Here is a 180,059-nt window from a genome sequence, read left to right as displayed (position 1 = left end):
CTGCCCATGGATGCCGAGCGGCGGGCGCTGTCGAGCCTCGCGCTGGGTCTTGCCGCGCTGCGCGCCGGCAATGCGCTGGTGTGGTTCCCGGAAGGCGCGCGCTCGCCGAGTGGCGCGCTGGAGGCGTTTCGGCCCGGTATCGGCCTGCTGCTGGAACATACCGACGCGCCGGTGGTGCCGGTGTACATCGAGGGCGCTTACCGTGCCTGGCCGCCGCAGCGGCGCTGGCCGCGGGCCGGGCGCATCACGGTGCATTTCGGCGCGCCGGTCGGGGCTGGCGCGTTGCTGGCGGGGGCGGGGGTCGGTGCGTCGCACGAGCGCGCGGCGCGCGCGCTGCGCGAGGCGGTGGCGGGGCTGATCCGTGAGCACCTCGCGGCCGGCGGCTGAGCGGGCCGCCGCCGGCCGGCCGGGCCGAGGATGACCCCCAGCCGGACTCAGGCGGCCTGACTCACCGACGGCACGCAGCGGTCGCGGCCCTGCGCCTTGGCGGCGTACAGCGCCGCATCGGTGCGCTCGAAGACCGCTTCGAGCGTGTCCTCGCCGCCGAAGGTGCCGACGCCACAGGAAATGGTCACCGGTACCCGCTCGCCGCGGCTGCGGAACGGCGCGGCCTTGATGGTCCGGCGCAGTTTTTCGGCGATCTGCAGCGCCGCGTCCTCGGCGGCGCCACTGAGCAGGATCACGAACTCCTCGCCGCCGTAGCGGGCCACGAAATCCGACGAGCGCAGCTGTTCCTGCAGCAGGCGCACCACTTCCTTGAGCACCTTGTCTCCGGCGGCATGGCCGAAGGAGTCGTTGATGCGCTTGAAGTGGTCGATGTCGCACACGATCATCGACAGCTTGCCGTTGTCGCTGCGCCAGCGGGCGACTTCGAGCGCTGCGCGGCGCTCGTAGGCGAGCCGGTTGTAGGCGCCGGTCAAGGGATCGCGCAGCGCCTCTTCGGTGGTGACGTCGAGCCGGCTGCGCAGGGTGACCGTCTCCGCGCTGAGCTGTGCAACCTGACCGCTGAGCGCGACCAGCGTTTCTTCCAGTCGACGCTGTTTCTCGTCGCCCGCCTCGTCCTGATCTTTCAGGTGGTCTTGCAGGTGTTCGAGGCGCTCGCCGATGAACGACTTGAGCTCCTCCAGGTCGTCCGTCTCAGTCGTAACGCTGCGCAACTGGATGAACTGCGCCTGTGTGACCTCGCGGGCGTGGGCGAGCTCGTCGCTGCCGCTGCGGCTAGCCGACTGCACGTGCGTGACGGCGTTTTCGAGCTGGACCAGGCGCCCGACGGTGGTCTTCAGGAAATCCTGCAACTCGCGGTGACGCTGCTCGCCATGCGCCTTTGCCTCGGCCATCAGGTGCAGGGTCTGGTCGACCAGATCGCGCCGCGGGGCGCCGCCGGTTCGGTCGATGGCCTGCTGAATGTCGCGCGCCAAGGGTTCGAGCGTGGTCGGGATCGACAGGTTGCGCAGGACGCCCTGAATCAGGACCGTCGCATCGCTGCCCGCCGCGCCAGGGCGCGCTGGGGGCAACGCCGTCGCGCCGGGGCGAGCCCGCTGCGCGCCGCGCGCGGTGAGTTCCGAAAGGGCTGTTGCCGCCTGACGCAGCGCCGCCTGCGACTGTCCATCACGGGCGGCGGTATCGAGCGCTGTCAGCGCGCCTGCAAGCTCCGGGTTGCAGGTGCCCGCCACCGCGCACAACTGCGTGATGATGTCTCGCAGCAGCGTTTCGGAAGCGGCGCGGGGTTCTTCGTTCATATGAGGCAACCGGCAGGATCGGGCAGCGGAGGAATTCTTGTTGCCCTATGTAACGCCGGCCGCGCGTAGAACTTTAGGCCAAGCGCGTTGTTTCACAGGGCGTGCTGCGATGCCTGTCCGCTTGGCCAAGGGCCCGCCCGCGCGGGTCATTACCATTGCGGCGTCTTTTACTGCCCGAGCCGTCGTCATGATCCTCATCCTGCAAGAGCACGTTCACCCCGGCACGCCGGCGTTTGACGCTGTGATGGACTACCTCGGCCGCCGCCCCGGCGTGAGCGCCCGCGTGCACGAGGTCAAGGGCGCGCAGCAGACGCTGACCGAGATTTACCTCATCGGCGACACCGCTACCCTGGATCGGGACGAGATCGCCGACCTGCCGGGCGTCGAACAGGTGGTGCGGGTGTCGCGCGAGTACCGCATCGTCGGTCGCCACCAGGATGACTTCCGGCCGAGCGGCTTCGAGTACAACGGCGTCGAGTTCACGCAGGACAGCTTCGAGCTGTTCCCCGGCCTGTGCGCGGTGGACAACCGAGAGCACGTGGACCGCACCTTCGCCGCCTTGCAGGCGCAGGGTCTGCGCTGCGCGCGCATGGGCGCCTACAAGCCGCGCACGAGCCCGTATGCCTTCCAGGGCCACGGCGCGGCGTGTCTGCCGTTCGTGTTCGAGTCGGCCGGCCGGCATGGCATCCGCGTGATCGCCATGGAGATCACGCACGAGAAGCACATCCAGGAAATCAACGACGTGCTGTCGGCCATCGGCCACCCGACCGGCGTGATGCTGCAGGTCGGCACGCGCAACACGCAGAACTTCGAGCTGCTGAAGGCCATCGGCCGCCAGCAGGAATTCCCGGTGCTGCTCAAGCGCGGCTTCGGCATCACGCTTGAGGAGTCCATCAACGCGGCCGAGTACCTGGCGAGCGAGGGCAACCAGCGGGTCGTGTTCTGCCTGCGCGGGGTGAAGACGAACCTCGGCGATCCGCACCGGAACCTGGTCGATTTCGCCCACGTGCCGGTGGTGCGGCGCCTGACGCGCATGCCGGTGGGCGTCGATCCATCTCACTCGGTCGGCCGCCGCGACCGCGGCCCGGACGGTATCGAGGACATCCAGCACGCCGCCGCGCAGGGCGTCGTCGCCGGCGCCAACCTGGTGCTGGTGGATTTCCACCCGGCGCCGGCCAAGGCGCTGGTGGACGGCCCGCAGGCGCTGCGCCTGGACGAGCTGCCGCTGTTCGTGGAGGACATGCAGATCGCGCGCGAGGCTTACCTCAAGCGCCGCGCGGCGCACGAGCGGGCGCGGCCGCCGGAGCCAACGGTCGCGCCCTGAGGGCCGATAATTCCTGCTCCATCGACCGCGCCACCCGGCGCGGCGCGACCAGTCACGGGGCAGGAGACGGCATGACGGCGGACCAGCAGGCGCAGGCGGCGCTGCACACCACGGCAGCGCTGCTGGCGCGGGTGCGGCAGACGCTCACCGAACGCACGGCGCTTGGGCGCGACATCGACGCGCATCAGGTGGCCGTGCGCCGCTACGCCGGGCTCGAAGCGCGTCTGAAGGCCGCGCAGGCGCTGGCGGCCGGGGCCGAACCCGAAACGGCAGCGCTGTTCGCGGCCCAGACAGCGCTCGATGCACTGCACACGCTGGAGCGCCACGGCGCCGATGTCGGCCTTGCGCCGGCCGCGCTTGCGGACGCGGTGCCGGCCGAACAGCGCGCCGCGTGGGCGGCGACCCTGTCCGAGGCTCGCTATCGCGCGCTCGCCGAGCGCGGCGCCGCGGATGGCTTCGTCAACCACGCCCCGATCGCCGGCGACGACGCCGACCTGCTGCTGGCGCTGCGCGACACGACGCGCCGCTTCGCCGCCGAGCGCGTGGCGCCGATCGCCCAGCGCATCCATCTCGACGACCTGCTGGTGCCGGAAGACCTCATCGCCGGCATGGCGGAGCTGGGTTTTTTCGGCATGTCCATCCCGGCCGAGTACGGCGGCACCGGCATGAGCAACCTCGCCATGGTGGTGGCCACCGAGGAACTGTCCGCCGCCTCGCTGCCGGCGGCGGGCAGCCTCATCACGCGCCCAGAGGTGCTGGCCAAGGCGCTGCTGGCGGGCGGCAGCGAGGCGCAGAAACACCGCTGGCTGGGGCCGGTGGCGCGCGGCGAACTCATGGTCGGCGTGGCCGTGACCGAGCCCGACACCGGCTCCGACGTCGCCGCGTTGCGCTGCCGGGCCACGCCCGCCGAGCAGGACGGTGTCGCCGGCTGGCGGATCGACGGCGCCAAGGCGTGGAGCACGTTTGCTGGCCGCGCCGACGTGCTGGCGCTGCTGGCGCGCACGGACGCTGATCTCACGGTCGGGCATCGCGGCCTGTCGCTGTTCATCGTCGAGAAGGAGCGCTGCCTCGGGCACGACTTCGATCTCGTGCAGCCGGGCGGCGGGCGGCTCACCGGCAAGGCCGACCGCACGCTGGGCTACCGGGGCATGCATTCGTTCACGCTGCAATTCGAGCGCTGGTTCGTGCCGGGCGACCGATTGCTCGGCGAGGCCGGGCGCGGCTTTTACTACCAGATGGCCGGCTTTTCCGCCGGGCGTTTGCAGACTGCCGGCCGCGCCACAGGTCTCGCACAGGCGAGTCTCGAAGCCGCCGGGCGTTATGCCGTGGACCGGCGCCAGTTCGGCCGCCCGATCGGCGAGTTCCAGAGTACGGCGTACGAACTCGGCGTGATGGCACTCAACACCGCCGCCGCGCGGGCGTTGACGCACGCGGCCGCGCGCGCCATGGATGCCGGTGCGCCGGATGCGGGTCTGCTCGCCGCCATGGCCAAGCTGTACGCCTGCCGCGTGGCGGTGGAGGTCTCGCAGCGCGCGCAGTTGCTGCACGGCGGCTGGGGCTATGCGGAGGAGTTCCCGGTCGCCCGCTACGTGGCGGACGCGCTGGTGCTGCCGATCTTCGAGGGCGTGGAGCCGATCCTGGAACTGAAGGTCATCGGCCGGCAGCTGCTCGGCGGTGGCGCGTGAGCCCGGGGGCGCTCGCGGGCCTTCGCGTGCTGGACCTCTCGCAGGTGCTGGCCGGTCCCTTCTGCACGCAGATGCTGGCCGACCACGGCGCCGAGGTGATCAAGATCGAGCCGCCGGAGGGCGACCCCGCGCGGCGCTTTGCGCCGTTTCGGCCGGACGATGCCGAACGCGCGTTCGGCGGGTATTTCCAGAGCATCAACCGCGGCAAGAAGAGCGTGGTGCTGGATCTGAAGTCCGCTGCGGACCGCGAGGCCTTCCTGCGGCTGGTCGACAGCGCCGACGTGCTGGTCGAGAACTACCGCGCCGGCGTCATGGAGCGCCTGGGTCTGGGCTACGAGACGCTCGCCGCGCGCAACCCGCGTCTGGTCTACGCCGCCATCCGTGGCTTCGGCGACCCGCGCACCGGCGCGAGTCCCTACACCGACTGGCCGGCCTTCGACGTGGTGGCGCAGGCGCTCGGCGGCATCATGGGCATCACCGGCCCCGCTGCCGACCAGCCGCTGAAGATCGGCCCCGGCGTTGGCGACACCGTGCCAGCGCTGATGCTGGCCTTCGGCATCCTCGCCGCCGTGCGCCACGCCGAGCGCACGGGGCAGGGGCAGTTCCTCGACATCGCCATGGTCGACGGCGTGCTCGCGCTGTGCGAGCGCCTGGTGCACCAGTACAGCTACGCGGACGAAGTCGCGCACCCGGAGGGCAACGGCCACCCCCTGCTGTGTCCGTTCGGGCTGTTCCGCGCCGCCGACGGCTGGGTGGCCATCGGCTGCCCGACGGACAAGTTCTGGGTGGAACTCGCCGCCGCCATCGGCCGGCCGGAACTCGGCGCCGATCCCGGCTGGGCGACCAACGCCGCGCGCCTGGCGCGCCGCCATGAAGTCACCGCGCTGATCGAGGGCTACACCCGTCAGCGCAGCAAGGCGGACCTGAAAGCCCTGTTCGGCGGCCGGGTGCCGTTCGGGCCGGTGCAGGACGCGGCGGAGATCTTTGCCGACCCGCACTTTGCCGCCCGCGGCATGCTGGTGGAGGTCGAACAACCCGGCAGCGCCACGCCGGTGACGATTGCCGGCGTGCCGGTGCACCTGTCCGCCACGCCCGGTGCCGTGCGCGGGCGGGCGCCGCGGCTGGGGGAGCACACGGCCGAGGTGTTGGGCGGGCTGATCGCCGATCCAAAGTTATAGACGCTTGCGGCGCGTCGATTTATTCAAGAGAATAATCCGGCATGAGTCTGCATGGAGTGTCGTCGATGGGTCAGGCGCTGGCAATTGCAAAGCCCGACGCCGGCCGTGTGCTGACGCAGGCGCTGGTCGAAGCGGCCGCGCGGCTCGGCATCGGCACGACGGAGCTGAAGGCCATCGTCGGGGTGAGCCAGCCGACCGCCTCGCGTCTGCTGCGGGGCGCGTATGAGCTTGCGCCGGGCAGCAAGCCGTTCGAGCTTGCGACGCATCTGCTGCGTCTGTACCGGTCGCTTGCCGCGCTGGTGGGTGGCGACGACGCGCTCGCCGCGCGCTGGCTGCGCAGCGCCAATCGCGCCTTCGACGACGCGCGGCCGATCGACGCCATCAAGCGCGTGGACGGCCTGCTGTATGCCTGCGAGTACCTGGACGCCCACCGCGCTCGCGTCTGAGGCCGGTCCCTGGGCCGGCAGCGGCTGGCGGGCGGTGGAGGCGCAGCACCAGGTGGCGACGCTGCGCCTGGCGCGCGGCGATCTCGCCGACCAGCAGCTGCTGGAAGACCTGCTCGACGCCGCCAAGCCGCCGCCACCGGCGACGGACCTGCACTGGCTGCTGGCGACACCGTTCCGATACCGTCCGCCGGCGGGCGGCTCGCGCTTTCGTGCCCGCACCGACCCCGGCGTGTTCTACGGCGCCGAAGACCGCCCGGCCGCGTGTGCTGAGGCGGGCTACTGGCGGTTGCGGTTTTTCAGCGACAGCGCCGGGCTGGCCGAGGTCTCGGCCACGGTGCCGCTGACGCTGTTCGAGTTCCACGGCGCGAGCGCGCGGGCGCTGGACCTCACAGCGCCGAGGTTCGACGTCGCGCGGGCGGCGCTGGAGCACCCGGCCGACTACGCGGCGGCGCAGGCCCTGGCGCAGCAGGCGCGCGCGGCTGAGGTCGAGCTGATCCGCTACGGATCCGCGCGGCTTGCCGGTGGCGTGTGTCTTGCACTGCTGACGCCGGCGCCGTTCGCCGCCGTGGCGCGGCCCTACCGCGGCGTGAACCAGACCTGGCAGCTCACGCTGCTGCCGCCGGGGCGGGTGGTGTGGCAGCGCGAGCTGCACGCGGAGCGCTGGGAGTTCCGCTACGCGGCGGCGGCTTGAGACAATGCCGGTCCCGCCACGCCACCGGACACCGTCATGCAGCTAGGCACGCCGCTCGCCGCCAACGCCACGCGCGTGATGCTGCTGGGCGCAGGCGAACTGGGCAAGGAAGTCATCATTGCGTTGCAGCGCCTGGGCGTGGAAACGATCGCCGTCGACCGCTACCCGAACGCGCCGGGCCACCAGCTGGCGCACCGCGCGCACGTGATCGACATGACCGACGGCGCGGCGCTGCGGGCGCTGGTCGAGGCCGAGCGCCCGGCGCTGATCGTGCCGGAGATCGAGGCCATCGCCACCGACGCGCTGCTCGCCATCGAGGCCGACGGTCTCGCCGAGGTGATCCCGACCGCGCGCGCCGCCCAGCTCACCATGAACCGCGAGGGCATCCGGCGCCTGGCGGCCGAGGAACTCGGCCTGCCGACCTCGCGCTACGCATTCGCGAGCAGCCTGGACGACCTGCGTGCTGCGGCCGCCGACGTCGGCTTTCCGTGCTTCGTGAAGCCGGTGATGTCGTCCTCCGGCAAGGGGCAGTCGCGCGTCAGCGACGCCGGCGGCATCGAGCGTGCGTGGCAGTACGCGCTGGACGCCGGGCGCGTGCGCGAGGCGCGCGTTATCGTCGAGGCGCAGGTACCGTTCGACTACGAAATCACGCTGCTCACGGTGCGCAGCCGCGGTGTCTATGGCGACATCGAGACGGCGTTCTGCCCGCCGATCGGCCACCGTCAGGTGCAGGGCGATTACGTCGAAAGCTGGCAGCCGCAGCCGATGAGCGAGGCGGCCCTCGGGCGCGCGCGGGACATCGCCGGGCGCATCACGGCGGCGCTCGGCGGGCGCGGCATTTTTGGCGTCGAGCTGTTCGTGTGCGGGGACGAGGTGTGGTTCAGCGAGGTCAGCCCGCGGCCGCACGACACCGGCCTCGTGACGCTCGCCAGCCAGCGGCTGTCGGAGTTCGAACTGCACGCGCGCGCAATTCTCGGGCTGCCGGTGGAGGTGGACCTCGAAACCCCGGCGGCGAGCGCCGTGATCTACGGGCAGATCGAGGCCACCGGCATTGCCTTTGCCGGTGTCGACGAGGCGCTGCGGATTCCGGGTACGGACCTGCGGCTGTTCGGCAAGCCGCAGGCGTTTGCCCGGCGGCGCATGGGCGTGGCGCTGGCGCGGGCGGAAGACATCGAATCGGCCCGCCAGCGTGCGCGCGATGCCGCATCCCGCGTGCGGCCGCTAAGGTCGGCCTGAGTCTGTCGGCGAGGGTTGAGCGTGGCGCTGGCCGGCAGGCTCGCTACTTGCGCGCCGCCAGCAGGTAATTGACGTCCGCCGCCCGGCGCAGACTGGCGCCGCGCGTCAGCGGGTTGTAGTCAAGCCCGCTCACGTCCACCACGTCGAGGCCGGCCGCCCGGCACAGGCCGCCGAGCTCGGCCGGGCGCAGGAAGCGCGCGTAATCGTGCGTGCCGCGCGGCAGCAGGCGCAGCGCGTACTCGGCCGCCAGCACCGCCTGCGCCCAGGCCTTGGGCGTGCGGCTGAGGGTGGAGAAGAACACCCAGCCGCCCGGCGCCACGAGATCCGCGCAGGCCTGCACCAGCGCCGCCGGATCGGGCACGTGCTCCAGCAGTTCCATGCAGGTGACGACGGCGTACCGGCCGGCCGATTCGGCCGCCAGATCCGCCGCGGAGATTTCGCGATAGTCGATGGCCGCGCCGGATTCGGCCGCGTGCTCGCGCGCCGCCGCCAACGCGTCCGGCGCCAGGTCGATGCCGGTCACCTCGGCCCCGGCGCGGGCCAACGCCTCGCTCAGTACGCCACCACCGCAGCCGACATCCACCACCCGCGCACCGGCCAGACGGACGTGCCAGGCGACCCAGGCCAGACGCACCGGATTGATCTCGTGCAGCGTGCGCAGCGGTCCCGTGGCGTCCCACCAGCGGCCGGCGTGGGCGTCGAACTTGGCGGTCTCCACCGGGTCGACATTGGCGTGCATGGCGGACTCCGTCATTGGCTTGGCAACCGCAACCGGGCGCGCACCAGCCCGGCGAGCGCGTCCAGCCAGAACGGGCTGTCATTGAGGCAGGCAATGTAGCGGAACTCGCCCCCGCCGGCGCCCTGGAAGGTGTGCCGGCCGCCGATGGCAATTTCCTCCAGCGTCTCCAGGCAATCCGCGACGAAGCCCGGGCAGATCACGTCGATCCGTCCCAGGCGCCGCTGGCCCCAGTCGCGCAGCACGGCATCGGTGGCGGGTTCCAGCCAGCGCGCGCGCCCGAAGCGGGACTGGAACGTGAGTTGCCAGTCGTCGGCGCCCAGCTCCAGCGTTTGGGCGAGGAGTTGCGCCGTGCGCCGGCACTGTTCGGCATAAGGATCGCCGCGGTCGACGTTGCGCTGCGGCAGGCCGTGGAAGGACATCAGCAGCCGCTCGCCGCGGCCGTGCGCCGCCCAGTGCGCGTGCACGGTGGACGCAAGCGCCGCGATGTAGCCGGGGTGGTCGCAGAAATCGGCGACGAAATCGACGCTTGGCAGGTGCATGGCCGGGCGCAGCGCCGCCGCCAGCGCATCGAACACCGCCCCCTGCGTGCTGGCCGAGTGCTGCGGGAACATCGGCAGCACCAGGATCCGCGTGCAGCCGGCGAGTTCGGCCAGGCCATCCGCTAGCGAGGGCGCGCCGTAGGTCATGGCATACGCCACGGCCAGATCCTGACCCGCCAGGCGCTCGGCCAGACCCTGCGCCTGCTGGCGGGTGTTGACCACCAGCGGCGCGCCGTCGGGCGTCCAGATGGATTGGTACAGCCGCGCCGAGCGGCGCGGGCGGGTGGTGAGCACGATGCCGCGCAGGATCGGCTGCCACAGCAGCGCCGGCAGGTTAACGACGCGCCGGTCGCTCAGGAACTGCTTCAAGTACCGGCGCACCGCCCGCGCCGTGGGCGCGGCCGGGCTGCCGAGGTTGACCAGCAGCACGCCGGCCCGATCGCTCATGGGCGCGCAGTGCCTTTCGGCGATCGGCCGGCGCGTGACCGTCTCAGGCCGCCTGCTCCAGCTTGGCCTCGTACTCGCCGCGGCAGGCGGCGCCGTTCAGCAGCGCGCGCTTTTGCAGCGCCTTCTGACCGGCGGCGATGTTGTCCTTCTTGCCGCCCCAGGCCTTCAGCGAGGGCGCCTGCAGCGCGCGGCCGTAGGAGAAGCTGAAGGTCCACGGGTGGTGCGCCGACAGGCGGTTGATGGCGTCAAGATTCGCCGTCGCTTCGGCGTCGCCCTGGCCACCGGACAGGAACATGATGCCCGGCACCGCTGCCGGCACCGTGCGGCTGAAACAGCGCACCGTGGCCGCGGCGACCTGCTGCGCGCTCGCCTGCACCGCGCATTCCTTGCCGGAGATGACCATGTTCGGCTTCAGCACCATCAGCTCCAGCGCCACGCCCTCGGCGGCCAGCGCGGCGAACACGGCGTTCAGCACGGCGGTGGTCACTTCCTCGCAGCGCTCGATCGTGTGCGCGCCGTCCATCAGCACCTCGGGCTCGACGATCGGCACCAGACCCGACTGCTGCGTGATGGCGGCATAGCGGGCAAGACCCTGCGCGTTCAGCAGCATGTTGCGCGTGGACGGCAGGTGGTCGCTGATGCTGTACACGGCGCGCCACTTGGCGAAGCGCGCGCCGAGCTGGTAGTACTCCTCGTAGCGCCTGGCGAGGCCGTCGAAGCCCTCGGTCAGCTTCTCGGCGCTGCCGGGCGCCATGGCGATCGTGCCCTTGTCCACCTTGATGCCGGGCACTATGCCCTTGGCCTGAAGAATGCCGGCCAGCGTGCGGCCGTCGTCGGTGCTCTGGCGCAGCGTCTCGTCGTACAGGATCACGCCCGAGATGGCCTGCTCAAGACCGTCGGTGGTGAACAGCATCTGCCGGTAGTCGCGGCGGTTGGTTTCGGTGGATTCAAGGCCGATGCTGTCGAAGCGCTTCTTGATGGTGCCGCTGCTCTCGTCCGCCGCCAGCAGGCCCTTGCCGCGGGCGGTCATGGCGCGGACGGTGGCTTCGAGTTCGGTGGTATTCATCGCACGGGCTCCTGGAACTGGACTTGGCTTGACGGAATCGGCCCCGAGGGGGCTCAGGGGCGCCGATTATAGGCGGCGCAACGTGTCTGGCCGTGGACGAAGGTCGCCTGCGCAGGCGGCCGGGATGCCGCTCAGGGGAGGCGTCCGGCCACGGCCAGGTGGCGGTCGGTCAGTTCCGTGACGGCCAGGCCGGCCAGGCCCGCGTCCCGCAACTGGTCACGCACTTCCTGCGCCGTGAAGGCGGCCCGCAGCGAGGCCTCGAAGTCGCGCCGCAGCACGGCCGGCTCGGGTGCGCTGTGAGTTTCAACACGCTGGCGCAGGCTGATCTCGTCGGCCGGCCGGCGAAGATCGGTCACGTACACGAAGGCACCCGGCGCGGCCGCGGCGCACAGCACGCGCCACAGCACCTGCGGGTTGTGCAGGTGATGCAGCAGGCTGTTGCTGAGGATGACCGCGTAGTCCGTGCCCGGCAGCGAGTCCTGCGGCAGCACCGCCCGGTGCAGAACGACGCGTTGTTCGAGCCCGGCATCGGCGACGCGCGCACGGCCAAGCGCCAGCATGGCCTCCGCGCCGTCCACGCCGTCGATGTGCCAGCCCGGGAAGGCGCGCGCGAAGCGCACGGTCACATCGGCCGGCCCGCAGCCAAGATCGAGCACGCGCGCCGTGGCTGGCAGGTCGGGCAGCAGGCGGCGCGCCTGATCGACCAGAAACTGGTGCGGCGCCGAGAAGTCCGCTTCGGCATAGGCCGCCGCCTGCCCGGCGGCGTCCATGAGTTCCGGCTCCGGGACGCGCCGCATGGGCAATCGGCGCGTCAGACCAGCTCGCCCAGCATCTCGCGCCGGAACGGCGTCAGCGTCCGCCAGTCGCCGGCGCGCACCTTGGCCGTCCAGTCCGGGTTGGCGAGCATGGCGCGGCCGACGGCGATGAGATCCGCATCGCCGTCTTGCAGTGCCTGGGCGGCTTCGGCGGGATCCGTGAGCTGGCTCTCCACGCCCATCAGCGACTCGCCAACGCCGGTGCTGTAGGTGACGCCGCCGGCGGCGCTGACCGGCAGGCCCGACAGCGCGCGCACGTGCCAGGCGAGGCTGCGCTGGGCGGGGTCGGCGTCGGGCGCGAAGGCCGGCACGCCGATGCGGTAGGCGGCCACGTGGTAGCCATCGATGCCGGCCGTGCGCAGCGTCGCCAGCGTGGCGGCCAGGTCCGTGGGCTCCCGCCAGGTCTGCCAGGCGAAGTCGTTGACGGCGAACTGCGACAAACCCATCAGCAGCGGATAGCCGGCGCCGACCTCGTGCCGCGCCGCGGCCACGATGCCGGCCGCAAAGCGTGCCCGCGCGAAGGCGTCGCCGTTGTAGTCGTCGCTGCGCTGGTTGCTGTCGGCGTTGAAGAACTCGTGCAGCAAGTAGCCGCTCGCGCCGTGGAACAGCACGCCGTCGAAACCGGCGCGCTTCGCCCGGCCGGCCGCCGCGGCGAAGGCAGCCGTGACGCTTGCGATGTCCGCCGCGTCCATGGCCTTGGGTTCCACGTACGCCAGATGCCCGTCGAAGGTGCCGGGGTCGGCCGCGTCCACGTACACTCCGGCCGCCGTGAGCGCGCTCGGCGCCAGCGGCTGCGCGCCGCCGGTGGCGCGCGGGTGCGACAGCCGCCCGCAGTGCCACAGCTGCACCATGATGCGCCCGCCGGCCGCGTGCACGGCGTCGGTCACCTGCCGCCAGGCCGCTTCCTGCGCGTCGTTGCACAGGCCGGGCACACCGAGATACCCGCGCGCCGGGCCCATGTCCACCACCGTGCCCTCGGTGAAGATGAGGCCGGTGCCGGCCGCCGCGCGGGCCGCGTAGTAGAGCACCACGTCCGGCCCCGGCACGCCGGCGTCGCCGCTGAACGAGCGCGTCATGGGCGACATCGCCACCCGGTTGGGCAGCGCGAGGCCGCCGACGCGGACCGGTTGGAACAGGGCATCGACAGGGTTCATGGGGTCGCTCGGGTGGGTCAGAAAAACATCGACAGGTTCGGCGCCAGCACGGTGGCCTGGTCCAGGTGAATGGTGCGGCGGGCGATCACAAAGCCGTAGTCGTTCGGTGCCCGGCGCAGCGTGTCGAGCCGCTCGCCGAAGAACAGGTCCACGTCCCGCTCCAGGCGGTTGCGGTGCAGCGCAAAGTAGCTGCGCACGGCGTACTCGCCGCCGGGCAGCTCGGCGATGCGGACGTTGCTGACCAGATGTCGGGTGCGCGAGGGCGGCTCCTCGGCCCAGGCGAGGCCCGTATTCAGGCGCCGCACACGCACCACCATCGAGGGCTTGTCCTCGTCGAACAGCGCCACCTCGTCCGGGGCGGAGATTTCCATGTCGCGCTCGCGGCGCTGCATGGTTCGGCGCGTCGGCATGAAATAGTGCAGGTCGTCCGCCAGCAGCGTGAGCCAGGTGTCGAATTCACGCGCGTCCAGCAGCGCCGCCTCGGCGTACAGGAACTGCTCGATTTCCTGTTGCAGTCCCGGCGCCACGCGCGCCGGCAGGAAGGCCTCAGCCATGGCTCGCCACCTCACCGAGACCGCGCGGGGCGAGGTCCGCCCAGCTGGTGGCGCCCATCACCTCGGCCCACCGGCGGTACATGCCACGCGCGGCGAGCTCGCCGTACACGTAACCGATGCGACCCGGCAGGTCCGGATCGTCACTGCGGTCCATGCCAAGCCCCATCTGCACGTTGAACGGCTGCTGGCGCGCCATGTGGCCGCGCAGGACCTTCTGGATCTCGGTCCAGTTCTCGCCGTCGTCCTGCTCCAGGATGCCGCCCGGCGAGAAGGTGCGCAGCACCGCCTTGCGGTAGGCCTCCTTCACCTCGGCCGGCGCCGCCCGGTCGACCAGCGTCCAGGCCCAGATTTCGATTTCGTCCGGCCCGCGCGGGTGCCACACGCGCAGCGTGTTGATGCCGGGCAGGAACGACAGCGTCGGGAACACCGTCATGTGCGCGCCGTTCATGCGCACGGCGCGCGTGTCGCCCAGGCGCTCGCGCACCGCCGAGGCGCCGCTTTGCATGTAGTAGCCGGCGGCGGTCTCGCCGAGCAGCGGGAACAGGAACTCGGGCGTGTCCATGAAAAAACCGGTGCCGTGGCCGAGCGCGGAACTGAACTGCTTGCCCTGCATCGGCCAGCCGGCCTGGGGCGGGTCGATGCCCGGCGGCAGGCTCGCGATCACCGGCGAGGAGTGGCTGAACGGCGCGTGGTACATGTCCGAGCAGAACTGCTCGGCGGCGAACTTCCAGTTGCAGCGGATCACCCACTTGTGCACGCCGCCGATGGCCTCGGTGCCGCCCGGCATGCGGTCCAGAAACAGGTCCACGTACCAGGCCATGTCGCCGAGGTACTGCGCCACCGGCGGCACGTCCGCGTCCCAGCAGCCGAACACGAGGCCCTTGTAGACCTCCACGCGCGGCACCTGGCGCGGGCTCCAATGCTTCTTGTCGACGCTGCCGTAGGCTTCCTTCTCGAACGGCACGTCCACCAGCTGGCCGGCCGTGTCGTAGGCCCAGCCGTGGTACGAGCAGGTGAAGGCCCGCGCGTTGCCGGCGTCGGCCCGGCACAGGCGCATGCCGCGGTGGCGGCACTGGTTCAGGAAGGCGCGGATCGAGCCGTCCTTCTGGCGCACCACCAGCACCGGGTCTTCCGCCATGTAGGTGGCGAAGAAATCGCCCGGCTGCTGCAATTGGCTCTCGTGCGCCAGGAACAGCCAGCAGCGCGTGAACACACGCTCCAGCTCCTGCTGGTAAATGTCGCGGTCCTGAAAGATGCGCGGGCTCAGCAGGCCGTGGTCGGCATCGACCAGGGCCGCCAGATCGGCGGGCGAGAATGCGCTCATGAGGCTCCCTCCTCGTGGGTTTTTTCGTGCGGCGGAGTGTCCGCTCGCGGATGTCGAACCGCCCGCGCCGCCGCGCGGGATCCCATCCGCCCGACCTTCGCCTTTGCGCCCGGACTTCAAGCTGAAGCGACCGGCTTATAGCCTGTGCCGATGGTCCCAAGCAAGGCCCAGTGTGGGATCATGGCGCGCCTTTCTTTGCGGCCCCGTGCTGCGCCCACTCCCTGACCCGAGAACCCCATGCTTCGCACCGTGCTGCCGGTGGCTGTCGCCGCCCTCCTGTCCACTGCCGCCACCGCGGCGACCCTGACCACCGACGAGCAGAAGGCGGCTTACGCCATCGGCTATCAGTTCGGCGCCAACGCCAAGCGCGACGGCCTGCCGCTGGACGCCACCGCGGCCGCGGACGGCCTGAAGGACGCCCTGGCGGGCAACAAGCCGGCCGCCGAGCCCGCGGCACTGCAAGCGGCACTCGACAAGCTGCGGACAGACATGGAAGGCAAGGCCAAGGCGGCCGGCGACAAGAACGCCAAGGACGGTGACGCGTTTCGCGCCACGTACGCCAAGAACAAGGGCGTGAAGAAGACCGAGTCCGGCCTGCTGTACGAGGTGCTGACCGCCGGCAGCGGCGCCAAGCCCAAGGCCACCGACACCGTGAAGGTCAACTACAAGGGCACGCTGCCAGACGGCACCGAGTTCGACAGTTCCTACAAGCGCGGCGAGCCGGTGAGCTTCCAGGTCAACCAGATCATCCCCGGCTGGCAGGAAGCGCTGGTGATGATGCCCAAGGGCTCGAAGTGGAAGGTCGTGCTGCCGCCGGAGCTCGGCTATGGCGCCCAGGGCGCCGGCCGCGCCATCGGCCCCAACCAGACGCTGGTGTTCGAGATCGAGCTGCTCGACATCGCGGCTGCCAAGTAACCGGCAGCGTCTTCAAGCGGGGCCGGCCACCGGCCCCGCCGCGGCCATCCGGCCCGAGATCGCCCCATGAATTACCGCCACGCCTTCCACGCCGGCAACTTCGCCGACGTGGTGAAGCACGTGTGCCTGGTGGCGCTGCTGCGCGGCCTCACGCGCAAGGACAGCGCGTGGTTTTATCTGGACACGCACGCCGGCGCCGGTGACTACGACCTCACCGCCACGCCGGCGCAGAAGACCGGCGAGTACCGTGACGGTATCGCGCGCCTGCTGAGTGCGCCGGGTCCGTTGCCGGCGGCGCTTGCCGATTACCTCGGCGTGATCCGGCCGCTGCTCGGCGACGGTGATAGTCCGCGCCGCTATCCCGGCTCGCCGCTGATCGCCGCCGCGCTGGGCCGCCCGCAGGATCGGCTGGTTGCCTGCGAACTGAATCCCCTCGAATTCGAGGCGCTGCAAGCGGCCTGCGGCGGCGCGGTCCACGTGCAGCGGACGGACGGCTACCAGGCGCTGAAGGCGCTGCTGCCGCCGCGTGAGCGCCGCGGGCTCACGCTGATCGACCCGCCCTACGAACGGCCGGACGAGTTCACGCGCCTGGCGGGGGAACTGGTCGCCGCCCACCGGCGCTTTGCGACCGGCGTGTACGCGCTGTGGTATCCGCTGAAGGACGAGGCGCCGGTGGCCGGCCTCAAGCGCGCGCTGAAGGCCGCCGGCCTGCGGCGCCTGCTGGTGACCGAACTGCGCCTCACGCCGCTGCCGACGGGCGGCATGCTGCACGGCTGCGGCGTGCTGGTGCTGAACCCGCCGTGGGGGTTCGCCGAGCAGATGAAGGCCGCGCTGCCGGCGTTGGCAAGAATCCTTTCCCCCGACACGGGCACGGCGACGGTCGACTGGCTGGTGCCGGAATAAGCCCGCCTCAGCCCGGCAGTGCGTCGGCCCGCCAGCCGGGACGGGCGGCGCAGGTCTCGACCCAGCTGTGCAGGGCCGCGAACGGCCCAAGGCCGAAGCCCGCCAGCAGCAGATAGTCCACGCTGGTGAAGATGGCGATGTCGGCCAGCGTGGGCTGTTGTCCGCACACGAACGGCGCGGCCTTCAGCTCCATGTCGAGCTCCGGCAGGATCAGGCCGAGCAGGCGCTCGGCCTCGGCGCAGGCCGCCTCGTCTGCCCGGCCTGGCTTGAAGCGCCGCTCGCGCGCCAGTTGTGCGGCCAGCCGGCCGAGCCGCAGCGCCTGCCAGTCGAGCCACTGGTCAACCTTGGCGCGCGCCTGCGGCTCGGCCGGATACCAGACATCCCCGCCGTGCGTGGTGGCCAAGTACCGCACGATGGCGTGCGCCTCGCCCAGGATGAAGCCGTCGGCGTCGATCATCGGCACCTTGCAGGCGGCGTTCAGCGCCTCCGGCAGGTAGTCGCCGGCCTCGGCCTGCTTGACCTCGATGAAGCGGTGCTCGATGCCGAGCTCCGCGCACAGGATGCGCACCTCGCGGGTCGGCGCGGACCACGGGTGGCCGTACAGATCAATCGTCATGGGCAGGGATTCGGTTGCGCGGCGTGCACCGCTTCGATGGCCGCGACCACCGCGTCCGGGAGTGTCAGGTCCGCCGCGTCGAGGTTGGTCCTGAGCTGGTCTGGCGTGGTGGCGCCGACGATGGCGCTGGTCAGGAACGGCTGGCGCAGCAGGAAGGCGAGCGCCATCTGGGGCAGGTTCAAGCCGTGCTGCTCGGCAATCTGCGCGTAGGTTTCCACCGCCGCCTCGCCGGCCGGCGTGCTGTAGCGCTTGAAGCGGTCAAAGCGCGTCAGGCGCCCTTCCGGCGGCCGCGCGCCGTGGCGGTACTTGCCCGTCAGCGCGCCCATGCCGAGCGGCGAGTAGGCGAGCAGGCCGAGGTCCTCGCGCAGCGCGATTTCGGCAAGGCCGATCTCGAACACCCGGTTCAGCAGGCTGTACGGGTTCTGGATGGACGCCACGCGCGGCAGCCCGCGCTGCTCGGCGAGTGCGAGATAGCGCATCGCGCCCCACGGCGTCTCGTTGCTGATGCCGACCGCGCGGACCTTGCCGGCGCGCACGAGATCGGCCAGCGCGGCGAGCGTGGCCTCGATCGGCACCTCGTCCGGGTAGGGCTGGTGCTGGTAGCCCAGGCGGCCGAAGAAGTTGGTGCTGCGATCCGGCCAGTGCACCTGGTAGAGGTCGATGTAGTCGGTCTGCAAGCGCCGCAGGCTGGCATCGACAGCCGCCTCGATGTTGCGCCGGTCGGGGTGGATGGCAAACGGCCGCGCGTAGGCGAGCTCGGTCGAGCGCCCGGCCACCTTGGTGGCGATGACGACCCGGTCGCGCCTGCCGCGCGCCTTGAGCCACGAGCCGATGTACGCCTCCGTCAGGCCCTGCGTGTGCTGCCGCGGCGGGACGGGATACATCTCCGCCGTGTCGATGAAGTTGATGCCGCGGCCGACGGCGTAATCGAGCTGGGCGTGCGCCTCGGCCTCGCTGTTCTGCTCGCCGAAGGTCATGGTGCCGAGGCACAAACGGCTCACCGTGATGCCGGTGCGGCCGAGCGCGGTGGTCTGCATGGCGGTCTCCGGGGCGCAAAAAGGCCGATGGTATAGTCCGCCGCCCTCGCGCCGGTAACCGTGTCGGGACGCCGAAAAATTCCTGCCACGGAATTTTTCCGGCCCGCTGCGTTGCGGCCCTGGCCCGCGACGCAGCGGGCGCCTGCCAGTCAGTTGGAGTCTAGGCCCATGGAACTCGAAACCCTGTCCATCCACGGCGGCTACCAGCCGGACCCGACCACCAAGTCGGTGGCGGTGCCCATCTACCAGACGGTTTCCTACGCCTTCGACAGCGCCCAGCACGGCGCGGATCTGTTTGATCTGAAGGTCGCGGGCAACATCTACACCCGCATCATGAACCCGACCAACGACGTGCTGGAGCAGCGCGTCGCGGCGCTCGAAGGCGGTGTCGCCGCGCTGGCGCTGGCATCCGGCTCGGCCGCCATCACCTACACGGTGATGAACCTGGCGCGGGTCGGCGACAACATCGTGTCGACCAAGAAGCTGTACGGCGGCACCTACAACCTGTTCGCCCACACGCTGCCGCAGTTCGGCATCGAGACCCGCTTCGTCGACCACGACAATCTCGACGAGCTCAAGGCTGCCATCGACGCTAGAACCAAGCTCGTGTTCTGCGAGACCATCGGCAACCCGGCCGGCCACGTGCCGGATCTGGCCGGTATCGCCGCCGTGGCGCACGCCGCCGGCGTGCCGTTGGCGGTGGACAGCACGGTCGCGACGCCGGCCCTGTGCCGGCCGATCGAGCACGGCGCCGACATCGTCATCCACTCGCTGACCAAGTACATGGGCGGCCACGGCACGAGCCTTGGCGGCATCATCGTCGATTCCGGCAAGTTCCCGTGGGGCCAGCACGCCGAGCGCTTCCCGCAGTTCAGCACACCCGATCCGTCCTACCACGGCGTGGTGATGACGGACGCCTTCGGTCCGGCGGCCTTCATCGCCCGCACGCGCGTGGTGCCGCTGCGCAACATGGGTGCGCAGATGGCGCCGATGAACGCCTTTCTCATCATGCAGGGCATCGAGACGCTGTCGCTGCGCATGGACCGCCACTGCGAGAACACGCAGAAGGTGGCCGAGTACCTGAAGGCCCACCCGCAGGTGAGCTGGGTGTCCTACGCCGGGCTGCCGGAGCACCCGGATCACGCGCAGGCGAACAAGTACCTTGGCGGGCGCGCGTCCGGCATCCTGTCGTTCGGCGTCAAGGGCGGCTACGACGCCGGGGTGAAGTTCCTGGACGCGCTGAAGCTGGTGACGCGCCTGGTGAACATCGGCGACGCCAAGTCGCTCGCCACGCACCCGGCCTCGACCACGCACCGGCAGCTGAACGCGCAGGAACTGGCCGCCGCCGGCGTGCTGCCGGACATGGTGCGCCTGTCGATCGGCATCGAGAACGTGGCCGACATCCTGGCGGACGTCGAGCAGGCGCTCGCCGCCAGCGCAGGCTGAACATCCGCCCGCACCCGCAGCGGGGCGCTGCGGGTGATGCGCCGTTAAACCGTGCCTAGATCGCCCGCTGCCGGTACAGATAGTCCCGCGTCAGCGGCACGGCCTGGTGATCCAGCGCCAGCTGCACCTGCGCCACGGCCAGCGAGCCGGTCGCAAACGCCGCCTCGGACGCCGCAAGATAAAACTCCCACATACGGGCAAAGCGCTCGCCCATGCGTTCGGCGATCGGCGCCCGGTGCTGCTGAAAGCGCGCCTGCCATGCGTTCAGCGTCAGCGCGTAGTGCTGGCGCAGCAGTTCCACGTCGATGACCTTGAGCGGGCTGTGCTCGACGCCGTTCATGACTTCGGACAGCGCCGGGTTGTAGCCGCCGGGGAAGATGTAGCGCCGCACCCACGGATTGGTGACGCCGGGTGGCCCCAGGCGGCAGATGCTGTGCAGCAGCGCTACGCCACCGCGCTCCAGACCCTGCGCCACGCGGCGAAAGAAAGTTGCGTAGTACGGCCGCCCGACGTGCTCGAACATGCCGACGCTGACGATGCGGTCGTAGCGGCCCTCATGCTCGCGGTAGTCCTGCAGGATGAAGCGCGCCCGATCGGCCAGACCCCGTTCGGCTGCGGTGCGCTCGGCCACCTCGCGCTGGCGGATGGATAGTGTCAGGCCCGTCACCGTCACGTTGTGATGCTGGGCGAGGTGCAGCGCGAGACTGCCCCAGCCGCAGCCGATGTCGAGCACCCGCATACCGGGCATGAGGCGCAGCTTGGCGGCGATGTGCTCGGCCTTGGCGCGCTGCGCCGCTTCCAGGTCGAGGCCCGGCGCCGCGAAATAGGCGCACGAGTAATACATCTCGGCGTCCAGAAAACGCCGGAACAGCCACTCGTCGAGGTCATAGTGGTGCGCCACGTTGCGGTAGCTGGCGCGCACGCGATTCCACTGCTGCCACAGCAGCGCCGGCAGTCGTGCGAGGCGCCCGCCGTGGCCGGCGAGCTCGCTGGCGTTTCGCATCAGCAGCGTGAGCAGCTCGGCCAGGTGGCCCGGCTCGGCCTGCCAGTCGCCGCGCGTGTAGCTTTCGCCAAGTTCGATGTCGGGATCGGCCAGGATGCGCCGCAGCGTTCGCAGGCCCGCCAGACGCCAGCTCGCGAAGGGCAGGCCGTCGCCGAAGCGTTGGTGAATGCCGTCGGCGGTTTCAAGATCAAGCGTGCCGGCGTGAATCAGCCGGCCTAGCACTGCAAGTTCCCGCTTCATGGGCGACCTCCTTTGCGCTACCGCGCAGGCCAGATCCACGTCAGGCGACTGTGCGCCCTCCACGTCGGTGTTCGACAGCAGGGCAGCGGCAGCATTCAAGTGAACCCGCCGCGACCGGTCAAGTGGGCGGGGAGGGCGCACGGTATGATGCCGCCCGATCTCGGCCTGGGAGGACGCGATGCTGTATTGGCACTGGCTGGCGCTCGGCATGGCGCTGCTGCTCGCCGAGCTGTTTCTGGCGAGCTTCTTCGTGTTCTGGTTTGGCCTCGGTGCGCTGGCGGTGGGTGGCGTGCTGTGGTTCGCGCCCGGGCTGGACATCACCTGGCAGCTGCTCGGCTGGACCGTGTCGTCGGGCCTGCTCACATTCGCCTGGTTCCGCTACCTGCGCCCGCTGATGAAGGACCGCACCCAGGCCGGCAATGCCCGCGCCGCGGCCATCGGCGAGGCCGGCCGCGTGCTGCGCGCGCCGCACGGCGACAAGCGCGGTGTGGTGCGTTTCACCACCCCGCTGCTCGGCGACGACGAGTGGGAATTCATCTGCACCACGCCGGTGGCGACCGGCGACCGGGTGTACGTGAAGGAGTTCTCCGGCAACACGCTGATCGTCGAAACGCGCGACTGAGTCACTGCCTGCCCCTGAAGCCCCAACCGCGGAGCCCATCCATGCCCGGTCTAGTCGTTACCCTGTTCCTGTTCGCGCTGGTGGTCGTCACCATCGGCCTTGGCGTGCGCATCGTGCCGCAGGGCAGCAAGCACGTGGTGCAGCGCCTCGGCAAGTACCACAACACGCTGAACCCGGGCCTGAATCTGATCATCCCGTACATCGACACGGTGGCCTACAAGGTGACCACCAAGGACATCGTGATGGACATTCCCTCGCAGGAAGTCATCACCCGCGACAACGCGGTGATCATTGCCAATGCGCTCGCATACATCAACATCGTGTCGCCGGAGAAGGCCGTCTACGGGGTCGAGAGCTACATCTTCGCCATCCAGAGCCTGGTGCAAACCTCCTTGCGCTCGATCGTCGGCGAGATGGATCTGGACGATGCCCTGTCGTCGCGCGAGACGATCAAGGCAAAGTTGAAAGCCGCCATTTCGGACGACATCGCCGATTGGGGCATCACCCTCAAGACGGTGGAAATCCAGGACATCAAGCCCTCGCCCACCATGCAGCACGCGATGGAAGAGCAGGCCGCGGCCGAGCGCGCGCGCCGCGCCACCGTGACCCGCGCCGAGGGCGACAAGAGCGCCGCCATCCTGCAGGCCGACGGCCGCCTCGAAGCCTCCCGCCGCGACGCCGAAGCGCAGGTGGTGCTGGCCGAGGCGAGCCAGGCCGCCATCCGCAAGGTGGCCGAGGCCACAGCGGCCAACGAGCTGCCGGTGGTCTACCTGCTCGGCGAGAAGTACATCGAGGCCATGCGGGGACTCGCCGGCAGCCAGAACAGCAAGCTGGTGATCCTGCCGGCGGACCTGCCGGCGGCGGTGCGCGGGCTGATCAGCACGCTGACGCCGGGCGGCCGGTAAGTCCGGGTCGCCGCGCGTGGCCGGTGTGATGACGCAGGCCAGCGCCGTCGGCGAGTTGATCGACCAGCGGCCACTCGCGCCGGTGCAGTGGTGGGTGCTTGGCCTGTGCACGCTGGTGGTGCTGCTGGACGGCTTCGACGTGCAGGCGGCAGCCTTCACCGGTCCGGCACTCGCCGCCGCCTGGCAGCTCGACCGCGCGACTCTGGGGCCGGTGTTCGCAGCCGGCCTCGCCGGCATGGCGGTGGGCGCGCTGCTGATCGGTCCGCTCGGTGACCGCTACGGACGCCGCCCGGCGCTGCTGTTGAGCGTGGCGGCGTTTGGCAGTTGCACGCTGCTGACGGCCTGGACGCAGAACGTCGAGCAACTGGTCGGGATGCGCTTTCTGACCGGCGTCGGACTCGGCGGGGCGCTGCCCAACACCACAGCCCTGATCAGCGAATACGCGCCGCGCCGCCACCGCAACCTGTGCGTGGCGGTGACGTTTCTTGGCATCCCGCTCGGCGGCATCATCGGCGGGCTGCTGGCGTCCTGGCTGGTGCCCCGGTTTGGTTGGCCAGCCGTGTACGTGGCGGGCGGCCTCGCTCCGCTGGCGCTGCTGCCGCTGTTGTGGCGCGTGCTGCCGGAGTCGATCGGCTTTCTGCTCGCCCGCGGCGACACCGGCCAGGCGCTCGGCATCCTGCGCCGCATCGACCCGCAGGCGAGCCTGCCGGAAACGGCGGCGGACAGCTTGCCCAAGCCCGCCGAGTTTCCGGTGAAGGCGCTGTTCGAGCCGGGCTACGCCGGCGACACGCTCAAGCTGTGGGCGGCGTTCTTCGCCAACCTGATTGCGGTGTACTTCCTGATCAGCTGGATACCGAGCCTGGTGGTGGAGGCCGGCTTCGCGCTGCGCTACGCCACCTGGGCCACGGTGGCGCTGAACCTCGGCGGCGCCATCGGGCCGCTGATCCTGGCGCGCTTCACCGCCCGCCACGGCACGCGTCTTGTGCTGCCCGGCATCCTGCTGCTGGCGGCGGTGAGCGTGGTTGTCGCAGGACGCGTCGGGCAGTCGCTGCCGCTGTTGCTGGCGCTCGTGTTCTGCTGCGGGTTCTTCTCGTTCGGCGGGCAGATTGGTCTTAACACGCTGACGGCTTACATCTACCCGACCCGGGCGCGCTCCACGGGCGTGGGCTGGGCGCTCGGCATCGGTCGCATCGGCTCGATCCTGGGCCCGCTCGCCGGCGGCCTGTTGCTGCAGATGAAGCTCGGCCTGCCGAGCTATTTCCTCGCCTTCAGCACGCTGCTGGTGGCCGCAGCGGTGGCGACCTTCGCCATCCGGCGCCAGCAGCCGGCGGCCTGAGCCCGGAAAGCAAAAGCCCGGCGCGGGGCCGGGCTCGTGCTCCATCCCGTCGGGCGCGCGCTGCCCGACGGTCAGGTCAGGGGTAGCGGTTCAGCGGTACTTGCGCGCGCACAGTTCGCCCCAGGCCTTGCCGCTCGCCTCGCACAGGGCACGCCAGTCGTCCGGAATGTCCTCGTACGGCGCGCGGCACGGGCCGGCCTTGATGTAACCGGCGGCGTTGCAGCGGATCTTCTCCACCTGCACGTTGTACTTGGAGAATTCCTTGAAGTCCGGAATCGCGTTCGGCAGCTCGTGCAGGTCGTGCATGATCTCGCCCATGCGCGCCTTGTCGCCGGCTTCGAGTGCCCGCTGCAGGGCGACGATGGGCTCAGGTCCCATGGCGCAGCTGGTCGACCACATGCCCTTCAGGCGGTCGCCCACCATCTCGTAGGCCATCGGCACGGCGAAGTCGATCGGCAGGAACTGAACATGCGGCGCCGCGTCCATGCTGGCCGGCAGATCGATCAGCATGTTCTTCGGATCCAGCAGATTGCCGACGTACTTGCAGGTGACCACGGTCGGGCAGTGCTTGCCGACGCCGGCCCAGAACTCGACCGGGAAGGTGGACTTGAAGAACAGCGGATTGGCGTAAACCATCAGGCCCATGTCCGGCACGGCTTCCGCGAGGTCCGCATAGAACTTCACCGCATTGGTGATGGTCGGCGTCTGCCACAGCGGCAGGCCGACGAAGCCGCCCTCGGCGCCGAGTTCCCGGAACAGGCGCATCTGGCGCACCGTCTCCTTGGTGCCGAGCGTGGTGATGCCGGCGAATACCGGCACCCGGCCGCGGGCGACCTCGACGATGGTGCGCGTGAAGGCGAGCTTTTCTTCCAGCGTCAGCGCGGCGCACTCGCCGGTGGTGCCGTTGGCGGCGATCGAGCCGATGCCGGCAGCGATCAGCTGTTCGGTCATGCGCGCGGTTTCGTCGAGATCGACCGAATTCTCGTACTGCCAGCCGCCCTGACCTTCCTTGCACGGCGTCGGGATCATGGCGGACACGCCGCGGATATCGTCTTTGGTCAGCATCAGGGGCTCCTTGCGGGGTGGAAAGGGGGGAATGGTAGCCGCCGCACGAACTCAAGCGACAGCGCGTTGATGAGAGGGGCCGCTAGCGCCCGCCGTCGAGCCACGCCTTGCAGGCGAACGAGCCCACCAGCATGGCGACAACGAACAGCCACGGCTCGGCGGTGCCGAGCGTGAGCGCCACCAGCGCCGGGCCGGGGCAGTAGCCGGCGAGGCCCCAGCCGATGCCGAACAGCGCGGCGCCGCCAATCAGGCGGGCGTCGAGTTGGCGCTTGCCCGGCAGGTGAAACACCGTGTCCAGTCGAGGGCGCGTGCGCCGTGTGATCAACGGGAATGCGAGCGCCGTGACGCCCGCGCCGCCGCCCATCACCAGGACCAGGCTCGGATCCCAGGCGCCGGCGACGTCCAGAAACGCCAGCACCTTGTTCGGGTCGATCATCTGCGCGAGCGCAAGGCCGACGCCGAACAGCACGCCGCACAGCGCGGCCGCGATCACCCGGTTCATGGCTGCACTCCGAGCAGGTGGCGCAGCAGGTACACGGTGACCATGCCGCAGCCGACGAAGGTAATGGTCGCCACCAGCGAGCGCAGCGAGCGTCGGCCAAGACCGCACACGCCGTGGCCGCTGGTGCAGCCGCTGCCAAGACGGGTGCCGAAGCCGACCAGGAACCCCGCCGGCAGCAGCAGGTGCAGCGGGTAACCCTCGCGCGGCGTGAAGGCGTGCGGCGTTAGCCACCAGAACGCCGCGCCGCCGGCGAGCATGCCGACGATGAAAGCCACCCGCCAGGCGGTGTCGCCCCGGGTGCGCGCCAGCGCGCCGTTCAGGATGCCGCTGATGCCGGCGATGCGGCCGTTCAGGTACAGCAGCAGTACCGCGGAGAGGCCGATCAACAGGCCGCCGCCGAGCGCCGTGTACGGGGTGAAGTTGCTCATGCGGGTCTCACAGCACGTCGAGCGGCAGTTTCAGATAGGACACGCCGTTGTCCTCCGGTGGCGGTAGCGCGCCGGCGCGGATGTTGACCTGGATCGACGGCAGGATCAGCCGGGGCACGGCGAGCGTCGCGTCGCGCGCGGTGCGCATGGCGACGAACGCGTCGAGGGTCACGTCGTCGCGCAAGTGAATGTTGCCTGCCCGCTGGGCGGCGACGGTCGTCTCGCACTGCGCCTCGCGTCCCTGCGGCGGGTAGTCGTGGCACGCGAACATGCGCGTGGCGTCACCCAGCGCATACAGGCGCTGCACCGAGTGATACAGCGTGGTGGCGTCGCCACCCGGGAAGTCGCAGCGCGCGCTGCCGACGTCCGGCAGGAACAGCGTGTCGCCGATGAACACGGCATCGCCCACCTGGTAACTGACACTGTCGCTGGTGTGCCCGGGCGTGGCCAGCACGCGGATGGCGAGATCGCCGAGCGGCAGGCTGTCGCCGTCCTGCAGCAGACGATCGAACTGCGAGCCGTCAACCGCGAACTCTGAACCGAGATTGAAGATGCGGGCGAAGGTCTGCTGCACCGTGCAGATGCCGGCCCCCACGGCCAGTGGCGCGCCGAGCTGGGCCTTGAGGTAGGCGGCGGCCGTCAGGTGGTCGGCGTGGGCGTGGGTTTCAAGAATCCACGCGACGTCGAGATCCCGCTCACGGACCGCCTGCAGCAGGCGGTCGGCACCGCTGTGGCCGGTCCGGCCCGCGGCGACGTCGAAGTCCAGCACCGGGTCGATGACGGCCGCCTGCCGGCTGGCGGGGTCGATCACCAGATATGACCAGCTGCCGGTCGGGGGATCGAAAAACGACATGACATCGACGCTCATCTGCTTCTCCTCGCGCGTTTCCGCGCCCAAGTGGTTAATGGTTCACACGTCCGGTGCATTAGCAGGCCCTAATCTCCCGGGCGTCTTCAACAACAACCAAGAAACAATGACCACCGACCTCAAGCAGATGCACCAGGTCTGCGCCGCGGCGGCGATGCTCAAGGCGCTCGCCAACGAACACCGCCTGCTGTTGCTGTGCGCGCTGGCCGAGCGGCCGATGAGCGTGTCCGAGCTGAACCTGCGGGTGCCGATCGCGCAGTCGGCGCTGTCGCAGCATCTGGCGCGCCTGCGCGAGGCCGGCGTGGTGGCGAGCCGGCGGCGCGGCCCGCAGACACTGTACGAGCTGGTGGATGCGCGCTGCCGGCGTCTGCTTGAGGCGGTGTGCGCGGAGTACGCCGCGGCGCCGGGACCAAACGGCGCGCAGGCCGAGCTGAACCATCACGCGGAGCGAGTTGCCAGCAGGGCGCGCCCGGTACGCTGACGCAGCCGCGCAAGCCCGTGCTCGGACAGCGAGTACAGCGCCGGCACCACCAGCAGCGTGAGCACGGTCGAGCTGATCATGCCGCCGATGATGGTCACCGCCAGTGGGCCGTTGGCCTCGAAGCCGGTACCGAAACCGAGCGCGGCCGGCAGCATGGCCAGGATGATGGTCAGTGAGGTCATCAGCACCGGGCGCAGGCGCACCGGGCAGGCGTCCAGCAGCGCCTCGTCGATGGACTTGCCCTGCACGCGCAGCTGGTTGGCAAGGTCGACCAGCAGGATCGAGTTCTTGGCGACCAGCCCCACCAGAAGCACCATGCCGATCATCGAGTAGATGTTGAGCGTCATGTCGAACAGCCATAGGCTGAACAGGGCACCGACCGCCGCCAGCGGCTGCGCCACCATGATGATGAACGGCTGCACCAGCGAGTTGAACTGGCTCGCCAGCACCATGTACAGCAACACGACGGCGAGACCAAACGTGCCGGTCAGGATGCGCACCGTGTCGGCGAAGTCCTTGGTCTGGCGCACCATGGTGACCTCGTAACCCTCCGGCAGCTGGCCGGCGGCCTCCTGCACGATGGCGACGGCTTCGTTCAGTGGCAGCTTGGGTTCGGCATAGAAGTTCGCGGCGTAGCGCAGGTCGTAGCGGGCAATCAGCGCCGGCCCCAGGCGCTCCTCGAAGCTCGCGATGGTGTCGGCCCGCACCAGCTCGCCGCTCCCGCTGCGAAGATAAATCCGCCGCAGGTGCTCGGGCCGCGTGACCTGCCCCTCGACGGCCTTGACGCGCACGTCGTAGCGCTCGCCGTCGCCCGGTTCGTCGTTGAAATAGGCCACGTCCTGCCCGCCCATGAGCAGGTTCACGGCCTGCGATACGGTGGCGGCATTCAAACCCAGACTCGCCGCCCGCACGCGGTCGATGTGCAGCTTGAACTGCGGCAGGTCGAGCTTCAGATCAAGGTCGACGTAGCCCAGCTCCGGGTGCTCGGTAGACAGCTTGGTGTGCAGCTCCTTGGCAAGACCCGCCACGCGCGTGAGATCCACGCCCCGCACCACGAACTGCAGCGGCTCGCCGCGCGCACCCTGCACCGCCGGGACGCGCCCGGCGAAGGCCTCGATGCCGGGGATCTCGGTGAGCTTGGCCTGCACGCGGCGGATCACGTCGAACTGGTGCGCGTCCCGCTCCTCGTCCGGCAGCAGGCGCACGAAGACCATGCCCTGGCTCACCTGTCCCAACGGGCCGAGGCCGACCGCGGACCAGTAATCGCGCACCTCGGGTTGCGCCTTCAGCAGCGCCTCTACCTCCTGCATGCGTCGCTCGGAGTAGGCGAGGCTGGAACCGAGCGGCGTCTTGAAGGTGACCAGGAAACCGCTCTCGTCGACGTCGGGCTCGAAGGTCTTGCCGATGACGCCGAACAGCCAGACGGCCGGCAGCACCACCAGCACCGCCAGCACCACGGTCAGCCAGCGTCTGCGCAGCACCCAGTCGAGCGAGCGCCGGTAGGCGGCCTCCACCCGGTCCATGGCGGCGAAGCTCGCCCGGGCGAGCCGACCCTGATGCACCTCGACCTTCAGCAGCCGCGAGCACAGCATGGGCGTGAGCGTAACCGCCACGAACAGCGAGGCCAGCACGCCGGTGGTGACGACCACGGCGAACGACTCGAAGAACAGGCCAATCACCCCTTCCATGAAGATCACCGGCCCGAAGATGCACACCAGCGCGAAGGTGGCCGCGACGATGGCGAAGTACACCTGCTGCGTGCCCTCGGCTGCGGCGCGGTGCGGATCGCCCGGCCGTTCGTGCATGTGCCGGTGGATGTTCTCCAGCACCACGATGGCGTCGTCCACCACCACGCCGATCAGCAGCAGCAGCGCCAGCATGGTCATGGTGTTCAGGGTGTAGCCCATGAAGTACATGATCAGCACCGCCGCCAGCAGCGACACCGGGATGGCGAGCGCAATGATGACCGTGGCGCGCAGGTTGACCAGGAACACGAACACCACCAGCGCCGCCAGCGCCGCGCCGAGGTAAATGTGCTCGGTCAGCGCGGCGATGGTGCGGGTGATGTAGTCGCTGTCGTCCCAGGTGATGGACAGGTTCATGCCCGGCGGCAGCGAGGGCCGAAATTCGGTGTCGAGGCGGCGCTTCACCTCGTTGGCGATGGCGACCGTGTTGGCGTTGCTGATCTTGACGATGCCGAGCCCCATCGACACCTTGCCCTTCTGGTAGGCCGCCTGGCGCCGGTCCTTGCCGGAGTCCTCCACGCGCGCCACGTCCTTCAGCAGGATCGGCGCGCCGTCGCGGTGGCCCACCACCAGGCGCTGCATCTCGGCCACCGAGTGGTATTCCTGGTCGAGCTTGATCAGGTGCTCGGTCTGCCCGCCGACCAGAAAGCCGCCCGGCAGTTGCAGGTGCTCGTTGGCGAGCGCGGCGGTGATGTCCTGCGCCGTCACGCCGAGCGCGGCGGCACGGTCGAGGTCCACGTTCACGCGGATGGCGCGCTCCTGCACGCCGCCGAGTTGCACCTCGCCCACGCCGTCGATGGTCTCAAGCCGCTTCTTGAGCACCGTGCGGGCGTAGGTGTCGAGCTGCGGGTCGGTGCGGTCGCCCTCCAGCGACAGCCACATGATGGCCTGCGAGCCCGTTTCGAGCTTGGCCACCACCGGCGCCTCGATGTCGTCCGGCAGGCGTTCGACGGCCTGGCTGACCTTGGTCTGCACCTCGTTGAAGGCGACGTCGACGTCCTTGCCGAGCTTGAAGATGACGACGATCAGCGACGTGCCGGGCAGCGACTGCGACTCGATGCGCTCGATGCCGGGCGTGCTGTTGACGGCGCTCTCGATGACGTTGGTGACGGCCGAGTCGATGACCTCGGGGTTGGCGCCGCGCAGCGCCGTGATCACCGACACCGCCGGGAACTGAATCTGCGGGTAGCGATCGACGCCGATGCGCTGGTAGGAGATGACGCCGAACAGCACGATCAGCAGGCTCAGCATGAGCGCGAAGATGTGCCGCTTGATGGAGATTTCCGGCAGTGTCATGAGCCTTGCTCCCGCAGCTTCACCGGCGCGCCGTCGGACAGATACGCCGCGCCGTCAACCGCAATGCGCGCGCCGGCTTCGAGTCCCGAGACGATCTCGACCTCGTTGCCGAGGCGCTCGCCCACTTCCACCTTCACCTGACGCGCCGTGTCGCCATCGATGCGGTACGCCACCTGGCCGGCCGGGCGCAGCACCACGCTCACCGCCGGCACCACCACCGAATCGCGCCGCGCCAGCACCAGCTGACCCACCACGCTTGAGCCGGGCGCCCAGTCGCCCGGGTTCGGCAGCTCCACGATGGCCTCGCCCGAGCGGCTGCCGGTGCTCACGCGCGGGCGCAGCTCGGTCACCTTGCCGGTCACGCGCTGGCCGGGCGCCGATGGCGTGGTGAGGTACACCGTCTGGCCGACCGCGACGCGGCCCAGCACCGTCTCCGGCAGCGGCAGGTGCACGCGCAGCAGGGCGCGGGTGGCGATCTCGAACAGTGCCTGGCCGTTGGCGACGTAGGTGCCCTTCGACACCAGGCGCTGCTGGATCACCCCGTCCACCGGCGCCAGCACGGTGGTCTTGCTCACGCCGCGCGTGGCCATGTCGCGCCGGGCACTGGCCGTGGCGAGCTGCTCGGTCAGCGCCTTGAGCTGCGATTCGGCCTCGTCGAGTGCGGTCTCGGACACGAACTCGTCCCGACCCAGGCTGCGATAGCGCTCCACCACGCGGCGCTGATTGTCGACCAGCGCCTTGAGACGTCCGACCTCGGCGCTGGTCGAGCGCAACTCGTTCTCGTAGTCGACCGCATCGATGCGGGCCAGCACATCGCCGGCCTTGACTGCCTGTCCGACGTCGACGCGCACCTCGACCAGCCGGCCCGCGACCTCGGCCGCCACCAGCGGCGCGGTGAGCGTATCGATATAGCCGACCGATTCTTCAAGCACCTCGACCGGCCGTGCGGCGGCCTCGGCGGCGGTGATGGACACCTGGCGCGGCGCCGGCGGCTCAGGATCCGTGCCCGCACCGCAGCCGACCAGCGTGGCGGCCGCCACGAACATGAGGCCGCTACGCCCGTTCCAGCCCTTCGATCGCATGATGTCCTGTCCTTGGGGAGTGATTGATGGGCGGCAGGGGCCGGCCGCCCCCGCGAGCTTAATGGGGGATGTCGCGTTATTGGGATGACGAGTGAGTGTCTTTTTTACATGGGCACTGCGCCGGGTGAGCGCTCGCCACCGCGCCGCCACCGGTCGTGATGAGTTCGATCGGCGGCAAGTGACCCTCCGGTCCCCACTCGTCGCGCCGTGGGCTGTGCCAGGACACGATCAGGCAATCGTCGCTCAGGCACTGCGCGCTGTGCGCCCGATACGGCGGCAGCACCACGGCCTGCCCCTCCTCGGCAGTGACGTCGCCGAGGCCGGGCGCCACATACCGCATCCGGCCACGCACCAGCCAGGCGACTTCCTCGCCGTGCACCGCGTGTGTGCCCGGCCGATGCTGCGCACCGTCCCGGCGCAGGCGGGTCACGGCAACGCTCACGTCGTCGCCCTGCCAGTGCCGAAAAGCGACCCCGCCGCCCGGATAGTCCACCAGGGTCGATTCCACCGTGGCGAGGTTGAACAGGCTGCGCACGGTCGGGCCGGCGTAGTCCGTCCGGGCCGGGGCTGCTGCCGCCGCCGGCTGCCCGTGGCCGGGGAAATACGCCGTGCCGTCCTCGGGCGGGTACTCCGGCCGCGCCGGCGTGACCACGCTCAGGATGCGGTTCTCGGTGTTGCCGAAGGTGCCGGTGTGGCGCACGTTGGCCTTGACCAGCACCACGTCGCCTTGCTTCAGCGGATAGCGGCGCCGGCGCTCGTCGATGATTTCGGAGTCGCCCGCCGTTTGCACCGCGAACTCCGTGCCGTGGCTGTGGAAGGCGAGCTTCGCCGGGGCCGTCGACGGTGCAGCGGGAGGAAACCGGAACAGCGCTGTGCTCTGGTGACTGCCGAACCAGTGCCCCATGTACACCGCGCCCGGCACCACCTCCCTCAATTGTGTAGGGTCGAGCGACAGCACGCGCAGCCGACCCGGCTGCAGGCGCGCGTCATCGGCGGCGTGCGCGGCGACGGCCGTGGCGAGTCCGAGTGCCGCCCAGAGTCGATTCATGATGGTTGTCCTGGTATCGGTGAGGCGAAGCGCCACGTTGGCCCGCGAGCTGGTCGAGTGGCGGCGATCCCGAGGCATTGATGAAAAGCCGGGCTGACCCGTTCCATCGATCTGGCGCGGTGCATGCCGGTGCCAACTCGGGATCGCACCGGCACTCGATAGCGGGCCGACCCTGGAGGGGCTAGTGGCTGGCGGGCGATCGGATGCTTGGTGCCAGGCCGGCGCAGGATGCCCGGACCGCCGGCAACGCGCAAACCCTGAGCATTCACGCAACCGAAGGTGGCTCCCGCCATCACGGCGAACGGCGCTCCGCTTCGCGACCATCAAGCCTGCGCCACAGGCGCCGATAAACATCCGGAATCAAGGCCACGCTACCATCCGCCGGGACAGCATGTCCGGCTGTGCATTGCCGCGCAGGCCGGCGCAGTGTAAATAGGGCAACGGACAGTATCTTCACGTGAGATTTGACGGCTTGTACGACGCAGCCTCGCACGCATGGCCACTCCCAGCACCCAAGTCACGCTGATCGGCCTCGCCAAGCGCCTGGCGAGCGTGGGGCTGCTGTCGGACGTGGAAGCGGCGCGCGCCAGTCAGGAAGCGGCGGCGCGGGAGATGTCGCTGGTTGCCTACCTGGTGGAGGCGGGCGGTTGCGATGCGGCGCAGGTTGCACTGTGCGCGTCGACCGAGTTCGGTCTGCCGGTGCTGGATGTCGACGCCGTGGACCCGGCCGTGATCAGCATGCACGGCGTCAGCGAACAGATCGTGCGCAAGTATCGTGCGGTGCCGCTGTTTCGCCGCGGCAATCGCCTGTTCGCGGCCGTGTCCGACCCGACCGATTACCGCGCGCTGGATGAGATCAAGTTCAGTTCCGGTCTGAGCACCGAAGCCATTCTCGTCGCGCACGACAAGCTGACGGCGCTGATCGCACGGCTGGTCAGCGCGCAGGACACCCAGCCGCTTGACGACATCAACGACGCGGACCTTGACGCGCTGGTTTCGACCGACGAGGAGCAGGACACCGGGCCGGCCAGCGTCGACGTGGACGACGCGCCGGTGGTGCGCTACGTCAACAAGCTGTTGCTGGACGCCATCGGCAAGGGCGCGTCGGACCTGCACTTCGAGCCGTACGAGAAGCGCTACCGGGTCCGCTACCGGGTCGATGGCATCCTGCGGGAGGTGGCCGCGCCGCCGCCCGGGCTCGCCAACCGCCTGGCCGCGCGCGTCAAGGTGCTCGCGCGGCTCGACATAGCCGAACGGCGCGTGCCGCAGGACGGCCGCATCAAGCTGAAGGTGTCGCGTCAGCGCACGGTTGATCTGCGTGTGAGTACCTGCCCCACGCTGTACGGCGAGAAAATCGTCATGCGCGTGCTAGACGCGGGCGGCGGACTGCTCAACATCGAGAAGCTCGGCTTCGATCCCGAGCAGCGCGAGCTGTTCGAGAAGAACCTGCACAAGCCCTACGGCATGATCCTGATCACCGGTCCCACCGGCAGCGGCAAGACCATGAGTCTTTATGCCGGCCTCAAGGAACTGAACCAGCCCGGCATCAACATTTCGACGGCCGAGGATCCGGTCGAAATCGTCATGGAAGGTGTCAACCAGGTCAACGTCAACGTCAAGGCCGGCCTCACTTTTGCCGCCGCCCTGCGTTCGTTCCTGCGCCAGGATCCGGACGTGATCCTGATCGGCGAGATTCGCGATCTTGAAACGGCCGAGATCGCCGTCAAGGCTGCGCAGACCGGTCACATGGTGCTGGCCACGCTGCACACCAACGACGCCCCGCAGACCATCACGCGCCTCATGAACATGGGCGTGCCGTCGTACAACGTGGCCGCCGCGCTGAACCTGGTCATGGCGCAACGCCTGGCGCGGCGCCTGTGCAAGCTTTGCAAGACGCCGCTCGACCTGCCGCGCGCGGCGCTGCTGCGCGAAGGGTTTTCGGAAGAAGAAATCGACGCCGGACTGACCGTGTACGAGGCGGTGGGCTGCGACCAGTGCACCGAGGGCTACAAGGGCCGCGTCGGCATCTATCAGGTGATGCCGATTTCAGACGACATGCGCAAACTCATCATGCATGAGGTATCGGATCTCGATATCGCGCAGCAGGCGGCCAAGGAAGGCATTGCCGACCTGGTCAAGGCCGGCCTCGCCAAGGTGCGCGAGGGCGTCACGAGCCTGAGCGAGATCCGCCGCATTACCAAGGAGTGACGTCCCCGATGGCAACCCGTACCGCCACCGCCGAGCGCGTGCGCACCTTCAACTGGTCCGGCGTGGACCGCACCGGCAAGCGTCTGAGCGGCCAGATCAAGAGTGCCGACGAGGCCTACGTCCGCGACCAGTTGCGCAAGCGCGGCGTGCTGCGTGCCAAGGTGCGGCAGAAGTCAACCTTGCTGGAGTCCCGGCAAAAAGTGGGGGCGGCGGACGTCGCCTATTTCACGCGCCAGCTCGCGACGATGCTGGAGTCGGGCGTGCCGATGGTGTCCTCGTTCGACATCATCGGTCGCGGTCATGACAACCCGGCCATGACCGAGATGTTGATGGCCATCAAGGGCCAGGTTGAGGGCGGCCTCAGCCTGCACGAGGCGCTCGCGCAGCACCCTCGCCAGTTCAACGAGCTGTACGTGAACCTGGTTGCCGCCGGCGAGCAGGCGGGCATCCTGGACGGTGTGCTCGCCAAGCTGTCTGTCTACCTCGAAAAATCGGAAGCGCTCAAGCGCAAGATCCGGTCGGCGATGTTCTACCCGGCGGCGGTGATCGCGGTCGGCTTCATCGTCACCACCATCCTGCTGGTGTTCGTGATTCCGCAGTTCGAGAGCCTGTTCAAGGGCTTCGGCGCCGACCTGCCCGCGCTCACCTCCTGGGTGGTTGAGTTGTCGCGCGGTTTTCGCGAGTGGTGGTGGATTGCCCTGCTGGTGGTGGCAGGGGCGAGCATCGGCGCGGTGCAGGCGCACCGCCGCTCGGAGCGGTTCCGCGATTTTCTCGACGGCGCGCTGCTGCGCGTGCCGCTGATCGGCGAGATCGTCCGCAAGGGTGCCGTGGCGCGCTACGCACGCACGCTGTCGACCATGTTCGGTGCCGGTGTGCCGCTGGTGGAAGCGATGGATTCGGTCGCTCGCGCCGCCGGCAACGTGGTTTACGAAAAAGGCATCCTGCAGATTCGGGACGAGGTGTCCACCGGCAGTACGCTGCACACGTCCATGGAGAACACCAACCTGTTCGCCCACATGGTGAACCAGATGGTGGCGATCGGCGAGGAATCGGGCTCGGTCGATCACATGCTCGGCAAGGTGGCAGATTTTTACGAGGCGGAGGTGGATGAGATGGTCAACCGCCTGACCAGCCTCATGGAGCCGCTGATCATGTCCGTGCTCGGCGTGATTGTCGGCGGCCTCGTGATCGCCATGTATCTGCCGATCTTCAAGCTCGCGTCGGTGTTCTGAGCCGGCGCCTTGCTGGATCTGCTCGCCCACAACACGGCGTTATTCGCCGGCGCGTGCGCGCTGCTGGGGCTGGTGGTCGGCAGCTTCCTGAACGTGGTCGCCCACCGCCTGCCCGTCATGCTGCAGCGGCAGTGGCAGGCCGACGGCAGTGCGGCGATCGCAGCGGAACGCTTCGATCTTGCCTTCCCGGCCTCGCACTGTCCCCATTGCAAGGCGCCCATTGCGTGGCGTCACAACCTCCCGCTCGTCGGCTGGTTGTGGTTGCGTGGCCGCTGCGCGGCGTGTCAGGTGCCTATTTCCGCGCGCTATCCGGTGCTGGAGCTCGCGGCGGGGGTGCTCGCCGGCGTCGCGGCCTGGCGCTTCGGGCCAGGTTTCGCGGCCCTGGCCGCGGTCGGCCTCAGCCTCACGCTGCTGGTGCTGACGCAGATCGACATCGATCACCTGCTGCTGCCGGACGCCATCACCCTGCCGGGCATCTGGGCCGGGTTGCTGGTCAATCTCGGCGGCACGTTCACGGACTTGCGCTCGGCCGTCATCGGGGCGGTGGCGGGCTACCTCAGCCTGTGGTTGGTCTATCACGCCTTCAAGCGGCTGACCGGCAAGGAGGGCATGGGGTATGGCGACTTCAAGCTGCTGGCGCTGCTGGGTGCCTGGCTCGGCTGGCAGGCATTGCCGGCCTGCATCCTGCTCGCGTCGCTGGTCGGCACGTTCTATGGGGTCGTCAGCATTGCCCGCGGCGCGCACGCTCGACAGCAGCCGTTTCCGTTCGGGCCGTTTCTGGCCGTCGCCGGCTGGATCAACCTGATGTGGGGCGAAGCGCTGCGGGCGGCGTACTGGCGCGCGGCGTTCTGATGCTGGTGGTCGGTCTCACGGGCGGCATCGCGTCCGGGAAATCCACCGCCGCTGCGTTTTTTCGCGCGCGCGGCGTGCCGGTCATCGACGCCGATCAGGTGGCGCGCGATGTTGTCGCGCCCGGCACGCCCGGGCTTGCAGCAGTGGCCGCCGCGTTCGGTCCCGATGTGCTCCAGGCCGACGGCACGCTCGATCGCAAGCGCCTGCGCGAGATCGTGTTTGCCGACCCGACCCAGCGGCGCCGTCTGGAAGCCCTCCTGCATCCGCTGATTCGTGACGAGATACGCGCCCGCCTGGCCAAGGCGAGTGGTCCGTACTGCATCCTGGACGTACCGCTGTTGATCGAGTCGCCCGCCCTGCGGGCGTTGGCCCAGCGGGTGCTGGTCATCGATGTGCCGGTCGAGCTGCAGGTCGCCCGCCTGATTCAGCGCGACGGGATGACGGCCGCCCAGTGCGAGGCCATGCTGGCGGCACAAGCGTCCCGCGAGCGGCGACTTGAAGGCGCCGATGACGTGGTCGACAATGCCGGCGATCTGACAGCCCTGCAGCGCCAGCTGGAAAGCATGCACGCACGCTATCTGGAACTTGCCGGGCGCACCGACACCCACGCGCCGTGAGCGGCTTTCCCTGACGGCTTATGAATCCACCCGAGCACGTCGTCTACGAGCACCCGCTGAACGAGCGCATGCGTTTGTTTCTGCGCCTGGAGTTCGTGTTGCGCAACCTGCACGACAGTCTGGGTGGCGACCAGGTCTGGCACCACCGCGCGACCGTGACGCATTTGCTCGACCTCGCGGACCTGTTGACGCGCAGCGACCTGCGGGCCGAGGTGATCCGCGAGCTGGACCGCCTGGCCGGCATCCTCACCGCCATGCAGAGCGCGCCGGAGGTCGACCGCGGACGTCTACAGTCCGTGCTCGACGAGATTGACGCCGAAGTCGACCGCCTGCACCGGTTGCCGTTGCCGTTTGCCCAGCGGTTAATGGAAAGCGACATGATCGGCCAGCTGCGCAAGCGCCATAACCTGGCGCTCGGCAACTGCGACTTCGATCAGCCGGCCTACCGCTGGTGGCTGGCGCGGCCGAGCGCCGCCCGGCAACGTGATCTCGATGACTGGAGCGGTCCGTTCGTGAGTCTTGGAACCGCCACCGGGCTGATCCTTGGCCTGATCCGGCAGGCCGCGACGGCGGCGAGCGAAGCGGCCCAGAGAGGGTTCTACCAGCGTTCGCTCGACAGCGCGCAAGCCCACCAGTTGCTGCGCATCGTGCTGCCGCTGGGATCGGAGTACTACCCCGAAGTCAGCGCCGGCCGGCACCGGTTTTCGATTCGCTTCGTGCGATACGCCGACGCCGGCAAGCCGCAGCCGGCCGACGATGACGTGGCGTTTCGTCTGGCCTGTTGCAGCCTGTGAACGTGCCGTGTCCCACCTGCGGCAAGCCCGCGGCGCTGTCGGTCGACAACCCGTACCGTCCGTTTTGCGGTGAACGCTGCAAGCTGGCCGACCTCGGCAGCTGGCTGAATGGCGACTATCGACTGCCGGTCAGCGACGCGGAATCGGACACCGAAGCGCCTGATCCTTGACCGGTACACCGCGCCCATTGCCACCAGGCCAGGCGTCGCAGCAGGGCCTCCTGTCTGGGCCTCACGCCCGCCGCTCGACAGTAGGCGTCGAGGAACTCCTGAAACGGCATAGCCTGCCACCGCGGCCGCAGCGCCGGATCGCGCAGCAGCGGGCGCAGGTTGCGCACGCGCCGCGTAAGACCGAGCGGCCCCCGCAGCATCCGCAGGTCCGCGATGTCGATCAAACCGAAGCCGCCGCCCGGCAGGCAAACAATGTTTCCGCTGTGCAGCGACCGAAAATAGACGCCTTGCCGATGCAGGTACGCCAGGAACCGGGCGAGGTCCGGCCAGTCCACGGCCCCGCCATTGCCGGTGCGGTCACGCACGGTCTCGCCGGCGAGCGGCTCGTAGGCCACGACGTGTCGCCGTGCTTGCGGACACCAGAAATAGGCCCGCACGCGCACCGTCCGCACGGCAAGGCGCGTCAGGGCGCGCGCGTTGGCGACGAAGCGCTGCGCATACGGCCGCCATGCGGCAGACGACAGCAGGCGCTTGCGGCGGAACAGTTTGAGGTACACGCCCGACGGCAGGCGGGCAACCTTCACGCCGTGGGGGTCGCGTTCCAGCACCTCGGCAGCGGCCAGCACGCGTTGCAGCCGGCTGTCCGTCAGGTGGCGCGCCACGCCACACGCCGTTGAAGCAGCCCTGCGCCGGCGCGATTGATGTCCATCCATCGTCATCTCTATTCAAGCCTGTTGCGCGTGGGCCTGCCGCTCGCGTTCGGGCGGCTGCTGTGGCGCAGTCGTCTCCAGCCGGCGTATCGCCAGCGCTGGGTCGAACGCCTTGGTTTTGGCCAGTGCCATCACCAGGGTGCCGTGTGGCTGCACGCGGTGTCGGTAGGGGAGGTGAACGCCGCGTTGCCACTGATCGCTGCCCTGCAAGAAGCGCACCCGGCGCTGCCGGTCCTGGTCACGACCACTACGCCGACCGGCTCTGAGCAGCTGACAAGCCGCCTGGGTGGCCGCGTCGCGCACTGCTACCTGCCGTACGACCTGCCGGGCGCGGTGCGCCGATTTGTGCGGGTCTGGCGTCCGTGCCTTGGCGTCATTCTGGAGACCGAGCTGTGGCCAAATTTGTACGCCGCGGCGCGCGCCCACGGGATACAGCTGATTCTCGCCAACGCGCGCCTGTCGCCTGGCTCGGCGCGCGCCTACGCCCGCTGGCCGCAACTGACGCGCGAGACCCTCACCCGGCTGTCGGCCGTTGCGGCACAGACCGCGGCCGATGGCGAGCGGCTGGTAGAACTCGGCTTGCCGCGCGAGCGCCTGACGGTGACGGGCAACCTCAAGTTCGACGCCGCCCCGGCCGACCCGGCACCCGGTCTGTCCCTGCGCGCGCGGCTGGGTGGTGCGCGCCCGGTATGGCTCGCTGCCAGCACCCACGCCGGCGAGGAGGCGGCGGCGCTGCAGGCGCACCGCGCGCTGCGCAAGGCGCATCCCGATGCGGTCTTGATCCTCGCGCCGCGGCACCCGCAGCGCTTTGCCGAGGTGGCCGCGCTGTGCCGCGCCGACGGATGGGCCGTCGCCGAGCGCAGCGCCGACGACGGGCGCCCGTGCGCGGTCTACCTTGCGGACACGCTCGGTGAGCTGCCGTCGCTCATGGCGGCGGCGGATGTGGTGTTCGTGGGCGGCAGCCTCGGCACCAGCGCCGGCGCCTTTGGCGGGCACAACCTGATTGAACCTGCCGCCTGCGGCAAGCCGAGCCTGTTCGGCCCGCACCTTCGCAACTTCGTCGAGCTGCGCGATCAGGTGTTGGCCGCCGGCGCGGGGCTTGAGGTACGGGACGCGGCGGATCTCGCCGCGCGGCTGGCGGAGGTGCTGGCGGATGGCGAGCGTCGCGACGCCCTGGGCCGCGCCGGCCTGGCCTTGGTCGACCAACACCGCGGCGCCACCGGGCGCACGCTGGCGCTGATCGAGCGTTACCTCGACTCCGATCAGGGCGAGGCGGCGGGCGCAGTGGCGACGGGCGCCGCCGCGGGCGACCCGAGCCAGCCGTTGACGCGCGTGAGGTCGTCCTGACCCAGCTGGCCCGACGCCAGTTCGAGACGCAGCACGTTCAGCACATACGCGTAGCGGGCGGCCGCCAGATCCCGCTTGGCGCGGTACAGCTCGCGCTCGGCGTCGAGCACGTCCACCGAGGTGCGGGTGCCCACCCGGTAGCCGAGCTCGGTGGCCTCAAGCGCGCTCTGGTTCGAGACCAGCGCCTGCGCCAGCGCCTTCACCTGGCTGATCGACACGTTCACGCCAAGGTAGGCGTCGCGGGTGTCGCGGGCGGTGGACCGGCGCTGCTGCTCCAGGCGTTGCTGCGCTTCGATCAATTGCCGCTGCGCCTGGCGGATGCGCGAGTTGGTCCGGCCGCCCTCGAAGATCGGCAACTTCATCTGCAGGCCATAGATGGTGTCCTCACCGTCGAAGCCCGAGCCCTGGCGGCTGCCGTTGAAGCTGGAGTCGGAGTAAGAAGCCGTGGCGTCCAGGGTCGGGAAGTGGCCGGCGCGCTGGCGCTCGATTTCCTTCCTGGCGGCGTTGGTCGCCTCAGTGGCAGCCAGCACCAGCGGGTTGCCCTCGACGCCCTGCTTGACCCAGGCCTCCGCGTCGGCCGTGGCGGGTGGCTCCAGCGGCAGGGTCTCGGCGAGCGGCGTCAGGTTCTCGTAGCCGGTGCCGGTGACCTCGCGCAATGCCTCCAGCGCGTTTGCGACCAGCCGGCGGGCTTCGATTTCCTGCGACACGGTGAGGTCGTAGCGGGCCTGCGCCTCGTGGATGTCGGTAATGGCGATCAGGCCGACCTCGAAGCGCTGCCTGGCCTGTTCCAGCTGACGCCCGATAGCGGCCTTCTCGGCCGCGGCGAAGCTCAGGCCGTCGTTGGCCGCCAGCACGGCGAAGTAGCGGTTGGCCGTGCGCAGCATCAGTTCCTGCTCGGCAAACGCGTACTGGTTATCCGCCTGGCGCACCAGCGCGTCGGCCTGACCGAGGCCGGCGATGAGCTGCCAGTTGAACAACGGCTGCACCATCTGCGCCTGCCAGGCGTTGCTGTTGAACTCCGTGCGGCCGCTCGGCGGAAAAGTGCCGGCGGAATCGGTCCGCAGGGTGTTCTTGGTGGTGTTGGCGCTGGCCTGAATGTTCGGCAGCACGAAGGACAGGGCTTGCGGCTTCAGCTCGCGCGCGGCGTCGCGGGCGGCGGCGGCGGCGGCGAGCTGGGCGTCGTTCTGCACCGCCTGCTGGTAGACCGCTGTCAGATCCTCGGCTGAGGCCGGCAGCGCGAACACAGCGCCAGTCAGTCCGACCGCAAACAAACGTTTTTTCATGATGGGATTCCGCAACCGTGCTGATGGACAAGATGGCGCGTCAATACTGCGCCATGCCGGGATCGATCTCGCGGGCCCAGGCATCGATGCCGCCGCTGAGGTTGGCCACGTCCGTGAAGCCATTGCGCTCAAGCCACACTGCCACTTGATAGCTGCGCATGCCGTGATGGCACAGCACCACCGTCGGGCGCGTGGGGTCGAGTTCCTGCAGGCGCCCCGGCAGGCCTTGCATGGGCATCAGGCGCGCGCCGGGCAGGGCGCACAGGGCGTGTTCCCACGGCTCACGTACATCAAGGAGATCCCAGTGCGCGGCCGTGCCGTCATCCTGAGCCGCCTTCAGATCCCGCACCGACAGCTCGCGCATGGTCGGTTCAGAACTCGAACGCGGCCGGTGTTTGCGCGTGCAGCAGCGGCGGGGCATCGGTTTCGAACAGCACCTGCTGGTGCCAGTCGGCCGGGCCGCGACGGGTGATGAGCACCGCCTGCATGGCCGGCCGGCGGCCGACAATCGCTGCGAGGCGGCCGCCCGGCTTGAGGCTGCTCAGGAACGCCTGCGGCAGCACCGGCACCGAGGCGCTGATCATGATGGCGTCGTACAGGCCGTAGTCCGGCCAGCCGCCGGCGGCGTTGCCCGTCTCGACGCGCACGTTGCGTATGCCGGCATCGGCAAGACGCACCGCGGCGGCCTCCACCAGCTCCGCGAACACGTCGACGGTGGTGACGAACGCCGCCAGCCTTGCCATCAGCGCCGCCATGTAGCCGGTGCCGGCGCCCACTTCCAGCACCACGTCGGTGGCTTGCAGGTTCAGCGCCTGCAGGAAACGGCCCTCGATCTTGGGCGCCAGCATCACCTGCTCGTGGCCGATCGGCAGCATCAGATCGGCGTAGGCAAGGTTGCGGTAGGCCGCCGGCACGAAGTCCTCGCGCGGCATCTGCGCGAGCAAGTCCAGCACCCGCTCGTCGGACACGTCCCAGGCCCGCACCTGATTGAGCAGCATGTTGAAACGCGCAGCAGCAAGATCAGGGCTGTTCATGTTGACAGACGATCCGGAAACTCGGAGACCCCGGCTGGGGTCGGGGGGGCGCGATACGGCGGCCAATTCGGCGCGTTGACACCCCTTCGAAGCGGCGCATAGATTACCGTTCGAACGCGCGCGGCCACAACACAACAACATCGCGCGCTTGCCCCGTCACGCCGATGCGCCCCCGCCGCCCCGAAAGGTCACCCCCATGAACGCCACCCAGAAACCCGTGCTCACGCCGGCTTCCGACGTCGACGCCGAGCTACGCCGGCCGTTTGCCGGTTCGGCCAAGACTTACGTCGTCGGCAGCCGACCGGACATCCGGGTGCCGATGCGCGAGGTGACGCAGTCCGCCACCGCCACGCAGCGCGGCGACGAGAGCAACGAGCCGATCGCCGTCTACGACACCTCCGGCGCCTACACGGACACGACCGCCGCCATCAACCTGCGCCAGGGCCTAGCGCCCATCCGCGCGGCGTGGATTGCCGAGCGCGCCGACAGCGAGGTGCTTCCCGGCATCAGCTCCGCCTACGGCCGCGCGCGAGCCGAGGCCGAAGACCTGTCCGGCCTGCGCTTCCCGAATACGCACCTGCCGCGCCGCGCGCTCGCCGGCTGCAACGTGACGCAGATGCACTACGCCCGGCGCGGCATCGTCACGCCGGAGATGGAGTTCATCGCCATCCGCGAGAACCAGCGTCTGGACGCCGTGCGCGATCAGGCGCTGCTGCGCCAGCATCCGGGCCACGGCTTCGGCGCGGCCATTCAGAAGGTCATCACGCCGGAGTTCGTGCGCGACGAGGTCGCCCGCGGGCGCGCCATCATCCCGTCCAACATCAACCACCCGGAAAGCGAGCCGATGATCATCGGCCGCAACTTCCTGGTGAAGATCAACGGCAACATCGGCAACTCGGCGGTCACCTCGTCCATCGAGGAAGAGGTCGAGAAAATGGTGTGGGGCATCCGCTGGGGCGCCGACACCATCATGGACCTGTCCACCGGCAAGCACATCCACGAGACGCGCGAGTGGATTTTGCGCAACAGCCCGGTGCCGATCGGCACGGTGCCGATCTACCAGGCGCTCGAAAAGGTGGACGGCAAGGCCGAGGAACTCACCTGGGACATCTTCCGCGACACGCTGATCGAGCAGGCCGAGCAGGGCGTCGACTACTTCACCATCCACGCCGGCGTGCTGCTGCGCTACGTGCCGCTCACCGCGCGGCGCCTGACCGGCATCGTCAGTCGCGGCGGGTCGATTCTCGCCAAGTGGTGCCTGGCGCATCACAAGGAAAACTTCCTCTACACGCACTTCGAGGACATCTGCGAAATCATGAAGGCGTACGACGTCGCCTTCTCGCTGGGCGACGGCCTGCGGCCGGGCTCGATCGCGGACGCCAATGACGAAGCGCAGCTCGGCGAACTGAAAACGCTGGGCGAGCTGACACAGATCGCCTGGAAGCACGACGTGCAGACCATGATCGAGGGCCCCGGCCACGTGCCGATGCACCTCATCAAGGAGAACATGGACCTGCAACTCGACTACTGCGACGAGGCGCCGTTCTATACCCTGGGGCCGCTGACCACCGACATCGCGCCCGGCTACGACCACATCACGTCCGCCATCGGCGCGGCCATGATCGGCTGGTACGGCACCGCCATGCTGTGCTACGTGACGCCCAAGGAGCACCTGGGTCTCCCGAACAAGCACGACGTGCGCGACGGCATCGTCACCTACAAGATCGCCGCCCACGCGGCGGATCTCGCCAAGGGCCACCCGGGCGCACAGCTGCGCGACAACGCACTGTCCAAGGCCCGCTTCGAGTTCCGTTGGCACGATCAGTTCAACCTGAGCCTGGACCCGGACAAGGCGCGCGAGTTCCACGACGAGACCCTGCCCAAGGAGTCCGCCAAGCTGGCGCACTTCTGCTCCATGTGCGGCCCGCACTTCTGCTCGATGAAGATCACCCAGGACGTGCGCGACTATGCGCAAAGCAAGGGCCTGGGCGACGACGACGGGGCGCTCGCTGCCGGCATGCAGGAGAAGGCGATCGAGTTCCGCGCCACCGGGCAGAAGCTCTACAGCCGGCAATGAACGGCGCCGGCGGGCGGGCGACCGGCGTCAGCTAGGCTGTCTGCGCCTTGCTTCGCGACAGCGCCTGGCCGAACGCAAGCCCGATGCCGAGCAGCACCGCGCCGCCGATACCGATCGCGCGGCCGGTGCCGATGCTGGCGGCGAGCCAGCCCGTCACCGTCACGCCGGTGGCCTGGCCCAGAAAAAAGCAAGCCGCGAACATCGACACCGACGCGCCGCGCGCCCGCGGCACCATCTGCGTCGCGTTCACCTGCAGCGTGTTGTGCATCATGTAAAAGCCGAGCCCGGTGAGCAGGCTGCCGAGCACGCCGAACACCCACGACGGCGCCGCGGCCGTACACCCGAGGCCCGCACTCACACACACCGCGCCCGCCCGCGCGAGGCCGACCTCGCCGAGGCCGTGCACCAGGCGTCGGGCGGCCATGGCGTACACAAACCCGCCAAGCCCGAACACCATCAGCAGCGAGCCCGTCACCGTCAGCGACACGCCAAGGCGCAGATGCAGGTGCGTGGCGACGAAGGCGAGCGGTCCGAACAGGCACGCGCCTTCCAGAAAAACGATCGTCAGCAGCGTCTGCGCCCAGCGCGTGCGCAGCACCTCGCCGATATCGGCCGCCGTGCGGCGCAGCGGGGCGGGTGCGTGGGCGCCATGCCCGATGCCTGCAAGCCGCCGCTGGCCGATCATCAACTGCACGCCGACCACGGCGTACAGCACCGTCAGCACCGCGTACGGCACGCGCCAGCCGAGGTGGTCCGCCGCCACTCCGCCCAGCCACACGCCGGTTGCCAGTCCCATGATTTGGCCGATCAGAAACCGTGCCAGCACCGGCTGGCGCTGCTCGTACGGAATCACGTCAGCGAGCCAGGCGATGGAAAGGGGAATGATCGCCGCCGCCAGCATGCCGGACAGCACGCGCGCCGCGCGGAGCTGATCGAAGTCGCCCGCCAGCGCGCACGCCAGCGACGCGAGCGCGCACCCCAGCACCGCCCAGCCGACCACGCGGTACTTGCCGAAGCGGTCGCCGACCGGCCCCCACAGCACCTGCGTGGCGCCATACGCCAGCGCGTACAGGCTGACCACCTGCGCCGTGGTGGCGAGCGGCGTGCCGAACAGTTGTGACAGCTGCGGCAGCAGCGCGTCGTTGATGCGCATGCCCATGGCGCTGGCGCCGGCAGCGAGCGACAGGAACACGATCAGGAGCAGCGGCGGCGGGGTAGGCGCTGCCGGCGCGTCGGCTTGTGACACGACAGGTCGTCCAGGGACTTGCGGGAGGGCGCGCTGCGCGTGTGCGCGGCGCCGGGCGGCATTCTACGCACCGGCGCGGACTTGCCAGCGAATTGCCGGCCGGCTAGCGCCCGTCGCTGTCCTCGTGCCCCGAGACCGAATAGAACACCGCCGGTCGCGTGCCGTGGTCGGCTTTCAGCACTTCCGTCTGGCCGCCGGCGCGCGCGATGGCGCGAGACACCTCGCTCGCGGGGTCGTTCAGATCGCCAAAGAAGATCGCCTCGTACACGCAGGCGTCCGCGCAGGCGGTGCTGCGCCCGGCGTCGACGCGCTGGGTGCAGAAGTTGCACTTCTGCATCACGCCCTCGGCGGCGTTGAACTCGATCACGCCGTACGGACACACGTACGTGCAGCGCTTGCAGCCGGCGCCGAGGCACTCGTCCTCGTTCAGTACCACGATGCCATCCGGCCGCCGGTATAGCGCGTGCGGCGGGCACACGGCAAGGCACGGCGCGTCCTCGCAGTGCATGCACAGCGTCGGCTCCCAGCGCATCTGCACGTTCGGGTAGGTGCCGGCCGGCGTGTCGCGGTGCGCGCCGCCGACGGTCTTCACGTTCATGAAGCTCTTGCCGGCCGGCGGGTGGTTCTCGGTCTTGCAGGCCACGGCGCAGGCATGGCAGCCGATGCAGCGCTCGCGGTCGATGAACATGCCGTAGCGGGCGGTCATGCCGCGGCCTCCTGCGCACGCTCCACCTCGACCCGCACGTCGAACACCTGATCCGCCAGCCCGTAGGGGGCAAGCCCCGGCGAAGCGGCAGTCTCCGCGTATTGCTTCCACATGCCCCAGTACACGGCGAACGATGCGCTCAGCATGTCCGGTGCGGGCAGGTTCAGCGGCGGCAGCAGGTCCTGATAGTGCCCGTGGGGGAAGTCCTTGGGCCACCAGCCGTGTTCGATCCACGCCGTGCCGGGGCGAATACCCTCGGAGCGCTGCACCCGCACGCGGAACTCGCCGCGCTGGTTGAACACGCGCACCCAGTCGTCGTCGGCGAGGCCGCGTGCCTGCGCGTCGAGTGGATTCAGGCGCAGGTACGGCAGCGGATTCAGCTCCCGCGTGCTGCGCTGGTAGCTTTGACTTTGATTCACGAACTTGCGCCGCCCGGTGAAGAACTGCAGCGGGTAGCGCGCCGCGAGGGCAGGGTCGCCGATCTCGCGCGGCGGGCGGTGGTCCGGCAGCGCCTCGCCGATCGCATGCAGGTACTCGACGTAGAACTCCATGCGCCCGGACGGCGTCGGGAAGCGCTTGTCGGCAAACGAGATGGCCGGCGCGTCAGTGCCCGGTGCGCGCACCATGCCGCCGGCCTCGCGCAGGCGTTCGAGCGTGAGGCCGTGCTGCGTCGGGTGGTCCAGCATCGCGCGCAGGTAGTCGTCGGTGCCTTGCGTGAAGAACTCGCCGAGGCCCACCCGGCGGGCCAGCTCGGACATGATGTCGAGGTCCGATTTCGCCTCGTGCTGCGGTGCGATGGCCTGCTCACTCAGGATGGTGCAGCCAAGGCCGGTGTACAGATCCGTGCGCTCGAAGATGGTGGTGCCGGGCAGCACGAGGTCGGCGTGGTGCGCCGTGTCGGACTCGACGATGTCCACCGCGACCACGAAATCGAGCTTCGGCAGGATGTCCTCAACCCAGGTGCGCCGGTTGGGCAGCGAGCCGAAGGGATTCGTGGCGAACACCAGCATCGCCTTGATCGGCCACGGCTCGCCCGTGACGATGGTGTGGTGGCCCTGGCTGATGTGCAGGCGCCGGCTGCGGCGTCCGTCGGCCGCGTACACGGGGTCCGGGTTCAGCATTGGCGCGTAGGCGCGGCACCAGCCGCTCGCGCCGCCGCCGCTGCGGCCGACGTCGCCGGTGAGCGAGCCGAGCGCCAGGATGGCGCGGGCGTTGAGGTCGCCATGCAGCGTGCGCGTGGCGCCGATGCCGATCTTGATGGTCGACGGCCGGGCGGCGGCGTACTCCTGCGCCAGCTTGCGGATGGCCGCTTCCGGAATCTTGCACAGGGCGCTCGCGCGCTGCGGCGTGTACTGCCCGGCGCGCTCGGCGAGCAGGTCGAATGCCGTGCGGCAGGCGATGCCCGCCACGTTCACGGATGCGCGCAGCGCCGGGCGCACGCCGGGCAGTTCGCTCGTGTGCGCCGGCATCGCGACGGGTGCGCCCGTGGTGCCGGCCGCCTCGTCCCACACCACGTAGGCGTCGGCGGACCCGCTGGCGCCGATGTCGCCCGTGCGCAGGAACTGGCCGTTGTCCGCGCGCACCAGAAACGGCGCCACCGTGTAGCGGCGCACGTAGTCCGCGTCGTACTGGCCGCTGTCGATCAGCAGGTGCGTCAGGGCCAGGGCCAGCGCGCCGTCGGTGGCGGGCTCGATCGGAATCCACCAGTCCGCCTTGGCGGCGGTGGCGTCGTACAGCGGGCTGATGACGATGAGCTTCGCGCCGGCGGCGCGGGCGCGCATCACGTGGTTGAAGTCGCGCATGGCGGACTCCGCCATGTTCTCGCCCCAGATGATGATCAGCTTCGCGTTAACCCAGTCGCGCGGATCATTCGCGCCGCCAAAGAAAAACCCGTAGTGCGCCAGGCCGGCCACGTACGGTGCACCGTCCACCGGCCAGCCGACGATCTCGGTGCACCCGAACAGGTTGGCGAAGCGGCCGGTGGCGCCGCCTGCGTTGACGCCGGACAGCGGCACCGAGCTCGACCCCGAGCCATGCATCAGCACCGCCTGCGGGCCGTGGGTGTCGCGGATTTCGATGAGCCGGGCGGCGATGTCGCGGTACGCCTCGTCCCAGGAAATGCGCTCCCAGCGGCCCTCGCCGCGCGCACCGACGCGCCGCATCGGGTGCTTCAGGCGCTGCGGGATGTACGGCAGTTCCACGGCCGCGAGGCCGCGCAGGCAGGCGTGGGTGTCGTCGGGCGAGCCCGGCACCGGCGCCGCGCCGAGGCCGACCAGGCGGCCATCGCGCACCTCGGCCCGCAGCGGGCAGTTCTGGTGGCAGCCCATGCCGGGGCAGGCCACGGTGTGGAACTCGCTTTGCGCTGTTGCGGCGCGGCTGGACGGCTCGATCACGGTCGCCATTGTTTCTCCTCGCGAGGTGGGGCCTCAGCGGGAACTATCCGCGACTCGGTAGTGGCTTACAAGGTGCCGCGGGCCGCCGCACGGCGTTGCGGGGCGAGGAGGCACTGTGCGTTGTCCAGCGCTGCCGACGAGGCGCCGTGCCGGCCGCAGGCTTGCTGCAAGCGGCGCCGCCGGGCAGGGCTGCGCCCGCTCCGGGGCGTTCAGCCTACGCTGGCCCGCAAGCCGTCCACGTACACCATCTGTCCGGCGGCGGGATCGCGGATGTAGCTGAGCGTCTTGCGGCGATTCGGGCCGTCCGCCGGCGGCTTCAGCGAGATATGCACCCAGCCCGAGTTCGGGCCCTGCGCCGGGTCGAAGCACTCGCAGATGATCTGGTCGAAATCCGGCAGGTTCGTGGCCGCCCACTGCGCCAGTTCAAGCGTGCTCTTGCCGACGATCTCGACGTCGCAGGCGCAGCCCTGCGTGTGCTGGCTGGTGCTGAGCCAGCCGGAGGGCTTGTTCTTGAGACGCCGCTCGAGCGCCTGGCTGCGGTACACGCTGTTCGGGGTGAAGGCGCCGAAGGCGTCACGCAGGCGTTGCAACACCTCGCGCGCCAGGTGCACGGCGGCGCGCAGTTCGCGGTCGCTGGCGAAGTCGTTCTCGACGCCGAGGCGGGCTGCGAGCTCGGACCGCGTCAGCTCGTACAGGCGAAAGTTCGGCGCGATCAGGTCGTTCGGGTCCAGCGCCGCCAGGCTGAGGTGGGCAAGGTCGGTCTGGGCGTGGTCGTTCATGGTCGATCCTCCGCGGCTACAGCGCCGCGCGCAGGGTGGCAAGGGCGCTGCGCAGCCGCGGCTCGCCGCGTCCGGCTTCCACCAGCGCCTGCACGAACTCGACGTGCTCGCGCACCGAGTCGTACTGGCGCGGGCTGGCCCCGCGCTGGGCGGCGTTGCGGTAGCGGCCGGCAATGCGCGTCGCAGCCGCGTCGGTGGCCTTCTGCGTGCTGCCGGGCTTGATCAGCAGCAGCGCCAGGTCGCAGTGGGCGACGCCGATGGCGTCCCAGAAGTTCGGGTCGTCCTGGTTGCGCTGTGCGGCGTCGGCCATCATCTGCCGGCAGGCATCGGCGAGGCCGTTCCGCCAGTCCTTGTCCTGGCGCGGATCGAACAGCTCCGCGAGCGCCTTGGCCACCACCCAGTGGCTGAACGGGTAGGGGTCGGCGTGGGTCTGCGCCGCGGGTGCGTGCTGGCGGTCCTGCTCGTGGGCCTGACGGTAGTAGTTGGCCATGTTGACCAGCGCCTCGATGCGCGGCGCGTCGGCCTCGTGCAGCCAGGCGAGCCGCTTGCAGGCACTGCCGAGCAACGCCAGGCGCTCGGGTGTGGGGGCGCGCAGGGTGATCAGGTCGAGTTCGCGGATGGCGCGCTCGATATCGGCGATCAACGCGCGCCGCGCGCTGCTGGCCGCGGCGTCCTCGGGCTGCTCACGCAGCGCCCGCCAGCGCTGCCCGGACAGGCGCACGCGGAAGTTGGCGCACTGCTCGGCTCCCCTGACCGGGCAGTCGCCGGTGCGCGCGGTCAGCGCCTTGTCGAGCCACTCGACCGCCTGCGCCCAGTCGCCGGCCTCGCCCCAGGCAAAGCCGAGTGCCGCCGCTACGTCGCCGCGTTGCAGCCAGTCGGCGCCGAGCGGGTCCGGCACGGCGCGCAGGATGTCGAGGATGCCGCGGCGCAGCTCGGCCCGGGTGTCTGAGTCTTCCTCAGGGTCGTGCACGCGGGTGCGGATCAGCGCTGCAAAGTTGTCCAGATCGGCCACCAGCTCGGCGGGCGCGTGGTAGCGGCGGTCGTCCCTGCGGCCCGCCGGGGCGCCGTTGCCATGCAGCCGGTAGCCGGGGTCGCCGTAGCACTGGTAGGCGCCCCAGGTGTTGCAGTCCGGAAAGCGCACCCAGATTTCCTCGCGCGCGGCGCGCACGGCCTCGCCGAACATCTCGCCCGCCAGAAGGCGGCGGTAGAAGGTCTCGGCGAACGCGGCGCCGGCGGCATCGTCCACCGCCCAGCCGGCCGCGACCACGGCCTTCACGCCCATCGTGATGAACTGCACCGCAAGGTTGGCCGCCAGCAGGTTGAACTCGCCCGCCCGGGCGGTGCGGCTGGCGCCGCCGGTTTGGGTCTTGCCGAGGTGGCAGCAGTTGATGAACACCAGCTCCGGCACCCAGCGCATCTGCTCGACGTCGCCCGGCGTGAGGAATGTGTTCTTGCCGATGACCATGCCGGAGACGGTCTTGCCCTTGTCGGTCTTGCCAATCGGTGTGGCTGCGCCAGGCGGCGTGGCCTCGGCGGGCTCCGCCAGCGGAAACTCGTGCTCGCCGTGCCCGGCCAGGTGCAGGATGCGCCAGGCGTCGCGGTGCAGGCCGGCCATGATCGCGTCCGCCTTCTCGTCGATGCAGTCGAGCGTGCGATAGCCACCGGCGCCGAGCAGCGTGGCCACCTTGCGCGCTTCCTCGCGCGCGCCGGGCAGATCCGCAAACGCGTCCCAGCCGGCAAGGTCGGGGTTGCCGACCACGAACGCGGTGAGCTCGCTGGCGTGCGCCGGTTGGGGCCGGAATACGGGTGTCTTGAGCTGGCGGACAAGGCCCGCGGCGATGGCGGCCGGGCGCCGGCTGTGACCCCAGCGGTCTTCGAGCAGTTCCCACGGGTAGCGGGCGGACTGTGTGTCCACCAGCAGCACCAGGTCCGCCTGCCGGGGCGCCAGTTCCTTCAGGTGGTTCGGCAGCAGCATCTCGAACAGCGTCTTCGCCACCTCAGCGTTGGCGCTGGTGGTGCGGGAGGCCTGGCGGATGAAGTTCTCGGCCAGGCGCAACTGGCCGGTGGCGAGCGTTTCCTCGGCGCGGGCGCGGTCGGTGGTGGCGACGAAGCGCAGCCGCTGGGTCTGTGCGTCCTCGATGATTTCGAGCCGCTGCCACCAGTCGGGTGCGTCGTCGTAGCGCACGCGCCGCAGGCCGCCTTCGCCCGCTTCGATGGTGCCGGCCGGCCAGTTCGCGGCGGTGGCGAGCTCGCCGTCGCCGAGCACGGCGTGCAGCGCTTCGGCGGCGCCGATGGCGATGTCCTCGAACAGCTCGACGATCTCGATGCGGTCGATCACGACGCGGTTTTCGAGGCGCGCCTGCGCCAGCTTGGCGTTGGCGGCCACGGCGGCGCGCAGGATGGCGTCGAGCGAGTCGCGGGCGCTGACGCCGCCGGCGCCGGAGCCGACCAGCAGGCACGACACCGCCGCCGAGCGCACCTGCCGGGCGCCACCGAAGCGGTCGTCCGGCCACTGCGCGACGCGCAGCGCGTAATCGAGCAGCGCGTCGCGCACGCCCTTCATCAGCAGGCCGGGGCTGAGTTCGCCCACCTGGCCGAGCCCGACCACCACCGCGCCGTCCGGCTTGTGGGCGCGGTCGGGATTGAAGAACAGCGCGTGCGTGCCCAGCCGCCCGGGGTACAGCCCGAGCTGCAAACGCGCCGACAGTTCCCCGCCGAGCCGCGCGTCGAGCGCCTTCTCGGCGCTGATGATGGTGTCGCCAAGGTAGTGGCCGACCAGCACCGGATGTTTGGCGTACGCGAGGTTGCCGTGGCTGAGCGTGACTTCGATGACCGGCACGCCGCGGCCGGTCGCTGCTTCGTCAAGCGGCGGCGAGGACCCGAAGCCGAGACCCTTGAGCTCGGCCTCGTCCGGCACGGCATCGGCCGGGGGCAGGTCCGGCAGGACGAAGGTCTTTGGTGTGCCGTCCGCGGCGCGGGTGGCCGTTGGCGGGGACTGTGGCAGGCGCGTGGTGGCGCCGGTGGTCAGCAGGTCAAGGTAGGCCGGGAAGGCACTTTTCTGCGCGCACAGCGCGTCGTGGGCGGTGTCCGCGACATACCAGGTGCCCACGCCCGGCAGGCGGCCGGAGGCCCAGGTCACCGTGCCGTCGCCCTCGGCAGTGGCGATGAACTGCAAGCGCTTTCGTCCGGCCAGGCGCGGGTGGTCGTCCTGGTCGACCAGGCGGTAGTCGACCACGGTCGCCTTCTGACAGCCGGCGACGTACAGCATGTGCTGCGGGTCCGGCGCGGCGCCGGTGAGGACATTCCACGTGGCGCGGGCGGCGAGCAGCGCCTGAGTGTCGGCCGGTTGCCAGCGCGCGGCGAGCTGCTCGCGCAGGCTCGCCCACCGGCTGGGATCGGCAAAGTCAGCGCCGGCCGGGTCGAACGGCAGCAGCTCCAGCAGGCCCGGAAAACCGCTCACGATGTCGATGATCTCGTCCGTGCTGTGCCGGGCGTCGAGCAGCGTGAGCCTGGTCTGCGTCGGGTTGTGGCCGGTCAGCCAGCGCACCGCCTCGTGCGAGCCGAGGTTCGGCGTGCCCAGCATCAGGAAGCGGCTGTTCTTGAGCGCCACGATGCGCCGCCACAGCGCGCTGCCGCGGCCGCCGTCGGCAATCATGCTGCGCACCACAAGGCCGCCCATCGAGTGCGCCACGATGTGCACCGGCTGGCCCAGGCGCTCGCTGTCCGGCAACCAGCCCTCCAGGGCATCCGCCAGCCGGGCGGCCGCTTCGCGCACCGACAGGCGCCAGTCGTAGGGGAAGATCTCGACCCGATGGCTGCGCGCCAGGAACTCGACCAGCGGGCCGTAGAAGTCGTCGATCAGCCCGGTCGGGCGGACCTCGCCCGCGCCCTTGCGAAGGCGTCTCAGGCCGCCCTTGAACAGCGGCCAGTAGGCCAGCCACAGCGGGTCGCCGTCGACCTGCAGGCTGCTGCCCATGGTGCCCGGCAGCACCACCGCGAGCGGCCGCGGCGTGCCCGTGCTGCGGCTGCGGCGTACCGCCTCGCGCCACTTGGGCTCGTCGTGCGCGGCGGCGTGCAGCGGCAGAAAGCCGCCGGAGCTGTCGTCCGCGCGCGTCAGGCCGGCGATCAGCCAGTCGACCGTCTTCTTGTTGGTGAAGTAGTCGAAGTGGTTCACCGCCGCGCCGCGGTCGCTGCGATAGCGCGCGCCCTGCGGCGGGCGCCGCAGGCCGCCGTGCATGGAGCCGGTGTTCACGATCAGGTCGTGATCGGCGCCGTAGAACCAGTCGGTCGCCAGCAGCTTGAGCTGGCCCCACAGCGAGTCGCCCTCGATGTCGCCGGAAATCACGGTGAGGTCGGCGCGTGTGCTGAGCGCCGGGTTCTGCAGCAGTCGCGTCAGGGCCGAGCCTGGCAGCATGGCTTCGAGCCCCGGCAGCGTGCGTGGGTCGGTGCGCTCCTTGACCACCGCCAGCAGAAAATCGGTCACGTCGCCGAACAGGCCGTTGTCGGTCAGCAGGTTCAGCACCGACAGCCAGCGGTCGAGGCGGCCGGAAGCCAGCGTGGTGCCGCGCGCCGGGCAGGCCACGCGCACGAAGCGCGCGATGCGCAGCGGGTGTTTGTCGAGCAGCGTCAGGAGCTCGGCCAGCGCCGTGCGGTCGGCGCCGTAGGCCTCATCGCGCGCCTTGGCGGCCTCGCCGTCGAGCGGACCAAGACCGAGCTGCTCGGCGATGGTGCGGTCGGCGGCGAACAGCGCCGTCATCAGCTCGGTGTCGAACGCGTCCACGGTCTTGTCGCGCTCGGCCAGGCACAGCAACTCGCCCACCAGGCCCCCGCGCGAGTGCGTCACAAGATCCACATGGCGGTGCTCGGGCAGGTGCTCGGCGAGCGCCTGCGCGAGGTCGAGCGCGTTGCGGATGGGGCTTTGCGTGAGCGAGCGGTGCTCCAGCGCGTACACGCGATCGCCGTAGCGGTGTGCCAGCGCCTGCCGCGCGGCCGCCCCGGTACTGCCGCCCCACAGCTTGCCGAAGCTGCCCTCGGTGCTGGAGGCGGTGCCGTGGATGAACACCAGGATCGGGCTCTTGGCCGGATCGCCCCCGGCCAGAGCAGGCGCCTTAGCAGGCGCCTTGCCGTCGAGCGCCGTCAGCGCGAAGGCGTCGCCGAGGGAGCAGTGATACAGGCCGGGTTGGCGGCCGTGCAGTTGCTTTTGCTCCAGCTTTTTGCCGAGCGCCGCCGCCGTCTTGCCCTTGAGGTCGACGTCGAAGAACTCCAGCAGCTTGATGCCGAGCCCGAGCCAGCCGCGGTCGCCGCGCTGCGCGGGCCCGTGCAGCGGTGGCCGGGGTCGGGTCTGGATGTCCCAGGCGTCGGTGCCGTCGCGCGCCAGCGCCGGCTGGCCGTGCTCGCGGATCAGGTCGTCGGCGCGCGTCCACAGCACCGCGCCGTTGTTGAGCTCCACCCGCACCACGGCGTCGCCGGCCGTGGTGACCTCGGTCGCTGCAACGTCCCGGCCAACGCCCGGCGCCAGACGACCCGCCTGCGTGATGGCGACGGCGTCACTGGTCCGCGGCGTGGCGGGCGCCGCTGCGTTCGTGGCGCCCCGAATACGGTAACTGAGCGTCATGGCGAGCTCCCCAGGGTGATGGCGAGGGCGGGCGCGGTCGGCGCCCGGTCAGGCAAACACCGGCTGGCGCCGGGCCGCGCTGGAGCCGAGGATGCGCGGGCTTTGCGGGTAGCTCGCCGAGGGCAGGTAGGCACCGATCGCCGCGTGCCAGTCGGCGTAGGTGGCGCCGGCGGGCAGGGATTTCAGGGTCTTCAGCGCGTAATAGGTGAAGGCGCCGTTGTAGCGGCCGGCGATTTTCGCGTCGTAGCTGTAGTTGTTCGGGCCTTCCTTGCAGCCGGACAGCAGCAGGTCGCCGTGTTGCTTCAGCAGCACACCGGCGAACGGGGACACCGCGCCCGGCACCACGCTGACCGGCGTGACGCGGGCGGCCGGCAGCCAGTTGCCCATGGGCAGAAAGCGCGGGCGCGGCGCGTCGGCTTCCGGTTCGGCCGGTGCCGCCCGGCTGACGGTGCCGGAATGGCAACTGTCCGCGATCAGCAGCACCCGCACGCCGGGCTTGCGGGCGGCAAAGATGGCGCGGATCTCGTCGTCGACCAGCGCCTCGCCGCGGGTCTGGATGTCGTGCGGGCACAGCGCCTCGTCGAGACCGTCCGCCTCGTCGCCGTCCGCATCGGGTTGATACGTGCCGTGGCCGGAAAACGTGATCACCAGGCTGTCACCCGCCACGCCGCCGGCGATGAGCGCGCTCATCGCCGTCACCATCGCGGCCTTGGTGGCTGTGGCGTCCAGCAAAGTGGTCACGGCAAAGCCGCGCGCCGTGAGCACCTGCGACCAGTCGGCGGCGTCGTTGACGCAGCCTTGCAGGTCCATGTGCGTGCCGGGGTAGTTGTTGATGCCGATGCACAGCGCGGTCTTGCTCATGGCGCGTCTCCTCGGTGGGCCGTAGGGACAATCCCCGACCGATGCTACTCCGGACACTGGAAAAGACTGCGGCAAAACGATGTGCACTGATGCCGTTTTCCGCGCCGCGCTAGCGGGGGACGGCCCGCGGAATTTCGCGCTGAGGCCGGTCGTGGATTGAGTTGAGGAGGTGGCCTCCCAACCAGACCTCAGGAGGTCGCACGTCGAGCAGAGGTAGATCGAGGAAACGGTCTTCGGCGCGTGGTCGGCCGGAGTGCCTCGGCGCCGAGGAAAGACAGGAGAATGCACTGCGCAGGCTGACGCCCGCCGTGTATTCCCGGCACTTGGCTGCCAGAGCGATGGCAGCCACTCAAGAATTCCGAAGCGGAACGCTACTCACGGAGGGGCAACGTCGGACTCCGCCGCGCCGATGGTTATTCGATGTTCTGAGTCTGCTCGCGCATCTGCTCGATCAGCACCTTGAGGCCCACCGCGGCCTGCGTGACTTCCATGTCGATGGCCTTGGAGCCCACGGTGTTGGCCTCGCGGCCGAGTTCCTGCATGAGGAAGTCGAGCCGTCGGCCGACGGCGCCACCCTTGGCGAGGCAGTCGCGGATTTCCTTCACATGGATGCCGATGCGGTCGAGTTCCTCGGCAATGTCGCCCTTCTGCACGGCAAGCACGAGTTCCTGTTCGAGACGCGCCGGCTCGACCGGCGTGCCGAGCGCGGCGATGCGCTCGCGGATTTTCTCGCGCCAGGCGTCGCGCAGCGCCGGCATGCGCGCACCGATTTTTTGCGCCAGTTCCAGCACGCCGGCGGCGCGCTCCTCGATCAGCGCCGCGAGGCGCTCGCCCTCGCGCTGGCGCGTCGCCTTCAGTTCCGCAAACGCTGCCTGCAGACCGCCAAGCGCCGCGGCATCAATGGCGTCCTGATCGGCGCCCTCGGCGGACTTGACCACGCCCGGCCAGCGCAGCATGTCGAGCGGATCGGGCGGCGTGGCGTGTGCGCCGAGGCGGTCGCGCACCTGGGCGGCGGCGGCCAGCAGGGCAGTCAGCGCCGCGTCGTCGATGTCGAGCCTGGCCGCGCCCACTGGCGACGCGTGGCGCAGCGTGATGTCCACCTTGCCGCGGCCAAGCTCGCGGCTCGCCAGTTCCCGCACGCGCGGTTCGAGGCCGCGCAGCGCGTCCGGCAGGCGCAGTGACAGTTCGAGGTAGCGGTGATTGACGCTGCGCAGCTCCCAGGTGAAGTCGCCCTGCGGTCCGCTGCGGCTGGCGCGGGCAAAGGCGGTCATGCTGGAAATCATGGGCGGTCCGGGAGCGGTTTGAGGCGGGCGGGAAGTGTAGCGGAGCGGCTTCGCCGGGCTGCACGACCGGGTGCCGCAACGGCGGGGGCTAAACTACCGGCACCCGCCGCGCCGTCGCGTTGCGCACGTCGCGCCGCGGGCCTCCCCGTTTGCCACCTCCCAGGATTCCCCATGCGCCCGAGCGGCCGTCGGCCGGACCAGTTGCGTCCGGTCACCATCACCCGTCATTTCAGCAAGCACGCCGAGGGCTCGGTGCTGGTCGGCTTCGGCGACACGCGCGTCATCTGCACGGCGAGCGTCGAGGAGCGCGTGCCGGGCTTCAAGCGCGGCTCCGGCAGCGGCTGGGTGACGGCCGAGTACGGCATGCTGCCGCGCGCCACCCATACGCGGAACTCGCGCGAGGCGGCGAGCGGCCGCCAGGGCGGGCGCACGCTCGAAATCCAGCGCCTGATCGGCCGCGCGCTGCGCGCGGTGGTGGACCTGTCCGCGCTCGGCGAGCGTACCGTCACGCTCGACTGCGACGTGATCCAGGCCGACGGCGGCACGCGTACGGCCGCCATCACCGGCGCCTACGTGGCGCTGGTGGACGCGGTGGCGAGCCTGCGCAAGCGGCGCGCGGTGACGCGCGATCCGATCCACGGCGCCATTGCCGCCATATCGGTCGGCATCTTCGGCGGCCAGCCGGTGCTGGATCTCGACTACGCCGAGGATTCCACTGCCGAGACCGACATGAACCTCGTCATCAACGACGCCGGCGCCTTCGTCGAGATTCAGGGCACCGCCGAAGGCCACGCGTTCCGCAACGACGAACTCCAGCAGATGCTCGCGCTCGGCCAGCAGGGCGTGGCGGAGCTGATCGCGCTGCAACGCGCCGCCCTGGAAGGCTGATGCGGCTCGTGCTGGCGAGCGGCAACCGCGGCAAGCTCGCCGAGCTGCGCGGCCTGCTGGCGGACCTGCCGCTGATGCTCGCGTCGCTGGCCGACTTCACTGCCGACGCGGCCGAGGAAACGGCGCCAAGCTTCGTCGAGAACGCCATCCTCAAGGCGCGCTTCGCCGCCCAGGCGAGCGGCCTGCCGGCGTTGGCGGACGATTCGGGGCTCGAAGTCGATGCCCTGTCCGGCGCGCCCGGCGTGCGCTCGGCGCGCTTTGCCGGGCCCGATGCGGACGATGCCGCCAATCGGCGCTTGCTGCTGGAGCGTCTCGCGGACGTGCCGCCGGGCGCGCGCCGGGCGCGCTTTCGCTGCGTGCTGGTGTACCTGCGACACGCAGACGACCCATGGCCGGAAGTCTTCACCGGCACCTGGCAGGGCGAGATCGCGCTCGCGGAAGCCGGCGGCAACGGTTTCGGCTACGACCCGCTGTTTCGCGTGCCGGCGCTGGATTGCACCGCGGCGCAGCTCGACCCGGCCGACAAGGCGCGCCTGAGCCACCGCGCGCAGGCCACGGCCGCGCTGCGCGCCTTCCTGCGGAACCTGCTCGCTTCGGTGAATGACTGACGCGCCAGTGCTGGCGGTGCGCGGCCTCGCCAAAGCGTACGCCGGCCGGCCGGCGGTGGACGGCGTGAGCTTTCGCGTGGCGCGGGACGAGATCGTCGGCCTGCTGGGTCCGAACGGCGCCGGCAAGACCACCATCATCAACATGGTGCTCGGCCTGCTGGAGCCGGACGCGGGCGACATCGCCATCGACGGCATCGACCTCGCCCGCCGGCGTGCGGCGGCGCTGTCGCACGCCAATTTCTCCGCTGTCTATGCCGCGCTGCCGGGCAACCTCACGGTGCGGCGAAATTTGCGCCTGTTCGCCGGGCTGTACGGCGTGTCGCGCGCCGCCGAGCGCGTCGACGCGGTGGTGGCGGAATTCGGCCTCGATGCGCTGGCCGACCGCCGTTATGGTCTCTTGTCGTCCGGCGAGCAGGCGCGCGTCGGGCTCGCCAAGGCGATGCTGAACGCGCCGGCGCTGCTGTTGCTCGACGAGCCCACCGCCTCGCTCGATCCCGCTGCGGCGCTCGCGCTGCGCGAGCACATCGTGCAGCTCACGCGCGGGCACGGCCGCGGCGCGCTGTGGACCTCGCACAACATGGCCGAGGTGGAGGCGGTGTGCGATCGCGTGCTGCTGCTGTCACACGGCCGCATCCTGCTGGAGGGCGCGCCTGGCGAGCTCGTGCGGGCGCACGGCGCGGCGTCTCTGGAGGCACTGTTCCTGCGCCTGGCTGGCGGGGAACTCGCGTGAACGGCCGGCGCGTCGCGGCGCTCCTGCGCCGGCAGTTCGACCTCATGCGCGGCTCGCCGGCGCGCGTGCTGCCGCTGTTCGCCTGGGTGGCGGTGGACATGGTGCTGTGGGGCTACATCGCCCGCTACGTCGAGGCGATAGCGCGCGCCACGCACCCGCTGCTGCCGGCGCTGCTCGGCGCCGTGCTGCTGTGGGATTTCTTCACCCGCGTGATGCAGGGCGTGACCATGCCGTTCTTCGAGGACGTGTGGTCGCGCAATTTCGTGAACCTGTTCGGCAGCCCGCTCGGGCTTGGCGAGTACGCCGCCGGGCTGGTGGCGGCGGCGGTGGTCACGAGCGCCATCGGTCTGGCCGTGATGCTGCTGCTGGCGACCTCGCTGTTCGGGCTCTCGTTCGCGCCGCTCGGGCTGCGCCTGGGTGCGTTCCTGCTGGTGCTGTTCGGCTTTGGCGTGGCGCTGGGGCTTTTCGGCTGCGCGCTCGTGCTGCGCTACGGCCCGGCCGCCGAGTGGCTGATCTGGCCAATCCCGGCCATCCTGTCGCCGTTCGTCGGCGTGTTCTACCCACTCGCGACGCTGCCGGCATGGATGCGCGCGATCGGCTGGTGCCTGCCGCCGTCGCACGTGTTCGAGGGCCTGCGCGCGCTGCTGGCGGGAGGCCGCATGCCGGTGGCGGAACTCGGGCTCGCGGTGGCGCTGACGGCGGTGCATCTGCTGCTCGCCGGCTGGGCGCTGCGACGGGTGTTCGCGCACGCGCGCCGGACGGGCCTGCTCGCGCGCTACAGCGCCGAGGGCGTGGGCTAGCCCAGGGTCGAGTGGTGGGCGTGGCGCCCCCGCCGCGAATTGTTCGCCTGGTGCAGCACGATTCGGCCCGAGGGCGGGCCTCCCACAGCGCGACTCAACGCGCCAGCACGAACTCCTTGCGCCTGCTCAAGCCAGCACGAACTCCAGCGCGAACTTGCTGCCCAGATACCCCAGCGCCAGCAGGGCGAAGCCGGCGAGCGTCCAGCGCACCGCGGTCTGCGCCCGCCAGCCGGCGCGCCGGCGGCCGACGAGCAGCGTGCCAATGACGACCCAGGCGGCGATCGACAGGACGGTCTTCTCGATCAGGTGCGGCGCGAAGATGTCGCCCAGAAACAGCACGCCCGACAGCAGCGCGAGTGTGAGCGCCGCAAAGCCGAGTCCGAGCAGCTGGAACAGCAAGCGCTCCATGTCGCCGAGCGGCGGCAGCACGCGCAGCACCCGGCCTGGCGTGTGCTGGCGCAGGCGCCCGTCCTGGTATGCCATCACCAGCGCCTGCAGCGCCGCGAGCGCCAGCAGCGCGTAGGCGGCGAGCGACAGCAGCACGTGCAGCGCCAGCGGCAGCACGTCGCTCACCGGCAGCGGCGCGGAGTGGTCCGGCAGCAGCATGAGCAGCACCGACACACCGGCCAGCGGCGCCAGCACGACGCCGAGATTGTCGATGCCGCGCAGCAGGGAAACGCCGGCGAACAGCAGCACGACCGCCGCGCCGAGCAACGATACGGCGTTGCCGAAGCCGAGCGTCAGGTCGCCGTCCGGTACCGCCTGCGCCAGCAGCGCGAGATGGGCCAGCGCAAGCACCACGGCGAGCGCGCGCAGGCCGGCGCGCAGCAGCTTGCCCGGCGCGCGCAACTGCCAGCCGTAGCCGGCGCCGAGCCCGAAGTAGGCGAGAGCGAGCAGCAGGGGCGGGTAGACGGGCATGGGGCAGGCCGGCGAGATGGGGCAGCCGATTCTACCGGACGCCTGTCGGCGCCCCGGCCGGCCGCGCGGTTACACGAGGAAGCCGAGCGCCGGCGTCTCCCCGTCGCTGTTGACCAGCAGCACCCTCTTGAAGGCCATGCGCCAGTCGCCGTCCACGCGGCGCAGGTGATGCTCGCTGCGCCCGGCCCAGGTGCGCAGCCAGGTCTGGTGGCCGCGGCGACGGAACTCGTTGATGTTGAAGGTGGAATGCACGCGCGCGGCGTCGTCGCCGTCCGGGTAGATCTCCACGTTGCCGACTAGCCGCGCCAGCACCGAGCGTGGGTCCTGGATGTACATGGCGCTGCTTTTCATGCGCGCCAGGCGGCGCGTGAGCGCGGCGCGGTCGGCGTAGATGAGGGCGACGTCCGTGTCCGGCGTACCGTCGTGCGCGCACGGCACCCAGTACACGCCGTCGTCCGTCCACAGCGCCTCCCAGTCCTCGAAGCGGTGCTCGTCCATCAGGCGCGCCTCGCGGTACAGGAACTGTTCGATCTCGTCGCGCAGATTCATGACGCTCACGCCTCCCCGGTCATGATCTTCTTGTAGTGCCGCCAGATGCCGCGCTGGGCGACCTCGTCGAGGTTCTGGCAGGTGCGCACCGGCTGGCCGAAGTCGTCGGCCTCGACCCGCTCGACGTGCCGGCCGCGATTCAGTTCGAGCCAGCTGTCCGGCGCCGCCGCCATGCCGGCCTGGCTGCGCTCGAACATCTCCATGTCGTCCGGTGCGAGGAAGCCGGCCGGGCCGAAGCCGCCTTCCTGGGCGCGGATGCGGGCGATGTTGACGCTGTCCGGCGCGCCCTTGAGCAGCGCCGGGTGGTAGTAGATGTGCGTGCGGGTGAGGCCGATGGGCTGGATCACGCGCACCGCGTCCCACAGCAGCATCAGGTTCGGGAACACCATGATGTGGCACGGGCCGCCGCGCGCCATCCACAGCGCCTTCTCGTGCGAGCCGATGCGCCGGGCGACGCCGTCGATCACCTCCGGCAGCAGCGTGCCGGTGGAACCGGTGAAGCGCAGCTTGTCGCCCTGGGCGCGGTTCGAGGTGAAGCTGTCGAGAACCGAGTGGCCGCCGCCAGATCGCGCTGCATGGCGAGCGGGCTTTCAAGATCGCCGCGCTCCTGGAACGACGCCTTCTTGTCGGTGGACGACAGGCTCGCGAACTGCGCCAGCGCCGACGCGTGCACGTACTCGGCGTGGTAGGCGTCGGTGAGGTTCTCGAGCTGCATCTTCCAGTTGGCGTCCACGGTGACGCCGTGGCGGCCGGCCGACAGGACGATCTCGCCGTCCGGCGCCAGATCGCAGTAGCGCGACAGGTACGCGCCGGCGTTGCCGAGGTAGTCCTCGAAGCTGATGCCGTCCTTCGCGAGACTCGCGAAGATGAAGCCGCGGTGCTCGCCAAGCCGCGCCACCTCGATCAGGTGCTGCGCCGCGCCGGGCGGCCGGTCGCCCCAGCCGGACGGGTGCGTCGCCTCGCGCAGCGCGCCCGTGTTGTCGAACACCCAGCCGTGGTACGCGCAGCGGAAGAACTTGCTGTTGCCGCGCTCGCGCTGGCACAGCGTGTTGCCGCGGTGCGTGCAGCGGTTCAGCAGCACGCGGATGCGCTGGTCCTGCCCGCGCACCAGGATGACCGGCTGCTGGCCGATCAGGCGCACCCGGTAGTCGCCGGGGTCCGGCACCTCGCTGGCGTGGCCCACGTACACCCAGCCGCGGTGGAAGATGCGGTCCATCTCCTCGCGAAAGATGCCCTCGTCCTGGTACAGGCGGCTGTTGACCAGGAAGCCGTCCGGCGTGTCCTCGCGGATCAGGGCGGCGTAGTCGATGTTGACCGGTGCGTTCATGCTGCTCCTCCTGCGCCGGTGGGCCGGCTTGTTGAGGGCAGTTTACGGGGCTTGAGGCGCCCGGGCCGCCGAGGCTCAGGCCACTTCGGGCCTGCGCCACTCGCGCTGGCGCGGCTGCGACTGCAGCAGCAGGTCGGCGCTGTGCACCAGCAGCATGTCGTCGCCGTAGTCGGCCTCGGCCAGGGCCGCCAGCACCGCCGGGTTGCTGTCGATCATGGCGATCACCCGCTCGCCGCGCCGCTCGGCTTGCGCGATGGCGGCCAGCTTGCTCGCGCCGACGTCGTCACGCCAGCCGTGCGGCGTGAACCAGGCCAGCTCGTCCGCGAAGCGCAGCTCGCTGCCGGCCGCCAGATCGTTCAGGCAGCGCAGCGTTTCCTGGCGCAGGAATTCCGGCCGGGCGGAGTTGATGCCGACCGCCGTGCCGGGCTGCCGGTGCAGCCAGCCGGCCAGCGCCAGCAGGCCCTCGAACGGTGCGTGGGCGCGGCGGGCGATGTCACCGCAGCGGCGCTTGTGCTGGTGCCAGGCGAGCACCTGCGGCTGTTCGTCGGCCGGCACGCGGCACTGTTCCAGCAGCGTCTCGACGCCGCGCCCGAACGGGTCGAGCGTGCCCTGATCAAGTGCGGCGAAGTGCGCGCTGCCGTGCGCGGCGTCGTAGGCGTGCAGCAGGCTGGCCAGCGCGCGGCGCATGTCCAGAAACGTGTCGTCGACGTCGAACAGCACCAGCAGCCGTTGCCCGGCGTGGCGCGCCAGGCAGCGCTCGTGGTGGTTCAGCAGGGTGTGGGTCCAGTCGCGCATGGTGGAATCCTCATGCCGTTTTCGTGGGCCGCATGCTGCGGGCCGGCCGTTAAACTTTCGTGACCCGACCGACGACCGGCCTCAGCCGGCGTCCCGAAAAACCAGCACGCGCCATGCCACCGCTCGTTCTTGCCTCAACCTCCCCCCGTCGACGTGAACTGCTGGCCCAGATCGGGCTGACGTTCGAGGTGATTGCGGTTGAGGTCGACGAGCGGCCGCTGGCGGGCGAGCTGGCGGCCGATCACGTGTGCCGCCTGGCGCTGGCCAAGGCGCGGGCGGGCGCCGCACAGGCGCCGGACGCCTGCGTCATCGGTGCCGACACGGTGGTGGTGGTCGAGGGCGACATCCTGGGCAAGCCGCGGGATGCCGCGCACGCCGCCGCCATGCTGCGCCGCCTGAGCGGGTGCACGCACACGGTGCTCAGCGGCGTGGCCTGCCAGCACGGCGGCGCGCACGGGGTGCGCCTGAGCGAGAGCCGGGTGAGTTTCCGCGCCTTGTCGGCCGACGAGATTGCGGCGTATTGCGCCACCGGCGAGCCGCTCGACAAGGCCGGGGCCTACGCTATCCAGGGCCGCGCGGCGGCCTTCATCCGACATCTTGAGGGCAGCTATTCGGGCGTGATGGGCCTGCCCCTGTACGAGACCGCCGAGTTGCTGGCGGCCGTTGCAACCAAGACCGGCGCCTGAGCCCGGCCGGTGCCGGGCTCAGGCGCCGCGGGTTCAGCCGCCCGGCGTGCCGGCGGCCGGCGCGGGCGCCGCGGTCGGGCTCAGCACGATTTCGACGCGGCGGTTCTGCTGGCGGCCGTCCGGCGTGTCGTTGGTCGCCACCGGGCGGGTTTCGCCGTAGGCGACGGTCGACAGCCGTGCCCGGTCCACGCCGCGGCCGGCGAGGTAGTCGGCCACCGCCTGCGCGCGCCGCTCGGAAAGCTGCATGTTGTAGCTGTCCGAGCCCACGTTGTCCGTGTGCCCGCCGATTTGCACGCGCGTGTCCTTGTACTCGGCGATGGTGCCGGCCACCTGGTCCAGGGTGCCCTGGAAGGCCGGCGATACCTCGGCGCTGTTGGTGGCGAAGGTGACGTGGCCCGGCATGCTCAGGACCACGTTCTCGCCCTGGCGGGACACTTCGACGCCGGTGCCGGCGGTCTGCTGGCGCAGCTTGTCCTCCTGGTTCTGCATGTATTTGCCGACGCCGGCGCCGATGGCCGCACCGGCCGCGGCGCCAATCGCCGCGCGCTTGCCGCGATCGCCGCCGCTGACGCCGCCGAGCACCGCGCCCGCCGCGGCGCCGATGGCGGCGCCCTTGCCGGTCTTGGTCATCTCTCGCTCGCCGGTTTCTGGATTGGTGGCGCAAGCGGAAACCAGCAGGGCGACGAGGGCGGCTGCCACAACGCCGTGCAAACGTGTCTTGTGCATCTTGTTCTCCGGTGTGAGCGGGCGCTGGCGCGACGCGCGGTCGACGGAGCGCGTGTTTGCTCGCCCGCTGCCCGGCTCGGTGTCGACTGGGACCTTAGATACACCGGCGGTCGTCTGGTTGCAAAACAAGCTCGGCAGCCGCCTCACGCGGGCGGCTTCAGCCACCGCAGCGCCACCTCGACGCGGGCGTCGTCGCCGCTGAGCCAGATCGCGCTGTCCTGCACCAGGCACTGCAAACGCATGTTGCGCTGCGCGAGTCCGGCGAGCGCCTGCCCGGTCGCCACCGGCAGCTGCGCCACGGCGAGGTTGCCGAGGCGCGCGAGCTTCGGCTCGATCTGCCTCCACCAGACCTCCCACCCGCCGCTGTGGATGAGCACGATGACCCGTCCAGCCCGGCCACAGGCCTTGCGAAGGCGCGCCTCGTCCGGCTGGCCGATGTCGATCCACAGCGTGATCGCGCCGGTGAGATCCCGGACCCAGATTTCCGGTTCGTCCGTTTCCGACAGGCCGCGCGTGAAGGCGATGCCCTCCTCGGCGTACAGGGCATACATCAGCAGGCGCGTCATCAGCCGCTCGTCGGTTTCCGACGGGTGACGCGCGAGCGTCAGCGAATGATTGGCGTAGTAGTGCCGGTCGAGGTCGGCGACCTGCAACTCGGCCTTGTAGATGGTCGCTTTGAGGGCCATGCGCGGTGGGTGTCTTCGGTGGGGCGCGTAGTATCGGCGCAGTAGCCGCCCACCGACGGAGGAGACCGTGGCGTACCTGCTGGCGCTCGACCAGGGCACGACCAGTTCGCGGGCGCTGGTGTTCGACACGGACGGCGCCGTGCTGGCGGCCGCCGCGCTCGAACTGACGCAGCACTACCCGCACCCCGGCTGGGTGGAGCACGACCCGGACGAGATCTGGCGCACGCAGCTCGACACCGCGCGCCAGGCGCTGGCGAAGGCCGGCATCGGCGCGCGCGACGTGCTGGCGCTGGGCATTGCCAACCAGCGCGAGACGGTCGTGCTGTGGGAGCGCGCCACCGGCCGGCCGCTGCACCCGGCCATCGTGTGGCAGGACCGGCGCACGGCCGAGGCCTGCTCGGCACTCCGGGCGCAGGGCCTGGAGCCGCTGTTTCGCGAGCGCACCGGGCTGCTGCTCGACCCGTACTTTTCCGGCACCAAGCTGGCGTGGCTGCTGGATCACGTGCCGGGCGCGCGGGCTCGCGCCGAGCGCGGCGAGCTGGCCTTCGGCACCGTCGACAGCTGGCTGGTGTGGCGCCTCAGCGGGGGCGAGCGGCACGTCACGGACGTGACCAACGCCGCCCGCACGCTGCTGTTCAACATCCACACCCACGCCTGGGACGACGCGCTGCTGGCGCACCTGCGCGTGCCGCGCGCCGTGCTGCCGACGGTGCTGCCCTCGGTGGCCGACTTCGGCACCGCGCAGGCACAGTGGTTCGGGGCGCCGGTGCGGATTGGCGGCGTGGCGGGCGACCAGCAGGCGGCGCTGTTCGGGCAGGCGGGCACCGCGCCCGGCTGCGCCAAGAACACCTACGGCACCGGCTGCTTCATGCTGCTGCACACCGGCGAGCGGCCGGTCATCGGGGCGAGTGGCCTGCTCGGCACGCCGGCGGCACAGGCCGGCCCGGCTCCCGCGTACGCGCTGGAGGGCAGCGTGTTCGTCGGCGGGGCCGTGGTGCAGTGGCTGCGCGACGAACTCGGCCTCATCCGCAGCGCGGCCGACATCGAAGCCCTGGCCGCCTCGGTGCCGGACAGCGGCGGCGTGTATCTGGTGCCGGCGTTTGCGGGGCTGGGTTCGCCGTACTGGGACCCGGACGCCCGCGGCGCGCTGCTGGGCCTTACCCGCGGCGCCAACCGCGCGCACATCGCCCGCGCGGCGCTGGAGGCGATTGCGTTTCAGTCCGCGGAGCTGCTGCACGCGATGCAGGCGCATGCAAGCGCGCCGATCGATGCGCTGCGCGTCGACGGAGGCGCGACGGCGAACGCGTTGCTGATGCAGATTCAGGCCGACCTGCTGGGGTTGCCGATCCTGGTGTCACGCGTGACGGAAACGACCGCCCTGGGTGCGGCCTCGCTGGCCGGCATGCACGCCGGCGTGTGGCGTTCACAGGACGACATCGCGAGCCACTGGAAGCCGGGGCGGGTCTTCGAACCGACCCTGTCCGCGGACGAGGTCGCGGCCCGGATGGGGCGCTGGCGCGAGGCGGTGGCGCGCACGCGGGGCTGGGAACGCGGCGACTCAGGCAGCCGGGGCGGCGCCGCGCGGGATCCGGCGTGAGCGCCGGACCGGGCGCGGCGGCGATGGTGCGCCTGGCCGGCGTGCTCAGAACCGCAGGCTGGCGTTCAGGATGTGAAAATCGATGCCGTCGTTCGGCTCCTTGATGCTGGCGTTCGACAGGTGCTGGAAGCGGTAGCCGAGTTCGAACTGCCCGCAGGTGATGCCGGCGCCGACGTGGCTGCCGAACTGCCAGGCGGTGGACAGCTCGCGCTGCCCGATGCGCGTATCGGACAGCACGTGCCCGCCGATGCCGGCGTCGAGGTACGGCCGCAGCTGGCCGGCCTTGGGCGCCAGACGAAACACCGGCGTGAGGCCCACTTCCCACAGATTGTCGTTGTCGGTGTTGTGCTCGTCGCTGTTCCAGTAGCCGACTTCGGCCAGCCAGTAGCCGCCAAGCTGCCAGTCGCCGTCCGTGAACCACGCCTGCTGCCAGTCCCGCGCGAGGCCAAGGCGAACCGCCTGCGTGTCGTCATCGCCCCAGCCGGTGGCAAGCTCGGTGCGAAACTGCGCCTGGGCGGGGGTGGCCAGCGCGGCGCACAGGCCGAGACCGACCAGCGTGCGACCTAGACATCCGAACATGTTTTTCTCCTTGGGCCGATGAAATTTGCTGTCACCACGCCGTTTTCGGGGGGGCTGCGTCGATTATTGTTGACCGATCGGTCGGCCACAAGTTCCGCCGCGCGGGACTGCGCATGAGCCGCCACGCTCTCACCCTGCCCGCGCGCTTCGATTTCGCCACCGATATAACCGTGCAGGCGCGCGACATCAACTACGGCGGGCACCTCGGCCACGACGCCGCGGTGAGCCTGCTGCACGAGGCGCGTCGCCGCTGGCTGGCCGCCGCCGGTTACGATGAAGCCGGCCACGGCGGCGCCGGGCTGATCATGCTGGAGCTCGACGTGCGCTACGGGGCGGAAGCCTTCTGGGGCGAGCGCCTGCACGTGGACATGGCTGTAAGCGGCCCCGGCGCGGCGCGCTGCGAGTTCCTGTATCGCGTCAACCGGGGCGGCACCGAGGTGCTGCGCGCGCGCACGCTGATGGGCTTTTTCGACTACGCCGCGCGGCGACTCGTGCGCCGGCCGGCAGACTTCTTGACTCGACTGACGACACTTGCGGAGGACGCGAACAATGTCTGACTTCACCGCCGAGATTCGCTGGCAGCACACCCCGCGCGCCGGTCACCCGGACGACTACAGCCGCGCCCACGACTGGCAGCTCGCCGGCGGCCAGACGCTGCGCGCCTCGTCCGCGCCGGAGTACGCCGGCGACCCCGCGCGCACCAACCCGGAAGAAGCGCTGGTCGCGGCCGTGTCGAGCTGCCACATGCTGACCTTCCTCGCCGTCGCCGCCAAGCGCGGTTTCAAGGTCACGAGCTACACCGACAAGGCGAGCGGCGCGCTCGGCAAGAACGCCGAGGGCCGCCTGGCCGTCACCGAAGTGGTGCTGCGGCCGCAGATCGCCTTCGACGGCAACGCGCCGGGCGCGGAGGAACTTGCCAAGCTGCACGAGGCCGCACACCGCAACTGCTTCATCGGCAACTCGATCACCGCCACCGTGCGCGTGGAATAGCGCACCGCCGTCGCCGGCCCGTCACGGCGGCGCGGCTATAATCCGCGCCTTTTTGCCCCCGGCCGTCGTCCCCATGTCCTCGCATATCCGCAATATCGCCATCATCGCCCACGTCGATCATGGCAAGACCACGCTGGTCGACCAGCTGCTGCGCCAGTCCGGCACGTTTGCCGCCCACGAGGACCACGGCACGCTGGTCATGGACAGCCAGGACCTCGAACGCGAGCGCGGCATCACCATCACGGCCAAGAACACGGCCGTCGACTGGACCCCGCCCGGTGGCGGTGAGTCGTACCGCATCAACATCGTCGATACGCCCGGCCACGCCGATTTCGGCGGCGAGGTGGAGCGCATCCTGTCCATGGTCGATTCGGTGCTGCTGCTGGTGGACGCGGTCGACGGCCCGATGCCGCAGACGCGCTTCGTCACCGAAAAGGCCTTCGCGCGGGGGCTGAACCCCATCGTCGTCATCAACAAGGTGGACCGACCCGGCGCGCGCCCGGACTGGGTGCTGAACCAGACCTTCGACCTGTTCGATCGCCTCGGTGCCAGCGACGAGCAGCTCGACTTCCCGGTCATCTACACCTCGGCGCTGGTCGGCTACGCCGGCCTCGATGCCGAGGTGCGCAGCGGCGACATGACGCCGCTGTTCGAGACCATCATCGGCAAGGTGTCGCCGCCCAAGGTCGAGGCCGACGGGCCGCTGCAGATGCAGATCAGCGCGCTGGGTTACTCGAGCTACGTCGGCGTCATCGGCATCGGCCGCATCCAGCGCGGCACCCTGAAACGCGGCCAGTCGGTGCTGGTGGTGAGTGCCGACGGTGCCCAGCGGCGCGGCCGGGCGCTGCAGGTGCTGGCGTTCCGCGGCCTCGACCGCTACGAGGTGGAGCAGGCTGGGGCCGGCGACATCATCGCCATCACCGGCATCGAGAACCTCGCCATCTCGGACACGCTGTGCGACCCGGACCGTCCGGAGGCGCTGCCGGCGCTGACCGTGGATGAGCCCACCATCACCATGAACTTCGAGGTCAACAAGTCGCCCTTCGCCGGCCGCGACGGGCAGTACCTGACCTCCCGCCAGCTGCGCGAGCGCCTGTACCGCGAGCTGCTGACCAACATCGCGCTGCGTGTCGAGGACGGCGACGACCCGGACGTGTTCCGCGTGTCCGGCCGCGGCGAGCTGCATTTGTCGATCCTGATCGAGACCATGCGCCGCGAGGGCTACGAACTGGCCGTGTCGCGCCCGCAGGTGATCGTGAAGGAAATCGACGGCGTGCCGTGCGAACCGTACGAGCAGCTCACCATCGACGTCGACAACGACTACCAGGGCGCCATCATGGAGCTGATCGGCGCCCGCCGCGGCGAGCTCACCGACATGGTGCCGGACGGCCGCGGCCGGGTGCGCCTGGACTACCGCATCCCGACGCGCGGGCTGATCGGGCTGCGGACAGACTTCCTGTCGGCGAGTGCGGGCACCGGCCTCATGCACCACGTGTTCGAGCGCTACGCGCCGGTGGCCACCGGCGATGTCGCGCTGCGCAAGAACGGCGTGCTGATCAGCAACGGCACCGGCAAGGCGGTCGGCTTTGCGCTGTTCAACCTGCAGGAACGCGGCCGGCTGATGGTCGGCCCGGGCGACGAGGTGTACGAGGGCCAGGTGGTCGGCCTGCACAGCCGCGGCAATGACCTGACCGTGAACCCGCTCAAGGCAAAGCAGCTCACCAACATCCGCGCCGCCGGCAGCGACGAGAACATCCTGTTGACCCCGGCCATGCGCCAGACGCTGGAGCAGGCGCTCGAATTCATCGAGGCCGACGAGCTGGTGGAAGTGACGCCGAAGCACCTGCGCGTACGCAAGCGCTACCTGCTGGAATCCGACCGCCGCCGGCACAGCCGCAGCGCGAGCTAGGTTCCATGCTGGCGCTGCTGCAACGGGTGACGGAAGCCCGCGTGGCAGTAGCCGGCGAGGTGGTTGGGCAGATTGGCCCCGGCCTGCTGGTTCTGGTCGGCGTGCAGCCGGCCGATGGCCCCGCCCAGGCCACGCGCATGGCCGAGCGCCTGCTCGGCTACCGCGTGTTCGACGATGCCGACGGGCGCATGAACCGGTCCCTCACCGACTCCGGCGGCGGCCTGCTGCTGGTGCCACAGTTCACGCTGGCCGCCGATACGGACCGCGGCCGGCGGCCCAGCTTTACCAGCGCTGCGGAACCTGAGCACGCACTGGCCATGTTCAATGCGCTGGTCGATGCCGCACGCGGCCTGCATGCAAGCGTCGCCACCGGCCGCTTCGGCGCACACATGAAGGTGAGCCTTACCAACGACGGTCCGGTGACGTTTCTGCTGCGGGTGTAGAACAGCACGCGGGTGGGGCAGGGGAGCATAGCTACGCCCCTCCGCCCGTCCCCGTGCAGACGATCACACGCTGAGGTTGAGGTTGTACGGCTCGCCGAGCGCCGCCTGACCCACGCACATGGCCATGGCGTGCTGGCGGCCGTGCAGCACGTGCAGGTGCAGGTCGCGGAACAGGCGCTCGACAGGGCGGCTCTTGAACAGGATGCTGGGGCCCGCCGCCTGGCCGGCGAGATGCATGAAGCGGTTCACGCTCTCGACCGCCATGAACTTGGCCTCGTTCGCCATCAGCATGGCGCCCTCGGGGTCGGCCTGGAAGTTCGAGATGGCCGTGTACATCAGCAGGCGCACGGCGTCGATACGGGTTTTCATCTCGCCGATCTGCACCTGGCGGAAGGGGTCCTTGCTGCGGCCCTTGTCGCGCACGTACGGCAGCACATGGTCGTAGATGCCCTGCATGGCGCCCAGATACGTCGCCGTGAAGCCGAGGTTGATCTTGCCGAGCCAGTTCTCGTTCATCAGCATGCCGGGTGCGCCGAGCGCGTAGTTCTCGGGCACGAACACGTTTTCGAGCTTGATCATCGGGCTCACGCAGGCGCGCATGCCGATCGGGTCCCACACGCTCGCGTCGATGCTGACGCCCTCGGCGTTGGCCGGCACCATGATGGTGATGTCGCTGCGCGTGCCTTCCAGCAGCAGGCCCACCCACAGCCACTCGGCGTAGGAGGCGTTGGTGGCGTAGTGCTTCAGGCCGTTGATGAGGTAACCGCCGTCCACTTTCTTGGCGGTGGAGGAGAGACCCCCACCGCCGCCGGCCGCCGAGTAGTGGAGCATTGCCGGCTCGGAGCCGGCGCCCGGAATCACCTTGCCGCGCGCGCGCGTCGGTTCGAGGAAGGTTGGGATCATGTCGTCGGTGCCGCCGTAGCAGATCATCTGCACGCAGTTGTTGTGCACCTGAAAGTCGTGCGCGGTGCCCGGGTTCACGCGCGCGATGCGCTCGATGGTGAGGAAGAAGCTCAGCGGGTCGTCCTGGTGCACGCCAAAGCCAAGCCCGCCCCATTTCTTGTCCGCGCAGGCCAGCAGCAGCCCCTCGGCGTGCAGGTCCTTCAGGTCCTCCACCGGCATGCCGGCCTCGGCGTCGTACTGCGCGGCGCGCGGCGCGAAGCGCTCCTCGGCCAGGCGGTCGACCTTGGCGACGAGCGCCTTCTGCGCATCGGTGAGTTTGAAGATTTCCATCGGACTCCTCTCTTGAAAGGGTTGAGCGAAAAAAGGGGCTTCAGGCGCCGCGGTGGGCGTCGTCGAGCACGCTGAAATCGAACACACGCGAGGTCGGAATCGGCCCGTCGAGGCCGAGGAACCGCGCCGAGGTGTCGATCCAGCGCTGCTGGGTGGCGGCCGGCAGATAGCCGTCCGTGTCGAGCTGCGGGAGCGTGATGTCCACCGTGCCGGCGACGAATTCCTCCGGCACGCCCTGCGCGCGGACTAGCGACAGGGCGAGTTCCCGGTCGGCCTTGAGCGCGCGCACCGACGCGAGCAGCGCGCGCACGAAGCGCACCACCTCGTCCCGCCGCTCGGCCAGCAGGCGGTCGGTGGTCATGAGGCCGTAGGCGACCGGGTGGCCCCATTGCCCGAGGTGCGCGAGGCGCTTCAGACCCAGGCTCTCGGCCATCACCGTCACCGGCGGCATCAGGATGGCGGCATCGGCCGCGCCGCGGCGCAGTTGCTCGACGCCGGCGCCGTCGAGCTGGATGCCGACACCCTCGCTGACGCTGGCCGGGTCCACGCCCGCTTCACGCAGGCCGTCGTCGAGGTAGCTGCGCGCCATCGGCGAGGTGAGTGCCAGGCGCCGGCCGGCAAGATCCGTGAGGCTCCTGATGTCCGGCCGCGCCCACAGCTCCCAGCCGGTCGGCTGATACGAGTAGACGAACTTCAGGCCCTGCCCCTGCGTGGCGCGCATGATGGGCAGCGCCAGCACGTTGCAGTACTCGGCGCGGCCTTGCAGCAGTGCGTTCACGATCGGCTGCCCGGCGCCGGGCCCCATGGGGTGCACCGCGAAGCCGGCCGCCGCGAACGGCTCGGCATTCAGCAGCGGGATGTTGCCGGTGAGCTGCAGGTGGGCAGTGGCGAACCAGACGGGCGTCATGCGCTTGCTTCCAGGATGTCGAGCAGGGAGAAGTCGAACACCTGCCCGACCGGCACCGCGGCGTCGATGTGTTCGAGCTGTTTTTCGTTCTCGATCCACTCGCGCTGCACGTAATCCGGCACGCGGCGCAGCGGGTGCATGGTGCCTCGCGCCATGTCGTAGGCCACCGGCGCCACGGCCTTGGGCGTGCCAAGACGCTCCACGAGCGCGATGCCGTAGGCGCGGTCGGCGAGGAACGCGCGCACGGCTTCATCCAGCGCCCGCAGCATGCGCAGCACCAGTTCCCTGCGCTCGGCGAGCAGGCTGTCGCGTGTCATGAGGCCGAACACCGGCGTCGGGAACACGTCGCCATGACGGAAGATGCTGTGGAATCCTTCCATCATCGCCGCCGACGACATCGGCGGCAGCAGCGCCATGGCGTCGATGCGCCCGTCGCGAAGATACTCGAGATCGGCCATGGCGATGCCCATCACCTTCTGGTGGATCACGCCGCCGTAGCCGGCCGGGATGATGGTGCTGGGGTCGCCGCCGGCCTGGCGAAAGGCGTAGAAGAAGTTCTTGTTCATCATCGGCGTCGCGAACGAGACCTTCTTGCCCTCCAGATCCTTCAGCGTGCGGATGCCGGGCCGCGCGATGACCTCGAAGCCCTCGTCCTGATACGAGGCCAAATACTTCAGTCCCAGCCCCTGCACCGCGGCCAGGATCGGGTGCGACAGCAGGTGCGTGAAGTGCGCCCGGCCGGTGGTCATGGACTCGTTGAGGCTTATGCCCTCGGCCGGCGGATTCATGAGTTCCACCCGCAGCCCGTGGCGGGCGTAGATGGCCTCGTCCAGAAACACGGCGTTGCCGACGATTTCCGGGTAGTTGGAGCCGATTACCACGTCGTCCATCGTGTCCCCCTAGGGAAATGCTGAAAAATTCCGTCCATGGAATTTTTCATCTCGCTGCCGCGCGGGTCATCCGCGCGGCGCTCCATCAATCAATGGCTTACGCCATCGATTGATGCCGGGGCATCCTGCCCCGAACGGAAGCGCTGAATAAATCAGTGCCTTCCTAATCCGCGAACGAATCGCCACGAAATTGCGACATATACACGGCCGCTGCGGCCACCAGCAGCACCGTGCCGAACAGCGGGAAGTAGCGCGGAATGCCCCAACCCATGCCGATCAGCACGCCGCCGACGATCGGCCCGAAGATCGCCCCGAAGCGCCCGACGCCGAGCGCCCAGCCGACACCGCCGGCCCGCACGCGGGCCGGGTACAGGCGCGAGGCGAACATGAACAGCCCCATCTCCGCGCCGAGCGTGAAAAAGCTCGACAGGAACACGGCAGTCAGGATGAGCCCCAGCGACTGGCCGGCCACACCCACCAGCGCCGTCGACACAGCGCCGGCCACGAAAAACCACCCGATGCAGCGTTGTAGGCTGACCCGCGCGGAAAGCCCCGCCAGCGCGAAGGGGCCGAGCAGACCGGCCACGCTCGCGATGAGACTCGCCCGGAACGCCGCGTCCAGGCTGAAACCCGCGCCGCGCACGATGCTCGGAATCCACTGGAAGATGAAATAGACGACAAAGAACGAGCAGAAAAACGCGAGCCACGTGCAAAGACCGGCCCGCCGCAGGTCGCCGCCGAGCACCTCGCCCAACGTCGACCGCGAAGCGCCGGCATCGACTGCTGCGGGCGTGCCTCGGCGCGTCGCCAGAAAATACGTCGATTCCGGCAGCGTGACCCACAGCAGCGGGATCAGCAGCAACGGGCCGATACCGCCCACCCAGAACAGCCCCTGCCAGCCCCAGGCCGCAATCAGCGCCCCCGCCATCATGGCGCCGCCGATGGTGCCGATGCTGTAGCCGTTGGTGACGATGCCGATGTACAGATTGCGCCAGCGCTCTGGCGCCACCTCGGAGGTCAGCGTGGTCAGCGTCGGCAGGGCGGCGCCGATGCCAAGCCCGGTGACGAGCCGGGTCAGCGCCAGCGGCCCGAATGCGCCGGTGACCGACGACGCCAGGGTGCCGACGCCCGCCAGCGCGCAGGCCAGCAGCAACAAACGCTTGCGTCCGATGCGGTCCGCCAGCGGCGCGAGCGTCGCGGCGCCAATCGCCATGCCGATGGGTGCGGTGCCGAGCAGGAGACCGATGGCGCGCGCGTCGAGCTGCCACTGCTCGGCCAGCACTGGCGCGGCGAGCGCCATAACCAGCACGTCGAGCCCGTCGAAGGCGGCGATCAGCGTGCAGCCGAGCAGCGTCCAAGCCTGCGCGCCGGTTGCCGGCGCGCTCTCGATCGGCCTCGCCGTGCCCGCCGCCACGCTGCTCATCGGCTGCCCGTGCCCGAGCGCGAGTTCAGATCGGCACCATGATCTGGCCGGGGCAGCTTTCGCCGTCCAGCACCGCCAGCAGTTCCTTGAAGCGCGCCGGCTCGCCCGGCGCCATGCGCACGCGGTACTCGCCGACGAAGGTCGGTTTGCCGTCGCGCTCCACGCTGAAGCTTGCCTGCGCCGACTGGCCGTCGGCGGCGCTGGTGACCTCGCCAAGCACGTGGCGGCTGCGCGGCAGCTGGTTCGCCGGGTGCGTCGCGCAGCGCAGGCGCAGCGACTGATGGCTGTCGCGCACCAGGTGCAGTACGCCGTTGCGCTCGAAGTTGGCGCGCATCTGCACCCGGTACTCGGCGTCGTCGGCGAAGAGGCCAATCACGGTCTGGAAATCGAAATCGTCGAGCGCCCGCGCGTAGCGCTGGAGCAGTGCCGACGCACTCATCGTCCCACCCCCATGTAGTGATTCCAGCCCTTGCGAAAGCCGCGCATGGACTGCTCGCCGTTGTAGTCGCCGACGTCGCCCATATCGAGCGAGCGGGCCGCCAGCAGCGGCGCGTCGCACTGGGCGGCGAGACCCTCCTGCACCCATTCGAGCTGGCGCGCGTCGTCGGCGCCGAACAGGCCGCCCGGCCCCCAGGTGATGGTGAAGGCCTGCGCGCGGCGCTCGTTCATGGCCCGCTCGGACGGGCGCGGCGCTAGCAGCCACATGGTCACCTGCATGCGGTCCACCGCCACGGGCTCGATCTGCCGGATGGCGTGCATGTCGCCGCTCGCGTTGTAGTGCACGGTGATGTTCGGAAAGACGGCCATGTAACGGTTGGCCTTGCGCTCGCCGAGCGGGCGGTTTTCCGGCCAGTCGATGGCGCCATGGAAACCCAGCGTGCGCAGCGAGCCGCCGACGTTGAACTGCTCGTCCGTGACGCCGAACGCATCGAACATGGCGCCGTGCACGAACGGCACGTGGTAGCCGTCCATGGTGTTGTCGATCAGCAGCTTCCAGTTGCCGGCGATGTCGTAGCGGTATTTGTCGACGACCTCCAGCGGGGCGTGGTCGCCGTGGGTGCAGAACTGCATGTACTCGCGCGCCGCGCCGAGGTAGTCCAGCAGCGGCTCGACGTCCGGGTTGAAGCTGCCGAAGATCATGCCGTTGAAGGTGTCGACCCGCGGCACTTCCACCAGGCCGAATTCCTCCTTCTTGAACCAGGCCCCGTAGCCCTGCTCGACCGGCACGTTCACGAGGCGCCCGTCGTTGGCGTACTCGAAGCCGTGGTAGGGGCACTTGAAGGTCTTGCAGCGGCCCTCGGCCTCCACCGCCACGATGCTCGCCCGGTGGCGGCAGGTGTTGAACAGCACGCGCGCCTTACCGTCGTCGCCGCGCACCAGGATCAGCGGCTGGCCCGCCACGCGGATGCGCCGGAAGTCGCCGGGGTTCGGGATTTCCGTCTCGTGGCCCATCAGCAGCCACACGCGCTTGAAGATCTTTTCCTTCTCCTCGGCGAACACCGCCGGATCGGTGTAGATGCGCCGGTCGGTGAAGGCGTCCGGGCGGCTGCGGATGATGTCCTCGATGGCTTTCATGACGACCTCCTCGGGTGGCGAAAAGCGGCTCAGGCGCGCCGCCAGGTCAGCGGGTCGAAGCCCGCCATGTGCTTGATGGCCTCGATCATCTCGGGGCCGGTTTCTTCGAGCGCCGCGCACTCCTTGGCGCGCGCCGCCGGCTGGTAAGGGGCCCGGCAGTGGTGGATGCGCTCGTGGTAGCTCTTCTTGATGACGGTCTGGCCGTCGTCGAGCGCGTCCCAGGCAAGGTGCTCGGCCAGCGTCTCGGACAGCACCGAGCAGTCGAGCAGCAGGGATTTCGCCACCACCTGACCGGCGCGGCTGATCAAAAAGGTCGAGTTCGGCATCATCGTCCAGCGCTGGTGGATGGCGCCGTCGAGCGTGTCGACCAGGATCGGCAGGCGCACCTGCTCGGCGGCCTTCAGCTCCTGCGCGCGCTGGCGCTTCTCGTCCATGCTCTGGTGCGGGCCGATCGCCGAGCCCGGGTGCGCCTCGCGCGTGTACACGAACACGAACTGCACGCGGTCCTTGTACTGGTCGTAGAGCGCGTTCAGGGACGGCGCCGTCGCGTTCAGGTTGCTCATGATGGGCGGGTCGGTGCGCGAACCGAACACCAGGCACACCGGACGCTTGCCAAGGTGCTCCGCGGACGAAAAACGCCCGCCGCCGAGCAGCTCGCCGGCAATCTCCGGCGCCGCGCTCGCGAGCGGCACCATCTGCCGGAAGCCCTCCAGCAGATGGCCGAGCAGCGGAGGCACGCCGCCCGGCTGATCCACCCACAGGTTCATCGGCCCCTCCGGCATCGGCGGGAAGTTGTAGGCGCGTTCGGCCTCGGTCATGGCATTCCTCCTTAGGGTTGGTGTGGCGGCTACACCGCCTCGAACAGGCTTTCCGGCGTCACGACGCGGGTGATGACACCCTGCGCCAGGCAGTCGTCGATCGAGCGTTGCAGCGCCACGCGGTTGGGCTCGACACCATATGCGTCCGGGAACAGGCCAGGCGCGGCAAGATCAGCCGTTGCAATGCCCATGTGGTCGGTCTCGCGGCCGGCGGCGATTTCGGCGTGATAGCGCCGCCGGGCCTCGGCGAAGGCCGCGAACAGCGCCGCCGGCAGCCCCGGATTCGCGCGCACGGTGGTCTGGCGCAGCGTGATCACGGTGTTGATCGGGAACACGCCGCCTGCCGCGCAGTACTCGCGAACATACGCCGGGCGGTCGGGGAACAGCGGCCGGCTGCGCGCGGTGCACGGCGCACCGCCGCCGGGCGCGATGAAGGCGTCGAGCCGGCCGTCTTCGAGCGCCGCGAGCGGGCGCATGCGCGGGCCGTCGAACAGGCCATCGGCCAGACCCGCCATGCGCTCGATGCGCCAGCCGGCCGGACGCGGGTAGTGCAGCGGGCTGAAGAAGGGATCGTCGGCGTCCTCCACCCACACCACGGACCGCGGGTCGAGGCCGTGATGGCGCTGCAGGATGCCCCGCAGCCACACCGCCGGGTTGTAGCCGAAGCTGATCACGCCGACGCGCTTGCCGGCGAGGTCGGCCGGCTTGTCGATGGCGGCGGCGGCGTTCACGGTGATGCCGAACTGCGGAAAGAACCGGCTGGGGAAAACCGGGATGGCCGTGATCGGCACGCCCTGGTCGCGGGCGATGAGGTAGTGCGACAGCGCCTGCTCGCCGATGTCGTAGGACAGCTCGGTGATCATGTCCCGGAACAGCGGGAACGGCGCCGGCCCCACGGGCAGGAAATCGAGCCCGAAACCCGCCACCGGCACCGCGCCTTCCAGCAGAAAGCGCGTGTCGTAGCGTCCCGCGGTGGGGAAGGTGAGCCGCCCGGCCATGGCTGCGCGCGCTTATGCCGTGGCGGCGAGGGACTGATTCAGAAAACGCCGGTCCGCCCAGGCACCCACGTCCACCGGCGCCGGCATCAGGCCGTTGTCGACCAGAAAGCGCTGCGTCTGCCCGAGCAGGCGCACCGCATCGTCGTCGAGCCGCGGCACGAGCGTGGTGTGGAAGCCCTCGCCGTAGCCGCGCGGCACGGACTGCGGGGAGACGCCAAGGTTCTCGGCCATGATCGCGCACACCTCGTCGGGGTGGGTCTTGGCCCACTCGCCGGCCATCACGCACACGTCCATCACCGCCTGCACGATGTCCGGGCGGTCCTTGGCGAGCCCGGCCGACACGGTGAACGCGCTCACGTAGTCGTCCTCGCGCCGCTCGCCCAGATCCGCCAGCAGGCGCAGCTGGCCACGGCGCTCGATCTCCGCGCCATACGCCAGGAACGAGAAGATGGCGTCGCAGCGCCCGTCGAGCACGGCGGCGATCTGGTCGTTGCCCTCGCGGGACGCCGTGTCGCGGAACAGGTGCTTGGGCGAATGCGCTGCGGCGGCCTGCGCGTCGGCCAGCGACAGCGACCACGGCGTGCGCACGTCCACGAGTTCCACGTCCGACAGGCGAAGGCCGCCGAGGGCCAGCGTGTGCAGCAGCGCGCGCAGCTCCCAGGTACCGAGCGCACACATGGTCTGATCCCACGGGTGCAGGCCGAGGTAGTCCACGTCGCCCAGCGCATTCACCAGATGGCGGGCGTTGTAGGCGATGCCGACGCGCTTGCCCTTGAGGTCCGCCGGGCTGCGCAGGGCCGAATCGGCCCGCACGAAATAGCCCTGGATGCCGCGCAGCGGCGTGAGGCCAATCAGTCGCGTGGTGCCCGGCGCGCGCAGGCCCTGCGTGACGAGCGGCGGAATCTCCCCGCCGAAACGGAAATAGGCCGGCAGGTCGCCCGAAAAATGGGTGGTGGAGTGCTCGCTCGGCAGCACCGAAAAGCGCACGCCGCGCGCGGCGAATTCCTTCTCGAAGGCGCGGATGGCGACCACGAAGGCGCTCGGCACCGGGCAGTTGCTGTAGTACAGCTCGAACATGGGGGGTCTCTCCTCGGGCTCCGGCCGGCGCTCCCGCCCGACCGTTCAGTCGGTGACTGTACCGCGAACGCGCGCCGATCACGAAGCCATTAACGGGACGGCGACTTGATAAACTGCGCGCCCGGCGCGTGCCAGCGCCGGTCCTCGTCGCGCCCATCAGGAAGCCGCCTTGCGCCCGCTGCTGCAATCGCTCGTTGCCGACGCCCTTGCCCGTTTGCAGCGGGAAGGCGTGATCGCCGCCGTCCCGGCCGAGGTGCACGTCGAGCGCACGCGCGACAAGGGCCACGGCGATTTCGCGACCAACGTGGCGCTGACGCTCGCCAAGGCCGCGCGCAGCGCGCCGCGCGCGCTTGCCGAGCGCATCGCAGCGGCGCTGCCGGAAAACCCGGCCCTGGCGCGGGTGGAGATCGCCGGGCCGGGCTTCATCAATTTCTTCCTGCGGCCGGGCGCGCAGCTTGGCGTGCTGCTCGACGTGCTCGCCGCCGGCGAGGCGTATGGGCGCAGCACGGTCGGTGCCGGCCAGCGGGTGCAGGTGGAGTTCGTGTCGGCCAACCCGACCGGGCCGCTGCACGTGGGGCACGGGCGCGGCGCGGCCTACGGGTCGAGCCTCGCCAACCTGCTCGCGGCCGCCGGCTTCGACGTCGAGCGCGAGTACTACGTCAACGACGCCGGCCGGCAGATGGACATCCTTGCCGTCAGCGTGTGGCTGCGCTACTTGCAGTTCCAGGGCGAGGACATCGCGTTCCCGTCGGGCGGCTACCGCGGCGATTACGTGAATGCCATCGCCACCGACTTCGAGCGCGCGGTGGCGGACACCTTTCGCCGATCAGCTCAGGCGGTATTCGATGACCTGCCGGCGGACGCCCCGGCCGGCGGCGATGCCGACAAGTACCTGGACGCACTCATCACGCGCGCCAGGATCCTGCTGGGTGCCGTCGACTACGGGCGCCTGCATCGGCACGGCTGCGACACCATCCTGGCCGACATCGACGACGACCTGACGGCGTTCGGCGTCAGCTTCGACCGCTGGTACCGCGAGAGCTCGCTGGTCGACAGCGGCGCACTCGACCGCGCCATCCAGACGCTGCGGGCCGGCGATCACCTGTACCTCAAGGACGGCGCCTGGTGGTTCCGCGCCACCGCATTCGGGGATCGCCAGGACCGGGTGGTGATCCGCGAGAACGGCGAGCCGACCTACTTCGCGTCCGACGTCGCTTACCACCTCGACAAGCTCGAACGCGGCTATGACCGGATCATCGACATCTGGGGCGCCGACCACCACGGCTACATCGACCGCATCCGCGCGTCGCTGCGCGCGCTGCACGGCGCGGACGACGCGCTCACCGTGCTGCTGGTGCAGTTCGCGGTGCTGTACCGGGGGCTGGAGAAGGTGTCCATGTCCACCCGCAGCGGCGAGTTCGTGACGCTGCGCGCGCTGCGCGACGAGGTCGGCAGCGACGCGGCGCGTTTCTTCTACGTGCTGCGCAAGTGCGACCAGCACCTCGACTTCGATCTCGAACTCGCGCGCTCGAACAGCAACGACAACCCGGTCTACTACGTGCAGTACGCGCACGCGCGCATCGGCGCGGTGCTGCGCCAGCTCGCCGAACGGGGTCTGAAGTACGAGCAGCCCACCGCGGACGCGCTCGCCGTGCTGGCCGAGCATCCCGAAACCGAGCTTGCCACCGCGCTGGCCCGCTACCCGGAGCTGATCGAATCGGCCGCGCTGGCACATGAGCCTCACCAGATCGCCTATTACCTGCGCGAGCTCGCCGGGCAGTTCCACGCCTACTACAACAACCACCCGTTCCTGGTGGACGACGCCGCGCTGCGCAACGCGCGCCTGACGCTGGTGCTGGCGGTGCGGCAGGTGTTGCGAAACGGCCTCCGACTGCTCGGCGTGTCCGCCCCGGAGCAGATGTAATGGCCACCACCCGGCGACGCGGCGCCAAGCGCGCTGGCAACGGCGGCGTGTGGGCGCGTGGATTTTTCACCGGCCTGGCGAGCGGTGCCTTGGCCGCGGCGGTGCTGTACTTCGCCGTGCTGAGTCCGCAGCCGGGCGACAAGGCGCCGAGCGGAGCGCCCAAGGGCGAGACCGGCGACGCTGGCGACGCCAAGACCATCACCGGCTCCAAGCCGAAGTTCGAGTTCTACACCATCCTGCCGGAGCTCGAAGTGCCTGTGCCGGACCAGCCGGCCGGCGACGCGCGCCAGGCCACCGTGCCGCCCGCACTGCAAACCCCGCCGCCAGGCCTGACCGGCACGCCGGCACCGGGTGCGACCGGCGCGCCGCCGCCCGCGCTGCCCGCCGCGGAGCCACTCGCCCCGCCACCGGCGACCGGCGGTCGCTACATCCTGCAGGCCGGCTCGTCGCGCAATGCCGCGGATGCCGAGCGGCTGCGCGCGAGCCTCGCCCTGCAGGGCATGTCGGCGCAGGTGCAGCCGGTCACCGTCAACGGCGAGACCTGGCACCGCATCCGCGTCGGCCCGTTCGCCAGCCGCGCCGAGGCCGACGTGGCGCAGCGCCAGCTGCACGGCGCGCGCATCAACACCATGCTGCTCGAACTGCGTAACCCCTGACGCCGCGGCGCCACAAAGCGCCGCCAGACTTGCCCGTTTCGACTTTGCCCCGGAGAACCCCGTCGCCATGATTACCCAGACCCCCACCCTGCACGCCTTTGTGTCCGGTCGCAGCGAGGGTTTCACGCCGCTGAACGCCTTCGACGGCGCGCTGCTCGACGCCGGCGTCGGCAACACCAACCTGGTCAAGATGTCGTCCATCGTGCCGCCGGCCACGCGCGAGGTCGCGGTGGCCGAGATGCAACTGCCGCCGGGCGCGCTGGTGCCGATCGCCTACGCCGCCATGGAGTCGGACATCCCGGGTTCGATGATCTGCGCCGCCGTCGCCGCCGCCTGGACGCACGACCCGACCAAGCCCGGCCTGATCATGGAATACCACTCCCACGGCCACCGTGAGGACGCCGAGCGGGTGGTGCGGCGCATGGCCGAGGAAGGCATGAAGATGCGCGGCTGGGAAATTCGCGAGCTGAAGTCGATGGCGATTGACATGCAGGTCGAGAAGATCGGCTGCGTGTTCGCCGCCGTCGTGCTGTGGCACCACGGGGCCTGAGCCATGCTGGACGACACCTGGTACACGGAACAGTGGGCGGGCGAGGGCAGCGCCATCTCGCTTGAGCTGAAGGACAAGGTCCACGACGTGCAGTCGCAATACCAGCGCGTGGAGGTCTTCGAGACCACGCGCTTTGGCAAGCTGATGACGCTCGACGGCCTGGTCATGGTCACCGAGCGCGACGAGTTCGTGTACCACGAGATGCTGGTGCACCCGGCGTTGTTCACGCACCAGAACCCGAAGCGCGTGCTGATCATCGGCGGCGGGGACTGCGGCACGCTGCGCGAGGTGCTCAAGCACGACAGCGTCGAGCAGGTGGACATGGTGGAGCTCGACCAGGCCGTCACCGACGCGGCGGCGATTCACTTTCCGACGCTGCACGCGGCGAGCTTCGACCCGCGCGCGCGCCTGTACTTCCAGGATGGCATCGCCTGGGTGGCGGACGCCGAGCCCGGCGCCTACGACGTGATCCTGATCGATTCCACCGACCCGGTCGGCCCGGCGCAGGGCCTGTTCAGCGTCGATTTCTACCGCAACTGCCAGCGCGCGCTCGCCACCGGTGGCGTGCTCGCGGCGCAGAGCGAGTCACCGCTGTTCCACGCCGACCTCATCCGCGCCATGCAGCGCGATCTGAAGGCCGCCGGCTTCAACGACGTCGCCACGGTCGATTTCCCGCAGTGCACCTACCCGTCCGGCTGGTGGAGCGTGACCATCGGCGCGCGTGATGGCTCGGCGAGCCAGTTCCGCGGCGAGGGCGACGCGCAGCCGCCGTTCGCCGGCCGTTACTACCACGCGGCACGGCACCGCGGCGCGCTGACGCCGGCGCGCTTCATGGCCTGACCGGCCGTCGCCACCCCCAGCAGCATCAGGAGTTCGCAGCCGATGACGTCCATCCAGCGGGTTACCAAGGCCGTGTTTCCGGTCGCCGGACTCGGCACGCGCTTCCTGCCGGCCACCAAGGCCAACCCGAAGGAAATGCTGCCGGTGGTCGACAAGCCGCTGATCCAGTACGCGGTGGAGGAAGCCGTCGCGGCGGGCATCACGGAACTGGTGTTCATCAACGGCCGCAGCAAGCGCGCCATTCCGGACCACTTCGACACCGCCTACGAGCTCGAAGCCACGCTGGAGAAAAGCGGCAAGCAGGACATGCTGAAGATGGTGCGCAACATCGTGCCGCCGCATGTGACCTGCATCTACATCCGCCAGGCGGCGCCGCTCGGCCTCGGTCATGCCGTGCTGTGCGCGGCGCCGGTTGTGGGCGACGCGCCGTTCGCGGTGCTGCTCGCGGACGACCTCATCTCCGCGCGCGACCCCGGCGTACATACCGCGACGTGTCTGAAGGACATGATCGACGTCTACCACCAGCGCGGCGCCAGCATCATCGGCGTCGAACAGATTCCGCCCGAGTACTCGCGCCGTTACGGCGTGGTCAAGCCGCGCGCCGTCGGCGAGGGCCTGTACGAGGTGGACGACATCGTGGAGAAGCCGGCGCCCGAGAACGCGCCGTCGAACCTCGGCGTGGTCGGCCGCTACGTGCTGACACCCCGCGTTTTCGACCTGCTGCGTGCCACGCAGCACGGCGCCGGTGGCGAGATCCAGCTCACCGACGCGCTGGCGGAACTCATCAAGTACGAGCGCCTGTTCGCGTATGACATTCCGGGGCATCGTTACGACTGCGGCAGCAAGCTCGGGTATCTGGAAGCCACCATTGAGTACGGCCTGCGCCACCCCGAACTCGGCGCCGAGTTCAAGGAATTCCTGCTCTCGCGCGCCGGCGAGCACTTCGAGCCGCGCCGGTGAGCGATGCCCTGGCCGCAGAGGCCTGGGCGGTGTATCAAGCCGCCGAGTGCCTGCACGACGAGGCGACGGTGCGCGCCGCCGTCGCCCGGCTGGCCAAAGGCGTATCAGCCACGCTGGCCGGCCGCAATCCATTGCTGCTGTGCCCCATGACGGGCGGGGTGGTGCTGGCCGGGCAATTGCTCCCGCTGCTCGATTTCCCGCTCGAGTTCGATTACGTGCACGCCACCCGCTACGCCGGCGCGCTCAGCGGTGGTGAGCTCAGGTGGAAGGTCATTCCGAGCACGTCGCTCGCCGGCCGCCACGTGCTGATCGTCGACGACATCCTCGACCGCGGCCTCACGCTCGCCGCGTTGGTGGACTTCTGCCGCCAGCAGGGCGCCGCCGGCGTTCACACACTGGTGCTGGTCGACAAGCGGTGCCGGCGCGAGGCGGTTATCGAGGCCGATTTCGTGGGTCTTGCGGCGCCCGACCGGTATCTGTTCGGCTGGGGCATGGACTACAAGGGCTACCTGCGCAACGTGCCCGGCATCTATGCGGTCGCCGGGGCGGTGGCGGACACGTGATCGCCCTCCTGGGCGGCTCGGGTCTGGACCGCTGGCCGCAGCTCGGCGCGCTCGTGCCGACCACGATCGACACGCCCTACGGCCCCCCCGCCGCGCCGCTGCTGTGCGGCGCGGTCGACGGCGTGCCGGTGTGCTTTTTGCCGCGCCACGGCGCCGGCCACAGCCTGCCGCCGCACCGCATCAACTACCGCGCCAACCTGTGGGGGCTGAAGGCCGCCGGCGCGACCGCGGTGATCGCCGTGGCGACGGTGGGCTCGATTCCGGCCCACATCGGCCCCGGCGCGCTGGTGCTGCCGGATCAGATCGTCGACTACACGCACGGGCGCGAGGCGACGTTCTTTGACGGCGCCGACGGTCAGGTCGAGCACGTCGAGTTCACCGAGCCGTACGACGGCCTGTTGCGCGCGGCGCTGCTGGACGCTGCCGCCGCCCGCGGCATCGCGCTCATCGACGGCGCCACCTATGCCGCCACGCAGGGCCCGCGGCTCGAAACGCGCGCCGAAATCGACCGCCTGGAACGCGACGGCTGCCACATCGTCGGCATGACCGGCATGCCGGAGGCCGCGCTGGCGCGCGAGCTTGGCCTGCCGTACGCGTGCCTCGCGGTGGTTGCCAACCGTGCCGCCGGGCGCGGCGCGATCGGGCTGCTGGCGGAAATCGAGCAGCACCTCGCCGCCGGCATCGACGCCGCGCAGCGCCTGCTGCTGGCGGCGCTGCCGCATCTGGCGCGGCGTGGGTAAGCGGTCGCTGCGGACCGCCGCCCCCCCGTACTCAAGTTCTACTCCCGCCGGCCGATAGATGCGGTTGAGCCCCACCACGGGGCAGTGCGGGGAAACAAGAACGGGGCGGACCTATGGTCGTGGTGGCAAGTGACAACGTGTCGTTTCTGGATAGTTGGGCGGCGGCGCTCGGCGGGCATGGCACGCTGATTCGGCGCGTGCGCCAGCTGGACGAGGTCGAAGGCACCCTGTCGGGCCGCCAGCCGGCCGTGCTGCTGATCGACCTTGCGCTGCGCGACCTGAACGGCGCGCCCGGCGTCGCCGAGCTGATCGCGTTCAGCCCGAGCACGCGCATCATCGCCATGGGCCACCAGCCCAGCGACGACGAGGGCATCGCCGTTCTGCGTGCCGGCGCCCGCGGCTACTGCAATGTCCACATTGATCCGCGCCTGCTGGTCAAGGCGGTCGAAACCGTGCAGCTCGGCGAGGTATGGATCGGCCGGCGGCTGATCGACCGGCTGGTGGCGATGGTGGGCAATGCCGCTGCCGTCCGTATCGACGCGGAGTGCGGGGTCGACCTCGATGTCCTGACGCCGCGCGAGCAGGAGATTGCACTCCAGGTGGGCAGCGGTTGCAGCAACAAGGTCATCGCGCAGCGGCTGGGTATCACCGAGCGCACGGTCAAGGCGCATCTGGGGTCAGTATTTGGCAAGCTGGGCGTGGCCGATCGCTTGCAGCTGGCGCTGCTCGTCACCGGACGGACGCAGACCAGCCGCCGCGTGGGCGTGCCGTCGCACTGAACGATTTACCCGCCAACCATGGTCCAGTAGGCAAGGCGTTCGGCGGACGCCATAGTTCGCGCCAACACGCCGCGAGGCGGGATCAAACAGGACACGAGAATGGACATGGTCGGAACCGTCATTGCCGCATCAGGGCGGGTCACCGTGGTTACCGAGCAGGGGCAGACCCGCGAGCTGCGGGTCGGTGACGCCGTGCACGCCGACGACATGCTGGTCGCCGCCCTCGATGCGGCGGCCACCGTGCGGCTGCTGAACGGTCGCAAGCTGGAGCTGACCTCGGGCACGGTCGCCGTGCTGGACAGTGACGTGTGGGATGGCGAGGACGGCAGCGACGGCGGCAGCGCGCGTCTTCGCGATGTGCAGCGGGTGTTGGCGGAATCGAACGGGGCGGTCCGCGGGGCCGTGGCCTGATCGGCTGAACGGCCGCGTCAGGCGCGGCGCCGTCAGGCATCGACCCGCGGGCGGGTCTTCATGTGCAGCTTCCAGGCGTAGCCGGCCAGGCTGTCGCCGAACGAAATCGCCTTGCGCGGCAGGCGCAGCGGATCCGCATCCGCAAACGCGCTCGCCCGGTCGCAGGTCACGGCGCTGCGATAGCCGGCAGCCGACACCATGTCGACCACCGCGTCGTCGTGGCTGCCGTACGGGTAGCAGAAATGGTCGATCGGCTCGCCGAGCAGCTGCTGCAGGCGGTCCTTGCTGTCGGTGATCTCAATCCTCGCTGTCTCGCGATCGATCTCGGCCAGGCGCTGATGCGTCAGGCCGTGACTGCCGATGTCGATGCCGAGCTGTCGCAACTCGCGCAGGCGCGATGCGCTCATCAGTGGCGGCGTGGACCGGCCATCGGCGGCAAACCAGGCGGACGGCTGCCCCAGGCGGTCCGCCAGCGCATACACGACGGCCGAGAAGCCAAACCGGGCCAGCACCGGCAGCGCGTACTCGTAAAAATTCTCGTACCCGTCGTCGAAGGTCAGCACCACCGCACGGGGCGGCAGCGGGCGTTCGCCACGCAGCCCGGCGAGAGCCTCGTCGAGCCGTAGCACCCGATAGCGCAGGCGATGCAGCCAGGCCATCTGGGCGGCGAAGCGCCGGTGGTCGCAGTAGGTCGAGCGATGCGCCGCCATGGGCGGGAACTCGCCGACCTGGTGGTACATGAGGATGGACACGCCGTGTTCGGGCATCGCCTCACGCCCCCAGCAGCTGGCGGTACAGGCCAAGATACGCGCCCACCACCGAGGCACGGTCGAAGTCGCGCTCGGCGCGCAGGCGACCGCCCCGCGCCAGGCCGGCCCGCAAGGCGTCATCGCCCAGCGCGGTGGCAATGCCACGGCCGAGCGCCGCGGCATCCTCGCAGGGAACCTGCAGCGCATCCTCACCGGACCGGACCAGCTCCCGCGCGCCGCAGTTCGCCGTCGTCACAAGTGCCCGGCCGTGCGCCCAGGTTTCGAGGATGACGTTGCCGAGCGCTTCTGCCGGGCGCGACGGGAATACCACCAGGTCTGCCAGCGCGTAGTACGGCGCGGGGTCGTCCTGCCAGCCGGCAAAGTGGACCCGCCCGGCGAGGCCATGCCGCTGCGCCTGCTGCTGCAGTGCGGGGCGCAGCGGCCCGTCGCCGAGCAAAACCAGCGCGAGCGGCCGCCCGCCAATCTGCGCCGGCAGTTGCGACAGCGCGGCGAGCAACACGTCCCAGGCCTTGACCGGCACGCAGCGCCCGGCCGCGAGCAGCAGCCAGGCATCCGCCGGCAGCGGCAAGGCGGCGCGCAGGCCGGCGAGTTCGTCGGCGGTACAGGCGCGTGGCGCGTCCACGAAGTTGCCGATCAGGTGCACGCGCTTGGCCGGCAGGTCCGCCGCGAGCAGGTGGTCGGCGAGCGCGCGGCTGTTCACCACCAGCGCATCGGCGTGGTCGAACCCGGCCGGCTTGTAGAACCCGCCCAGGCGCGCCACATGCACCACGCCGCGCGGTACCCGGGCGAGCCGCGTGGCACGGCTCATCCATGTCTGCACCAGGTGGGGTCGGTGGCGCTGGATTTCGTGCCGCAGCTCGTGCCGCGACAGGGGATCCCACACCGTGCGCAGCGGCAGCTCGCTGCGCGGGATGGCGGCCGACAGGGCAGGGGACAGCGCGGCACCCTGCCGCAGCACCGCGTGTACCTCACAGCCGCGCTCGCCGAGCCCCACGCACAGGCGCCGGAAAAAGCCTTCCGCGCCGCCGAGCGTGCGGCTGGCGATGACTTGAAGCGTGCGCATCGACGCTAGTCCGCGGTGGCGAGCTCCGGGCGCGGCAACGCTGCCCGGCCGCCCAGCAGGCGCCGATAGACGGCAAGATTGCCGGCCACCATGGCGGGCACCGAGAACTGCTGTTCCACCCACCACCGACCGCGCTCGCCCATGCGCGCGGCGGCTGTGGCATCGTCCAGCACGCCGGTGAGCGCCGTTGCCAGCGCGGCCGGGTCGCCAGGTGGCACGAGACAGCCGTTGTCGCGCACCACTTCCGGAATACCGCCGACGGCGCTCGCAACGATCGGCACGCCGCAGGCCGCCGCCTGCAGCAGCGATACGCCGAGGCCTTCCATGTCGGCCGGGTGGGCGAGCACGTCAAGGCACGGCAGCAGGCGCGGCAGGTCATCCCGAAAACCCAGCAGCTGCACGCGCTGCTGCCAGCCGCGGGCGGCGATGTCGGCCTGCAGATCCGCTTCGAGTGGCCCCTTTCCGAGCAGCAGCACGCGCGCCTCCGGGTGCCGCGCCCACAGCGCCGGCAGCGCCGCCAGCAGGTGGCGGTGGCCCTTGCGCGGGATGAGCTGCGCCACCATGCCGATCACCGGCGTGTCCGGCGCGATGCCGAACGCGTGCGCGAACCAGATCCGGTCGCGCTGCGGCCGATAAACGGACGTATCCACGGCGCTCGGCACGCAGCTGATGCGCTCGGGCGCCACGCCATCCATCTCAAGCGCGGCGACGATGCCGCGCGAGATGGCGATCACGTGATCGAACAGCGCGTACTTGAGCGACACCAGCGCGCGCGGCTCGCGGTTGTCGACGCGCCGCGACAGCAGCACCGGCACGCCCGCCAGCCGGCCGGCGAGTCCGCCCATCACGTCCGCGCCGCGCCGGCTGTGCAGGTGCAGCAGGTCCGGCCGCTCGCGCCGCAGCAATCGCCACAGCCGCCCGGCAAGGCGCAGATCCAGGTCACCGCTCACCTCGAAGGCGTGCACGCGCGCCACGCCCGCGGCCGCCTGCGCGAGCGGGCTGCGCGCGTCGCACAGCAGCACGTTGTCGTGCCCGAGCGCCGCCAGGCCCTGCATCAGGTACTGCACCTGCAGCGCGCCGCCGTAAAGATGACAGCCGGTTTCGACGTGAACGATTTTCATGCGGACTTCAGTTGGGAAGGGGCTCGGGCGGGATGGCGCGCAGCACCGCGTCCACGCCGATGCCACCCAGACACGGGTGTGCACCGGCGCAGCTCGGCGAGCGCTTGCAGGGCGCGCACGGCAGGCCGCGGTAGAGCACCGCGAGCGGCCGGCCGGGTGCGGCAAGGTAGGGACAGGTCGAGCCGAACAGCGCCAGCGTCGGCACACCGGCGGCGACGCCCATGTGCGTGAGGCCGGTGTCGACGCCGATCACGACGCGGGCGCCGGCCACCAGCGCGGCGGCGGTCGGGATGTCGGTGCGGCCTGCGAGATCGACCGCGGCGCCGTCGCCGGCGATGCGTCCGGCAGCCGGCCGGTCGGTCGGCCCGCCGAGCAGCACTGGCGTCACGCCGAACTCGCCCCGCAGCCGTTTTGCGAGCGCCTGCCAGGCGGCCTCCGGCCAGTGCTTCTGCGGCCGGGTGGTGAACGGTGCGAGCGCCGCGTAGGCGCCCGTCACGCCGGCATCCGTCAGCAGCGCGCGGGCGGCGCGGCGCCCAGCGTCGATGAGCGGCAACTGCGGCTGCGGTGCCGGCAGGCCGAGCGCCGTCGCGAGATGGTTGTATTCGGCGGCGAAGGTCTTGTCGGACGGCGTGCGCAGCACGCGCGTCATCAGCCAATGGCTGCCTTCGGACGGGTCCACGCCGAGTCGTTCGGCGGCGCCTGACAGGCGCACCCACAGCGCGCTCTTGAGCAGCCCCTGCGCGTCGATGGCAAGCTCGAACCGCTGCGCGCGCAGCGCCTTGACGAAGCCGCGCACTGCCCGCCACAGCGCGCCGTAGCGGCGCTCCCGCCACAGCGCCTGCCAGCGCCGGCGCGGCCACACGATCACCTCGTCCACGGCCGGATTGGCCACCGGCAGCGCCTCGAAGCCCTCCTGCACCAGCCAGGCGATGTGCGCGTCGGGATGGCGCGCGCGCAGCGCCGCCGGCAGCCCGCCCGCCATCACCACATCGCCGAGCGCCGACAGGCGCACGATCAGGATGCGCACGGCGCCTCCCGCCGCGGCAGGCCGAGGCCGAACGCGATGCCGGCGAGCAACACGACGTGGAAGCGGAAATCCTGCGTCAGCAGCCGGAAATCGAACGCGCTCCAGACGAGCGTGATCGCGAGCGTGCCGGTGAGAAACATCCCTAGCTGCGGCGGCAAGGTGCCGGCCCGCGCCGCGCGGTGCAGCCCGGCGCCAAGACCGGCCAGCACCGCGCCGAAGCCCGCAAGACCCACCACCCCAAAGCGCACCAGCAGTTCGAGGTAGGTGTTGTGCAGATGCGCCATGGCGGCGAGTTCGGCGTCATCGGCCTGCACGATGATTTGCCGGCCGGCATCCGGGCCATGGCCGAACCACGGCCGTTCCCGCCAGCGCTCAAGCGCAAGCCCGGACAGCCGCAGCCGCAGGCCGATGGAATCGGCCGGCAGTGTGGCGAGTTCCGACCGCGGCCCGGTGGCCGGCCCGTCCGCGAGCCCGGCAAGTGCCCGATACGTCGCGGCGTCGTCGGTCAGACGCCGCGCCAGCGCCTCGCCGTTCAGCAGCAACCCGGCCACCAGCACCGCGCCGAGACCCGCCAGCGCCGGTCGGGGCAGCCCGCCGCGGCGCCATGCCCACACCGCGCACGGCGGCAAGGCCAGCGCCAGCGCCAGCCACGCGCCGCGCGATCGACACGTGAGGAGACCGATGCCGATCAGCGCCAGTGCCGCCCCGGCGGCGACAAGCAAGGCTCGTCTTGGTAACGACGGCAGCCGCGCGGCGTAGTTCGGCACCAACAGCAATACGCCGAGCAGCGCCGTTGCCGCGTAAAGGCCGAAGGCGATCGCCGGCAGGCCGAAACCGAGCCGCGTGTGCCCTTCGGACAGCGCCTGCCACAGTTCGCTTGGGCGGGCGTGCAGGGCCATGCACAGCAGCAGGCTTAGCCCCGCAAGCGCGAGGGCGCGGCCTGCGCGGCTACTCTTGCCGGCCACGGCGAGCCCGACCGGCACCAGCAAAATGAGCTTCGCGAGATCCGCCAACACCGCGATATCGGCCTCAGACAGCCCGGTCGATAGCGCCAGCACCGTTGCCTGCACGGCAAGAACCAGGGCCAGCGCCAGCAGCGCGGGCCAAGCGGGATGGCCGGTGAGCGCGAGCAGCGTGTGACGGGGGCGTGCGGCGGCGCCCAGAACAAGCAGGCCAAGCCCCACGTTGGCGAGCGCAGGTGCCGCGAACACGCCAAGCGCGAACAGATACAGGGCACTGACAGCGAAACGATCCACGCCGCGCAGGCTAGGTCGCTTGTGCGACAGCACGGCGACGCCGCGATGACAGCCACGTGACAGCGTGAGGGGTGCAACCAAACTGTCACCATCGGGCCGTCATGATTGTGCGGATGACCGACCCGCGAGACCGCGCGCCGCGCCTGGCCCTGTACGGCTCCCACCGTGGCCCGAACGGCATCGGCCGCGTCATCTGCAACCTTGCCAACGGCGCCGTCTGCCACGGCGTGGCGGTCGACCTGCTCGTCAGCCAGGCCGACAGTGCGGACCTCGCGCTGCTGGATGCGGGGGTGCGCGTGGTGCCGCTCGGCGCGCATCAAGGCCGCGCCGCCGTCGCCCGACTGGCCGACTACCTTGAGCGCGAGCGCCCCGCGGTGCTGCTCGGCAACCGCGAATGGGCCAACCGGCAGGCGCTGGCGGCGCGGCGCCGCGCCGCGGTGCCGGTGCCGGTGCGGATCGCGTTTCGGGTCGGCAGCCCGCCGTCGGACGGCCTCGCGCGCCGGCACTGGCCAAGTCGCCTGTGGCACCGCGCCCGATTGCGACAGACCTACCGGCAGGCGGACCAGGTGATCGCCATCTCGTCCGGCGTCGCCACCGATGTGCTCACCCTTGCCCGCGTGTCGCCCGAACGCCTCGCGACGCTGAAAAACCCCTCCATCCCGGTCGATCTCGACCGACTCGCCGCCGCCCCCGCGCCGCACCCGTGGCTTGCGCTGCCAGACGTGCCCGTCGTGCTCGCCGCCGGCCGGCTGGCCGGGGTCAAGGACTTCGGCACGCTGGTTCACGCCTTCGCCGCGCTGCGCCGGCAGCGCCCGGCGCGGCTGGTCATCCTGGGCGAGGGGCCGCAGCGCGGCGCGCTGCAATCGCTCGCGGAACAGCTCGGCGTGGTGCAGGACGTTGCCCTGCCGGGCTTTGCGGCTAACCCCGCCGCCTGGATGGCGCGGGCGGCGCTGTTCGTCGTGTCTTCGCGCTACGAGGGCGGCCCCAACGTGCTGATCGAGGCGCTGGCCTGCGGCACGCCGGCGGTGAGCACCGACTGCCCGCACGGTCCGCGGGAGATCCTGGACCACGGCCGCTGGGGCCGGCTGGTGCCGGTGGGCGACGTGCCGGCACTCGCCGCGGCGATGGCGGTGACGCTCGATGCGCCGTTGCCGGCCGAAACACTGCGCGCGGCGATGGCGCCCTACCGGGTCGACACCGCCGCGCGGGCATATCTCGCCGCGCTCGGGCTGCTGCCGTGACGACCAGGCGCCGGCCGGACGTCGCCGTGCTGCTCGCCACCTCCGGCCACAGCGGCGTCGACCGCGTGATGGGCAACCTGCTCGCGGCCTGGGGCGAGGCGGGCCTTGCCGTGGACCTGCTCGCCATCCGCAGCCACGGCCCGCACATCGACCCGCTGCCGCCCGGTCTGCGGCGGGTGCTGCTGCCGGCCCGGCATGTGAACACGGCGCTGCCGGCACTCGTGCGGTATCTGAACGCCGTGCGCCCGCCGGTGTTGCTGACCGACAAGGACCGCGTCAACCGCGTGGCGCTGCTGGCGGCGGCACTCGCCGGTGGGCGCACGCGCGTGGCGGTGCGCCTCGGCACTACCGTGTCGGTGAACCTCGCCCGCCGCGGCCGGCTGGAGCGCGCCGTGCAGCGTGCCTCGATGCGCCATCTGTACCCGCGTGCGGCGGCCGTGCTGGTGCCCTCGCAGGGCGCGGCGGACGATTTGGCCGCCTTCGCCGGGCTCGCGCGGCAACACATCGCCGTGGTGCCAAGCCCGGTGTTCGGCAGGCGTTTCGAGCGGCTCGCCGCGGAGCCGCCGCAGGGCGTGACCTGGCCGGAATCAGCGCCGCCCACCGTGCTTGGCATCGGCGAGCTGTGCGCGCGTAAGGACTTCGCGACGCTGATCCGCGCCTTCGCGCGCCTGCGCGCCGCCCGGCCGTGCCGGCTGGTGATCCTCGGCGAAGGCCGCCAGCGCGCGGCGCTCGAAGCGCTGGTGCGCGCGCTTGGCCTCGAAGCCGACGTGCTGCTGCCGGGCTTCGTCGCCAATCCGTACCCGCATCTGTCGCGCGCGGCGCTGTTCGTGCTCGCCTCGCGCTGCGAGGGCCTGCCAGTGGCGCTGATCGAGGCGCTGGCCTGCGGCACGCCGGCGGTCAGCACCGATTGCCCGAGCGGCCCGCGCGAGCTGCTGCAGGGCGGGCGGCTCGGCGCGCTGGTGCCGGTGGGCGATGCCGAGCGGCTTGGCAGCGCCATGGCAGCGACGCTGGCCGCCCCGCCGCCGGCCGATGCGCTGCGCACGGCGGCGGCGCCCTACGCGGTGAACGCGGCGGCCGGCGCCTACCTCGACGCGCTCGGCGTGCCGCGCCCGGTGGCGCTGGCGTGACCGGCGGTGCCCCCCGCGTGGCGCTGCTGGCGGCCTTCTCGGGCGCGGGCGGGGTCGAGCGCATGCTGCTGAATCTCGCCGCCGGCATTGCCACGGCGGGTTACGGCGTGGACCTGCTCACCATCCGCCGCGACAGCCCGCACCTGCACGCGCTGCCGGCCGGCGTGCGCCACGTGCCGCTGCCGGGCGGCCACGCCTGGGCGGTGCTGCCGGCACTCACGCGCTACCTGCGCCGCGAGCCACCGGCCGGCCTCATCGCCGCCAAGGACCGCGCCAACCGCGTCGCCGTGCTGGCGCGCGCGCTGGCCGGCCGCCCGTTGCCGCTCGCGCTGCGGCTTGGCACGCATCTGGGCGGTGCGCGTGGGCCGGATCGCACGGCGGGCGATCGTCTGCGCGGGTTTTTCTACCGCCGGGCCGATGCCGTGATCGCCGTCTCGCAGGCCATGGCGGATGACCTTGTGCCGCGCTTTGGCCTGGCGGCGGCACGGGTCAGGGTGATCCGCAACCCGGTGGTGACGCCTGGGCTTGCCGAACTGGCCACCGCGCCCTGCCCGCATCCGTGGCTGGAGGAGGGCGAACCGGTCATCGTCGGCATGGGCCGCTTCACGCGCCAGAAGGACTTTCCGACCCTGCTGCGGGCGTTTGCGCGGTTGTGCCGGCAGCGCCCGGCGCGCCTGGTGCTGCTCGGCGAGGGCGCCGGCAAGGCCGAGTGCGCCGAGCTCGCCACCGAGCTTGGCATCGCGGACCGCGTGCTGCTGCCGGGCTTTGCCGTGAACCCTTATGCCTGGCTCAGTCGGGCGCGGCTGTTCGTGCTGAGCTCCCGCTGGGAAGGCTCGCCGAACGCGCTCGCCGAGGCGCTGGCGCTCGGCGTGCCGTGCGTGGCGACCGACTGCCTGTCCGGTCCGCGCGAGCTTTTGGCCGACGGCCGCTACGGCCCGCTGGTGCCGGTGGGCGATGCCGAACGACTCGCCAGCGCCATGGCCGCCACGCTCGACGCGCCGCTGCCGGCGGGCAGGCTGCGCGAAGCCGTGCGCGAGTACCGGCAGGACGTGGCCGCGGCCGCGTATCTGGCCGCGCTCGGTTTGCCCGCTATCGTTCCTGGAACCTGACCCATGCTGCTGTGCTACCGCCACAACTTCCTGTTCGTGCACATCGCCAAGACCGGCGGCACCAGCGTGCGCGCCGCGCTCGCCCCGCTGCGCCGGCGCGACCCCTGGCGGCCGGTGCTGTGGGCGTGCAGTCGTCTGAGCGCGCTCGCCGGGCATCGGCTCGGCATCAAGTTCCCGCGCCACGCGCCGGCCAGCGCCGCGCAGGAGATGCTGCCGCGGGATTTCTACGAGCGCCTGTTCAAGTTCGCTTTCGTGCGCAACCCGTGGGACTTGCAGGTCAGCTCCTGGCACCACCTGCGCCGCGAGCGGCCGCAGCTGGTGGCCGGCTGCGCCGACTTCGAGGCGTTTTTGCGCCTGAAGCTCGACCGCCGGCGCGCGCCGCAGTATCACCTCGACGTTGCCGCCCGCCCGCAGGTGGAGTACCTCACCGACCGCCACGGGCGGGTGATCGTCGATTTCGTTGGTCGCTACGAGCGCCTGGCGCCCGACTTTACGGACGCGTGTCAGCGCATCGGCGTGCGCCCGCCGCCGCTGCCGCACCGGCGCGAGGCCACGGCGCGCGACGACTACCGACGCTACTACACCGACGCCACGGCCGAACTCGTGGCCCGCCACTACGCCGCCGACATCGCGCTTTTCGGCTATCGCTTCGACGATCCCGGCGCGCTTGCCGCCCCTGTGCCGGCGACTTAGAGTGCGGGCGATCGCCCGCCCGAGGAGAAACACACCAATGAACGCCCCGCAAACCCGTCCCGCCGTTCCTTTCGCCTGGCCTGAACTTGGCCTGCGCCGCGTGCCGTACGCGGTGTTCACCGACCCCGCCATCTACGCGCTGGAACAGGAACGCATCTTCCGCGGCCCGACCTGGAACTACGTCGCGCTGGAAGCGGAGCTGCCGAACCCGCACGACTACGTGTCCACCTTCATCGGCGACACGCCTGTCGTGGTCACGCGGGACTCGCAGGGCGCGCTGCACGCCTGGGTGAACCGCTGCGCCCACCGCGGCGCGCTGGTGTGCCGGGACCTGCGCGGCAACACGCAGACCCATACCTGCGTGTACCACCAGTGGGCGTACGACGCCGCCGGCGCGCTGATCGGCGTGCCGTTTCGCAAGGGCCTCGGCGGCAAGGGCGGCTACCCGGCCGACTTCGACATGGCGGACCACGGGCTGAGGCGTCTTCGCGTGGCGAGCCGCCGCGGCGTGGTGTTCGCGAGCTTCGCCGCGGACGGGCCGAGCCTTGAGGAGTATCTCGGCGAGACCATGCTCGGCAACATCGACCGGGTTATGACCAAGCCGATCGAGGTCATCGGCTACAGCCGCCAGTACGTGCACGCCAACTGGAAGCTGTACGCCGAGAACACGCGCGACTCCTACCACGCCATGCTGCTGCACCTGTTCTACCCGACCTTCGGCATCGCCCGGCCGGCGCAGAAGGTGTCCATCGAGATGAACGAGGCGCGCTACCACAACCTGTTCACGGTCTGGCAGCCGTCCGGCAAGGAAACGATGGACACCTACAAGGCCAACACCACGCGCGCCATCCAGGGCGGGCAGGACGCGCTGGAGTCGCCGCAGTTCCTGAAGTACATCAACGAGCGCGGCGACGACATCTGCATCACCATCGAATCGCTGTTCCCGAACAGCGTGTTCCAGCACATCCAGAACGGCATGGCCGTGCGGCAGATTCGCCCGACGGCCGTCGACCAGTTCGAACTGTTCTGGACCTACTTCGGCTACGCCGATGACAGCGAGGAGATGCGCGCCCACCGCCAGCGCCAGGCCAACATGCTGGGCCCGGCCGGCCTCATCGCCATGGAAGACGCCGAAGCCGGCGAGATCATCCAGCGATCGGTGTCGGACGGCAGCAACGAGCAGTCCTTCGTCGAGATGGGCGGCTACGGTACCGACAATCTCTACGACATCTCCGGCACGGACGAGAACTCCATTCGCGGCTTCTGGCAGGGCTACCGCGACCTGATGGGGTTCTGACCGCATGCGTCATTGCAGCGAATGCGGGCAGGCGGTCGAACTGCGCGTGCCGGCCGGTGACAACCGGCCGCGCCACGTCTGCAGCGTGTGCGCCACCGTGCACTACCAGAACCCGCGTCTGGTTGTCGGCTGCATCCCGCAGTGGGAAGACCGCATCCTGCTGTGCCGCCGCGCCATCGAACCCGCCTACGGCCGCTGGACCCTGCCGGCCGGCTTTCTTGAACTCGGCGAAGGCACCGCCGAGGGCGCCGCGCGGGAAGCCGCCGAGGAAGCCTGCATAGACGTCGACATCGGCCCGCTGTTCAGCCTCATCGACGTGCCGCACATCGGCCAGGTGCACATGCTGTACCTGGCCCACCTGCGCGAACCGCGCTGGGCGGCGGGCGAGGAAAGCCTCGACGTTGCCCTGTTTGCCGAGGACGACATCCCGTGGCCGGATCTGTCATTCCGCAGCGTGCGCGAGACCCTGCGGCATTACTTCGAGGACCGCCGGCAAGGTCAGTTTGGATTGCACACGGCCGTGCTGGGGCCGCCGCCGGGGGCGTGAGCGAATCGCTTTGGTGAGCGTTGGATTGGCGCGCGGCAGGGTGGGCAAAGGCCCTCAGGCCGTGCCCACGCGAATGCGACGACTTGTGACCGGTAAGGCTCCGTGGCGCCTTCCTGCCCGCGTGGGTACGCTTCGCTTTGCGCGCCCGCTCGCTTTTCGGTCACCAATATCAGATGAATCGGCTGTCTTGTAAGACGGGCAAGGCCTTAAGGCCTTGCCGACGCGGTTGCGCGTGATAATTCTGTTGCGCTACAGGAAGTGCGGCAGCGTTTATTAGTCGCGAGGGCACGCGTTCCTTTGCCCGCCCTATAGTTCGCTGCGCGACGCGGCATTCTTTTTCTCGCGTTGCGAGAATTGATTAACTATGCTGGGAAGTGTCCCGGATTGAAGAAAAAGGTTCGGGAGTAGCGTGATAAACGCAGTTGCCGCCGTGGAGAATTCGGCCGCCAGATTCAGCACCTTCATTTCGTCGATTTGCAGTATCGATCGGTACTGAGTCAACGCGTCGGGGTCGCGGTGTGCGATCGTTGCGTTCCGAAGAAATTCGAAGTCGCTCTCAGCTTTCTTTTGCACTCTGCGAAGCGTTCGCAAAGACTCATTCGCAGCTCGCTTCATGTCGTCAGGTGCTTTTATTGTTTCGAGTGCTTGCCGAAGTTTCTGACCTGCGACCTTGTCTATATCGCGACCGTGAACTGTCAGTAAAATAACGCGGGTACAGAGCGAGCGATGCCACTTGTCGGGGTGGGTCAGCGCGTCGATTTTAAGCGCTTGGATATCGCGTTCGGTGATGAGAAGGAAAAGTGCGATATTTAGAATAACGGTGGACGCTTCAAAATCACGTGTAGTGCTTTTTTGTGTCTGGAGCGCCAATTCACTCAAAGCGGACTTGAGGGCCGCTCGCCGTTTCCGTTCCTTGAACGGCAAAACACGCCGCATCACGAAGCGAGCAACATCTTGCGGCGTCATATTTTATCGCGTTGGTAAGTGGATCACGACTAGGGCGGAGCGCCGATCAACGCTCCGGCCGCAGGTGCGGAAACAGTATCACCTCGCGAATTGACGTCACATCCGCGAACAGCATCGCCAGGCGATCCACGCCAATGCCCTCGCCGGCGGTCGGTGGCAGGCCGTACTCCAGCGCTTCCACGTAGTCGGCGTCGAAGTACATGGCTTCCTCGTCGCCGGCGGCCTTGCGGGCGGCCTGTTCCAGGAAGCGGGCGGCCTGGTCTTCCGGGTCGTTGAGCTCGGAGAAGCCATTGGCGAGTTCCCGGCCGGCGATGAACAGCTCGAAGCGTTCGGTGAGCGCGGGGTTGTCGGCGCGGCGGCGGGCGAGCGGCGAGACCTCGACCGGGAAGTCGGTGACGAAGGTCGGCTGGATGAGCTGTTCCTCGACCACTTTTTCGAACAGTTCGAGTTGCACCTGGGCCAGCACGTCGTCGTCCTTGACTACCAGGCCGAGTTCCAGCGCCAGCGCGCGGGCGGCGTCGAGATCCGCCAGCACCTTGGGCGTGGCCTGCGGCAGGTAGGCGGTGATCGCCTCGGCCAGCGTGTAACGGGCAAAGGGCTGGCCGAAGTCGATGCGCTGGCCCTGGTAGCTGATTGCGGTGGTGCCCAGCACGCGCGTGGCCAGGTCGCGCAGCAGGCGCTCGGTGTGGTCCATCAGGTCGCGGTAGTCCGCGTAGGCCTGATAGAACTCCAGCATGGTGAATTCGGGGTTGTGGCGCGTGGAAAGCCCCTCGTTGCGGAAGTTGCGGCCAAGCTCGAACACCTTCTCGAAACCGCCCACCACCAGGCGCTTCAGGTACAGCTCCGGCGCGATGCGCAGGTACAGCGTCATGTCGAGCGCGTTGTGGTGGGTGACGAACGGCCGCGCCACGGCGCCGCCCGGCATAGGCTGCATGAGCGGGGTTTCGACTTCCAGAAACCCTTCCGCCACGAACCACTCGCGAAGCCCGGTGACCAGCGCCGAGCGGATGGCAAACGTGCGCCGCGCCTCGTCGTTGACGATCAGATCCAGATACCGCTGCCGGTGCCGGCGCTCGGCATCCTGCAGGCCGTGCCACTTGTCGGGCAGCGGACGCAGCGACTTGGTCAGCAGGCGCACGGCGTCCGCGCGCACGGTGAGCTCGCCGGTCCTGGTGCGGAACAGCGCGCCCGTGACGCCGACGATGTCGCCAAGATCGAGCCGCTTGAAGTCCTCGTACGCCGCCTCGCCGAGCACATCCCGCTGCACGTACACCTGCATCCGGCCGGAGCTGTCCTGCAGGTGCACGAAGGACGCCTTGCCCATGAGGCGGCGCGTCATGACGCGGCCGGCGATGCGCACCGGCACCGGCGTGGCGTCCAGCGCCTCGGCGCTCACGTCCGCGTGCGCGGCGAGCAGGTCCGCGGCGAGCGCGTCGCGGCGAAAGTCGTTGGGGTAGGCCTGCCCGGCGTGGCGCCAGGTGGCCAGCTTCTCGCGGCGGTTGGCGATCTGTTCGTTGTCGTCGTCGTGCTGCATGGCTTACAGGCCGCTCTTGAGGCTGGCTTCGATGAAGGGGTCGAGATCACCGTCCAGCACGGCCTGCGTGTTGCCGGTTTCGACGTCGGTGCGCAGGTCCTTGATGCGCGACTGGTCCAGCACGTAGGACCGAATCTGGTGGCCCCAGGAGATGTCGGACTTGGCTTCTTCCGCGGCCTGCGCCTCGGCGCGGCGGGCGTTCAGCTCCCGCTCGTACAGCTTGGCGCGCAGCTGCGACATGGCGGTGGCGCGGTTCTTGTGCTGCGAGCGGTCCGCCTGGCAGGCCACCACGATGCCGGTCGGCACGTGCGTGATGCGGATGGCGGACTCGGTGCGGTTGACGTGCTGGCCGCCGGCGCCGGACGCGCGGTAGGTGTCCACCCGCAGATCAGCCGGGTTGATGTCGACGTCGATGTTCTCGTCGACCTCCGGGTACACGTACACGGACGCGAACGAGGTGTGCCGGCGGTTGCCGGAATCGAACGGGGACTTGCGCACGAGACGATGCACGCCGGTTTCCGTGCGCAGGTACCCGTAGGCGTACGGCCCGCGCACGTGCACGGTGGCGGACTTGATGCCGGCGACTTCGCCGTCGGATTCTTCGGTGATTTCCACCTCGAAGCCCTTGCGCTCACACCAGCGCAGGTACATGCGCAGCAGCATGGCGGCCCAGTCCTGAGCCTCGGTGCCGCCGGAGCCGGCCTGCACATCGATATAGGCGTTGTTGGCGTCGGCCTCGCCGGCGAACATGCGCTGGAATTCGAGCCGCTGCACGTGCGCTTCAAGACCCGCCACGTCTTTGGCGAGCGAGTCCACGGCCGATTCGTCGTCTTCCAGCTCGATCAGCTCGGCCAGTTCCAGGCTGTCCGCGATGCCCTGGGTGAGCGTACGCAGGCCGCCGACGACTTCTTCAAGCCGCGCGCGCTCGCGGTTCAGCTCCTGCGCGCGCTCGGGGTTGTCCCAGGCCTTCGGGTCTTCGAGTTCCCGCAGGACTTCGGTCAGGCGGTCGGCCTTGGTATCGAGGTCAAAGATACCCCCGTAGCGCGTCGACCCGCGCGGCAAGGTCTTTCAGGGCGTGGCGTTGCGGGTTGATGTCGATCATGGCGGGGCAGGCTTCCGAAGGCGCGTGAAACGGCCGCGAATGGTATCGCGCCGGCCCCTTTCCGGCGCAGGCGCACGCGGCGGCGCTGCTACCATCCGCCGGCCCGCATCCCAATAAATCAGCCCGGAGGAGACCCATGCCCACCGCCCACCTGAACGGCATCGACATCCATTACGACGAGACCGGCGATGGGCCGGAAACGCTGGTGATGGTGCACAACGTCATCGCCAACATGAGCGCCTACGACGACAACGCGCCGGCGTTCGGCAAGCACTACCGCACCATCCGCTTCGACCTGCGCGGTCACGGCCGCTCGTCGAAGGTGGACACGCAGGCCGAGGCGCCGGCCTTCTACACCTACGAGAACACGGCGGCGGACCTGGCGGCGCTGCTCGACCACCTGGGCGTCGAGCGCTGCCACGTGCTGGGGCAGGCCTACTGGGGCGTGAGCACGGCCAGCACCTTCATGGCGAAGCACCCCGAGCGCGTGCAGAGCCTGACCGCGGTGAGCTGCGACCTGCTGGCCACCCCCGAGGGCGCGGGTCTGTTCGACAGCATGACGCCGCAGATGCGTGCCGGTTTCGAGCGCCTGCACGACGTGGCGCGCCGCGAGGGCATGCTGGCGGTATTCGAGGCGCGCAAGGAAACGCGCACCTTCTGGGGCGAGCGCCTGATGGCGAGCCCGGCCATCCTGGAGCGCTTCCGGCAGATGTACGCCGACACCTCGCCGCTGACGTTCCTGAACTTCCCGCTGATGCGCCCGGCGGCCAAGCAGGCGATCACCGACACGCTGGCGCGCCACCGGATCCCCACCTTCGTGCTGATGGGCGTGCAGGACCCGCACCCCCAGGAAATGATCGCCCACTGGAAGGCCGACTACCCCGACTGCCACGCCATGCTGCTGCCGGACTGTGGTCACTACGTGGCGATCGAGAACCCGGCCGACTTCAACCGCGCGGTGCTGAACTTTCTGGCCGGGGTGCGCACGTACGGCGCGGCGTTCTGACCGACGTGCAGGGCGGGCGGTTCGCGCGCGGCGCTACCATGTGGCCGTGCCCAACCCGCCCGGAGGCCGGCCATGTTGCTCGAAGGATCCTGCCACTGTGGCGCCGTGCGCTTTGCCGTGCAAAGCCACGCGCCCTATCCGTACATGCACTGCTACTGCTCCATCTGCCGCAAGACGCAGGGCGGCGGCGGCTTCGCCATCAACCTGCACGCCGAGGCGGACAGTCTCGAAGTGCATGGCCGCGAGCACACGGGCGTGTACCGCGCCTTCATGGATCACCCGGCGCGCACCGAGCGCAGCCCCGGCGAGCGGCATTTCTGCCGCGAGTGCGGCAGCGCGCTGTGGGTGTGGGATCCGCGCTGGCCGGAGCTGCTGCATCCGTTCGCGTCCTGCATCGACACGCCGCTGCCGGCGCCGCCGGAGCGCTGCCACATCATGCTGGACAGCAAACCGGCCTGGGTGCCGGTGCCCGCCGAGACCGCCGCCGACCGCCATTTCCCCGAGTACCCCGACGAGGCGCTGATCGACTGGCATCGCCGTCACGGTCTCGTCACCGATTGAGCCCCATGCATTTCGCGAACCTGCTGTACGAAACCCGCGGCCCGCTGGCGCTGATCACCATCAACCGGCCGGACAAGCTCAACGCCATCTCACTGGCCACGGTGGACGACCTGCACGCCGCCATCGCGGCGGCCACAAGCGACCCCGCGGTGCGCGTGCTGGCGATAACGGGTTCCGGTGACAAGGCGTTTGCGGCAGGATCGGATCTGTCCGAAGTCGCGCAGCGCGACCTCAACGCCGCGCTCGAACCGATCGTGCAGGGCGTGGCAGAGCGTCTGGAGCGTTGCCCGAAGCCGACCATCGCTGCCATCAACGGCATCTGCTTTGGCGGCGGGCTCGAGGTTGCGCTCGGCTGCGACCTGCGCGTCGCCGGCCGGCGCGCGCGCTTTGGGACGCCCGAGGGCAAGCTCGGCATCATCCCGGGCGGCGGCGCCACGCAGCGGTTGCCGCGTCTGGTCGGCCGCGCCTGGGCGCTCGACATGCTGCTGACGGGTGAGCCGATCGACGCCGAGCGCGCGCTGCACATCGGGCTTGTCACGCGTCTCGTCGACGACGCGGACCTGCTGCCCACAGTGCAGCGCCTCGCCGAGCACCTGGCGAGCTTCGCGCCGCTGGTGCCGCGTTACATGAAGGCGATGGTGCACAGCGGGATGGAGGGCAGCCTCGCCGCCGGGCTTGCAATGGAAAAGTTTGCGCAAGCCGGCCTGTGCGAGACCGCGGACAAGAAGGAAGGTCTCGCGGCGTTTCTGGAAAAGCGCCCGCCGACCTGGCAGGGGCGCTGATCCGTCGTATCGATCGGACAGACTCTCGTCAGGCTTCGGCCTTGGCAATGCCGCCGCCGGCGCGGTCGGTGCTGCGCAGCATCTGCACTTCGGGCGGGCGCTTTGGCCACGCCGGCATCATCACCCACATGCGCAGCAGGTGGCGTTTGCGCTCCGGTTCCGGCCAGTCGGCGTAATCCGAGCGCGCGTGCAGGATCACCCGGTTGTTGATGAACTGCACCGTCGCCGGGTCGATCAGCATGTCGATCTTCATGTCCGGCCGGTCGGCGACCGCCTGCAGCAGGTCGATCGCTTCGCGCTCGATGGCCGGCAGCGCGTCGCGCGGCTCCCCGTTCGGGCCACGGATCGCCGCCGGCAGGAAAAAGCAGTCCGGCTCGCCGGCCACGAAGTTGAACACCGGGATGCGGTGCTCCGTGATCGGCAGGCCGCCCTTGATGACCGTCTCGCTGCCGTAATGAAAGCCGCGGTACAGCACCGGCAGCAGGTCCGGCCGCTCGGCCAGGATCACGTTGTGCACGGCGAACGAGCTCATCAGCGGCGTGGCGCCGCCGTGCATGGCGGGCGTGAGGCACATGAGGCCGGTCACGTCCACCGGGTCCATGTGCACCTCGATCGGCCCGCCGATGCCGTAGTAGCGGCCGACTTCGCCGCGGTCCTGCACGTGGCCCAGGCGGTCGCCGCGCTGGCTTTGCGACACGCCGATGCCCAGATGCGTGCCGAGCCCCCACAGGATGATGCCGAGCTCGTCGTCGCTGTAGCGCGCGCGGTCGATGCCCTGCAGGCGCACGAAGCCGCGGCCTGAGTGCAGTATCTCGGCCATGGTGGCGAGGTCGCCCGCCAGCGCCGGCAGGTCGAACTCGGCCGGCGTGATTTCGTCGAGGCCAAGCCCGGCCTCGCGCGCGTGGCGCACGGCGCGGTCGATGTCCGCGAGCGCCTGTGCGGACAGCGTGTAGACCCAGTCGGCGGGATTACGGTAGTCGGTACCCCGCCACACGCAGGGCCCGTGGACGGCTTGCGGCTGTTGCATGGCATCTCCCCCTTGTTCGGTGCCGTGGTCGCGCCGATCATAGTCCGCCTAACGACCGACCGGCCAGCGGCCGCAGCGGCCCAGACAGACTCACCCGCAGCAGGAGACCCGCCATGAAACCGATGCCCGGCATGCTGACGCCCGACACGCTCCCGTCCGGCACGCTCGACCCGAAGCAGTTCGCCAAGTATTCGGCCGAGAAGGAAAACGTGGTGCCGGTGTACGCCGACGGCGAGGATCTGGGCATCGTGTCCTGGAATCTCATGCCCGGCCAGGCCAACGAGTCGCACTCGCACCCCTACGCGGCGCACTGCTTTGTGGTGGTGGAGGGCGAAGGGCATTACCTGAAGGGCCAGCCCGGCACGGCGGACTACGCCGAGTTCCCGATCAAGGCCGGCGAGACGGTGGTGATTCCGCGCAACCAGGTGCACGGCATCCGTAATACCGGCAAGACGCCGCTGTCGTACTTCGCCATCACCACCACGGCGGGCGGCGAGTACGCGCGCGTGGTGGATGGCGTGGTGCACAAGTACTGAGGCCGGCGGCGCGCGTGCTCTAGCCCTCTCCCGGCCTTCGGCCACCCTCTCCCGCCTGCGGGAGAGGGGGAGAATCGGTGGTGCCGGCACGAGGTGATCTTTCCCCTCTCCCGCGGGCGGGAGAGGGGCAGGGGAGAGGGCACTGACCCGAGCCGACCATCTTCACCAACGATAACTAGGAGAAACCCGCGATGAGCCAACACCTCGGTGTCATCGGTCTCGGCAGCCTCGGCGCCAACATGGCACGCCTGCTGGCCGAGGACGGCTACACAGTGCACGCCTACGATCTCGACCCCGCCCGCACCGCGGCGGCGGCCGAACAGGCAGGCGTTACTGGCCACAACTCGGCCCGCGCGGTGGCCGAAAAGTGCGATCTCATACTGCTGTCGCTGCCGCAGTCGGAGGCTGTTGCCGTGGCGTGTCTGGAACCCGGCGGCCTCATCGAGGGCGCCCGGCGCAGTCTGCTGGTGGTCGACACGACGTCCGGTTACCCCGAGCGCACCAAGGAAATCGCCGCCCAACTCGCCGAAGCCGGCGTGCGCTACGTCGATGCCGCCATTACCGGCGAGGAAGGCGGCGCCAAGGCGTTGCCCAAGCGCGCGCTGACGTTCTGCGTCGGTGGCAGCGACGCGGACGTGGCCGAGGCGCGGCCGATCCTGGAACGCATGGCGCGCTTCGTGTTTCACGTCGGGCCGCTCGGCGCCGGGCAGATCGTGAAGATGGTCAACAACATGGTCGGTTCGGCGGCCGGCGTGGCGGCCATCGAGGGCCTGCTGATCGCCGCCAAGCACGGCATCGACGTGAAGATGGCGGCGCAGGTGCTGGACAAGGGCACCGGCATGAACTTCTTCTGCCGCCACCCGGACTTCGCGCTGACTCCGGGCGTGGTCGGCGGGTTTCAGCTCGGCCTGATGACCAAGGACCTGCGGCACATGTCGGAGTTCGCGCGCCGCTCGGACGTGCCGGCTGTCGTCACGGACCACGTGTTCCACCTGTTCGAACTGTTCGTGCGCGACCAGGGCTACGGCGCCGACGTGCTGCGGCAGGTGGACGTGATGCAGAAATGGGCCGGCGTGAAGCTGGACGGCACGCTGCTCGACTGAAGGGACAAAGATTCGCGGCGGGGGCGCCGCTCCCACAGCCCATTCTAGGAGGACCGAACCATGCTGAGCGTCACCGACATCAAGGGCCTGTACGCCATCACGCCGACGCCGTCGAAAACCGGCGCCGAGCGCTGGGACGCCACCGACACGGTGGACCTCGACGAACTGGCCCGCCTCACCGAAGCGCTGGTGCAAAGCGGCGTCGACGGCATGGTGGCGATGGGCACCACCGGCGAGTGCGCCACGCTGACCAACACCGAGTGGGAACAGGCCGCGGCGTGCGTGATCGAGACGGTGCGCCGGCGCGTGCCGCTGTTCGTCGGCACCACGGCGCTCGGCACGCACGAGATCGTGCGCCGCAATCGCTTCATCCAGGACTTGGGCGCCGACGGCACCATGCTCGGCCTGCCCATGTGGCAGCCGTGCACGCTCGACATGGCGGTGCAGTTCTACGCCGACATGTCGGCGGCCTTCCCACAGCTCGCCATCATGGCCTACGACAACCCGGGCGCGTTCCGCTTCGCCTTCCCGCCGCCGTTCTGGGCACAGATCGCGCGCCGCGCACCGACCGTCATCTGCAGCAAGCACGGCCCGGACCCGATGATCAGCGCGCTGATCGGCATGACGCAGGGCAAGATCCGTTTCCTGCCGCACATCGCGGGTGCGTATGCGATGGCGCGCATCGAGCCCGAGCACAACATCGCGTTCTGGGCCACCGAGGCCAGCATGGGGCCGGAACCGGCGCTCGCGCTGCGGGACGCCATCGCCGCCGGCGACTGGGCGCGCGCCAAGGCCATCGACACCGACATCGGCTACACCATGCAGACCTTCTTCCCGCCGGGCGGCATGGCCGAGTTCGCGTCCTACAACATCCAGCTCGAAAAAATTCGCTTCGACGAGGCGGGCTACTGCAAGGCGGGCCCCATCCGCCCGCCGTACCACGTCATTCCCGATTACATCGACCAGGGCGCGCGCGAGTGCGGCCGGCGCTGGAAGGCGCTGCGCGCCAAGTACGGTTGAAGCGGCCCGCCGAAAGGACATTCGGCCCGAGGGCGGGCCTCCCACAGCAATAGCCACCGGAGCAGCAAAGGCCGTGGGAGCGGCGCCCCCGCCGCGAATGGCGCGGATGCGGGCACGCAGACACCCGCCGCGCAGCGGCAGGTCAGGGACTCGCGCCCGCCAACGGCGGCAGCGGGCAATCGAGCGCTGCGCCGATCAGGCGCAGCGTTTCGAGTTCGTCTACCTCCACCACGCCGTCGTGGCCCACCGCCACGGCACCGGCGCCGAGCAGCGCCAGGCGCTGCGCCAGCGGTGCCAGCGCGAGCCGCTGCAGGGCGGCCTCGAAGGCGGCGCGCTCGGCCGCGACCGGTATCGCCGGCAGGTCGAGCTTGCCGCAGGCGGCGGCGTAGGCATCGTCACCACCGCCACCGGCACAGTCGGCCAGCGTGCGCAGCACCTGCCGCAGGTCGGCTTCCGCGGCGCCCGCGCTGCCGCGGCGTGATCCGGCCGGCGCCAGGTGGTGCCGCAGCAGGGCCAGCACCGGCCAGGTGTCCGGCGCATCACCGGCGAGTGTGTGCAGCGCGTGCAGCAGATCGGCCTGCCACGCGGCCGGCTGCGCCTGCAGCACCGGCAGCGCGAGATCGATCAGCGGCAGGCGGGCGCGCGGCCCCAGCCGGCGCGCCGCCTGCCCGTACTGCTGGGCGAACGGCGCCGCCGCACTGCCCAGCCGGCGCTCGAACTCAGCCGCATCCAGGCCCGGCGCCGCCAGCAGGCCACCGAGCAACGCGCCGGCGGCGTCGGCACTGCGCGTCGCCTGCCGCAGCGACGCCGGAATGGCATCGAGCAACGCGGCGGCGTAGCCAAGCCCCGCCACATCCGTGTGGCCCACAAGTCCTGCCAGCGCGTCGGCCGGCACGGCGCGCGGTTCCGCGGCAGGCGCTTGCGCGGGCACCGGTTCTGGAACAGGCGGCGCGGATTGCGGCGCTGACACCGGGCTTCGGGCAAACAGCGGGTAGATGCGGCCGATGCGCACGTCGAGCGGCGGGTGGGTCGCCAGCAGACGGTTCAGCCACGACCGCGACGCGGTGGCGAACAGCATGTGGCTGAAGGCTTCCGCCTGGGCGGTGCGCAGACTGGCGCCGCCGGCTTCCTCGCGGATGCGCCGCAGGGCACCGGCCAGACCCCGCGGGTTGCGCGTGAACTGCACCCCCGCCGCGTCGGCCAGGTGTTCGCGCTGGCGCGACACGGCGGCGCGGATCAGCCGCGCCAGCAGCACGCCGAGATAACCCACCGCCGCCAGCGCGAGCCCCGCCAGCAACTGCGGAGGAAAAACGCGCGCCTGCTCGCCGCGCCGGATGCCCGGCGACACGGCCGAGCGCACCAGCCACATGCCGAGCGCGCCCGGCGCGGTGATGCCGTGCAACAGACCCAGCAGGCGGATGTTGAGCGGCCCGTCACCGTGCAGCAGGTGGCTGAACTCGTGCGCCACCACGCCCTGCAACTGGTCGCGGTCGAGCCGCTCCAGGCAGCCACGCGTCACCGCCACCACCGCATCGCGCGGGCCGTGCCCGGCGGCGAAGGCGTTGACGCCGGGCTCGTCGTCCATCACGTAGATGCGCGGCATGGCAAGGCCGCTCGCCACGGCCATTTCTTCTGCCACGTTCAGCAGGCGTCGCCGCGCCGGGTCGGTCGTGTCGGGCGGCACCCAGCGTGCACCGGCCAAGCGCGCCACCACGGGCCCGCCCTCGCCGAGCTGCCACATTCGCCGCAACGTGCCGGCGCCGATCAGTGCCAGCGTGGCGGCGCTGGTCCAGCCGTAAACGGCCGGCGGCACGTCGGCGAGGCGCTGATAGTCGTAGCGGATGTCGCCAAGCACGAGCAGCCAGCCGACCAGCGCGTTGATGGCCAGCACCAGTGCCAGCACCGCCAGCGCGAACAGCACCACCAGCAGGGCGCTGTAACGACGCGCCTGCTGCTGGTAACCGAAAAAATCCATGCGGCGGTCAGGCCGGGCGTTGCCCTAGAAACTGACCTTCGGCAGCGCGCGCACGGCGGAGTCTTCGAGCTCGAAAAAGCCCGCGGGGCGAAAGCCCATGCTGCCCGCCACCAGCGTGTTCGGGAACAGCTCGATGGCCGTGTTGTAGTGCATCACGGCGTCGTTGTAGGCCTGCCGGGCGAAGGCCAGGCGGTTCTCCGTGGACGCGAGTTCCTCAGAAAGCCGCGCCATGGTCGCGTCGGCCTTCAGATCCGGGTACTGCTCGACCACCGCCAGCAGGCGGCCGAGGGCGCCGCCGAGCGTGGCCTCGGCCTGCCCGAGCGCGGCCAGCGCGGCGGCATCGCCAGGCCGGGCGCTTGCCTGCTCGCCGGCGGCGACGGCGGCCGTGCGCGCGGCGATCACCGCCTCCAGCGTGGCGCGCTCGTGCTGCAGGTAGGCGCGGGCGGTTTCGACCAGGTTCGGCACCAGGTCGTGCCGACGCAGGAGCTGGACGTCGATCTGCGCGTAGGCGTTGCGGTAGCGGTTACGCCGCGTGACCAGGTGGTTGTAGATCAGGAAAAACCCGACCAGCACCACAACCACGACGGTCAGCAGAAAACCCAGCAGACGGCCCATTCCCGAAACCTCCCTTGGTCACCGATGGCCCACGGGTCATCGGCCGCGGGCGGCGGGACTGTAGCAGGGCGGTCGCGCCCTCAGACCTTGTCCAGCACGTACATCCGCCACATGGACCAGCCGGGCAGCACGTCGAAGTGCCGGCGCACGCGAAAGCCGGCCTGCGCGAACTCGGCCTCGATGGTGGCGCGCGGCGTCACTAGGCGGTTCACGTCGGTGCGCTGGCGGCGTGCGTCGAGCCGCTGGCGCCGCCGCGCCTGCAGGTTGCCGTCCACCCACAGGCTCACGGTGACGCCGCGCCGCGCCACCCGGTGCAGCTCACCGAGCAGGCGCAGGCGATCCTCCGGCCGGGCGATGTGGTGCAGCAGGCGCATGCACAGGATGTGCTCGACAGCGCCGTCCGGCAGGTCGAGCGCGAAGGCGTCGAGTTCGCCGATCGAGTCGAAGCGGGTCAGCAGCGCGGGATCGGCGTGCGCGCGGGCGGTTTCCAGCATGCCCGCGCTGCGATCGCCGGCCCGCAGGCGGCGCGTCGGATGCTCCGCCAGCATCGGCCAGAAGCGGCCGGCCCCGCACGGCATGTCGAGCACCGACTCCGGATCACCCGCCAGGCGCAGCGCGCGGCGCGCCAGCGCGATCTCGCGCCAGGTGGTCAGGCGCCGGCGCAGGCCGGAGCGATGCTTTTCCTCGTAGGCACGGGCGTGGTCGAGGTCGTACTTGTCGGAAAACGGCAGCTTCGGCGGCGGCGAAGACACGGCGTGGGGTGCTCCCGGGGCGGGTGAGGGTGGCGGAATGCTACGCCGGCAGGCGTTAAGACACCCTTAAGCCAAAGGCTCTAGGGTGGCCACCGTGTCATCAGCAGTCCCGCCAGCGCATCCGCCCATGCAAGCCTGCAGCAAACTTCCCGTCATCCAGGCACCGGTCGCCGCGTTCGACGTGCGCCTGTACCGCGACGAGCCGGCGCGCGCCGGCATCGAGGCGTACATCGCCCGCCGCTACGCGCGTTGCCACGGCGCGCATGTCGATGCTTTCCCGCCGTACCTGATGACGGCCGAGCGCGCTGGCGGCTATGCCGCCGCCCTGGGCCTGCGCCCGGCCGGGCCGGCGCCGCTGTTCCTCGAGCAATACCTCGACGCGCCGGTCGAGACGACAGTGGCGGCGGGTCTGCGTCAGCCGGTCGAACGGGCGCAGGTGGTCGAGATCGGCAGCCTGGCGGCCACCAGCCGCTGCGGCGGCCACCTGCTGATCACGCTGCTGATCGAGGCGCTGCGCGGCGCCGGCTTTCGCTGGCTGGTGTTCACCGCCACGCGCCCGGTGCGGGCGCTGGTGCAGGGGCTCGGATTTCCGCTCGAAAACCTGGCCCCCGCTGACCCGTCTCGCCTCGGCGCAGGCCGCGCCACCTGGGGTCGTTACTACGAGGCCGAGCCGCAGGTGATGGCGGGCGATCTGGCCGCTGGCGTCGCGCACATTCGCGCCGACGCGGGTTTGCTGGCGCTGACGCGGGCTCACGCGTCGGCGCTCGGCCGGCTCCAGCAGGCGCTGCCGTGACCGCCGCCGCGACGCTCGCGGTGTGGCACGCGCTCGATGCGCGCGCGCGCCGCGGTGAGGCGGCTTCGGTGCTGATCGGTGCCCGCCACGCCCTCGATGCCGGCGCGCTCGCGGCGGCTGCCGAGCACACCGCCCACACGCTGCGCCGCGCCGGGGTGCGGTGTCTCGCGCTGCGCGCGGACAACGGCCCGGCCTGGGTGGTGATCGACCTCGCTTGCCAGTTGGCGGATGTGTGCCTGGTGCCGTTGCCGCAGTACTTTTCGCCGCAGCAAACGGCGCACGCCCTGCAGGCGGCCGGCTGCGATGCGCTCGCCGCACCTGGCCCCCGCTGGCCCGGCAGCCCGCTCGACGCCGCCGCGCGCAGCGCCGGCACGCTGGCCGGGCTGCCGTTCTGGCGCCTGCCGGCAGCGGCGGTCGACATGCCCACCGGCACGGCCAAGATCACCTTCACGTCGGGCTCCACCGGCACGCCCAAGGGCGCGTGCCTGAGTGCCGGTCACCCGCAGCGCGTGGCCCGCTCGCTGGCGCAGGTGCTGGACCTGCCGGGCGTGCGCCATCTGTGCCTGTTGCCACTCGCCACGCTGTTGGAGAACGTGGGCGGCGTGTACACGCCGCTGCTGTCGCAGGGCAGCGTGCTGCTGCCGCCGCTGGCCGAGGTGGGCCTGCACGGCAGCAGCGGGCTCGACCTTGCGCGCCTCACGGGCGCCATCGACCACCACCAGCCGCACAGCCTGATCCTGGTGCCGGCCCTGCTGCAGGCGCTGGTGGCGGCGATCGGCCGTGGCTGGCGCCCGCCGCGCACGCTGCGCTACGTGGCCGTCGGCGGCGCACGCGTGGCACCGGCGCTGATCGCCGCCGCCCGCGGCGGCGGGCTGCCGGTATACGAGGGTTACGGGCTGTCCGAGTGCGCGTCCGTGGTGAGCCTGAACACACCGGCCGACGACCGGCCGGGCAGCGCCGGGCGACCGCTGCCGCACCTGACGGTGACAGTCGAGGACGGCGAGCTCACGGTCACCGGCAGCGGCTTTCTGGGCTACCTCGGCGCGCCGCAGGACTGGCATCCCGCCCGCATCCGCACCGGCGATCTCGGCCACCTGGACGCGGACGGTTATCTCAGCGTGCAGGGTCGACGGGACAACCTGATCGTGACCGCCTACGGGCGCAACGTGAGCCCGGAATGGGTGGAGGCGGAGCTGCTCGCAGGACCACTGCTGCACGAGGCCGTCGTGTTCGGCAGCGGGCAACCGTTCTGCGTGGCGCTGCTGGGCGCGCCGCCCGCAAGTGACGACGCGGCCATCGACACCTGGGTACGTCGCGCCAACGCGAGCCTGCCCGATTACGCCCGCATCGGCGCCTGGGCGCGCCTGCCGACACCGCTCGCGGCGACGCCCGGCCTGCTCACCGGCAACGGCCGCCCGCGCCGCGCTGCGATTGCAGCGCACTACTCCGACACGATCTTGGCGCTGTACCCGACCACCGAGGAGTCCTGCCCCGCATGAGCTTCCATCAGCACCTGCAAGCTGCCACCGCGGACGCGCGCGCCGGCCTGCTGGCGGCACCCATCCTGCAGCGCGCGCCGCGGGGGGACATCCGCCTGGCCAACTACACGGCCTTCCTCACGCAGGCCTACCACCACGTGAAACACACGGTGCCGCTGCTGATGGCGGTCGGCGCGCGCCTGCCGGACGACAAGGCCTGGCTGCGCACGGCGGTGGTCGAGTACATCGCCGAGGAGGCCGGCCACGAGGAATGGGTGCTGGACGACCTTGAAGCCTGCGGCGTGGCGCGTGGCGACGCGCGTCGCAGCACGCCCGCGCCGGCCACGGAACTGATGGTGGCCTACGCCTACGACACCGTGCAGCGGGTAAACCCGCTCGGCTTCTTCGGCATGGTGCAGGTGCTGGAAGGCACCAGCGTGGCCATCGCCAGCACCGCCGCGGCCGGCATTCAGCAGGCGCTTGACCTGCCGGATGCGGCCTTCAGCTACCTGCGCTCGCACGGCGCGCTGGACCAGGAGCACCTCGGCCTGTTCGCCGGCCTCATGGACCGCATCAGCGCGCCGGCCGAGCAGGCCGTCATCGTGCACGCGGCGCGCATGTTCTACCGCCTGTACGGCGACATCTTCCGCAGCCTGGACGGAGCAAGCCCATGCTGCTGACCGGCAGGACCGCCGTGCTGACCGGCGCCAGCGGCGGCATCGGCGCGGCCATGGCGCAGGCGCTCAGCGACGCCGGCGTGCGCCTGCTGTTGGTGGGCCGCCGCGCGCCGGCGTTGCAGGCCCTTGTCGCGCAGCTTGGCGCGCAGCACCAGGCGCTGGTGGCGGACGTGACCACTGACGAGGGCCGGGCCGCCGTGCAGCATGCCTGCGCGGCGCTGCCGCAGGGTCTCGACCTGCTCATCAACAACGCGGGCATCAGCGAATTCGGCGCCTTCGACACGCAGCCGCAGGCGCTGGTCGAGGAGCAGATCACCACCAACCTGCTGGCGCCCATGCTGCTGACGCAGGCGCTGTTGCCGGCGCTGCGTCGCGCGCCGCGCGGGCTGATCGTGAACGTCGGCTCCGCGCTCGGCAGTCTGGGCTACCCGGGCTACGCGGCGTACGCGGCAAGCAAGTTCGGCCTGCGCGGCTTCAGCGAGGCGCTGCGCCGGGAACTCGCGGATAGCGCGGTCGGCGTGCTGTATCTGGCGCCCCGCGCCACCGCCACGGCCATCAACAGCGAGCGCGTGATGGCGCTCAACAGCGCGCTTGGCAACGCCACCGACGCACCGGAGGTGGTGGCGCAGGCGCTGCTGCGGCAACTGCGGGAGGAGCGACCGTATCTGGCCGTCGGCCGGCCGGAGCGGCTGTTCGCGCGCCTGAACGTGCTGCTGCCGGGGCTGATCGACCGCGCCATCCGGCGCCAGTTGCCGACCATCCGGCGCTTCCTGTCCGACTGACACCGAGGAGATTCAACCATGTTGCGATTGCGTTTCATGCGGCCACTGGCCGCCGCCTGCCTGCTGCTGCACGTAGCCGGCGCGCGCGCCGACGACCTTGCCACCGCGCTAGCTGATCTTCAGCAGCGCTGGGCGGTGGCCAACTACGAGCTGCGCGACAAGCCGCGCGTGGCGGCGCTCGACGTGCTGACCGAGGACGCCGCAGCCCTGACCCGGCAGTACCCGCAGCGCGCCGAGGCGTGGATCTGGTCCGGCATCATCCGCTCCACGCTGGCGGGCGCGCGCGGCGGCCTTGGCGCGCTCGGCATCGCCAAGGCGGCGCGGCGCGATCTCGAACAGGCCATCGCGCTCGATCCCGCGGCGCTCGACGGCTCGGCCTACACCAGCCTTGGCACGCTGTACCACAAGGTGCCGGGCTGGCCGGTCGGCTTCGGCGACGACGACAAGGCCGAGCAGTTGCTGCGCAAGGCGCTCGAGATCAACCCGACCGGCATTGACGCCAATTACTTCTACGGCGAGTTCGCGCTGGACCAGGGCCACCGGGCCGAGGCGGCGCAGTACCTCACGCGCGCCAGCGCGGCACCGCCGCGACCCGGCCGCGAGCTGGCCGACCGCGGCCGCCAGCAGGAAATCGCCGCCCTGCTGGCCAAGGCAAAATAGGCTTTTCCGCTGCCGGGAACTGCCTGTTGCGCCTGCTGCTGGTCGAAGACGATGCGCCGCTCGCGGCGGCGCTGACGCAGGCGCTGCGCGAGCAGGGCTTTGCCGTGAACCACGTGGCGCAGGGTGCAGATGCGCTGCGCGCGGTGACCGACGACCCGCCGGACCTGCTGGTGCTGGATCTGGGCCTGCCGGATAGGGACGGGCTCGACGTGCTGCGCCAATTGCGCCGGGCCGGCGGCCGCCTGCCGGTGCTGCTGCTGACCGCCCGCGACGCGGTGGCAGACAAGGTGGCGGGGCTCGATCTTGGCGCCGACGACTACCTGCCGAAGCCGTTCGAGATGCCGGAGCTGCTGGCGCGCATCCGCGCGCTCGGCCGGCGCCTCGGCGCGACCCCGAGCAGCCTGGTCGAGATCGGTGACCTGCAACTCGACACCGCCAGCCTGCAGGTGCGCCGCAGCGGTGAGCCGGTGGAGCTGTCGCGGCGCGAATACATGCTGCTGAGCGCGCTCGCCGAGCAGCCCGGCCGCGTGCTGACACGCGCGGCGCTGGAGGGCAAGCTCTACGCCTGGGGTGAGGAAATCGCCAGCAACGCGATCGAGGTGCACATCCACCACCTGCGCCGCAAGCTCGGCGCCGACCGCATCCTCACCGTGCGCGGCGTCGGCTACCGCCTGCGCCCGACGTGAGCTCGCTGCGGTCCTTCCTGCTGGTGGCGGTGCTGTCGGCCATCGTGCTCACCAGCTTCGTGGCGGCGCTTTACGGCTACCGCGCCGGCGTGGACGCGGCCGACGCGCTGTTCGACGCGCAGCTCACCGACAGCGCCGTGCTGCTGTCCGGTCTGCTCGCCGCCGGGCGGCGGACGGACCAGGCGCTCGCCACCGGCGACACGGCGTTTCAGGTATGGGACGCACAGGGGCGGCTCGACCTGCGCTCGGCGGGCACGCCGACCACGCCCATGGCGCCGTTCGAGCCCGGCTTTCGGTTCGCCAACTTCGGCGGCCACCGCTGGCGGGTGCTGGTGCGCCCCGAACCGGCCGCCGGGCACTGGGTGATGCTGGCCGAGCGCGCCGATGCGCGCTTTGCGCTGGCCGACAGCGTGGCGCGGGAATCGCTGCTGGCGGTGCTGGCGGTGCTGCCGGTGACGGCGCTGCTGATCTGGCTGATCGTCGGCCACGGCCTGCGCCGGCTCGACCGCCTGGCGGGCGCGCTGTCCACCAAGGCGGCCGATGATCTTGCGCCGCTCGACACCGCCGACGCCCCGGCGGAACTCGCGATGATCATCAGCGCCGTGAACGGCCTGCTTGAGCGGCTCGACGGGGCGCTCGGCCGCGAGCGGCGCCTCACGGCGGATGCCGCGCACGAGCTGCGCACGCCGATCGCCGCGCTCAAGGTGGACCTGCACAACCTCGGTACCCGTCTGCCGACCGACGATCCGCTGCTGCTGCGCCTCGACGCCGACACCGCGCGCCTGGAGCACCTGATCGCGCAGATTCTGCTGCTGTACCGCATGTCGCCGGAGCAGTACCGCGCGCACCGGGAGCCGCTGGATCTGACCGCGCTCGCCGGCGAGGTGATCGCCGACACCTACGCCCAGTTCGAGGCCAAGGGCCAGGACATCCAGTTGCACGGCGAGTGCCAGCCGCTGTCCGGGGATCGATTCGCGCTGACCACGCTGTTGCAGAACCTGCTCGCCAACGCGAGTCGCTACACGCCGGCCGGTGGGCACATCCGTGTGCAGATCGCCCCGCTGCCGGACGGGGGTGCACGGTTCGAGGTGAGCGATTCCGGGCCCGGCCTGCCGCCGGCCGAGCGCGAGCGGGTGTTCGACCGCTTCTACCGCCTGGTCGGCACGCGTCATCTGGACCCCGCCGGCAGCGGCCTTGGCCTGTCCATCGTGCGCCTGGTGGCGGACCTGCACGGCGCACGGGTCGAGTTCGACGACTCGCCGTTCGGCCACGGCCTCACGGTGCGGGTGCTGTTCCCGGGGCGGCGGGCATGAGGCGCTGCCTGGCCGGGCTGCTGATCGGCCTCTCGGCAGCGTGCGCGCGCGCCGAGGTGCCGCAGTTCGAGCTGCGCATCGAAAACCACCTGTTCCAGCCGGCCGAGCTGACCGTCCCGGCCAACACCAAGGTGCGCCTTGTGGTGCGCAACCTCGACCCGACGCCGGAGGAGTTCGAGAGCTGGGAGCTGAACCGCGAGAAGGTGATTCTTGGCGGGCAGTCGGCGGTCATCTTCGTGGGTCCGCTGCCGCCCGGTGACTATCCGTTCTTTGGCGAATTCAACCCCAGGACGGCCCAGGGCCGGCTGCTCGCGCGATGAACACGCCGCTCATCGAAGCCGTGCTGGTGGTGCTGCGCGAGGTGCTCGAATTCGCGCTGCTGGTCGGCATCCTGCTCGCCGCCGGGGCGCAGGCCGGCGCGCGCGGGCGCTGGCTGCCGGCGGCGCTGCTGGCCGGCCTTGCCGGCGCCTGGGGCTACATGCGCAGCATGGGCGCCATCTCGGCCTGGTTCGACGGGGTGGGTTACGAGCTGGTCAACGCCGGCCTGCAGATCCTGGTCTACGGCCTGCTGCTGGGCGTCATTGGTCTCCTGGCGCGGTACCCGGGGCGCGCGCCGGGCGCCTTCGGGTGGCTGGCCGCAGTCGCCATCGTGAGCGCGATCACCCGCGAGGGCTCGGAAATCCTCCTGTACCTGTCGGCTTTCGAGGGACGGCCGCAGGCCGTGCCGGACCTGCTGCTGGGCGCCGTGCTCGGCGGTGGCGTCGGTTTCAGCGCCGGTGCGCTGCTGTACTACCTGCTGCGCGGCCTGCCGCAGCGGTGGGCCGGGTGGGTGACCATCCTGCTGCTGGCGCTGGTCGGCGCCGGCATGTGGTCGCAGGCGAGCGCCCTGCTGATCCAGGCCGACTGGCTGCCGGCGCACGCCCCGCTGTGGGACAGCTCGGCGGTGCTGCCCGAAAACAGCCTGCCCGGTCAGGTGCTGTATGCGCTGCTGGGTTACGAGGCGACGCCCGGCCCATGGCAGGTGGCACTCACGGCCTTCGCGCTCGGCGCGGCCCTGCTGACGGCAACGGCCGGCACCTGGCTGCGTGTTCACCCCCACGGAGACCGCGATCATGACTGAGTTGCTGCGCCCGTTGCGGGCCCTGGTCGCGGTGGCCCTAGCGCTCGCGAGCGCGTCGACCCGCGCCGACAGCAGCGGCATCGACGCCGTCTACCACCCCTACGTGCAGCCGCTCGAGCGTGACCTCGAAATCCGCCTCACGCACGCCGACGACGGCGGCCCGGTGGACGGCCAGACCTGGCGCATCGGCTACGGCCAGAGCCTCACCGAGCGGCTGTTCGCCGAGGTTTATGTCATCGGCCAGAACCGCCACGGCGGGGACCTGCGGCTGGAAGGCTACGAATTCGAGGCCCTGTGGCAGCTCACCGAGCAAGGCGAGTTCGCCGCCGACTGGGCCGTGCTCGGCGAATTCGAGCGTGCCCGGCACGGCGACAGCCAAAGCGGCAGCGTGATGCTGATCGGCGAGCGGCAATGGGGGCGTCTGATCGGCACCGTCAACGCCGCCGTGGGCTACGAATGGGGCGCCGACGTGGGCGACGAACCCGAGACCCGCCTCACGCTGCAGGGCCGCTACCGCCACTCGCCGCGTCTTGAGCCCGCCGTCGAGTTCTTTGCCGCCGAGAAACTTCTCGCGCTCGGCCCGGCGCTGCTCGGCACCGAGCGTATCGGCCCCGGGCGGCGGCTGCGCTGGGAGCTCGGCCTCGCGGCGGGCCTGGACGCCAACAGTCCCCCTCTGTCGGCGCGCGGGACGCTGGAGTACGAGTTCTGACGGACGGGCAACGAAGCCCGTTCGTTGTTGGTTCGTCGGGGGCAGCCAAGGAGCGTCACCGCGGGGGGTTGCGGTGCGCACGGTTACGAAGATATCGTAATTGCCCAATCTGGATATCTGAAAACCCATGCCCAAGACCCTCGTCAACCTGGATTCGGAAGACAAGGCCTGGCTCGATCAGGAGGCCCGCCGCCGCAAGCAGCCGATGACGGAACTGGTGCGGCAGGCGGTACGCAGCTTTCGCCTGCGCGAGCAGAACCGCTGCCGGCCGGACCTGGCGGACGTGCTGCACCGCACCGCGGGACTGTGGCGTCAGGGCGACGCGCTGGCCTGGCAGCGGCGCCTGCGCGATGAATGGGATCGGGCCGATTGAGGTATCTGCTCGATTCGGTCATCGTCATCGACCACTTGAACGGCATAGCCGCAGCCACGCGGTTTCTGGCCGAACACGCCGGCGAATGCGCGGTGTCCGTCATCACCCGCGCAGAAGTATTGGCCGGATTTGACGACGCAGACGTGCCGCTCGCCAGGGAACTGCTGGACCTGTTCCCCGCGCTGCCGATCACCAGCGAAACCGCTGATCTCGCCGCGCGACTGCGCCGGCGCCTGCACCTGAAACTGCCCGACGCCCTGCAGGCTGCGCTGGCCGCCGGCCACGAGCTCACGCTCGTGACGCGCAATACGCGCGACTTTCGCAGCGGGCCGGATTTGCAGGTCGAGGTGCCCTACACGGTGTGAAGGGCACGGCTGGGATGGCGGTGGTTGCAAGCGTGAGGCGCGCGCTTGGGTATGCGTCGGCAACGCCCCGCTCGCCGCTGCCGGCGCGACTGCCCGTTACGGCTGGCTGGCGGTGAAGATCACCGACGCGACGCGCCCGCTGTCCGGATGCACGGGTTCGTCCAGCGCGTGCAGCGCAAGGCCGGCGCTCACGAACAGCCGCACCCAGCTTTCGAGCGTGCGGAAGTACCAGGGCGCAGGTTCAACGAAGCCCTCGCCGCAGCCGTCCCAGGAGCCAACCCGCCAGCCGTCGGCGTAGGGTTGATCGCCGCACACCGCATGCGGGTGCAGGGTCTGCACGATGAGCACGCCGCCCGGTTTGAGCACCGTCGGCGCGGCTTGACACAGCGCCTCGCCCGACTCGCGGCCGAGCAGCGCGAAGTTGCAGACCACCGCGTCGAACGGCGGCCCGACACTGCCCGCCGCAAGCGCCTCGTACGACCGCACCTGAAACGCCCCGCCGCCCTGAGCCTCCGCGGCGGCGATCAGCGCGGGTTCCGCGTCCACCCCCAGCACGTCCATGCCGAGCGCGGTGAGCCGGCGCGTCAGCCAGCCCTCGCCGCAGCCGGCGTCGAGCACGCGCTGCGGGGCGTGGCGCGTGACGGCGTCGACGATGGCCTGATCGGTCACGCGCCGGCGGCTTTCGATGTGCTGGCCGCGCACGGCGGCGGTCCACGGCGCAGCGTTGCGCTGCCACGAGGCGCGAATCTGCGCTTCGGGATCAGGGTCGGTCGCTGGGTTCATCGTGGCTCCGGCTGGGCGGCTGTCGACGGCTTCGTCTCGACGCTCGCGGCGCCCTTACTTACCATGCGTCCACCTCCGCCGCCCGGCGGTGCGATCGACCAGGAACTGCCATGTCCGACGAAAGAATCTACCCCGTGCCGGCCGATTTCGCCGCCCGTGCCTACGTCAAGGCGGCCGATTACGAGGCGACCTACGCCCGCTCGCTGGCCGACCGCGACGGCTTCTGGGCCGGGCAGGCCAGGGATCTCATTACCTGGTTCGAGCCCTGGCACACGGTGTGTGACGAAGACCTCGCCCGCGGCCACGTGCGCTGGTTCGACGGCGGCAAGCTGAACGTGGCCTACAACTGCCTGGACCGGCACCTGGCCACCCGCGGCGCGCAGACGGCGCTGATCTGGGAGGGCGACGATCCGTCCTTTGCACGCCACGTGACCTACCGCGAGCTGCATGACGAGGTGTGCCGCCTCGCGAACGTGCTCAAGCACCGCGGCGTCAAGAAGGGCGACCGGGTGTGCATCTACATGCCGATGATCCCGGCGGCCGTCGCCGCCATGCTGGCCTGCGCGCGCATCGGCGCGGTGCATTCGGTGGTGTTCGGCGGCTTCTCGCCGGAGTCGATCAAGAGCCGCATTCTGGATTCCGACTGCCAGGTGGTGATCACCGCCGATCAGGGCCTGCGCGGTGGCAAGCCGATTCCGCTGAAGGCCAACGTCGACCAGGCGCTGGAAGGCTGCCCGGGCGTGCACACGGTGCTGGTGTACCGGCACACCGGCGCGGACATCGGCTGGAAGGACGGCCGCGACGGCTGGTACCAAGACCTGCTGGCGTCGGCCAGTGCCGACTGTCCGGCCGAGCCGATGGACGCCGAGGACCCGCTGTTCATCCTGTACACGTCGGGCTCGACCGGCAAGCCCAAGGGCGTGCTGCACACCACCGGCGGCTACATCACCTACGCGGCGCTCACGCACAAGCTGGTGTTCGACTACCACGACGGCGACGTGTACTGGTGCACGGCGGACGTCGGCTGGGTGACCGGCCACAGCTACATCGTGTACGGCCCGCTGGCCAACGGCGCGACCAGCCTCGTGTTCGAGGGCGTGCCGACGCACCCGACGCCGGCGCGCTTCTGGGAAGTGATCGACAAGCACCAGGTCAACATCTTCTACACGGCGCCCACCGCCATCCGTGCCCTGATGCGCGCCGGCGACGGGCCGGTCAGGTCCACCAGCCGAACGAGCCTGCGCCTGCTGGGTTCGGTCGGTGAGCCGATCAATCCCGAGGCCTGGGAGTGGTACCACCGCGTGGTGGGCGAGGGGCGCTGCCCCATCGTCGACACCTGGTGGCAGACCGAGACCGGCGGCATCCTCATTTCCCCGCTGCCGGGGGCGACGGCGCTGAAGCCCGGCTCGGCCACCCGGCCGCTGTTCGGCGTCGAGCCCGCACTGATGGACGCGAGCGGGGAGGAACTTACCGGCGCCGCCAGCGGCAACCTGGTCCTGAAACGCTCCTGGCCCGGCATGATGCGCACCGTGTTCGGCGACCACCAGCGATTCATCGATACGTATCTGAAGGCCTATCCCGGCTACTACTTCACCGGCGACGGCTGCCGGCGCGACGCGGATGGTTACTACTGGATCACCGGCCGCGTGGACGACGTGATCAACGTGTCCGGGCACCGTTTGGGCACGGCCGAGATCGAGTCCGCACTCGTGCTGCACGAGGCCGTCGCCGAAGCCGCCGTGGTCGGCTACCCGCACGACCTCAAGGGCCAGGGCATCTACGCCTACGTGACGCCGATGGCGGGCGTCGAACCCACCGACGCCCTGCGGCAGGAACTGGTGGCCCTGGTGCGCAAGGAAATCGGCGCCATCGCCAGCCCCGACGTGATCCAGTGGGCGCCCGGCCTGCCCAAGACGCGCTCCGGCAAGATCATGCGCCGCATCCTGCGCAAGATCGCCGAGAACGACCTCAAAAACCTCGGCGACACCACCACGCTGGCCGACCCGGCGGTGGTGGACGATCTGGTGGCGAATAGGGGAGGGTGAGCAGGGCGGAGCGTGTCCCGCGCAGGACGCGGGGCGCGGACTGACCGGCGTCGGCCAGCAACGATTGCGGCTGGCCGCCGTGGGAGCGCCGCCCTAGCCGCGAATCGCTCGGGGCTGCAGATTTGCAGCTCCTGCAAGGTGCTTTTTTCGCGCAGGTGCGCCGACACAGGCAGTGATTCCCGCCCCTTGACGCCGGTCAATGGCGCCCGGCGGCACCTCACCACAATGGCGGCACCTTAACGCTGACCTGAGGTGTCGCCATGTCCACCGCCGTTGCCACGGCTCCTGTCACCACCACGCGGCAGGAAGTCGAAGACCTGATCCACGCCTACGTGCAGTGCATCGACGACGACCGGCTGGAGGAGTGGCCGGACTTCTTCACCGACCCCTGCCTGTACAAGGTGATTCCGCGCGAGAACGCCGACGCCGGCCTGCCGGTGGCGGTGATGTTCTGCGACAGCAAGGGCATGTTGCGCGACCGCATCGTGGCGCTGCGCAAGGCCAACATCTACGCGCCGCACTTCTACCGCCACCTGGTCAGCAACACCCGCATCCTGGGCGAGCAGGCCGGCGTGATCACGGCGCAGACCAACTACGGCGTGTTCCAGACGCTGCTGGATGGCGAAACGCGCGTCTACAACACCGGCAAGTACGTGGACAAGATCGTGCGCGTGAACGGCGCGCTGCGTTTCAAGGAAAAGCTGTGCGTGTTCGACACGTACCGCATCCAGACGCTGATGGTCACCCCCATCTGAATCTGACTTTCAAGGAGTAACAAGCCATGGACGCACGCGTTACCCGTACCGCAGGACTGGTCTGGCCCGGCGAGGGCATCAGTGCCGCCGTGCCCTACGGCGTCTTCACCGAACAGGCGGTGTACGACGAGGAGCAGGCCAGGATTTTTCGCGGCCCCACCTGGAATTTCATTGGCCTCGCGGCCGAAGTGCCGAACGCCGGCGACTACAAGGCCACCTTCGTCGGCGACACGCCGGTGGTGATGACGCGCGACGAGCAAGGCGCCATCCACGCCTGGGTGAACCGCTGCGCTCATCGCGGCGCGCTGGTGTGCCGGGAGCTGCGCGGCAACAACGCGGCCGGTACGTACACCTGCGTGTACCACCAGTGGTCGTTCGACGCCAAGGGAGACCTGGTCGGCGTGCCGTTCCGGCGCGGTCTTGGCGGCAAGGGCGGCTACCCGGCGGACTTCGATCTCAAGCAGCACGGCCTTCGCAAGCTGCGCGTGGAGAACTACCACGGCGCCGTGTTCGCCACGTTCGAGAACGAGATGCCGAGCGTGCAGGATTACCTGGGCGCCAACGGGGCCATGGACCAGCACCTGCGCCGGGTGCTGGAAGGCCGTGAACTGGAGGTGCTGGGCCACGCGCGCCAGTACATCCCGAGCAACTGGAAGTTCTACGCCGAGAACACCAAGGATCCCTACCACGCGAGCCTGCTGCACCTGTTCCACATGACCTTCGGCCTGTACCGGTCCAGTCAGGAAGGCGGTGTGAAGATCACCAACGGCTGGCACACGGTGCTGTTCTCGCGCTCCGGCACGGACTCCGAGGAGGCAATTTCGCAGACCAAGGATTCGCACCTGCGCACCTACCAGGCCGACACGTACTCGCTGGAGGACATGTCGCTGCTGAAGGGCCGCAAGGGCGAGTGGGGCGACGACATCACGCTGGTGATCATGTCGCTGATGCCGAACCTGGTGATCCAGCAGATTCAGAACACGCTCGCCGTGCGGCAGATCGTGCCCAAGAGCCGCGACGCCTTCGAGCTGGTGTGGACCTTCTTCGGTTACAAGACCGACGACGAGGAGCTGCGCAACATTCGCCTGAAGCAGATCAACCTGATCGGCCCGGCCGGCATGATCTCGATGGAAGACGGTGAGTCGTCCGTGATCTGCCAGCAGGCGGTGGTGCGCGACCAGAACGACTGGTCCTGCATCGAGATGGGTGGCCGGGACGTGGAGGACGCCGACCACCTCGTCACCGAGACCACCATCCGCGCGTTCTGGGACGAGTACCGGAACCTGATGGGGTATTGAGCCGACTGATGCCGTCCACTTAACAGGCCGTTGAAAAAGGGCTTTCCTGCCCTTTTTCAACTCGGCTCGTCGCGGCACTGGTCCGCGACGGCCTCCGCAGATCAAGCACTTATCGTGCTTGATCTGCACGCAAGCCATCCCTGGCTTGCTTTAACAGGCCGTTGACAAGAATTTTTCAACGGCCTGTTAAGCCCGGCCGGGGTGGACGGCTTTGCGTCAGGCGGTAAATCCGCCGTCGATGGTGAGGCTGGCGCCGGTCACGAACCCCGCTTCCGGACCGCACAGGTACGCCACCATCGCCGCCACTTCGTCGCCGGTGCCGTAGCGGGGCAGGGCGAGCACCTGCTCGCGAATCGTCCCAGCGAAATCCGTGTCGGCCGGGTTCATGTCGGTATCGATCGGCCCCGGCTGCACGTTGTTGACGGTGATGCCGCGCCCGCCAAGGTCGCGCGCCAGACCCTTGGTGAGGCCGACCAGGCCCGCCTTGCTCATGGCGTACACGGCGCCGCCCAGAAACGGCATGCGCTCGGCGTTGCAGCTGCCGATCATCACGATGCGCCCGCCGCTCGACATGCGGCGGGCCGCCGCCTGGCTCGCCACGAACGCGGCGCGCAGGTTCACCGCGACGGTCTGGTCGAAGTCGGCGAGCGAGAACTCGTCCACCGGCGCCATCAGGCCGACACCGGCGTTGTTGACCAGAATGTCGATGCCGCCGAACGCGTCGCAGGTCTGCTGCACCGCGGCGGCTACCGCTTGGGCGTCCGCGGCATCGGCGCGGATGGCGAGCGCCTGCACGCCGCCGGCGCGGGCCGCATCCGCCGTCGCCGCGGCCTGCTCGGCGCGGCTCACATAAGTGAACACGACGTCGGCGCCGTCACGCGCCAGCCGGCGCACGATGGCGGCACCGATGCCGCGGCTGCCGCCGGTGACGAGCGCGCGGCGGTTGTGCAGCGGTCCGGTCATGGATCACCTCGGAGGAAGGAGTGTGGGAGGCCGGCCCTCGAGCCGAATCGTCGGCGGACGCGACGATCGGCTGCCTGACGTATTGCACGCGACGCCCTTCATCCGCTGTCCGCCAGCGCAGCCTCGAAGGCTTCGAGGCTCGTCAGCGGCGCGCTGCACGCGCCGCCCTGGCACAGATACGCCACCGCCTCGCCCTGCGGCCGGCAGTGCGCGAGCACGCCCGGCAGGTCCGTCGCGTCCGGCGGAACTGCGAGCGTGAGGCGCAGCGGCCGGTAACCCTGCCGCGCGGCGGCGAGCCACGGTGCGAGTGCTGTCGCTTCGCCGCGCAGGATCAGCGTCTGCGGCGGCGTGAGTTGTTCTTCGAGTGCCGCGAGCAGGCTGCAGCAGCCGAGCGGCTGTTCCTGCATGCGCCCGGCGGCGCTCTCTACGGCGCGCGCGGCGGCGTCGAGGTAGCGCGGCTCGCCTAGCAGATGTCCGAGTCGGCCCAGCGCGCGGGCGGCGATGGCGGTGCCGGCGGGCGTCGCGTCATCACCCAGCGGCCGGGTGCGCACGATCAGCGCCTCGTGGTCGTCCGCGGTGTGGAAAAAGCCGCCGTGGGCGCGGTCCTCGAAGTGCGTGAGCATCACGTCCGCGAGGTCGATGGCGAAGGCGAGATGCGCGGCGTCCCAACGCGATTGCAGCAGCTCCAGCAGGCCGTCCAGCAGGTAGGCGTGGTCGTCCAGATACGCGCTCAAATAGCCCACGCCGTCCTTGGCGGCGGCGTGCAGGCGGCCGTTTTGCCACAGCACGCGGCGGGCAAAGTCGGCCGCGCCGGCGGCGGCATCGATGAAGGCGGGTTCGTTCAAATGCCGCCCGGCCTGCGCGAGGCCGCCGATCAGGAGGCCGTTCCAGCCCGCCAGCACCTTGTCGTCGAGACCCGGTCGCACGCGCGTGCTGCGGGCGGCGAACAGCTTCTGCATGGCGCCCGACAGCACCACCGCCACGCGCTGCGGGGACAGATCCACTTCCTTGGCAATGTCCGCCACGTCGGCCGTGACGCGCAGGTGCCAGTGGCCCTCGAAGTTCGGCGTGTCGTTGAGCCCGAAGCGGTGAGCGAGGATGCCGTATTCCTCGTCGCTCAACAGCGCCTGCACGTCGCGCCGGTCCCAGGCGTAGAACCCGCCTTCATGGCCTTCGGAATCGGCGTCGAGCGCGGCGTAGAAGCCGCCGTCCGGGGCGCGCATCTCGCGCAGCGCCCAGTGGCCGGTGGTGTGCAGCACGGCATCGAAGCGGGCGCTTTGCGTGATCTGCGCCGCCTGCGCGTACAGGCGCAGCAGCTGCGCGTTGTCGTAGAGCATCTTCTCGAAGTGCGGGATGGACCACTCGCCATCCACCGCGTAGCGGAAAAAGCCGCCGCCGAGATGATCGTGAATGCCGCCACGGGCCATCTGCTCCAGCGTCAGCAGCGCCATGCGCAGCGCGTCCTCATCGCCCGTGCGGGCGTGCTCGCGAAGACACCGTTCCAGCAGCGGCGCCTGCGGAAACTTGGGCGCGCCGCCAAAGCCGCCGTGCGTGCCGTCGAACAGGCGCATGAGCTCCGCCTGCGCGCGGCGCAGCGGCGCGTCGGTGAGCGCGCCGCCTTCGGACAGCGCCTGGCTGGCCGAGAGTGCGTCGAGCAACTGTGCGTTCTGGGTGTCGATGTCCGCGCGGTGCTGGCGGTAGTAGTGGTCCACCCGACCCAGCAGGTCGGTGAAGGCGGGCAGGCCGTAGCGGGCGGTTTTCGGAAAGTACGTGCCGGCGAAAAACGGCACCTGATCGGGCGTCATGAACACCGTCAGCGGCCAGCCACCGCCGCGGCCGGTGAGCATCTGGTGCGCGAGCTGGTAGATGCGGTCCAGATCCGGCCGCTCCTCGCGGTCCACCTTGATGTTGACGAACAGCGTGTTCATCAGCGCCGCCGTGGCCGGGTCCTCGAACGACTCGTGCGCCATCACGTGGCACCAGTGGCAGGCCGAGTAGCCGATCGACAGCAGGATCGGCTTGTCCTGCTCGCGCGCCAGGTGCAGCGCGGTGTCGGACCACGGATACCAGTCGACGGGGTTCCCGGCGTGCTGCAGCAGGTACGGGCTGCGCGTGTCGGCTAGGCGGTTTGGCGTGTGGCCAGTCGAAGAAGCAGTCATGGCAAGGGTCTTAAGGGCGGGCCTCGGGATCATGCCGGATAATGCCGGCCCATGCTGCACCACCCCGCCATCGATCCCGTCGCCGTTCACCTGGGGCCGCTCGCCGTGCGCTGGTACGGCCTCATGTACCTGGTGGGCTTTGCCGCCGCGTGGTGGCTCGGCCGGCGCCGCGCGCTGCGGCCCGGCAGCGGCTGGCAGGTGCCGGAACTGGGCGATCTGATCTTCTACTGCGCCATGGGTGCAGTGCTCGGCGGGCGTCTCGGCTATGCGCTGTTCTACCAGCCGCAGTTCTATCTCTCGAACCCGCTTGCCATCGTGCGCGCCTGGGAAGGCGGCATGTCCTTCCACGGCGGCTTGCTTGGGGTGCTCGCGGCGTGCTGGCTGTTCGGGCGCAAGACCGGGCGCGGATTTTTTGCCGTCACCGACTTTGTGGCGCCGCTGGTGCCGACCGGGCTGCTGGCGGGCCGGCTTGGCAATTTCATCAACGGCGAGCTGTGGGGCCGCGTCACCGACCTGCCGTGGGGCATGGTGTTTGCGGGTGCCGGGTCGTTGCCGCGGCATCCCTCGCAGCTGTACCAGGCGGCGCTCGAAGGGGCGGTGTTGTTCGTGATCGTGTGGCTGTACTCGGCCCGGCCGCGGCCGCGCATGGCGGTGTCGGGCGTGTTTCTGCTCGGCTACGGCGCGCTGCGCTTTGCCGGCGAGTTCGCGCGCGAGCCGGATGCGTATCTCGGCTTCGTCGCGTTTGACTGGCTCACCATGGGCCAGCTGCTGTGCCTGCCGATGCTGGCGGCGGGCGCCGTCATGCTGGGCCTGGCCGGGCGGCGGCCGCGCTGATGCACGGCCTGTTCGGTGAGCTGGTCATCATCCTCACCGCCTCGGCGCTGGTGCTGGGGGCGTTCTATCGGCTGCGCCTGCCCCCGACGCTGGGCTATCTGGTCACGGGTCTGCTGATCGGGCCGGGCGCGCTCGGGCTGGTCGCCAATCAGGAGGCGGTGCAGCGTCTGGCCGAATTCGGCGTGGTGTTCCTGCTGTTCTCGCTGGGGCTCGAATTCTCGCTGTCGCGGCTGCTGGCCATGCGCCGGCTGGTGTTCGGGCTCGGCGGCGGGCAGGTGCTGATCTGCACGGCGGCCTTCATGGCGGTGGCGCTGGGTGTGGGTGCCGAGCCCGGCGTGGCGCTGCTGATGGCGGCGGTGCTCGCGCTGTCATCGACGGCGGTGGTCACGCGCGAGCTGGCGCGCAGCGGCGAGCTGTACGCGCGCCACGGCCAGCTCGGCGTGGCGGTGCTGCTGTTTCAGGATCTCGCGGCGGTGCTGTTCCTGATCCTGATTCCGGCGCTGGCCAAGGCCGACGGCGCCCTGCCGGTGACGCTGGCGATCACGGTGGCCAAGGGGCTGGTCCTGTTTGCGGCGCTGATCGGCATCGGCAAGTGGGTGCTGCCGCGGGTGTTCTTCGAGGTCGCCAAGACGCACTCGGAGGAGCTGTTCGTGCTGGCGGCGCTGCTGGTGGCGTTGCTGGCGGCGCTGCTCACCGACGCGTTCGGCCTGTCGATGACGCTCGGTGCGTTCATCGCCGGCATGATGCTCGGCGAGAGCCACTTCCGGCACCGCATCGAGATCGAGATCCGGCCGTTCCGGGACGTGCTGCTGGGGATTTTCTTCGTCAGCGTCGGCATGCTGCTGGTGCCGGCGCAGATCCTGCCGCGCTGGCCGCTGGTGCTTGGTCTGGCCGCGGCTTTGCTGGTGTTCAAGACGGTGATCGTGGCGGTGCTCGGCCGTGTGCTCGGCGAGGACCGCGTGACGGCGCTGCGCGCCGGGCTGCTGCTGGCGCAGGGCGGCGAGTTCGGCTTCGCGCTGCTGGCGGTGGCCGGCACGTATCGGCTGGTCGACGCGGGGCAGGCGTCCCTGGTGGCCGCCAGCATCGTGCTCAGCATGGCGCTGACGCCGCTCATCGTGCGCCACAACGGCGCCATGGCCGCGCGCCTGCTGCGCCATCGGCATCGCCCGCCGCAGGCGCAGGCGGACCTCGTCGGCGTGAGCGACGCGACGGCCGAACTCGCCGGCCACGTGATCATCTGCGGCTACGGTCGCGTGGGGCAGGCGGTGGGCCGCATCCTGACCCGTGAAGGGGTGGAATTCGCGGCAGTGGATGAAGACCCGGTGCGCGTGCAGGAGGCGCTGCTGGGCGGCGAGCGCGTGTTCTACGGCGATGCCCGGCGCGCGGCGCTGCTGCATGCACTTGGCATTTCCCGCGCGCGGTTGGTGGTGGTGAGCTTCACCGACCACCGGCACGCGCTGGCCATCGTGCGGGCGGTGCGCGAGCGCGCGCCGGACCTGCCGATCCTGGTGCGCACCACCGATGACCGCTACCGCGACGTGCTCAAGCAGGCCGGCGTGACGGCGATCGTGCCGGAGACCTTCGAGGCCAGCCTCACGCTCGCCTCGCACGTGCTGGCGCTGCTCGATTTCCCCATGGAGCGCGTGCAGCAGAGCGTGCAGGGCGTGCGCGAGGAGCGCTACGGCGTGCTGCGCGGTTACTTCCACGGCCGCCGCTCGCGCATCGAGGACACGCAGGGCCAGGCGCTCGAAGTGCGCCACGCGGTGCGATTGCCGGACAACGCACGCGCCGTCGGCCAGCGCCTGCACGATCTTGACCTCGCGCGCACCGGTGCCGAGGTGCGCGGCGTGCGGCGCGATGGCGCTGGCGAGCTGCAACCGCGCGCCGACTTGCGCCTGCAGGCCGGGGATGTGGTGGTGCTGTTCGGCACCGCGGCGCAGGTGGAGAACGCCGAGCGGCGCCTTTTGGGCGGCTAGCGTGTCGCCTGTGGTGCCGGGAGCGGGGCCTTGATCGCGCGCTGCGACGTGCTGGTCATCGGTGGCGGTGCCGCCGGGCTGATGTGCGCGGCCGTTGCCGGCCAGCGCGGCCGGCGCGTGCGGGTGCTGGAACACGCGAACCGCGTCGGCAAGAAAATCCTCATGTCCGGCGGCGGGCGCTGCAACTTCACCAACCTCGGCACCACGCCCGGCCACTTCCTGTCGCAGAACCCTCATTTCTGCAAGTCCGCGCTGGCGCGCTACACGCCGTGGGATTTCGTGGCCCTGGTCGAGCGCCACGGCATCCGTTACCACGAGAAAGACCCCGGGCAGTTGTTCTGCGACGACTCGTCGAAGCAGATCGTGGCGCTGCTGCTGGCCGAGTGCGCGGCCGGCAATGTCGACATCCGCACCGACTGCGCCGTGGCCGGTGTGGCGCTGCAGGAGGGCGGTTACGTGGTGCACACCGCGCAGGGCACGTTCGCAGCCGATTCGCTGGTGGTGGCAACCGGCGGCCTGTCCATCCCGCGCATGGGCGCGACCGGCTTTGGCTACGCGCTGGCGCGCCAGTTCGGCCACGCGATTGTCCCCACCCGCGCGGGCCTGGTGCCGCTGACCCTGAGCGGTACGCACCTCGACGACTGGGCCGATCTTGCCGGCGTGTCGCTGCCGGTCGAGGCAAGCTGCGCCGGTCAGCGTTTCAAGGGCGGCCTGCTGGTGACGCACCGGGGCCTGAGCGGGCCGGCCATCCTGCAGATTTCGTCCTACTGGCAGACGGGCGCGGGGCTCTCGCTCGATCTGCTGCCCGATCTCGACCCGGCCGCGTGGCTGCTCGACCAGCAGCGCGCACGGCCGGCGGCGGAGCTGAAGACGGTGCTGGCCGACGTGCTGCCGAAGCGGCTTGCGGCGCGCCTGTGCGAGCGGCGCATCGACAGCCGGCCGCTGCGTCAGTACCGCGAGCGCGAGTTGCGTGCGCTGGCCGACGCGCTAGGTAATTGGCCGCTTACCCCGAGCGGCACCGAGGGTTACCGCACGGCGGAGGTGACGCTGGGCGGCGTCGACACCGGCGAGGTGTCGTCCACGACCCTGGAATCGCGCCGCGCGCCGGGGCTCTACTTCATCGGCGAGGTGCTGGACGTGACCGGCCACCTCGGCGGCTACAACTTCCAGTGGGCGTGGGCGTCCGGCGCGGCGGCCGGGGCGGTGGTGTAAAGGCTGCGCTGGCGCAGTCGTCTCAGGCGGCCACGGCCACGCCGCGCGTGACGTACGTCAACGCCCTGGGGCCGGGCAGGTACTCGGTGACGAGTTCGGTGGCGCGAAAGCCGCCGTCGTGCAGCATGGCGGCCACATCGCGATTCAGGTGGCAGCCTCCCGCCAGGGGCTTCCACCAGGGCGTCAGCCGATCCTGCCAGCGGGCGAGGCGCGGCTCGGGCGCGCGGCCGTGTTCGCACACCAGCAGCTGGCCGGTCGGCTTGAGCACGCGGCGCATCTGCGCGAGCGCCGCCAGCGGGTCCGGGATGGTGCACAGGGTAAAGGTGCAGACCACGGTGTCGAAACTCGCGTCCGGCGCCGGAATGCGCTCCGCGGATAGGGGCAGCAGCTCAACGTCAAGGCCAGCCATACGGGCCCGACGACGGGCCTTGCGGTGCATCTGCGCGGCCGGGTCCAGGCCGTGCAGCGAGCGTACGCGGGAGCGATCGTAAAAAGACAGATTGCGGCCGGTGCCGATGCCGATTTCGAGCACCTTGCCCTGCGCGAGCGGGAGCAACTGCGCGCGCTGTTCGGCAATGGCCGGCAGACCGCAGCAGGCGTCGATCAGCAGCGGCATCAGGTAGCGGTCGTAGAGGTTCATGGCGCCTCCCGTGGTGGCTGCCGGTCAGTGGGTGGGTCCGAACAGCGCGTGCCAGGCCTGCGTGATGGTGTACGTCCACGCCGCGGTGGCGGCGACATCGACCACGGTGCCGAGGCCCTGCAGCGTCTGCCGGCGCTCCAGCGCGCAGAGGCCGACGAAAGCGTCGGCCAGCCGGTCGCCCTCGTGCGTGCCGAGCAGGCCGAGCGTTTCGGCCAGGCGCAGCAGGTCCGCCGTGCCGCGCGGCACGGCGATCTCGGGTCGGGCGTGGGCGTGCGCCAGCACCAGGTACTGGGCGATGAACTCCACGTCGACCCGTCCGCCGGGGCTGAGCTTGAGGTCGAAGCCCTCGGCCGGCGGCGGTTTTTCCTGCCGGATGCGGGTGCGCATGTCGCTGACCTCGCGCCGCAGCGTGTCCGCGTCGCGCGGGCGGCACAGCACGCGCGCGCGCACCGCCTCGAATGCCGCCGCGAGCGCGGTATCGCCGGCCACCGGCCGCGCGCGCACCAGCGCCTGGTGCTCCCAGGTCCAGGCCTCGCCGAGCTGGTAGCTCTCGAAACCGGCGAGCGTGGTCACCAGCGGCCCGGCGTTGCCGGACGGGCGCAGGCGCACATCGATCTCGTACAGCCGCCCGGCCGGGGTGCGCGTGGTTAGGATGTGCGTCAGGCGCTGCACGGCGCGCGCGAACCAGGTTTCGTTGGCGAGCGGCGCGGCGCCGTCGCTCTCGCCGCCGGCGCCGTCGTGCAGGAACACCAGATCGAGGTCCGACTCGTAGCCGAGTTCCGCGCCGCCCAGACGCCCGTAGCCGATGACCAGCAGCGGCGCCTCGCGGGCGGGGTCGGCGGCCGTGCGCGGGCGGCCATGGCGGTGTTCGATCTGCGCGCGCGCCAGCGTGAGCGCCCGGCGCAGCAGCACTTCGGCGAGTTCCGTCAGCGCCTGCGGTGGCTCGGCCGGGTCGAGCAGGTCGCCGATTTCGGCCGCCGCCACGTGCAGCGCCGCCGCGTGGCGGTGCTCGCGCAGCGCATTCATGGCGGTTTCAAGATCGTCCGCCGGCACGCCCGACAGGGCCTGGTCGAGCGCGCGCTCGATGTCCGGCGCGTGCTGCGGCTGGTACAGCGTGCGCGCGTCGAGCAGCTCGTCCAGCACCACCGGATGCGTGGTGATCCAGTCGGCGATCCAGGCACTGGCGCCCATCAGGCGCGCCAGGTGTTCCTGCGCGGGCGGGTGCTCCACCAGCATGGCGAGGTACACCGAGCGCGTGGCGACCGCCTCCAGCAGCGTGCACAAGCGGCCGAGCGTCTGCTCCGGCGCGGTGGTGCCGGCGGCGGCGCGCAGCAGGCCGGGCAGCAGCGTGGTGAGGCGCTGGCGCGCGGTGGCCGACGCCACGCGACACGCGCGCCCGTCGCGCAGCGCGGTCAGGTGCGCCAGCATCTGCGCCGGCTCGCCGTAGCCGAGCGCCGCCAGCTCCGCCGCGGCGCCGGGCGCGTCGAGCCGATCCGGCCACAGCGGCTGTTCCGGTGGCGCCTCCTGGCCGTCGCCGAGCAGCGCCCGGAAATGCGCGTGCACGCGCGCCCGGCAGGCGTCGAGCGCCGCCGCGCAGGCGTCCCAATCGGCGAAACCCATGCCGAGCGCGATGCGCGCCCGGTCGGTGGCGTCGGTCGGCACCTGGTGGGTCTGCTCATCGCGCAGCATCTGCAGGCGGTTCTCGAAGCGCCGCAGGAAGTCGTAGCCGGCCAGCAGTTCGTCGACGGCGGCCGCCGGCAACTGATCGCGCTCGCCGAGCAGGCGCAGCACGTCGCGGATGCCGCGGCAGCGCAGGTCCGGCTCGCGCCCGCCGCGGATGAGCTGGTGCACCTGGCCGATGAACTCGATCTCGCGGATGCCGCCGGCGCCGAGCTTGACATGGTCGCCCAGCCCCTCGCGGCGCACCTGGTCGACGATCAGCGCCTTCATGCCGCGCAGCGCCTCGATGGCGCCGAAGTCGAGATAGCGGCGGAACACGAACGGGCGCAGATCCTTGAGCAATCGTTCGCCGGCGGCGATGTCGCCGGCCACCGGCCGCGCCTTGATCAGCGCGTAGCGTTCCCAGTCGCGGCCGTGGTTCTGGTAGTAGTCCTCCAACGCGTTGAACGACAGCGCCAGCGGCCCGCTGGTGCCGAACGGGCGCAGGCGCACGTCCACCCGGAACACGCGCCCGTCGGCGTCGAACTCGTCGAGCGCGCCGATCAGCCGCCGCGCCAGGCGCACGAAGAACTCCTCGTTGTCGAGCCCGCGCGGGCCGTCGCACGCGCCGGCCGACGCGAAGCCGAAGATGAGATCGATGTCGGACGAGAAGTTGAGTTCCTGCCCGCCGAGCTTGCCCATGCCGAGCACCACGAGCTCGACCGGCGCGCCATCGACCGCCCGCGGCTGGCCGTGCTGCTCGGCGAGCGCCCGGTGCAGCCAGCCGAGCGCGCCGTCGATGAGCGCGTCCGCGAGCGCCGACAGCGCCGTGAGCGTCTCGTCGAGATCCGCCCAGCCGGCCAGATCCCGCCAGGCGATGCGCAGCATCTCGCGCTGGCGCAGCGTGCGCAGCCGGTGCCGCAGCGCGGCTTCGTCGGCCTGGTTAGCCAGGTGGGCCAGGTCTGCGCGCACGGCGGCAACGATGGCCGGGCCATCGGCGGTCGTCTCCAGGCGGCCGCTGTCGATCAGCTCGGCCAGAAGCTCCGGTCGGGTGCGGCACACATCGGCCACGAATTCGCTGCACGCCAGCACGCGCGGCGCGCTTGCGAGCCAGCCACCGCGCGTGGCGAGCGCACCGAGATCGGGGTTTTTCAGCAGATCGGTCAGCACGTGCGCGGTGGTCTCGCGCAGCGGCGCCGGCAGCGTCTGAACGGCGGCGGGCAGGGTGGTGGCGTCGGTCACGGGTGGCCTTTTTAGGGAAGCGCTGAATTATTCGGCGCTTGCCGTCCAGGGCAGGATGCCCTGACGTGCATCAAGGGAGCAGCCCTTGATGCAGGGAGTCCGTCGCGGGCGTGTACCGCGACGGAGCGAGCTGGAATTTCAGCCTTCACTTGGAAGGCCGGGTGGGGGCCGGCGGCAATCGAAGGGGGCTTATTTCTGGAACTTGTCCTTCCACTCGGCATAGGGCATGCCGTAGATGGACTCGCGTACGGCCTCGTAGTCGAGGTCGAGGCCGCGTTCCTTGCCGGCGGCGGTGTACCACTTCGACAGGCAGTTGCGGCAGAAGCCGGCCAGATTCATGAGGTCGATGTTCTGCACGTCCGTGCGCTCGCGAAGGTGCGCCACCAGCGTACGAAAGGCGGCGGCTTCGAGTTCGGTGCGGGTCTGGTCGTCCATGGGGCGATCTCGGTGTCGGCGCGCGGTGGTCCGCGCGGGCCAAACATGCTAACCCGCGGGCCGTGGCCCGGGGCTGACCCTGGGCCGGAGTGGTATCGTTCGGACGTGGTCTTGCAGACCCCGTTCCGACTACCCGACCCCAGGAGAAGCGCCCATGAACGCACCCGCCAACACGCAGCCGCCAGCCGTGCAGGCCATGCTCGACGAGATGCTGCGCATCGCCGGTGACGACGCGCACCGTCCCGGCGTGATGGAAGCGCTGGCCGACGTGATGCGCAACGCCGTCGCCAAGCCCGAAGTGCTGAAGTACTTCCAGGACGCCACCTCCGACAACCCCGACCTGTACGGCAGCATGAAGGACCCGGGTCTGGGCATCATGGGCGTGCACTCGGCCAAGATCGGCTACCGCGAGCCGCACGACCACGGCAACTGCTGGGCCATCAACGTGCAGGTGGCCGGCAAGCTGCGCCTGGTGCACTGGACGCAGGACGGCACCGATCCGGCCACCGGCAAGACGCGCATCCGCAAGATCGACGAGGTGCTGATGGGGCCGGGCGACGTGGACTGCTCGCCGCCTGGCGTGGCGCACGAGCTGTACCCGGAAACCGACGACTCGATCGAGCTCGCCGTGCGTTGCCACTCGCTCGCCAGCATCATCCAGAACCGCTACGACCGAAACAACGGCGTGCACATCCACTGGTCCTGGGGCCAGAAAAAGGCCATCGACAGCGGCGCCTTCGAGGTGGTCGGCGAGGCCGGCCTGAACGCCGCGCCGCCCGGCGAGGCGATGACGGCGCGCGTCAAGTAAGGCTGGCGCAAGTCCACCCTCACCCGCGCGCCTGCGCTCCCCTCTCCCGCCTGCGGGAGAGGGGCTGGGGGAGAGGGCGCCCAGCTTCCCCTGTTCGGAGCCAGCCATGCAGCGTTATCCCCTCTACATCGGCGGCGCGTTCGTCGAACCCGCCAGCGGCGCGTGGTTCGACACCGAGAACCCCTACACGCTGGAGCCGTGGGCGCAGATCGCCCGCGGCAACGCGGCCGATGTCGAGGCCGCAGTGGCGGCGGCGCAGCGGGCGTTCGAATCCGGCTGGGGCCGAAGCAAGCCGGCGTACCGGGCGGGTCTGCTGCGGGCGCTGGCCGATCGGCTGGAGAAATCGGCCGGCGACCTCGCGCAGATCGAAACCCGCGACAACGGCAAGCTGATCGCCGAAACCGGCGGGCAGACGCGCTATCTGCCGTCCTGGTTCCGCTATTACGCGGGGCTCGCCGAGAACCTCGAAGGCCGCGTCATCCCCATCGACAAGCCGGACGTCACGGTCTACACACGCCCGGAACCGCTCGGCGTGATCGCGGCGATTACGCCGTGGAACTCGCCGCTGATGCTGGCTACGTGGAAGCTCGCGCCGGCACTCGCCGCCGGCAACACGGTGGTGCTTAAGCCGTCCGAGTTCACGTCGGCGTCCAGCATCGAGCTGGCGCGCCTCGTCGACGAGGTCGGCTTCCCGCCCGGCGTGTTCAACGTGGTGACGGGCTTCGGCGGCGAGGTCGGCGCACCGCTGGTGGCGCACCCAAAGGTCGCCAAGGTGGCGTTTACCGGCGGCGAGGCCGGTGGGCGCGGCGTGTACAAGGCCGCCGCGGAGCGCCTGATCCCGGCCACGCTGGAGCTTGGCGGCAAGTCGCCCAACATCGTGTTCGCGGACGCGGACCTCGATCAGGCGGTCAAGGGCGTGATCGCCGGCATCTTCGCCGCCACCGGGCAGACGTGTCTTGCCGGCTCGCGCGTGCTGGTGGAAGACAGCATCCACGACGAGTTCGTGGAACGGCTGGTCGAGTTTGCCGGACGCGCGCGGCTCGGCGATCCGGCGGATGCGGGCACGCAGGTCGGGCCAGTCACCACCCGCCCGCAGTACGAAAAAATCCTCGCCTATATCGACATTGCCAGGGCCGAGGGCGCGCGCTGCGTGCTCGGCGGCGGCCCGGCGCCGCACCCGGCCGGCGGCAAGGGCCTGTTCGTGCAGCCGACCATCTTTGCAGGCGTGCGCAACGACATGCGCATCGCGCGCGAGGAAGTGTTCGGCCCGGTGATGTCGATCCTGCGCTTCACGGATCAGGCGGATGCCGTGCGCATCGCCAACGACAGCGACTACGGCCTCGCCGCCGGCGTGTGGACGCAAAACCTGCGCCGGGCGCTTGAGATGTCGGACGCGCTCGCCGCCGGCACGGTGTGGGTCAACACGTATCGCGCCGTGTCGTATCTAGCGCCGTTCGGCGGTTACAAGGCGAGCGGCATCGGCCGCGAGAACGGCGCCGAGGCGCTGAGTGCCTACACGCAGACCAAGACCGTGTGGCTGAGCACCGCCGCCGAGCAGCCGGACCCGTTCGTGATGCGCTAGCGCCGGGAGATTGTCTCCATAACAAACCGATTCGAACCCGAGGAGAGAGCCCATGAAAGTCGAGGTACTCACGCCCGGCGACGCCGGCCCCATCGATTTCGCCTCGTTCGTCGAGCACCAGCCAGAGCTGGGTACGGCCAGGATCAAGCGCCAGGCCCTCATCAGCCCGGAAATCTTCGACATGGAGATGCGCTACATCTTCGAGGCGAACTGGATCTACCTGTGCCACGACAGCCAGATCCCGAACCCGGGCGATTTCTTCACCACCACCATGGGCCGCCAGCCGGTGGTGGTGATTCGCAACAACGCCGGCAAGGTCAACGCGTTTCTGAACGCGTGTACGCACAAGGGCAGCACGCTGTGCCGCACGCAGACCGGCTCCAAGCCGAACGGCTTTGCCTGCCCGTACCACGACTGGTGCTTCGATCTCGACGGCCGGCTCCAGTACATGCCGCGGCGCGAGGAGGGCTACCCGGCGGGCTTCGATCCCGGCCGCCATAACCTCACGGCGGCGCGGGTGGAGAGCTACGGCGGTTTCGTCTTCGGCAGCCTCAATCCGGACGTGCCGCCGCTGCGCGAGCACATGGGTGACCTCACCGAGGTCATCGACATGCTGACCGACCAGTCCGAGGACGGCTTCGAGGTGGTGCGCGGCACCAACACCTGCGTCTACCGCGGCAACTGGAAGCTGCTGATCGAGAACGGCGGCGGCGACGGCCTGCACCTGGCGACAGTGCACAAGACGCTGATCCGCGTGGTGCAGATGCGCGACGAGGAGCTGCGCCGCGGCCAGACCAACGCCGCCAAGATGGTGCGCATCGACGAGCTCAACAACGCGGAAACCGAGAGCTACGTGTACGCCATGCAAAACGGCCACACGCTGATCCAGTCCGACCTGCCGAACCCGGAAGACCGCCCGGCCTACGCGCGCCACGCCGAGTTCGAGCAACGCTACGGCAAGGACCGCGCGCGCTGGATGACCTCCAAGGTGCGCCAGACCTGCATCTACCCGAACCTGTTCATCATGGACCAGCTGGCGTCGCTGATCCGCTACGTGCGGCCGATTGCCGTGGACCGCACCGAGGTCAGCTACTGGTGCCTCGCGCCCAAGGGCGAGCCGCGGCATCTGCGCGTGAAGCGCATGCGCCAGTTCATGGATTTCTTCTCTATCGCGGGCCTCGGCGGCCCGGACGACAACCACGAATTCGAGCAGTGCCAGGTGGGCGCTGGCGCCGCGTCGGCCCGATGGAGCGACGCCTCGTTCGGCCTCCACACCGAGTTTGCCGGGCCGAACGCGTCCGCCGCGGCGGTCGGCATCGCGGACGCGCAGTGCGGCGGACACATGGGTTACGAGGGCGGCGCCGTGCGCGTGTACCAGAACTGGGTGCAGTTGATGCAGGCCGGGCAGGCGCGCGAGATGGCGATGGGGCGGGGCGGTTAGGGCTCCGCCGCCACCGTCCAGCCCGCTGCCGCACTCAATCCCCGAGACCCGCCATGCCCGACAAGACCCCGCTGCAAGTGGATGTGGAACGTTTCATCTTCGAGGAAGCCGCCCTGGTGGATCAGCGCCGCTGGTCTGACTGGCTGCAGATGTTCACCGAGGACATGGTGTACTGGGCACCGTCCTGGGCGGACGAGGCCACGCTCACGCAGGACCCCGAGGCCGAGGTCTCTATCGTCTACATGAGCAGCCGCAAGGAACTGGAGCACCGCATCTGGCGCTTCACCAGCGGCGAGTCGCCGGCGTCTTACCCGCTGCCGCGCACCAATCACATGGTGAGCAACGTGCGGATCGTCGACGAGACCGCCGACACCGTGGTCGCGGCCTCCAACTGGCTGACGCAGTGCTACCGCAACAAGGAGCAGTTCTTCTACGGCGGCTATTACGAGCACACGCTGGTGCGCAGCGGGGGCGGTTTCAAGATTCGCGCCAAGAAGGTGGTGCTGCTGAACGACGTGGTGCTCGGCTACGTGGACGTGTACCACCTGTAACCGGCGCCGCGGCGACGTTGGCCTAGGGCCGGCCGACGGCCTCGCGCAGGCGCTCCAGATCCTCCGGCGTGTCCACGCCCACCGGCGCCGGCGCGCAGGCCTCGGCCACGTGGACGGTGGCGCCGTTCCACAGCGCGCGAAGTTGCTCCAGCATCTCGGTGGTCTCGATGCCGGCTGGCGGCCAGTGCACGAAGGCGCGCAAAAAGCCGACCCGGTACGCATAGATGCCGATGTGCCGCTGCCAGCCGGGCTTGGCGTCGGCCAGGTGCTCGGCTTCCGGCATGCCGTCGCGCGGGTGTGGCACCAAGGACCGGCTGAAGTAGAGCGCGTAGCCGTCGCGGTCGCACACCACCTTCACCACGTGCGGGCTCGCAAGATCCGACAGCGTCACGATGCGCTGGCTCAGGGTCGCCATGTCGGCGGCCGGATGGGCGGCCAGATCGGCCGCCACCTGGCGGATCAGCGGCGGCGGCAGCAGGGGCTCATCGCCCTGCACGTTGACCACCAGCGCCTCGTCCGGCAGGCCGAGCCGGCGGGCGGCCTCGGCGATGCGGTCGGTGCCGCTGCGGTGCTCGGGCGAGGTCATCACCACCTCGGCGCCGAAGGCGCGGGCGGCGGTCTCGATACGCGCATCGTCGGTGGCGATCACCACCCGCGCGGCGCCGCTGGCGAGCGCGCGCTCGTGCACCCACTGCACGATGGGCTTGCCGGCAAGATCGGCGAGCGGCTTGCCCGGCAGGCGGCTCGCGCCGTAGCGCGCCGGGATGATGACCGTGTAGTCGGGCGCCGCCGTCACAGGTCGACGTCGGCCGGAATCTGCCGCGCCTCGTCGATCAGCATCACCGGGATGTCGTCGACGATGGGGAAGGCGAGCCGGTCCACGCGGCAGATGAGTTCCCCGGCCTTGGCGTCAAACACGAGCGGACCCTTGCACAGCGGGCACACCAGGATGTCGAGCAGTTTCTTGTCCATGCCCGAGTTTCTCCAGCAGGCGGGCGGCGAAGGCGTCGTCGAGCTGGACGTCGAAATCCAGCACAAAGCAGCGTGAATGCGCGAACGGCCGGCATTTTACGGCATCCTTTCCGGTCATCACGACCGGCAGATCGTCGCCAAAATCGAGCATCTGCTCGCGCAATTGCGCGTGGTCCGGGTGCGGGTGTTCGATCACCGTCATGCCGAGCCCGCGCAGTTGTTCGAAAAAACCACTTGGCGCGGCAATGCCGGCGATGGCGTGCACGCGCCGCCCGCTGAACGTGGCCGGCTCGAACAGCGCGCCGTTGGCGAGGCGCCGCAGCCGAAAATTGCCAAAGCGCATCACGGTCTCGCCTGGCGCGCCTGAGCCCTCGATGCAATGCCGAAAAATTCCCTCCCTGGAATTTTTCGGCTCGCAGCCGCGTGGTACACGCCCGCGCGGCGCTCCGTGAATCGACGGCTCGCGCCCTCGATTCACGCCGGGGCCTCCTTCCCCGGACGGAAACGCCGAATACTTCAGCGTTTCCTTGATGACCACGAAGTCGGCCTCGGCGAGACGCGAGCGCGGCTCCCGCAGCGGCCCCGCCGGCAGCGGCAGGCCGTTGCCGAAGCGCCGCTCGCCGTCCACCAGCACGATCTCGATGTCCCGTCGCAGGCGGTAGTGCTGCAGGCCGTCGTCGCACACCAGCACGTCGGCGCCGTCGGCAATCGCCCGCCGGCCGGCGCGCACGCGCTTCGCATCCACGTACACCGGCGCACCGGTGGTCTGGGCGATCAGCAGCGGCTCGTCGCCGCAATCCGCCGCGCCGAGCGAGGCATCCACGCGCAGCGGTCGCGGGCCCTTGCGGGCGCCGTAGCCGCGGCTGAGCACCGCCGGGCGGTAGCCGCGATCGCGCAGCAATTCCACCAGCCACTGCGTGAACGGCGTCTTGCCATTGCCGCCGACGCCGATGTTGCCGACCACGATCACCGGTACCGGCAGGCGCGCGCGCGGCATAAGACCGGCCCGATACAGCCCCCGGCGCAGCGCCACCACGGCGCCGAACAGCGCGGCGGGAATCAGCAGCAGCGGGAACGGCGGCAACCAGTAGGCCCAGCGCCGCTGCCAGCTGCGTTCGATGAGGCTCATGCAGGCAGCTCGCCCGCGTCGATGCGCTCCAGAAACGCGATGTCGAGCGGCAGCTTGTCGCCAAGCCAGGCGCTGCGGATGGCGTGATCGCCGGCGTGGCCGAGGCCGGACTCGGGGTGGATCAGGATGTCGAGGCCATGCCGGTTCAGCATCAGAAACGGCACCACCTGCCCGAACAGGTCCGGCGTGAACGCCACCTGGTACATCGGCTTGCTGTGCGGGCCGACCGGCTGCTCACGCCAGCGGCCCATGCGCACGGCAAAACGGCGTTCGAGCTCCTCGCGCAGCCAGGCGGCCACCGGCCGCGTGTCCGGGTCGAAGTACACATGCGCGTGGTACTCGGCCGAGGTTTGCGGCAGCACCGCGGAAAAATCAGTCATCGATCGCTCTCCACGCCCGGCGGGCGGCAACTTGGCTGGCTTCGATTATCGATCAGCGCTATACCATGCCCGCTTCGGTGCATCACACAACGGAGGAGATCGTCATGGCCAGGTACACCCGCACGGAAGCCAAGCAATGGGCGCGCGAGCACATGGTGGGCTCCACCAACGCGCCGACCACGCCGTTCAAGGCCGACTTCAGCCTGGATGAAGCGGCGCTGGCCTTCAACGTCGACAGGTATGCCGAGATTGGCCTGTACGGCCTGATGACCGGCGGCAACATGGCCGAGGGCTGGAACATGACCCCGGCCGAGTGGAACCGCTACACGGAAATCTGCGCCAGCGCCAACCGCGGCCGCATGATGCTGACCTCGGTGATCCTCGATCCCTCGCCGTTCACGGTGATCGAGAAGGCGAAGTTCCTCGACCGGCTCGGCTACGACCTGATCGAGGTCATCAACCCGGTGATCCAGCTGCGCTCGGACGCCGATCTGTACGGCTACTACAAGTACCTGAACGACCACAGCCCGCTCGCCATCGTGCTCTACCAGACGCCGACCGCGGGCGTGGTGCTGAACCACGGCCTCATCAACCGCCTGGCGGACCTGCCGATGGTGGTCGGCATCAAGAACGGCGTCAGCAACCCGGCCGACAGCATCGCCATGCGCAAGCTGTGCGGCGACCGCATCGTGGTCACCGAGCCGATGGAGTCGTTCTATCTGTGGGACCGCATCGTGCACGGCGCGCAGTGCATCTTCGGCACGCTCGAAGTGATCATGTACGGCCGCAAACGCGACCGCTTCTTCAAGCTGGTGGAGCTGGCCAACGCCGGCAAGTTCGACGAGGCGTTGCCGATTTACCGCGAGCTCGACCCCATGCGCGACCTGCTGGCCGAGGTGTTCATGATGCCGCTGGTGACGCGCAACACCTACGCGCTGGCGCCGATCAAGTACTGGATGGAACTGCTCGGCTTCAAGATGGGCGTGTGCCGGCCGCCGCTCGCGCCGCACTGCGACGAGGCGACCAAGGAGCGCATCCGTGATGCCCTGCTCGCCGCCGGCGCCATCGTCGAGCAGGATCTGAAGGCCGCCTGAACGCCAGGCGACAGGCGGGGCGCAACGCCCCGCCTGTATTTCGCCGCGGTGTCGCGGCGACGCTTTCGCTGGCATCGCAATTGCTCGGACAATGCCGACCCGGTCCGCCAGTGTGCGGCCATATCACCCCGCCGCGGGCGGTCCATCCGAGGTTCCGATTCATGCCGAAAGCCGGCACCAAAACGCCTTCCATCCGGCCTTTCCGCAAGTTGCTGGTCGCCAACCGCGGCGAGATCGCCATCCGTGTGTTCCGCGCCTGCACCGAGCTTGGCATCCGCACGGTGGCGATCTATTCCGAGCAGGACCGCCTGCACCTGCACCGGTACAAGGCGGACGAGGCGTACCTGGTCGGCGTCGGCAAGGAGCCGGTGCGGGCGTATCTGGATTACGACGAGATCATCGAACTCGCGCGCGATCGCGAGGTGGACGCCATCCACCCGGGCTACGGCTTTCTGTCCGAGAACGCCGATTTCGCGCGTGCCTGCGAGGCGGCCGGCATCACCTTCATCGGTCCGTCGGCCGATGTCATCGAGGCCATGGGCGACAAGGTATACGCCCGCGAGGTGGCCATTCGCGCTAGCGTGCCGGTCATTCCCGGCACCGACGGCGCCATCGAGACGCTGGACGAGGCCATGGCGTTCGCCGCCGGGTGCGGCTACCCGCTGATCGTGAAGGCCGCGATGGGCGGCGGCGGGCGCGGCATGAGCATCGTGCGCGACGAGGCGGCGCTGCGCGACGCGCTGGCGCGCTCGAAGGCCGAGGCGGCGGCGGCGTTCGGCAGCGCCAAGGTGTTCATCGAGCGCTACCTCGAAGGCCCGAAGCACATCGAGGTGCAGATTCTCGGCGACCGGCACGGCAACCGCGTGCATCTGTTCGAGCGCGACTGCTCGGTGCAGCGCCGGCACCAGAAGGTGGTCGAGATCGCGCCGGCGCTGACGCTGACCGAAGCGCAGCGGCAGGCGCTGTGCGCCGATGCGCTCAGGATTTGCGGCGCGGTCGATTACAGCAACGCCGGCACGGTCGAGTTTCTGTTGGACCGCCAGGGCCGGCATTACTTCATCGAAGTGAACCCGCGCATCCAGGTGGAGCACACCATCACGGAGCTGATCACCGGCCGCGACCTGGTGCAGGCACAGATTCGCGTGGCGGAGGGCCATCGGCTGGACTCGGACGCCATCCGCATCCCGAACCAGGCCGCCATCGAGCGCCATGGCTGCGCCATCCAGGTACGCATCACCACCGAGGATCCGGGCAACAACTTCGCGCCGGACACGGGGCAGATCACGGCGTTTCGGGCGGGCGAGGGCTTCGGCATCCGCCTCGACGCCGGCTCGGGCTTCGAGGGCGCCATCGTTTCGCCGCACTACGACTCGCTGCTGATCAAGGTGTCGGCCTTCGCGCTCGACTTCGACCAGGCCGCCGCCAAGGCGCTGCGCGCGCTGCGCGAGTTCCGCATCCGCGGCGTCAAGACCAACATCCCGTTCCTCGAAAACGTGCTCCAGCACGAGACCTTCCTGAAGGGCGAGTGCGACACCACGTTCATCGAGAACCACCCGGAGCTGTTCCGCTTCCGCCCGCGGCAAGACCGCGCCAACAAGCTGCTGACGTATCTCGGGGACGTGATCGTGAACGGCGTGCCGGAGGTGGACCGCGCGCTGATCCCGAAAGCCCTGCACCCGGCGCCGCTGCCGGCGGTGACGCACGACTCGGCGCCTACCTCGCGGGCGTATGCGATGTTTGAGCACCACGGCGCGGCGGGCCTCGCGCGCTGGGTACTGCAACAGCGCGCGGTGCTGCTGACCGACACCACGTTTCGCGACGCGCACCAGTCGCTGCTCGCGACGCGCGTGCGCACGCACGACCTCGAACGCGTGGCGCACGCCACGGCGCATCTCACGGCCGGCTTTTTCTCGCAGGAGATGTGGGGCGGCGCCACCTTCGACGTCGCCTACCGCTTTCTGCACGAGGACCCGTGGGAGCGTTTGCGGCGTCTTCGCGCGCGCATGCCGGGCACGCTGCTGCAGATGCTGCTGCGCGCCGGCAACGCGGTCGGCTACGCCAACTACCCGGACAACGTGGTGGCGCGGTTCATCGAGCTCGCCGCCCACAACGGCATCGACGTGTTCCGCATCTTCGACTGCCTGAACCAGGTCGAGAACCTGCGCCCGAGCATCGACAAGGTGATCGCCTGCGGCAAGGTCGCCGAGGGTACGGTGTGCTACAGCGGCGACATCACCGACGGCAAGCGCGCCAAGTTCACGCTGCCGTACTACGTGGAGCGCGCGCGGCAGATCGAGGCCGCCGGCGCGCACATCCTGGCCATCAAGGACATGGCGGGCCTGCTCAAGCCCGCCGCGGCGCGAATTCTGGTCACCGACCTGAAAAACGCGCTCACGATTCCGGTGCACCTGCACACGCACGACACCGCCGGCAACGCGGTGGCGACGCTGCTCGCCGCGGCCGACGCCGGCGTCGACATCGTCGACGGGGCGCTGTCGTCGATGTCCGGCACCACCTCGCAGCCGTCCCTCAACGCGCTGGTCTATGCGCTCGCGAGCGGCGAGCGCGCCACCGGCATCGACCCGCACGGCCTGCAGGCGCTGGCCGATTACTGGGAAGTCGCGCGGGAGGCGTATGCGCCGTTCGAGTGTGGCCTCAAGGCCGGCTCGGCGGACGTCTACGAGCACGAGATGCCGGGCGGGCAGTACTCGAACTTCCGCACGCAGGCCATCTCGCTCGGCCTTGGCGACCGGTGGGCCGAGGTCAAGCGCGCCTATCGCACCGTGAACGACATGCTGGGCGACATCGTCAAGGTGACGCCGTCGTCGAAGGCGGTCGGCGACATGGCGCTGTTCATGGTGCAGAACGATCTTTCGCCGCAGGACGTGATCGACCGCGCCGGCGAGCTGGCCTTCCCGGACGCCTTCGTTGATCTGCTCGCCGGTCGCATGGGCCAGCCCGACGGCGGCTTTCCGAAGGCGCTGCAAAAGGCGGTGCTGAAGGGCGACAAGCCGCTCAAGAAGCGCCCCGGTGAACTGCTGGCACCGTACGACTTCGAGGCCGCGCGCAAGACGACTGGCGCGCGCCGGCTGAGCGAGGAGGATCTGGTCGCCCAGGCCATGTTCCCGGCAGTGTTCCGCGACTACGCGCGCTTCATCGACCGCTGCGGCGATGTGTCCTTGATCGACACGCCGATCTTCTTCTACGGTCTGAAGCCCGGCGAGGAGGCTGTGGTCACGATCGAAGAAGGCAAGACGCTGATCGTGAAGCTGCTGGCGGTCGGCGAGCTCGAACCGGACGGCACGCGGCAGGTGTTCTTCGAACTCAACGGCCGCCGCCGCGACATTGTCATCCCGGACCGCGGGGCCGTTGGCACGCAGCAGCAGCGCGAGCGCGCCGATCCGGACAACCCGAACCACATCGCCGCGCCCATGGCTGGCAAGGTGGCGGCCGTACACGTGAGGGATGGTGAGGCGGTCGCGGCCGGTGCGCGCTTGGTAACTACTGAGGCCATGAAGATGGTGAACATCGTCGCCGCGCCACACGCCGGGACGGTCAGGCGCGTACCGGTGCAGGCGGGTGACACGGTGCGGGCGGGCGACTTGCTGTGCGAGCTGGCCTGATCTTCGCGCGGGGAGGTGCAACCTGGTCCGCTTCGGTCGCGATTCGGCGTTCCACCGGGATTGTGGCTCCGGCTCCCGCAGCGCGAAGTCTTGCGTCACGCATCGGCCGCCCCTAAAGGCTGGGGCGGCTATGTCACTCGCGCGTCATTACCCGTTGGCAACGTAGGTTTGCCATCGGGGTCGTGGCCTAGCCGATCTTCGGATGGCTGTCCGGCTCAGGAGGTCAGACGGGCTGACTGCGACTTGTGTACAGTGCCGCACCCACGCGGAAGCTGGTCTGATTGAATGCCGATGGGTCTTGCGTCCGTGCGCATTCGGCGGACGGCTTAATTCAGGAATCAACGGTGCTTCGAGTTTTTGGTCACCACATTCCGCGCAGTTTGCTGCTGTTGCTGGTTCTTGAATCGCTGACGCTGGTCGGCAGCTTCGAGTTTGCGCGCGCCTGGCTCACCGGCCACGCCATCCTGACCGGGGTGTCCGACGGCGCGGCGTTACTTCCGGTTGGGGTGCTCCTTGGCACCATGCAAGTCGCCGGCTTGCATGACGACCACGGTCTCGAAGGCATGCTCGGTATGGCCTTGCGCCTGGCGCTCGCCTTTGGCGGCGGCGTTGCGTTGCTTGGCTTGTTGGCAGCCACGGGAATCTCGCCGCGCGCCGACGGCCCGTGGCTGCTGACGGGTATTCTGCTTGCCTTGTTGTTGATCGCGATCGAGCGCCTGTGCCTGTTTCGCTGGATGTTGGCGGAGCGCTTTCGGCGCCGCGTGCTGGTACTCGGAACCGGCCCACGCGCGCGCGAGATCGAGCAGTTGATTCGTAACTCAAGCGGCGGAAAGCGGTTTCACCTGGTCGGTTACCTTGCGGAGTCGCCCTTGGCGGCGGTTGACATGGCCGCCGCCGGCCCCGTTTGGTCCATACCTGACGAGGGCGAGTTGCTCGGCTTCGCGCGCCGGTACCGGGTGCAGGAAATCATCGTGGCAGTCCGAGACCGGCGCGGCAAGCTGCCCGTCGACCAGTTGCTCGACTGCAAGCTGCACGGCGTTGCGGTATGCGATATATCAAGCTTCATAGAGCGCGAGGGCGGGCAGATCCGTCTTGAGTCGCTGAACGCGAGCTGGCTCGTGTTTCACGAAGGATTCCTGCGCAGCGGATTGGGCAGTTTTGCAAAGCGGGCGGTGGATATCGTAGCCAGCCTCGTCGTGCTGATACCCGGTGTGCCGCTGATGGCGCTGGGTGCCCTCGCCATCGTGTTGCAGGACGGCGGGCCGATTCTTTATCGTCAGGTTCGCGTCGGCCAGCACGGGCGGCTGTTCCAGCTGACCAAGCTGCGCAGCATGCGTGTCGATGCCGAAGCAGACGGTGTGCGCTGGGCGACCCAGGGCGACCGGCGGGTTACCGCCGTCGGGAAGTTTTTGCGCAAGACGCGCATCGATGAGCTACCCCAGATCGTCAGCGTCTTGCTGGGCGACATGAGTTTCATCGGGCCGCGCCCGGAGCGCCCGGAGTTCGTGTCCCAGCTGACGCGCCAGATCCCGTATTACGCAGCGCGCCACAGCGTGAAACCTGGGATTACCGGTTGGGCGCAGGTGCGCTACCCGTACGGGGCGTCGGTGCACGATAGCCGTCGTAAGCTGGAGTACGATCTCTACTACATTAAAAATTATTCGATTTTTCTGGATGCGCTCATCCTGCTACACACGCTTCGGGTCGTGCTGTTCGCGCGCGGCGCACGTTGACGGTAAGCGGCGACGATTGGCCGCGCGGCGCGCCGGGGTCTGCTTCGTCGCGCGTGGGCATCGGGTAGCGCAAACGTGACAGCCGAATCGTTCAGTCATGCGTTGGCGGTAGTCGCCGGGCTGTGCGCGGCCGCCTTCGCCACTCGTGGCAGGGTTCCGGTCAAGCCGGTCGTAGTGGTGGCTTGCGGGCTTTCCGCCGTGTGGGCGGCGTTGATCGCGGGCGCACCGTTGTGGCCCGACCTGCAAATCACGGCGTGGCCATTTGTTGCCGAGCTGGCGCGAGGAGTTGCGTGGCAGGCACTGCTGATTGCGCTGTTGTGGCGCGACGTGGTGCACGAGAGGAGTTCTCGGCGCGGGATTTCCTTTCTGCTCGGCGTTGGTGGCCTGCTGTGGGTGCTTGCCGCGTTTTCCATCATCGCACCCGATGTGGCACCCGTCGGGCCTCTGCTCGCCTTTCTCGTCGTGGCGGTGTTCGGGCTCGTGGTGCTGGAGCACAGCTATCGGCACGCCGGGCTTGACGAGCGCTGGCGTTTCAAGTTCGCCTGGTTGGGGCTGGGTGCGATGTTCGGCTTCGACCTGTTTCTGTATTCTGAGGCGGCGCTGTTCGGCAATCTGAATCCGAGCGTGTGGGCGGCGCGTGGCGTGGTCTGCGCGGTGGCGATAGGCCTTATCGCCACGAGTCTGTCGCGGGTCGGCAGGCATTTCGAGACGATGAACTTGTCGCGACGATTCCTGTTCCAGTCGACCGCGTTGCTGACGGCGGGCGGGTATTTGCTGTTCGTGTCGGCGGCGGGCTACTACATCCAGCATTTCGGCGGAAATTGGGCCGGCGCACTGGCGGCTGCGTTCATCGCCTGCGCGCTGCTGTTGCTGGTTGGCGTGTTGGCCTCAGGACAGTTCAGGGCGCGTCTCAACGTGCTGCTGTCAAAGCATTTTTTTCGCTATAAGTATGATTATCGCGAGGCTTGGCAGCGCTTCAACGCCATGCTCGCTGACAGTGCCGGCGTGACCGTAGCGCCCCGTGAGCGGGCCATCCGCGCGCTGGCGGACCTGGTCGACAGCCCCGCCGGTCTGTTGTGGACCATCGGCTCGCACGACGTGTATCACCTCGCGGCCGCGTGGAATGCGGGCAGCCTCGGTCAGCTTCCGGTTCCGGCCGGGCATCCGCTGATGCGCGTGCTTGACGAGCGGCAATGGATCGTCGAGGTGGACGATGTACAAGGACTGCCGGATGGCCACGAGGGGCTCGAATGGCCCGGTTGGTGGGCGCAGATCAAGCGGCCCTGGCTGGTTCTGCCGCTGACTGAGCGCGGGGGGCTTCGGGGCTTCGTGATCCTCGCTCAGCCGCGCTCGCCACGCGATCTCAACTGGGAAGACCGCGATCTGCTGCGCACGGCGGCGCGGCAGGTGGCAGGTTACGTTGCGCTCGCCGATGCATCGGACGCGCTGGTCAGCAGTCGCCAGTTCGACGCCTTCAACCGCCTGTCCGCATACCTGGTCCACGACCTCAAGAACGTGTCGGCGCAGCTCGGCCTGGTCACGGCCAATGCCGCGCGGCACAAGACCAACCCCGCCTTTATCGACGACGCGCTGCAAACCGTGGACAACGCCAAGCAACGGATGGACCGATTGCTGGATCAGTTGCGGCGTGCTGAACCGGCGCCCGAACCGCGCGCGCAGGCGTGCGACCTTGCGCAGGTGCTGCGCGCGGCGGTGGCCAGCTGCGCCGGCCGGTCGCCTGTCCCGACGCTTCGCCTGCCGCCAGGCGCCTGTTGGGTCAACGCGAGCCCGGAGCGCTTGTCGATGGTGCTTGTGAATCTGATCAACAATGCTCAGGAGGCCAGCGCGACCGACGGCCCGGTGCAGGCAACGCTCACCCTGGACAACGGATACGCCCGGCTTGAAGTGCGCGACCGGGGATGTGGCATGGATGACAACTTCATGCGCGAGCGCTTGTTCCGCCCGTTTGCGACCACCAAGGGCAACGCCGGCATGGGCATCGGCATGCACGAGACGCGGGACTATGTGGAGAGCGTGGGCGGAATGCTGGAGGTGACCAGTGAGCCTGGGGTTGGAACGGAGGTCACCGTGATACTGCCGCTTTTGGCTCAAGGCATTGGCGTCCCGCTGCGAGCTGCTGGTCAGGAACCTCATGTCGCAACTGCCTAAGCGCCTTCTGGTCGTCGACGATGACAGCGGGCTGCAAAGCCAGCTGCGATGGTGCTTTGCCGACTATGATGTCGAGGTGGCAGGCGATCGGCCGGCTGCGCTGGAGGCGCTGCGTGCGAGCAATATCGGTGTTGTGACGCTCGATCTTGGGCTGCCCCCGGACCCGACCAACGCGTCGGAGGGGCTCCGGGCGCTGACCGACATACTCGCGTACCGGCCGACCACCAAGGTGGTGGTCGTCACGGGTAGCGACGACCGCACGCATGCGCTGCAGGCGGTGGCCGCAGGTGCTTACGATTTCTATCAGAAGCCGATCGACGCCGATGTGCTGCGCCTGATCGTCGATCGCGCTTACGGCCTGCACGCGCTGGAAGAGGAGCTCCGGCGCCTGCAGCGGCAGGTCAGCTCGCCGCTGGAGGGTGTGATCAGCGGCTCGGAGCAGATGGCGGCGACCTGCCGGCTGATCGAGAAGGTGGCGCCGACTGCGGCCAGCGTGCTGTTGCTCGGCGAGAGCGGCACCGGCAAGGAGTTGCTGGCGCGGGCGGTGCATCAGCTCAGCCCGCGGGCGGCGGAGCGGTTCGAGGCGATCAACTGCGCGGCAATACCCGACAGCCTGCTGGAAAGCGAGCTGTTCGGCTATGAAAAGGGCGCATTTACCGGTGCCATCAAGCAGACGATCGGCCGGATCGAATATGCCAACGGCGGCACGCTGTTTCTGGACGAGATCGGTGACCTGCCGCTGCGCCTGCAGGGTAAGCTGCTGCGGTTCCTGCAGGAGCGGGTCATCGAGCGCTTGGGCGGGCGGGCGACGATACCGGTGGATGTGCGGGTGGTCTGCGCCACGCACCGCAATCTTGCCGAGATGATTGCGCGCGGCGAGTTCCGCGAGGACCTTTACTACCGGCTGAGCGAGGTCACCTGCCAGATTCCGCCGCTGCGCGCCCGCACGGGCGATGCGGCGCTGCTGGCGCAGGCCTTTCTGCAACGGTATTGCGCCAGCAACCACAAGCCGCTTGCCTTCAGCGCGGATGCTCTGGACGCCATCGCGCAGGCGCCCTGGCCCGGCAACGTGCGCGAGCTTGAGAACGTGATCAAGCGAGCGGCCATCCTCGCCGAAGGCAAGCGCGTGACTGCGGCCGATCTTGGCCTCAGCGCTCCGGCCGAGGTCACTCTGTCGCTGCGCGAAGCGCGCGATGAGGCCGAGCGGCGCGTCGTGTCGGAAGCCTTGGCCCGCGCCGGCGGCAATATTGCCAAGGTAGCCGATGTGCTCGGCGTGACTCGGCCGACGCTGTACGCGCTCATGACCAAGCTCAATCTGCGCTGACGTTCACCCTGCCTGCCCAGCCACATTCCCCCAAAGAAAGGACGTTCCCATGCGTGTTGCCCGTTCCGTCGGCCCTGTGCGCGGCCTTGCCCTCGGCGCCTTGTTGGGTCTCACGCTGGTGGCCGGTTGCGGTCGCTTTGGCGACAGCGCCGCCGATCACCTGGTCCGAGCGGCTGAGTTGCGCGCCAAGGGCGATGCCAAGGGCAGTCTCATCGAGCTCAAGAACGCCCTTCAGAAGGAGCCCGACAACGCACAAGCGCGGTTTCAGATCGGCGAGGCCTACCTGCAGGAGGGCGACCTTGCCGGCGCACAGAAGGAACTCAACCACGCCCTGAACGCCGGCCTGCTTGAAGCGACCTTGCCGCTCGCGCGCACCTACGTCGCCACGCAGAGCTGGGATCCGCTGTCGGATCTGAAACCCGCCGAGGCGTTGCCGGCGCCGGTACGTGCCGAGGTCCTGGCACTTCAGGCCCGCGGCGCCCTGGCCGGCGGCGATCAGGACGGTGCGCACGCGCTCGTGGAACAGGCCCGCGCGCTGGACGCGAAGTCCGCGCCGGTGCTGTTCAGCGAGGCGGCGCTGGCGATCGGCAACAAGGACCAGGCGCTGGCCGAGCGGCAACTCGCCGCCGCGCTTGAGGCCGATCCGAACTACGCGGACGCGTTGGTTCTGCGCGCCGATCTGGCAGCCCAGAAAGGTGACATGGCCGCGGCGGAGGCCGACTACAGCCGCGTCATCGCGCTGCGGCCGGCGGCGTCGGCATCCGAACTGCTCAAGCGCGGCATGGTCCGGATGTCGCTCAAGAAGCTGGATGACGCCCGCAAGGACGCCGATACGCTCAAGAAGTGGGCGCCCGAGCACCCGGGCGTGGCCTACCTGGACGGGCTCCTCAAGCTGTCGGCGGGCGACTACGTGGCCGCGCAGACCGCCTTCGAGCTTGCGCTGTCGAAGGCGCAGGACTACCTGCCGGTGATCTTTTATCTGGGTGCGGTGCATGCCGCCCAGGACCACCTGGAGCAGGCCGATTACTACCTTGGCAATTACCTCAACCGCGCGCCGGGCTCGGCGGCCGCGGCGCGGCTCGCCGCCGGGGTCAAGGTGCGGCGCAACGACATCGAGGGCGCGACCGCCGTGCTGGAGCAGGCGGCGGCAGCCAACCCAAAGGACGCCGTGCTGCACGACCTGCTCGGCCGGATCTACGCCTCGCGCGGCGACCCGAAAGGCATCGAGATGCTGAAGGAAGCGGTGGCCCTGCAGCCTGATTCGGCGGCGCTGCGCGAGCGGCTCGGCATAGCCATGCTGCTTGGTGGCCAGCAGAGCGAGGCGCAGGCAGAAATCGATGCCGCCGCGCGGCTCGATCCCGACGCCCGCCAGGGAAAGTACTTGCTGGTGATCACCGCCATGCGCGAGCGCGACTTCGAGCGCGCGCTCACGCAGGCGCAGGCGCTGCAGGCGTCCTACCCGGACGATGTGACGGTGTGGAACCTGCTGGGTGGCATCCATCTGGCCAAGAACGATTCAAAGAAGGCGATGGAGGCCTTCGAGCAGGCGCTGCGCATCAAGCCCGACTCCGTCGCCGCCACCAACAACCTCGGGCAGCTGAAGGCCGGCAGCGGCGATGTCGACGGCGCGGTGGCGGTCTACCGCGATGGCCTTAAGCACGCCGCGGGCAATGCCGCCATCAGCCCGCGATTGGCCGGCCTGCTGCTGGCGCAGAAAAAGCCCGACGAGGCGGTGCAGGTGCTCGCCGACGCGGTAAAGGCCAACCCGTCCAACACGTCGCTGCGCATCGTACTGGCGCGCGTGCAGTACGGCCTTGGCAAGCAGGACGAGGCGGCGAAGACCCTGCAGGAGGGCGGCGACAAGAGCGCTGACCTGCAGATTGCCGCGGGTGACCTCGCGCTCGCGAAGAAGGATTTCCCGACCGCCCGGGTGCACTACGAGGCGGCGGCCAAGCTCGACGAGCGATCGGCGGCGCCGCTGTTCATGTTGGGGCAGGTCGAGCGGCAGGACGGCAAACCGGAGGTGGCCGAGAAGCGCTACCGCGACGCGCTGATTCGCGAAACGACGCACCAGCCCGCGCGCACGGCCCTGGTCAGTCTGCTGCTGGCGCAGCGTGACGTCAGCGGCGCGCTGGCGGTTGTCGACGACGCCGAGCGGCAGGGCCTCAAGGCGGGCTACCTGCAGGCACTGCGCGGCGACATCGCCGCCGTGCAGAACAACCGCGAGGCGGCCCTCGATGCCTACGGCAAGGCCCTGGCAATGGAGGACAGCCGCACCCATCGCATGGCGCTGGCCCGGGCGCAGGTGGCCTACGGCAAGGTGAAGGACGGTGTCGCCACGCTGGAAGGCTGGCTTGCAAAGAACCCGCAGGATGCGGCGACCCGCCATGTGCAGCTCAACTGGCAGGTGATGGCCGGCAACACCGACGCCGCCGTGCAGGGCTACGACGTGCTGCTCAAGGCCAACGACAAGGACGTGCTGGCGCTGAACAACCTCGCCATGCTGCTGCGCGGCAAGGATCAGGCGCGCGCAGTGGACCTTGCGCGCAAGGCGGCCGGGCTGGCGCCGAAGTCGCCGGCGGTGATGGACACGCTGGCGCTGCTGTTGATGGACGGTGGTGACCTGTCGCAGGCCCGCAAGTTGCTCGAAGGTGCGGTCGAGGCCGCGCCCAAGGCCACCGTGCTGCAACTGCACCTGGCGCAGGTGCAGGCCAAGGCCGGCGACAACGCCGCGGCCCGTGCCAGCCTGCACAAGCTGCTCGAAAACGACGCGAAGTTCCCCGAACGGGCCGAGGCCGAAGCCCTGCTCGCCTCACTCAAGTAACCGCGCATCGTCTGGGCCTGCCGGAAGCCGCTGCGGTTCCCGGCAGGCTCCCGGCGTCGTACCGGATCAGACGTCCAGGCCGACGCGCCAGGCGTCCTGCGCGCTCATGCCGAGCGACTGCCACCAGTCCGGCCGCTCGGCCACGATGATTTCGATGCACAGGCCCATCAGCGGCGCGCTGTCGAGGTAGTAGTAGCGCATGGCGTCGCCGATGGCGCCTTCGAGGCGGACAGTGAGGCCGGCCCGCGCGACACCGGCCCGCACGGCGGCGAAGTCGGCCGGGTTGAGGATGGTTGGGAAGTAGTGCTGCGGACCTTCGCCGTGGGCGGCGAGAAAGCGCTGGTACAGCCCGTCGCCGCCGAGCGGCTCCATCAGCTCGCAGGAAAAGCTGCCGACGCGGCCAAAGGCGGTGCGGGCGTGGTGCGCGACGGGCTGCGCATCGATCCACACCCTGAGGCCGTGGTCCGTGTGCAGCTCCATGCGCAGGAACTCGTCGATGCCGAGCAGGCGTTGAAAACCGCCGATGGCCAGTTCCCGGTCGCGTACCACCATGCCGACGTGAAACAGCTTCTGGCACGGCAGCAGCGCGATGTGGCTGAAGCTGCGCCGTCCAAGAACCTGCGGCGGCACCTGCTCGACGGCGATGGCGAGTCCGCCGAGTTGCGCTCGGCTGGCGATGGTCAGCCGAGCGCTGCTGGGTTCGACAGCGAGCCGGTGGGCAATGGCCCGCTCGGCAACCCGGGCCAGCGGCTCGCGGCCGCGCCCGGCGAACACGGCATGGCTCATGCCCGCGCCGCGGCGCTCGAAGAACTCGCCGCAGACATCGCCGCCGCCGCTGCCCTCGATCAGCTCCAGGCGCAGGCTGCCGAGCCCGCCGAGCGCCGCCGGCCGGCCATCGATCTCGCACAGGTCGAACTCGCGAATGCCGAACACGCGCGCGTAGGCCGCCATGGCCGCCGGCAGGTCGCGGACGATCACGCCGAAGCGGTCGAAGTCGCCCGGTTGCAGGCTCATGCCGAGGTCTGCGTGGCGGCGCGGCGCAGGGCGTGTTCCGCCGCCAGCGCGCCGAACGTGATGGCCGGGCCGAGCGTCGCGCCGCCGGCCCAGTAGGCCGGTCCGGTGGGGGAGGCCACGCAGTTGCCGGCGCCGTACAGGCCGGGGATGGGGCGGTTGCGCACGTCGAGTACCCGCGCGTGGCCGTCGATGCTGGGGCCGCCCTTGGTGTCGAGCGTGCCGGCCACCAGCAGGATGGCGTAGTAGGGGCCGGTTTCGGCGAGCGGGTGCAGGGTCGGGTTCGGGTGCGGGTTGTTCAGCACCGGCTGCGGGCCGAACTGGTGAAAGAACGGCTCGATGGGCGTCTGCCCGCGGCGGAAATCCTCGTCCTTGCCGCGCCGCGCGAAGTCGTTGAAGCGCGCCACGCTGGCCTTGAGCTGCGCCGGGAAGTCGTCCGCCAGCAGTGCCCCGCCGGTGTGCCTGGCGATGCCGCGCACGTGATCGGCGAGCTTGGCGGCCAGCGCGTCCAGCGTGGCCGCGCTGTGCACGTGCGGCGGCAGCGGGCCGGCCGGGGGGATCGGCGCGTAGCCGGCGAATTCGCGTGCGCTGCGCGCATCGTAGACCATCACCGACAGCAGGTTCGGGTACTCGGCGCGCGCCGGGTCCCAGGCGAATTGCACCTGCGTGCGCTCGTTGTAGACGAATTTCTCGTTGAAAAAACGCTGTCCGAAGCGGTTCACCTGCAGCATCGAGTCGCCGGGCGTGCACCAGATGCCGGTCGGCACGCTCGGGTTCACCAGCGCCTGATCGAGCGGAATCTGGCACCACCAGGCGTTGCTCATGTTGCCGAGGCGCGCGCCGACCTCGCCGGCCAGGGTGACGAAATCGCCCTCGCAGGCCGGCTGCGCGCAGCCGCCGAACACCGGCCCTTTCAGGAAATCGCGCCGCATCTGCGGGTTGTGGGTGAAGCCGCCGCTGGCGAAGATCACGCCCCGCTTGGCGCGGATGTTGACCGTCTTGCCGTCGTCGCCGGTCGCCGCAAGGCCCGTCACCCGGCCGTCCTCCATGAGGATGCGCTGCGCCCGAAGGCCGGTGCGGATCGGCACGCCGGCGGCATCGAGCGCGGCGCGGAACTGGCGGATCAGCTCGGCGCCGTTGCCGACCTGCCCCTGCGGGGTGATCGGCACCAGCGCGCGGCCTCGCGGAACCTTGTTCTCGGCCAGATGCGCGAAATAGTCCGGCATCTGCACGCCGGGCGCGAATTCGTTCGACAGGTTCAGCACGCCCGCCGCCTGCCAGCCGTCGAGCACGCGCGCGGCATGGTCGTAGTAGGTGCCGATCATGGCCAAGCCGTCGGCCGGCGCGCCGAAGCCCGGGTGCTCGGCGTCGTAGGACTCGGGGTAGCTCAGGCGCACCATGTAGCGCAGCGCGTCGTCGCGGCGGTCATCCAAGCCCGCCTCGCGCAGAAACCGGTTGTTCGGCACCCAGATGCCGCCGACCGACTTCATGGCGGTGCCACCGGCGAACGGCGCTTTCTCGATGATCAGCACCGTCGCGCCCAGCCGGTGGGCGGTGAGCGCGGCGCTGGAGCCTGCCGCACCCGCGCCGACCACCAGCACGTCGACGGCGTTGTGCCAGTCGGGGCCCCCGGTACGGCTGGTGGCGCCGTGCGCGGCAAGGCCGGCGCCGGCCGCCAGAGCGGCGCCACCTTGCACAAAACGGCGCCGACCGAGGTTGGGTTTGCGCGTGCGCATCATGAATCCTCCTCGATGGGCGTTTTTATGAAACCTTGCGCCGCCCCCAGGCGGACACGGTGCAGGCGGCGAATGCCCACAGCGCGGGGTCGTCGAGCAGGTCGAGCGCGGCGTCGTATTCCGCGGCCGACAGGTGGCCGCCGGCCAGCACGCGTGCACGGGCCTGCTGGGCGCTGAGCCGGTAAAACCGGGCCAGCGACCCGCCGCCCCGCAGCATGGCGACCTCCGCCGCAGCCTGCACGTCGCGCAGGTGATGGCTCGCGAGCATGGCCGGCAGGCCGCGTGCCCAGTAGCAGTCACGCCCGGTGGCGGCGACCACGCTGCACGTGAGGGCGTCCATGAAACGGGCATACAGTGGCGGCGCGCCGGCGTGACCAGCCGTGACCGGATAAAAATCCGGTTCCTCGATCAGCAGCAGGCCGCCGGGTTTGAGGGCGCCGATCAGGCGCTCGATGACGGCGTCGAGGTCGGGCAGGTGGTGCAGCAGCCAGCGCGCGTGCACCAGGTCAAACGCGCCCGCCGGCAACGGCTCGCGGGTCAGGTCGTGCGTCAGCAGTTCGAGCGCGGGTGGCGCATCGAGGCCGGCGATGCAGGTGTCGATGTCGGTGGCGACCACACGGCCGCTCGGCCCGACGACCTGACACAGCCAGTGCGCGATCGACCCGCCGCCGGCGCCGACCTCCAGGCAGTGCCAGCCGGCGCCGACGCCGGCCGCCAGGAGGTGCCGCCGGGTGGCCGGATCGAGCTGCGCCTCCAGCAGCGCCAGCCGTTGGCGGGCGTCCTGCCACGCATTGGTCAGCGCGTAGTCGGTCATGCGGTGGCCGCTTCAGGGCGCGGACGGCAGCCCGCGCAGGGCCTGCATGTCGAGCGGTGTGGCGCTTGCCAGGGTGCGCAGCCAGCCCAGCAGGGTTTCGATGTGGGCGGCGTCGATGCCGCCGGCCGCGGCAAGGCCGCGGAACTTGTGTTCGAGTTCGGCCGGCGTGAGCGGGTTTTCCGGATCGCCCTTGGGGCGATCCTGCGCGGCATCGAACGTGCGCCCGTCGGCCAACGTGACGCGCACCGCCGCCGACCAGCAGGCGGGGTAGGCCGCTTCACGGGCCGGCTCCACGGCGACATCGATGCGTGGCAGCAGCGCCCGCAGGGCGCCATCGTGCAGCGCCGCGTCCGCGAACTCGGCAAGCCCGACCCGACCGTGCCGCAGCGCCGAGGCCACGCAGTACTGCAAGCTGAACTTGGCGTCCGGCGCGGTGCGTGGGTCGGGCTTGTCGCACAGCGTGAGCGCGGCCTGGTAGGTGCTGATTGCGACCTTGTCGATTTCGGCGCCCGCCGGCAGCCGCGTGCGCAGCGCGAGCGCCGCATCGATTGGCGCATGCGTGTGGCGGCACGAGGCGTGCGGCTTGATGGAGATGGCGTGAACGCGCAGCGGCTCGTCCCGGGCACCGAGGTGCTCGGCTACCCGCAGCGGCTGGCCGCGGGGCGCGAGGCCGGCAAAGAAACCGCGATCGCCTTCCAGAATGTGGCGCGCGCCGGTCAGTCCCAGGCGCGACAAGGTGGCGGCGAGCACGCCATTGGCCGCGGCGCGGCCCGGATGCAGCGGCTTGGTGAGCGCGCCTTCCTCGTTGAACTGCCACAGGCCGGACGCCTGCGTGCCGGCATTGCCGAGCGCCCACACCAGCCGGTCGCGGTCCAGATCGAGCAGCCAGCCGGCGGCCGCCGCGGCGCCGAACACACCGGCGGTCGAGGTGTTGTGGAAGTGGTAGTAGTGTTCCGGGCCGAGGGCGGCGCCCACGCGCACCATGATTTCATAGCCGACCACCACGGCCGCCAGCAGGTCGAGCCCGCTGGCGCCGACCCGCTCGGCGACCGCGAGCGCCGCCGGCACCACCACCGCCCCCGGGTGCGTGACCGACGCGCGCTCGACGTCGTCCATCTCGACGATGTGCGACAGGGCGCCGTTGACCAGCGCCGCTACTTCGACCGAGCGGCCCTCGGCAAGGCCGAGCAGCGTCACCTTGCCGGCCGGCTGCAGGCGCGCGTACTCAAGAAAAATCCGGCCCGTATCTGTGCCGAGGCCAGCCAGCGCCGAACCCAGCCAGTCCAGCACCAGCAGGCGGGCGGCTTCGAGGTCCGCCGCCGCAAAGCCGATCTGCCGCCGAGCGACCTGCCAGTCGGCCAGGCGCTCGGTGAGGCTCGCCTCAAGCATGGTTCTTGAGCGCGCTGCCGGAGTACTCCACGGCGTGCGTGCCGGCGTCCCAGAGGCCGCGCGCGGCCGGGTTCTCCAGCTCTTCCTTGACGTGACCGACCAGTCCCGCGGCGCGGGTGATGACGGCAAAGCCGCGCATCACCTCGACCGGGATGCCGATTTCCGACAGCACGGCGGCGATGGCGCCGGTGGCGTTGATGGTGATGTGCCGCTCGTAGACGCGGTCGACGGCTTCGCCGAGCGCGAGCAGCGCCGCGATGTGCTGGCCGGGCACGCCCACGCCGCGTGCGATGGCGAGGATCTTCGGCGTGCGCGGGTCGTCCGGCCGGTGCAGGTTGTGGCCGAAGCCGGGCAGGGCGGTCTTGCTCGCCCGGTGGCGGCGCGCGATGCGTTCGGCGGCGGTCGGCACGCCGTCCTCGGCGGCCATCATCTCGGCAATCAATTCGGCCGCGCCCTGCATGGTGCCGAGGAACTGCCCGCCGACGCCGAGCAGGCCGGCGGCGACGGCGCCCTGCAGGGATTCGGGCGCACTCATCAGCGTCAGGCGGGTGGCGATGGCGGACGGCGTGATGCCGTGCTCCATCAAGGTGACCAGCACGGCGTCGACGATCTTCACCTCGGCCGGCGTCGGCATGCGGCCCATGATCTGGAAGAACATCATCTGCGTGAAGGTGACCTCGCCGATCAGCTCGTCCACCAGGCTCTTGTCGCGCACGTAGATGGCGTCGCTGGTGTAGGCGCAGATGGCGGTGGTGGGCTTGCGTGGTTCGGCCATGACGTCGAGATTCTCCCCAGGGTGAGCGAAAGCCGCCGGATCATGACAGCTTCGATCGGGCCAGAAAAGCGCTGCGGACGGCAGCCGGCGGGCGGCGGATACCGGCGGTGCGTTCGAACACCGAATACCGTTTCGCTATCGTTACCCGCGGCTTTGAGAAGCAACATTGCCCGGCGCCTCGGGCGGCGGATCAATCCTTAAGATCGGACGAACTCACGACGTGCGGTTGCGCGTGCTGCACCGCAGTCGACTGTCAGCGTCCCGCGACTCAGCCGAAGTCTTGGGAAACGCACAACTACTTCGATGAGCGTCCTGTTGCGGCGCTATTGGCCACGACGTCGTCGCCGAGTGACTCCCACTTGGCGATCCTCGGCTCGGTTACCGGCGCCATGACGTTCAGCGGATGCCCGCTGACCATCGAGCGCAGCTGGTCGTGGAAGGCGTTTTGCTGCTCAAGGAACATCGTCATGCTGCGCTCCAGGTACTCGCGCAGTAGCCCCTGCAGGCTGTCGCCGTAGAACCGGATCAGCTGGCGCAGCACCTCGTCCGTTAGCAGCGAGCCGGCGCTGTGGCCCTCTTGCTCGGCGATGATCTGCAGCAGGACGGTGCGCGTGATGATGTCGCCGGTTTTCGAGTCGTGGACTTCGAACAGCTCGCCGGCGAGCACCAGTTGCTTGACGTCGTCGAGCGCGATGAAACAGCTCTGCGACGTGTCGTACAAACGACGATTCGGATACTTCTTCAGAATTCGCACGCGGCAATGCCTCGGCCCGGCCCGACGCTGCAACCGCCATTGGATCGACGGTTCGCGGATCGGGGCGCTGCGGGGATTTTACACCGGCGGGCGCTGCTCTCATTCTCGGGGTCCGGGCCCATAAGCCTCGGGCCGCGGCCTTATACTTCGTGCGTCTTTGAAATTCTTGAAGAAGGCTGAGTTGCCGTGACCGCGGCGGTCGGAGTGTCCATGTCGAAAGCGTTAAGAGGGGCGGCCCTGGTTGTCGCTGGGTTTTTTTGCGCCCTTCTGGTGCTGCGGGACAGCGCCCACGCGGAACGGGCCGACGGCGCGCCCGCAGTCGCCGCCGGCCTGGAACTGCCGGTGCAGGAGCTGCGCCTGTTCAGTGAGGTGCTCGGCATCATCCGGCAACACTACGTGGAGCCGGTGAGCGATGCCGATCTTCTGAAGAACGCCATCCGGGGGATGCTGGCTGGTCTCGATCCGCACTCCGCCTACCTCGAACAGGACGAATTTCAGGAGCTCAAGGAGGGCACCTCGGGCGAGTTCGGCGGCCTGGGCATCGAAGTCGGCATGGAAGATGGCTTCGTCAAGGTCGTGTCACCCATCGATGACACACCGGCGCAAAAGGCTGGCGTACGGGCGGGCGATCTGATCATCCGGCTCGACGACACCGCCGTGAAGGGTCTGTCGCTGAACGACGCCGTCAAGATGATGCGCGGCGCGCCGGGCACCGACATCCTGCTGACCATCGTGCGCGAGGGCGAGCAGAAACCGCTTCAGCTCAAGCTGACGCGGGCGGTGATCAAGGTCAACAGCGTGCGCAGTCGGCCGCTGGAAGCCGGCTACGGCTATCTGCGCGTTTCCCAGTTTCAGACCAATACCGGGCGCAAGCTGCGGGAAGAGATCGAAAAGCTCAAGCGGGACAACGGCGGGTCGCTGAAAGGTCTGGTGCTCGATCTGCGCAACAACCCGGGCGGTGTGCTCACGGCCGCGGTGTCGGTGTCCGACGCGTTCATCAGCGATGGCCTGATTGTTTACACCGAGGGCCGCGGCTCGGACGCGGAGCAGAAGTTTTCGGCCACGTCCGGGGACGTGCTCGACGGCTCCCCCATCGTGGTGTTGGTCAACGCGGGCTCGGCGTCGGCGTCGGAGATTGTGGCCGGCGCGCTGCAAGACAACGCCCGGGCCATCATCATGGGCGAGAAAACGTTCGGCAAGGGCTCGGTGCAGACGATCTTGCCGATTCGCGAGAACGCGGCGCTCAAACTGACGACGGCCCGTTATTTCACGCCGAAAGGGCGTTCCATCCAGGCCGAAGGCATCGAGCCCGACGTGCCCCTGGAGCGCGTGCAGCTCACGGCGGTGGAGCAGTCGTTCGAGCCGTTGGGTGAGCGTGATCTTGCACGACACCTTGGCAATCCGAACGGCAAGAAGCCAGCGGCGCCGGTCACGAAGCCCGGTGACGCCAAGGGCGGCGCCAAGCAAGAGGCGAGCCTCGCGAGTGCCGATTTTGGTGTGCACGAAGCGCTGAACCTCCTGAAGGCCCTCAACATCGTGCAATCGCGCGCCAAGTAGTCACCTCGGGCGCGTCTGAATCGGCTGGACGCGGCCTCGGTCGCGCCTGCTCTAGCCCGCGCGGGTCGTCCGCACCGATTGCGGCGGCTGATTGACCGCGCCGACGGCGGGCGCATACGCTCATGAGGTCAGTCACTGACGATTAGAGAGGAGAACCTTATGGCTACCGCCGCTTCCGACCTGCCGTCCGGTCAGTACTACCGGGATCTGAACGACTACATCGCCGCGCTCGACAAGGCCGGCAAGCTGCAACGGGTCACCCGACCCATCGACAAGGACACGCAGATGCACCCGCTGGTGCGTTTGCAGTTCCGCGGCCTGGAGGAGAAAGACCGCAAGGCCTGGCTGTTCGAGAACATCACCGACGCCAAGGGCCACCAGTACGACATGCCGCTGGTGCTGTGTGCCATGGCGGGTTCGTCGGACATCTACGCGCTTGGCTTGCAGTGCACCGTGGCGGAGATTCCGCGCCGCTGGGATTACGCCCAGGCCAACCCGATTGCACCGAAAGTTGTCGATAGCGGCCCGGTGCACGAGCAGATTCTGCGCGGCGATGATCTGAAGGACCGCTGCCTGTCGCGGTTGCCGATTCCGATCTCGACGCCGGGCTTCGACAACGCGCCCTACACCACCGCCTCGCACTGGGTGAGCAAGGACCCGGACACGGGCCTGCACAACGTCGGCAACTACCGCGGCATGCTGAAGTCCGAGCACCGCATCGGCGTGTACCCGGCCTCGCCGGGCTGGGGCATGCGCCGGCACATCGAGCTGTGGCGCGAGCGCGGCCACGACAAGATGCCGGCGGCCATCGTCATCGGCGTACCGCCAGCGGTGTCCTATACCGCCGTGACCCGCCTGCCGAACGACGTGTGCGAGTACGACGTCGCCGGCGGCCTCGCCGGCCACGCGCTGGAGCTGGTCAAGTGCGTGTCGCACGACCTGCTGGTGCCGGCGCAGGCGCAGATCGTGGTCGAAGGGTTCGTGCCGACGAGTCTTCAGGAAATGGAAGGGCCGTTCGGCGAATTCCCCGGCTACATGGCCGCGCGTGACTACTCGTGGTTCATGGAAGTCACGGCAATTACGATGCGTAACAAGCCGATTTATCAGGCTTTCCTGTCGCAGTTCCCGCCGAGCGAGTCGTCCAAGATCCGTGGCATTGGCTGGGAGGCGGCGTGCTTCGACTACCTCAAGGCCGGCGGCTTCGACAACGTGCTCGAGGTGCACTACCCGGAAACCTCGGGCTCGTTTGGCGTGTGTCTGGTGCGCATTCGTCGCGGCAAGGAAGACGACGGGCAGAAGGTGCTCGATCACCTGTCGAAGAAGTTTGTCGGCAAGGTGGCGATCGTGGTGGACGAGGACGTCGATATCCACGACCCGGGCGCCATCTACTGGGCCTTGTCGTATGCCATGCAGCCCTACCGCGACGTGCGCGTGGTGGACATCCCGCTGATGCCGCTCGACCCGTCGATCGCCCCGCCGGGCGCCAACCGCGGCCTCACCGGCGAGAAACCGCGCATGTCCGGCCTGCTGATCGATGCCACGCGCGACTGGGCCTACCCGCCGGTGTCGCTGCCGCGGCAGGAGTTTATGGAAGGCGCCGTCAAGCTGTGGCAGGAAATGGGCCTGCCGGAGCTGAACCTGCGCAAGCCCTGGTTTGGCTACAACCTCGGCCACTGGTCGGCCGAGGAAACCGAGGAGGCCGATCTCGCCGCCCGTGGTGATTACTACGTCACGGGTGAGAAGCAGCGCCAGCAGCGCAGAACTCTGGATTGATTCGGGCACCGTCCTCCCGGCCAGCAGGTCGGGAGGACGGGGTGCCGCAAGGTGATTAATATTCCCGCCCACGGCGAGTGTGCGCCCCGGGCCTGAAAGCGGCCCATCGTCAGTTCCGCCCGCGGCCCGACCCGCCCTAGCCCCAGACACCCGTATGACTTACTGCGTCGGTATCAAGGTCGGCGCCGGCCTGGTGTTCGCCTCAGACTCGCGCACCAACGCCGGCGTCGATCACGTCGGTACCTATAGCAAGATGCACATCTTCGAGCGGGCTGGGGAGCGGCTGTTCGTCGTACTCAGCGCCGGCAATCTCGCGACGAGCCAGGCCGTGATCAACGCACTGCGGCGCGAGTTCAACGACCCGACGGCCGCAGGTCTGCACCAGGTGCGAGACGTCTTCGAGGCGGCCGATCACCTCGGCAGCCTCAGTTACCGCATCCAGCAGGAGCATGCCGATGCACTGGCGCGCAGTGGCGTGAGTGCCGAAGCCAGCTTCATCATCGGCGGCGAGGTCGGCACGACCGGCCACGACGTGTGCCTCGTGTACCCGCAGGGCAACTACATCGCCGCGACGCCGGAGACGCCGTATCTGCAGATCGGCGAGACCAAGTACGGCAAGCCGATACTGGACCGCATCATCGCGACGGACACGAGCCTCGACGACGCCGCCCGCTGTGCGCTGGTGTCACTCGATTCGACGATCCGCGCCAATATTTCGGTCGGGCCACCGCTGGACCTCGCCCTGTGCGAGGTCGCCACCCGGCAGGTCGCCCGCCGCCTCACGCTGGCGGCGGATTCGCCGCTCTACGTGGGCATCCAGCAGGGTTGGAACGAGGGTCTGAAGCGCGCGTTTCTTGCGCTGCCGCGCTTCGACTGGGAACAGAACCCAGGCTGAGAGGCTGGCTGCCACGGGCGGGTCTGGTTGGGCGGGCCGTGTGCCTGCTGCGAGACCGCCGTTGCGTGTGTGCCACGGCGTCTGTCCAAACTCAAATTCGACTAGCGCCCCCAACAGTGCCGGCCTGGTCTGCTGTCAACAGACCCTACGACCGCTCCGGGTTCGCCAACCGGCCAGTCGGTAGGGTCCGCTTTACAGGCATTCCTGCCGCGGCTAGTGTGTCCGCACACGCTGCGCCTGCCAGCGCGCCCCACAGCCGTCTGTCGCGGCCCCGGCGCCCCGCTGTTCGAAGGAGAAACCCATGAACCAACCGCGTGACTATGCGGATCTCGCGCGCGTGGATCGCACGCACGTCAGCCTGTATACGGACCCTGACGTGTTCCACGACGAGCTGGAGCGCATCTTCTACCGCTCCTGGGTATACGTGGCGCACGACAGCGAGATTCCGAACCCTGGCGATTACAAGACGACCTTCATCGGCCTGGTGCCGGTCATCGTCAGCCGTGACCTGGCCGGCGAGATACACGTGCTGGTCAACCGCTGCATGCACCGCGGCGCCACCGTTTGTGCAACCGAGAAGGGCAACGCGCGGAGCTTCACCTGCCCGTACCACGGCTGGGAGTTCGGCCTGGACGGGTCGCTCGCGGCTGTTGCCATGCCGCGGGGCTACAACGCCGGCGAGATCGACAAGGACAAGCTGAACCTCGTGGCGGCGGCGCGCGTCGGCAGCTACCGCGGCATCATCTTCGCGAGCCTGCTGGCCGAGCCGGACATCTCGCTCGATCAGAAACTCGGCGGCGTCAAGGAATACATTGATCTGTACATGGATTTCTCGCCGGTGGGCGAGATTCTGGTCGGCCGCAGCGGCGTCAACAAACATCTGTACGAGGGCAACTGGAAAATCCAGGTCGAGGGCAGCGTCGAGGGTTACCACGCGCCGGTGACGCATGCCACGGCCTTCGACGTGATGATCCGCAAGATGGGCTTCCCGGCCAACTACCAGGACCTGCCGCTGCACGGCATCGACGGCGGCTACGGCAACAACGTGCTGGAGGTGTACCGCCTGCCGGATGAGGCGGTGTTCAAGCGCTGGCCGGCGGAGTTCATCGACCTGCTGACGCAGGCGCACGGCCGCGAGCGCGCCATGGAAGTGCTGCGCACGCGCTTCAACATGGTGTTGTTCCCCAACTTCGCCATCCTGGAGTACCAGTTCCGCGTGATTCGCCCCATCTCGCCCGAGCGCACCGAGGTGCGCCTGTACCACACCACGCTGAAGGACGTGCCGGCGGCCATCAACACCCGCCGCGTGCGCGAGCACGAGTTCTTCTACGGCGCGGCGGCGTTCGGTGGACCCGATGACTACGCCGTGTTCGATCGCCTGGGCGCCGGCTATCACGCGCGCATGGCGCCCTGGGTGTACCTGAACCGGGGGTATCTGTCGGAGGGGACAGACGACCACGGCCGGCGCATCGGCGGGCATACGCAGGAAACCCAGCAGCGTGCCCCGTACTACGAGTACCGGCGCCTGATGGCCAGGGCAGGGGCATGACCATGGATCGCCAGGCGGTAGAAGCCTTCCTGATAGACGAGGCGCACCTCATCGACCACAAGCGCTGGCGCGACTGGCAGAAACTGTTCAGCGCGGATGCGATTTACTGGATTCCGTCCAACCGGCTCGACGCCGACCCGACGCAGCACGTGTCGTTCGTCTACGACGACATGGAACTGCTGAACGAGCGCCTGAAGCGCCTTGAAAGCGAGTTCTGCTTTGCCCAGGCCATGCCATCCAGCACGCTGCACCAGATCAGCAACATCGCCATCGCGCCCGGCGAACAGGACGGCGAGATTGCGGTGCGCTCGAACCAGGTGATCTACGAGTACAAAGGCAACTCGCAGCGCCGCCTGGAGCCGGTGAACGTGTTTCCCGCCTTCTGCGAACATGTCCTGCGCCGGGGCGGTAACGGCAGCTGGCAGATCCGCTACAAGAAGGTCGGCCTGCTGAACTGCGATGCCGAAATTACCAACCTGACCTTTCTGCTCTGAACGGTTCCACCCGAGGGCTCGCCATGGAAAACGAGAGCACGTTCAACATCGCCGCCGCCGACGGCTTCCCGTTTTCCCGCGACAGCCAGGACTTCAAGCAGGGTCTTGCGCTGATGCGCAAGGTGCTGGGCGCCGACGACGCCGCCAAGATCGAGGCGCTGATCGGGAACCCGCTGTTCGGCAACGAGATCGGGTACCTGTTCTCCAAGACCTGGGGCGCGCTCTACGCCCGCGACAACCTGCCGCTGCGCGACCGCGCCATGCTGCTGATGGGCAGCGATCTTGCGCTCGGCCGCGAGGGTCCGCTCAAGGACCACATGCGCGTGGCGCTGCACGCCGGCGTGAGCCCGCAACAGATCGTGGAGGCGCTGTTCCAGTCCATGTTCTACGTCGGCGCCCCGGGGCTGGTGCTCGGGCTCAAGGTGGCGAGCGAGGTGCTGGCGCCGCACATGGAAGCGATGAAGAATGCGCCGGCGATTCCACAACGGATAAAGGAGGGGACGATGATCAACGATCTTGGCGTGCGCCTTGGGCCGATCAACCATGTGGCGATGGCGGTCAAGGACTGGGAGAAGACCGCGCGTGGCTTCGCGAGCCTGATGGGCCTCAAGACCTGGCGCAAGATGGAAATTCCGTCGGCCATCATGGAAAAGGCGGAGTACTACGGAAAGCCGTGCGAGTTCGTGTGGATCTCCGCGTTCGCCAAGCTCGGCGACACGCTGATCGAGCTGTGCCAGCCGGTGTCCGGCCAGACCGTGTTCGCGGACTTCGTGAACGAGTTCGGCGACGGAATGCAGCACGTGGGCGACCTGTCGCACCCGGACCCGCTGGAACTGGTGCGCCGCTACACCAGCCAGGGCGTCAAGATTGCCAACTACGGCAAGATCGCCGGCGTGGCGGAGCTGTTCTTCCTCGACACACGCGAGCAGCTCGGCGGCATGTTCCTCGAAGTGGTGGCGCCGCCCACCTACGCGCAGATCGCCGCGCTCGGCGAGGACGTTACTTTCACCTGACGGGCGCCCACGCGACGCGTAGAACAACACCCATCAGGCCGGCTAGACCCGGCCTGATTTTTTTGCATCACGAGGAGAACACACCATGCCCGCAACCATTCCGGTCGGCCAATGGCAGTACACCACCGTGGTCGTGCGCGACTACCGGCAGGTGGTGTGCAACTTCGCGCGCTTTTTCGGCATCGACCGCTGGGAGGTGATCCGCGTCGATGGCAAATATCTGACCAACGCGCAGTTCGAGGGCAAGCCCGCGCAGCACCGCTGGATCTCCGTGTTCGGCCATAACGGCCAGCTCGGCATCGAGCTGATCCAGCCGGTGGACGGTCCGTCGGGCTACCAGGCCATGCTGGACAGCGTCGGTGAGGGCATGTACGCCGTCGCGGCCAGCGTGTGCCAGCCCGACCAGTTCGAGGCGCTCAAGGCGGACCTCGCCGCCCAGGGCGTCGGCATCCGCCAGAGCGGCACCTTCTTCGAGGCGGTCGACTACTACCAACTCGACACGCGCGATGCGCTGTCGAACGTGGTCGTCGAGGTGCACTGCCCGCGCCGGCCGGACTGGCAGTCCGCCATCAAGCCGGACGAGGTGCTGCACATGGACCTCAAGCACCTCGGCCCGCAGTTCCTGCCGACGCAGAAAATGCTGCACATCGGCGTCGTCTGCAAGGACCGCAACCGCACCAAAGCCAACCTGCAAAAACTGTTCGGCATGCAGCGCTGGATCGAGTTCCAGATCGAGTCCGGCGTCAGCATGGATGAGACCACCTACTACGGCCAGCCCTGCTACCACGCCTACGACAACCACGTCGGCCGCCATGGCGAGCTGTGCTTCGAGCTGATCACCCCGCGCAGCGACAAGTGCGTGTACGACGAGTTTCTGAAGGAACGTGGCGAGGGCATGCACCACACCTTCCCGACCATCTGCTCGAAAGAAGAATTCACCGCTCGCCTGCCGGAACTGGAAAAGCACGGCATGCCAGTGATCCAGGGCGGGCGCATCGGCGATCTGATGGAGTACTACTACATCGACACGCGCCGCTACCTGCCCGGCATTACCACCGAGGTGGTGATTCCGCTGCGGCCGGACTGGCTCGACCTGTTCTTCCCGAATCCCGGGGATGCGTCGATCTTGACGGGCGAGTGAGCCGCAACGGACGCGCTCAGCCGTCGGTGTTGCGGGTTGTCCTGCTCTGTACACCGGTCCAGCTCGCTGGTGCCGTTCTGACATCTCAAGAAGCCAACCGGATCCGCGCCGCAGCGAGAAGCGCGCCCAGCCTGGAGCGGCGCCGGGCGCCTGGGGTTTTGGGGCGGCTGTTAAACTGCGGCGCACAGTCGCCCCGGCCTTCTGCGCGCGCCCGCCCATGAACGCACCAACGCTCGATACCGCCCCTGATCGCTTTTCGCTCGACCAGATGCGCCGTCTGTGCGGCGACCTGTTCGCGTACCGCCCGGCGCTGTACTGGCTCGATTTCGTCCTGAGCGCCGGCGTCGGCTACGCGCTGGCGCTGGCCTACCTCACCGGCACCGGGCCGATCTTCGCGCAGGCGCTGGCCTTCGTCGGCGCGGGCGTGCTGCTGTTCCGGGCCGGCACCTTCATGCACGAGATCGTGCACATGAACGGCGCCCTGCCGGGCTTTCGGCTCGCCTGGAACCTCGCCTACGGCATTCCGCTGCTGATGCCGTCGCTGATGTATCGCAATCACCTCGACCACCACAACGTGAACCGCTTCGGCACGCCCAAGGACGGCGAATACCTGCCGCTCGGCAGCGCGCCCGTCGCCGAGACCATCAAGTACCTGATCCAGGTGCCGATCCTGCCGGTGCTGGCCGTGCTGCGGTTTCTGGTGGTGACGCCGCTGTCCTACCTGCACCCGGGCCTGCGGCGCTGGGTGAGGCGCCGCGTGTCGTCCTACGGCAGCAATCCGTACTACCAGCGCGAGGTGCCGGCCGACGAGCCGCTATGGCAGTGGGCGCTGCAGGAATGGGCGTGCTTTGCGTGGCTCGCGTTCCTCGCCAGCCTGTTCGTGACGGGTGCGCTGCCGTGGGCCTTGCTCGGCAAGGTGTATCTGCTGATGACGTTCGCGATCGGCCTCAACTGGGTGCGCAACCTTGCCGCGCACAAGTATGTGAACACCGGCGCCCGCATGACGCTGCAAGGCCAGCTCGAAGACTCGATCAACATCACCGGGCAGACCTGGCTCACGGCGCTGCTGTTCCCGATCGGGCTGCGCTATCACGCGCTGCACCATCTGTTCCCGGCCATGCCCTACCACGCGATGGGCGAGGCGCACCGGCGGTTGATGTCGCAGTTGCCAGCCGACGCCTCGTATCGCCTGACCGATTACCCCAACTTCTTCGCGGCCGTGTCGCAGCTGTGGCGCGGCGCCCGGCACAGCGCCGGCAACGGCGCGCTGATGCAGGACTGGCGCCGGCTCGGCGCGCCCGGTGCTTGATCCGGCCAGCGTCGGCGTCATCAGCAACCCGGCCAGTCGGCATAACGCCCGCGGCGGCTTGAGCGCCGTCGAGGCGGCGCTCGCCGCGCAGCCGCGCATTCGCCACCGCCTCGCACGCACGCCGCGCGAGATCGAAAGTGCACTCGCCGAACTGGTTGCCGCAGATGTGCGCTGCGTGGCGCTGAACGGCGGCGACGGCACCGTGCAGGCGGCGCTGACCACGCTCGCGCTGCGTTCGCCGTTCGCCGCGCCGCCGCAGCTGCTGGTGCTGGCCGGCGGCACCACCAATATGAGCGCCTATGACCTGGGCAGCCACGGCAAGCCGGCCGCGTTGCTGCGCGCGCTGATCGCCGGGCGGCTCACCACCACCCATCGGCGCGTGCTTGACGTGCGCGAGGCAGACGGCACCACCCGCTGCGGGTTCTTCCTCACCGCCGGCGGACTGCCGCAGGCGGTGCGCGAGTGCCGGGCGTTTCGCGCCCGACGCCGGCTGCCCGGTCTGGGCGGCGCGCTCGGCACGGCGGCCTGGATCGCTGGGCGTCTCGCGCGGCTCGCGGTCGGCCGGGCGCCGTTCGCGCCGCTGCCGCTCACGTTTCAAGCCGGCGACGTGCCGGCCGTGACACGCGACGCGTTTCTGCTGCTCGCCACCACGCAGCGGCGCCTGGCGCTTGGCATCCGGCCGTGGTGGCACGGCGCCGGCGGTCCGATCCACGTCACCACCATCAGCCGGCCGGCGCGGCGGCTCGCGCTCGCGCTGCCCGGACTGCTGCGCGGGCGACCGCCTGCCTTCGCAGATGCCGAGGCGGGCTACGACAGTCGGTCGACCGACGCCTTCACGCTCACCCCCGGCGGCGGCTACGCGCTCGACGGCGAGGATTACTTTCCGCCCGACGGCAGCGCGCTCGCCGTGCGCGTCGGCGCCGAGTTCGAGTTCCTGCGCCCGTGAGCGACCCGCAGTGCCGCGCGCTCGTCGACGCCATCGACCGGCTGATCGATAGCCCCGCCCCGCCCGGCGCGCAGGCGCTGGCACAGGCGCTGCGCGTCCGGCACGGCGGCACGGTTGCCGCCGTGCTGTTCTACGGCTCGAACTTTCGCCGCGGGGACGACAGCGAGGGTCTGCTCGATCTCTACGTGCTGGTGGACGACGCCCGCGCCGCGCTTGGCAGGCGCTTGTCCGCCGTCGCCTGCCGACGGCTGCCGCCGAACGTCTACTACCTCGACCTGCCGCTGCCCGACCGCACGGTGCGCTGCAAGTACGCGCTGCTCGAAACCGGCGCCTTCTCACGCTACATGACGGCCCGGCAGAGCTATTTCTGGGGTCGCTTCGGGCAGGCGAGCGGGCTGCTGTACGCGCGCGACGCGGCCGCCCGGTCACAGGTTGCGCTGGCGATGGCGCAAGCCGTGCTGACGCTGCTCGGCCGCAGCCTGCCGCTGCTGGGTGATGACTTCGACGAGCCCACCTGGTGGCGCACCGCGCTCGCCGCCTGTTACGCCACTGAACTGCGGCCCGAGCGCCCCGGCGCCGTGGACGGTCTGGTGCGCGACCTTGCACCCTGGCGCGGCGCGCTCACGCCGCTCGCGGCACGCTGCCTGCCGGGTGTGAGCACGCACGCGCGCGGTTACGGACAGACGCTCTCACGCACCAAGCGTGCCGCCGGGCGCCGGCGCTGGGCCGGCCGGCGGCTGCTCGGCAAGAGCCTCAACGTGGCGCGGCTCGTCAAGGCCGCGTTCACGTTTGCAGGCGGCGTCGATTACCTGCTGTGGAAGGTGGAGCGCCATTCCGGCGTGCGCGTCGAGCCGACGCCCTTCCTGCGCCGCCACCCGCTGCTCGGCATCTGGGGCGTGGCCTGGCGGTTGTGGCGGCGTGGCGGGTTTCGCTAAGCGCAATCGCTGCCGGTACCCAGCCCCGCGTAAACCGGATGGCTAGTTTTTATCGTCCGCGGGCGCCTTCGCCGCATCCGGATTGATGGTGACGCCGCGCTCATTGAGCGCCTTGACCAGGGCCTGGGCGTTGGCGTTGTCGCGCTCTGCCAGACGCGCCACACCGGCGGCCAGGGCATCGAGCTGCTCACGCATCTTCTGGGCGTTGGCGTGGATCGGCTCCTGACCGGCGGCCAGCGTGGTCAGGCTGCGTCGCTCGGCGACCAGTTGCACGGTCTGGAAGGCAAACCACAGCACAAAGGCGACGCCGAGCAGCGCCAGCGACAGCCCGGAGGGGCGCGGGTCATGGTCGTTCATGGCGCTTTCCTCGGGGTCTCGCCCGCCGGCTCGGGGGTCTTGTTGGCCGGTTGCGCCGGCGCCAGGGTGTAGCTGATGCCCTGCGCGGCCAGCAGGGCGCTGAGTTCCTGGTCGTTGCTGCCGGCCGCCCGGTCGGCAATACCCTGCACCAGGGCTCGGTACAGCGGCTCCAGCTGCATGCTCTGCTGGATGTACTGGGCGCGCGTGGCATACGCCGCCTGACGGGCGCGGTTACCGCTGTACAGCACGATGTTGGTGATGACGAGCAGCAGCGCGATGACGGCGAGCCCCGTCAGCCAGCGATCTCGCGTCATTCCGATCCTCCGCGTTCATCGCCCCGCGACGGGGGCAGACAAGAAAAAGCGCCGGCCGGAGCTTACCCGACCGGCGCTTCGGTAGGCATTCAGCGCGGGGTGACGCGGCGGCGCAGCGACGCCATCAGCACCAGCGCACTGGCGAGCAGCAGCAGCGTGCCGGGCACCGGAACGGTGCCGGTACCGCCAGCCACCACCCTGGCGGTGAAGTGCAGCGTGATCGGCCCGAGGGCGCCGCGGAAGCCGCTCGCGTTGTGTCCGCTTGCGTTCAGGACGACGCTGTCGCTGACCAGGCCGAGCGTAACGGGGTCAAAGCTGATGCCGAAGCCGCCCTGCGCCTGGCCGGCGCCGAGGTCCGTAAACAGGTCGAAGAAGCTGGCCAGGTAGGCGAAGTCGTCGGTGTCGGTGGCACCGAACTGGCCGTCCAGCAGGTCGCTCGGTCCGAGCACGTCGTTGAGCACTTCCAGCGATGCGCTGCGCACGGCGGAGCCCTGTACCAGGGTGCCGAAGTCGAGCGTGTAGACGTCACCGACCGCGCTGAGTACGCCGAACCCGCCCGCCTGACGCAGGGCGGCGTCGGCGTAGTTGTTCACCTGCGCGGCGAGCGCGACGCTCTGGCTGCCGAGGTTAAGGTCCGCCATGTCGGGGTTGCTGGAGGCGAACGCCACGCTGGCGCTGCCGCTGTAGAAGCCGGCGCTGCTGGTGTCGAGGGCCACCAGCAGGCTGCTGGTGTCGCTGGCACCGGCGGCAAGGCCGCTGACGCTGCCGCTGGCGCCAAAGCCGGCCGCGCCGGTGGCGATGCTGGCCTTGAGCGTGTCGTTGAGGGCCGCCACCGGCGCGGCGTTGGCGACGCCGACGGTACGGTCCGCCACCACATCCCCGACGTGGACGATGCCGAAGTCGACCGTGGGCGTAGTGAGGCTCGCGACCGCCGTCTCGTAGACGCGGCCCACCAGCCCGACGATGGCGCTGCCGACCGACAGGTCGGCCGCGCTGGTGGTGCCGGCGCCGGTGGAGACGAAATCGACGCTGGCACTGCCCGACGTCGCGCCGGCCGTGCCGGTGTCGAGCCCCACGCGCAGGGTGGCGGCGTCGCTCCCGCCGGCCGCGAGGTTGCCGATGGCGCCGCTGGCGCTGAAGCCGGCCGAGGCGGTGCCGATGCTGGCGTTCAGGCCTTCGGTGAAGGCATCCGGCGACACGTTGGTCACGCCGACGCCGGCGGTCGGGCTCGCGTCACCGCGCCGCGCCGCCAGTACCACGGATGGCGTGTCGAGCTGCGGGCTTGCCAGGCGGTAGACGGCGCCGCTGACGGCAACGATCTGCGCGGGCAGGTTGGTCAGCCCAAGCCCACTGGTGCCGGTGCCGTCCGACACCAGGGCAATGGTCGCCGTGCCGGATTTGGCGCCCGCGGTGCTGGTGTCGAGACCCACGTGCAGACTGCTGCTGTCGGTCGCCGTCGGGCCGAGCAGGTTGAAGCTGCCGCTGGCCGTCACTGGCGCGCCGTTGCTGGTGATGCTGGCATTCAGGCTCTCCGAGAAGCCGTCATCGATGGCAGTGTTGGTGATGCTCAGCGCCTGGTCGGCCACGGTGCCGATCCGCAGGTTGCCGAAGTTCACCGGGTTGGGCGCCGCCGGGCTGGCGCTCGCCAGGCGGAACACGCTGCCACTGGTGGTGATGTCGCCGGTCACGCCGATGGTCTGCGAGGCGAGATTGGTGACGCCAAGCCCGCTGGTGCCGGTGCCGTCCGAGGCGAAGTGGATCACCTGCGTGCCGGCCACGCTGCCCGCCGCGCTGGTATCGAGGCCGACGACCATGCTGCTGGCGTTGGTCGCCCCGGCGGCCAACTGGCTGATGCTGCCGCTGGTGAGGATGCGGCTGTCGGAACTCGCACCGAAGCTGGCGTTGAGGCTCTCCGAGTAGCCATCCGCCAGCGCCGTGTTGGTGATCACCAGCGCCTGCTGCACGGTATCGCCGACGTGCACGTTGCCGAAGTTGACGGCGCCGAGCGTATTGGCGCTCGCCAGCCGGTAGACCGCGCCGCTCACGGTGACGGTCTGGCTGCCGGCGGCGATGGCCGCCAGGCCGCTGGTGCCGGTGCCGTCGGATGCGTAGTTCAGGGTCAGGCTGCCGGACTTGGCGCCGGCGGTGCTGGTGTCGATCCCCAGCGTCACCGGCACCGTCGAGGCGCCTGCTGCCAGTTGCGTGACGCCGCCGCTGCCGGACGTGGTGTAGGCGTTGCCGGTCACGGCGCCCAACGTCATGTTGAGGCTTTCCGAGAAGCCATCGGCAACCGCCGTGTTCGACACGGTCAGGTTCTGGACGGCGTTGTCACCCACGTGCACGTTGCCAAAGCTGGTCGACACGGGCGTCGTCTGGCCCTGCGCCAGGCGGTAGACGTTGCCGCTGACGGCCACCACTTCGCTGCCCACGCTGGCCGTGCCAAGGCCGTTGCTGACGCCGCCGACCGCCCCGGCGGTCTCGTAGTTGAGCGTCACGCCCCCGGTCTTGGCGCCGGCCGTGGACGTATCCACCGCCACGGCAATCGCGCCCGTGCCGGTGTTGTTGGTGCCTGCCAGCCGCCCGGTGATGGCGCCCGTGCCGGTCGCGGCGCCCGTCGCGCCGCCAACGGTTACGTTCAGATCCTCGCTGAACGAGCCCGCCGGGGCCGTGTTGGCCACGGTAACGGCGGCGGTATTGCTGCCGCCCACGCGCTGATTGGCGACCACCACCGGCGAGGTGGCGCTGCCCACCGCGGCGTTGTAGGCCGCGGCACCCGCGCCGAGCACGATGTTGAGTTTCTGGTCGGCGATGTTCTCGAAATTGCTGCGCAGGTTCAGCACCTGCCCAGTGAGCGGCGCCAACACCCCCGCGCTGGCCGCGGTGAACGTCACGCCAAGATCACCGCTGTTGCCGCCGGGTCCGCCCGCGTTGTAATTGCCGGGCGTAACGCCGACGCCGCTCAGACGCGTATCGGTGAGGTTGCCGCCGTTGACGCTGCTGGTCTGGATGGCACCGCGCAGCGTCGGGCCTGTCGTGCCGGCATTACCGACCTGATAGTTGTACGTGGTCGCGCCGACGCGCACGTTGTTGATGGTGAGCGTCGCGTTGGTGGTGGCGCCGTTGGTGACGGTGGCGCCGGTAATCACCTGCGCCACGTCGCCGCCGGCAACGATCAGCCCGGTACCGGACACGCCCGCGCGGCGGTTGAAGGCGTCGCCGCTACCGGCGCCGGCATTGGTGTAGTCGGTGTTTATCGTCAGGTTGCCGGTGCTGAGGTTCAGCGCCGCGCCGGCAGCGCCCATCAGCAGGCGACCCTGGGTGTTGCCGCCGTTGGTGAGCGTCATAACGCCCGCCGGGTCCACTTGCAGCGTGCCGGTGCCCCCGACATTGCGTTGTACGGCGAGCGTGCCGTTTTGCGCGCGCATCAGGCCGCCGTTGGTGATCGCGCCGTTCGGGTTGACCGTGATCGTGCCGCCGCCGTCGGAAGCGATGGTGCCGTTGTTGGTCAAGGTCGCGGCGCCGCCGATGAAGTTCTGCGCGCCGATGACGCCCGTGATGCCGTGAATGGTGAGGCCGGAATCGATCGTGAGCGCGCCCGCCTCGATGTTCAGGCGGTTGCTCCCGGTGGCATCGGCGAACACGATCTCGCCAGTCCCACCGATGGTCTGCGTGCCTTGCGGCGCGAGCAACGAGCCTTGCGCGATGTCGATGCGGCCGTCGACCGTCATGCCGCCGCTGGCGATGCGCACGATGCTGCCAGCGGGCGTCAGGTCGAGCAGGCCGTTCAGCGTCACGCCGTTCATAAAGTTGCCGCTGCTGCCGTTCGCCTGGAAACGGCCGCTGCCGGACGTGTCCAGCATGCCGCCGGTGACGGTGACGCCGTTCATCCGCACGGCGCTGCCGTTGTCGGCGAACAGCAGGCCGGCGGTGTTGTCCACGCTCGATTGCAGGAGCAGCGTGCCGCCGTTCTCGGCGCGCATCACGTTCTGGTTCTGCGTGGCGCCGTTGACCGTGAGCGTGAGCGTGCGGCCGGCAACGTCCGAGGTAATCACGCCCTGATTGATCAGCGTGGCGGCGCCGCCGACGAAGTTCTGCGAGCCGATGACGCCGTTGCCGCCGCGCACGGTGACGCCCGCGCCCAGCGTCAGGTTGCCGGCCTCGACGTTGAGGCGGTTGTTGGCGCTGCCGTCGTCGGCGAAGGCGATCGTGCCGGTGCCGCCGATG

General features: G+C 69.8%; 168 protein-coding genes. 91 read left to right on the top strand and 77 right to left on the bottom strand.

Annotated elements, in window-relative coordinates; translation table 11 throughout:
• The coding region (locus tag AB7F93_RS01485) for a lysophospholipid acyltransferase family protein (RefSeq protein ID WP_428301103.1) at positions 1-387 on the top strand (387 nt) is incomplete at its 5' end.
• A gap of 47 nt (positions 388-434) precedes the next feature.
• Here AB7F93_RS01485 and AB7F93_RS01480 read toward each other — a convergent pair.
• A complete protein-coding gene (locus AB7F93_RS01480) occupies positions 435-1,739 on the bottom strand; it encodes a GGDEF domain-containing protein (RefSeq protein ID WP_428301102.1) in 1,305 nt (434 codons plus the stop codon).
• Between the two features lie 187 nt (positions 1,740-1,926).
• On the opposite strand from AB7F93_RS01480, the gene AB7F93_RS01475 reads away from it, so the two are divergent.
• The 6 genes from AB7F93_RS01475 to purT all read left to right on the top strand — a co-directional run bounded on the left by AB7F93_RS01475 (position 1,927) and on the right by purT (position 8,299).
• Positions 1,927-3,063, top strand: a complete 1,137-nt coding sequence (locus tag AB7F93_RS01475; protein ID WP_428301101.1) for a 3-deoxy-7-phosphoheptulonate synthase — start codon at positions 1,927-1,929, stop codon at positions 3,061-3,063.
• A 71-nt stretch (positions 3,064-3,134) separates the two neighbouring features.
• Entirely contained in the window at positions 3,135-4,748 is a 1,614-nt protein-coding gene (locus AB7F93_RS01470) for an acyl-CoA dehydrogenase family protein (protein ID WP_428301100.1), read from the top strand.
• Positions 4,745-5,926 carry a CaiB/BaiF CoA transferase family protein gene (locus tag AB7F93_RS01465; protein WP_428301099.1) on the top strand — a complete coding sequence of 394 codons (1,182 nt, stop codon included), beginning with the start codon at positions 4,745-4,747 and terminating at the stop codon, positions 5,924-5,926. The genes AB7F93_RS01470 and AB7F93_RS01465 overlap by 4 nt, the downstream gene beginning before the upstream one ends.
• 41 nt (positions 5,927-5,967) lie before the next feature.
• The gene (locus tag AB7F93_RS01460) at positions 5,968-6,372 is read left to right on the top strand and encodes an MbcA/ParS/Xre antitoxin family protein (RefSeq protein ID WP_428301098.1); all 405 of its coding nucleotides are present in this window, start codon (positions 5,968-5,970) and stop codon (positions 6,370-6,372) included.
• Entirely contained in the window at positions 6,332-7,063 is a 732-nt protein-coding gene (locus tag AB7F93_RS01455) for an RES family NAD+ phosphorylase (RefSeq protein ID WP_428301097.1), read from the top strand. Before AB7F93_RS01460 ends, AB7F93_RS01455 begins: the two co-directional genes overlap by 41 nt.
• 36 nt (positions 7,064-7,099) lie before the next feature.
• Positions 7,100-8,299, top strand: coding sequence for a formate-dependent phosphoribosylglycinamide formyltransferase (gene purT, locus AB7F93_RS01450; RefSeq protein WP_428301096.1), 1,200 nt, complete (start codon positions 7,100-7,102; stop codon positions 8,297-8,299).
• 43 nt (positions 8,300-8,342) lie between these two features.
• Here purT and ubiG read toward each other — a convergent pair whose 3' ends face one another.
• The 7 genes from ubiG to AB7F93_RS01415 all read right to left on the bottom strand — a co-directional run bounded on the left by ubiG (position 8,343) and on the right by AB7F93_RS01415 (position 14,937).
• Positions 8,343-9,038, bottom strand: coding sequence for a bifunctional 2-polyprenyl-6-hydroxyphenol methylase/3-demethylubiquinol 3-O-methyltransferase UbiG (ubiG, locus tag AB7F93_RS01445; protein WP_428301095.1), 696 nt, complete (start codon positions 9,036-9,038; stop codon positions 8,343-8,345).
• Positions 9,039-9,049: 11 nt separating this feature from the next.
• Complete coding sequence (hemH, locus tag AB7F93_RS01440; RefSeq protein ID WP_428301094.1) at positions 9,050-10,024, bottom strand: ferrochelatase; 975 nt, start codon at positions 10,022-10,024, stop codon at positions 9,050-9,052.
• 43 nt (positions 10,025-10,067) lie between these two features.
• Positions 10,068-11,090, bottom strand: a complete 1,023-nt coding sequence (locus AB7F93_RS01435) for a class I fructose-bisphosphate aldolase (RefSeq protein WP_428301093.1) — start codon at positions 11,088-11,090, stop codon at positions 10,068-10,070.
• A 131-nt stretch (positions 11,091-11,221) separates the two neighbouring features.
• Positions 11,222-11,887 (bottom strand): class I SAM-dependent methyltransferase, encoded by a 666-nt coding sequence (locus AB7F93_RS01430; protein ID WP_428301092.1) that lies wholly within the window; start codon positions 11,885-11,887, stop codon positions 11,222-11,224.
• 14 nt (positions 11,888-11,901) lie between these two features.
• Complete coding sequence (locus AB7F93_RS01425) at positions 11,902-13,059, bottom strand: 12-oxophytodienoate reductase (protein ID WP_428301091.1); 1,158 nt, start codon at positions 13,057-13,059, stop codon at positions 11,902-11,904.
• 17 nt (positions 13,060-13,076) lie between these two features.
• Entirely contained in the window at positions 13,077-13,613 is a 537-nt protein-coding gene (locus AB7F93_RS01420; protein ID WP_428301090.1) for an aromatic-ring-hydroxylating dioxygenase subunit beta, read from the bottom strand.
• Positions 13,606-14,937: an aromatic ring-hydroxylating dioxygenase subunit alpha gene (locus AB7F93_RS01415; protein WP_428301089.1), complete on the bottom strand. Its 1,332-nt coding sequence runs from the start codon at positions 14,935-14,937 to the stop codon at positions 13,606-13,608. The genes AB7F93_RS01420 and AB7F93_RS01415 overlap by 8 nt, the downstream gene beginning before the upstream one ends.
• Positions 14,938-15,174: 237 nt before the next feature.
• Between AB7F93_RS01415 and AB7F93_RS01410 the strand changes: the two genes are divergently transcribed.
• Entirely contained in the window at positions 15,175-15,852 is a 678-nt protein-coding gene (locus AB7F93_RS01410) for an FKBP-type peptidyl-prolyl cis-trans isomerase (RefSeq protein ID WP_428301088.1), read from the top strand.
• Between the two features lie 66 nt (positions 15,853-15,918).
• The gene (locus AB7F93_RS01405; RefSeq protein WP_428301087.1) at positions 15,919-16,755 is read left to right on the top strand and encodes a 23S rRNA (adenine(2030)-N(6))-methyltransferase RlmJ; all 837 of its coding nucleotides are present in this window, start codon (positions 15,919-15,921) and stop codon (positions 16,753-16,755) included.
• A 7-nt stretch (positions 16,756-16,762) separates the two neighbouring features.
• Here the strand turns inward: AB7F93_RS01405 and AB7F93_RS01400 are convergent, their stop codons facing one another.
• Both AB7F93_RS01400 and AB7F93_RS01395 read right to left on the bottom strand, forming a co-directional pair.
• The gene (locus AB7F93_RS01400; protein ID WP_428301086.1) at positions 16,763-17,371 is read right to left on the bottom strand and encodes a glutathione S-transferase family protein; all 609 of its coding nucleotides are present in this window, start codon (positions 17,369-17,371) and stop codon (positions 16,763-16,765) included.
• On the bottom strand, positions 17,368-18,408 hold the full coding sequence (locus tag AB7F93_RS01395; protein ID WP_428301085.1) for an NADP(H)-dependent aldo-keto reductase: 1,041 nt from the start codon (positions 18,406-18,408) through the stop codon (positions 17,368-17,370). Before AB7F93_RS01395 ends, AB7F93_RS01400 begins: the two co-directional genes overlap by 4 nt.
• 168 nt (positions 18,409-18,576) lie before the next feature.
• Between AB7F93_RS01395 and AB7F93_RS01390 the strand changes: the two genes are divergently transcribed.
• Entirely contained in the window at positions 18,577-19,854 is a 1,278-nt protein-coding gene (locus AB7F93_RS01390) for an O-acetylhomoserine aminocarboxypropyltransferase/cysteine synthase family protein (RefSeq protein ID WP_428301084.1), read from the top strand.
• Positions 19,855-19,909: 55 nt separating this feature from the next.
• Here the strand turns inward: AB7F93_RS01390 and AB7F93_RS01385 are convergent, their stop codons facing one another.
• The gene (locus AB7F93_RS01385; RefSeq protein ID WP_428301083.1) at positions 19,910-21,097 is read right to left on the bottom strand and encodes a class I SAM-dependent methyltransferase; all 1,188 of its coding nucleotides are present in this window, start codon (positions 21,095-21,097) and stop codon (positions 19,910-19,912) included.
• 178 nt (positions 21,098-21,275) lie between these two features.
• Between AB7F93_RS01385 and AB7F93_RS01380 the strand changes: the two genes are divergently transcribed.
• Genes AB7F93_RS01380 through AB7F93_RS01370 form a run of 3 tightly spaced genes read left to right on the top strand, consistent with a single transcriptional unit; the run spans position 21,276 to position 23,960 of the window.
• A complete protein-coding gene (locus AB7F93_RS01380; RefSeq protein WP_428301082.1) occupies positions 21,276-21,719 on the top strand; it encodes an NfeD family protein in 444 nt (147 codons plus the stop codon).
• 41 nt (positions 21,720-21,760) lie between these two features.
• Positions 21,761-22,624, top strand: coding sequence for an SPFH domain-containing protein (locus tag AB7F93_RS01375; protein WP_428301081.1), 864 nt, complete (start codon positions 21,761-21,763; stop codon positions 22,622-22,624).
• Positions 22,625-22,652: 28 nt separating this feature from the next.
• Positions 22,653-23,960, top strand: a complete 1,308-nt coding sequence (locus AB7F93_RS01370) for an MFS transporter (protein ID WP_428301080.1) — start codon at positions 22,653-22,655, stop codon at positions 23,958-23,960.
• 90 nt (positions 23,961-24,050) lie between these two features.
• Here AB7F93_RS01370 and AB7F93_RS01365 read toward each other — a convergent pair whose 3' ends face one another.
• The 4 genes from AB7F93_RS01365 to AB7F93_RS01350 form a co-directional block, all read right to left on the bottom strand.
• Positions 24,051-25,025 (bottom strand): dihydrodipicolinate synthase family protein, encoded by a 975-nt coding sequence (locus tag AB7F93_RS01365; RefSeq protein ID WP_428301079.1) that lies wholly within the window; start codon positions 25,023-25,025, stop codon positions 24,051-24,053.
• Positions 25,026-25,107: 82 nt separating this feature from the next.
• On the bottom strand, positions 25,108-25,527 hold the full coding sequence (locus AB7F93_RS01360) for a DUF6691 family protein (protein ID WP_428301078.1): 420 nt from the start codon (positions 25,525-25,527) through the stop codon (positions 25,108-25,110).
• On the bottom strand, positions 25,524-25,955 hold the full coding sequence (locus tag AB7F93_RS01355; protein ID WP_428301077.1) for a YeeE/YedE family protein: 432 nt from the start codon (positions 25,953-25,955) through the stop codon (positions 25,524-25,526). Before AB7F93_RS01355 ends, AB7F93_RS01360 begins: the two co-directional genes overlap by 4 nt.
• Positions 25,956-25,962: 7 nt before the next feature.
• Positions 25,963-26,823 carry an MBL fold metallo-hydrolase gene (locus AB7F93_RS01350; protein ID WP_428301076.1) on the bottom strand — a complete coding sequence of 287 codons (861 nt, stop codon included), beginning with the start codon at positions 26,821-26,823 and terminating at the stop codon, positions 25,963-25,965.
• Positions 26,824-26,929: 106 nt separating this feature from the next.
• On the opposite strand from AB7F93_RS01350, the gene AB7F93_RS01345 reads away from it, so the two are divergent.
• Positions 26,930-27,304 (top strand): ArsR/SmtB family transcription factor, encoded by a 375-nt coding sequence (locus AB7F93_RS01345; protein WP_428301075.1) that lies wholly within the window; start codon positions 26,930-26,932, stop codon positions 27,302-27,304.
• On the opposite strand, the gene AB7F93_RS01340 is transcribed toward AB7F93_RS01345, so the two are convergent.
• The 3 genes from AB7F93_RS01340 to AB7F93_RS01330 all read right to left on the bottom strand — a co-directional run bounded on the left by AB7F93_RS01340 (position 27,262) and on the right by AB7F93_RS01330 (position 32,475).
• Positions 27,262-30,345, bottom strand: a complete 3,084-nt coding sequence (locus AB7F93_RS01340) for an efflux RND transporter permease subunit (protein WP_428301074.1) — start codon at positions 30,343-30,345, stop codon at positions 27,262-27,264. The two genes, AB7F93_RS01345 and AB7F93_RS01340, sit on opposite strands and share 43 nt — an antisense overlap.
• Positions 30,342-31,427 carry an efflux RND transporter periplasmic adaptor subunit gene (locus AB7F93_RS01335; protein WP_428301073.1) on the bottom strand — a complete coding sequence of 362 codons (1,086 nt, stop codon included), beginning with the start codon at positions 31,425-31,427 and terminating at the stop codon, positions 30,342-30,344. The genes AB7F93_RS01340 and AB7F93_RS01335 overlap by 4 nt, the downstream gene beginning before the upstream one ends.
• A gap of 76 nt (positions 31,428-31,503) precedes the next feature.
• Complete coding sequence (locus AB7F93_RS01330; RefSeq protein ID WP_428301072.1) at positions 31,504-32,475, bottom strand: hypothetical protein; 972 nt, start codon at positions 32,473-32,475, stop codon at positions 31,504-31,506.
• A 495-nt stretch (positions 32,476-32,970) separates the two neighbouring features.
• On the opposite strand from AB7F93_RS01330, the gene pilB reads away from it, so the two are divergent.
• The 6 genes from pilB to AB7F93_RS01300 are packed head-to-tail and all read left to right on the top strand — an operon-like array spanning position 32,971 to position 38,348.
• Positions 32,971-34,683: a type IV-A pilus assembly ATPase PilB gene (gene pilB / locus AB7F93_RS01325; protein WP_428301071.1), complete on the top strand. Its 1,713-nt coding sequence runs from the start codon at positions 32,971-32,973 to the stop codon at positions 34,681-34,683.
• An 8-nt stretch (positions 34,684-34,691) separates the two neighbouring features.
• The gene (locus AB7F93_RS01320) at positions 34,692-35,915 is read left to right on the top strand and encodes a type II secretion system F family protein (protein ID WP_428301070.1); all 1,224 of its coding nucleotides are present in this window, start codon (positions 34,692-34,694) and stop codon (positions 35,913-35,915) included.
• 9 nt (positions 35,916-35,924) lie between these two features.
• The gene (locus AB7F93_RS01315; RefSeq protein WP_428301069.1) at positions 35,925-36,767 is read left to right on the top strand and encodes a prepilin peptidase; all 843 of its coding nucleotides are present in this window, start codon (positions 35,925-35,927) and stop codon (positions 36,765-36,767) included.
• On the top strand, positions 36,767-37,384 hold the full coding sequence (gene coaE, locus AB7F93_RS01310; RefSeq protein ID WP_428301068.1) for a dephospho-CoA kinase: 618 nt from the start codon (positions 36,767-36,769) through the stop codon (positions 37,382-37,384). Before AB7F93_RS01315 ends, coaE begins: the two co-directional genes overlap by 1 nt.
• A 20-nt stretch (positions 37,385-37,404) precedes the next feature.
• A complete protein-coding gene (gene zapD, locus AB7F93_RS01305; RefSeq protein ID WP_428301067.1) occupies positions 37,405-38,178 on the top strand; it encodes a cell division protein ZapD in 774 nt (257 codons plus the stop codon).
• A complete protein-coding gene (locus tag AB7F93_RS01300) occupies positions 38,175-38,348 on the top strand; it encodes a DNA gyrase inhibitor YacG (RefSeq protein WP_428301066.1) in 174 nt (57 codons plus the stop codon). Before zapD ends, AB7F93_RS01300 begins: the two co-directional genes overlap by 4 nt.
• Here AB7F93_RS01300 and AB7F93_RS01295 read toward each other — a convergent pair.
• The gene (locus AB7F93_RS01295; RefSeq protein WP_428301065.1) at positions 38,294-39,010 is read right to left on the bottom strand and encodes a toluene tolerance protein; all 717 of its coding nucleotides are present in this window, start codon (positions 39,008-39,010) and stop codon (positions 38,294-38,296) included. The genes AB7F93_RS01300 and AB7F93_RS01295 overlap by 55 nt on opposite strands.
• A gap of 39 nt (positions 39,011-39,049) precedes the next feature.
• Here AB7F93_RS01295 and waaA point away from each other — a divergent pair, with 39 nt between their 5' ends.
• Positions 39,050-40,405, top strand: coding sequence for a lipid IV(A) 3-deoxy-D-manno-octulosonic acid transferase (gene waaA, locus AB7F93_RS01290; protein WP_428301064.1), 1,356 nt, complete (start codon positions 39,050-39,052; stop codon positions 40,403-40,405).
• Here waaA and AB7F93_RS01285 read toward each other — a convergent pair.
• The 3 genes from AB7F93_RS01285 to AB7F93_RS01275 are packed head-to-tail and all read right to left on the bottom strand — an operon-like array spanning position 40,321 to position 42,722.
• Positions 40,321-41,688: a TolC family outer membrane protein gene (locus tag AB7F93_RS01285; protein ID WP_428301063.1), complete on the bottom strand. Its 1,368-nt coding sequence runs from the start codon at positions 41,686-41,688 to the stop codon at positions 40,321-40,323. The two genes, waaA and AB7F93_RS01285, sit on opposite strands and share 85 nt — an antisense overlap.
• 40 nt (positions 41,689-41,728) lie before the next feature.
• Positions 41,729-42,052 carry a rhodanese-like domain-containing protein gene (locus AB7F93_RS01280; RefSeq protein ID WP_428301062.1) on the bottom strand — a complete coding sequence of 108 codons (324 nt, stop codon included), beginning with the start codon at positions 42,050-42,052 and terminating at the stop codon, positions 41,729-41,731.
• Between the two features lie 7 nt (positions 42,053-42,059).
• A complete protein-coding gene (locus AB7F93_RS01275) occupies positions 42,060-42,722 on the bottom strand; it encodes a protein-L-isoaspartate O-methyltransferase family protein (RefSeq protein ID WP_428301061.1) in 663 nt (220 codons plus the stop codon).
• A 196-nt stretch (positions 42,723-42,918) separates the two neighbouring features.
• On the opposite strand from AB7F93_RS01275, the gene thiC reads away from it, so the two are divergent.
• Positions 42,919-44,799, top strand: a complete 1,881-nt coding sequence (gene thiC, locus AB7F93_RS01270) for a phosphomethylpyrimidine synthase ThiC (protein WP_428301060.1) — start codon at positions 42,919-42,921, stop codon at positions 44,797-44,799.
• A gap of 31 nt (positions 44,800-44,830) precedes the next feature.
• Here the strand turns inward: thiC and AB7F93_RS01265 are convergent, their stop codons facing one another.
• From AB7F93_RS01265 to AB7F93_RS01235, 7 genes are all read right to left on the bottom strand, one after another.
• Positions 44,831-46,045 carry an MFS transporter gene (locus tag AB7F93_RS01265; RefSeq protein WP_428301059.1) on the bottom strand — a complete coding sequence of 405 codons (1,215 nt, stop codon included), beginning with the start codon at positions 46,043-46,045 and terminating at the stop codon, positions 44,831-44,833.
• A gap of 103 nt (positions 46,046-46,148) precedes the next feature.
• Positions 46,149-46,751 carry a 4Fe-4S dicluster domain-containing protein gene (locus tag AB7F93_RS01260; protein ID WP_428301058.1) on the bottom strand — a complete coding sequence of 201 codons (603 nt, stop codon included), beginning with the start codon at positions 46,749-46,751 and terminating at the stop codon, positions 46,149-46,151.
• A complete protein-coding gene (locus AB7F93_RS01255) occupies positions 46,748-49,153 on the bottom strand; it encodes a molybdopterin-containing oxidoreductase family protein (protein ID WP_428301057.1) in 2,406 nt (801 codons plus the stop codon). Before AB7F93_RS01255 ends, AB7F93_RS01260 begins: the two co-directional genes overlap by 4 nt.
• A 200-nt stretch (positions 49,154-49,353) precedes the next feature.
• Positions 49,354-49,923: a YcbK family protein gene (locus AB7F93_RS01250; protein WP_428301056.1), complete on the bottom strand. Its 570-nt coding sequence runs from the start codon at positions 49,921-49,923 to the stop codon at positions 49,354-49,356.
• Positions 49,924-49,939: 16 nt separating this feature from the next.
• Positions 49,940-55,537, bottom strand: a complete 5,598-nt coding sequence (locus AB7F93_RS01245; protein ID WP_428301055.1) for a CHAT domain-containing protein — start codon at positions 55,535-55,537, stop codon at positions 49,940-49,942.
• A gap of 48 nt (positions 55,538-55,585) precedes the next feature.
• Positions 55,586-56,398: a caspase family protein gene (locus AB7F93_RS01240; RefSeq protein ID WP_428301054.1), complete on the bottom strand. Its 813-nt coding sequence runs from the start codon at positions 56,396-56,398 to the stop codon at positions 55,586-55,588.
• 413 nt (positions 56,399-56,811) lie between these two features.
• Positions 56,812-57,681 (bottom strand): YicC/YloC family endoribonuclease, encoded by an 870-nt coding sequence (locus AB7F93_RS01235; RefSeq protein WP_428301053.1) that lies wholly within the window; start codon positions 57,679-57,681, stop codon positions 56,812-56,814.
• Positions 57,682-57,852: 171 nt separating this feature from the next.
• On the opposite strand from AB7F93_RS01235, the gene rph reads away from it, so the two are divergent.
• Genes rph through AB7F93_RS01215 form a run of 4 tightly spaced genes read left to right on the top strand, consistent with a single transcriptional unit; the run spans position 57,853 to position 60,707 of the window.
• Entirely contained in the window at positions 57,853-58,569 is a 717-nt protein-coding gene (gene rph / locus AB7F93_RS01230; RefSeq protein ID WP_428301052.1) for a ribonuclease PH, read from the top strand.
• Positions 58,569-59,177, top strand: a complete 609-nt coding sequence (rdgB, locus tag AB7F93_RS01225; RefSeq protein ID WP_428301051.1) for an RdgB/HAM1 family non-canonical purine NTP pyrophosphatase — start codon at positions 58,569-58,571, stop codon at positions 59,175-59,177. The genes rph and rdgB overlap by 1 nt, the downstream gene beginning before the upstream one ends.
• Positions 59,170-59,907 carry an ABC transporter ATP-binding protein gene (locus tag AB7F93_RS01220; RefSeq protein WP_428301050.1) on the top strand — a complete coding sequence of 246 codons (738 nt, stop codon included), beginning with the start codon at positions 59,170-59,172 and terminating at the stop codon, positions 59,905-59,907. Before rdgB ends, AB7F93_RS01220 begins: the two co-directional genes overlap by 8 nt.
• The gene (locus AB7F93_RS01215) at positions 59,904-60,707 is read left to right on the top strand and encodes an ABC transporter permease (protein WP_428301049.1); all 804 of its coding nucleotides are present in this window, start codon (positions 59,904-59,906) and stop codon (positions 60,705-60,707) included. The genes AB7F93_RS01220 and AB7F93_RS01215 overlap by 4 nt, the downstream gene beginning before the upstream one ends.
• A gap of 126 nt (positions 60,708-60,833) precedes the next feature.
• Here the strand turns inward: AB7F93_RS01215 and AB7F93_RS01210 are convergent, their stop codons facing one another.
• The 5 genes from AB7F93_RS01210 to AB7F93_RS01190 form a co-directional block, all read right to left on the bottom strand.
• Positions 60,834-61,625: a cytochrome C assembly family protein gene (locus AB7F93_RS01210; protein ID WP_428301048.1), complete on the bottom strand. Its 792-nt coding sequence runs from the start codon at positions 61,623-61,625 to the stop codon at positions 60,834-60,836.
• Positions 61,626-61,694: 69 nt separating this feature from the next.
• Complete coding sequence (locus AB7F93_RS01205) at positions 61,695-62,174, bottom strand: aromatic-ring-hydroxylating dioxygenase subunit beta (RefSeq protein WP_428301191.1); 480 nt, start codon at positions 62,172-62,174, stop codon at positions 61,695-61,697.
• Between the two features lie 5 nt (positions 62,175-62,179).
• Positions 62,180-62,641 (bottom strand): hypothetical protein, encoded by a 462-nt coding sequence (locus AB7F93_RS01200; protein WP_428301047.1) that lies wholly within the window; start codon positions 62,639-62,641, stop codon positions 62,180-62,182.
• Positions 62,638-63,501 (bottom strand): aromatic ring-hydroxylating oxygenase subunit alpha, encoded by an 864-nt coding sequence (locus tag AB7F93_RS01195; protein WP_428301046.1) that lies wholly within the window; start codon positions 63,499-63,501, stop codon positions 62,638-62,640. The genes AB7F93_RS01200 and AB7F93_RS01195 overlap by 4 nt, the downstream gene beginning before the upstream one ends.
• 75 nt (positions 63,502-63,576) lie before the next feature.
• The gene (locus tag AB7F93_RS01190; RefSeq protein WP_428301045.1) at positions 63,577-64,296 is read right to left on the bottom strand and encodes a hypothetical protein; all 720 of its coding nucleotides are present in this window, start codon (positions 64,294-64,296) and stop codon (positions 63,577-63,579) included.
• Positions 64,297-64,409: 113 nt separating this feature from the next.
• On the opposite strand from AB7F93_RS01190, the gene AB7F93_RS01185 reads away from it, so the two are divergent.
• A complete protein-coding gene (locus AB7F93_RS01185; protein ID WP_428301044.1) occupies positions 64,410-64,982 on the top strand; it encodes a Maf family protein in 573 nt (190 codons plus the stop codon).
• A gap of 33 nt (positions 64,983-65,015) precedes the next feature.
• Here AB7F93_RS01185 and AB7F93_RS01180 read toward each other — a convergent pair whose 3' ends face one another.
• Together AB7F93_RS01180 and AB7F93_RS01175 are read right to left on the bottom strand one after the other, a co-directional pair.
• A complete protein-coding gene (locus AB7F93_RS01180) occupies positions 65,016-65,708 on the bottom strand; it encodes an OmpA family protein (protein ID WP_428301043.1) in 693 nt (230 codons plus the stop codon).
• 143 nt (positions 65,709-65,851) lie between these two features.
• Positions 65,852-66,394, bottom strand: coding sequence for a YaeQ family protein (locus tag AB7F93_RS01175; protein ID WP_428301042.1), 543 nt, complete (start codon positions 66,392-66,394; stop codon positions 65,852-65,854).
• Between the two features lie 67 nt (positions 66,395-66,461).
• Between AB7F93_RS01175 and glpK the strand changes: the two genes are divergently transcribed.
• Positions 66,462-67,991 (top strand): glycerol kinase GlpK, encoded by a 1,530-nt coding sequence (glpK, locus tag AB7F93_RS01170; RefSeq protein WP_428301041.1) that lies wholly within the window; start codon positions 66,462-66,464, stop codon positions 67,989-67,991.
• A gap of 45 nt (positions 67,992-68,036) precedes the next feature.
• Here glpK and AB7F93_RS01165 read toward each other — a convergent pair whose 3' ends face one another.
• Complete coding sequence (locus AB7F93_RS01165) at positions 68,037-68,570, bottom strand: acyloxyacyl hydrolase (protein ID WP_428301040.1); 534 nt, start codon at positions 68,568-68,570, stop codon at positions 68,037-68,039.
• A 113-nt stretch (positions 68,571-68,683) separates the two neighbouring features.
• On the opposite strand from AB7F93_RS01165, the gene AB7F93_RS01160 reads away from it, so the two are divergent.
• The 4 genes from AB7F93_RS01160 to dtd all read left to right on the top strand — a co-directional run bounded on the left by AB7F93_RS01160 (position 68,684) and on the right by dtd (position 71,912).
• Positions 68,684-69,127 carry an acyl-CoA thioesterase gene (locus AB7F93_RS01160; protein ID WP_428301039.1) on the top strand — a complete coding sequence of 148 codons (444 nt, stop codon included), beginning with the start codon at positions 68,684-68,686 and terminating at the stop codon, positions 69,125-69,127.
• Positions 69,120-69,560 carry an OsmC family protein gene (locus AB7F93_RS01155; protein ID WP_428301038.1) on the top strand — a complete coding sequence of 147 codons (441 nt, stop codon included), beginning with the start codon at positions 69,120-69,122 and terminating at the stop codon, positions 69,558-69,560. The genes AB7F93_RS01160 and AB7F93_RS01155 overlap by 8 nt, the downstream gene beginning before the upstream one ends.
• Before the next feature lie 73 nt (positions 69,561-69,633).
• Positions 69,634-71,469 (top strand): translational GTPase TypA, encoded by a 1,836-nt coding sequence (gene typA / locus AB7F93_RS01150; protein ID WP_428301037.1) that lies wholly within the window; start codon positions 69,634-69,636, stop codon positions 71,467-71,469.
• Between the two features lie 5 nt (positions 71,470-71,474).
• Complete coding sequence (gene dtd / locus AB7F93_RS01145) at positions 71,475-71,912, top strand: D-aminoacyl-tRNA deacylase (protein WP_428301036.1); 438 nt, start codon at positions 71,475-71,477, stop codon at positions 71,910-71,912.
• A 63-nt stretch (positions 71,913-71,975) separates the two neighbouring features.
• On the opposite strand, the gene AB7F93_RS01140 is transcribed toward dtd, so the two are convergent.
• The 9 genes from AB7F93_RS01140 to AB7F93_RS01100 all read right to left on the bottom strand — a co-directional run bounded on the left by AB7F93_RS01140 (position 71,976) and on the right by AB7F93_RS01100 (position 80,833).
• Positions 71,976-73,145, bottom strand: coding sequence for an acyl-CoA dehydrogenase family protein (locus AB7F93_RS01140; RefSeq protein WP_428301035.1), 1,170 nt, complete (start codon positions 73,143-73,145; stop codon positions 71,976-71,978).
• 40 nt (positions 73,146-73,185) lie between these two features.
• The gene (locus AB7F93_RS01135) at positions 73,186-74,052 is read right to left on the bottom strand and encodes an ABC transporter substrate-binding protein (protein WP_428301034.1); all 867 of its coding nucleotides are present in this window, start codon (positions 74,050-74,052) and stop codon (positions 73,186-73,188) included.
• Positions 74,049-74,942 carry an ABC transporter substrate-binding protein gene (locus tag AB7F93_RS01130; protein ID WP_428301033.1) on the bottom strand — a complete coding sequence of 298 codons (894 nt, stop codon included), beginning with the start codon at positions 74,940-74,942 and terminating at the stop codon, positions 74,049-74,051. The genes AB7F93_RS01135 and AB7F93_RS01130 overlap by 4 nt, the downstream gene beginning before the upstream one ends.
• A gap of 163 nt (positions 74,943-75,105) precedes the next feature.
• Entirely contained in the window at positions 75,106-76,365 is a 1,260-nt protein-coding gene (locus AB7F93_RS01125; RefSeq protein WP_428301032.1) for an MFS transporter, read from the bottom strand.
• A gap of 25 nt (positions 76,366-76,390) precedes the next feature.
• Positions 76,391-76,804, bottom strand: coding sequence for a nuclear transport factor 2 family protein (locus tag AB7F93_RS01120; protein WP_428301031.1), 414 nt, complete (start codon positions 76,802-76,804; stop codon positions 76,391-76,393).
• Positions 76,801-77,940, bottom strand: coding sequence for an aromatic ring-hydroxylating oxygenase subunit alpha (locus AB7F93_RS01115; RefSeq protein WP_428301030.1), 1,140 nt, complete (start codon positions 77,938-77,940; stop codon positions 76,801-76,803). The genes AB7F93_RS01120 and AB7F93_RS01115 overlap by 4 nt, the downstream gene beginning before the upstream one ends.
• A gap of 29 nt (positions 77,941-77,969) precedes the next feature.
• Positions 77,970-78,758 (bottom strand): TlpA family protein disulfide reductase, encoded by a 789-nt coding sequence (locus AB7F93_RS01110; RefSeq protein ID WP_428301029.1) that lies wholly within the window; start codon positions 78,756-78,758, stop codon positions 77,970-77,972.
• Between the two features lie 29 nt (positions 78,759-78,787).
• A complete protein-coding gene (locus AB7F93_RS01105) occupies positions 78,788-79,756 on the bottom strand; it encodes an ABC transporter substrate-binding protein (protein WP_428301028.1) in 969 nt (322 codons plus the stop codon).
• Positions 79,757-79,768: 12 nt separating this feature from the next.
• Positions 79,769-80,833 carry a 2'-hydroxybiphenyl-2-sulfinate desulfinase gene (locus tag AB7F93_RS01100; protein ID WP_428301027.1) on the bottom strand — a complete coding sequence of 355 codons (1,065 nt, stop codon included), beginning with the start codon at positions 80,831-80,833 and terminating at the stop codon, positions 79,769-79,771.
• Between the two features lie 169 nt (positions 80,834-81,002).
• On the opposite strand from AB7F93_RS01100, the gene argS reads away from it, so the two are divergent.
• The 9 genes from argS to AB7F93_RS01055 all read left to right on the top strand — a co-directional run bounded on the left by argS (position 81,003) and on the right by AB7F93_RS01055 (position 88,256).
• On the top strand, positions 81,003-82,757 hold the full coding sequence (argS, locus tag AB7F93_RS01095) for an arginine--tRNA ligase (protein WP_428301026.1): 1,755 nt from the start codon (positions 81,003-81,005) through the stop codon (positions 82,755-82,757).
• Positions 82,757-83,413, top strand: a complete 657-nt coding sequence (locus tag AB7F93_RS01090) for an SPOR domain-containing protein (RefSeq protein ID WP_428301025.1) — start codon at positions 82,757-82,759, stop codon at positions 83,411-83,413. Before argS ends, AB7F93_RS01090 begins: the two co-directional genes overlap by 1 nt.
• Positions 83,414-83,480: 67 nt before the next feature.
• Positions 83,481-83,963, top strand: coding sequence for a pyruvoyl-dependent arginine decarboxylase (locus tag AB7F93_RS01085; RefSeq protein ID WP_428301024.1), 483 nt, complete (start codon positions 83,481-83,483; stop codon positions 83,961-83,963).
• 3 nt (positions 83,964-83,966) lie between these two features.
• Positions 83,967-84,803, top strand: a complete 837-nt coding sequence (speE, locus tag AB7F93_RS01080) for a polyamine aminopropyltransferase (protein ID WP_428301023.1) — start codon at positions 83,967-83,969, stop codon at positions 84,801-84,803.
• 42 nt (positions 84,804-84,845) lie between these two features.
• The gene (galU, locus tag AB7F93_RS01075) at positions 84,846-85,763 is read left to right on the top strand and encodes a UTP--glucose-1-phosphate uridylyltransferase GalU (RefSeq protein WP_428301022.1); all 918 of its coding nucleotides are present in this window, start codon (positions 84,846-84,848) and stop codon (positions 85,761-85,763) included.
• Positions 85,760-86,326: a hypoxanthine-guanine phosphoribosyltransferase gene (locus AB7F93_RS01070; RefSeq protein WP_428301021.1), complete on the top strand. Its 567-nt coding sequence runs from the start codon at positions 85,760-85,762 to the stop codon at positions 86,324-86,326. Before galU ends, AB7F93_RS01070 begins: the two co-directional genes overlap by 4 nt.
• A complete protein-coding gene (locus tag AB7F93_RS01065; RefSeq protein ID WP_428301020.1) occupies positions 86,323-87,066 on the top strand; it encodes an S-methyl-5'-thioinosine phosphorylase in 744 nt (247 codons plus the stop codon). Before AB7F93_RS01070 ends, AB7F93_RS01065 begins: the two co-directional genes overlap by 4 nt.
• 119 nt (positions 87,067-87,185) lie before the next feature.
• On the top strand, positions 87,186-87,845 hold the full coding sequence (locus tag AB7F93_RS01060) for a LuxR C-terminal-related transcriptional regulator (RefSeq protein ID WP_428301019.1): 660 nt from the start codon (positions 87,186-87,188) through the stop codon (positions 87,843-87,845).
• A gap of 99 nt (positions 87,846-87,944) precedes the next feature.
• The gene (locus tag AB7F93_RS01055) at positions 87,945-88,256 is read left to right on the top strand and encodes a hypothetical protein (RefSeq protein WP_428301018.1); all 312 of its coding nucleotides are present in this window, start codon (positions 87,945-87,947) and stop codon (positions 88,254-88,256) included.
• Positions 88,257-88,288: 32 nt separating this feature from the next.
• On the opposite strand, the gene AB7F93_RS01050 is transcribed toward AB7F93_RS01055, so the two are convergent.
• From AB7F93_RS01050 to AB7F93_RS01030, 5 genes are read right to left on the bottom strand one after another with little or no spacing between them, the layout of a single operon-like run.
• Positions 88,289-89,023, bottom strand: coding sequence for a polysaccharide deacetylase family protein (locus AB7F93_RS01050; protein WP_428301017.1), 735 nt, complete (start codon positions 89,021-89,023; stop codon positions 88,289-88,291).
• A 4-nt stretch (positions 89,024-89,027) separates the two neighbouring features.
• Positions 89,028-90,089 (bottom strand): glycosyltransferase, encoded by a 1,062-nt coding sequence (locus tag AB7F93_RS01045; RefSeq protein WP_428301016.1) that lies wholly within the window; start codon positions 90,087-90,089, stop codon positions 89,028-89,030.
• A gap of 5 nt (positions 90,090-90,094) precedes the next feature.
• The gene (locus tag AB7F93_RS01040; RefSeq protein ID WP_428301015.1) at positions 90,095-91,210 is read right to left on the bottom strand and encodes a glycosyltransferase; all 1,116 of its coding nucleotides are present in this window, start codon (positions 91,208-91,210) and stop codon (positions 90,095-90,097) included.
• Between the two features lie 7 nt (positions 91,211-91,217).
• On the bottom strand, positions 91,218-92,237 hold the full coding sequence (locus AB7F93_RS01035; protein WP_428301014.1) for a glycosyltransferase family 9 protein: 1,020 nt from the start codon (positions 92,235-92,237) through the stop codon (positions 91,218-91,220).
• Entirely contained in the window at positions 92,225-93,493 is a 1,269-nt protein-coding gene (locus AB7F93_RS01030) for an O-antigen ligase family protein (protein WP_428301013.1), read from the bottom strand. Before AB7F93_RS01030 ends, AB7F93_RS01035 begins: the two co-directional genes overlap by 13 nt.
• A gap of 113 nt (positions 93,494-93,606) precedes the next feature.
• Between AB7F93_RS01030 and AB7F93_RS01025 the strand changes: the two genes are divergently transcribed.
• Genes AB7F93_RS01025 through AB7F93_RS01000 form a run of 6 tightly spaced genes read left to right on the top strand, consistent with a single transcriptional unit; the run spans position 93,607 to position 99,507 of the window.
• Positions 93,607-94,734 (top strand): glycosyltransferase, encoded by a 1,128-nt coding sequence (locus tag AB7F93_RS01025; protein WP_428301012.1) that lies wholly within the window; start codon positions 93,607-93,609, stop codon positions 94,732-94,734.
• Positions 94,731-95,861: a glycosyltransferase gene (locus tag AB7F93_RS01020; protein ID WP_428301011.1), complete on the top strand. Its 1,131-nt coding sequence runs from the start codon at positions 94,731-94,733 to the stop codon at positions 95,859-95,861. Before AB7F93_RS01025 ends, AB7F93_RS01020 begins: the two co-directional genes overlap by 4 nt.
• Entirely contained in the window at positions 95,858-96,970 is a 1,113-nt protein-coding gene (locus AB7F93_RS01015; protein ID WP_428301010.1) for a glycosyltransferase, read from the top strand. The genes AB7F93_RS01020 and AB7F93_RS01015 overlap by 4 nt, the downstream gene beginning before the upstream one ends.
• Positions 96,971-96,973: 3 nt before the next feature.
• Entirely contained in the window at positions 96,974-97,663 is a 690-nt protein-coding gene (locus tag AB7F93_RS01010; protein WP_428301009.1) for a sulfotransferase family 2 domain-containing protein, read from the top strand.
• Positions 97,664-97,700: 37 nt separating this feature from the next.
• Positions 97,701-98,960, top strand: coding sequence for an SRPBCC family protein (locus AB7F93_RS01005; RefSeq protein WP_428301008.1), 1,260 nt, complete (start codon positions 97,701-97,703; stop codon positions 98,958-98,960).
• Between the two features lie 4 nt (positions 98,961-98,964).
• Positions 98,965-99,507: an NUDIX hydrolase gene (locus AB7F93_RS01000; protein WP_428301007.1), complete on the top strand. Its 543-nt coding sequence runs from the start codon at positions 98,965-98,967 to the stop codon at positions 99,505-99,507.
• Between the two features lie 306 nt (positions 99,508-99,813).
• On the opposite strand, the gene AB7F93_RS00995 is transcribed toward AB7F93_RS01000, so the two are convergent.
• From AB7F93_RS00995 to prfB, 3 genes are all read right to left on the bottom strand, one after another.
• The gene (locus AB7F93_RS00995; RefSeq protein WP_428301006.1) at positions 99,814-100,473 is read right to left on the bottom strand and encodes a hypothetical protein; all 660 of its coding nucleotides are present in this window, start codon (positions 100,471-100,473) and stop codon (positions 99,814-99,816) included.
• 46 nt (positions 100,474-100,519) lie between these two features.
• Complete coding sequence (lysS, locus tag AB7F93_RS00990; RefSeq protein WP_428301005.1) at positions 100,520-102,007, bottom strand: lysine--tRNA ligase; 1,488 nt, start codon at positions 102,005-102,007, stop codon at positions 100,520-100,522.
• A 3-nt stretch (positions 102,008-102,010) separates the two neighbouring features.
• A protein-coding gene (prfB, locus tag AB7F93_RS00985) for a peptide chain release factor 2 (protein WP_428301004.1) occupies positions 102,011-103,109 on the bottom strand; the annotation gives its coding sequence in 2 pieces (ribosomal slippage) (positions 102,011-103,033 and positions 103,035-103,109; 1,098 coding nt in all).
• Positions 103,110-103,245: 136 nt separating this feature from the next.
• Between prfB and AB7F93_RS00980 the strand changes: the two genes are divergently transcribed.
• The 3 genes from AB7F93_RS00980 to AB7F93_RS00970 all read left to right on the top strand — a co-directional run bounded on the left by AB7F93_RS00980 (position 103,246) and on the right by AB7F93_RS00970 (position 105,458).
• Positions 103,246-104,115 (top strand): alpha/beta fold hydrolase, encoded by an 870-nt coding sequence (locus AB7F93_RS00980; protein ID WP_428301003.1) that lies wholly within the window; start codon positions 103,246-103,248, stop codon positions 104,113-104,115.
• 72 nt (positions 104,116-104,187) lie between these two features.
• Positions 104,188-104,676: a GFA family protein gene (locus tag AB7F93_RS00975; protein ID WP_428301002.1), complete on the top strand. Its 489-nt coding sequence runs from the start codon at positions 104,188-104,190 to the stop codon at positions 104,674-104,676.
• Between the two features lie 5 nt (positions 104,677-104,681).
• On the top strand, positions 104,682-105,458 hold the full coding sequence (locus AB7F93_RS00970) for an enoyl-CoA hydratase/isomerase family protein (protein ID WP_428301001.1): 777 nt from the start codon (positions 104,682-104,684) through the stop codon (positions 105,456-105,458).
• Positions 105,459-105,486: 28 nt separating this feature from the next.
• On the opposite strand, the gene AB7F93_RS00965 is transcribed toward AB7F93_RS00970, so the two are convergent.
• A complete protein-coding gene (locus tag AB7F93_RS00965) occupies positions 105,487-106,485 on the bottom strand; it encodes a TauD/TfdA family dioxygenase (RefSeq protein WP_428301000.1) in 999 nt (332 codons plus the stop codon).
• Between the two features lie 113 nt (positions 106,486-106,598).
• On the opposite strand from AB7F93_RS00965, the gene AB7F93_RS00960 reads away from it, so the two are divergent.
• The 3 genes from AB7F93_RS00960 (at position 106,599) to AB7F93_RS00950 (ending at position 109,144) form a co-directional block, all read left to right on the top strand.
• Positions 106,599-107,021, top strand: a complete 423-nt coding sequence (locus AB7F93_RS00960) for a cupin domain-containing protein (protein WP_428300999.1) — start codon at positions 106,599-106,601, stop codon at positions 107,019-107,021.
• 191 nt (positions 107,022-107,212) lie between these two features.
• Positions 107,213-108,124, top strand: coding sequence for an NAD(P)-dependent oxidoreductase (locus tag AB7F93_RS00955; protein WP_428300998.1), 912 nt, complete (start codon positions 107,213-107,215; stop codon positions 108,122-108,124).
• A gap of 60 nt (positions 108,125-108,184) precedes the next feature.
• Positions 108,185-109,144: a dihydrodipicolinate synthase family protein gene (locus tag AB7F93_RS00950; protein ID WP_428300997.1), complete on the top strand. Its 960-nt coding sequence runs from the start codon at positions 108,185-108,187 to the stop codon at positions 109,142-109,144.
• A 142-nt stretch (positions 109,145-109,286) separates the two neighbouring features.
• Here the strand turns inward: AB7F93_RS00950 and AB7F93_RS00945 are convergent, their stop codons facing one another.
• The 3 genes from AB7F93_RS00945 to AB7F93_RS00935 all read right to left on the bottom strand — a co-directional run bounded on the left by AB7F93_RS00945 (position 109,287) and on the right by AB7F93_RS00935 (position 112,486).
• Positions 109,287-111,119: a M48 family metalloprotease gene (locus AB7F93_RS00945; protein ID WP_428300996.1), complete on the bottom strand. Its 1,833-nt coding sequence runs from the start codon at positions 111,117-111,119 to the stop codon at positions 109,287-109,289.
• A 24-nt stretch (positions 111,120-111,143) separates the two neighbouring features.
• A complete protein-coding gene (locus tag AB7F93_RS00940) occupies positions 111,144-111,734 on the bottom strand; it encodes a LemA family protein (RefSeq protein WP_428300995.1) in 591 nt (196 codons plus the stop codon).
• An 80-nt stretch (positions 111,735-111,814) separates the two neighbouring features.
• A complete protein-coding gene (locus AB7F93_RS00935; RefSeq protein ID WP_428300994.1) occupies positions 111,815-112,486 on the bottom strand; it encodes a class I SAM-dependent methyltransferase in 672 nt (223 codons plus the stop codon).
• Positions 112,487-112,613: 127 nt separating this feature from the next.
• On the opposite strand from AB7F93_RS00935, the gene AB7F93_RS00930 reads away from it, so the two are divergent.
• The 12 genes from AB7F93_RS00930 to AB7F93_RS00875 all read left to right on the top strand — a co-directional run bounded on the left by AB7F93_RS00930 (position 112,614) and on the right by AB7F93_RS00875 (position 121,442).
• Entirely contained in the window at positions 112,614-113,279 is a 666-nt protein-coding gene (locus AB7F93_RS00930) for a thermostable hemolysin (RefSeq protein WP_428300993.1), read from the top strand.
• Positions 113,280-113,299: 20 nt separating this feature from the next.
• Positions 113,300-114,778 (top strand): AMP-binding protein, encoded by a 1,479-nt coding sequence (locus AB7F93_RS00925; protein ID WP_428301190.1) that lies wholly within the window; start codon positions 113,300-113,302, stop codon positions 114,776-114,778.
• The gene (locus AB7F93_RS00920; protein WP_428300992.1) at positions 114,775-115,437 is read left to right on the top strand and encodes a TenA family transcriptional regulator; all 663 of its coding nucleotides are present in this window, start codon (positions 114,775-114,777) and stop codon (positions 115,435-115,437) included. Before AB7F93_RS00925 ends, AB7F93_RS00920 begins: the two co-directional genes overlap by 4 nt.
• A complete protein-coding gene (locus tag AB7F93_RS00915) occupies positions 115,428-116,216 on the top strand; it encodes an SDR family oxidoreductase (RefSeq protein ID WP_428300991.1) in 789 nt (262 codons plus the stop codon). Before AB7F93_RS00920 ends, AB7F93_RS00915 begins: the two co-directional genes overlap by 10 nt.
• Positions 116,217-116,234: 18 nt before the next feature.
• Positions 116,235-116,876, top strand: a complete 642-nt coding sequence (locus AB7F93_RS00910) for a tetratricopeptide repeat protein (protein ID WP_428300990.1) — start codon at positions 116,235-116,237, stop codon at positions 116,874-116,876.
• A 26-nt stretch (positions 116,877-116,902) separates the two neighbouring features.
• Positions 116,903-117,562, top strand: coding sequence for a response regulator (locus AB7F93_RS00905; RefSeq protein WP_428300989.1), 660 nt, complete (start codon positions 116,903-116,905; stop codon positions 117,560-117,562).
• Positions 117,559-118,875: an ATP-binding protein gene (locus AB7F93_RS00900; protein ID WP_428300988.1), complete on the top strand. Its 1,317-nt coding sequence runs from the start codon at positions 117,559-117,561 to the stop codon at positions 118,873-118,875. The genes AB7F93_RS00905 and AB7F93_RS00900 overlap by 4 nt, the downstream gene beginning before the upstream one ends.
• Positions 118,872-119,195, top strand: a complete 324-nt coding sequence (locus AB7F93_RS00895) for a cupredoxin domain-containing protein (protein WP_428300987.1) — start codon at positions 118,872-118,874, stop codon at positions 119,193-119,195. Before AB7F93_RS00900 ends, AB7F93_RS00895 begins: the two co-directional genes overlap by 4 nt.
• Positions 119,192-119,995, top strand: coding sequence for an FTR1 family protein (locus tag AB7F93_RS00890; RefSeq protein WP_428300986.1), 804 nt, complete (start codon positions 119,192-119,194; stop codon positions 119,993-119,995). The genes AB7F93_RS00895 and AB7F93_RS00890 overlap by 4 nt, the downstream gene beginning before the upstream one ends.
• Positions 119,988-120,704: a hypothetical protein gene (locus AB7F93_RS00885; RefSeq protein ID WP_428300985.1), complete on the top strand. Its 717-nt coding sequence runs from the start codon at positions 119,988-119,990 to the stop codon at positions 120,702-120,704. Before AB7F93_RS00890 ends, AB7F93_RS00885 begins: the two co-directional genes overlap by 8 nt.
• A 127-nt stretch (positions 120,705-120,831) precedes the next feature.
• On the top strand, positions 120,832-121,077 hold the full coding sequence (locus AB7F93_RS00880) for a ribbon-helix-helix protein, CopG family (RefSeq protein ID WP_428300984.1): 246 nt from the start codon (positions 120,832-120,834) through the stop codon (positions 121,075-121,077).
• Positions 121,074-121,442, top strand: coding sequence for a PIN domain-containing protein (locus tag AB7F93_RS00875; RefSeq protein ID WP_428300983.1), 369 nt, complete (start codon positions 121,074-121,076; stop codon positions 121,440-121,442). The genes AB7F93_RS00880 and AB7F93_RS00875 overlap by 4 nt, the downstream gene beginning before the upstream one ends.
• Positions 121,443-121,538: 96 nt before the next feature.
• Here the strand turns inward: AB7F93_RS00875 and AB7F93_RS00870 are convergent, their stop codons facing one another.
• Entirely contained in the window at positions 121,539-122,225 is a 687-nt protein-coding gene (locus AB7F93_RS00870; RefSeq protein ID WP_428300982.1) for a class I SAM-dependent methyltransferase, read from the bottom strand.
• Between the two features lie 110 nt (positions 122,226-122,335).
• Here AB7F93_RS00870 and acs point away from each other — a divergent pair, with 110 nt between their 5' ends.
• The 3 genes from acs (at position 122,336) to AB7F93_RS00855 (ending at position 126,323) form a co-directional block, all read left to right on the top strand.
• Positions 122,336-124,270: an acetate--CoA ligase gene (gene acs, locus AB7F93_RS00865; RefSeq protein ID WP_428300981.1), complete on the top strand. Its 1,935-nt coding sequence runs from the start codon at positions 122,336-122,338 to the stop codon at positions 124,268-124,270.
• Positions 124,271-124,530: 260 nt separating this feature from the next.
• A complete protein-coding gene (locus AB7F93_RS00860; RefSeq protein WP_428300980.1) occupies positions 124,531-125,025 on the top strand; it encodes an aromatic-ring-hydroxylating dioxygenase subunit beta in 495 nt (164 codons plus the stop codon).
• Positions 125,026-125,051: 26 nt separating this feature from the next.
• The gene (locus tag AB7F93_RS00855) at positions 125,052-126,323 is read left to right on the top strand and encodes an aromatic ring-hydroxylating dioxygenase subunit alpha (protein WP_428300979.1); all 1,272 of its coding nucleotides are present in this window, start codon (positions 125,052-125,054) and stop codon (positions 126,321-126,323) included.
• A 216-nt stretch (positions 126,324-126,539) separates the two neighbouring features.
• Here the strand turns inward: AB7F93_RS00855 and AB7F93_RS00850 are convergent, their stop codons facing one another.
• Together AB7F93_RS00850 and AB7F93_RS00845 are read right to left on the bottom strand one after the other, a co-directional pair.
• Positions 126,540-127,286 carry an SDR family oxidoreductase gene (locus AB7F93_RS00850; RefSeq protein WP_428300978.1) on the bottom strand — a complete coding sequence of 249 codons (747 nt, stop codon included), beginning with the start codon at positions 127,284-127,286 and terminating at the stop codon, positions 126,540-126,542.
• A gap of 98 nt (positions 127,287-127,384) precedes the next feature.
• Complete coding sequence (locus AB7F93_RS00845; protein WP_428300977.1) at positions 127,385-129,445, bottom strand: thioredoxin domain-containing protein; 2,061 nt, start codon at positions 129,443-129,445, stop codon at positions 127,385-127,387.
• 51 nt (positions 129,446-129,496) lie between these two features.
• Here AB7F93_RS00845 and lgt point away from each other — a divergent pair, with 51 nt between their 5' ends.
• Genes lgt through AB7F93_RS00830 form a run of 3 tightly spaced genes read left to right on the top strand, consistent with a single transcriptional unit; the run spans position 129,497 to position 133,467 of the window.
• A complete protein-coding gene (lgt, locus tag AB7F93_RS00840) occupies positions 129,497-130,279 on the top strand; it encodes a prolipoprotein diacylglyceryl transferase (RefSeq protein WP_428300976.1) in 783 nt (260 codons plus the stop codon).
• On the top strand, positions 130,279-132,255 hold the full coding sequence (locus AB7F93_RS00835) for a cation:proton antiporter (protein WP_428300975.1): 1,977 nt from the start codon (positions 130,279-130,281) through the stop codon (positions 132,253-132,255). The genes lgt and AB7F93_RS00835 overlap by 1 nt, the downstream gene beginning before the upstream one ends.
• A 30-nt stretch (positions 132,256-132,285) precedes the next feature.
• Complete coding sequence (locus tag AB7F93_RS00830; protein WP_428300974.1) at positions 132,286-133,467, top strand: NAD(P)/FAD-dependent oxidoreductase; 1,182 nt, start codon at positions 132,286-132,288, stop codon at positions 133,465-133,467.
• 22 nt (positions 133,468-133,489) lie between these two features.
• Here AB7F93_RS00830 and AB7F93_RS00825 read toward each other — a convergent pair whose 3' ends face one another.
• The 3 genes from AB7F93_RS00825 to AB7F93_RS00815 all read right to left on the bottom strand — a co-directional run bounded on the left by AB7F93_RS00825 (position 133,490) and on the right by AB7F93_RS00815 (position 137,443).
• Positions 133,490-134,107 (bottom strand): class I SAM-dependent methyltransferase, encoded by a 618-nt coding sequence (locus AB7F93_RS00825; RefSeq protein ID WP_428300973.1) that lies wholly within the window; start codon positions 134,105-134,107, stop codon positions 133,490-133,492.
• Positions 134,108-134,131: 24 nt separating this feature from the next.
• Positions 134,132-137,008, bottom strand: coding sequence for a bifunctional [glutamate--ammonia ligase]-adenylyl-L-tyrosine phosphorylase/[glutamate--ammonia-ligase] adenylyltransferase (gene glnE / locus AB7F93_RS00820; protein ID WP_428300972.1), 2,877 nt, complete (start codon positions 137,006-137,008; stop codon positions 134,132-134,134).
• A 189-nt stretch (positions 137,009-137,197) separates the two neighbouring features.
• Complete coding sequence (locus tag AB7F93_RS00815) at positions 137,198-137,443, bottom strand: DUF1244 domain-containing protein (protein WP_428300971.1); 246 nt, start codon at positions 137,441-137,443, stop codon at positions 137,198-137,200.
• 154 nt (positions 137,444-137,597) lie between these two features.
• Here AB7F93_RS00815 and AB7F93_RS00810 point away from each other — a divergent pair, with 154 nt between their 5' ends.
• The 4 genes from AB7F93_RS00810 (at position 137,598) to AB7F93_RS00795 (ending at position 141,825) form a co-directional block, all read left to right on the top strand.
• Positions 137,598-138,251 (top strand): hypothetical protein, encoded by a 654-nt coding sequence (locus AB7F93_RS00810; RefSeq protein WP_428300970.1) that lies wholly within the window; start codon positions 137,598-137,600, stop codon positions 138,249-138,251.
• A 106-nt stretch (positions 138,252-138,357) separates the two neighbouring features.
• Positions 138,358-139,833, top strand: coding sequence for an aldehyde dehydrogenase (locus AB7F93_RS00805; RefSeq protein ID WP_428300969.1), 1,476 nt, complete (start codon positions 138,358-138,360; stop codon positions 139,831-139,833).
• Positions 139,834-139,885: 52 nt separating this feature from the next.
• Positions 139,886-141,274 carry an aromatic ring-hydroxylating oxygenase subunit alpha gene (locus AB7F93_RS00800; protein ID WP_428300968.1) on the top strand — a complete coding sequence of 463 codons (1,389 nt, stop codon included), beginning with the start codon at positions 139,886-139,888 and terminating at the stop codon, positions 141,272-141,274.
• Positions 141,275-141,327: 53 nt separating this feature from the next.
• The gene (locus AB7F93_RS00795) at positions 141,328-141,825 is read left to right on the top strand and encodes an aromatic-ring-hydroxylating dioxygenase subunit beta (protein ID WP_428300967.1); all 498 of its coding nucleotides are present in this window, start codon (positions 141,328-141,330) and stop codon (positions 141,823-141,825) included.
• 22 nt (positions 141,826-141,847) lie between these two features.
• On the opposite strand, the gene kdsB is transcribed toward AB7F93_RS00795, so the two are convergent.
• The 4 genes from kdsB to AB7F93_RS00775 are packed head-to-tail and all read right to left on the bottom strand — an operon-like array spanning position 141,848 to position 144,306.
• On the bottom strand, positions 141,848-142,621 hold the full coding sequence (gene kdsB, locus AB7F93_RS00790) for a 3-deoxy-manno-octulosonate cytidylyltransferase (protein WP_428300966.1): 774 nt from the start codon (positions 142,619-142,621) through the stop codon (positions 141,848-141,850).
• Positions 142,618-142,797 carry a Trm112 family protein gene (locus tag AB7F93_RS00785; protein WP_428300965.1) on the bottom strand — a complete coding sequence of 60 codons (180 nt, stop codon included), beginning with the start codon at positions 142,795-142,797 and terminating at the stop codon, positions 142,618-142,620. The genes kdsB and AB7F93_RS00785 overlap by 4 nt, the downstream gene beginning before the upstream one ends.
• Complete coding sequence (gene lpxK / locus AB7F93_RS00780; protein WP_428300964.1) at positions 142,736-143,926, bottom strand: tetraacyldisaccharide 4'-kinase; 1,191 nt, start codon at positions 143,924-143,926, stop codon at positions 142,736-142,738. Before lpxK ends, AB7F93_RS00785 begins: the two co-directional genes overlap by 62 nt.
• Positions 143,923-144,306 (bottom strand): DOPA 4,5-dioxygenase family protein, encoded by a 384-nt coding sequence (locus tag AB7F93_RS00775; protein ID WP_428300963.1) that lies wholly within the window; start codon positions 144,304-144,306, stop codon positions 143,923-143,925. Before AB7F93_RS00775 ends, lpxK begins: the two co-directional genes overlap by 4 nt.
• Positions 144,307-144,410: 104 nt before the next feature.
• On the opposite strand from AB7F93_RS00775, the gene AB7F93_RS00770 reads away from it, so the two are divergent.
• From AB7F93_RS00770 to prsT, 6 genes are all read left to right on the top strand, one after another.
• The gene (locus AB7F93_RS00770; RefSeq protein ID WP_428300962.1) at positions 144,411-145,400 is read left to right on the top strand and encodes a dihydrodipicolinate synthase family protein; all 990 of its coding nucleotides are present in this window, start codon (positions 144,411-144,413) and stop codon (positions 145,398-145,400) included.
• A 161-nt stretch (positions 145,401-145,561) separates the two neighbouring features.
• Positions 145,562-149,023, top strand: coding sequence for a pyruvate carboxylase (locus tag AB7F93_RS00765; RefSeq protein ID WP_428300961.1), 3,462 nt, complete (start codon positions 145,562-145,564; stop codon positions 149,021-149,023).
• A gap of 380 nt (positions 149,024-149,403) precedes the next feature.
• Complete coding sequence (locus tag AB7F93_RS00760; protein WP_428300960.1) at positions 149,404-150,756, top strand: TIGR03013 family XrtA/PEP-CTERM system glycosyltransferase; 1,353 nt, start codon at positions 149,404-149,406, stop codon at positions 150,754-150,756.
• A gap of 75 nt (positions 150,757-150,831) precedes the next feature.
• The gene (prsK, locus tag AB7F93_RS00755) at positions 150,832-152,925 is read left to right on the top strand and encodes an XrtA/PEP-CTERM system histidine kinase PrsK (protein WP_428300959.1); all 2,094 of its coding nucleotides are present in this window, start codon (positions 150,832-150,834) and stop codon (positions 152,923-152,925) included.
• Positions 152,909-154,249, top strand: coding sequence for a PEP-CTERM-box response regulator transcription factor (gene prsR / locus AB7F93_RS00750; protein WP_428300958.1), 1,341 nt, complete (start codon positions 152,909-152,911; stop codon positions 154,247-154,249). The genes prsK and prsR overlap by 17 nt, the downstream gene beginning before the upstream one ends.
• Positions 154,250-154,298: 49 nt before the next feature.
• Positions 154,299-157,073, top strand: coding sequence for an XrtA/PEP-CTERM system TPR-repeat protein PrsT (gene prsT / locus AB7F93_RS00745; RefSeq protein ID WP_428300957.1), 2,775 nt, complete (start codon positions 154,299-154,301; stop codon positions 157,071-157,073).
• Positions 157,074-157,139: 66 nt separating this feature from the next.
• Here the strand turns inward: prsT and AB7F93_RS00740 are convergent, their stop codons facing one another.
• The 6 genes from AB7F93_RS00740 to phaR all read right to left on the bottom strand — a co-directional run bounded on the left by AB7F93_RS00740 (position 157,140) and on the right by phaR (position 163,552).
• Positions 157,140-158,087 carry a VOC family protein gene (locus tag AB7F93_RS00740; protein ID WP_428300956.1) on the bottom strand — a complete coding sequence of 316 codons (948 nt, stop codon included), beginning with the start codon at positions 158,085-158,087 and terminating at the stop codon, positions 157,140-157,142.
• Entirely contained in the window at positions 158,084-159,820 is a 1,737-nt protein-coding gene (locus AB7F93_RS00735; protein WP_428300955.1) for an FAD-dependent oxidoreductase, read from the bottom strand. Before AB7F93_RS00735 ends, AB7F93_RS00740 begins: the two co-directional genes overlap by 4 nt.
• A gap of 25 nt (positions 159,821-159,845) precedes the next feature.
• A complete protein-coding gene (locus AB7F93_RS00730; protein ID WP_428300954.1) occupies positions 159,846-160,634 on the bottom strand; it encodes a class I SAM-dependent methyltransferase in 789 nt (262 codons plus the stop codon).
• A gap of 12 nt (positions 160,635-160,646) precedes the next feature.
• Positions 160,647-162,023 (bottom strand): MmgE/PrpD family protein, encoded by a 1,377-nt coding sequence (locus AB7F93_RS00725; RefSeq protein ID WP_428300953.1) that lies wholly within the window; start codon positions 162,021-162,023, stop codon positions 160,647-160,649.
• Positions 162,016-162,798: a citryl-CoA lyase gene (locus AB7F93_RS00720; RefSeq protein ID WP_428300952.1), complete on the bottom strand. Its 783-nt coding sequence runs from the start codon at positions 162,796-162,798 to the stop codon at positions 162,016-162,018. Before AB7F93_RS00720 ends, AB7F93_RS00725 begins: the two co-directional genes overlap by 8 nt.
• Before the next feature lie 295 nt (positions 162,799-163,093).
• Positions 163,094-163,552 (bottom strand): polyhydroxyalkanoate synthesis repressor PhaR, encoded by a 459-nt coding sequence (gene phaR / locus AB7F93_RS00715; RefSeq protein WP_428300951.1) that lies wholly within the window; start codon positions 163,550-163,552, stop codon positions 163,094-163,096.
• A gap of 210 nt (positions 163,553-163,762) precedes the next feature.
• On the opposite strand from phaR, the gene AB7F93_RS00710 reads away from it, so the two are divergent.
• The 10 genes from AB7F93_RS00710 to AB7F93_RS00665 all read left to right on the top strand — a co-directional run bounded on the left by AB7F93_RS00710 (position 163,763) and on the right by AB7F93_RS00665 (position 175,164).
• The gene (locus tag AB7F93_RS00710) at positions 163,763-165,109 is read left to right on the top strand and encodes a S41 family peptidase (RefSeq protein ID WP_428301189.1); all 1,347 of its coding nucleotides are present in this window, start codon (positions 163,763-163,765) and stop codon (positions 165,107-165,109) included.
• A gap of 159 nt (positions 165,110-165,268) precedes the next feature.
• Positions 165,269-166,882: a UbiD family decarboxylase gene (locus AB7F93_RS00705; RefSeq protein WP_428300950.1), complete on the top strand. Its 1,614-nt coding sequence runs from the start codon at positions 165,269-165,271 to the stop codon at positions 166,880-166,882.
• A 154-nt stretch (positions 166,883-167,036) separates the two neighbouring features.
• Positions 167,037-167,777 (top strand): hypothetical protein, encoded by a 741-nt coding sequence (locus tag AB7F93_RS00700; protein ID WP_428300949.1) that lies wholly within the window; start codon positions 167,037-167,039, stop codon positions 167,775-167,777.
• Positions 167,778-168,078: 301 nt separating this feature from the next.
• Complete coding sequence (locus tag AB7F93_RS00695) at positions 168,079-169,326, top strand: aromatic ring-hydroxylating oxygenase subunit alpha (protein ID WP_428300948.1); 1,248 nt, start codon at positions 168,079-168,081, stop codon at positions 169,324-169,326.
• Positions 169,323-169,820, top strand: a complete 498-nt coding sequence (locus tag AB7F93_RS00690; RefSeq protein ID WP_428300947.1) for an aromatic-ring-hydroxylating dioxygenase subunit beta — start codon at positions 169,323-169,325, stop codon at positions 169,818-169,820. The genes AB7F93_RS00695 and AB7F93_RS00690 overlap by 4 nt, the downstream gene beginning before the upstream one ends.
• A 23-nt stretch (positions 169,821-169,843) precedes the next feature.
• Positions 169,844-170,833 (top strand): carboxymuconolactone decarboxylase family protein, encoded by a 990-nt coding sequence (locus AB7F93_RS00685; RefSeq protein ID WP_428300946.1) that lies wholly within the window; start codon positions 169,844-169,846, stop codon positions 170,831-170,833.
• Between the two features lie 85 nt (positions 170,834-170,918).
• The gene (locus AB7F93_RS00680) at positions 170,919-171,974 is read left to right on the top strand and encodes a VOC family protein (protein WP_428300945.1); all 1,056 of its coding nucleotides are present in this window, start codon (positions 170,919-170,921) and stop codon (positions 171,972-171,974) included.
• A 217-nt stretch (positions 171,975-172,191) separates the two neighbouring features.
• Positions 172,192-173,283 carry a fatty acid desaturase family protein gene (locus tag AB7F93_RS00675; protein ID WP_428300944.1) on the top strand — a complete coding sequence of 364 codons (1,092 nt, stop codon included), beginning with the start codon at positions 172,192-172,194 and terminating at the stop codon, positions 173,281-173,283.
• Positions 173,276-174,229, top strand: a complete 954-nt coding sequence (locus AB7F93_RS00670; RefSeq protein WP_428300943.1) for a diacylglycerol/lipid kinase family protein — start codon at positions 173,276-173,278, stop codon at positions 174,227-174,229. Before AB7F93_RS00675 ends, AB7F93_RS00670 begins: the two co-directional genes overlap by 8 nt.
• On the top strand, positions 174,226-175,164 hold the full coding sequence (locus AB7F93_RS00665) for a hypothetical protein (protein ID WP_428300942.1): 939 nt from the start codon (positions 174,226-174,228) through the stop codon (positions 175,162-175,164). Before AB7F93_RS00670 ends, AB7F93_RS00665 begins: the two co-directional genes overlap by 4 nt.
• Positions 175,165-175,206: 42 nt before the next feature.
• Here AB7F93_RS00665 and AB7F93_RS00660 read toward each other — a convergent pair whose 3' ends face one another.
• From AB7F93_RS00660 to AB7F93_RS00650, 3 genes are all read right to left on the bottom strand, one after another.
• Positions 175,207-175,521, bottom strand: a complete 315-nt coding sequence (locus AB7F93_RS00660) for a hypothetical protein (RefSeq protein WP_428300941.1) — start codon at positions 175,519-175,521, stop codon at positions 175,207-175,209.
• Positions 175,518-175,835 carry a hypothetical protein gene (locus AB7F93_RS00655; RefSeq protein ID WP_428300940.1) on the bottom strand — a complete coding sequence of 106 codons (318 nt, stop codon included), beginning with the start codon at positions 175,833-175,835 and terminating at the stop codon, positions 175,518-175,520. The genes AB7F93_RS00660 and AB7F93_RS00655 overlap by 4 nt, the downstream gene beginning before the upstream one ends.
• Before the next feature lie 89 nt (positions 175,836-175,924).
• The coding region (locus tag AB7F93_RS00650; protein WP_428300939.1) for a beta strand repeat-containing protein at positions 175,925-180,059 on the bottom strand (4,135 nt) is incomplete at its 5' end.

It is taken from the genome of Immundisolibacter sp. (genome assembly GCF_050250495.1).
GTDB lineage: Bacteria > Pseudomonadota > Gammaproteobacteria > Immundisolibacterales > Immundisolibacteraceae > Immundisolibacter.
Note: the sequence above shows the minus strand (reverse complement) of the source record. Positions and strands in the feature narration are given on the sequence as shown.

Coding starts and splice junctions, on each gene's coding strand:
- AB7F93_RS01480 (WP_428301102.1), bottom strand. CDS start 1,739: ATGAACGAAGAACCCCGCGCCGCTTCCGAAACGCTGCTGCGAGACATC.
- AB7F93_RS01475 (WP_428301101.1), top strand. CDS start 1,927: ATGATCCTCATCCTGCAAGAGCACGTTCACCCCGGCACGCCGGCGTTT.
- AB7F93_RS01470 (WP_428301100.1), top strand. CDS start 3,135: ATGACGGCGGACCAGCAGGCGCAGGCGGCGCTGCACACCACGGCAGCG.
- AB7F93_RS01460 (WP_428301098.1), top strand. CDS start 5,968: ATGAGTCTGCATGGAGTGTCGTCGATGGGTCAGGCGCTGGCAATTGCA.
- AB7F93_RS01455 (WP_428301097.1), top strand. CDS start 6,332: ATGCCTGCGAGTACCTGGACGCCCACCGCGCTCGCGTCTGAGGCCGGT.
- purT (WP_428301096.1), top strand. CDS start 7,100: ATGCAGCTAGGCACGCCGCTCGCCGCCAACGCCACGCGCGTGATGCTG.
- ubiG (WP_428301095.1), bottom strand. CDS start 9,038: ATGCACGCCAATGTCGACCCGGTGGAGACCGCCAAGTTCGACGCCCAC.
- hemH (WP_428301094.1), bottom strand. CDS start 10,024: ATGAGCGATCGGGCCGGCGTGCTGCTGGTCAACCTCGGCAGCCCGGCC.
- AB7F93_RS01435 (WP_428301093.1), bottom strand. CDS start 11,090: ATGAATACCACCGAACTCGAAGCCACCGTCCGCGCCATGACCGCCCGC.
- AB7F93_RS01430 (WP_428301092.1), bottom strand. CDS start 11,887: ATGCGGCGCGTCCCGGAGCCGGAACTCATGGACGCCGCCGGGCAGGCG.
- AB7F93_RS01425 (WP_428301091.1), bottom strand. CDS start 13,059: ATGAACCCTGTCGATGCCCTGTTCCAACCGGTCCGCGTCGGCGGCCTC.
- AB7F93_RS01420 (WP_428301090.1), bottom strand. CDS start 13,613: ATGGCTGAGGCCTTCCTGCCGGCGCGCGTGGCGCCGGGACTGCAACAG.
- AB7F93_RS01415 (WP_428301089.1), bottom strand. CDS start 14,937: ATGAGCGCATTCTCGCCCGCCGATCTGGCGGCCCTGGTCGATGCCGAC.
- AB7F93_RS01410 (WP_428301088.1), top strand. CDS start 15,175: ATGCTTCGCACCGTGCTGCCGGTGGCTGTCGCCGCCCTCCTGTCCACT.
- AB7F93_RS01405 (WP_428301087.1), top strand. CDS start 15,919: ATGAATTACCGCCACGCCTTCCACGCCGGCAACTTCGCCGACGTGGTG.
- AB7F93_RS01400 (WP_428301086.1), bottom strand. CDS start 17,371: ATGACGATTGATCTGTACGGCCACCCGTGGTCCGCGCCGACCCGCGAG.
- AB7F93_RS01395 (WP_428301085.1), bottom strand. CDS start 18,408: ATGCAGACCACCGCGCTCGGCCGCACCGGCATCACGGTGAGCCGTTTG.
- AB7F93_RS01390 (WP_428301084.1), top strand. CDS start 18,577: ATGGAACTCGAAACCCTGTCCATCCACGGCGGCTACCAGCCGGACCCG.
- AB7F93_RS01385 (WP_428301083.1), bottom strand. CDS start 21,097: ATGAAGCGGGAACTTGCAGTGCTAGGCCGGCTGATTCACGCCGGCACG.
- AB7F93_RS01380 (WP_428301082.1), top strand. CDS start 21,276: ATGCTGTATTGGCACTGGCTGGCGCTCGGCATGGCGCTGCTGCTCGCC.
- AB7F93_RS01375 (WP_428301081.1), top strand. CDS start 21,761: ATGCCCGGTCTAGTCGTTACCCTGTTCCTGTTCGCGCTGGTGGTCGTC.
- AB7F93_RS01370 (WP_428301080.1), top strand. CDS start 22,653: ATGACGCAGGCCAGCGCCGTCGGCGAGTTGATCGACCAGCGGCCACTC.
- AB7F93_RS01365 (WP_428301079.1), bottom strand. CDS start 25,025: ATGCTGACCAAAGACGATATCCGCGGCGTGTCCGCCATGATCCCGACG.
- AB7F93_RS01360 (WP_428301078.1), bottom strand. CDS start 25,527: ATGAACCGGGTGATCGCGGCCGCGCTGTGCGGCGTGCTGTTCGGCGTC.
- AB7F93_RS01355 (WP_428301077.1), bottom strand. CDS start 25,955: ATGAGCAACTTCACCCCGTACACGGCGCTCGGCGGCGGCCTGTTGATC.
- AB7F93_RS01350 (WP_428301076.1), bottom strand. CDS start 26,823: ATGAGCGTCGATGTCATGTCGTTTTTCGATCCCCCGACCGGCAGCTGG.
- AB7F93_RS01345 (WP_428301075.1), top strand. CDS start 26,930: ATGACCACCGACCTCAAGCAGATGCACCAGGTCTGCGCCGCGGCGGCG.
- AB7F93_RS01340 (WP_428301074.1), bottom strand. CDS start 30,345: ATGACACTGCCGGAAATCTCCATCAAGCGGCACATCTTCGCGCTCATG.
- AB7F93_RS01335 (WP_428301073.1), bottom strand. CDS start 31,427: ATGCGATCGAAGGGCTGGAACGGGCGTAGCGGCCTCATGTTCGTGGCG.
- AB7F93_RS01330 (WP_428301072.1), bottom strand. CDS start 32,475: ATGAATCGACTCTGGGCGGCACTCGGACTCGCCACGGCCGTCGCCGCG.
- pilB (WP_428301071.1), top strand. CDS start 32,971: ATGGCCACTCCCAGCACCCAAGTCACGCTGATCGGCCTCGCCAAGCGC.
- AB7F93_RS01320 (WP_428301070.1), top strand. CDS start 34,692: ATGGCAACCCGTACCGCCACCGCCGAGCGCGTGCGCACCTTCAACTGG.
- coaE (WP_428301068.1), top strand. CDS start 36,767: ATGCTGGTGGTCGGTCTCACGGGCGGCATCGCGTCCGGGAAATCCACC.
- zapD (WP_428301067.1), top strand. CDS start 37,405: ATGAATCCACCCGAGCACGTCGTCTACGAGCACCCGCTGAACGAGCGC.
- waaA (WP_428301064.1), top strand. CDS start 39,050: ATGTCCATCCATCGTCATCTCTATTCAAGCCTGTTGCGCGTGGGCCTG.
- AB7F93_RS01285 (WP_428301063.1), bottom strand. CDS start 41,688: ATGAAAAAACGTTTGTTTGCGGTCGGACTGACTGGCGCTGTGTTCGCG.
- AB7F93_RS01280 (WP_428301062.1), bottom strand. CDS start 42,052: ATGCGCGAGCTGTCGGTGCGGGATCTGAAGGCGGCTCAGGATGACGGC.
- AB7F93_RS01275 (WP_428301061.1), bottom strand. CDS start 42,722: ATGAACAGCCCTGATCTTGCTGCTGCGCGTTTCAACATGCTGCTCAAT.
- thiC (WP_428301060.1), top strand. CDS start 42,919: ATGAACGCCACCCAGAAACCCGTGCTCACGCCGGCTTCCGACGTCGAC.
- AB7F93_RS01260 (WP_428301058.1), bottom strand. CDS start 46,751: ATGACCGCCCGCTACGGCATGTTCATCGACCGCGAGCGCTGCATCGGC.
- AB7F93_RS01255 (WP_428301057.1), bottom strand. CDS start 49,153: ATGGCGACCGTGATCGAGCCGTCCAGCCGCGCCGCAACAGCGCAAAGC.
- AB7F93_RS01250 (WP_428301056.1), bottom strand. CDS start 49,923: ATGAACGACCACGCCCAGACCGACCTTGCCCACCTCAGCCTGGCGGCG.
- AB7F93_RS01245 (WP_428301055.1), bottom strand. CDS start 55,537: ATGACGCTCAGTTACCGTATTCGGGGCGCCACGAACGCAGCGGCGCCC.
- AB7F93_RS01240 (WP_428301054.1), bottom strand. CDS start 56,398: ATGAGCAAGACCGCGCTGTGCATCGGCATCAACAACTACCCCGGCACG.
- AB7F93_RS01235 (WP_428301053.1), bottom strand. CDS start 57,681: ATGATTTCCAGCATGACCGCCTTTGCCCGCGCCAGCCGCAGCGGACCG.
- rph (WP_428301052.1), top strand. CDS start 57,853: ATGCGCCCGAGCGGCCGTCGGCCGGACCAGTTGCGTCCGGTCACCATC.
- rdgB (WP_428301051.1), top strand. CDS start 58,569: ATGCGGCTCGTGCTGGCGAGCGGCAACCGCGGCAAGCTCGCCGAGCTG.
- AB7F93_RS01220 (WP_428301050.1), top strand. CDS start 59,170: ATGACTGACGCGCCAGTGCTGGCGGTGCGCGGCCTCGCCAAAGCGTAC.
- AB7F93_RS01210 (WP_428301048.1), bottom strand. CDS start 61,625: ATGCCCGTCTACCCGCCCCTGCTGCTCGCTCTCGCCTACTTCGGGCTC.
- AB7F93_RS01205 (WP_428301191.1), bottom strand. CDS start 62,174: ATGAATCTGCGCGACGAGATCGAACAGTTCCTGTACCGCGAGGCGCGC.
- AB7F93_RS01195 (WP_428301046.1), bottom strand. CDS start 63,501: ATGAACGCACCGGTCAACATCGACTACGCCGCCCTGATCCGCGAGGAC.
- AB7F93_RS01190 (WP_428301045.1), bottom strand. CDS start 64,296: ATGCGCGACTGGACCCACACCCTGCTGAACCACCACGAGCGCTGCCTG.
- AB7F93_RS01185 (WP_428301044.1), top strand. CDS start 64,410: ATGCCACCGCTCGTTCTTGCCTCAACCTCCCCCCGTCGACGTGAACTG.
- AB7F93_RS01180 (WP_428301043.1), bottom strand. CDS start 65,708: ATGCACAAGACACGTTTGCACGGCGTTGTGGCAGCCGCCCTCGTCGCC.
- AB7F93_RS01175 (WP_428301042.1), bottom strand. CDS start 66,394: ATGGCCCTCAAAGCGACCATCTACAAGGCCGAGTTGCAGGTCGCCGAC.
- AB7F93_RS01165 (WP_428301040.1), bottom strand. CDS start 68,570: ATGTTCGGATGTCTAGGTCGCACGCTGGTCGGTCTCGGCCTGTGCGCC.
- AB7F93_RS01160 (WP_428301039.1), top strand. CDS start 68,684: ATGAGCCGCCACGCTCTCACCCTGCCCGCGCGCTTCGATTTCGCCACC.
- AB7F93_RS01155 (WP_428301038.1), top strand. CDS start 69,120: ATGTCTGACTTCACCGCCGAGATTCGCTGGCAGCACACCCCGCGCGCC.
- typA (WP_428301037.1), top strand. CDS start 69,634: ATGTCCTCGCATATCCGCAATATCGCCATCATCGCCCACGTCGATCAT.
- dtd (WP_428301036.1), top strand. CDS start 71,475: ATGCTGGCGCTGCTGCAACGGGTGACGGAAGCCCGCGTGGCAGTAGCC.
- AB7F93_RS01140 (WP_428301035.1), bottom strand. CDS start 73,145: ATGGAAATCTTCAAACTCACCGATGCGCAGAAGGCGCTCGTCGCCAAG.
- AB7F93_RS01135 (WP_428301034.1), bottom strand. CDS start 74,052: ATGACGCCCGTCTGGTTCGCCACTGCCCACCTGCAGCTCACCGGCAAC.
- AB7F93_RS01130 (WP_428301033.1), bottom strand. CDS start 74,942: ATGGACGACGTGGTAATCGGCTCCAACTACCCGGAAATCGTCGGCAAC.
- AB7F93_RS01125 (WP_428301032.1), bottom strand. CDS start 76,365: ATGAGCAGCGTGGCGGCGGGCACGGCGAGGCCGATCGAGAGCGCGCCG.
- AB7F93_RS01120 (WP_428301031.1), bottom strand. CDS start 76,804: ATGAGTGCGTCGGCACTGCTCCAGCGCTACGCGCGGGCGCTCGACGAT.
- AB7F93_RS01115 (WP_428301030.1), bottom strand. CDS start 77,940: ATGAAAGCCATCGAGGACATCATCCGCAGCCGCCCGGACGCCTTCACC.
- AB7F93_RS01110 (WP_428301029.1), bottom strand. CDS start 78,758: ATGACCGAGGCCGAACGCGCCTACAACTTCCCGCCGATGCCGGAGGGG.
- AB7F93_RS01105 (WP_428301028.1), bottom strand. CDS start 79,756: ATGGCCGGGCGGCTCACCTTCCCCACCGCGGGACGCTACGACACGCGC.
- AB7F93_RS01100 (WP_428301027.1), bottom strand. CDS start 80,833: ATGTTCGAGCTGTACTACAGCAACTGCCCGGTGCCGAGCGCCTTCGTG.
- AB7F93_RS01090 (WP_428301025.1), top strand. CDS start 82,757: ATGGCCACCACCCGGCGACGCGGCGCCAAGCGCGCTGGCAACGGCGGC.
- AB7F93_RS01085 (WP_428301024.1), top strand. CDS start 83,481: ATGATTACCCAGACCCCCACCCTGCACGCCTTTGTGTCCGGTCGCAGC.
- speE (WP_428301023.1), top strand. CDS start 83,967: ATGCTGGACGACACCTGGTACACGGAACAGTGGGCGGGCGAGGGCAGC.
- galU (WP_428301022.1), top strand. CDS start 84,846: ATGACGTCCATCCAGCGGGTTACCAAGGCCGTGTTTCCGGTCGCCGGA.
- AB7F93_RS01055 (WP_428301018.1), top strand. CDS start 87,945: ATGGACATGGTCGGAACCGTCATTGCCGCATCAGGGCGGGTCACCGTG.
- AB7F93_RS01050 (WP_428301017.1), bottom strand. CDS start 89,023: ATGCCCGAACACGGCGTGTCCATCCTCATGTACCACCAGGTCGGCGAG.
- AB7F93_RS01045 (WP_428301016.1), bottom strand. CDS start 90,089: ATGCGCACGCTTCAAGTCATCGCCAGCCGCACGCTCGGCGGCGCGGAA.
- AB7F93_RS01040 (WP_428301015.1), bottom strand. CDS start 91,210: ATGAAAATCGTTCACGTCGAAACCGGCTGTCATCTTTACGGCGGCGCG.
- AB7F93_RS01025 (WP_428301012.1), top strand. CDS start 93,607: ATGACCGACCCGCGAGACCGCGCGCCGCGCCTGGCCCTGTACGGCTCC.
- AB7F93_RS01010 (WP_428301009.1), top strand. CDS start 96,974: ATGCTGCTGTGCTACCGCCACAACTTCCTGTTCGTGCACATCGCCAAG.
- AB7F93_RS01005 (WP_428301008.1), top strand. CDS start 97,701: ATGAACGCCCCGCAAACCCGTCCCGCCGTTCCTTTCGCCTGGCCTGAA.
- AB7F93_RS01000 (WP_428301007.1), top strand. CDS start 98,965: ATGCGTCATTGCAGCGAATGCGGGCAGGCGGTCGAACTGCGCGTGCCG.
- AB7F93_RS00995 (WP_428301006.1), bottom strand. CDS start 100,473: ATGACGCCGCAAGATGTTGCTCGCTTCGTGATGCGGCGTGTTTTGCCG.
- lysS (WP_428301005.1), bottom strand. CDS start 102,007: ATGCAGCACGACGACGACAACGAACAGATCGCCAACCGCCGCGAGAAG.
- AB7F93_RS00980 (WP_428301003.1), top strand. CDS start 103,246: ATGCCCACCGCCCACCTGAACGGCATCGACATCCATTACGACGAGACC.
- AB7F93_RS00975 (WP_428301002.1), top strand. CDS start 104,188: ATGTTGCTCGAAGGATCCTGCCACTGTGGCGCCGTGCGCTTTGCCGTG.
- AB7F93_RS00970 (WP_428301001.1), top strand. CDS start 104,682: ATGCATTTCGCGAACCTGCTGTACGAAACCCGCGGCCCGCTGGCGCTG.
- AB7F93_RS00965 (WP_428301000.1), bottom strand. CDS start 106,485: ATGCAACAGCCGCAAGCCGTCCACGGGCCCTGCGTGTGGCGGGGTACC.
- AB7F93_RS00960 (WP_428300999.1), top strand. CDS start 106,599: ATGAAACCGATGCCCGGCATGCTGACGCCCGACACGCTCCCGTCCGGC.
- AB7F93_RS00955 (WP_428300998.1), top strand. CDS start 107,213: ATGAGCCAACACCTCGGTGTCATCGGTCTCGGCAGCCTCGGCGCCAAC.
- AB7F93_RS00950 (WP_428300997.1), top strand. CDS start 108,185: ATGCTGAGCGTCACCGACATCAAGGGCCTGTACGCCATCACGCCGACG.
- AB7F93_RS00945 (WP_428300996.1), bottom strand. CDS start 111,119: ATGGATTTTTTCGGTTACCAGCAGCAGGCGCGTCGTTACAGCGCCCTG.
- AB7F93_RS00940 (WP_428300995.1), bottom strand. CDS start 111,734: ATGGGCCGTCTGCTGGGTTTTCTGCTGACCGTCGTGGTTGTGGTGCTG.
- AB7F93_RS00930 (WP_428300993.1), top strand. CDS start 112,614: ATGCAAGCCTGCAGCAAACTTCCCGTCATCCAGGCACCGGTCGCCGCG.
- AB7F93_RS00920 (WP_428300992.1), top strand. CDS start 114,775: ATGAGCTTCCATCAGCACCTGCAAGCTGCCACCGCGGACGCGCGCGCC.
- AB7F93_RS00915 (WP_428300991.1), top strand. CDS start 115,428: ATGCTGCTGACCGGCAGGACCGCCGTGCTGACCGGCGCCAGCGGCGGC.
- AB7F93_RS00910 (WP_428300990.1), top strand. CDS start 116,235: ATGTTGCGATTGCGTTTCATGCGGCCACTGGCCGCCGCCTGCCTGCTG.
- AB7F93_RS00895 (WP_428300987.1), top strand. CDS start 118,872: ATGAGGCGCTGCCTGGCCGGGCTGCTGATCGGCCTCTCGGCAGCGTGC.
- AB7F93_RS00890 (WP_428300986.1), top strand. CDS start 119,192: ATGAACACGCCGCTCATCGAAGCCGTGCTGGTGGTGCTGCGCGAGGTG.
- AB7F93_RS00885 (WP_428300985.1), top strand. CDS start 119,988: ATGACTGAGTTGCTGCGCCCGTTGCGGGCCCTGGTCGCGGTGGCCCTA.
- AB7F93_RS00880 (WP_428300984.1), top strand. CDS start 120,832: ATGCCCAAGACCCTCGTCAACCTGGATTCGGAAGACAAGGCCTGGCTC.
- AB7F93_RS00870 (WP_428300982.1), bottom strand. CDS start 122,225: ATGAACCCAGCGACCGACCCTGATCCCGAAGCGCAGATTCGCGCCTCG.
- acs (WP_428300981.1), top strand. CDS start 122,336: ATGTCCGACGAAAGAATCTACCCCGTGCCGGCCGATTTCGCCGCCCGT.
- AB7F93_RS00860 (WP_428300980.1), top strand. CDS start 124,531: ATGTCCACCGCCGTTGCCACGGCTCCTGTCACCACCACGCGGCAGGAA.
- AB7F93_RS00855 (WP_428300979.1), top strand. CDS start 125,052: ATGGACGCACGCGTTACCCGTACCGCAGGACTGGTCTGGCCCGGCGAG.
- AB7F93_RS00850 (WP_428300978.1), bottom strand. CDS start 127,286: ATGACCGGACCGCTGCACAACCGCCGCGCGCTCGTCACCGGCGGCAGC.
- AB7F93_RS00845 (WP_428300977.1), bottom strand. CDS start 129,445: ATGACTGCTTCTTCGACTGGCCACACGCCAAACCGCCTAGCCGACACG.
- lgt (WP_428300976.1), top strand. CDS start 129,497: ATGCTGCACCACCCCGCCATCGATCCCGTCGCCGTTCACCTGGGGCCG.
- AB7F93_RS00835 (WP_428300975.1), top strand. CDS start 130,279: ATGCACGGCCTGTTCGGTGAGCTGGTCATCATCCTCACCGCCTCGGCG.
- AB7F93_RS00825 (WP_428300973.1), bottom strand. CDS start 134,107: ATGAACCTCTACGACCGCTACCTGATGCCGCTGCTGATCGACGCCTGC.
- AB7F93_RS00815 (WP_428300971.1), bottom strand. CDS start 137,443: ATGGACGACCAGACCCGCACCGAACTCGAAGCCGCCGCCTTTCGTACG.
- AB7F93_RS00810 (WP_428300970.1), top strand. CDS start 137,598: ATGAACGCACCCGCCAACACGCAGCCGCCAGCCGTGCAGGCCATGCTC.
- AB7F93_RS00805 (WP_428300969.1), top strand. CDS start 138,358: ATGCAGCGTTATCCCCTCTACATCGGCGGCGCGTTCGTCGAACCCGCC.
- AB7F93_RS00800 (WP_428300968.1), top strand. CDS start 139,886: ATGAAAGTCGAGGTACTCACGCCCGGCGACGCCGGCCCCATCGATTTC.
- AB7F93_RS00795 (WP_428300967.1), top strand. CDS start 141,328: ATGCCCGACAAGACCCCGCTGCAAGTGGATGTGGAACGTTTCATCTTC.
- AB7F93_RS00785 (WP_428300965.1), bottom strand. CDS start 142,797: ATGGACAAGAAACTGCTCGACATCCTGGTGTGCCCGCTGTGCAAGGGT.
- lpxK (WP_428300964.1), bottom strand. CDS start 143,926: ATGAGCCTCATCGAACGCAGCTGGCAGCGGCGCTGGGCCTACTGGTTG.
- AB7F93_RS00775 (WP_428300963.1), bottom strand. CDS start 144,306: ATGACTGATTTTTCCGCGGTGCTGCCGCAAACCTCGGCCGAGTACCAC.
- AB7F93_RS00770 (WP_428300962.1), top strand. CDS start 144,411: ATGGCCAGGTACACCCGCACGGAAGCCAAGCAATGGGCGCGCGAGCAC.
- AB7F93_RS00765 (WP_428300961.1), top strand. CDS start 145,562: ATGCCGAAAGCCGGCACCAAAACGCCTTCCATCCGGCCTTTCCGCAAG.
- prsR (WP_428300958.1), top strand. CDS start 152,909: ATGTCGCAACTGCCTAAGCGCCTTCTGGTCGTCGACGATGACAGCGGG.
- prsT (WP_428300957.1), top strand. CDS start 154,299: ATGCGTGTTGCCCGTTCCGTCGGCCCTGTGCGCGGCCTTGCCCTCGGC.
- AB7F93_RS00740 (WP_428300956.1), bottom strand. CDS start 158,087: ATGAGCCTGCAACCGGGCGACTTCGACCGCTTCGGCGTGATCGTCCGC.
- AB7F93_RS00735 (WP_428300955.1), bottom strand. CDS start 159,820: ATGCGCACGCGCAAACCCAACCTCGGTCGGCGCCGTTTTGTGCAAGGT.
- AB7F93_RS00730 (WP_428300954.1), bottom strand. CDS start 160,634: ATGACCGACTACGCGCTGACCAATGCGTGGCAGGACGCCCGCCAACGG.
- AB7F93_RS00725 (WP_428300953.1), bottom strand. CDS start 162,023: ATGCTTGAGGCGAGCCTCACCGAGCGCCTGGCCGACTGGCAGGTCGCT.
- AB7F93_RS00720 (WP_428300952.1), bottom strand. CDS start 162,798: ATGGCCGAACCACGCAAGCCCACCACCGCCATCTGCGCCTACACCAGC.
- AB7F93_RS00710 (WP_428301189.1), top strand. CDS start 163,763: ATGTCGAAAGCGTTAAGAGGGGCGGCCCTGGTTGTCGCTGGGTTTTTT.
- AB7F93_RS00705 (WP_428300950.1), top strand. CDS start 165,269: ATGGCTACCGCCGCTTCCGACCTGCCGTCCGGTCAGTACTACCGGGAT.
- AB7F93_RS00700 (WP_428300949.1), top strand. CDS start 167,037: ATGACTTACTGCGTCGGTATCAAGGTCGGCGCCGGCCTGGTGTTCGCC.
- AB7F93_RS00695 (WP_428300948.1), top strand. CDS start 168,079: ATGAACCAACCGCGTGACTATGCGGATCTCGCGCGCGTGGATCGCACG.
- AB7F93_RS00690 (WP_428300947.1), top strand. CDS start 169,323: ATGACCATGGATCGCCAGGCGGTAGAAGCCTTCCTGATAGACGAGGCG.
- AB7F93_RS00685 (WP_428300946.1), top strand. CDS start 169,844: ATGGAAAACGAGAGCACGTTCAACATCGCCGCCGCCGACGGCTTCCCG.
- AB7F93_RS00680 (WP_428300945.1), top strand. CDS start 170,919: ATGCCCGCAACCATTCCGGTCGGCCAATGGCAGTACACCACCGTGGTC.
- AB7F93_RS00675 (WP_428300944.1), top strand. CDS start 172,192: ATGAACGCACCAACGCTCGATACCGCCCCTGATCGCTTTTCGCTCGAC.
- AB7F93_RS00660 (WP_428300941.1), bottom strand. CDS start 175,521: ATGAACGACCATGACCCGCGCCCCTCCGGGCTGTCGCTGGCGCTGCTC.
- AB7F93_RS00655 (WP_428300940.1), bottom strand. CDS start 175,835: ATGACGCGAGATCGCTGGCTGACGGGGCTCGCCGTCATCGCGCTGCTG.